The 186372-nt window shown below is 73.4% G+C and carries 155 protein-coding genes, 3 tRNA genes and 2 pseudogenes (1 of these 160 cut by a window edge); 83 read left to right on the forward strand and 77 right to left on the reverse strand.

Going from position 1 to position 186372, the window contains the following annotated elements:
* A protein-coding gene (locus ACF09K_RS04915; protein ID WP_392241093.1) for an HpcH/HpaI aldolase/citrate lyase family protein crosses the window boundary here: on the reverse strand, positions 1–1010 show its 5' portion. It extends 157 nt beyond the left edge of the window; 1010 of the gene's 1167 nt are visible here — the first part of the coding sequence; its start codon is at positions 1008–1010; the stop codon falls past the left edge of the window.
* Between the two features lie 214 nt (positions 1011–1224).
* On the opposite strand from ACF09K_RS04915, the gene ACF09K_RS04920 reads away from it, so the two are divergent.
* Positions 1225–1992 carry a TerD family protein gene (locus tag ACF09K_RS04920; RefSeq protein WP_392241094.1) on the forward strand — a complete coding sequence of 256 codons (768 nt, stop codon included), beginning with the start codon at positions 1225–1227 and terminating at the stop codon, positions 1990–1992.
* 102 nt (positions 1993–2094) lie between these two features.
* On the opposite strand, the gene ACF09K_RS04925 is transcribed toward ACF09K_RS04920, so the two are convergent.
* The 6 genes from ACF09K_RS04925 to ACF09K_RS04950 form a co-directional block, all read right to left on the reverse strand.
* Entirely contained in the window at positions 2095–2832 is a 738-nt protein-coding gene (locus ACF09K_RS04925; RefSeq protein ID WP_392241095.1) for a Tellurium resistance, read from the reverse strand.
* Between the two features lie 144 nt (positions 2833–2976).
* The gene (locus tag ACF09K_RS04930) at positions 2977–4122 is read right to left on the reverse strand and encodes a DUF475 domain-containing protein (RefSeq protein ID WP_392241096.1); all 1146 of its coding nucleotides are present in this window, start codon (positions 4120–4122) and stop codon (positions 2977–2979) included.
* 80 nt (positions 4123–4202) lie between these two features.
* Positions 4203–4778, reverse strand: a complete 576-nt coding sequence (locus ACF09K_RS04935; RefSeq protein WP_392241097.1) for a TerD family protein — start codon at positions 4776–4778, stop codon at positions 4203–4205.
* 122 nt (positions 4779–4900) lie between these two features.
* Positions 4901–5476 (reverse strand): calcium homeostasis/redox stress adaptation protein, encoded by a 576-nt coding sequence (locus ACF09K_RS04940; RefSeq protein WP_392241098.1) that lies wholly within the window; start codon positions 5474–5476, stop codon positions 4901–4903.
* A gap of 197 nt (positions 5477–5673) precedes the next feature.
* Positions 5674–6132 carry a peroxiredoxin gene (locus tag ACF09K_RS04945; RefSeq protein WP_392241099.1) on the reverse strand — a complete coding sequence of 153 codons (459 nt, stop codon included), beginning with the start codon at positions 6130–6132 and terminating at the stop codon, positions 5674–5676.
* A 200-nt stretch (positions 6133–6332) separates the two neighbouring features.
* Entirely contained in the window at positions 6333–6770 is a 438-nt protein-coding gene (locus tag ACF09K_RS04950; RefSeq protein WP_057583034.1) for a DUF3052 domain-containing protein, read from the reverse strand.
* Between the two features lie 391 nt (positions 6771–7161).
* Between ACF09K_RS04950 and aceE the strand changes: the two genes are divergently transcribed.
* Together aceE and ACF09K_RS04960 are read left to right on the forward strand one after the other, a co-directional pair.
* A complete protein-coding gene (aceE, locus tag ACF09K_RS04955) occupies positions 7162–9894 on the forward strand; it encodes a pyruvate dehydrogenase (acetyl-transferring), homodimeric type (RefSeq protein ID WP_392241100.1) in 2733 nt (910 codons plus the stop codon).
* A gap of 212 nt (positions 9895–10106) precedes the next feature.
* Positions 10107–10871: a potassium channel family protein gene (locus ACF09K_RS04960; protein WP_392241101.1), complete on the forward strand. Its 765-nt coding sequence runs from the start codon at positions 10107–10109 to the stop codon at positions 10869–10871.
* A gap of 132 nt (positions 10872–11003) precedes the next feature.
* Here the strand turns inward: ACF09K_RS04960 and ACF09K_RS04965 are convergent, their stop codons facing one another.
* Both ACF09K_RS04965 and ACF09K_RS04970 read right to left on the reverse strand, forming a co-directional pair.
* Positions 11004–11309 carry a small hydrophobic protein gene (locus tag ACF09K_RS04965; RefSeq protein ID WP_392241102.1) on the reverse strand — a complete coding sequence of 102 codons (306 nt, stop codon included), beginning with the start codon at positions 11307–11309 and terminating at the stop codon, positions 11004–11006.
* Positions 11310–11621: 312 nt separating this feature from the next.
* A complete protein-coding gene (locus ACF09K_RS04970) occupies positions 11622–13241 on the reverse strand; it encodes an MFS transporter (protein ID WP_392241103.1) in 1620 nt (539 codons plus the stop codon).
* Between the two features lie 112 nt (positions 13242–13353).
* Between ACF09K_RS04970 and ACF09K_RS04975 the strand changes: the two genes are divergently transcribed.
* The 3 genes from ACF09K_RS04975 to ACF09K_RS04985 all read left to right on the forward strand — a co-directional run bounded on the left by ACF09K_RS04975 (position 13354) and on the right by ACF09K_RS04985 (position 16386).
* Complete coding sequence (locus ACF09K_RS04975) at positions 13354–14001, forward strand: TetR/AcrR family transcriptional regulator (RefSeq protein WP_392241104.1); 648 nt, start codon at positions 13354–13356, stop codon at positions 13999–14001.
* A gap of 246 nt (positions 14002–14247) precedes the next feature.
* Positions 14248–15456: an alpha/beta hydrolase gene (locus tag ACF09K_RS04980; RefSeq protein WP_392241105.1), complete on the forward strand. Its 1209-nt coding sequence runs from the start codon at positions 14248–14250 to the stop codon at positions 15454–15456.
* 75 nt (positions 15457–15531) lie between these two features.
* On the forward strand, positions 15532–16386 hold the full coding sequence (locus ACF09K_RS04985) for a DUF4429 domain-containing protein (RefSeq protein ID WP_392241106.1): 855 nt from the start codon (positions 15532–15534) through the stop codon (positions 16384–16386).
* Between the two features lie 172 nt (positions 16387–16558).
* On the opposite strand, the gene ACF09K_RS04990 is transcribed toward ACF09K_RS04985, so the two are convergent.
* A complete protein-coding gene (locus ACF09K_RS04990) occupies positions 16559–17584 on the reverse strand; it encodes an aldo/keto reductase (protein WP_392241107.1) in 1026 nt (341 codons plus the stop codon).
* On the reverse strand, positions 17581–18075 hold the full coding sequence (locus tag ACF09K_RS04995; protein WP_392241108.1) for a MerR family transcriptional regulator: 495 nt from the start codon (positions 18073–18075) through the stop codon (positions 17581–17583). Before ACF09K_RS04995 ends, ACF09K_RS04990 begins: the two co-directional genes overlap by 4 nt.
* Before the next feature lie 76 nt (positions 18076–18151).
* Here ACF09K_RS04995 and ACF09K_RS05000 point away from each other — a divergent pair, with 76 nt between their 5' ends.
* Together ACF09K_RS05000 and ACF09K_RS05005 are read left to right on the forward strand one after the other, a co-directional pair.
* Positions 18152–18988 (forward strand): serine hydrolase domain-containing protein, encoded by an 837-nt coding sequence (locus ACF09K_RS05000; protein ID WP_392241109.1) that lies wholly within the window; start codon positions 18152–18154, stop codon positions 18986–18988.
* A 94-nt stretch (positions 18989–19082) separates the two neighbouring features.
* Positions 19083–20906 carry a serine/threonine-protein kinase gene (locus ACF09K_RS05005; RefSeq protein ID WP_392241110.1) on the forward strand — a complete coding sequence of 608 codons (1824 nt, stop codon included), beginning with the start codon at positions 19083–19085 and terminating at the stop codon, positions 20904–20906.
* Positions 20907–20912: 6 nt separating this feature from the next.
* On the opposite strand, the gene ACF09K_RS05010 is transcribed toward ACF09K_RS05005, so the two are convergent.
* Complete coding sequence (locus ACF09K_RS05010; RefSeq protein ID WP_392241628.1) at positions 20913–21569, reverse strand: pirin family protein; 657 nt, start codon at positions 21567–21569, stop codon at positions 20913–20915.
* A 96-nt stretch (positions 21570–21665) separates the two neighbouring features.
* Here ACF09K_RS05010 and ACF09K_RS05015 point away from each other — a divergent pair, with 96 nt between their 5' ends.
* The 5 genes from ACF09K_RS05015 (at position 21666) to ACF09K_RS05035 (ending at position 26602) form a co-directional block, all read left to right on the forward strand.
* Complete coding sequence (locus ACF09K_RS05015; protein ID WP_392241111.1) at positions 21666–22871, forward strand: PucR family transcriptional regulator; 1206 nt, start codon at positions 21666–21668, stop codon at positions 22869–22871.
* Positions 22872–22960: 89 nt separating this feature from the next.
* Positions 22961–23875 (forward strand): ACP S-malonyltransferase, encoded by a 915-nt coding sequence (locus tag ACF09K_RS05020; RefSeq protein ID WP_392241112.1) that lies wholly within the window; start codon positions 22961–22963, stop codon positions 23873–23875.
* Positions 23876–23891: 16 nt separating this feature from the next.
* The gene (locus ACF09K_RS05025) at positions 23892–24893 is read left to right on the forward strand and encodes a ketoacyl-ACP synthase III (protein ID WP_392241113.1); all 1002 of its coding nucleotides are present in this window, start codon (positions 23892–23894) and stop codon (positions 24891–24893) included.
* 82 nt (positions 24894–24975) lie between these two features.
* The gene (locus ACF09K_RS05030; protein WP_366057748.1) at positions 24976–25224 is read left to right on the forward strand and encodes an acyl carrier protein; all 249 of its coding nucleotides are present in this window, start codon (positions 24976–24978) and stop codon (positions 25222–25224) included.
* An 85-nt stretch (positions 25225–25309) separates the two neighbouring features.
* Complete coding sequence (locus ACF09K_RS05035) at positions 25310–26602, forward strand: beta-ketoacyl-[acyl-carrier-protein] synthase family protein (protein WP_392241114.1); 1293 nt, start codon at positions 25310–25312, stop codon at positions 26600–26602.
* Positions 26603–26801: 199 nt separating this feature from the next.
* Here ACF09K_RS05035 and ACF09K_RS05040 read toward each other — a convergent pair whose 3' ends face one another.
* On the reverse strand, positions 26802–27296 hold the full coding sequence (locus ACF09K_RS05040; RefSeq protein WP_392241115.1) for a DUF3145 domain-containing protein: 495 nt from the start codon (positions 27294–27296) through the stop codon (positions 26802–26804).
* Positions 27297–27688: 392 nt separating this feature from the next.
* Between ACF09K_RS05040 and ACF09K_RS05045 the strand changes: the two genes are divergently transcribed.
* The gene (locus tag ACF09K_RS05045) at positions 27689–28579 is read left to right on the forward strand and encodes an SGNH/GDSL hydrolase family protein (protein ID WP_392241116.1); all 891 of its coding nucleotides are present in this window, start codon (positions 27689–27691) and stop codon (positions 28577–28579) included.
* 15 nt (positions 28580–28594) lie between these two features.
* The gene (locus tag ACF09K_RS05050; protein WP_392241117.1) at positions 28595–29575 is read left to right on the forward strand and encodes an aldose epimerase family protein; all 981 of its coding nucleotides are present in this window, start codon (positions 28595–28597) and stop codon (positions 29573–29575) included.
* Positions 29576–29816: 241 nt separating this feature from the next.
* Here ACF09K_RS05050 and ACF09K_RS05055 read toward each other — a convergent pair whose 3' ends face one another.
* Positions 29817–32234 (reverse strand): glycoside hydrolase family 3 C-terminal domain-containing protein, encoded by a 2418-nt coding sequence (locus ACF09K_RS05055; RefSeq protein WP_392241118.1) that lies wholly within the window; start codon positions 32232–32234, stop codon positions 29817–29819.
* 125 nt (positions 32235–32359) lie between these two features.
* On the opposite strand from ACF09K_RS05055, the pseudogene ACF09K_RS05060 reads away from it, so the two are divergent.
* Positions 32360–32954, forward strand: a pseudogene (locus ACF09K_RS05060) (TetR/AcrR family transcriptional regulator).
* A 183-nt stretch (positions 32955–33137) separates the two neighbouring features.
* Here ACF09K_RS05060 and ACF09K_RS05065 read toward each other — a convergent pair.
* Positions 33138–33968 carry an EI24 domain-containing protein gene (locus ACF09K_RS05065; protein WP_392241119.1) on the reverse strand — a complete coding sequence of 277 codons (831 nt, stop codon included), beginning with the start codon at positions 33966–33968 and terminating at the stop codon, positions 33138–33140.
* A 235-nt stretch (positions 33969–34203) separates the two neighbouring features.
* Here ACF09K_RS05065 and ACF09K_RS05070 point away from each other — a divergent pair, with 235 nt between their 5' ends.
* Positions 34204–35358: a serine hydrolase domain-containing protein gene (locus tag ACF09K_RS05070; protein WP_392241120.1), complete on the forward strand. Its 1155-nt coding sequence runs from the start codon at positions 34204–34206 to the stop codon at positions 35356–35358.
* Between the two features lie 241 nt (positions 35359–35599).
* Here the strand turns inward: ACF09K_RS05070 and ACF09K_RS05075 are convergent, their stop codons facing one another.
* On the reverse strand, positions 35600–36622 hold the full coding sequence (locus ACF09K_RS05075) for an NADP-dependent oxidoreductase (RefSeq protein ID WP_392241121.1): 1023 nt from the start codon (positions 36620–36622) through the stop codon (positions 35600–35602).
* Positions 36623–36796: 174 nt separating this feature from the next.
* Here ACF09K_RS05075 and ACF09K_RS05080 point away from each other — a divergent pair, with 174 nt between their 5' ends.
* Complete coding sequence (locus tag ACF09K_RS05080) at positions 36797–37246, forward strand: MarR family winged helix-turn-helix transcriptional regulator (RefSeq protein ID WP_392241122.1); 450 nt, start codon at positions 36797–36799, stop codon at positions 37244–37246.
* Between the two features lie 298 nt (positions 37247–37544).
* Here the strand turns inward: ACF09K_RS05080 and ACF09K_RS05085 are convergent, their stop codons facing one another.
* Complete coding sequence (locus ACF09K_RS05085) at positions 37545–38513, reverse strand: hypothetical protein (RefSeq protein ID WP_392241123.1); 969 nt, start codon at positions 38511–38513, stop codon at positions 37545–37547.
* 270 nt (positions 38514–38783) lie between these two features.
* On the opposite strand from ACF09K_RS05085, the gene ACF09K_RS05090 reads away from it, so the two are divergent.
* The 9 genes from ACF09K_RS05090 (at position 38784) to ACF09K_RS05130 (ending at position 53887) form a co-directional block, all read left to right on the forward strand.
* Positions 38784–39944: a mandelate racemase/muconate lactonizing enzyme family protein gene (locus ACF09K_RS05090; protein WP_392241124.1), complete on the forward strand. Its 1161-nt coding sequence runs from the start codon at positions 38784–38786 to the stop codon at positions 39942–39944.
* Positions 39941–40945 (forward strand): zinc-binding dehydrogenase, encoded by a 1005-nt coding sequence (locus tag ACF09K_RS05095; RefSeq protein ID WP_392241125.1) that lies wholly within the window; start codon positions 39941–39943, stop codon positions 40943–40945. The genes ACF09K_RS05090 and ACF09K_RS05095 overlap by 4 nt, the downstream gene beginning before the upstream one ends.
* A 373-nt stretch (positions 40946–41318) precedes the next feature.
* The gene (locus ACF09K_RS05100; RefSeq protein WP_392241126.1) at positions 41319–42290 is read left to right on the forward strand and encodes a hypothetical protein; all 972 of its coding nucleotides are present in this window, start codon (positions 41319–41321) and stop codon (positions 42288–42290) included.
* Between the two features lie 143 nt (positions 42291–42433).
* Positions 42434–43540: a multiple monosaccharide ABC transporter substrate-binding protein gene (chvE, locus tag ACF09K_RS05105; protein WP_392241127.1), complete on the forward strand. Its 1107-nt coding sequence runs from the start codon at positions 42434–42436 to the stop codon at positions 43538–43540.
* Positions 43541–43572: 32 nt separating this feature from the next.
* Positions 43573–45123: a multiple monosaccharide ABC transporter ATP-binding protein gene (gene mmsA, locus ACF09K_RS05110; protein ID WP_392241128.1), complete on the forward strand. Its 1551-nt coding sequence runs from the start codon at positions 43573–43575 to the stop codon at positions 45121–45123.
* Positions 45120–46364 carry a multiple monosaccharide ABC transporter permease gene (gene mmsB, locus ACF09K_RS05115; RefSeq protein WP_392241129.1) on the forward strand — a complete coding sequence of 415 codons (1245 nt, stop codon included), beginning with the start codon at positions 45120–45122 and terminating at the stop codon, positions 46362–46364. The genes mmsA and mmsB overlap by 4 nt, the downstream gene beginning before the upstream one ends.
* A gap of 60 nt (positions 46365–46424) precedes the next feature.
* On the forward strand, positions 46425–47594 hold the full coding sequence (locus tag ACF09K_RS05120; RefSeq protein WP_392241130.1) for an aldose epimerase family protein: 1170 nt from the start codon (positions 46425–46427) through the stop codon (positions 47592–47594).
* Between the two features lie 200 nt (positions 47595–47794).
* On the forward strand, positions 47795–49513 hold the full coding sequence (locus ACF09K_RS05125) for a pyridoxal phosphate-dependent aminotransferase (RefSeq protein ID WP_392241131.1): 1719 nt from the start codon (positions 47795–47797) through the stop codon (positions 49511–49513).
* Between the two features lie 426 nt (positions 49514–49939).
* Positions 49940–53887, forward strand: a complete 3948-nt coding sequence (locus ACF09K_RS05130) for a CHAT domain-containing protein (protein ID WP_392241132.1) — start codon at positions 49940–49942, stop codon at positions 53885–53887.
* A gap of 263 nt (positions 53888–54150) precedes the next feature.
* On the opposite strand, the gene ACF09K_RS05135 is transcribed toward ACF09K_RS05130, so the two are convergent.
* The 3 genes from ACF09K_RS05135 to ACF09K_RS05145 all read right to left on the reverse strand — a co-directional run bounded on the left by ACF09K_RS05135 (position 54151) and on the right by ACF09K_RS05145 (position 55830).
* Entirely contained in the window at positions 54151–54618 is a 468-nt protein-coding gene (locus ACF09K_RS05135) for a type II toxin-antitoxin system VapC family toxin (RefSeq protein ID WP_392241133.1), read from the reverse strand.
* Positions 54608–54877 (reverse strand): type II toxin-antitoxin system Phd/YefM family antitoxin, encoded by a 270-nt coding sequence (locus tag ACF09K_RS05140; protein ID WP_392241134.1) that lies wholly within the window; start codon positions 54875–54877, stop codon positions 54608–54610. The genes ACF09K_RS05135 and ACF09K_RS05140 overlap by 11 nt, the downstream gene beginning before the upstream one ends.
* Positions 54878–55149: 272 nt before the next feature.
* Entirely contained in the window at positions 55150–55830 is a 681-nt protein-coding gene (locus tag ACF09K_RS05145; RefSeq protein ID WP_392241135.1) for an SMI1/KNR4 family protein, read from the reverse strand.
* Positions 55831–56108: 278 nt separating this feature from the next.
* Between ACF09K_RS05145 and ACF09K_RS05150 the strand changes: the two genes are divergently transcribed.
* Positions 56109–56753: a dihydrofolate reductase family protein gene (locus ACF09K_RS05150; RefSeq protein WP_392241136.1), complete on the forward strand. Its 645-nt coding sequence runs from the start codon at positions 56109–56111 to the stop codon at positions 56751–56753.
* Between the two features lie 216 nt (positions 56754–56969).
* Here the strand turns inward: ACF09K_RS05150 and ACF09K_RS05155 are convergent, their stop codons facing one another.
* Positions 56970–57392, reverse strand: coding sequence for a winged helix-turn-helix transcriptional regulator (locus ACF09K_RS05155; protein WP_392241137.1), 423 nt, complete (start codon positions 57390–57392; stop codon positions 56970–56972).
* An 88-nt stretch (positions 57393–57480) separates the two neighbouring features.
* Here ACF09K_RS05155 and ACF09K_RS05160 point away from each other — a divergent pair, with 88 nt between their 5' ends.
* On the forward strand, positions 57481–58305 hold the full coding sequence (locus ACF09K_RS05160) for an NmrA family NAD(P)-binding protein (protein WP_392241138.1): 825 nt from the start codon (positions 57481–57483) through the stop codon (positions 58303–58305).
* Between the two features lie 104 nt (positions 58306–58409).
* Here the strand turns inward: ACF09K_RS05160 and ACF09K_RS05165 are convergent, their stop codons facing one another.
* Positions 58410–58775 carry a winged helix-turn-helix transcriptional regulator gene (locus ACF09K_RS05165; RefSeq protein WP_392241139.1) on the reverse strand — a complete coding sequence of 122 codons (366 nt, stop codon included), beginning with the start codon at positions 58773–58775 and terminating at the stop codon, positions 58410–58412.
* A gap of 84 nt (positions 58776–58859) precedes the next feature.
* Between ACF09K_RS05165 and ACF09K_RS05170 the strand changes: the two genes are divergently transcribed.
* Positions 58860–59768 (forward strand): NAD(P)-dependent oxidoreductase, encoded by a 909-nt coding sequence (locus ACF09K_RS05170; protein ID WP_392241140.1) that lies wholly within the window; start codon positions 58860–58862, stop codon positions 59766–59768.
* A gap of 55 nt (positions 59769–59823) precedes the next feature.
* Here ACF09K_RS05170 and ACF09K_RS05175 read toward each other — a convergent pair whose 3' ends face one another.
* Positions 59824–60303, reverse strand: a complete 480-nt coding sequence (locus ACF09K_RS05175) for an ATP-binding protein (protein ID WP_392241141.1) — start codon at positions 60301–60303, stop codon at positions 59824–59826.
* A 127-nt stretch (positions 60304–60430) separates the two neighbouring features.
* On the opposite strand from ACF09K_RS05175, the gene ACF09K_RS05180 reads away from it, so the two are divergent.
* Positions 60431–61276, forward strand: a complete 846-nt coding sequence (locus ACF09K_RS05180; RefSeq protein WP_392241142.1) for a Scr1 family TA system antitoxin-like transcriptional regulator — start codon at positions 60431–60433, stop codon at positions 61274–61276.
* The gene (locus ACF09K_RS05185; RefSeq protein ID WP_392241143.1) at positions 61273–61515 is read left to right on the forward strand and encodes a DUF397 domain-containing protein; all 243 of its coding nucleotides are present in this window, start codon (positions 61273–61275) and stop codon (positions 61513–61515) included. The genes ACF09K_RS05180 and ACF09K_RS05185 overlap by 4 nt, the downstream gene beginning before the upstream one ends.
* Before the next feature lie 46 nt (positions 61516–61561).
* On the opposite strand, the gene ACF09K_RS05190 is transcribed toward ACF09K_RS05185, so the two are convergent.
* Positions 61562–62218 (reverse strand): DUF4360 domain-containing protein, encoded by a 657-nt coding sequence (locus ACF09K_RS05190; RefSeq protein ID WP_392241144.1) that lies wholly within the window; start codon positions 62216–62218, stop codon positions 61562–61564.
* A gap of 555 nt (positions 62219–62773) precedes the next feature.
* Here ACF09K_RS05190 and chvE (ACF09K_RS05195) point away from each other — a divergent pair.
* On the forward strand, positions 62774–63862 hold the full coding sequence (gene chvE, locus ACF09K_RS05195) for a multiple monosaccharide ABC transporter substrate-binding protein (RefSeq protein ID WP_392241145.1): 1089 nt from the start codon (positions 62774–62776) through the stop codon (positions 63860–63862).
* A gap of 64 nt (positions 63863–63926) precedes the next feature.
* On the opposite strand, the gene ACF09K_RS05200 is transcribed toward chvE (ACF09K_RS05195), so the two are convergent.
* Complete coding sequence (locus ACF09K_RS05200) at positions 63927–65441, reverse strand: alpha-N-arabinofuranosidase (protein ID WP_392241146.1); 1515 nt, start codon at positions 65439–65441, stop codon at positions 63927–63929.
* Between the two features lie 379 nt (positions 65442–65820).
* Between ACF09K_RS05200 and ACF09K_RS05205 the strand changes: the two genes are divergently transcribed.
* The 6 genes from ACF09K_RS05205 to ACF09K_RS05230 all read left to right on the forward strand — a co-directional run bounded on the left by ACF09K_RS05205 (position 65821) and on the right by ACF09K_RS05230 (position 73140).
* The gene (locus ACF09K_RS05205; RefSeq protein ID WP_392241147.1) at positions 65821–66432 is read left to right on the forward strand and encodes a toxin-antitoxin system, toxin component family protein; all 612 of its coding nucleotides are present in this window, start codon (positions 65821–65823) and stop codon (positions 66430–66432) included.
* Positions 66433–66476: 44 nt separating this feature from the next.
* Entirely contained in the window at positions 66477–67841 is a 1365-nt protein-coding gene (locus ACF09K_RS05210) for an MAB_1171c family putative transporter (protein WP_392241629.1), read from the forward strand.
* Between the two features lie 487 nt (positions 67842–68328).
* Positions 68329–68838, forward strand: coding sequence for a toxin (locus ACF09K_RS05215; protein ID WP_392241148.1), 510 nt, complete (start codon positions 68329–68331; stop codon positions 68836–68838).
* A gap of 39 nt (positions 68839–68877) precedes the next feature.
* On the forward strand, positions 68878–70266 hold the full coding sequence (locus tag ACF09K_RS05220; RefSeq protein WP_392241149.1) for an MAB_1171c family putative transporter: 1389 nt from the start codon (positions 68878–68880) through the stop codon (positions 70264–70266).
* A complete protein-coding gene (locus ACF09K_RS05225) occupies positions 70263–71438 on the forward strand; it encodes an MAB_1171c family putative transporter (RefSeq protein WP_392241150.1) in 1176 nt (391 codons plus the stop codon). Before ACF09K_RS05220 ends, ACF09K_RS05225 begins: the two co-directional genes overlap by 4 nt.
* Before the next feature lie 289 nt (positions 71439–71727).
* Entirely contained in the window at positions 71728–73140 is a 1413-nt protein-coding gene (locus ACF09K_RS05230) for an FAD-dependent oxidoreductase (RefSeq protein WP_392241151.1), read from the forward strand.
* A 344-nt stretch (positions 73141–73484) separates the two neighbouring features.
* On the opposite strand, the gene ACF09K_RS05235 is transcribed toward ACF09K_RS05230, so the two are convergent.
* The 3 genes from ACF09K_RS05235 to ACF09K_RS05245 form a co-directional block, all read right to left on the reverse strand.
* Entirely contained in the window at positions 73485–74333 is an 849-nt protein-coding gene (locus ACF09K_RS05235) for an SMP-30/gluconolactonase/LRE family protein (protein WP_392241152.1), read from the reverse strand.
* Entirely contained in the window at positions 74330–75103 is a 774-nt protein-coding gene (locus ACF09K_RS05240) for an IclR family transcriptional regulator (RefSeq protein WP_392241153.1), read from the reverse strand. Before ACF09K_RS05240 ends, ACF09K_RS05235 begins: the two co-directional genes overlap by 4 nt.
* Before the next feature lie 275 nt (positions 75104–75378).
* Entirely contained in the window at positions 75379–76350 is a 972-nt protein-coding gene (locus ACF09K_RS05245) for a RimK family alpha-L-glutamate ligase (protein ID WP_392241154.1), read from the reverse strand.
* Between the two features lie 136 nt (positions 76351–76486).
* Between ACF09K_RS05245 and ACF09K_RS05250 the strand changes: the two genes are divergently transcribed.
* From ACF09K_RS05250 to ACF09K_RS05265, 4 genes are all read left to right on the forward strand, one after another.
* Complete coding sequence (locus tag ACF09K_RS05250) at positions 76487–77563, forward strand: MerR family transcriptional regulator (RefSeq protein ID WP_392241155.1); 1077 nt, start codon at positions 76487–76489, stop codon at positions 77561–77563.
* A 176-nt stretch (positions 77564–77739) separates the two neighbouring features.
* Positions 77740–79218: an acyl-CoA synthetase gene (locus tag ACF09K_RS05255; protein ID WP_392241156.1), complete on the forward strand. Its 1479-nt coding sequence runs from the start codon at positions 77740–77742 to the stop codon at positions 79216–79218.
* Positions 79215–80558 carry a carboxyl transferase domain-containing protein gene (locus ACF09K_RS05260; protein WP_392241157.1) on the forward strand — a complete coding sequence of 448 codons (1344 nt, stop codon included), beginning with the start codon at positions 79215–79217 and terminating at the stop codon, positions 80556–80558. Before ACF09K_RS05255 ends, ACF09K_RS05260 begins: the two co-directional genes overlap by 4 nt.
* 554 nt (positions 80559–81112) lie before the next feature.
* Positions 81113–82156, forward strand: a complete 1044-nt coding sequence (locus ACF09K_RS05265; protein ID WP_392241158.1) for a rod shape-determining protein — start codon at positions 81113–81115, stop codon at positions 82154–82156.
* Between the two features lie 193 nt (positions 82157–82349).
* Here the strand turns inward: ACF09K_RS05265 and ACF09K_RS05270 are convergent, their stop codons facing one another.
* Positions 82350–83501 carry a glutathione-independent formaldehyde dehydrogenase gene (locus ACF09K_RS05270; RefSeq protein WP_392241630.1) on the reverse strand — a complete coding sequence of 384 codons (1152 nt, stop codon included), beginning with the start codon at positions 83499–83501 and terminating at the stop codon, positions 82350–82352.
* Positions 83502–84040: 539 nt separating this feature from the next.
* Between ACF09K_RS05270 and ACF09K_RS05275 the strand changes: the two genes are divergently transcribed.
* Positions 84041–85798 carry a protein kinase gene (locus ACF09K_RS05275; protein WP_392241159.1) on the forward strand — a complete coding sequence of 586 codons (1758 nt, stop codon included), beginning with the start codon at positions 84041–84043 and terminating at the stop codon, positions 85796–85798.
* Positions 85799–86004: 206 nt separating this feature from the next.
* On the forward strand, positions 86005–87294 hold the full coding sequence (locus ACF09K_RS05280) for a hypothetical protein (protein WP_392241160.1): 1290 nt from the start codon (positions 86005–86007) through the stop codon (positions 87292–87294).
* A gap of 671 nt (positions 87295–87965) precedes the next feature.
* Here the strand turns inward: ACF09K_RS05280 and ACF09K_RS05285 are convergent.
* From ACF09K_RS05285 to ACF09K_RS05295, 3 genes are all read right to left on the reverse strand, one after another.
* Complete coding sequence (locus tag ACF09K_RS05285) at positions 87966–89153, reverse strand: tachylectin-related carbohydrate-binding protein (RefSeq protein WP_392241161.1); 1188 nt, start codon at positions 89151–89153, stop codon at positions 87966–87968.
* Between the two features lie 109 nt (positions 89154–89262).
* The gene (locus ACF09K_RS05290; protein ID WP_392241162.1) at positions 89263–89454 is read right to left on the reverse strand and encodes a hypothetical protein; all 192 of its coding nucleotides are present in this window, start codon (positions 89452–89454) and stop codon (positions 89263–89265) included.
* Between the two features lie 192 nt (positions 89455–89646).
* Positions 89647–89955, reverse strand: coding sequence for a hypothetical protein (locus ACF09K_RS05295; protein WP_392241163.1), 309 nt, complete (start codon positions 89953–89955; stop codon positions 89647–89649).
* Between the two features lie 165 nt (positions 89956–90120).
* On the opposite strand from ACF09K_RS05295, the gene ACF09K_RS05300 reads away from it, so the two are divergent.
* The 5 genes from ACF09K_RS05300 (at position 90121) to ACF09K_RS05320 (ending at position 94996) form a co-directional block, all read left to right on the forward strand.
* Positions 90121–91116: a helix-turn-helix domain-containing protein gene (locus ACF09K_RS05300; RefSeq protein WP_392241164.1), complete on the forward strand. Its 996-nt coding sequence runs from the start codon at positions 90121–90123 to the stop codon at positions 91114–91116.
* A 186-nt stretch (positions 91117–91302) separates the two neighbouring features.
* The gene (locus ACF09K_RS05305; protein ID WP_392241165.1) at positions 91303–92835 is read left to right on the forward strand and encodes an MFS transporter; all 1533 of its coding nucleotides are present in this window, start codon (positions 91303–91305) and stop codon (positions 92833–92835) included.
* A gap of 127 nt (positions 92836–92962) precedes the next feature.
* Complete coding sequence (locus ACF09K_RS05310) at positions 92963–93394, forward strand: ester cyclase (RefSeq protein WP_392241166.1); 432 nt, start codon at positions 92963–92965, stop codon at positions 93392–93394.
* A 458-nt stretch (positions 93395–93852) separates the two neighbouring features.
* A complete protein-coding gene (locus ACF09K_RS05315) occupies positions 93853–94233 on the forward strand; it encodes a DUF6153 family protein (RefSeq protein WP_392241631.1) in 381 nt (126 codons plus the stop codon).
* A gap of 115 nt (positions 94234–94348) precedes the next feature.
* Positions 94349–94996, forward strand: coding sequence for a DUF305 domain-containing protein (locus ACF09K_RS05320; protein WP_392241167.1), 648 nt, complete (start codon positions 94349–94351; stop codon positions 94994–94996).
* A 72-nt stretch (positions 94997–95068) separates the two neighbouring features.
* Here the strand turns inward: ACF09K_RS05320 and ACF09K_RS05325 are convergent, their stop codons facing one another.
* The 4 genes from ACF09K_RS05325 to ACF09K_RS05340 all read right to left on the reverse strand — a co-directional run bounded on the left by ACF09K_RS05325 (position 95069) and on the right by ACF09K_RS05340 (position 96253).
* Positions 95069–95332 (reverse strand): SHOCT domain-containing protein, encoded by a 264-nt coding sequence (locus ACF09K_RS05325; protein ID WP_392241168.1) that lies wholly within the window; start codon positions 95330–95332, stop codon positions 95069–95071.
* Between the two features lie 498 nt (positions 95333–95830).
* A tRNA-Ile gene (locus tag ACF09K_RS05330) sits at positions 95831–95904 on the reverse strand.
* A 198-nt stretch (positions 95905–96102) separates the two neighbouring features.
* Positions 96103–96175 (reverse strand) — tRNA-Asn (locus ACF09K_RS05335).
* A 5-nt stretch (positions 96176–96180) separates the two neighbouring features.
* Positions 96181–96253, reverse strand: a tRNA-Asn gene (locus ACF09K_RS05340).
* A gap of 159 nt (positions 96254–96412) precedes the next feature.
* Between ACF09K_RS05340 and ACF09K_RS05345 the strand changes: the two genes are divergently transcribed.
* From ACF09K_RS05345 to ACF09K_RS05360, 4 genes are all read left to right on the forward strand, one after another.
* On the forward strand, positions 96413–96718 hold the full coding sequence (locus tag ACF09K_RS05345) for a YtxH domain-containing protein (RefSeq protein WP_392241169.1): 306 nt from the start codon (positions 96413–96415) through the stop codon (positions 96716–96718).
* Between the two features lie 60 nt (positions 96719–96778).
* Positions 96779–98233, forward strand: coding sequence for an FGGY-family carbohydrate kinase (locus ACF09K_RS05350; protein WP_392241170.1), 1455 nt, complete (start codon positions 96779–96781; stop codon positions 98231–98233).
* Between the two features lie 153 nt (positions 98234–98386).
* Positions 98387–100120 carry an ABC transporter ATP-binding protein gene (locus tag ACF09K_RS05355; protein WP_392241171.1) on the forward strand — a complete coding sequence of 578 codons (1734 nt, stop codon included), beginning with the start codon at positions 98387–98389 and terminating at the stop codon, positions 100118–100120.
* A complete protein-coding gene (locus tag ACF09K_RS05360; RefSeq protein WP_392241172.1) occupies positions 100120–102048 on the forward strand; it encodes an ABC transporter ATP-binding protein in 1929 nt (642 codons plus the stop codon). The genes ACF09K_RS05355 and ACF09K_RS05360 overlap by 1 nt, the downstream gene beginning before the upstream one ends.
* Positions 102049–102177: 129 nt before the next feature.
* Here ACF09K_RS05360 and ACF09K_RS05365 read toward each other — a convergent pair.
* The 5 genes and pseudogenes from ACF09K_RS05365 to ACF09K_RS05385 form a co-directional block, all read right to left on the reverse strand.
* Positions 102178–103533, reverse strand: a pseudogene (locus ACF09K_RS05365) (RNA polymerase sigma factor).
* A gap of 116 nt (positions 103534–103649) precedes the next feature.
* Positions 103650–105554, reverse strand: a complete 1905-nt coding sequence (gene dnaG / locus ACF09K_RS05370) for a DNA primase (protein ID WP_392241173.1) — start codon at positions 105552–105554, stop codon at positions 103650–103652.
* A gap of 160 nt (positions 105555–105714) precedes the next feature.
* Entirely contained in the window at positions 105715–106980 is a 1266-nt protein-coding gene (locus tag ACF09K_RS05375) for an NAD(P)/FAD-dependent oxidoreductase (RefSeq protein WP_392241174.1), read from the reverse strand.
* A gap of 161 nt (positions 106981–107141) precedes the next feature.
* On the reverse strand, positions 107142–108395 hold the full coding sequence (locus tag ACF09K_RS05380) for a deoxyguanosinetriphosphate triphosphohydrolase (RefSeq protein ID WP_392241175.1): 1254 nt from the start codon (positions 108393–108395) through the stop codon (positions 107142–107144).
* Positions 108396–108486: 91 nt separating this feature from the next.
* Positions 108487–109422, reverse strand: a complete 936-nt coding sequence (locus ACF09K_RS05385) for a sirohydrochlorin chelatase (protein ID WP_392241176.1) — start codon at positions 109420–109422, stop codon at positions 108487–108489.
* Positions 109423–109643: 221 nt separating this feature from the next.
* Between ACF09K_RS05385 and ACF09K_RS05390 the strand changes: the two genes are divergently transcribed.
* The 4 genes from ACF09K_RS05390 to ACF09K_RS05405 all read left to right on the forward strand — a co-directional run bounded on the left by ACF09K_RS05390 (position 109644) and on the right by ACF09K_RS05405 (position 114557).
* Entirely contained in the window at positions 109644–110330 is a 687-nt protein-coding gene (locus ACF09K_RS05390; RefSeq protein WP_392241177.1) for a vancomycin high temperature exclusion protein, read from the forward strand.
* 249 nt (positions 110331–110579) lie between these two features.
* Positions 110580–112823, forward strand: coding sequence for a molybdopterin oxidoreductase family protein (locus ACF09K_RS05395; protein ID WP_392241178.1), 2244 nt, complete (start codon positions 110580–110582; stop codon positions 112821–112823).
* Between the two features lie 469 nt (positions 112824–113292).
* Entirely contained in the window at positions 113293–113823 is a 531-nt protein-coding gene (locus ACF09K_RS05400; RefSeq protein ID WP_392241179.1) for a hypothetical protein, read from the forward strand.
* Between the two features lie 116 nt (positions 113824–113939).
* Positions 113940–114557, forward strand: coding sequence for a class F sortase (locus ACF09K_RS05405; RefSeq protein ID WP_392241180.1), 618 nt, complete (start codon positions 113940–113942; stop codon positions 114555–114557).
* Positions 114558–114702: 145 nt separating this feature from the next.
* Here the strand turns inward: ACF09K_RS05405 and ACF09K_RS05410 are convergent, their stop codons facing one another.
* The gene (locus ACF09K_RS05410) at positions 114703–115485 is read right to left on the reverse strand and encodes a sulfite exporter TauE/SafE family protein (RefSeq protein ID WP_392241181.1); all 783 of its coding nucleotides are present in this window, start codon (positions 115483–115485) and stop codon (positions 114703–114705) included.
* A gap of 226 nt (positions 115486–115711) precedes the next feature.
* On the opposite strand from ACF09K_RS05410, the gene ACF09K_RS05415 reads away from it, so the two are divergent.
* From ACF09K_RS05415 to nirD, 3 genes are read left to right on the forward strand one after another with little or no spacing between them, the layout of a single operon-like run.
* On the forward strand, positions 115712–116938 hold the full coding sequence (locus tag ACF09K_RS05415) for an NAD(P)/FAD-dependent oxidoreductase (protein ID WP_392241182.1): 1227 nt from the start codon (positions 115712–115714) through the stop codon (positions 116936–116938).
* Complete coding sequence (gene nirB / locus ACF09K_RS05420; protein WP_392241183.1) at positions 116939–119545, forward strand: nitrite reductase large subunit NirB; 2607 nt, start codon at positions 116939–116941, stop codon at positions 119543–119545.
* Positions 119542–119895 carry a nitrite reductase small subunit NirD gene (nirD, locus tag ACF09K_RS05425; protein WP_392241184.1) on the forward strand — a complete coding sequence of 118 codons (354 nt, stop codon included), beginning with the start codon at positions 119542–119544 and terminating at the stop codon, positions 119893–119895. Before nirB ends, nirD begins: the two co-directional genes overlap by 4 nt.
* Before the next feature lie 124 nt (positions 119896–120019).
* Here nirD and ACF09K_RS05430 read toward each other — a convergent pair whose 3' ends face one another.
* Positions 120020–120940 (reverse strand): oxidoreductase, encoded by a 921-nt coding sequence (locus tag ACF09K_RS05430; RefSeq protein ID WP_392241185.1) that lies wholly within the window; start codon positions 120938–120940, stop codon positions 120020–120022.
* Between the two features lie 151 nt (positions 120941–121091).
* On the opposite strand from ACF09K_RS05430, the gene ACF09K_RS05435 reads away from it, so the two are divergent.
* Positions 121092–122249 (forward strand): alkaline phosphatase PhoX, encoded by a 1158-nt coding sequence (locus ACF09K_RS05435; protein WP_392241186.1) that lies wholly within the window; start codon positions 121092–121094, stop codon positions 122247–122249.
* A 195-nt stretch (positions 122250–122444) separates the two neighbouring features.
* Positions 122445–122921 carry an excalibur calcium-binding domain-containing protein gene (locus ACF09K_RS05440; protein WP_392241187.1) on the forward strand — a complete coding sequence of 159 codons (477 nt, stop codon included), beginning with the start codon at positions 122445–122447 and terminating at the stop codon, positions 122919–122921.
* Between the two features lie 132 nt (positions 122922–123053).
* On the opposite strand, the gene ACF09K_RS05445 is transcribed toward ACF09K_RS05440, so the two are convergent.
* Complete coding sequence (locus tag ACF09K_RS05445) at positions 123054–123275, reverse strand: tyrosine-type recombinase/integrase (RefSeq protein WP_392241632.1); 222 nt, start codon at positions 123273–123275, stop codon at positions 123054–123056.
* An 8-nt stretch (positions 123276–123283) separates the two neighbouring features.
* On the opposite strand from ACF09K_RS05445, the gene ACF09K_RS05450 reads away from it, so the two are divergent.
* Both ACF09K_RS05450 and ACF09K_RS05455 read left to right on the forward strand, forming a co-directional pair.
* Complete coding sequence (locus ACF09K_RS05450) at positions 123284–123688, forward strand: type II toxin-antitoxin system PemK/MazF family toxin (RefSeq protein WP_392241188.1); 405 nt, start codon at positions 123284–123286, stop codon at positions 123686–123688.
* A 478-nt stretch (positions 123689–124166) separates the two neighbouring features.
* On the forward strand, positions 124167–124706 hold the full coding sequence (locus ACF09K_RS05455) for a hypothetical protein (protein ID WP_392241189.1): 540 nt from the start codon (positions 124167–124169) through the stop codon (positions 124704–124706).
* Between the two features lie 341 nt (positions 124707–125047).
* On the opposite strand, the gene ppdK is transcribed toward ACF09K_RS05455, so the two are convergent.
* Together ppdK and ACF09K_RS05465 are read right to left on the reverse strand one after the other, a co-directional pair.
* Positions 125048–127795, reverse strand: coding sequence for a pyruvate, phosphate dikinase (gene ppdK, locus ACF09K_RS05460; RefSeq protein WP_392241190.1), 2748 nt, complete (start codon positions 127793–127795; stop codon positions 125048–125050).
* A 427-nt stretch (positions 127796–128222) separates the two neighbouring features.
* Positions 128223–129443: an ROK family protein gene (locus ACF09K_RS05465; protein WP_392241191.1), complete on the reverse strand. Its 1221-nt coding sequence runs from the start codon at positions 129441–129443 to the stop codon at positions 128223–128225.
* 133 nt (positions 129444–129576) lie between these two features.
* Here ACF09K_RS05465 and ACF09K_RS05470 point away from each other — a divergent pair, with 133 nt between their 5' ends.
* From ACF09K_RS05470 to ACF09K_RS05480, 3 genes are all read left to right on the forward strand, one after another.
* Positions 129577–131121 (forward strand): hypothetical protein, encoded by a 1545-nt coding sequence (locus ACF09K_RS05470; protein ID WP_392241192.1) that lies wholly within the window; start codon positions 129577–129579, stop codon positions 131119–131121.
* The gene (locus ACF09K_RS05475) at positions 131118–133055 is read left to right on the forward strand and encodes a glycogen debranching N-terminal domain-containing protein (protein ID WP_392241193.1); all 1938 of its coding nucleotides are present in this window, start codon (positions 131118–131120) and stop codon (positions 133053–133055) included. The genes ACF09K_RS05470 and ACF09K_RS05475 overlap by 4 nt, the downstream gene beginning before the upstream one ends.
* A 154-nt stretch (positions 133056–133209) precedes the next feature.
* Entirely contained in the window at positions 133210–135258 is a 2049-nt protein-coding gene (locus ACF09K_RS05480) for a CDP-alcohol phosphatidyltransferase (RefSeq protein ID WP_392241194.1), read from the forward strand.
* Between the two features lie 154 nt (positions 135259–135412).
* Here ACF09K_RS05480 and dusB read toward each other — a convergent pair whose 3' ends face one another.
* Positions 135413–136555, reverse strand: a complete 1143-nt coding sequence (dusB, locus tag ACF09K_RS05485; RefSeq protein WP_392241195.1) for a tRNA dihydrouridine synthase DusB — start codon at positions 136553–136555, stop codon at positions 135413–135415.
* Positions 136556–136651: 96 nt separating this feature from the next.
* On the opposite strand from dusB, the gene ACF09K_RS05490 reads away from it, so the two are divergent.
* Complete coding sequence (locus ACF09K_RS05490; RefSeq protein WP_392241196.1) at positions 136652–138097, forward strand: MFS transporter; 1446 nt, start codon at positions 136652–136654, stop codon at positions 138095–138097.
* Between the two features lie 153 nt (positions 138098–138250).
* On the opposite strand, the gene ACF09K_RS05495 is transcribed toward ACF09K_RS05490, so the two are convergent.
* The gene (locus ACF09K_RS05495; protein WP_392241197.1) at positions 138251–142891 is read right to left on the reverse strand and encodes an HAD-IC family P-type ATPase; all 4641 of its coding nucleotides are present in this window, start codon (positions 142889–142891) and stop codon (positions 138251–138253) included.
* The gene (locus ACF09K_RS05500; protein ID WP_392241198.1) at positions 142891–143454 is read right to left on the reverse strand and encodes a hypothetical protein; all 564 of its coding nucleotides are present in this window, start codon (positions 143452–143454) and stop codon (positions 142891–142893) included. Before ACF09K_RS05500 ends, ACF09K_RS05495 begins: the two co-directional genes overlap by 1 nt.
* Before the next feature lie 321 nt (positions 143455–143775).
* Between ACF09K_RS05500 and ACF09K_RS05505 the strand changes: the two genes are divergently transcribed.
* Complete coding sequence (locus tag ACF09K_RS05505) at positions 143776–143982, forward strand: hypothetical protein (protein WP_392241199.1); 207 nt, start codon at positions 143776–143778, stop codon at positions 143980–143982.
* A 151-nt stretch (positions 143983–144133) separates the two neighbouring features.
* Here the strand turns inward: ACF09K_RS05505 and ACF09K_RS05510 are convergent, their stop codons facing one another.
* Positions 144134–145516 carry a glycine--tRNA ligase gene (locus ACF09K_RS05510; protein ID WP_363088155.1) on the reverse strand — a complete coding sequence of 461 codons (1383 nt, stop codon included), beginning with the start codon at positions 145514–145516 and terminating at the stop codon, positions 144134–144136.
* A gap of 217 nt (positions 145517–145733) precedes the next feature.
* On the opposite strand from ACF09K_RS05510, the gene ACF09K_RS05515 reads away from it, so the two are divergent.
* The 4 genes from ACF09K_RS05515 to ACF09K_RS05530 are packed head-to-tail and all read left to right on the forward strand — an operon-like array spanning position 145734 to position 148898.
* Positions 145734–146732, forward strand: a complete 999-nt coding sequence (locus ACF09K_RS05515) for a metal ABC transporter substrate-binding protein (protein ID WP_392241200.1) — start codon at positions 145734–145736, stop codon at positions 146730–146732.
* Complete coding sequence (locus ACF09K_RS05520) at positions 146729–147526, forward strand: metal ABC transporter ATP-binding protein (RefSeq protein WP_392241201.1); 798 nt, start codon at positions 146729–146731, stop codon at positions 147524–147526. The genes ACF09K_RS05515 and ACF09K_RS05520 overlap by 4 nt, the downstream gene beginning before the upstream one ends.
* On the forward strand, positions 147526–148428 hold the full coding sequence (locus tag ACF09K_RS05525; protein ID WP_392241202.1) for a metal ABC transporter permease: 903 nt from the start codon (positions 147526–147528) through the stop codon (positions 148426–148428). Before ACF09K_RS05520 ends, ACF09K_RS05525 begins: the two co-directional genes overlap by 1 nt.
* Positions 148429–148487: 59 nt before the next feature.
* Positions 148488–148898, forward strand: coding sequence for a transcriptional repressor (locus tag ACF09K_RS05530; protein WP_363088159.1), 411 nt, complete (start codon positions 148488–148490; stop codon positions 148896–148898).
* A 107-nt stretch (positions 148899–149005) separates the two neighbouring features.
* Here the strand turns inward: ACF09K_RS05530 and ACF09K_RS05535 are convergent, their stop codons facing one another.
* The 3 genes from ACF09K_RS05535 to ACF09K_RS05545 form a co-directional block, all read right to left on the reverse strand.
* A complete protein-coding gene (locus tag ACF09K_RS05535) occupies positions 149006–149839 on the reverse strand; it encodes an isoprenyl transferase (RefSeq protein WP_392241203.1) in 834 nt (277 codons plus the stop codon).
* Between the two features lie 61 nt (positions 149840–149900).
* Positions 149901–150647, reverse strand: coding sequence for a DNA repair protein RecO (gene recO, locus ACF09K_RS05540; protein ID WP_366057638.1), 747 nt, complete (start codon positions 150645–150647; stop codon positions 149901–149903).
* Positions 150644–150772 (reverse strand): hypothetical protein, encoded by a 129-nt coding sequence (locus ACF09K_RS05545; protein ID WP_392241204.1) that lies wholly within the window; start codon positions 150770–150772, stop codon positions 150644–150646. The genes recO and ACF09K_RS05545 overlap by 4 nt, the downstream gene beginning before the upstream one ends.
* Positions 150773–150924: 152 nt before the next feature.
* On the opposite strand from ACF09K_RS05545, the gene bla reads away from it, so the two are divergent.
* On the forward strand, positions 150925–151815 hold the full coding sequence (gene bla, locus ACF09K_RS05550) for a class A beta-lactamase (protein WP_392241633.1): 891 nt from the start codon (positions 150925–150927) through the stop codon (positions 151813–151815).
* Positions 151816–151890: 75 nt separating this feature from the next.
* On the opposite strand, the gene ACF09K_RS05555 is transcribed toward bla, so the two are convergent.
* The 6 genes from ACF09K_RS05555 to ACF09K_RS05580 form a co-directional block, all read right to left on the reverse strand.
* Positions 151891–152871 carry a DUF6879 family protein gene (locus ACF09K_RS05555; RefSeq protein WP_392241205.1) on the reverse strand — a complete coding sequence of 327 codons (981 nt, stop codon included), beginning with the start codon at positions 152869–152871 and terminating at the stop codon, positions 151891–151893.
* 154 nt (positions 152872–153025) lie between these two features.
* Positions 153026–153991 (reverse strand): SCO2521 family protein, encoded by a 966-nt coding sequence (locus ACF09K_RS05560; protein ID WP_392241206.1) that lies wholly within the window; start codon positions 153989–153991, stop codon positions 153026–153028.
* A 1-nt stretch (position 153992) separates the two neighbouring features.
* Entirely contained in the window at positions 153993–154979 is a 987-nt protein-coding gene (locus ACF09K_RS05565) for an SCO2522 family protein (protein ID WP_392241207.1), read from the reverse strand.
* Complete coding sequence (locus ACF09K_RS05570; protein WP_392241634.1) at positions 154976–155896, reverse strand: SCO2523 family variant P-loop protein; 921 nt, start codon at positions 155894–155896, stop codon at positions 154976–154978. The genes ACF09K_RS05565 and ACF09K_RS05570 overlap by 4 nt, the downstream gene beginning before the upstream one ends.
* A gap of 2 nt (positions 155897–155898) precedes the next feature.
* On the reverse strand, positions 155899–157761 hold the full coding sequence (locus ACF09K_RS05575; RefSeq protein WP_392241208.1) for an SCO2524 family protein: 1863 nt from the start codon (positions 157759–157761) through the stop codon (positions 155899–155901).
* Positions 157762–157831: 70 nt separating this feature from the next.
* Entirely contained in the window at positions 157832–158629 is a 798-nt protein-coding gene (locus ACF09K_RS05580) for an SCO2525 family SAM-dependent methyltransferase (protein ID WP_392241209.1), read from the reverse strand.
* A gap of 134 nt (positions 158630–158763) precedes the next feature.
* Here ACF09K_RS05580 and ACF09K_RS05585 point away from each other — a divergent pair, with 134 nt between their 5' ends.
* On the forward strand, positions 158764–159300 hold the full coding sequence (locus ACF09K_RS05585) for a GNAT family N-acetyltransferase (protein WP_392241210.1): 537 nt from the start codon (positions 158764–158766) through the stop codon (positions 159298–159300).
* Here the strand turns inward: ACF09K_RS05585 and ACF09K_RS05590 are convergent.
* From ACF09K_RS05590 to leuA, 3 genes are all read right to left on the reverse strand, one after another.
* Complete coding sequence (locus ACF09K_RS05590) at positions 159290–159769, reverse strand: protein phosphatase (protein WP_392241211.1); 480 nt, start codon at positions 159767–159769, stop codon at positions 159290–159292. The two genes, ACF09K_RS05585 and ACF09K_RS05590, sit on opposite strands and share 11 nt — an antisense overlap.
* A gap of 309 nt (positions 159770–160078) precedes the next feature.
* Complete coding sequence (locus tag ACF09K_RS05595) at positions 160079–160774, reverse strand: TerB family tellurite resistance protein (RefSeq protein ID WP_392241212.1); 696 nt, start codon at positions 160772–160774, stop codon at positions 160079–160081.
* Between the two features lie 186 nt (positions 160775–160960).
* Positions 160961–162682, reverse strand: a complete 1722-nt coding sequence (gene leuA / locus ACF09K_RS05600) for a 2-isopropylmalate synthase (RefSeq protein WP_392241213.1) — start codon at positions 162680–162682, stop codon at positions 160961–160963.
* Positions 162683–163001: 319 nt separating this feature from the next.
* On the opposite strand from leuA, the gene ACF09K_RS05605 reads away from it, so the two are divergent.
* From ACF09K_RS05605 to ACF09K_RS05615, 3 genes are read left to right on the forward strand one after another with little or no spacing between them, the layout of a single operon-like run.
* On the forward strand, positions 163002–164072 hold the full coding sequence (locus tag ACF09K_RS05605; protein ID WP_392241214.1) for a M4 family metallopeptidase: 1071 nt from the start codon (positions 163002–163004) through the stop codon (positions 164070–164072).
* A gap of 21 nt (positions 164073–164093) precedes the next feature.
* A complete protein-coding gene (locus tag ACF09K_RS05610; protein ID WP_392241215.1) occupies positions 164094–164360 on the forward strand; it encodes a protealysin inhibitor emfourin in 267 nt (88 codons plus the stop codon).
* A 58-nt stretch (positions 164361–164418) separates the two neighbouring features.
* A complete protein-coding gene (locus tag ACF09K_RS05615; RefSeq protein WP_392241216.1) occupies positions 164419–165750 on the forward strand; it encodes a GH1 family beta-glucosidase in 1332 nt (443 codons plus the stop codon).
* A gap of 236 nt (positions 165751–165986) precedes the next feature.
* Here ACF09K_RS05615 and era read toward each other — a convergent pair whose 3' ends face one another.
* Positions 165987–166940 (reverse strand): GTPase Era, encoded by a 954-nt coding sequence (gene era, locus ACF09K_RS05620; RefSeq protein ID WP_392241217.1) that lies wholly within the window; start codon positions 166938–166940, stop codon positions 165987–165989.
* Positions 166941–167114: 174 nt separating this feature from the next.
* Here era and ACF09K_RS05625 point away from each other — a divergent pair, with 174 nt between their 5' ends.
* A complete protein-coding gene (locus ACF09K_RS05625; protein ID WP_392241218.1) occupies positions 167115–168425 on the forward strand; it encodes an ammonium transporter in 1311 nt (436 codons plus the stop codon).
* Positions 168422–168760, forward strand: coding sequence for a P-II family nitrogen regulator (locus tag ACF09K_RS05630; protein WP_392241219.1), 339 nt, complete (start codon positions 168422–168424; stop codon positions 168758–168760). The genes ACF09K_RS05625 and ACF09K_RS05630 overlap by 4 nt, the downstream gene beginning before the upstream one ends.
* Positions 168761–169010: 250 nt before the next feature.
* Here ACF09K_RS05630 and ACF09K_RS05635 read toward each other — a convergent pair whose 3' ends face one another.
* The 7 genes from ACF09K_RS05635 to ACF09K_RS05665 form a co-directional block, all read right to left on the reverse strand.
* Positions 169011–169364, reverse strand: a complete 354-nt coding sequence (locus tag ACF09K_RS05635) for a cytidine deaminase (RefSeq protein ID WP_392241220.1) — start codon at positions 169362–169364, stop codon at positions 169011–169013.
* Between the two features lie 180 nt (positions 169365–169544).
* A complete protein-coding gene (locus ACF09K_RS05640) occupies positions 169545–169904 on the reverse strand; it encodes an MmcQ/YjbR family DNA-binding protein (RefSeq protein ID WP_392241221.1) in 360 nt (119 codons plus the stop codon).
* The gene (locus ACF09K_RS05645; RefSeq protein ID WP_392241222.1) at positions 169901–171196 is read right to left on the reverse strand and encodes a hemolysin family protein; all 1296 of its coding nucleotides are present in this window, start codon (positions 171194–171196) and stop codon (positions 169901–169903) included. The genes ACF09K_RS05640 and ACF09K_RS05645 overlap by 4 nt, the downstream gene beginning before the upstream one ends.
* A complete protein-coding gene (gene ybeY, locus ACF09K_RS05650; RefSeq protein ID WP_366057447.1) occupies positions 171193–171690 on the reverse strand; it encodes an rRNA maturation RNase YbeY in 498 nt (165 codons plus the stop codon). The genes ACF09K_RS05645 and ybeY overlap by 4 nt, the downstream gene beginning before the upstream one ends.
* Before the next feature lie 13 nt (positions 171691–171703).
* Entirely contained in the window at positions 171704–172774 is a 1071-nt protein-coding gene (locus ACF09K_RS05655) for a PhoH family protein (protein WP_392241223.1), read from the reverse strand.
* A gap of 191 nt (positions 172775–172965) precedes the next feature.
* Positions 172966–174087, reverse strand: a complete 1122-nt coding sequence (locus ACF09K_RS05660; RefSeq protein ID WP_392241224.1) for a carbohydrate kinase family protein — start codon at positions 174085–174087, stop codon at positions 172966–172968.
* Positions 174088–174265: 178 nt separating this feature from the next.
* On the reverse strand, positions 174266–175555 hold the full coding sequence (locus tag ACF09K_RS05665; protein WP_392241225.1) for a glucarate dehydratase family protein: 1290 nt from the start codon (positions 175553–175555) through the stop codon (positions 174266–174268).
* A 302-nt stretch (positions 175556–175857) separates the two neighbouring features.
* On the opposite strand from ACF09K_RS05665, the gene ACF09K_RS05670 reads away from it, so the two are divergent.
* The gene (locus tag ACF09K_RS05670) at positions 175858–177204 is read left to right on the forward strand and encodes an MFS transporter (protein ID WP_392241226.1); all 1347 of its coding nucleotides are present in this window, start codon (positions 175858–175860) and stop codon (positions 177202–177204) included.
* Positions 177205–177436: 232 nt separating this feature from the next.
* Here ACF09K_RS05670 and ACF09K_RS05675 read toward each other — a convergent pair whose 3' ends face one another.
* The 5 genes from ACF09K_RS05675 to ACF09K_RS05695 all read right to left on the reverse strand — a co-directional run bounded on the left by ACF09K_RS05675 (position 177437) and on the right by ACF09K_RS05695 (position 183692).
* On the reverse strand, positions 177437–178426 hold the full coding sequence (locus ACF09K_RS05675) for an adenosine deaminase (RefSeq protein WP_392241227.1): 990 nt from the start codon (positions 178424–178426) through the stop codon (positions 177437–177439).
* A gap of 20 nt (positions 178427–178446) precedes the next feature.
* On the reverse strand, positions 178447–179352 hold the full coding sequence (locus tag ACF09K_RS05680) for a ribonuclease Z (RefSeq protein ID WP_392241228.1): 906 nt from the start codon (positions 179350–179352) through the stop codon (positions 178447–178449).
* Between the two features lie 3 nt (positions 179353–179355).
* Positions 179356–179709 carry a histidine triad nucleotide-binding protein gene (locus ACF09K_RS05685; protein ID WP_392241229.1) on the reverse strand — a complete coding sequence of 118 codons (354 nt, stop codon included), beginning with the start codon at positions 179707–179709 and terminating at the stop codon, positions 179356–179358.
* 171 nt (positions 179710–179880) lie between these two features.
* Positions 179881–183084: a S41 family peptidase gene (locus ACF09K_RS05690; RefSeq protein WP_392241230.1), complete on the reverse strand. Its 3204-nt coding sequence runs from the start codon at positions 183082–183084 to the stop codon at positions 179881–179883.
* A gap of 62 nt (positions 183085–183146) precedes the next feature.
* On the reverse strand, positions 183147–183692 hold the full coding sequence (locus ACF09K_RS05695; RefSeq protein WP_392241231.1) for a hypothetical protein: 546 nt from the start codon (positions 183690–183692) through the stop codon (positions 183147–183149).
* A gap of 50 nt (positions 183693–183742) precedes the next feature.
* Here ACF09K_RS05695 and ACF09K_RS05700 point away from each other — a divergent pair, with 50 nt between their 5' ends.
* Positions 183743–184231 (forward strand): hypothetical protein, encoded by a 489-nt coding sequence (locus ACF09K_RS05700; protein ID WP_392241232.1) that lies wholly within the window; start codon positions 183743–183745, stop codon positions 184229–184231.
* Positions 184232–184289: 58 nt separating this feature from the next.
* Here the strand turns inward: ACF09K_RS05700 and ACF09K_RS05705 are convergent, their stop codons facing one another.
* Together ACF09K_RS05705 and ACF09K_RS05710 are read right to left on the reverse strand one after the other, a co-directional pair.
* Complete coding sequence (locus ACF09K_RS05705; RefSeq protein WP_392241233.1) at positions 184290–185036, reverse strand: 16S rRNA (uracil(1498)-N(3))-methyltransferase; 747 nt, start codon at positions 185034–185036, stop codon at positions 184290–184292.
* Positions 185033–186169: a nitronate monooxygenase gene (locus ACF09K_RS05710; protein WP_392241234.1), complete on the reverse strand. Its 1137-nt coding sequence runs from the start codon at positions 186167–186169 to the stop codon at positions 185033–185035. Before ACF09K_RS05710 ends, ACF09K_RS05705 begins: the two co-directional genes overlap by 4 nt.
* Positions 186170–186372: the final 203 nt, after the last annotated feature.

Raw genomic sequence — 186372 nt, forward strand, 5'->3', positions numbered from 1 at the left:
CCGCCGCGCTCCGGCCGCAGGATGTCGGCCGCGTCGCTGTACTCCTCGTGGCTGACCACGGACAGCGCGTGCACGGCCGGCACGTGCGAGGGGTGGATGCAGGTCTTGCCCAGCAGACCGTTGGCCTGGTCGAGGGAGATCTCGCGCAGCAGTCCGTCCATCGCGTGTTCGATCAGTTTCTCACGCAGCTCGACGGCCTGTCCCTCCAGGAAGGGGCTGTGCCGCAGCATCGGCTTGAACATGCGCTCGGGGACACGGAAGTACTCCCACACCGGCCCGGTCACGGTGAACCCGGTGCCGTCCGCCCGCCCCAGCATGTTCACCACGTCGGCGATGACGGAGGCGACGATCTGGACGTCGTAGGCGGTCATGTCGGGCGCCCGGCGCAGGCCGTAGGAGGAGCAGAAGTCGGTGACGCCGAGGCGCAGCGCGAGGACGCGGCCGCGGTACTTCTCGACGGCGCGGGCGATGCCCTCCAGGGCCTCCACCCGCGACTCGCGGTACATCAGCTCGGGTGTCTCCAGGACGGGCATGCCGAACAGCCGCCGGCCGCCGGCCTGTTCGGCGGCGGCCAGGGCCTCCAGGAAGGGGATGCCGCGTTCCTCGGTGAACTTCGGGAACACGAAGCCGCTGAGCAGCCGGACGGCCGGGCCGAGGCGCCGGACCAGGTCCGGGATCTGCTCGGGGGTGCGGACGCGGATGAACAGCAGCGGCGGCTCCACGCCGGGGCGGGCGGCGAGGTCGGTGAACTGGCGGACGAGGTTCTCCTCGCCTTCGGCGACGTCCTCGTCGCCGATGGAGTCCTCCAGGCAGAGCACCATGGACACCACGCCGCGCCCGGTCTGCTTCAGGATGTCCTCGGCCAGCCGGGGCCGGGTGGCCGGGCTGTAGAGCGTGGCCCCGAGGGCGGCGGACAGCGTCCGGGCCGGCGAGTCCGCGTCGAACGCGCACGGCTCCCGGTAGAACAGGCGCTGCCGAACCTCAGGCGCAAGGTGCCCGAAATGGCGCATATTTCTCCCCCGTGGTGCAGGTGGACCGTGTGGATTCGGCAAGAGGTGGCCGGTAATAGTACGTAGAGACCCGTGTCCTGGGTTCCCACCGGTCATGAATTCCAGGTAACGCAGAGCGGCACAACCCGGCACGACCCGGCTTCTTCCGCCGCGGACCACCGGTCGCCGTGTACCCGCATTGTCGTGAGCAGAACCGAGAGGGCAGGATGAGCGCATGACGCACGCGATGCTGAAAGGGTCGAACATCCCGCTGAAGACCACCACGGTGCGGGCCGTGCTGCGCTGGACACCCGGGCAGGGGGTCCCGGACGTCGACGCCTCCGCGCTGCTCCTCGGCCCCGAGGGTCGTGTGCGATCCGACGAGGACTTCGTCTTCTACAACCAGCCCCGGCACCCCTCCGGGAAGGTCTGGCGGCTCGGCAAGAAACACGGCGCCGAGGGCCTGACCGACACGATCCAGACGGACCTGGCCGGTGTCGAGTCCGCCGTCAGCCAGATTCTGCTGGTCGCTTCGGCGGACGGGGTCACCTTCGACCGCGTACGGTCCCTCAGCATCCTGCTGTACGACGCGGCCGTCGAGGGCGAGCCGCTGGCCACCTTCGACATCCGCCCCGAGACCGGCAAGGAGACCGCGCTGATCTGCGGCGAGCTGTACCGCCGCGGGGAGGGCTGGAAGTTCCGGGCGCTCGGCGAGGGCTACTCCAACGGCCTCAAGGGCCTCGCGACGGACTTCGGCATCTCCGTGGACGAGTCGGAGGAGGCCGCCGCGGACGCCGAGGCGGGCGCCACGGCCGGCGTCTCCCAGCCGCTGCCGCCCGAGCAGCCCACGACGGGCGTCCCGCAGCAGCCCGCCGCGGCCTACGGCTACCCGGCCTCCCTGCCGACGTACGGCTACGGCTATCCGGACGCCCAGCCGGCCGGGGCGGCCCCCGCCGGGGAGTTCCGGATGCCGCCGCAGGGCCCGCAGTTCATCGGGCGGTGAGGGCGGCGCGGACGGCGGGCGCGGCGCGGGGACGCCCGTGACACGCCCGTCCGGAGCGTCCGGGACGTTCGGAGTGTCCGGGACGTTCGGAGTGTCCGCAGGTCAGCGTTCAGCCTTCGTCTTGTAGCCCCGCCCCCACTGCAGTCCCCACCCGTACAGCCGGTCCAGCTCGCCCTGGAAGCCGTACACGAACCTCACCTCGCGCCGGACCATCAGCTCCCCCTTCACGTTCTCGATCATCACCACCGCGCACGAGCGGGCCTGCGGGTGCCGCTCGTCGAGGCCTATCTCGATGCGCGGCCCGTTGCTCGGGTAGAGGGTGACGACCGCGTGCGTACGGTCGAAGGCCGGAGTCTGGTCGTAGATGTAGACGAACACCAGCAGCCGCTTGATGTCGTCCCGGTGGTCCAGGTTGACGTACATCGTCTCGCCGGACGCCGACCCGAACCGGTCGTCACCGCTGAGCTTCACGTACGGCGCCGCGTTGATCTCGCCGAGCAGGCCGCCGAGCGGCTGGACGACCCCCTTGGTCCCGTCCGCCAGCTCGTAAAGGCAGCCCAGGTCCAGGTCGACGTTGACCATGCTCTGGCTGTGTCCGATGACCTCCGGCGGGCGCAGCGCCTTGAGGGGGTGGCGCAGCAGGCTCTCCCGCGGGGAACCGCCGAAGTCCGAGGTGCGCATCCGCCAGGCCAGGTTGACGCGCAGGTGCCCGGTGGCGGCGCCCTGCTTGGTGAGCGAGACCTGGCTGTGCCGCTTGGTCAGCTCTATCGCGTTGCTCGCCGCGCTGCCCGAGTCGAAGTCGGCGGCCCGACCTGGTCGGAGTCCGTCGAAGAAGCCCATTACCGCCCCCAAGTTCCCTGCCCGAAAGTTCCCTGCCGGAAGAACGCCCGGCCGCACGCTCCCCCGGAGACGGCCGGCGGGGCGGCACCGAGGACTCGTCCTCGACGACCGCCCCGCTCAGAGCGTTCCTCACCGGGAAGCTGATCACACTCCGGAGGTGACCCCGGTCTTCTCGTCGGAGCCCGCGTCTCCCCCTGCGGCCGCGAGTGCCTTGTTGCGGCGCACGGAGGACCAGAAGGACCAGGCGATCAGGATGACGCCGACGAGACCGGTGATGATCTCGTGGATCTGGTACTGGATGGTGACGAGGAGGAGCACGGCGAGGGCGCCGATGGCGTAGTGGGCGCCGTGCTCGAGGTAGACGTAGTCGTCCAGGGTGCCCTGGCGGACCAGGTAGACGGTCAGGGACCGGACGTACATGGCGCCGATGCCCAGGCCGAGGGCCATCAGGACGATGTCGTTGGTGATGGCGAAGGCGCCGATGACGCCGTCGAAGGAGAAGGAGGCGTCCAGGACCTCGAGGTAGAGGAACATGAAGAAGGCGGCCTGGCCGGCCAGCAGGACCGGGGACTTCTTCTTCCCGGTGCGCGCGGCCTCCTCCTCGGCCTCGTGCTCGCGTTCCTCCTCCTCCTCGAGCTTGTCCTCGAAGTAGCCGGAGAGCCCGCCGACGATCATGTAGGTGATCAGGCCGCCGATGCCGGAGAGCAGGACGGTCTCGGCCTTGTCGACGTGTGCGCCGCCGTGCTGGTGGGCGTGGGTGGCGAAGGTCAGGGCCGAGACCAGCAGGACGATCAGGGCGATGCAGACCGACAGCATGTCGACCTTGCCGAGCTTGGCCAGCGGGCGCTCCAGCCAGCCGAGCCACTTGATGTCGCGGTCCTCGAAGATGAAGTCGAGGAAGATCATGAGCAGGAACATGCCGCCGAAGGCCGCGATCGCGGGGTGCGCGTCGGTGACCAGTTCCTGGTAGCGGTCCTTGTCGGTCAGGGCCAGGTCGACGGCCTCGATCGGGCCCAGCTGGGCGCTGACCGCGACGATGACGACGGGGAAGACCAGCCGCATGCCGAAGACGGCGATCAGCACGCCGACGGTGAGGAAGATGCGCTGCCAGAAGGCGTTCATCTTCTTCAGGATCCCGGCGTTGACGACTGCGTTGTCGAAGGACAGCGAGATCTCGAGGACGGACAGGATCGCCACGACACCGAAAGCGGTCCACCCCCCGTAGAACACCGCTGCGACGAGGCCGAGCGCGGTGACCGCGAACGACCACCCGAAGGTTTTCAGAACCACTGGTTACCCAATCCTGTCTCTGGGCCCCGGTCCCCCCAAGCGAAACCTGGGGGTGGGTTTCCCCCGCGCCGTACGCGGCTTTACGAAACGTTGACTCCGAAGTCTAGAGCGATGCCCCGGAGGCCTGACGCGTACCCCTGGCCCACCGCACGGAACTTCCATTCGCCCTGGTACCGGTAGAGCTCGCCGAAGATCATGGCCGTTTCGGTGGAGGCGTCCTCGCTGAGGTCGTACCGCGCGAGCTCCTGGCCGTCGGCCTGGTTGACGACCCGGATGAAGGCGTTGGCGACCTGGCCGAAGGTCTGGCCGCGCTCGTCGGCCAGGTGGATGGAGACGGGGAAAATGATCTTGTCGCACTGGGCGGGCACCCTGCCGAGGTCGACGAGGAGCGACTCGTCGTCCCCGTCGCCCTCGCCGGTGAGGTTGTCCCCGGTGTGCTCCACGGAGCCGTCGGGGCTCGTGAGCTGGTTGTAGAAGACGAACCACTCGTCGCCCATGACCCGTCCACCGGTGCACAGCAGCGCGCTGGCGTCCAGGTCGAAGGGGGCTCCGGTGGTGGAGCGCGCGTCCCAGCCGAGGCCGACCATCACCTGAGTGAGGTTCGGCGCGACCTTGGACAGGGAGACGTTTCCTCCCTTGGCGAGCGTGACACCCATGTGCTGGTCCTCCCCTTGGTCGTGCTTCTTCGGTTGTCCTGCGCGTCCGGCGCCGCCCGTGAACGGTGCGGCGCCGGACGAAACCGTCAGGTCACGGGGGACGGCACCCCGGAGGGCTCGGCTCAGACGTTGACGCCGAAGTCCTGCGCGATGCCGCGCAGGCCCGAGGCGTAGCCCTGGCCGATGGCGCGGAACTTCCACTCCGCGCCGTGCCGGTACAGCTCGCCGAAGACCATGGCGGTCTCCGTGGAGGCGTCCTCGCTCAGGTCGTACCGCGCGATCTCCGCCTCGCCGGCCTGGTTGACGACGCGGATGAACGCGTTGCGCACCTGGCCGAAGGACTGCTGGCGGTTCTCGGCGTCGTAGATCGAGACCGGGAAGACGATCTTCTCGATCTCGGCCGGCACGGCCGCGAGGTCGACCTTGATCTGCTCGTCGTCGCCCTCGCCCTCACCGGTGATGTTGTCGCCGGTGTGCTCGACGGAGCCGTCGGGGCTCTTGAGGTTGTTGAAGAAGACGAAGTCGGCGTCGCTGCGGACCTTGCCGGAGTTGTTCAGCAGCAGTGCGCTGGCGTCCAGGTCGAAGTCCGTGCCGGTCGTGGTGCGCACGTCCCACCCCAGACCGACGATGACCGCGGTCAGGCCCGGGGCCTCCTTGGTCAGTGAAACGTTGCCGCCCTTGCTGAGGCTGACTCCCACGAGTCCTCCATTGGTGTCCGGGGGCGGGGAGCCCCTCGTGCGTCGGATATCGGATCAACGATTCGATCCTAGTGAGGGGTTCCCGCCCCCCGCAGGCCCTGGAGCCGAAGAATCACCCGGTGTCGGCCCCGGCCCGGCACCCGGTGCGGGGCGGGCGGGAGCGGCCGGGAGCGCCGGGAGTGCCGGGAGCGCCGGGATCAGAGCGCGTCGAGCGCCGAGACGTAGGCGCCGAGGTCGCGGGCGTCGGGCAGCGCGTTGACGACGGTCCAGCGCACGACGCCCTCCTTGTCGATGACGAAGGTGCCGCGCACCGCGCAGCCCTTGTCCTCGGCGAAGACCCCGTAGGCGCGGGAGACCTCGCCGTGCGGCCAGAAGTCGCTCAGCAGCGGGTACTCCAGGCCCTCCTGCTCGGCGAAGACGCGCAGGGTGTGGATGGAGTCGTTGGAGACGGCGAGCACCTGCGTGTCGCGCTCGGAGAACTTCGGCAGGTTGTCGCGCACCTCGCACAGTTCGCCGGTGCACACGCCGGTGAAGGCGAAGGGGTAGAAGAGCAGGACGACGTTCTTGCCGCCGCGGAAGTCGGACAGCCGCACGGAGCGGCCGTGGTTGTCCTTGAGCTCGAAGTCGGGGGCCTTGTCGCCGACCTGGATCGCCATCGTCGTGGAACCCTTTCTGGGCTTCGCCGGAACCGGTTGCGGCATTCGGGTGAGAAACCGCCCGGAACGCCGGGATCCACCCTACGCAGCGGCCGCCGCACACCCGTGGACGGGCCGATGGGAACCGGCCCGTCCACGGGTGTCGGAAGAGGGTCGTCGCGGATCTCCGCTACCCCGGCGAGGTCACTTCGGGAACGAGGTCACTTCTTGGACTTGGCGGCCTTGGGCGTCACCAGCCGGCTGCCGCTCCAGTCCTTGCCCACGCTGACGCTCTTGCTGGCCGACAGGCCCGCCGTCGTCGCGGCTTCGGAGATGTCGCTCGGTTCCACGTACCCCGTCCGGCCGGTCTTCGGCGTCAGGAGGAGGATCGAGCCGCCTTCTTCGATGTACGTGGTGGCGTCCACCAGCGCATCCGTCAGGTCGCCGTCATCGTCGCGGAACCAGAGCACCACGGCGTCGGCAACGTCGTCGTAGTCCTCGTCCACCAGGTCGCTGCCGATGACTTCCTCGATGGACTCGCGGAGCTCCTGGTCGACGTCGTCGTCGTAGCCGATCTCCTGGACCACCTGCTCGGGCTGGAACCCCAGCCTGACGGCAGGGCTCGTCCGCTCCTCCGCGTGGTCCGCGGTCGCGCTCACGGGTTGCCTCCTGATCATGTTTCGGGAATAACTCAGCCACGCGCGTGCGCGAAGCATTGGCCGTAGTCCACACGGGCGGGACGGATCGCGCAAGTACCCGGCGGTTCGGACCGCCGAAACGGTGACGATCCTGGCGGTGTCGCCGCAACTCCAGCCACGCGATCGGGACGATGGGTGACGTGCACCACACCTATGTGCCCCGTTTGCGTATTTGAGAACCCTCCAAGGGTACGAGACCGGGGCGGGTGCCGGTTACCCCGGGGTAGAGATGACGTTTGCGGCGCCTGGGTACACGATGGGGGCGACGAAGGCAACGGGAGGACGAACAGGACACCGGTCCTCCGGACGTCCTCCCGCGGCCCCACAGCCCCTCTGACAGGTAAGGACCAGCGTGGCTTCCGGATCCGATCGCAACCCGATCATCATTGGCGGCCTTCCGAGTCAGGTTCCTGACTTCGATCCCGAGGAAACCCAGGAGTGGCTCGACTCCCTCGACGCCGCGGTGGACGAGCGCGGCCGGGAACGGGCCCGCTACCTCATGCTGCGCCTGATCGAGCGGGCCCGCGAGAAGCGCGTGGCCGTGCCCGAGATGCGCAGCACGGACTACGTCAACACCATCCCGACGCGGGCCGAACCGTTCTTCCCGGGCAACGAGGAGATCGAGCGGAGGATCCTCAACGCGACCCGCTGGAACGCGGCCGTGATGGTCTCGCGCGCGCAGCGGCCGGGGATCGGCGTCGGGGGCCACATCGCCACGTTCGCCTCCTCGGCGTCGCTGTACGACGTGGGCTTCAACCACTTCTTCCGCGGCAAGGACGAGGGCGACGGCGGCGACCAGGTCTTCTTCCAGGGGCACGCCTCCCCCGGCATCTACGCGCGCGCGTACATGCTCGACCGGCTGAGCGAACAGAACCTCGACGCGTTCCGCCAGGAGAAGTCGAAGGCGCCGTACGGGCTGTCCTCGTACCCGCACCCGCGGCTGATGCCGGACTTCTGGGAGTTCCCGACCGTGTCGATGGGCCTCGGGCCGATCGGCGCGATCTACCAGGCGCGGATGAACCGCTACATGCACGCGCGCGGGATCGCCGACACGTCGAAGTCGCACGTGTGGGCCTTCCTCGGCGACGGCGAGATGGACGAGCCGGAGTCGCTCGGCCAGCTGACCATCGCCGCGCGCGAGGGCCTGGACAACCTGACCTTCGTCGTCAACTGCAACCTCCAGCGGCTCGACGGCCCGGTGCGCGGCAACGGCAAGGTCATCCAGGAGCTGGAGTCGGTCTTCCGGGGCGCCGGCTGGAACGTGATCAAGCTGATCTGGGACCGCAGCTGGGACCCGCTGCTCGCCCAGGACCGCGACGGCATCCTCGTCAACAAGATGAACACCACTCCGGACGGCCAGTTCCAGACCTACGCCACCGAGTCCGGCGCGTACATCCGCGACCACTTCTTCGGCGACGACCACCGACTGCGCGCGATGGTCGAGGGCATGACCGACGACCAGATCCTGCACCTGGGCCGCGGCGGGCACGACCACCGGAAGATCTACGCGGCGTTCAAGGCGGCCGTGGAGCACACCGGGCAGCCGACGGTCATCCTGGCGAAGACGGTCAAGGGCTGGACCCTCGGGCCCAACTTCGAGGGCCGCAACGCCACGCACCAGATGAAGAAGCTGACGGTCGACGACCTCAAGGGCTTCCGCGACCGGCTCCACCTGCCCATCTCCGACAAGGAGCTGGAGGGCGGCGCGCCGCCCTACTACCACCCGGGGCGCGACTCCGAGGAGATCCAGTACATGCACGACCGGCGCAAGGGGCTCGGCGGGTACGTCCCGACCCGCGTCGTGCGCGCCCGGCCGCTGGCGCTGCCCGAGGACAAGACGTACGCGTCGGTGAAGAAGGGCTCCGGTCAGCAGTCCATCGCCACGACCATGGCCTTCGTGCGGCTCCTCAAGGACCTCATGCGGGACAAGGAGCTGGGCAGGCGGTTCGTGCTGATCGCGCCGGACGAGTACCGCACCTTCGGCATGGACTCGTTCTTCCCGAGTGCGAAGATCTACAACCCGCTGGGCCAGCAGTACGAGTCGGTCGACCGCGAGCTGCTGCTCGCGTACAAGGAGTCGCCGACCGGTCAGATGCTGCACGACGGCATCTCCGAGGCGGGCTGCACGGCCTCGCTGATCGCGGCCGGCTCGGCGTACGCCACGCACGGCGAGCCGCTGATCCCGGTGTACGTCTTCTACTCGATGTTCGGTTTCCAGCGCACCGGCGACCAGTTCTGGCAGATGTCGGACCAGCTGGCGCGCGGTTTCGTGCTGGGCGCGACCGCCGGCCGCACGACGCTGACCGGTGAGGGGCTCCAGCACGCCGACGGGCACTCGCAGCTGCTCGCCTCGACGAACCCGGGCTGCGTGGCGTACGACCCGGCGTTCGGCTTCGAGATCGCGCACATCGTCCAGGACGGCCTGCGCCGGATGTACGGCCCGGACAGCGAGGACGTCTTCTACTACCTGACCGTCTACAACGAGCCGATCCGGCACCCGGCCGAACCGGAGGACGTGGACGTCGAGGGCATCCTCAAGGGCGTCCACCGCTTCAGCCGGGGCACCTCCGGGTCGGTCCCGGCGCAGATCCTCGCCTCCGGCGTGGCCGTCCCCTGGGCCGTGGAGGCGCAGCGGATCCTCGCCGAGGAGTGGGACGTGCGCGCCGACGTCTGGTCGGCGACCTCCTGGAACGAGCTGCGGCGCGAGGCCGTCGAGGTCGAGCGGCACAACCTGCTGCACCCGGAGGAGGAGCAGCGCGTGCCGTACGTGACACGCAAGCTGACCGGGGCGCAGGGGCCGTTCGTGGCCGTCTCCGACTGGATGCGGTCGGTGCCGGACCAGATCGCGCGCTGGGTGCCGGGGCGCTACCAGTCGCTGGGTGCGGACGGCTTCGGTTTCGCGGACACCCGCGGGGCCGCGCGCCGCTTCTTCCACATCGACGCGCAGTCGGTGGTGCTCGCGGTGCTGACCGAACTGGCCCAGGAGGGCAAGGTCGACCGGTCGGCGCTGAAGCAGGCCATCGACCGGTACCAGCTGCTGGACGTGGCCTCGGCCGACCCGGGGGCGGCGGGCGGCGACGCGTAGCCGCCGGCCCCGGCCGGACGGCTGACGGCCGGACGGCTGACGGCTGACGGCTGACGGCTGACGGCTGACGGCTGACGGCTGACGGCGAGAGTCGGGCGGCGAGGAGTCGGGCGGCGTGCACCGGACCGCGCAGGGCGGACGGTGGGGGCCGGACGGCGAGGGCGGCGGGCCTGAGGGTCCCGCCGCCCTTACTCGTTCTTTACGATGCGGGCATGGATCAGCAATCGGCGCGGGACCGGTGGGAGTGGCGGACGCAGCGGCCGCTGCTGGCGCTGGCCGTGGTGTTCGCCGTCGCCTACGCCGTGCCCATCGTGCACACCTCGGCCGGACCGTCGCTGCGGTCCGCGTGCACCTGGACGGAGTGGGGGGTGTGGGCGGCCTTCGCCGTCGACTACGCCGTCCGGCTGGCGCTGGCCGGGGAACGCCGCGCGTTCGTCCGTACGCACTGGCTGGATCTGTTCGCGGTCCTGCTGCCGCTGATCCAGCCGCTCAGGCTGCTGCGGCTGGTGTCGACCCTGCTGCTGGTGGGGCAGCGGGCCCGGATGGCCTCGCAGGTGCGGCTGACGACGTACGTCGCGGGTTCCGTGACGGGGCTGCTGATCTTCGGCTCGCTCGCGGTGCTGTCGGTCGAGCGGGAGTCCCCGGAAGGGAACATCCGGACGCTGGATGACGCCCTGTGGTGGGCGTTCACGACGATGACGACCGTGGGGTACGGGGACCACTCGCCGACCACGGGACTGGGGCGGATGATCGCCGTCGGGCTGATGCTGTCCGGGATCGCGCTGCTGGGTGTGGTCACCGCGAACATCGCCGCGTGGTTCATCGCGCGGTTCGAGAAGGACGACCGGGAGGAACGCGAGCACACGGAGGCGATCCGCATCCTCACGGACGAGGTGCGCGCCCTGCGGGCGGAGGTGGCGGCCCTGCGGTCCCGTCCGCCCGACCCGGTCGGCCGGCAGAGCCGGTCCGGCGTCTGAGGGCGGGGGCCGTAAGGGCTACAGGCGCCGAAAGGGAAGGTCCATGGGCTCGCGGAGTTCAGCGTGGCCCCGCGAGCGGAGCCGGGGCGGCGGGGCGGCGGGGGCGCCGACGCCCCCGCGGGTGCCCTCGCCTCACAGCAGGCCGTTGCCCGTCATCCCCGCGCCCGCCAGCCACGCCAGCGCGAGCAGCGTGTCGATCGCGCCGAGGACCACGGCGACCAGGGCCGGCACCGGGCGGGGGCCCGCCCAGCTGCGGCCCATGGCCAGCCAGCCGCAGACGATCGCCGCGGGACCGAGGACGATCCCGAGCGCGAAGAATCCGGCGACCGCGCAGACCAGGCCGATGATGCCGAGCGTCGCGCTGTCCGGCCCGGTCCGTGACCACGTCCGGCCACGTGAGCGGGGGTGCCTGCGCGTTCCGTTCCCAAAGCCCGCCATCGTCAACTCCCTTGTGCCTGGGGCTGCTTCGATGGTTCGGGTACCCCCCTGACGCCGGTTATGCAGGAGCCGGCGACGAGAGGGTGAGGGGGCTTGGGGGCACTGTCCCCCTCCGGCGGCGCGCCGCGCCCCTGCCCGCCCCCTCCTCCGCGGGGCTCGCCCCACCGCGCCCTGCGGCGCGCGCCGGAGGGCGCGGAACCCCGAGCGCCGTCCCCCGATGCGGGATCCCGCCGACGTCACGTCAGGGCCGGGGCGGCGCACCGGGGCAGGCGGCGGACCGGGTCCGGTCCGCCGCGGCAGGGCCGGGGTCCGTCAGATGTGACCGACCCCGGCACCCGCCTCCGCGTTCTCCCCCCGCTTGGTGAGCAGCGCGACGAACACGGCGACCGCCGCGACGCCGGCCGCGACGAGCGACGCGAGGCTCATCCCGGAGATGAAGGTGTCGTGGGCGACGTCCGTGATCTTCGCGGCGATCTCCGGCGGCGTGCCCTTCGTCACCGGCGCCACACCCACCTGGACCGCCTCGGAGGCCTGGCCCAGCTGCTCCGGGGGGAGGGCGGGCAGGCCGGCGCCGGTCCAGTTGCCGGCCAGGTCGCTGTCGACCTTGGAGGCCATGACGGCGCCGAGGACGGCCGTACCGAGGCTGCCGCCGATCTGCATGGCCGCCTGCTGGAGGCCGCCGGCGACCCCGGACAGCTCCATGGGGGCGTTGCCGACGATGACCTCGGTGGCGCCGACCATGACGGGGGCGAGGCCGAGGCCGAGCAGGGCGAACCAGACGGACATCGCCAGGCTGCCGGTCCCCTTCTCCAGGGTGGACATCCCGAACATGGCGACCGCCACGCAGACCATGCCGCCGGCCAGCGGGATGCGCGGACCGACCTTGGTGATCATCGCGCCCGCGAGCGGCGAACCGACGATCATCATCCCGGTGAGCGGGAGCAGGTGCAGGCCGGCGTCGATCGGGCTCATGCCGTGCACGTTCTGGAGGTAGAACGTCACGAAGAAGAGGCCGCCCATGAAGGCGATGGCCATCATGACCATGAGGACGACGCCGGCGGACAGCGGCACCGAGCGGAACAGGCCCAGCGGGATGAGTGGTTCCGGGACGAAGTTCTCCCAGACGGCGAAGCCCGCGAACAGCAGCGCGGAGACCCCGATGAACGCCCAGGTCAGACCGTCTCCCCAGCCCCACTCCGGGGCCTTGATGAGGGCCCACACGAGGCAGAACATCGCGCCGGAGAGCAGCGCGATGCCGAGGAGGTCGAAGGAGCGGGGGGCGTTCTCGGCACGGTGGTCGAGCAGCATCACCGCGCCCAGGGCGACGGCGAGGACGCCGACGGGCACGTTGATGAAGAACACCGACTGCCAGTTGACGTGCTCGACGAGGACACCGCCGAGGATCGGGCCGCCGGCGGTGGAGGCACCGATGACCATGCCCCAGATGCCGATGGCCATGTTGAGCTTCTCGGCCGGGAAGGTGGCGCGGAGCAGACCGAGCGCGGCCGGCATGAGCAGGGCGCCGAACAGGCCCTGCAGGACGCGGAAGGTGACGACGAGCGCGATGCTGTCGGACAGGCCGATCGCGCCGGAGGCGGCGGCGAAGCCGACGACGCCTATCAGGAACGTCTGGCGGTGGCCGAAGCGGTCACCGAGCTTGCCGGCGGTGATGAGGGAGACCGCGAGGGCGAGGAAGTAGGCGTTGGTGATCCACTGCACCTCGGCGAAGGTGGCGCCGAGGTCCTTGGCGATGGCCGGGTTGGCGATGGCCACGATCGTGCCGTCGAGGGCCACCATCATGACCCCGACGGCGACGGTGATGAGCGTGAACCACGGGTGGCCGCGCAGCCCCTCGGCCGGTGGCTGGTCCGACGGGGTGGAGGGCGATTTGTCCCCCGGTCCCGTCGCGTCGATGGTGGTCTGACTAGTCATGCGTTCGAGGCTAATGACAGCCACTGACAGATGACAAACTGATTCACAAGTCGGCAACTGACACGTCACCCGCCGCTCGCCCGCAGGGCGGCCGGCGGAAGGAGAGGGGCGCATGGGGACCACCGCGCCGCGGCCGGGGCTGCGGGAGATGAAGAAGCGCCGCACCCGGGACGACCTGCTGCGGGCGGCCGTCGGCCTGTTCACCTCGCAGGGGTACGAGCGGACGACCGTCGACGAGATCGCGGAGGCCGTGGACGTCTCGCAGCGCACCTTCTTCCGCCACTTCGCCGGCAAGGAAGAGGCCGCCCTCGCCCTGGAGGGCATCACGGTGGCGCGCTTCGTCGAGGGGGTGCGGGCCCGCCCGGCCCACGAGGCGCCGATGGAGGCCCTGCGGCAGGCCGTCCTGGAGGAGTGGAGCTCCCTCAGCGACGCCGTCGAGTCCGTCGTGCCCGTCGAGCTGTACCTGCGCATGCACCGGGTGATCGAGTCGACCCCGGCCCTGCTCGCCGCCCATCTGCGGCGCTCCGCGGAGACCGAGGAGGCGATCGCGCGGGTGCTCGCGGAACGGGAGGGGCTCGACGTGGACGCCGACCCGCGGCCACGGCTGGCGGTGGCCCTCTTCGGGGCGGTGATGCGGGTGACGGAACGGCAGTGGGCCACGAGCGGGGACTTCAGCCCGGAGGGGATGCGCGACCTGACGTCCCGCCACCTCGATCAGGTGGGACCGGCCCTGCTGGGAAGCTGGCGCGCCGGATCGTGACGTACGGTGTGCCGACGCGCGGCGGTGTCGGCGTGCGGCGGCGCGGCTGCTGCGGTGGCAGTGGCGGTGGTCCGACTGCGGCGACGGCGGCCCGCTGCGGGTGCGCGGCCTCGCGCGACGACCCGGCCCGGCCGTCGGACGGCACGGAACCCGAGGGGTGTCATGCCCATCGCCACCCCGGATGAAACGTGATCCGTGTCACTCATGCCGCCCGAGACCTTCTCGTTCTCCTAGTGTGTCCTCTCAGTGACTTCCTTCGACACCTCCCCGCAGCTGACGGCATGGCGCGCGCTGCTCGCGCTGGCCGTGGTGTTCGTGATGCTGACGACCACCGGCTGGACCGCCGTGCACCGGCACGGGGGGACCACCGCGCTCAAGACCTCGCTCACCGCATGGGAGCGCGGCCGGGTCGCCGGGCGGCAGCTGCCCGACCCGCAGGCGGCCCCGGCCCGGCTCTCGGCGTTCTTCGCCTCGCTCACCGCGGCCCAGCGCGCCGGGCTCGCCGAGCGCTACCCCCTCGCCGTCGGCAACATGAACGGCGCCCCCGCCGGGCTGCGCTACCGCGCCAACCGCATCGCGCTCCAGGAGCAGATCGGGGTCGAGCGGGCCCGGATGCGGGACGAGCGGCTCTCGCCCGCCGGGCAGTACGAGGCCGGGCGGCGCATGCACCGCTTCGAGTCGATGACCGACGCCGACCGCCAGATCCTCGCCTTCGACCCCGAGGGCAGCGGCCGGGTCGCCGAGGTGTTCGGCGACCTCGACCGCGCCGAACGCGTCTCCGTCGTCGTCCCCGGCGTGGACACGGCGCTGCTCACCTTCCAGCGCACCCACCGCAAGTACTCGGCACCCGCCGGCATGGCCGAGGCGCTGTACTCGGCCGAGCGCGAGGCGCGCCCCGCGACGCGGACCGCCGTCATCGCCTGGGCCGACTACACCTCGCCGGCCGGGCTCGGCATCGACTCGGCCACCGCGATGCGTGCCGAGCGCGGCGCCGTGCGGCTGAACGCCCTGGTGCGCGGACTGCCCGGCACCTCCCCCGTCTCCCTGTTCTGCCACAGCTACGGCTCCGTGGTGTGCGGGGTCGCCGCGCACACCCTGCCGGACCGGGTGGCCGACATCGCCGTCGCCGGCAGCCCCGGGATGCGGGTGGAGAACGCCGCACAGCTGGGCACCGGCGCCCGGGTGTGGGCGATGCGGGACCCCGACGACTGGGTGCAGGACGTGCCCTACCTGGAACTGGGCGGCCTGGGGCACGGCGAGGACCCGGTGGCCTCCGGGTTCGGCGCGCGGGTGCTGTCGGCCCGCGAGGCCGAGGGCCACGGGGGCTACTTCGTGCCCGGCACGGACAGCCTGCGCAACTTCGCGGACATCGGCGCCGGCGCCTACGACGCGGTGCGGTGCGCCGACGGGAACGACGCGTGCCGGGAGGACCTGTCCGGCGCGACGACGGCCTGACGCGCGCAGAGGCGCGGGAATCGCGGCGCGCACGGGCGGGGGACGAAGAAGCGGGTGCCGCATACGATGAGCCGCATGGGTGACGTACTGGCCGGATTTCATGCCGCCTGGGAGTTCGAGTCCGACTCCGTCCTCATCCGCTACGAACGGGGCATCCGCGCACCCAGGCTGTTCTCCGCGCTGGGCGAGCGCCGCATCCCGCTGGCGGCGGTCGGGGCGGTCGCGCTCGAACCGGGCAAGCGCGGGACGGTGGTGCTGCGCCTCACGCCGCGGCCCGGCGCCGACCCGCTGGCCGAGGCCGCGGCGGGGCAGCTGAAGGAGGCCTCGGACCCCTACCGGCTGGTGCTGCCCGCCGAGCGGGACGCGCTCGCGGAGTACTACGCCGACGAGCTGCGCGCGGGGCTGACGGAGTCCGGGCCGGCCGAGAGGTTCCTGGTGGCCGCGCCGGAGGTGCCGCTGTCGTTCAAGGCGTACGACGCGAAGGCGTCCTTCGACGGGCGGACCGTGCGGTTCCGCTGGTCCTGGACGGGCGCCTCGTCCACGAAGTGGAAGGCCGGCGACCAGAGTTTCGCGGTGTCCGGGCTGAGCGGGGTGGAGTGGCGCTCCCCCGAGGTCTTCGAGGGGTACCTGCGGCTGCTGCGGGCGCAGGACCCGCCGGCGCAGCCGGACCAGGACCCGGCCGCCGTGGTGTTCGGGCTGGGCTACGGCGCGGTGCACGAGTCGCTGCCGTTCGCGGCGGCCGTGCTGTCCGCGGTGCGTGGACGCGGGCCCACGCCCACGACCACGCCCGCGGTGGCGCTCCCGGGCCCGCGCCGCGGCCCGGCGGACGTGGCCGAGCGGATCCGTCACCTCGGCGAACTCCACCGGGCCGGGCTGGTCACCGACGAGGAGTTCTCCGCGAAGAAGGCGGAGCTGCTCGCGGAGCTGTAGCGGCCGCCCGACGGGAGCGGCGGACGCCCACCGGGAGCAGGCCCCCGCCAGGAGCGGGCTCCCGCCAGGAACGGCGGACGCCCACCAGGAGCGGGCTCCCGTCAGGAACGGCGGACGCCCGTCAGGAACAGGCGCCCGCCAGGAGCAGGACCCCGCCAGGAGCGGGCTCCCGTCAGGAGCGGGCCTCCCGGCCGGCCGAGGTGAACGTCATGTCGGCGTACCGGTCGCCCGCGACCCTGCCGGCGATCGGCTCCAGGAGCGCCAGGTCGTCCGCGCTCAGCTCCAGGGCCGTCGCCCGTACGTTCTCCTCCACCCGGCCCGCGCTGCGGGTCCCCGGGATCGGCACGACCGGCAGGCCGTGGACGCCGGCCCGCAGCTGGACCCAGGCCAGCGCTATCTGGGCCGGGGTGGCGTCGTGGGCCCGGGCGACCGCGCGGACCGGCTCCAGCAGGGCCGCGTTGGCCGCCGCGTTCTCGCCGGTGAAGCGGGGCTGCCGGCGGCGGAAGTCGTCGGCGGTGAGGTCCTTGTCGGCGTCGGCGAAGGAGCCGGTGAGGAAGCCCCGGCCGAGCGGGGAGTACGGCACGAGCGCCACGCCCAGCTCACGGGCGGCCGGCACCACCCGGTCCTCGATGTCCCGGCTGAACAGCGACCACTCCGACTGCACGGCGGCGATCGGGTGCACGCCCTGCGCGGTCCGCAGCTCGTCGGCCGTGACCTCGCTCAGGCCCAGGTGCCTGACCTTGCCCTCGCGCACCAGCTCGGCCATCACGCCGACGGTGTCCTCGATCGGCACCTCGGGATCGCGCCGGTGCATGTAGTACAGGTCGATGACGTCGACGTCGAGGCGCTTCAGGCTGGCCTCGACGGCCCGGCGGACGTAGGGCGCGTCGTTGCGGATGACCCGGCGGGTCGGGTCGTCCGCCGGGATCGACAGGGCGAACTTGGTGGCGACGACCACCTCGTCGCGGTGCGCCCGGAAGAAGGGGGCGAGGAACTCCTCGTTGGCGCCGGCGCCGTACGCGTCCGCCGTGTCGTACAGCGTGACGCCCAGCTCCAGGGCGCGCTCCAGGGCGGCCCGTGACTCCTTCGCGTCGGACGGGCCGTAGGCGAAGCTCATTCCCATGCAGCCGAGGCCCTGGAGGCCCACCTCGGGGCCCGTGTCGCCGAGTCGTGCCGTGGGGATCCTGCTGTCGGTCATCGGGTCCTCTCCGCTTCGTACGCCCCGGTGGCGTCCGAGTAGAACGTGATCTTCCGGTCGAGTACGGCGAGCGTGTCCCGGAGCTCGGCGATGCGCGCCCGCACGTCCCGGCGGGTCTGTTCGAGCAGCTCGCGCCGCTCGCCGAACGTGTGCTCGCCCGCCCGCACCAGCTCCGCGTACCGGACCATGTCGGCGACCGGCATGCCGGTCAGCCGCAGCTTGCCGACGAGGTCGAGCCAGTCCAGGTCGCGGTTGCTGTAACGGCGCTGGCCGGTGTGCGAGCGGTCGACGTGGGCCATCAGCCCGATCCGCTCGTACCAGCGCAGGGTGTGCGCCGTCAGGCCGGTGAAGGCGACCACCTCGCTGATCGTGTAGCTGTCCCGCCCGTCGGGCCGGGGATGCCCCGGTGGCGGGGCGGAGCAGGCGTCCGCGGGGGCCGGGTCCTCTTCTTCTGTTCCTGTGGTCACGGGTGTGGTCTGCAACACCGTCATGGCCCCCACGCTAGGACCTTCGAGCGCACTCCAGGCAAGCGAACGCGGCAAGAAGGCCGAAGGTAGGCTCACGGCCATGTCGCTCACGAGCCTCGCGCTGATCGAGAACTGGCCGGTCCCCTCCGCCGCGGCGGGCGTCGTCCGGGCCGACGGTACGGTCCTGGGCACGCACGGCCCCGCCGGCCGGCGTTTCCCGCTGGCCTCCGTGACCAAGCCGCTGACCGCGTACGCCGCCCTCGTCGCGTACGAGGAGGGGGCGGTCGAGCTGGACGAGCCGGCCGGGCCGCCCGGGGCCACCGTCCGCCACCTCCTCGCGCACACCTCCGGGCTGGCCTTCGACGAGCACCGCACGACCGCGCCGCCCGGGGACCGGCGGCTGTACTCCAACGCCGGCTTCGAGCAGCTCGGGGACCACATCGCGAAGGCGACGGACATCCCGTTCGCGGAGTACCTGCGGCAGGCGGTGCTGGAGCCGCTCGGGATGACGGCGACCTCGCTGGAGGGCTCGCCCGCGAAGGACGGTGTCTCGACCGTCGAGGACCTGCTCCGGTTCGCCGCCGAGGTGCAGGCGCCGCGGCTGCTGGACCCGCGGACGGTGGCGGCGGCGATGACCGTCCAGTACCCCGGCACCAAGGGCGTGCTGCCGGGGTACGGCCACCAGAACCCCAACGACTGGGGGCTCGGTTTCGAGATCCGGGACTCCAAGTCGCCCCACTGGACGGGCGGTTCGTCCTCACCGCGGACGTTCGGGCACTTCGGGCAGTCCGGCACCTTCCTGTGGGTCGACCCCGACGCCGGAGCGGCCTGCGTGGCCCTGACGGACCGGGCGTTCGGGCCGTGGGCGATCGAGGCGTGGCCGGTGTTCACGGACGCGGTGCTCGGTGAGGTCCGGGGCTCGGGTCCCGTCCGCTGAGTCCTCCGGTCCCGCCCGCCGAGCCCTCGGCGGCCCTCCTCCGCTAACCTCCCTCTGCACACAGCACCCACTGCGCGGATCTCGGGGGAGAGCAATGACAGGCGTTCAACGGGGCGTCGAGTTCCGTCCGTTGGAGAGCGGTGACCCGGCGTCGGTGGCGGGCTACCGGCTGGCGGCGCGGCTCGGCGCGGGCGGCATGGGCACGGTGTACCTGTCGTACACGCCCGGCGGGCACCCGATCGCGCTCAAGACGATCCGTCCGGAACTGGGTGAGGACCCCGAGTTCCGCCGCCGGTTCCGCCAGGAGGTGCAGGCGGCCCAGCGCGTGCAGGGCCTCTACACCGCGCCGGTCATCGACTACGACACCGAGGGCGAGCGGCCCTGGCTGGCCACCGCCTACGTGGCCGGGCCCTCGCTGGCCTCGGCCGTCGGCGAGCACGGGCCGCTGCCGGCGGAGTCGGTCCTGCTGCTGCTCGCGGGGATGGCCGAGGCGCTGTCGGTGATCCACCGGGCGGACATCGTCCACCGCGACCTCAAGCCGTCCAACGTGCTGCTCGCCTCCGACGGTCCGCGGGTCATCGACTTCGGCATCGCCCGCGCCGCCGACGCCACCGCGCTGACCGGCACCGGCGTCTCCATCGGCACCCCCTCGTTCATGTCGCCCGAGCAGGGCGCCGGCAAGAGGGTCACGGCCGCCTCGGACGTGTTCGCGCTCGGTCAGGTGGCCGTGTTCGCGGCGCGCGGCACCGGGGCGTACGGGGACGGGCCCTCGCACGCGGTGCTGTACCGGATCGTCCACGAGGAACCCGATCTCGACGGACTCCCCGAGCACCTCGGCTTCGTCGCCCGCTGCTTCGCCAAGGACCCGGCCGAGCGCCCCTCCCCCGCCGAGATCATCGCCCTGTGCCAGGAGGCGTCGCCGACGCCGCTGCGCCAGTCCGGCTCGTGGCTGCCGGAGGCCATCGCCGCGCAGATCACCCAGCGGGTGTCGGCGTCGGCCGCGCTGGCGGCGGCACCGGCCGTCCCCACGCCCACGGTGCCCGCCACCCCGGCCGACCCGACCCCGCCCCCGCACACCCCGCACCCGCACACCCCGGCGTCCACGCCCGTGCACGCGGCCCCCACGACCGCCGCCCCGCAGGTGCCGACGACGGCGACGCCGTCGTTCGGCCCCGTCGTCCCGCTGCCCCGGCCGCAGGCCCCGTTCCCGCCGTCGTACGGCCCGCCGGCCGCGCCGCGGCCGCCCTTCGCCCCGCAGCACCAGCAGCCCGCCTGGCGGCCCCTGCCGCTGCCGCCGAAGAAGAACCAGGCCGGCAAGTGGATCGGGATCGCCGCCGCGGTGGTGATGGGCCTGTTCTGGCTCGGCAGCTGCGCGTCGGCCCTCGGGGACCTCGGGGACTCCTCGGACTCCTACGGGGACAGCTCGGCCACCGGCGGCGACACGGGCAGCGGCAGCGACCTGGAGAGCACCCGGACACGGCCCGACCCCACTCCGGTCACCTACCGGGGCGTCAACATCCCCGAGAGCTACTCCGTGCGGTTCGCGGACGCGCCGCCGAAGCCGTTCGACGCCCCCGACGGCAGCAGCCCCCGCTACGAGTCGGACAGCGACCTCTACTACTACGACGGCAACGGCTCGGGCAACGATCCCCTGCTGGGCAGCAGCGGCGAGAAGGTCGTCCTGCTGAACAACGCCCAGAAGGGCTCGCTGGCCACCTGCCGTGCCGAGACCCGGTACACCAAGGAGGTGAAGCTCTCCCAGGTGTCCAAGGGGTCGCAGCTGTGCGTGCACAGCTCCTCCGGCCACGTCGCCCTGGTCACCTTCCAGGGCAGGGCGCCGGAGAACGACCCCAGCGACTACGTGTCGGTGGACATCACGGTGTGGCGCAACGCGGAGGACCCGAGCACCGTGGAGTAGGCCCGCTCAGGCCTCCATCGCCCAGACCAGCACCTCGGCCGGGCCCGCCCCGGCCACCAGTTCCAGACCCTCCTCGTCGGCGGCGCGCACCGCGTCCCCCGGCCCCAGCTCGTGCGGGCCGAGCCGGACGGTGCCGCCGACGACGTGGACGTAGACCCGCGCCGCGTCCGGCACGGCGGTCCGCTCCCCCGCCGCCGGCCGCCGTACGTGGAGCGTCGCGCCCGCCTCCGGGACGGCGTACGGCGTGCCGTCGTCGATGCCGCGGACGAGGTCGTAGGCCGGTTCGCCGCCCGGCTCCCGGGGGGCCAGCCACATCTGCACGAAGGTCAGCGGGCCGTCGCCGTCGTTGCGTTCGACGTGCCGCACCCCGGCCGCCGAGCTGAGCCGCTGCACGTCGCCGGGGCGCACCCGCGTCTCGTGGCCGGCCGAGTCGCGGTGGGTCAGCTCGCCCTCGACCACCCACGTGACGATCTCGGTGTGGCTGTGGGGGTGTTCGGCGAAGCCGGCGCCGGGCGCCAGCCGTTCCTCGTTGCAGGCCACCAGGGGGCCGAAGCGGAGGTTGCCGGGGTCGTAGTGGGGGCCGAAGGAGAAGGCGTGCCGGGTGCCGATGCCGGCCGCCGGGTCCCCGCCGGGGTAGCGCTCGTCGGCGCGGCGTACGTCCATCACGCCGACCACGGTAGACCCGCCGCGGGCCGGGCGGTGACCGCGCCCGCGACCCGCCCACGCACGCGCACGTCCCGATGAGGCAGTCTTGTCCACGTGCCCGAACCCGAATCCCACGACAACCGAGCCCCGGCGCAGACCGCCCACACGCACCTCGCGACCCTGAAGCGGCTGGAGAAGTCCTCCGGGAGCCTCGCCGCCCAGGCCATCACGCGCATGGACGAGACGCTGCCGTGGTACCGGGCGATGCCCCCGGAGAACCGATCCTGGATCGGGCTGGTGGCCCAGGCGGGCATCGCCGCGTTCACGGAGTGGTTCCGGCGTCCCGACGCCCCGCAGGCCATCTCCACCGACGTGTTCGGGACCGCGCCGCGCGAGCTGACCCGGGCCATCACGCTGCGCCAGACCGTCGAGATGGTGCGCACCACCATCGAGGTGATGGAGAGCGCGATCGACGAGGTCGCCGCCCCCGGCGACGAGAACGTGCTGCGCGAGGCGCTCCTGGTGTACGCCCGCGAGATCGCGTTCGCCACCGCCCAGGTCTACGCCCAGGCCGCCGAGGCACGCGGTGCCTGGGACGCGCGGCTGGAGTCGCTCGTCGTGAACGCCGTCCTCAGCGGGGAGGCCGACGAGGGCGCCGTCAGCCGGGCCGCCGCCCTGGGCTGGAACTCGCCCGAGCACGTGTGCGTGGTCCTCGGCACGGCGCCGGACGGGGACTCGGAGCTGACGGTGGAGGCGATCCGGCGGGCCTCGCGGCACGCCAAGCTCCAGGTGCTCACCGGGGTGCTCGGCTCCCGCCTCGTCGTCATCGCCGGCGGGAGCGACGATCCGCTGGCCGTGGCCAGGTCCCTGATCGGGCCGTTCGCGGCGGGGCCGGTCGTCGCGGGCCCCGTGGTGCCCGACCTGCCGGCCGCGACCCGGTCCGCGCAGGCCGCCGCGGCGGGACTCAAGGCGTGCGCCGCCTGGCAGGACGCACCGCGCCCGGTGCTGGCGGACGATCTCCTGCCGGAGCGCGCCATCGCCGGTGATCCCGGCGCGCGCGAGCAGTTGGTGGAGGAGATCTACAGACCGCTGGAGGAGGCGGGCTCGGCGCTCCTGGAGACGCTGGCCGTCTATCTGGAGCAGGCGTCCAGTCTGGAGGGCGCGGCACGGATGCTGTTCGTCCATCCCAACACCGTGCGCTACCGGCTCCGACGTGTGACTGACGTCACCGGCTGGTCCCCGTCGGATGTACGCTCTGCGTTCACCTTGCGCATCGCGCTGATCCTGGGGCGTCTCGTCGACGGAGAGCCCAAGAGCTAGCGTTTTGTGGAGGGCCCACAAAACCCCCTGCCGTTCTTCGTCCCTGTCCCCACGGGCGGCCGTGCCCGTACCCAAGAGAGAGTGTGAGAGTGCTCGTACTCGTCGCTCCCGGCCAGGGCGCCCAGACGCCCGGCTTCCTGACCCCCTGGCTCGAACTGCCCGGCGCCGCCGACCGTGTCGGCGCGTGGTCGGACGCCATCGGGCTGGACCTCGCCCACCACGGCACGCAGGCCGACGCGGACCGGATCCGTGACACCGCCGTCGCGCAGCCGCTGCTGGTCGCGGCCGGCATCCTGTCGGCCGCGGCGCTCGGCGACGTGGTGCCCGGCGCGGTCGCGGGTCACAGCGTCGGTGAGATCACCGCCGCCGCCTTCGCGGGCGTCCTCGACGACACCGCCGCGCTGACCCTGGTCCGCAAGCGGGGCCTGGCCATGGCCGACGCGGCCGCGATCACCGCGACCGGCATGTCGGCGCTGCTCGGCGGCGATCCCGAGGTCTCCGTGGCGCACCTGGAGAAGCTGGGGCTGACCCCGGCGAACGTCAACGGCGCCGGCCAGATCGTCGCCGCGGGCACGCTGGAGCAGCTCGCGGTGCTGAACGAGGACAAGCCGGAGGGCGTCCGCAAGGTCGTTCCGCTGAAGGTCGCGGGCGCGTTCCACACGCACCACATGGCACCGGCGGTCGACACGCTGGCCGCCGCCGCCAAGGAGCTGTCCCCCGCCGACCCGGGGATCACCTACGTCTCCAACAAGGACGGGCGTACCGTGGCCACCGGCGCCGAGGTCCTCGACCGGCTGGTCGGCCAGGTCGCCAGCCCGGTCCGCTGGGACCTGTGCATGGAGACCTTCCGGCAGCTCGGCGTGACGGCGCTGATCGAGGTGTGCCCCGGCGGTACGCTCACCGGTCTGGCCAAGCGCGCCCTGCCCGGCGTGAGGACGCTGGCGCTGAAGACCCCCGACGACCTCGACGCGGCCCGCGAGGTCATCGCCGAGCACAGTGCCTGACAAGGAGCCGACGAGCATGGCGAAGATCAAGCCCAGCAAGGGCGCCCCGTACGCGCGCATCCTCGGCGTGGGCGGCTACCGGCCCACCCGGGTGGTGCCCAACGAGGTGATCCTCGAGACGATCGACTCGTCCGACGAATGGATCCGCTCGCGCTCGGGCATCGAGACGCGGCACTGGGCGAACGACGAGGAGACCGTCGCCGCCATGTCGGTCGAGGCGTCCGGCAAGGCCATCGCCGACGCCGGGATCACCGCCGACCAGATCGGCGCCGTGGTCGTCTCGACCGTGTCGCACTTCAAGCAGACCCCGGCCGTGGCCACCGAGATCGCCGACAAGCTCGGCACGGACAAGGCGGCCGCCTTCGACATCTCGGCCGGCTGCGCGGGCTTCGGCTACGGCCTGACGCTCGCCAAGGGCATGATCGTCGAGGGCTCCGCCGAGTACGTCCTGGTCATCGGCGTGGAGCGGCTGTCCGACCTGACCGACCTGGAGGACCGGGCCACCGCCTTCCTGTTCGGCGACGGCGCGGGCGCGGTCGTGGTCGGCCCGTCGAAGGAGCCGGCGATCGGCCCGACGGTGTGGGGTTCCGAGGGCGACAAGTCGGAGACCATCAAGCAGACGGTGCCGTGGACGGACTACCGCGACGGCGAGGTCGCGAAGTTCCCGGCGATCACCCAGGAAGGCCAGGCGGTGTTCCGCTGGGCCGTGTTCGAGATGGCGAAGGTCGCCCAGCAGGCGCTGGACGCGGCCGGAATAAGCTCCGCCGACCTGGACGTCTTCATCCCGCACCAGGCCAACGAGCGGATCATCGACTCGATGGTGAAGACCCTCAAGCTGCCGCCGTCCGTCAAGGTCGCGCGGGACGTGCGGACCACCGGGAACACCTCGGCCGCCTCGATCCCGCTCGCCATGGAGCGGCTCCTGGCGACCGGCGAGGCCAAGAGCGGCGACACCGCGCTCGTCATCGGATTCGGGGCGGGTCTCGTGTACGCCGCGACGGTCGTTACCCTCCCCTAGGCACTCCGTGCCGGATCACGCGGTCCGGAACGGAAGACACCCAATGCCACACCCTCTGGAACACCAACGAAGGAGCGCCGACATGGCCGCCACTCAGGAAGAGATCGTCGCCGGTCTCGCGGAGATCGTGAACGAGATCGCCGGTATCCCGGTCGAGGACGTCCAGCTGGACAAGTCCTTCACCGACGACCTGGACGTCGACTCGCTGTCCATGGTCGAGGTCGTCGTCGCCGCCGAGGAGCGCTTCGACGTCAAGATCCCCGACGAGGACGTCAAGGACCTCAAGACGGTCGGCGACGCGACGAACTACATCCTCAAGCACCAGGACTGAGTCACTGCTGGGGCCGGATGACCCGGCCTGCCCCGCCACCCGGCGGTGGCGCCGCTGAATCCCGATCGTTGGAGAAAGAATTCCCGTGAGCCCGACCAATCGCACCGTGGTCGTCACCGGTATCGGCGCAACCACACCGCTGGGTGGCGACGCAGCCTCTACCTGGGAGGGCCTGGTCGCCGGCAAGTCCGGCGTCACGCCCCTGGAGCAGGACTGGGCGGCCGACCAGGCCGTCCGCATCGCGGCGCAGATCGCCGTGGAGCCCATCGAGGTCATCCCGCGGCCGCAGGCCCGCAAGCTGGACCGCTCGGCGCAGTTCGCGCTGATCGCGGCTCAGGAGGCCTGGAAGGACGCCGGTTTCGCGCCGAGGACGGCCGACGGGACGTCCGACGCCGCGTCGGGCGCCTCCGTGGACCCGGACCGGCTCGGCGCGGTCATCGCCTCCGGCATCGGCGGCGTGACGACCCTGCTGGACCAGTACGACGTGCTGAAGGAGAAGGGCGTCCGCCGCGTCTCCCCGCACACCGTGCCGATGCTGATGCCGAACAGCCCGTCCGCCAACGTGGGTCTGCTCGTGGGCGCCCGCGCGGGCGTGCACACGCCGGTCTCGGCGTGCGCCTCGGGCGCCGAGGCCATCGGCTACGCCATCGAGATGATCCGTACGGGCCGCGCCGACGTCGTCGTCGCCGGCGGTACGGAGGCGGCGATCCACCCGCTGCCGATCGCCGCGTTCGGCAACATGATGGCGATGTCCAAGAACAACGACGACCCGCAGGGCGCCTCGCGTCCCTACGACACCGCGCGCGACGGCTTCGTGCTCGGCGAGGGCGCCGGTGTGATCGTCCTGGAGTCCGCCGAGCACGCCGCCGCGCGCGGGGCGCGGGTGTACGCCGAGGCGGTCGGCCAGGGCATCTCCGCCGACGCCCACGACATCGTGCAGCCGGAGCCGGAGGGCCGCGGCATCGCGCACGCCCTGCAGAACCTGCTGGAGCGCACTGACCTCGACCCGGCGGAGATCGTGCACGTCAACGCGCACGCGACGTCGACGCCCGCCGGTGACGTGGCCGAACTGAAGGCGCTGCGCAAGGTGTTCGGCGACGACGCCGACCACATGGCGGTCTCCGCGACGAAGTCGATGACCGGTCACCTGCTCGGCGGCGCCGGCGGGGTGGAGTCGGTGGCGACGGTCCTCGCGCTGTACCACCGGGTGGCTCCGCCGACCATCAACGTCGAGAACCTCGACCCCGAGGCCGAGGCGAACGCGGACATCGTCCGCGGCGAGGCGCGCAAGCTGCCCGTGGAGGGCCGTATCGCCGCGCTGAACGATTCGTTCGGGTTCGGCGGGCACAACGTGGTGCTGGCGTTCCGGACGGTCTGAGAACCGCCCGTACACGTGTGAAGGGGCCCCACCCGGGAGGTGGGGCCCCTTCTGCGTGCCCGGTTTCTCCGTGCCCGGTCGCCGTGCGTTTCTCCGTGCCCGGTCGCCGTGCGTTTCTCCGCGCCCGGTCGCCGTACGGTTTTTCCGTGCCCGGTCGCCGTGCGGTGCCGCTCGGCGCCCCCGTCGGGGGCGCCGTGGGTCACACCACCTGGTGGAGCCATCTCACCGGGGCACCCTCACCCGCGTGGCGGAACGGCTCCAGTTCGTCGTCCCAGGGCTTGCCCAGGAGCTTGGCGATCTCCGCCTCCAGGTCCGTCTCGCCGCGCTGGGAGCGGGTCAGGGCGGCGCGCAGGCGGTCCTCGGGGATGAGGATGTCGCCGTGGATGCCGGTGACGGCGTGGAAGATGCCGAGGTCGGGGGTGCAGCTGTAGCGCTCGCCCTCGGCGGTGGCGCACGGCTCGGCGGTGACCTCGAAACGCATCAGGTGCCAGCCGCGCAGGGCGGAGGCGAGCTTGGAGGCGGTGCCCGCCTGGCCCTGCCAGGAGAACTCCGAGCGCCAGGTGCCGGGCGCGGCGGGCTGCCGGATCCAGTCGAGGCTGACGCGCGTGCCGAGCACCCCGGCGACGGCCCACTCGACGTGCGGGCACAGCGCGCGCGGCGCGGAGTGCACGTACAGAACTCCACGTGTCGTCACCGGTACCTCCGGACAGAGCGGGACAGTCTTGGCTGGCTGGCATGGCTACCGGGCGGCGGCCACGCTGATGGCGAGGCTACCGTGCGACGGCGCGAGGAGTGTGACGTACCGTCGGTCCCGGGCCGCCGAAAGGCCCCCATTCACCCGGCAGGACGCCTGTACCGGCCCGATCCGTTGCCTCCTGCCGCGCTCGGGAACTCCCGGACGTTGTCATGGGTGGGCCGGCGGATCGTCCGGCCGGGGACCGGCCGGACGGACCGACCGGGGCGAACGGGGCGGGACCGACCGGGTGGGCCGAACGGGTGGGCCGAACGGGCGGGGCACGGCAGGCCGGACGGGCCGGACAGGACCGGACGGACGGACGGGCAGGACGACCGAGGGGACACCGAAGGATGCGGAAGCGAAGCCACCGCTCGCGGGCCGTGGCCGCGGTGACGGCCGCGGTCGTGCTGGGCGCGGCCGGCTGCGACGCGTCGGGCGGGGACGGGCCTGGCGCGTCGGGTGCGCGCAGGGCGAGCCCCTCGGCGTCGCCGACCCCGGTGTGGGACACCAGCCCCGCCTCGCTGGCAGCCGTGGGCGACTCCATCACCCGCGGCTTCGACGCGTGCTCGGTGCTGGCGGACTGCCCCGAGGTCTCCTGGGCGACCGGCGAGAGCGGCGCGGTGAACAGTCTGGCCGTGCGGCTGCTGGGGGCGAGGGCGGCCACCCACAGCTGGAACTACGCGGTGAGCGGGGCGCGGATGGCGGACCTGCCGGCGCAGATGGCGCGGGCGGCGGCGCGCGGGCCCGCGCTGGTGACGGTGATGGCGGGGGCCAACGACGCCTGCCGGGCGACGGCGGAGGCGATGACTCCGGTGGCCGGCTTCCGGGCGGGGTTCGAGGAGGCGCTGCGCACTCTGCGCCGGACGGCGCCGAGGGCGCAGGTGTACGTGGCGAGCGTGCCGAACCTGAAGCGGCTGTGGTCGCAGGGGCGGACGAACGTACTGGGCAAGCAGGTGTGGAAGCTGGGGATCTGCCCGTCGATGCTGGGGGACGCGGACGCGCTGGACTCAGCGGCCAATCTGCGGCGGGAGACCGTGCGGCAGCGGGTGGAGGACTACAACACGGTGCTGGAGGAGGTCTGCGCGAAGGACGCGCGGTGCCGGTTCGACGGCGGGGCGGTGTACGAGTTCCGCTTCGGGACCGACCAGCTGAGCCACTGGGACTGGTTCCACCCGAGCACGGACGGCCAGGCCAGGCTGGCCGAGATCGCCTACCGCCGGATCACCGCCCGCGGCACGTGACTTAGGGTTTTCCCCATGAGCGAACACTTCGGAACACTTTCCGACGGCACCCCCGTGCACCGCTGGACCCTGGAGCGGGCGGGCGTGCGGGTGCGGGTCCTGTCCTACGGCGGGATCGTGCAGTCGGTGGAGGTCCCGGACCGGTCGGGGCACGTCACGGACGTGGTGCTGGGGTTCGCCGGCCTGGACGGCTACGTGACGCATCCGGAGCCCTACCTCGGCGCGCTGGTCGGGCGGTACGCGAACCGGATCGCCCGGGCCCGCTTCACGCTCGACGAGGTGACCTACGCCCTCGAACCGAACAACGGCCCGAACTCGCTGCACGGCGGTGCGCGCGGTTTCGACAAGCGGGTGTGGGACGTGGAGCCGGTCGCGCACGGGCTGCGGCTGAGCCGGGTCAGCCCGCACGGCGAGGAGGGCTTCCCGGGCCGGCTGGAGGTCACGGCCACCTACACGCTGGACGCGTCGGGGGCGCTGCGGCTGGTGTACGAGGCGGTCACGGACGAGCCGACGGTGGTGAACCTGACCAACCACAGCTACTTCGACCTGAGCGGCGCGGGCGGCACCGGCGGCACCGGCGGGCACGAGCTGCGGCTGGCCGCCTCCCGGTACACGCCGGTCGACGGCGACCTGATCCCCACCGGTGAGCAGGCGGACGTGGCGGGCACCCGCTTCGACTTCCGCGCGGCCCGCGAGGTCGGCGGGGGTCTCGACCACAACTTCGTGCTCGACAAGGGCCTGACGGACGGGCCGGTGGAGGTGGCCGAGCTGTACGACCCGGCGTCCGGCCGGGTGCTGACGGTGGCCACGACCGAGCCGGGCATCCAGGTGTACACCGCCGACCACCTGGGCGAGCCGTTCGGGCCCGGCGCGGGCGTCGCGCTGGAGACCCAGCACTTCCCGGACTCCCCGAACCGGCCGGAGTTCCCGAGCACCACGCTGCGGCCGGGCGAGGCGTACCGCTCGGAGACGGTCTACGGGTTCTCTGCGCGGTAGGCCCGCGGGTCCCGGCGCGACAGGCGCACGGGTCCCGGTACGGCGGGCCCGCGGGGTCCCGGAACGGCAGGCGTACGGAGTTCCGGTACGGCAGGTGCGCGGGGCCCGGTAGGGCAGGTGCGCGGGCCTCGGTCCGGCGACGCACGCCGGGTACGGCGCCGGGGCGCGTCCCGGACGTACATAGCCCCGGTCCAGGGGTCAGGTCCCGGACCGGGGCTGCTCTCGGGGCGCGGGGCCCGCGTCAGACGTTAATCGTCGCGGTGATCCTGCGGTCCGCGAGAGACCTACCCACCTGGATTTCGTACGAACCCTTCACAAAGGACCACCGGCCGGCGGCCTCGTCCCAGATTTCGAACGCGCGGCGCGGGAGGGTGACGACCGCCTCGGCGCTCTCCCCCGGGCCGGCCTCGACGCCGGCGAAGCCGGCCAGCCAGCGAGCCGGGCGGCCGGCGTCGGGTTCGGTGGGCGCGAGGTAGACCTGGACGACCTCGCGGCCCGCCCGTCCGCCGGTGTTGCGCAGGCGGACGGCGACGTTCGTCCCGTCCGTCTCGACCGAGTCGTAGGTCCAGTCGGTGTAGCCGAGGCCGTGGCCGAAGGGGTAGGCCGGGGTGCGGCCCTCCTTCTCCCAGGCGCGGTAGCCGATGAAGACGCCCTCGTCGTAGGGGAGTTCGCCGTCGGCCGGGGTGACCCGGGTGACCGGGGCGTCGGCGAGGGAGCCCCAGGTGGTGGGCAGGCGCCCGCCGGGCTCGTGGGCGCCGGTGAGGACGTCGGCGAGGGCGGCGCCGCCCTCCTGGCCGGGGAACCAGCTCAGCAGCACGGCGGCGACCTCCTCGCGCCACGGGAGTTCCACCGGGGAGCCGGAGTTGACGACGACGACGGTGTCCGGGTTGGCGGCGGCCACGGCCCGCACCAGGTCGTCCTGGCGGCCGGGCAGGCGCAGGTCGGTGCGGTCGAAGCCCTCGGACTCGACGCGGTCGGTGGTGGCGACGACGACCACGGCGGTGTCGGCGGCGCGGGCGGCCCGGACCGCCTCGGCGATCAGCTCGTCCGGGTCCCGCGGGGGCTCCTGGTGGGCGAGCGCGAAGGCGACGACCTTCAGCGGCAGGCGCTCGGGGAAGCGGACGACGTAGGTGAGGGAGACGTCGACCGTGCGCCCGGCGGTCAGTTCGGCCTCGGCGCGGGGCACCGGGGAGCCGAAGGCCGCCTCGAAGGGGTCGCTGACGTCGGCCGGCTCCTGGGTGCCGTCGAAGTGGGTGGTGCCGTCGACGGTGAGGGTGAAGGCGCCGACGCCCTTGACGCCGAAGGTGTGCCGGCCGCTCGCGCGCGGGGTGAAGGTGCCGGTCAGCTCCACGCTGTGCAGGGTGTCGGAGGTGACGCCGTCCGGGAGGTCGTTGCCCATCCACTGGATCTGCCCGCCCGGGGCCGAGCCGGTGCCGAGGACCGTTCCGGCGGCGTCGCGGCAGACGGCCCGCAGCGCGAACCCCTTTCCGGCGAAGGCGAGTTCGGTCGTCGGGTCGGCGCCGAGGGCATAGCTGAGGGCGCCCTCGGGGAGAGCGGCGGTGAGGCCGTCGAGCGGGGAGACGACCCGGGCGGGGAAGACGGTGGCGGAACCGCCGCCGAGGACGCGGGCGTCGCGGGCGGCGGCACCGATGAGGGCGACCGTGCGGCCGGGCCGCAGGGGCAGCACCGCGCGCTCGTTGCGGACCAGGACGAAGGAGCGGCGGGCGAGTTCGCGGGCCAGGGACTCGCCGTGGACGGGCGCGGGCGGCACGGGGACGGCGGGTTCGACGTCCGCGAGGGCGCCCACGCGGGCGGCGAGGCGCAGGACGCGGCGCACGGCGTCGTCGACCTCGGGCTCGTCGAGGCGGCCCTCGCGCACCGCCCGGGCGAGGGCCTCGCCGTAGACGGTCGCCGGGCCGGGCATGGCCACGTCGAGCCCGCCGCGCAGGGCGCCGACGGTGTCGCGGGCGGCCGTCCAGTCGGAGACGTTGAAGCCGTCGAAGCCCCATTCGCCGCGCAGGACCTCGTTCACGAGGTGGTGGTGCTCGGTCATCGTGGTGCCGTTGACGGTGTTGTAGGCGGTCATGACGCCCCACGGGCGGGCGCTCTCGACGATGGCCTCGAAGGGGGCCAGGTACAGCTCGCGCAGGGCGCGTTCGCCGACCAGGTTGTTCACGGTGAAGCGGTCGGTCTCGGCGTCGTTGGCGACGAAGTGCTTGACGGTGGTGCCGACGCCGCCCTCCTGCACGCCCCTCACGTAGCCGCTCCCGATCCGTCCCGTCAGGTACGGGTCCTCGCTGTAGGCCTCGAAGTGGCGGCCGCCGAGCGGGGAGCGGTGCAGGTTGACGGTCGGGGCGAGCAGGACGTGGACGCCCTTGCGGCGGGCCTCCTGGGCGAGGAGCACCCCGGCGCGGCGCGCGAGGCCGGGGTCCCAGGTGGCGGCGAGGGCGGTCGGGGACGGCAGCGCGACGGACGGGTCGTCGGCGGTCCAGCGCACGCCCCGGACGCCGATCGGGCCGTCGGACATCACGAGGGACGCGAGGCCGATCTCGGGGAGGGCGGGCAGGGACCACATGTCCTGGCCGGCCAGCAGCCGGGCCTTCGCGTCCAGGTCGAGCTTGCCGAGGGCCGCCTCGACGGCCGCCTCGATGTCCGCCATCGCGGGCCTCCTCGTTGGATTGTTGAATTCCTGTGCGGTGCTGTGCGGTGTTGTTCCCCATCGTGCATCGGCCGCCTGTGGAGCGGTAGGTTTCGATATGCCGCCGTTACATTCGCCGGGTGGTGATGCCGTACGGTGACCGGCATGAACGGCAGGGCGACCAGGGCGGCCAGGAGCGAGGAGCGGCGCGCGGAGATCGTGCGGGCGGCCCTGGAGGTGATCGCCGAGCGCGGTTACCGGGGCGCGAGCCTGGCGGCGGTGGCCGAGCGGGTCGGACTGACCCAGCAGGGGCTGCTGCACCACTTCCCCACCAAGGACGCGCTGCTGGTCGCGGTGCTGGAGGAACGCGACCAGTGGGACGCGCTGCCGCACACCCGGTGGCGGATCGACCTGCTGTGCTCGCTGGTCGAGTACAACGCGATGCGGCCCGGCATCATCCAGACCTTCTGCGCGCTCCTCGGCGAGAGCGTCACCGAGGGGCATCCGGCGCGGGCGTACTTCACCGACCGGTACCGGCAGGTGCGGACGGACGTGGCGGCGGCCCTGCGCGCCGAGTACGGCGACCGCCTGCCGAGCGGCCTCACCCCGGAGCGGACCGCGCCGCTGCTGGTGGCGGTGATGGACGGCCTCCAGTACCAGTGGCTCCTGGACCCGGAGTCGGTGGACATGCCGGGCGCCTTCCGCGACTTCCTGCGCCTGCTGGGTGAGGACGTGGACTGACGACGTGGACTGACGACGGACCGGCCGGCCCCCGGCGGGTCCGGGGGCGGGTCGGCCGGGCGTCGGGTCGGCCGGGCAGCCGAGGGATCGGTCGGCCGAGAGGCGGGGCGGCCGGGCAGTCGGGCAGCCCTGGGGGCGGTCGGTCGACCGAGGGACGGGTCGGCCGGGTGGTCGGGCAGCCGGTCAGTGCGGCTGCTGCGGCGGCCACGGCGCTCGCGGCGGCTGCGGCGCCGCGGGATCCGGCTCCTCCGCCCCGTCGTCGTCCGCGGCCTCCTCGCCCAGCAGGTCCCGCGCCATGAGCGTCGCTCCCGCCACGGCGCCCGGCATCAGGAACACCGCGACGAAGGGGACCAGGAACGCGACCGCGAGGGGCGTGCCGAAGCCCCAGACGAGGGTCTTGCGGGAGCGGAGGAGGGTCAGCCGGGACCGGAGGTCGACGGTCCGGCGCTGGAGGGCGACGGCCGTCAGCTCCTCGGTCAGGAAGAAGCCGGTCACGAAGAGGCCGATCACCGGCACGACGGTCTGGCCGAGGAACGGGACGAAGCCGAGCGCGAAGAGCAGGACGCCCCACAGCAGCGCGCGCAGCACGATCCGCAGGCTGTCGCGGGCCGAGATCCACAGCTCGCGCCAGAGCGGCAGTCCGGACACCGGGGCCGAGCCGTCGGGCGAGACGTCGCGGTCGACCCGTTCGGAGAGGCTCTCGTAGAAGGGCTGGCCGATCAGCAGCGTGACCGCGGTGAAGGTCACCACGGCGAGCAGCAGGCCGAGGGCGAACAGCACGGCCGTCAGGAACCCGCGGAACAGTCCGCCCCAGGGGCTCGACCAGTCGTCGGCGAAGGGGGTCGCCCAGCCCACGAAGTCCTCGCCCCACACGCCGAGCGCCACGAGCGCGCCCACGTACAGGACGAGCGTGATCAGGCCGGGCACCAGCCCGAACCCGTACTGCTTCCCGTGCCGGGCCACCCAGCGGTGGCCCTTCAGGAGGTATCCGAATCCCACCCCAAGATCGCGCATGGCCGGATTCTATCGGGGCGCGGGCATGACATCCGAGCGGCCGGGGCCACGCCCGCCGGCTCCGCCCCCGGCCGTTCCGTAGGCCATCCGGGCCATCCGCGACACCCGCGGCCGCCCGCCGCCGTTGAGTCGAACGGGTGGAGCTCGCCGTACCGATCGGCGGAAGCGCCCGGGGACCCCCGGAAGCACGGTCGACCACGGCACACGCGAGCAGCGGTCTGGTGGAGGAGAGCGGATGACCCAGGAGATCCATGGCACCGTCGCGGCGGGATTCGAGGCGGTGCGGGACGAGTTCGCCGCCTTCACGGCGGCCGAACGACCGGACTACGAGGGGCAGTTGTGCGTGTACGTGCACGGCCGGCGGGTCGTCGACCTGTGGGCCGGGGACGGCGCGGACGCCGACTCCCTTTACGGCGTGTTCTCGTCGTCCAAGGGCGCCGCGCATCTGGTGGCGGCGCTCCTGGTGCAGGAGGGGACGCTGGAGCTGGACCGCAGAGTCACGTACTACTGGCCCGAGTTCGCCTCCGAGGGCAAGGGCGCGCTGACCCTGCGCGACCTGCTCGCGCACCGGGCCGGGGTGGTCGGCACCGACTCCGGGTTCTCCCGGCGGGAACTGGCGGACGACCGGCAGATCGCCGAACGGCTCGCCGACCAGCGGCCGTTCTGGCGTCCGGGCACCGCGTTCGGCTACCACGCGCTGGTCGCCGGGGCGCTCAGCGGCGAGGTCGTACGGCGGGCGACCGGCCGCACCCTCCAGGAGGTGTACGAGGAGCGGGTGCGGGCGCCGTACGGGCTCGACCTCTTCCTGGGGCTGCCGGGGGCGCACGAGCCGCGGTTCCGGCCGACGCGGGCGATGGCGCCGACCGGGGAGCAGCGGACCCTGCTGGACTCGCTGGTGGAGGGGCCGCACACGCTGGCCGGCGTCGCCTTCAACCGGCACGCCGCCGAGCCGGTCGACCTGGAGACGCTGCCGAACGATCCGCTGGTCCGGGCGAACGGGCCGGCGTCCGTCGGCGGCGTCGCCTCCGCGCGCGGGCTGGCCGCGATGTACGCGGCGGCGATCAGCGAGGTAGGCGGGAAGGCGCCGCTGCTGAAGGAGGACACGGCGGCGGAGTTCGCGCAGTTCCACTCCGTGGGGTACGACCTGGTGGCGCGGGCGCACAAGTCGTACGGGCTGGGGTTCCAGGCGACCGCGGACACCTGGTACCCGGTGCTGGGAGCGGGCGCCTTCGGGCACAGCGGGGCGGCGGGGAGCCAGGGCTTCGCGGATCCGCGGAGCGGGATGGCCTACGGGTACACGCGGCGGCGGTTCGCGTTCCCGGGCGGGGCGGGGGTGGAGAACGAGAGGTTCGTGGCCGCGGCGCACCGGGCCACGCGGGCCCTGGGGTGAGGGGTTCCGGGGTGAGGGCGCGGAGCGAGAGGGGTCCGGGCGGGGGAGGCCGGGCGGGGGAGGGAGCCGGGGCGGGGAGGGGCCGGGGTGCCCCGTCGCCCTCCCCGCCCCCGCCCCCGTCGCCGTTCCCCGTCGCCCTCCCGGGTGCCGTGCACCCGGGCCGGGTCCTTCGCCCGTCCGCCGCCCGACCCGGTCGGGAGCCGAGCGGAGCGGGCGGGCGGGCGGGCGGGCGGGCGGGCGGTTACAGCTTGACGATCATCTTGCCCGTGTTGTCGCCCCGGAGCACTCCGAGGAACGCCTCCAGGTTGTTCTCGATGCCCTCGACGACCGTCTCGCGGTACTTCAGGGCGCCCGAGGCGACCCAGGGGCCGACCTCCTGGACGAACTGGGGCTGGAGGTCGTAGTGGTCGCCGACGAGGAAGCCCTCGATGCGGCCGCGGGTCTGGATGAGGCGGGCGAGGTTGCGCGGGCCGGGGGCGGGCTCGGTGTTGTTGTAGACCGAGATCATGCCGCAGACGGCGATGCGGCCGCCCTGGTTCAGGGAGCCGATCGCGGCCTCCAGGTGGTCGCCGCCGACGTTGTCGAAGTAGACGTCGATGCCGTCCGGGGCGGCCTCGCGCAGCTGCTCGCTCACGGAACCGTTCTTGTAGTTGAACGCCGCGTCGAAGCCGTACTCCTCGACCAGGAGCTTGACCTTGTCGTCGGAGCCGGCCGAGCCGATCACCCGCGAGGCGCCCTTGAGCTTGGCGATCTGGCCGACCTGGCTGCCGACCGCGCCGGCCGCGCCGGAGACGAAGACGACGTCGCCCTCCTTGAACGCGGCGGTGCGCAGCAGGCCGGCGTAGGCGGTGAGGCCGGTCATGCCGAGGACGCCCAGGTAGGTGGAGAGCGGGGCGGCGCCGGCGTCGACCTTGACGGCCTGCGCGGCGTCGAACGTGGCGTACTCGCGCCAGCCGCCGAAGTGCAGTACGTGGTCGCCCGCGGCGATGCCCTCGGCGTGCGAGACGACGACCTCGCCGACCGCTCCGCCCTGCATGGCCTTCCCCAGCTCGTAGGGGGCCGTGTAGGACTTGGCGGCGCTCATCCGGCCGCGCATGTACGGGTCGACGGAGAGGTACGCGTTGCGGACGAGCACCTCGCCGGGGCCGGGCTGCCGGATCTCCGCCTCGGCCAGCTCGAAGTCCTCGGCCTTGGGCCAGCCGACGGGGCGGCTGAGCAGGCGCCATTCGCGGCTGACGGACGGGAGTGCGGGGGTGTCGGACATGGGGCCCTTCCTCGTGTGCGGGTGCGGCGCGGTGCCGGCGCCGGTGCGTGCCGATGTGGCACGTGCGGTGCGGCGCGGGTGCTGCCGATGCGCGCGGCGCAAATACTTCAGCACCTGAAACAACCATGCGCCTGGATATTTCATGATGTCAAGTAAGCGGGTACCCTGGGAGTCATGTCCACACCCCAGAAGACCCGCCGGCCCGACCCCCTCACCCTGGAGGTCGTCGAGCTGATCGGCGAGGTCGTGGCGCGGTTCCACCAGGACTACGAGGAGGCCGCCGCCGGACACTCCCTCACCGGCGCGCAGGCCCGGCTGCTCAGCCTGCTCTCCCTGGAGCCGCTGCCGATGCGGAAGCTGGCGGTGAAGCTGAAGTGCGAGCCGTCCAACGTGACGGGCATCGTCGACCGCCTGGAGGCCCGGGGCCTGGTGGAGCGCCGGCCCGACCCGGCCGACCGCCGGGTGAAGCTGGCCGCGGCGACGGACGAGGGGCGCCGGACGGCCAAGGACCTGCGGGAGAACCTGCGGTTCGCCCGCGAGCCGCTCGCCGGCCTGGCCGAGGAGGAACGGCTGGCGCTGCGGGGCCTGCTGCGCGGGATGCTGGGCGCGGACGAGGTCCGGTAGGAGCCGCCGGGCGCCGTTCGTCCCGGGCGGGCGGCCGGGCGCTCGCCCGCTCGGGGCGGGGAGCCCGCCGTCGTGCCGTCGGCCCGTCACGGAGCCGCGGCGGCCACCGCTCGGCGCGCGTCCCGGACCGGGGCGGATCCCCGCCGGCCACCCGCGTCCGGGGCCACGGCGGGCACGCCCGGGGAACCGTCACGGGCCTGCTCGGCGACACCCCCCGCCGCCCCACCGGCCGCCCACCGGCCGTCGGCCGCCGGGCCGCGCCGCGGAGCGGCGACAGGCTCCACGGGAACCGCTGTCGCTACGAGCACCACCACAGGAACCGGTTGCACGTTTCCGACGGTGACGGTTCCGGTTTCGGCCCGGAGGTGGTCGGGGCGGCCGTGGGGGTGCCGGGGGCGGGGTCCGCCGGGGTGGAGGCCGCGGGGGACGTGCCGGGGGCGGACGCCGTCGGGGGGTCCTGCCCCTCGCCGTCCTGCGGCGTCCCCGACTCGTCGGGCGATGCCGACGGCGACGCCGAGGCGGAGGCCGACGCGGAGGCTGACGCCGAGACCGACGGTCCGGAGGACGCGGAGGCGGAGGCCTCGGCGCTCCCCTCCGTGTCGTCGACGGGCTCGGCCGTGACGCCCGGCGACTCCTCGGACTCGATCCGGGAGGACTCCCCGCCCGCCGCCGCCGGGTTCGAGGAGGAGCCGAACCCCGGTGCGTCGATGCCGAGTTCGGCCAGACTCAGGCCGCCCGCGGCGAGCAGGAACCCGGCGGTGACGAGGAGTGTGCGGCGGCGGCGCCGGCGGTGCGCGGCGGCCTTGCGATCGCGACGGCTCGCCTCGCCCTCGGCGGGACCCTCACCGGCCGGCCCGCGCTCCCTGCCGCCCCGGCCGCGGCTCTGCCCGCGGCGCCGGGCGCGCCCGGCGACGGGGGCCGCGGAACCGTCCTCGCCGCCGGGCCCGGAACCGGATGCGGGGTCGAGGCCGGATTCCGCGTGCGCGTCGGCATCCGGTTCGGGTTCGGGTCCGGGCCGGACCTCGGGAGCGCCGGCGGCCTCGGGGCGGCCCCGGTCCGCTCCGGGACCGCGTTCCTCCCGTGCGGGGCCCTGAGCGGCGTACGGCTCCTGAGCGGCGTACGGCTCCTGAGGGACGTACGGCTCCTGGGGGGCGTAGGCCGCGTACGGCTCCTGCTGTCGCGCGGGCAACCGCTCCACGGGGGTGCCGCACCCCGGGCAGGCGAGGGCGCCGTTGAGGTGCCGACGGCACGGGTGGCAGTAGTCCATGACGCGGGAAGACTAAGTTCCCGATGCGTGACGTTCCTAGGGCCGGCTGTGAAAGTTGTGTGGGAAACCGACTGTTCCGGTGCGGCTACCTTGAGCCATCACTCTCCACCGGCCCGGAGTCGCCCGCCGTGCCCCGTATCGAAAGTCCCGCCCGAAACTGTCGAAACCTCTGTGTGTTCACCCCATTGACACCCCCCTCGCCCCGTCCTTACTGTCACGCCAGCATTTCGAACGTGTGACGAAATCTCGAACAGCTGAAGGGCAACTTCCGTGCGCATCACCGGAATCAGCACTCACGTGGTGGGGACGCCTTGGCGCAACCTGACCTACGTCCAGGTGCACACCGACGAGGGCATCACGGGTGTGGGTGAGACCCGCATGCTGGGCCACACCGACGCGCTGCTCGGCTACCTGAAAGAGGCCGAGACCAACCACATTCTCGGCTCCGACCCGTTCGCTGTCGAGGACCTCGTGCGCCGCATGAAGTACGGCGACTACGGCCGGGCCGGCGAGATCGTGATGTCCGGCATCGCCGTCGTCGAGATGGCGTGCTGGGACATCAAGGGCAAGGCCCTCGGCGTCCCCGTCTGGCAGCTGCTCGGCGGCAAGGTCACCGACAAGGTCAAGGCGTACGCCAACGGCTGGTACACCACCGAGCGCACGCCGGAGGCGTACCACAAGGCCGCCCAGGGGGTCATGGAGCGCGGGTACAAGGCGCTGAAGATCGACCCCTTCGGCACCGGGCACTTCGAGCTGGACCACGAGCAGACCCTGTACGCCGTCTCCCTCATCGAGGCCGTGCGCGACGCCATCGGGCCGGACGCGGAGCTGATGCTGGAGATGCACGGCCGGTTCTCGCCGTCGACCGCGGTCCGGCTGGCGAACGAGCTGGCGCCCTTCAAGCCGGCCTGGCTGGAGGAGCCGGTCCCGCCGGAGAACCTCAAGGCGCTGGAGAAGGTCGCCGCCAAGGTGGACATCCCCATGGCCACCGGCGAGCGCATCCACGACCGGATCGAGTTCCGCGAGCTGTTCGAGAGCCAGGCGGTCGACATCATCCAGCCGGACGTCGGCCACATCGGCGGCATCTGGGAGACGCGCAAGCTCGCCGCCACCGCCGAGACGCACTACATGCTGGTCGCCCCGCACAACGTCGGCGGGCCGGTGCTGACCGCGGCCTCCCTCCAGGTCGGCTTCAGCTCCCCCAACTTCAAGATCCTCGAGCACTTCAACGACTTCGCGGACTCCGAGATCAAGAAGGTCGTCAAGGGGGCCCCGCAGGTCGTCGACGGCTACTTCCACCTCTCCGACGCCCCCGGCCTCGGGGTCGAGCTGGACGTGGACGCCGCCGCCGAGTTCCCCCAGCAGCAGGCCCGCTTCGACCTGTGGGCCGACGGCTGGGAGCAGCGCAAGCCGAAGGGCGCCGGGCAGTGAGCACCGCCGTCGTCGTCGAGGCGCCCGGCGAGCACCGGCTCACCGCGCACACGCCCCGCCCGCCCGAGCCCGGCGAGGCGCTGGTGCGGGTGCACGCCGTGGGCATCTGCGGCAGCGACCGCGAGGTGTACCAGGGCAACCGGCCCGAGGGGTACGTCCGCTACCCGCTCACGCCCGGTCACGAGTGGTCCGGGACGGTCGAGGCGGTGGGCGCCGGGGTGCCGGGCTCGCTCGTCGGCCGCAAGGTGGTCGGAGAGGGCTTCCGCAACTGCCAGGTGTGCGACCGCTGCCACGCGGGCGAGACGACGCTGTGCTCGGACGGGTACGAGGAGACCGGCTTCACCCAGCCGGGCGCGATGGCGGCCACGCTGACCCTGCCGGCCCGCCTGCTGCACGTGCTGGCCGACGACGCCGACCTCACGGCGGCGGCCCTGCTGGAGCCGGCCGCCTGCATCGCGGCCGCCGCGATCAAGGCGCATGCCCTGCCGGGCGAGCGGGTCGCCGTGGTCGGCACCGGGACGCTGGGCATGTTCGCCGTGCAGTTCCTGCGGGCGGGCTCGCCGGCCGAGCTGCTGGTGGTCGGCACCCGCGGCGACCGGGAGGCGCTGTCCCGGCGGTTCGGCGCGACCGACTTCCGCACCAGGGACCAGGACCTGCCCGACGACTTCGACGTGGTGATCGAGACCGCCGGGTCCGCCTCGGCCGCCCGCACCGCCGCCGCCCTGCTCAGGCGCGGCGGCCGGCTGGTCCTGACGGGCATCCCCGGTCCGGGCGCCGACGGCCTGGACCCGACGGACCTGGTCGTGCGGCAGCTGGAGGTGCACACCGTCTTCGGAGCACCGCCCGACGCCTGGTCGCACACGGTGCGGGTGTTCGGCGCCGGGCTGCTCGACCCGCTGCCGCTGGTCACGCACGAGCTGCCGCTCGCCGAGTTCTCCGAGGCGATCGGGCTGGTCGGCTCCGGCGACCCGAAGGTGGGCAAGGTGCTGCTCCGCCCCTAGGGTGTGTCTGACAATTCCCGCCGGGCGCGCGACGCCTGGCACGGCACCTCGCCGCGTTGTCGGATCACCCGAGTACACCCAGTACACGGGCGACCCTCCGCCTTGCGATGCACCGCACCAGACGCCGCGCGCTGATCCGACGCCAATTGTCAGACACGCCCTAGCGCCTCCCGTCCGGATCGGACCGGGCCCGCGGGCCCGGCACCGCACCCCGGTCCGGTCCGGCCCGGTCCGAACGGAAGATCCCAGCCGTACGCCGGCGCGGAGGCGATCCGACGGCCTTCGCCCCACCGCACACCCCCGGCGTAGACCCCCGCCCCCCACGCCTTGAGCCGCGAACCTCGTCCGACATACCGAACACGAAGGACAGCTTGTGACGACCGACGCCTCCGCTACGGCCGCCCGTCGACCCGGTGAGCAGGTGCTCGCCGCGCTCGGACTGGGCGCGCCCGCCCCGGATCCCGCCGACACCTCCACCCACTCCTTCCCGGGCGGCGGCCGCTGGCGCACCGAGATCCCCTCGTGCGAGGGTCCCGAAGCGCTGGGCGTCGTGCTGAAGGAGGCCTCGCGGCTCGACGTGCCGATCCACCGGATCAGCCAGGGCAGCGGCGTGTGGATGCTGAGCGACGCCGAGATCACCGAGATGGTCGACGCGACGAACGAACGCGACATCGAGCTGTGCCTGTTCACCGGGCCGCGCGGCACGTGGGACATCGGAGGCTCGACGCGCACCGACTCGCGCGGCGGGGGCCTGCGGGCCCGCGGCCACGACGCGGTCGCCGGATGCGTCGAAGACGCCGTGCGGGCCACGGAGTTGGGCGTGAAGTGCCTTCTCGTCGCCGACGAGGGCGTGCTGTGGACGCTGCACCGGGCGCGGGCGACCGGCCTCATCCCGGCCGACACCACGCTCAAGGTCTCGGCGCTGATCGGCCCCGTCAACCCGGCCGCCTACGCGGTCTACGAGCGGCTGGGCGCCGACTCGGTCAACGTGCCCAGCGACCTGACGCTCGATCACCTCACGCAGATCCGGAGGGTTTCGGGCGCTCCCATGGACATGTACATCGAGGCCCCCGACGATCTCGGCGGGTACGTCCGGATGTACGAGGTCGCCGAGCTGATCCGGCGCGGCGCACCGCTGTACCTGAAGTTCGGCCTCTCCAAGGCCCCCGCGATCTATCCGTACGGCCACCACCTGCGCGAGGTGACGCTGTCCACGGCCCGCGAGCGGGTGCGGCGCGGCCGGCTGGCCCTCGACCTGCTGGCGCGGCACGGGGCGGACGGTCACATGGCCCCGCTCGGCTCCCGGCTGCCCGGCGAACTCAACAGGTTCGACATCCAGTCATAACGTTACGGAAACCCCGCTTCACAGAAGACGACACAGGCGCGCAGAATCCCACACACCTCTCCTCGGTCCTCGGGGAATCCGCCGGGAGCGCCTGCGCACCGCGAGACCGAACGAACCCTGCACACACATCAAGGATGATGATCATGGGTAACCGCAGAGCCGCACTCGCCGCCGTCGCCGGCGCCGCCTCCCTCGCCCTGACCCTGTCCGCCTGCGGCCAGAGCGGCGAGGGCGGCAGCGAGGAGAACAAGGCCGACAGCAAGGGCGGCACGATCGGCATCGCGATGCCGACCAAGTCCTCCGAGCGCTGGATCTCCGACGGCAAGAACGTCGAGAAGGACCTCCAGGCCAAGGGCTACAAGACCAAGCTGGTCTACGGCGAGGACAAGCCCGACCAGCAGGTCTCGCAGATCGAGAACCTGATCGCGCAGGGCGTCAAGGCGCTGATCGTCGCGGCGATCGACAACAAGTCGCTCGACAACGTTCTCCAGCAGGCCAAGGACGCGGACATCCCGGTCATCTCCTACGACCGCCTGATCCTCGGCAGCGAGAACGTCAGCTACTACGCCTCCTTCGACAACTCCAAGGTCGGCGAGCTCCAGGCGAACTACATCGTGGAGAAGCTCGGCCTGAAGAGCGGCAAGGGCCCCTTCAACATCGAGCTGTTCGCCGGCTCCAACGACGACAACAACACCAAGTACTTCTTCAGCGGCGCGATGAGCGTGCTCCAGCCGTACATCGACAGCAAGAAGCTCGTGGTGCGGTCGGGCCAGACCCAGCTCACCCAGGTGACCACCCTGCGCTGGGACGGCGCCACCGCCCAGCGCCGCATGGACGACATCCTGACCAAGTCGTACAAGAGCGAGAAGGTCGACGCGGTCCTGTCGCCGTACGACGGCATCTCCATCGGCATCCTGTCGGCGCTGAAGTCCGACAACTACGGCTCCGCGAACAAGCCGCTGCCGGTCCTCACCGGCCAGGACGCCGAGCTGGCCTCGGTGAAGTCGATCATCGCCGGCGACCAGACGCAGACCGTCTACAAGGACCTGCGCGAGCTGGCCAAGGTCGCCTCCAACATGGTCGACGCGGTCCTGAACGACAAGGAGCCCGAGGTCAACGACACCAAGACCTACAACAACGGCGCCAAGGTCGTCCCGGCCTACCTGCTGGAGCCGGTCAGCGTGGACAAGACCAACTACCAGAAGGTCCTGGTCGACGGCGGCTACTACACGGCCGACCAGCTCAAGTAGCCCCCGCCCCCTAAGGATTGGAAGGCACGACCATGGCGGGACCCGTCCTGGAAATGCGCTCGATCGTCAAGACCTTTCCCGGCGTCAAGGCGCTGTCGGACGTCTCACTGACCGTCCGGCAGGGCGAGGTCCACGCCATCTGCGGGGAGAACGGCGCCGGCAAGTCCACCTTGATGAAGGTGCTCTCCGGCGTCCATCCGCACGGGAGTTACGAGGGGGAGATCCTCTTCGAGGGAGAGGTCTGCCACTTCAAGGACATCAGGGCGAGCGAGCAGCACGGCATCGTGATCATCCACCAGGAGCTGGCGCTGGTGCCGTTCCTGTCGCTGGCGGAGAACATCTTCCTCGGCAACGAGCACGCCAGGCGCGGGCTGATCGACTGGAACCGGACCCTGCGGCACGCCTCCGAGCTGCTGCGCCGGGTCGGTCTGAGCGATCACCCCGAGACCCGCGTCGCCGACATCGGCGTGGGCAAGCAGCAGCTGGTGGAGATCGCGAAGGCGCTGTCGAAGGAGGTGAAGCTGCTCATCCTCGACGAGCCGACCGCGGCCCTCAACGACGAGGACAGCGGCAAACTCCTCGACCTGATCCTGGAGCTGAAGAAGCAGGGCATCACCTCGATCATCATCTCCCACAAGCTGAACGAGATCCGCAAGGTCGCCGACTCGGTGACGATCATCCGCGACGGGCGGTCCATCGAGACCCTCGACGTGAAGGCCGCGGACACCACCGAGGACCGGATCATCTCCGGCATGGTGGGCCGCGACCTGGACCACCGCTTCCCCGAGCGGACCCCGCACGAGGCCGAGCAGGGCGCGGCCCCGGCCCTGGAGATCCGCAACTGGACCGTGCACCACCCGATCGACCAGCAGCGCAAGGTGGTCGACGACGTGTCGATCCACGTGCGGCGCGGGGAGATCGTCGGCATCGCGGGCCTGATGGGCGCCGGCCGCACCGAGCTCGCGATGAGCGTCTTCGGGCGGACGTACGGCCGGCACGCTGCCGGCACGGTCCTCAAGGACGGCGCGGAGATCCGCACCAAGACCGTCCCGGAGGCGGTCGGGCACGGGATCGCGTACGTCACCGAGGACCGCAAGCACTACGGCCTCAACCTCATCGACACCATCAACCGCAACATCTCGCTCAGCGCGCTGGGCAAGGTCGCCAAGCGCGGTGTGGTCGACGAGCACGAGGAGCGGCAGGTCGCCGAGCGGTACCGCACGTCCATGAACATCAAGGCGCCGACCGTCTTCGAGCCGGTGGGCAAGCTGTCGGGCGGCAACCAGCAGAAGGTCGTCCTCAGCAAGTGGATCTTCGCGGGTCCCGACGTGCTGATCCTGGACGAGCCCACGCGCGGCATCGACGTGGGCGCCAAGTACGAGATCTACACGGTCATCGACAAGCTGGCCGCCGAGGGCAAGGCGGTCGTCTTCATCTCCTCCGAGCTGCCGGAGCTGCTCGGCATGTGCGACCGCATCTACACGATGGCCGCGGGGCGGCTGACGGGTGAGTTCCCGCGGGCCGAGGCCACGCAGGAATCGCTGATGCGTCAGATGACGAAGGACAAAGAGGTAACCCGATGAGCACGGATGTGACCGCCAAGAGCCCGGCCCCCGCGCCGCCCGGCAAGAGCGGGGGCGCGGCGGGCGGGGGCCTGCTCCAGCTGGTGCTGGACGGCATGCGCCGCAACATGCGGCAGTACGGCATGCTGATCGCCCTCGGCCTGATCGTGGCGCTGTTCGCGGTGTGGACCGACGGCGACCTGCTGCTGCCGCGCAACGTCTCCAACCTGGTGCTGCAGAACAGCTACATCCTGATCCTCGCGATCGGCATGATGCTGGTCATCATCGCGGGCCACATCGACCTGTCGGTCGGCTCGCTGACCGCGTTCGTCGGCGCCTTCGCGGCCGTGCTGACGGTGCAGCACGACGTCTCCTGGCCCGTCGCCGTGGTGCTGTGCCTGATCGTGGGCGCCGTGGCGGGCTCGGTCCAGGGCTTCTTCATCGCCTACCTCGGCATACCGTCGTTCATCGTCACCCTCGCCGGGATGCTGACCTTCCGCGGTGTCACGGAGATCCTGCTGGAGGGGCAGACCCTCGGCCCCTTCCCCGGCGGCCTGCAGAAGATCGGCAACGGCTTCCTGCCGGAGACCGGCCCCGAGACCAACTACCACAACCTCACGCTGCTGCTGGGCATCGTCCTGATCGCGTTCGTGGTCCTCCAGGAGATCCGGGACCGCAAGCGCCAGCAGGAGTTCTCGCTGGAGATCCTGCCGCGCAACATCTTCCTGCTGAAGCTCGTCGCGATCGTCTCCGCCCTGCTCGTCGTGACCCTGCTGCTCGCCAGCTACAAGGGCGCGCCGATCGTGCTGATCATCCTGGGCGTGCTGGTGGTCGGCTACGGCTACGTGATGCGCAACTCGATCTTCGGACGGCACATCTACGCGATCGGCGGCAACCTGCCGGCCGCGAAGCTGTCCGGCGTCAAGGACAAGAAGGTCACCTTCTACGTCTTCCTGAACATGGGCGTGCTCGCGGCCCTGGCGGGTCTGGTGGTCGCCGCCCGCCTCAACGCGGCCTCTCCGAAGGCGGGCCTGAACTACGAACTCGAGGCCATCGCCTCGGCGTTCATCGGTGGCGCGTCCATGAGCGGCGGTGTCGGAACCGTCCTCGGCGCGATCATCGGCGGTCTCGTCCTCGGCGTGCTGAACAACGGCATGAACCTCCTGAGCGTCGGCACCGACTGGCAACAGGTCATCAAGGGCCTCGCCCTGCTGGCCGCGGTCGGGTTCGACGTGTGGAACAAGCGCAAGTCCGGTTCGTAAGTCAGTTCGGGCCCCGTCGGACCAGCCGGCGGGGCCCGGCCCTTATCGAGGGAGCCGCACATGGAACTGAACCGACGCACGGTCATCGCGGGAGCCGCGGCCGCGGGCATCGCCGCGACCACGCTCGGCGGAACGGCACACGCCACCGGTGGCACCGCTCACCCCACCGGCGGCAGAACACCGGTGAGGAAGCCGTTCGGCACGCTCGCCGACGGCACCGAGGTGCACAGCTGGTCCCTGTCCAACGGCGGCACGCGCCTGAAGGTCCTCTCCTACGGCGGCATCGTCCAGTCGCTGGAGATCCCCGACCGGCACGGCCGGTACGAGAACGTCTCGCTCGGCTTCGACGACCTCGCGGACTACGTCGCGAAGTCGCCGTACTTCGGCGCGCTGATCGGCCGCTTCGGCAACCGGATCGGCAAGGGCCGGTTCACGCTGGACGGCACGGCCCACCAGATCGACGTCAACGACGGCGAGAACACCCTGCACGGCGGTTCCCGGGGCTTCGACAAGCGGGTGTGGGACGTCGAGCCGTTCACCAAGGGCTCCGACGTCGGCCTGCGCCTGTACTACACGAGCGTCGACGGGGAGATGGGCTACCCCGGCACGCTCCGGGTGAAGGTCACCTACACCCTGACCCGGCACGGCGACTGGCGCATCGACTACGAGGCCACCACCGACAGGGCCACCGTCGTCAACCTGACCAGCCACGTCTACTGGAACCTCGCCGGCGAGGACAGCGGCTCGATCCACGGCCACCAGCTGAAGATCGCCGGTTCCCGCTACACACCCGTCGACTCGGGGCTGATCCCCACCGGCGAGCTGGCGAGGGTGGCCGGCACCCCCTTCGACTTCCGCCGCACCAAGACCGTGGGCGAGGACATCCGCGTCGCCCACCAGCAGCTCCTGTACGGCCAGGGCTTCGACCACAACTGGGTCCTCGACAAGGGGATCACGGCGGCTCCGGTGCCGGTGGCCACCCTGCGCGACCCGTCCTCGGGCCGCACGATGACGATCTCCACCACCGAGCCGGGCCTGCAGTTCTACTCGGGCAACTTCCTCGACGGCACGCTCGTCGGCAGCGGCGGCACCGTCTACCGCCAGGGCGACGCGCTCTGCCTGGAGACGCAGCACTTCCCGGACTCGCCGAACAAGCCGTCGTTCCCCTCGACGGTGCTGCGGCCGGGACAGACGTACCGCACGACGACGGTCCACTCGTTCGGCCGCTGACCCGCCGGCCGGGGGCGGGCCGCCCCCGGCCGGCGGCCACACCTACACCGGTGGGACACGCTGTCCCACCGACCTGCCGACGGTTGAACGGCGCCGCCGCGGCATCCGTATGAAGAGGTGGCCCGCGCTCCCCCGCGCGGGCCACCCACATGACGACGGACCCGGTCCTCCCCGCCGGGTCCGCCCCATACGGAGGTTCCATGGCCGACAACGTCACCTCGTTGTTCCGCAGCACCGCCGCGCACAGCCCGTCGATGGCGGCGCTGACGCGGGAGGGCGGCGACGGGGGCGGCCCGGTGGACTTCTGCATCCCCTGCAACCCGTACTTCCCCACGCCGCAGATGTTCGACGACATGGCGGCCCGGCTGCGGGACATCATCACGTACTACCCGAGCAGCGCCGACACGATCACCGCCGAGCTGTGCAGCCTGCTCCAACTCCCCCCGCAGGCCGTCGCGATGGGCAACGGCTCCACCGAGCTGATCACCTGGATCGACCACCTGCTGGTGCGCGAGTCCCTCGCCGTCCCCGTCCCCACCTTCGGCCGCTGGACCGACCAGCCCATGGAGACCGGCAAGCGGGTCGACATGTTCCCGCTCCAGGAGTCCAGCGGTTTCGCCCTGGACCTCGCGCAGTACGCCGAGTTCATCCGCGCGCGCGGCACCCGCGTCGCCGTCGTCTGCAACCCCAACAACCCCGACGGCGGGTTCCTGCACAAGCACGCCGTCGTGCAGTTCATGGACGCGATGGCCGACCTGGACCTGGTGATCATCGACGAGTCGTTCCTGGAGTTCGCCGACGCGGAGAGCGAACCCTCGGTGGTCCAGGAGGCGATGCTCCGCCCGAACGTCGTCGTCCTGCGCAGCCTCGGCAAGAACTTCGGCCTGCACGGCATCCGCTTCGGCTACCTCGTCGCCAACCCGGCCCTGGCCGGGCGCGTGCGCTCCATGCTGCCCAAGTGGAACCTCAACTCCTTCGCCGAACACGTGGTGTTCATGCTGAAGGAGCACGGCCCCGAGTACGCCCAGAGCCTGCTGCAGGTACGCCGCGACCGCCTCGACATGGCCGGCCAGCTCTCCGCGCTGCCCGGTCTGACCGTGTACCCCTCCCAGGGGAACTTCCTCTTCGTCCGCCTCCCCGTGGGCGCCGAGGGGACGGTCGTGCGCGACCGGATGCTCACCGAGCACCGGATCCTGGTGCGCGAGTGCGGCAACAAGATCGGGTCCTCCAGCCGCTTCCTGCGGCTCGTGGTGCGCCCCCAGGTGGACGTGCGCCGCCTGGTGTCCGGCCTGGAACAGGTGCTCTACGGGACCAGGAGGGGAGCCGCCGTACCGGAGCCGGTCGACGGGTTCGGCTACAGCTCCGGTACGGCGGCGGTGGACCGGCTGGTGGGAGCGACGAACGGGGCGGGCCTGCAGGGGCTCGCGGCGCAGGCGCAGGCACAGTCGTCGGGGGGCGGGGCCCCGATGCCCCCGCCCGCGGCCGTGCCCCCGCCCGTGGCCGTGCCCGCCGCGCAGGTTCCGGCACCCGCACCGCTGCCGACGCCGCTGCCTGCGCCGGTGCCGGCAGCGGCGCAGGTGTTCCCGCAGTCGGTTCCGGCGCCGGCGCCCGCGCCCATGCCCGCGGCGGCCGCCATGGCTCCGGTGCCGCCGCCGATGCAGGTGCCCGCACCCGTGCCCGTGCCGACCGTTCCGGCGGCGGCGGAGCCTCAGCTGGCACCGGCGATGGTCACCCCGGCCGCTCCGGCCGCCGGGCCGATGGGCGGCCCCGGCGGGCCGACCCCGCCGGGGGTGCCGGCCCGCGGTGGCCTGACGGCCGCGCAGGTGCGGGGCACGAACGGGCTGTCGCCCGCGGCGGCCACCGGCTGGCCGAACGCCCAGAGCTGGCCCAACCCGGCGGGAATGGGCCAGGTCGGCTGACCCCGGCCGCTCCCGGGGCTCCCGGCCCCCCTTCCCCGGCCCGTGCCCACCCACCAGCCGACTCGGTGGGACGAGGAGCGGCGGTCGGGCCGGCCGCCACCGCGGGCACGGTGGTGCCCGGCCGGCGGGCGGTCGGACGCCCTACCGACGCAGCCCCGTGCACGAGCCGGGGTGGTCCCGCGCGCGAGCCGGGGTGCCCTCGCGCACGAGCCGACGCGGCCCTACGCGCGAGCCGAGGTGTCCACGAGGACGGCCGGCCCGCAGCGTCGCGGAACTTTCGAGAACGCTTCCCCTGCGGCGGGTGTCCGTCTTCCGGCACCGCCCCGGCCGCCGGGGCACTAACCTGATCCCCGATCACCGAGCAGGCCGGTCCGACCGCGGAGCGTCACCGGGGGCACGCCGGGATCACCGGTCACCGGGGGATGCATGGCCGACGAGGAGCAGCAGCGGGAGCACGGCGAAGGAGACGGCGAAGGAGACGGCGAGGGAGACGTCGCGGGGCTCCGGGCCTGGGCCGCCGTCGCCGTTCGCCAGGCGCACGAGCTGTGGCCCCGGGCGCGAGAGGATCCGCGGTCGGCCGCGTTGCGGTTCGTGATCGAACACCTGGCCGTCCTCGAGAGGCTGTTACCGGAGGGGGACCCGGCCCGGCCGGCCGTCGTGACCTGGCTCGGACTGCTGATGCAGGCGCGGCTCCAGGGGCTGCCGGACGCCGATCCGCGGGAGCGGGCTGCCGCCCTGAGCCATCTGCGGTGGGCCGACCGCGCCGGACCGCTGGACGACCGGCTCGCCATGGCGGCGCGGAGCCACCTGGCCCTGCTGCTCGTTCCGCCGGGCATCCCTCCGGAGGTGCGCGACGGCTCGGCTCCGCCCGCCCTGGCCGAATCCCTGCGGGAGCGGCTGACCGAGGCCATGGACGTGCTGGCACGCGTCGTCGTCGGGGACCTGACGGCGCGGGAGCCGGTGATGACCGTCATGGAGCACGTCGCGACGATGCTGTCCTCGCTCCCCGGCCCGCCCGGCGGGAGCCCGCCGTCCTCGTCCCCGGCGAGCGGCGACGGGGAGGAGGCGGTGGAGCCGGCCCGTACGGCACCCGGTGGGGAGGCCGGGGAGGAGGCGGTGGAGCCGGCCGGCACGGCACCCGGACGGGAGGCCGGGGAGGAGGCGGCGGAGCCGACCGGTACGGCACCCGGTGGGGAGGCCGGGGAGGAGGCGCCGGCCGACGCCGTCCGGAGGGTGGCGGACTGGGCGGGGAGGCTCGCGGAGCGGGCGCGCCGGGACGCGGCGGGTTTCGCACGCCTGTTGGAGTGGCTGTGCGTCACCGTGAACGACCCCCCGGTCTCCCCGGCGGACGCCGACCGGGAGCTGGCGGAGGTGGGCCTGGGCCGGCCGGAGTTCGCGCCGTTGCGCGAGCTGCTGGTCGCGCTCAGATCCGGCGGGCGGGACCCCCGGTCGCTCACCGAGCACGTCCGCGGCACCGCGCGGGCGGTCGGGGAGGTGCTGCTCGCCCTGCCCGTGGACGCACCCGAGCGGATCCGCGTCGCCAAGTTCCACGCCGCCCTGCTGGTGGCGGGGAACCTCCGGATGCCCGAAGCGCTGGACTTCGCCGAGGTGGACGCGGCCGCGATGCGGCCGGACCCCGACCCCGCGGCGCGTTCGGCCTGGCGGCGGAAGGGCAGCCTGGAACTGATCCTGCTGACCTCGATCGACAACCTGTGGACGTCGAACGGCGAGATCGCGCGCGTGGAGCGGAGCGCGGCATGGCTCCGGGAGTGGATCGATGCCCTGCCGGCGGACGGGGAGACGTCCGCCCGCCAGTACCTGACCGCCCTGCTGGCCCATCGCGTGGCCACCGCCGCCACGCTCGGCGGCAGCCTCCAGGACGACGCCACCGCCCTGTCGATGGCCCAGGGGCTGTCCGGCGCCGACGAACACGACGAGGTCCAGGCGCTGTTCAGGCTCTTCGCCGGTTTCCAGCTGGCCCGCCGCAGCCGGGACGGGGTCGCGCTGGCCCGCGTGACGGAGGATCTGATCCGGACGCTGAGCGACCGCTACCGGTCCCCCGCGCCCGACGCGGCCGCACGCTTCGTCATCACCGGCACCCTGGGCATGGCCTACGGCGAGCGCGCCCACCGCACCGGGGACCGGGCCGACCTCCGGGCCGCCGTCCGCCACCTGGGGGAGGCGGTGGAGATCGACCCGGCCACGGTTCCGCCGCTGTTCGCGGCGCACTTCCCCGTCACGCGGGCGCAGATGATGACCGAGCTGGCCCTGGTCGACCCCCGCCGGGAAGTCGTCGACCGCGCCACCGCGGAGGTCCACCGGGTGATCGGGGAATCGCGGACGTCGCCCTGGAACGAAGCCCAGCTACGGCTCGCCCTCGGCCGGGCCATGCTCCGCGCGACCACCCACCGCAGCGACCTCGGCCTGCTCGACCCGTGCATCGCCGAGCTGAGCCGGGTGCGCGCCCTGGCCGCCGAAGGCCACGCCCGGTCGTTGCACTTCGTGGTCCTGACGGAGCTGTCCACGGCCCACTGGACGAGCGCGGTGACCGGTGGCCCGCGTGAGGACCGGAAGGCGAGCCTGGACACCCGCCGTGAGGCACTGGAGCTCATGGCCGCCGACGTCCTCCTCCAACTCGGCGCCGAGCACGCCCTGTCGGTGGTCCGGGGCGCGACCGGCCATGTGGTGTGGCTGGCCCTGCGGTACGCCGAGGACCGCCGCCCCGCCGAGGCCGTGGAGGCGCTGGAACTGGGCCGGGCGCTGGTGCTCCAGACGGCCGCGGCGGCACACGGCGTGCCCCGGCTGCTGGCGGACCGGGGGCACGCCGACCTGGCCGAGCGGTGGCGGGCGCAGGCACCGTCGCATCCCCTCCGGTGGGGTCCGCGCGAGCGGAACCGGGCCGAGGGGGACGCGGGCGAAGGGGACGTGCGCGAGGGGCCTCCGGCTGAGGGGGACGCGGGCGCAGGGCGTCCGGCCGAGGGGGATCCGCTCCGGCCGGGGGGAGCGGCCGGGGTGACGGCCCCGGCACCGGCCCCGGTCCCGCCTCCGGCTCCGGGCGCTGAACTGCCGAGCAGCCTGCGGCGCAGGGCGCTCGCCGCCCTGGGGGCGGGGAACGGTACCGGCGCCCGGGAGTTGCTCGGCACTCCGGACGTCACCGCGCTGACCGCCGGGCTGGCCGCCTCGGGTACCGACGCGCTGGTCTACCTGGTCCCCGGCGAGGGCTTCCGCCCCCACGTCCCGGGATGCGCGCTGGTCCTGCGCCCCGGCGACTCCGAGCCCACCGTGCTCGCCCTGCCGCTGCTGCTCTCCCCCGGCAGCCACCCGCTGGAGCGTTACCTCGCCGCCGCCGCCGGCCGTTCCCGCACGGCGGCCGACCCCGACGCGTCGCACGCGTCGCGTAGGGCCGCCGAGACGGAATGGCAGGCGGCGCTGGGCGAGTTGTGCGACTGGGCCTGGCCCGCCGCCGTGGGGCCGGTCCTCGACTCCCTGCCGCCCTTCGGCCGGCCGCCGCGGATCGTGCTGGTCCCCTGCGGCCCCCTCGGGGTCGTTCCCTGGCACGCGGCGCGCAAGCACATCCCGCTGGGGGGTCACCGCTACGCCTGCCAGGACGCGGTGTTCAGCTACGCCCCGTCCGGTGCGCAGTTCCTGCGGGCCGCCGCCCGCGACCGGCTTCCCGCCGCCCGGGGCCAGGTGCTGGTCACCGACCCGCGGCTCAGTCTGGTGTGGGCCGAGTTCGAGACGGAGGCGCTGCGTTCGGCCTGCTACCCGGACGCCCGGCGCTACGGCGTGCTCGTGGAGGCCGAGGGCGCGCCGGACGCGCCGGGGAGCTGCGAGGACCTGCTGGCCGTGCTGCCGGGCGGCGACCGGCCGGCGGCGGTCGTGCACGTGTCCTGCCACGGTGTGGCCGGTCCGAGTCCCACGCGGTCGGCGCTGTCGCTGGCCGACGGCGAGCTGACCGTCGCCCGGATCCTGGACCACGCCGCGGACGCGGGGCCCGGCCCGGACGGCCCGGACGGCCCGCTGGTCGTGCTCAGCGCCTGCGAGACCGACCTGAGCACGGGCGACCACGACGAGGCGCTGACCCTCTCCACCGCCCTGGTCACCCGGGGCGCGGCCGACGTGGTCGGCTCCCGCTGGGCCGTCAGCGACCGCGCGACCGCGCTGATGATGGCCGTCTTCCACCACTTCCTCACCGGCCAGGACCTCGCTCCCGCCGAGGCGCTGCGCGCCGCCCAGCTGTGGATGCTCGACCCGGACCGCCGGCCCCCGCCCGGCCTGGGCGACCCGCTGGACCGCGTGGCGGCCCGCGCCGACCTGCACGAGCTCCACCTGTGGGCCGCCTTCACCCACCAGGGCAACCCCGCGACACGCTGAGCCCCGCCCGGGTCGTCGTTCCGTGGGCGGTGAGCGGTGTTCCCGGTTCCCGCGCGGATGCGTGACCGGCGGGCGCGTGACCGGCGGGCGCGTGACCGGCGGGGAACACCGCTTCAGCGGTATGAGTCCGTGGAACTGCGTCGCGCCCGAGCCTCCGACGTGCGTGAACGAAGGCGCTGGCCCCGCCCCTGCTGCGTGATCACGTCCATGTCACGCTCGCACCACGAAGTCCGAAGTGCTCCCACCGACCCGGTGCCCTGACATCAGCCTTCGTGGGGCACCTTGGGACGGGTGACCGGTACGACGGTGAGGAGGTCGTCCAGCCCTTTGAAGTCGTCGGGGTTGGTGGTGAAGAGGGGAAGGTCCTCGGCCACGGCGATGGCAGCGATCATCAGGTCGGCCACCCGTCGGCGCGGCTTGCGGCCGGCACTGATCACTGCGGCGCAGATACGGCCGTAGATGCGGGCCGCCTCGGCGTCGAAGGGGATGGGGTCGAACTCGTTCTCGGCACGTTGCAGAACATCGAGCCTGCGGGCACGCTCGGCGTGCTCGTCGTAGCCGCTCTGTTCGTCGTTGCGACGGACCTCGTGCGGACCGGCGGACAACTCGGCCAACGTGATGGCGGTGATCGCCATCTCGTCCGGCAGTTGCCCAGGGTCCACCCACCGGCGCAGGATCATGATGTTGGTATCGAGGAGTCCCTGCTCGTAGATCGAGCGGTCAGCGGTCATAGGGATCATCCACGCGGGTGTCGGCCGTGGCGTCCTGATCGGCTCGGAACGTGTGAAGGGCGATGTCGGGGGCGGACTTGGACATCGCGGCGAACTCCTGGCGGGAGACGAACCGGCGGCGTCGCCGCAGGGGGACGAGCTGACCGATCGGATGTCCGTCACGGGTGACGGTGAACGACTGGCCGCCCTGTATGGCGTCCATGATCTCCCGGGACCGGTTACGCAGATCCCGTTGGGTGATTTCGGGCTGAACGCTCATGACAACCACGGTAGCACCGGGTGCTACCAGGTGGCACACCACGCCGAAGACTTACACCGTCCCACTTGCCGGCCTGCTGCCTGCTCATTCACCCACTGAGGTTCTCAGGGTGGGTCGGTGTACCGGCGGCCAGGCCGGTGGCGGCGAGGCTGCCGCCGATCAGGTCGGACCGGGGGAGACGCACCTCGGGCTCGCTCCCGATGCGGTACCGCTCCCCCTCCATGACATGAATGGCCTACGGCTCAGATGTGGGACGTCAGACGCTGCGGCACTCAGCGGGCCGGTGCGGCCGGCGTGATGCCGAGCTGCCGCTCGGTGCGCTCCAGCCATCTCCGGTACCACCGGGTGAAGTCGTGCCCGGTCGGCTCGATGCCCCGGTCCGCCGGCCTCAGGTCCTCCCAGACGGTGCCCCGGTGCGGCCCCGTCATGACCAGCAGCGACGTGTAGCCGCAGCCCTGCTCGGCGAGGAACACCGCGCCCGCCTCCTGGGCGTCGTACAGCTCCTCGTAGCGCGCGTCCCACGCCGCGTGCGCGCTGCGGAACGCGTCGTCGTCCGTGAAGGCGTCCCGCTCGGGCTCCTGTGCGTCGAGCGCGTCGAGCTCGCCCTGCAGCGCCTCGGCCACGAAGGGCCGGCCGGCGAACCCGGCGGTGGTCGGCTGCCCCCGGTAGGCGAGACCGACGCCGCGCCACTGCCACCCGTCGTCGCTCGGGACCGGTGTCATCAGGCCGTAGTGGGGGCCGGCTCCCCCTGCCCCGACACGGAGGAGGAAACCGCGGTACTGCGCGGGCAGACCGACCCCCAGGTCCGCCTCCAGCGACCGGAGCCGCTCCTCGTCCATGACCGGGCCGAGGCGGAAGCCGTGCCCCCGCGCCCCGAACACCTTGTCCGCCTGCGGGTGTCCGGCCAACCGGAGCACCCGCTCCCGCACTCCCGCCCACGTGTCCTCGCTCATGCGCACACGCTAGGGAAACCCACACCGCGCCGGCACGGGGTTTTCCGGCGGGGCACGGGGCCGGCGCCCGTTGCCCCCTGCCGTGGTCGGCGGGCAAGGGGGGAGACATCCGGGCCGGGGACATCCGGACGAGTCGTGCCGCCGGCCGCGGTTCGTGGGCTTCCGGACGGGTCCCGGAAAAAAATCGTCGGCGCGTGTCGATCCGGCCGCCTCCCGTTCGACGTCATGATGTGCGGGGCCCACCGCACGACGGCACGACAGGAGCTGGTGAGGAACCCATGACCCCCCTGCTGAGAGTGATGAACTTCTGCGTCTCGAGTGACGGGATCGGTGCCGGTGAGCACCAGACGCTCGAGCGGCCGTTCGGCCATGTCGATCCCGGGAGGCTGTTCTCCTGGGCCGGAGCCACGGCGAGCTGGCCCATGCGCACGGATCCCGGGGGCAGCCGGGGCCTGGACGACTACTTCACGCGGGACTTCGCACGCGACATCGGTGCCGAGATCATGGGCCGCAACAAGTTCGGACCCCAGCGGGGGCCCTGGCAGGACCACGACTGGCGCGGCTGGTGGGGGGAGGAGCCCCCGTTCCGCACGCCGGTGTTCGTCATGACCCACCACGAGCGCCCGTCGTTCACGCTCTCCGACACCACGTTCCACTTCGTCGGCGGCGACCCGGCCACGGTCCTCGAACGGGCGCGGGAGGCGGCCCGGGGCAAGGACGTCCGGCTCGGCGGCGGGGTCACCACCGTCCGGCAGTTCCTCGACGCCGACCTCGTCGACACCCTGCACGTGGTGGTCTCACCGGTGGAGCTCGGGTCCGGTCTGCGCCTGTGGGAGTCCCCCGACGAGCTGCGCGACCGGTTCCACCTGGAGGTCGTGCCCAGCCCGAGCGGCGTGACGCACCACCTGTTCTGGCGACGCTGACGCGGGGGCCCGGCCGGTTTCGCCTCCGGGTGCTCCGGCCGGCCGGAGCACCCGCTCCCGCGCTCCCGCCCACGTGCCCCCTCCCCCCCCGTGTGGCCCCGCTCGTGCGCGCACGCCGGAAGGACGCGCAACGGCTCGGTCGGCCGCGACCGTGTACGTCCACGCGCCCGCGCGCCCGCGCGGCAGGTGTCCGGCGGGTGGCGGCAGGTGGCCGGGTCAGCGGATGTCGTGGTCGGGGTGGGTCCGGTCGTACGCGTGCCGTGCCTCGGCGATGGCGGCGCGGTGCGCGAGGGACCAGTCGGCGAGTGCCTTGACCAGGTGGGTCAGGCCGGCTCCCGTCTCCGTCAGGCGGTAGTCGACCCGGGCGGGGACGGTCGGGTACACGGTGCGCAGCACGAGGCCATCGCGTTCGAGCCTGCGCACGGTGAGCGTGAGCATGCGCTGGGAGATGCCGTCGACGGCCCGCTGGAGTTCACGGAAGCGGCGTGGCCCGCCGGCCAGCTCGACGATCACGAGCACCGACCACTTGTCGCCGATGCGGTCCAGGACGTCGCGGATGCCGCAGTCGGGGTGGTCCTCCCTTCCGCACGGGTCGAGTTCGGCGGGGACGACGGTTACCCCGGTGTGCGTGAGTGACATCGGAATGCCTTCTTGTCGGCGGTGGGCGCGCGGTCGAGGATCAAGCGTAGTTACCGATGAGAACCACGACGGAAGACGGCGATCGATCATGATTTTGGTGACCGGAGCGAACGGGAACCTCGGCTCGGCAACCCTCGCGGCGCTGCACGCCCGGGGCGCCGTCGCCAGGGGCGGCAGCCGCACGCCGGGCGAGGGGATGCGGCGGCTCGACTTCGACGACCGCGCGAGCCTCGATCTCGTCGGCGTGTCGACCCTGGTGCTCGTCTCGGCCGGCTACGCCGAGGACGACCGGGTCGTCGCCCGGCACGCGGCGGTCCTCGACGCCGCCGTCCGGGACGGCGTCGGCCACGTCGTCTACACGAGCCTGACCACGGCCGGCGACCATCTCGGTTTCGCCCTGGCCCACCGTGCGACCGAGCGCCTGGTGCGGGCGAGCGGGCTGGCGTGGACGATCCTGCGCAACGGCCTGTACGCCGAACTCTTCGGCGGCCTGCTGAGGTGGGACGGCCACGCGGTGGAGTCCGCTTTCGGGGACGGCGCCCTGGCCGCGGTCGTGCGGGAGGACCTGGCCGAGGCCGCGGCCGTGGTGGCGTCGGATCCCGTACGGCACGCCGGGCGCGTCCACGACCTCGTCGGCACCCCGGTCACGGCGGGGCAGGTGGCCGGCGGACTCGGCGTCGCGCATCGCACCATCGGTCTGGGTGAGTACCGGCGCAGGCTCCTCGAGGAGACGCCGGGACTGTCGGCGTTCCAGCCGCCGATGCTCGTCTCGATCGCCACGGGCGTCCGGCACGGCTTCCTGGACGGCACCGCGCCCGACCTCACCGACCTCCTGGGCCGCCCGGCCCGCGATCCCCTGGCCGCGGCCGTCGCCGCCGCGTCCGCCGTCAGGCCGGGGACGGCGGGCAGGTAGCGGCGGGCAGGCAGCGGCGGCGGCGAAACGCGTGGGAGGCCCGCGCCTCGTGCGACCGCGGTGAGCGCCTCGGAGAGGCTGCCGGAGACTCCCCCCGACGGGCCCTATCGCGGGGTCTGTGCCGCCACCACCTCGAATCCCTCGCGGTGTATCCGGTCCCTCCCCCAGGCGTAGAGCGGGCCGATCGCCTCGTTGAGGGTGCGGCCGTGCTCGGTCAGGGAGTACTCCACGCGGGGCGGGACCTCGGCGTAGACCTCGCGGTGCACGAGGCCGTCCTCCTCCATCTCCCGCAGGTGCTGGGTCAGCATCTTCTCGCTCACCCCGGCCAGCCCCCGGCGCAGCTCGGCGAAGCGGCGCACCCCGTGGGTGTCGAGTTCCCAGAGGATCAGCCCCTTCCACTTGCCGCTCACCACGTCGAGCGCGGCGTCGATGCCGCAGAGGTAGGGCCCCCGCCTCGGCGCCTTGGCCATCGCCGATCCCCCTTACTGAAAGGTAAGTACCGCAGAAAATAGTGGGTACTTCCGAGCCTAGCGGCGCTGTCCGAGCATGAAGGGGTGAACGGACAACAGCACCCCACCACCAGCCACGACACCCCTGTCACCGTGATCGGGCTCGGCCCGATGGGCCAGGCCATGACCCGCGCGCTCCTCGCCGCCGGCCACCCCGTCACCGTCTGGAACCGCACCGCCGCCCGGGCCGACGGCCTCGTCGCCGACGGGGCGACGCTCGCGGCGACCCCCCGCGAGGCGGTCGGAGCGAGCGGCCTCGTGATCCTCAGCCTCACCGACTACCGGGCGATGTACGACGTCCTCGACGGCGCCACCGCGTCGCTCGCCGGCCGCACCCTGGTCAACCTCAGCTCGGACACGCCCGACCGCACCCGCGAGGCGGCGGCCTGGGCCGCGGGCCACGACGCCGCCTTCCTCACCGGTGGCGTCATGGTCCCGGCGCCGATGGTCGGCACCGAGGCGGCCCACGTCTACTACAGCGGCCCCGCCGCGGTGATGGAGGAGCACCGGACGGCGCTGGCCCGGCTCGGCGCGCCCAGGTACCTGGGCGAGGACCCGGGCCTCGCCCAGATGATGTACCAGGCCCAGCTCGCGGTGTTCCTCACCACCCTGTCCGGCCTGATGCACGCCACCGCGATGCTCGGCACCGCGGGGATGAAGGCCGCGGAGGCCCTGCCGGAGCTGCTCTCCTTCACCGACTCGATCGGCGCCATGCTGCGGGCCGGCGAGAAGAACCCCGGCGCCGCACTGGACGCCGGGGAGCACCCCGGCGACCTCAGCACCGTCACCATGATGGGCGCCACCTCCGACCACATCGTCGAGACCAGCACCTCGCTCGGGCTCGACCTCGCGCTCCCGCTGGCCGTGCGGGCCCACTACCGGCGCGCGATCGAGGACGGGCACGGCGGCGACAACTGGACCCGCATCATCGACGGCATCCGCGAGCCCCGCTGACGGCACGCGGGTCCGGCCGGTTCCCGGCCCCGGCCGGACATCGGTCAGGCGCCGGTCAGGAGCCGGCCCGTCGCGCGATCCCGAGCCAGCCCGGTACGTCCACCTCCGCGCGGACCGTCTTGCCCGGCGCGGGCGCGCGGTCCAGCACCTCCCAGCGGGCGGCGACCGCGTCCACGAGCAGCAGCCCGCGCCCCGCCTCGTCGAGCGGGCACGGCGGGCGTACGGCGCCGGGGCCGGGCGGGCGCGGACCCGTACGGGTGTCGGTGACCTCGACCCGGATGCTTCCCGGGATCAGCAGGAGCCGCAGTTCGAAGTCCCTTCCCGGTACGCGGCCGTGCGTCACCGCGTTCGCCGCGAGCTCCGCCACGATCACCGCGACCGCGTCGGAGACGTCCGTGCCGTGCGGGACGCCCCAGCGTTCCAGCTGGTGCAGCGCGAGGTGCCTGGCCAGGCGGGCGCCCCTCGGGGTCGCACTCAGCCGCTGCGCGAACACACGTACGGTAACCAGGGGTTGGGGGTTGGGACGTACTGTCATGCCGCCAATGTGACGGGTCCCGAGGGTCGTTCACCAGGTCAGAGCCGCGTACGCTGCGCGAGCGTACGCGGTCACCGGGTGGACAGTACTGGTCACGGCGCGTGACCATGGGGCGCGGGAGGTGGCCATGGTGGTCGACGGGCAGACGGCGGGTGCGGGGAGCGGCGAGCCGGAGTCGTCGGACAGTCTGCGGACGTTCGGCGCGGTGGTCCAGGCCCTGCGCGAGTTCAATGGGCTGAGCCGGGAGGAGTTCGGCGGGCTGGTGGGCTTCTCCAAGCACACGGTGGCCTCGGTGGAGCTGGGCCGGCGCATGCCGGACGTCGACTTCGTCGAGGCGGCGGAGAGGGCCTTGGGGAACACGGGGGCGTTACGGCGCGCTGCGGAACACCTCGTACGGCAGCCTGGGCTGGCGGCTTGGTTCCGGCGGTGGGCTTCTATGGAGAAGCTGGCGATCACTCTGTACACCTACGAGTGCAGGATGATCCCAGGGCTACTGCAAACGGATTCCTACGCACGCCAGTTGTTCGTCGACGAACTTCCGCCACTGGACGACGAGCAGATCGAGGCCAGTTGGGCGGCACGAGCGGAACGACAGAAGCTGCTGCGAGACCGGCCCAATACCGCCTTCGGCTTCATCATCGAAGAACACGTACTGCTGCGTCAGACCGGCGGCAAGCAGGTCAGTTTCGGGGCCATCGAACACCTGCTGAACTTGAGCGATCTTCGGAACATCGAGATCCAGGTCATGCCTCTGGTGAGGAAGGCTCACGCCGGACTGCACGGATCGATGCAGCTGCTGGAAACACCGAAGCACAAGTGGTTCGCCTACATGGAGGCTCCCGAGACAGGACAACTCGTATCCGACCCGAAAGCGATCAGCGTGCTGCAACAGCGGTATGCCAGGATGCGTTCACAGGCTTTGAGCATCGAGGACTCCGTGAGCCTGTTGCATCGGATGCGAGGGGACCTATGAGCACGTCCGAACTGGCCTGGTTCAAGAGCAGCCACAGCAGCAGCGGCGACGGCGATTGCGTCGAGGTCGCACCGGACTGGCGCAAGTCCAGCTACAGCAGCAGCGGTTCCGGCGACTGCGTCGAGGTCGCCACCCTCCCCCAGCACATCCACGTCCGTGACTCCAAGGACAAGGACGGCCCCCGGCTGGCCCTCTCCCCCGCCGCCTGGGCGGAGTTCGTCGCCCACGCGGGCAGGTGATCGAGGGGGCCGCCCGCACCCGCACGGGCGGCCCCCTCGGTTCGGCTCACTTGCCCGGGCACTCCTTCCAGGCCATGTGGTACACCGTGCTGATGTCGCCGTCGGTCGAGTCCATGGTCATGAAGCTGACCTTGCCCGGCGCCGACGTGCCCGCGCTGACCCGCAGCTCGGTGTTGATGTTGAAGTTGCGCTGGACCCCGCAGGGCGCCCACACGAGCTGCGCCCAGTCCGTCGAGTCGGTCGCCTGCCAGTTGTCGTCGTAGGCGCCGGTGAAGGTGTGGTTCTTGAACACCGTGCCGGACGAGCCCTGGAAGTAGTACGAGGCCCGCTGCACGGCGCTCGCGCCGGGCTGGAGCAGGGCGTAGCCCCGGTAGTCCGCGCTGGCGATGGCGTAGGTGAAGCCCTGCGGGACGTGGACGACGAGGTTGAGCTGGCAGTTCTTGCGGAACGCCGTGGGGTCGGAGGTGCCGCCGGCCTGGGCGAGGTAGTCGCTGTAGGTCACGGTGAAGGCGGTGTTGTCCTCGGACACGGCGACGGCCGCGGTGCCCGCCGGGCAGCCGGAGCCGTTCACCGTGGCGACGTCGATGACGATCCGGTCCGGGGGCGGGTCGACGAACCCGGAGGACGAGGCCGGGGCGTGCGCGGGAAGCGCGGAGGTGACGAGAGCGGCGACGGCGCCGCTCAGAAGGAGCCCACCTGTCATGGTCTCTCCCTGTGTCGGGGGGGGTGGCTGAGCCCGCCCACCACACCAACTCCGTGAACAATCAATGGAGTTGCTGTGAAGGGGGCGGGCGTTCGCATCGTAGGGAGCCGCGCGGGACGCGCCCAGGACGAACTCCGGCCATTCACCCCGACCCGTTCACACCGGCACCCCGAGGCCCCGGCGCCTCCTCCTTCTCCGTGACCGTTCCTGTTCAAACCGTTGACACTCGGCACACCCGCTCCTAGGGTCACGCAAACATTCCGACCATGTGTCGAAATTTCGAACAGTGGAAGGCCAGCACCCTGAGCACCACCGGAACCAGCACCTCTGTGACCGGAATGCCGTAGCGCGGCGGTCGCGCGTACCCACAGGTGCAGACCGGCGAGGGCATCGCGAGCGTCGACCAGACCCGGATGCCCGGCCGTACCGCCGCATGCCGCCCGATCCCCCGCCCCGCCCTCCCCCGCGGTCCGGTCCGTCCGGCGCGCCCGGATCCCCCGCACGGCGCGGCGAACCTGGCTCCCTCAACGACGAGAAGAACAAGGAACGATCACCATGCGCACTCGAAGAGCCGCCCTCGGCATCATCACCGGCGCCTCCCTCGCCCTCGCCCTGTCCGCCTGCGGCACGGAGAGCGCGGCCGGCTCCGGCTCCGGTTCCGGGGACGGCACGATCGGGATCGCCATGCCGACCAAGTCCTCCGAGCGCTGGCTCACCGACGGCAGGAGCATGGTCAAGGACCTCGAGGCCAAGGGGTACCGGACCAAGCTGGTCTACGGGGACGACGACCCGCAGGCCCAGGTCACGCAGATCGCCGACCTGGTCGAGCAGCGCGTCGACGCGCTGATCATCGCGGCCATCGACAACAAGTCGCTGACCGGCGTGCTCCGGCAGGCCGCCGACGCCGGCATCCCGGTGATCTCCTACGACCGGCTCATCCTGGGCAGCAAGAACGTCGACTACTACGTCTCCTTCGACAACGAGCAGGTCGGCCGCCAGCAGGCCCTCCACATCATCGACCGCCTCGGCCTGGACGACGGCGAGGGCCCGTTCACCATCGAACTGTTCGCCGGGTCGCCCGACGACAACAACACCAAGTACTTCTACGAGGGGGCGATGTACCTCCTCCAGCCGTACCTGGACAGCAGGAAGCTGGTCGTGCGGTCCGGCGAGACCAGGCTCGAGAAGATCACCACGCTGCGCTGGGACGGGACGACCGCGGAGTCGCGCATGAAGCGCATCCTGTCCCGGTCGTACGACGGCGAGACGCTCGACGCGGTCCTGTCGCCGTACGACGGCATCTCCCTGGGCGTCCTGTCCGCGCTCAAGTCGTACGGCTACGGCTCCGACGACAAGCCCTTCCCCGTCGTCACCGGCCAGGACGCCGAACTCGCCTCGGTGCGCTCGATCATCGCCGGTGAGCAGTCGCAGACCGTCTACAAGGACCTGCGTCAACTGGCCACGGTCGCCGCGAACATGGCCGACGACATCCTCAAGGACAGGACGCCGAGGATCAACAACAGGCGGAGCTACGAGAACGGCGTGAAGCCCGTGCCCGCCTACCTGCTCCAGCCGACGAGCGTCGACAGGAGCAACTACGCCTCCGCCCTCGCCGGCTACTACACCGCCGACGAGCTCAGGTAGTGGCGGCGGCCACCGGTCTCCCCGTCCGCCGGGCCGGGGAGACCGTCCGCGGGCCGGCCGATTCCTAGGCTAGCCGGATCACGTTCCAGGACAGCGGCTCCAGCGTCGCCCGCAGCGTCCCGTCCGTGACCGCCGTGCCGTCCACCGCGTGCGGGACGACCCGCTCGGGGTCGTCGAGCGTGTTGCGGGCGTCCGGGTCGGCGTCGGCGAGCGCGCTGTGCTCCAGGAGGCGGGAGACCCCGAGGCCGTTCAGGGTCACCTCCAGCGGGAGCGCCTCGGTGCGGCCGCGGTTGACCGCGAAGACCGTCACGGAGCCGTCGTCCGCGCGGACGGCCGTCGCGTGCAGCAGGTCCGCCTCGCCGTACTTCCGCGTGTCGTACGTCGGCGAGTCCACCCGGACGTCGAGGACCTCGCCCCGCCCGTGGCGCGACGCCTGCGCGAACGGGAAGAACGTCGTCTGGCGCCAGGCCGGGCCGCCCGGCTCGGTCATGATCGGCGCGATGACGTTGACCAGCTGGGCCAGGCAGGCGACGGTGACGCGGTCGGCGTGCCGCAGCAGGGCGACGAGGAGGGAGCCGAGGACGACGGCGTCCAGGACGCTGTAGTTGTCCTCCAGGAGGCGGGGGGCCTCGGGCCAGTCGTCCTGCGCGAACGTCGTCGCCTGCTCCTGCCAGCGGGACATGTACCAGACGTTCCACTCGTCGAAGGAGAGGTTGATCCTCTTCTTCGACTTCAGCCGCGCGCCCACGTGGTCGCAGGTCGCCACCACGTTCTCGATGAAGGACTCCATGTCGACGGCGGAGGCGAGGAAGGAGTCCACGTCGCCGTCGTGCGGCTCGTAGTAGGCGTGCAGGGAGACGTGGTCGACCAGGTCGTACGTCTCCGCCAGGACCGTCGCCTCCCACGCGGCGAACGTCGGCATCGACTGCGCCGAGCTGCCGCAGGCGACGAGTTCGACGCCGGGGTCCTGCTGGCGCATGGCGCGGGCGGTCTCGGCGGCGATCCGGCCGTACTCCTCGGCCGTCTTGTGGCCGGTCTGCCAGGGGCCGTCCATCTCGTTGCCGAGGCACCACAGCCGGATGCCGAAGGGGTCCTCGTCGCCGTGGGCGGCGCGCAGGTCCGAGAGCGCCGTGCCGGAGGGGTGGTTGGCGTACTCCTGGAGTTCGAGGGCCTCGGCGACGCCCCGGGTACCGAGGTTGACGGCCATCATCGGCTCGGCCTGCGGGCCGACCTTCCGCAGGAAGGCGATGTACTCGGAGAGGCCGAAGCGGTTGGTCTCCGTGGAGTGCCAGGCCAGGTCCAGGCGGCGGGGGCGGTCCTCCACCGGGCCGACGGAGTCCTCCCACTTGTAGCCGGAGACGAAGTTGCCGCCGGGGTAGCGGATCGTGGTGACGCCGAGTTCGCGGACGAGGTCCAGGACGTCCTGCCGCAGGCCGGCCTCGTCGGCGGTGGGGTGGCCGGGCTCGTGGATGCCGGTGTAGACGCAGCGGCCGAGGTGCTCCACGAAGGAGCCGAAGAGACGGGGGCTGACCCGGCCGACGGTGAAGGCGGGGTCGAGGGTGAAGCGGGCGGTGCGCATCTTTTCCTTCCGCAGGCGGGCTCGTCCGGGTGACGCGGGGGAGGAGGGCCGGGAGGCCGGCCCGCACCGGAGGCGAGCGCGCCGGCTCCGGGTCGTCCCGTGTCCCGCCTCACCGTCCGGTGGTGTCCGGCTCACCGATGTTCGGTATGCCGGATCCCGCTCGTCACTTCGAACGGGACCGTAAATTCGATGCGCCCCCGGGTCAATGGTTCCGACAGGACTCGCGGCGACCTCGGGGCGCGGGACCGACAGCGCTTTCCGCCGTACGCCCGCTTCGCCCCGCCCCGCGCCCGATCGGCGCCCGGTTCCCCGTGACGGGGACACGTCCGGCCGCGTAGCCTCGGAACGGCTGCCGCGGGGCGGTGGGAAGGGAGAGCGGATGGACATCGCGGGCGTGCGCACGACGGCTGCCCGGATCGCCTCGGCGCTGCGGCGCGCGAGAACCGGCCCCGCCATGCGCCGGCTGGCCGGCGAACTGGCCGCCGCGCTGCGGGCCCGGCCCCGGACGCCGGTCGGCGTGCGCGAGATCGCCCGCGCGCTGTGCGAGGAGATGGCGGCGCTGCGCGGCGGGCGCCCCGTCGAGCTGCGCTTCGAGCGGTTCCCCGACGAGATCGAAGTGACCGGCCTGTGGGTCGAGTTCGAGGACTTCGACCTCGTCATCGTGGAGGAACGCGCCGAGGAGGTACAGCAACTCGTCATCCTCGGGCACGAGTTGTGGCACCTGCACGCCGGACACGACCACCACCGCACCGCCGGCACGGCGGCCGCCCGCGCCCTCGCCGTACGGCCCGCCTGGCGCGACGTGGCCCTCGCGGTCGCCGCCCGCAACGGCTCCCGCGCCCAGGACGAGGCCCGGGCCGACGACTTCGGCCACCGGCTCGCCGCCACGCTGCGCCCCCTGCTGGACGGCGGCGCCGGCACCGCCGCCACCCTGGAACCCGTGCAGCGCTCCCTGGGCTACCGGGGACGCGGAGGCGGTGACCGGCGTTGAGCGCCCCGGCCCCCGCCGCGGCGCGGCTCGCCGAACCGCTGGCCGTGACCCCGGCGGGCTTCGTCAACGAGTTCTACCCCTCCTTCTGGTGGATCCCGGCCGGGATCCTCGCGGCCGCCCTGGCGATCAAACTGCCCAGCATCATCCGGCTGTGGACCGACCCGCTGCTGCGCGCGGTCGGCGGCCTGCTGCTGCTCGCCTGCGCGGTGTTCGTGTTCGTCGCGCCGTCGACGATCGCCTGGGTCAACCGGGTCACGGGCGTGCCCAACATCTCCGGGCCCTGGGTGTACTCGCTGCTCACCGCGTTCTGCGGGTCGTGCCTGCTGCTGATCATCACCTGGCGCAACGGCCTGTCCGACCGCTCCGCCCGCACCCGCTCCGCCATGCGCTGGGTCCTGGGCACCTACGCCGCCGTGATCGCCGCGCTGTGGGTGCTGTTCGCCCTCGCCGAGATGCCCGAGGAACGGCTGCGGGACCTCGACACGTACTACGCGAACACGCCGTACGCCCGTGAACTGATCGTGCTCTACCTGCTCGCGCACACCACGGCCACGCTGGTCACCAACGCGCTGATCTGGAACTGGGTGCGCGCCGACGGGCTCGACGCCCTGCTGCGCTGGGGGCTGAAGTTCCTCGGCGTGGGCTACGCGCTCCAGCTGGTCTTCGACGCGGCCAAGGTGACGGCCGTGGTGAGCCGTTGGACGGGGCGGAACCTGGACTGGCTGAGCACGGCCGTGGCGCCGCCGCTGGCCTGCCTGTCCGCCATCCTGATCGCGGTGGGCTTCATCCTTCCGCACGCCGGCCAGTACCTGCACGACCGCCGGCAGGTCAGGGACGCCGTGCGCGAACTGCGGCCGCTGTACGCGCTGATGAAGACGGTCGTCGGCGGCGGCGTGCCCCGCGTCCTGCGCTCCTCGCCCGAACTGCGCCTGATCCGCCGGGAGACGTTCATCCGCGACGGGCTGCTGTCACTGGCCCGGTTCGTCGACGAGGACCTGCGCCGACGGTCCCACGACGCCGCCCTCGCCCTCGGCTTCCCGCCGGACCGGGCGAAGGCGCTGGCCGCCGCGGTGACCGTGCTGGACGCGGCGGACGCCCGCAGCCGCGGACACGAGCGCGACACCGACGACGAGGCCGGCACGACCGACCTGCTGCGGGACATCGGCGCGGTGTCGCGCGCACTGCGCCGGCCGGACACGGTGCGGGCGGTACGGGAGGCCGCGGTGCGGGCGGTGCCGGAGCGGGCGGTACGGGAGGCCGAGGTGCCGGAGCGGGCGGTACGGGAGGCCGAGGTGCCGGAGAAGGCGGCCGTGCCGGAGGGGGCCGCCGCGGGGGCGGGGGACACCGGCCGGGCTGGCACCCCGGCCGGCGGGGCCCGCCCCGACGCCCCGGCGGGCGGCGCCCGGTGAGAAGGGCCCGCACGGGTGGAGCCGACACGGGTGGCGCCGACACGGGCGGGACGGGCTGGACGGGGACAGAGGGGACCTGGGCGGACGGGACCGAAACGGACGGGACCGGGGCGGGTGGGACCGGCACCGGAAGGATCGCCATGGGCAGGACCAGGACGGGCGGGACCGGCACGGGCGGGGCCCGAGCCGTGCGGTGGACGCGGCTTCTCCATGCGGTGTCCACCGGTCCCGCACACGCGTCGACAAAGGCCGGATCTGGTGGGCGCGGGGCTCCCCGCCCCAGGTGAGGCACGGGGAGCGGGCGCCGGGCGGCGAAGCTTTTCGGCCAACGGCTCCGGGGCGCCGTACCCCGTTCATCCGTTACAGCCGCTTCCTCCCGGCCGAGTTCGCGCCGAATTCTCCCGCCCGCGCGGGTGAAGGTAGCTGAAACGGCGAGGGACTTGGCATATTGCACGGACCGAACGCCCGCGCAGCCACGGGGAGAACCGTGCGTACGAACAGGGAGATGCGTCGCCTCGCCGACACCCTCATCGCCCCCATCCGGGTGCCGGTCCCGGCCGAACCCGAGGTCCTGTTCGACGCGGTCGTCGCGGCGGCCGCCCACTGGCGGGGCCGCGAGATCGTCGTGCACCGGGCCGTGTTCCCGCCCCACACCGCCAGCGGGCTCTGGCTGGAGGGCGAGGACCACGACGACGTCGTCATCGACGAACGGGCCGCCGTCTGGCACCAGATCGTCATCTTCTGCCACGAGGTGTGGCACATGCACCGGCGGCGCGCCGACGCCGTCCCCGGTGCCCCTCCGGCCGCCGCCGCCCGCAGCGACTTCACCCTCTCCGACGAGCAGGAGGCCGACCGCTTCGGCATGCTGATGGGCCGTCGGCTGCGCACCTGGCTGGAGGCGTCCGCCGACTCCGTGTACGCCGACCGCGGCGACGACACCCAGGACATCGCCGGGCGCATCGGCGCGGCCCTCAACTACCGTGGCACCCGCAGGTGAACGGAGCCCGCAGAACCCGCAGATGAACGGACCCCGAAGGTGAACGGCCTACCCCATTACGTCAGCGCCGCCGTCCTCTGGCTCGGGCTGCTGGTGCGGGCCCCCGACCTGCTGCGCCACCGGCACGACCCCTATCTGCGGTCCATCTGCGCGGTGCTCGGCCTGGCCGGGCTCTGCTTCCTCCTCGGGGCCCCGCCCACGGTCGGCGCCGTCAACCGGTTCGGCGCGACCCCCAACCTGGCCGCGCCGCTGACGTACGCCGCGATCACCGGGTACAGCGCCGCCTCCCAGGTGCTGATCGTGCACTGGCGGGGCGGACCGCGGGTGCGCCGGACGGCCCGGCGCTGGATCCTGGCGTACGCGCTGGTCGTCCTCGGCATCGTCGCGATGTTCGCCCTGGGCGACGCGCCCGTGGAGCGGCGCGTCGACCTGGACACCTACTACGCGAACACGCCCTTCCTCCGCGAGATGATCGTGCTCTACCTGCTCGGGCACCTCGCCGCCGTCGGCGTCACCACCGTGTCCGCCCTGCGCTGGGCCCGCGAGGTACGGGGCTGGCTGCGGGCGGGCCTGGTGACGCTGGGCTTCGGTTCGCTGTGCGGGGTCGTGTACAGCCTGGCCAGGCTCACCGCCGTGACCGCCCGCTGGACCGGCCACGACTGGTCCGCCCTGGTCACCGACGCCTCCCCGGCCGCGGCCGGGCTCGGCGCGGTCATGACGGTCGTCGGCGTCCTCGTCCCGCTCGCCGGGCCCCGGCTGGCGGAACTGCGGCGGACCCGGCGCGCCTACGCCCGCCTCGCGCCCCTGGAACGCGAACTGGACGGCGTCCTCACCCGCCACGCCCTGCGGCTGCCCCGGCCGTGCTGGGCCCGGCCCGCCACCCGGCTGGTGTGGCGCCGGACCAGCATCCACAACGCGCTGACCCACCTGGACGCCTACGTCGACCGCGAGCTGTACGACGCGACGCTGCGGGCCGCCCTGCGCCGCACCGGCGACGCCGAGCGGGCCGCCGCGACGGCCTGGGCGACCGTCATCGCGGCGGCCGTGCGGCAGGAGGCACACGCCGGGCCGGACGACGGTGAGAGCCGCTCCGCCGGGGAGTCCGCCTGGTTCCTGGAGCGGGCGCCGGACCCGGCCGCGCTGGCGCGCATCGCCGACGCCCTCGCCGGCGACCCCCTCGTCCGCGCCACCACCGCCCCCGGGGCCGGGGCCGGGGCCGCACCTGAGGCCGGGACCGCGGCCGATCGTGTCCCGGAGCCCGCGACGGACGCCGTGCCGGACGCCGTGCCCGGGGCCTCGGCCGGGAAAGGGGCGGAGGTCGTGCCCGCGTTCGTGCCGGAAGCCGTGCCGGAAGTCGTCACGGGGGTGGTGGCGGGGGCCGTGGCGAACGGCCGGCCGGTGTGCGCCGAGGGGAGGCCGACCGCGTGAGCCTCGTCGTCTACCTCGCCGGCGCCGTCCTGCTGCTCTCCGCCGCCGTGCTGTTCCGCCGGCCCCGCTCGGCCGCGCGCAACCCCCTCACCGTCTCCACCTGCGTCGCGATCACCCTGGGCGCGCTCGTCTTCGTCTGCTCCGCGCCGGTCACCCTGGCCGCCGTCAACGACCTCACCGGCATCCCCAACTTCGGCGCCCCGCTGACGTACGGCATGCTCTCGGCGTACAGCTGCTCGCTGCTGATCCTGCTCGCCTACTGGCGGGGCGGACCGCCCGAGCGGGTACGGCGGCAGGTACTGGGCGGCATCGCCGTGTACGGGCCGCTGATCGTGGCCGTGATCGTGCTGTTCGCGCTGGCCGACGCGCCCGTCGAGCGGCTCACCGACCTCGACACCCACTACGCGAACACGCCGTACATGCGCGAGATGATCGTGCTCTACCTGCTCGGACACACCGCCGCCATCGTCGCGATGGCCGTGGTGTGCGTGAAGTGGGCCCGGGAGGTCACCGGCCTGCTGCGCACCGGGCTGCTGCTGATCCTGGTCGGCGCGCTGCTGGACCTGCTCGGCTTCCAGCTGACCAAGTACACGGCTGTCGTCGCCCGTTGGACCGGCCACGACCTCGACTTCCTGTCCACCGACGTGGCCCCGCCGATGGCCGCCCTCGGCGCCCTGCTCTGCTCCGCCGGCTACGTCCTGCCCCGGCTGCTGCCGGCGGCCGTCGCCCACGGACGCGGACTGCGGGACCACCGGCGGCTGCGGACGCTGTGGGCCCGTGTGGGGTTCGTGTCGGTGGCCCCCAAGCCGCCCGTGTCCTGGTGGCGGCTGCCCGAGGAGCGGCTGCACTGGCGGGAGGTCGCCATCCACGACGCGCTCCTCGCCCTCGCCCCCTACTTCGACGACCGGGTCCGGGCGCGGGCGCTCGCCGCGGCCCTCGCCGAGGGGCGCGGCGCGCACGAGGCGCGGATCGCCTCGGAGGCGGCCATGCTCGCCGAGGCCGCCCGGCGGGCCGCCGCGCGCGAGGCGCCGTGCGCGACGGCGAGCACCCACCGGCTGCACGCCACCGAGGTCTCCGGCGCCGCCGGGCTGGTGGAGCTGGCGCGGGAACTGGCCCGAACTCCGGTGCCGGACACGGCGGGTGAAGGTACGGTGAAAGCCTTCCATGGCTGAATGCCGGGTGCGGTGGCGCGCCCGCACGGCTGAACGGCCTGGTGGGCGGGTCCCTTCGCGGCGCACGGGCCGTGCGGGCGGTCCCGCGGTGGCCGAATGCCCGCCCTCGTGAGGCCTGCCCCAGCCGAGACACCCGCCGTGCCTGCTGTGCTCGCTGTATCCGCTGTATCCGCTGTATCCGCTGTGCCTGCTGTGCCCGTCGTGCGGGTCGCGCCCGCCGTGCCCGCCGCGTCGGACCCGTCCGCCCCGTCCGCCCTGTGTGCCTTCCTGGCCGAGCACGAGGAGCCCCATGTCCAGTAGAGCTGTCGTCATCGGTGCCGGTCTGGCCGGCATGCTGGCCGCGGCGGCCCTGTCCACCGTCGTGGACGAGGTGACCGTGCTGGAACGGGACGACCTGCCCGACGAACCCGAACACCGCAAGGGCCTGCCACAGGGCCGGCACGCCCACCTCCTCATGGCCGGCGGGCTCGCCGCCATGGAGGACCTCGTGCCGGGCGTGGACATGCGCAAGCACCTGCTCGCCGCCGGGGCCCGCGAGGTGTCCCTCAGCTCCGGCATGGTCGCCCTCACGCCCGAGGGCTGGTTCCGGCGCTGGCGCCACGAGGGGCCGCGGATGATGACGTGCAGCCGGGCCCTGCTCGACTGGGCGGTCCGGGACGCCGTACTGGCCCACACCGGGGCCCGGATCCGCAAGGGCCGGGTGCTCGACCTGACCGGCGACGCGCGGCGCGTCACCGGCGTGCGGTTCTCGGCTCCCGACGGCGACGAGGTGCTCGACGCCGACTTCGTGGTCGAGGCGAGCGGACGCGGCTCACGGGTCGTCACCTGGCTGTCGGAGCTGGGGATCTCCGGCATCCGCGAGAAGACGGTCGACGCGGGCCTGGTCAACGCCACGCGGATCTACCGCACCCCCGAGGGCGCCGAGCGGTTCCCGCTCACCATCATCCAGGCCGACCCCTACCGGGGGGTGCCCGGCCGCAGCGGCATGGTGCTGCCCATCGAGGGCGACCGGTGGATGGTCAGCCTCGCCGGGACGCGGGGCGGCGGCGAACCGCCGTCCGACCCCGACGGGTTCCTCCGGTACACGCTCGACCTGCCGCACCCTCTCGTGGGCCGGCTGATCTCGGGCGCCGAGCCGCTCACCGGTATCCACGTCAGCCGCAGCACCAGCAACCACCGGCGGTACCTGGAGAAGGCGCGGCAGTGGCCCGAGCGGTTCGTCGTCCTCGGCGACGCGCTGGCCACCTTCAACCCCGCCTACGGGCAGGGCATGTCCGTCGCCGCGCTCGGCGCGCGGGTGCTGGGCCGCGAACTGCGGCAGGCCGGCGGGACCGGCGCCGCGGGGCTCGCGCGGCGGGTGCAGCGCGGGGCCGCCTCGTCGGTCGAGGCCGCCTGGACGATGGCCGTCAGCCAGGACGTCTGGTTCCCCGGGACGCGGGGCGGGACCCCCACCGTCGCGGACCGGGTGGTCACCCGGTTCACCCGGCGGGTGATGCGGACGGCCACGGGGTCGTACGACGCGGCGGCGGCGCTGTGGGACGTCACGAGCCTGACGGCGGGGCCGCAACGGCTGCTGCGCCCGGCGGCGCTGCTGGCGACCCTGAGCGGTCCGGCGCTGCGGGCGGCGGCGGGACCGCCGTTGACCGAGGCGGAGCGGGGGATCCTGCGGGGCCTGGAGGCCGCCGGCACCGGGGCGGGGTGACCCCGGGCCCCGGCCGGGAGACCCCGAGGAGGCGTCGTTCGAGGCATCCCGGAACGGCGGACTTGGACCGGCGGAACCGGACCGGCCCGGCCTGGCCCGGACCGGCGGAACCGACACGGCCCTGCCCGGCCCGGCCCGACGTGGCCCGGACCGGCCGGCGAAGCCCGATCCCGTCGGCGGTCGTGTCGGCCGTACCAGTCGTGTCGGCCGTACCAGTCGTGCTGGTCGTGTCGGCCGTGCCGGTCGTGCCCCCTGAACGGCCGGTTGAGGGGCCGGGTCGGGGTCCGACCCCGGCACCGCCCCCTCAGCCTCCCAGCCTCTCGGCCCCTCCGCCCCTCAGCCCCTCAGCCGTCGAACGCCGGCAGGGGCAGGCCCTTGCCCGCGTCGGGGACGACCAGGAGCGAGCCCGACAGGGGGTGGGGCGACGTCAGGCCCACGCGGGCCGTCGTGACGTACAGGTCGGTCAGGCCGGGCCCGCCGAACGCGCAGGCCGTCACGCGGGGTGCCGGGAAGCGGATCACCCGGTCCAGCGCGCCCGCCGGGGTGTAGCGGCGCACCGCTCCGCCGTCCCACAGGGCCACCCACACGCATCCGTCCGCGTCGACCGTCAGCCCGTCGGGGAAGCCGGCGCCCTCCTCGATCACGGCGAAGGGGCGGCGGTTCGTCACCCGGCCGTCGGCGTGGTCGAAGACGTCGACGCGGCGGGTCGGGGAGTCGATGTAGTACATCAGCGTGCCGCAGGGGCTCCAGCCCGTCCCGTTGCTCACCGCGACGTCGTCGAGGACCACGGAGACCGAGCCGTCCCCGGTGATCCGGGAGAGGGACCCCCCGCCCGGCGCCTCGTCGTAGCGCATCGTGCCGGCCCAGAGCGAGCCGTCCGGCGCGACGGCCGCGTCGTTGGCGCGGCGGCCGGGGACCGGCTCGTGGTGGAGCCAGCGGAAGCCGCCGTCCTCGTCCAGGAGGCCCACGCCGTCGCGGAGGTTGAGGACCAGGCCGCCGCCCGCGCGCGGCTTGGCCGCGCCCACGTGCTGGTCGGTGACGCGCACCGTGCGGCGGCCCGTCGACGGGTCGTAGGCGTGCAGGCGCGAGCCGAGGATGTCGAGCCACAGGAGGCGGCCGCCGGCCGGGTCCCAGGTCGGGCCCTCGCCGAGGGCGGCCTCCGCGCGGACGGCGACGTCGAACGTGTTCGTCATGCCGCGCTCCGGTAGCCGAGCTGCTCGGACAGTTCGGCCGCGCCCTTGGCCGCGAGCTGCTCCAGCTCGATGCGGCGCTCGTCGCTCCAGCGGATCATGGGGACGGAGATCGACAGCGCGGCCACGACCCGGCCGGTGCGGTCGCGCACCGGGGCCGCCACGCAGCTGACGTCGGGGTTCGACTCCCGGTTCTCGACCGCGACGCCCCGCTCCCGGATCCCCGCCAGGGCCTCCCGCAGGGCGCCGGGGTCGGTGATGCTGTTGGGCGTCATGGCGACCAGGTCGGCGTCGTCGGGGATCCGCGCGCCCAGCTCGGTGTCGGAGAGGGAGGCGAGCAGCATCTTGCCGACGGAGGTGCAGTGCGCGGGCAGGCGCCGGCCCGCCGCCGACACCATGCGCACGGCGTGGGTGGAGTCGACCTTCGCGATGTAGATGACGTCCGTGCCCTCCAGGATCGCCACGTGGACCGTCTCGTCGCAGGTCTCGGCGACGGTGCGGGCCACCTGCTGGCCCTCGGCGGCCAGGTCGAGCTGCTCGGCGTACCGGCTGCCGAGCTGGTACGGCCGCACGCCGAGGCGGTAGCGTCCGGGCTGTCCGGGGACGGTGACGATGTACGACCGGGCGGCGAGCGTGGTGACCAGCTCGTGCACGGTGGTGCGCGGCAGCTGGAGCCGGCGCACGATGTCGGGGGCGGAGAGCGTGCCGTCCCCGTCGAGGAAGAGCTCGAGGATGTCGAGAGCCCGGGTAACGGCAGGTACCAGTCGTCCCACGGCCGGCCCCCTCCCTTGGTTCGTCTCAGGCCTGCGTTCGAAATCTCAACAGACGATCGGCATGACGAACACAGGCTAGTCACACAGCGAGGTGCCGGGCAATGGCCGGGGACGGGATACCGAACACCGCGCCGGCCCACCACCGGTACGCGGACGGCTGCGCGGCCCGGCCGACGGGCAGGCACGTCGCCCGGCGGGCGGCTGCGCGGCCCGCCGGTCCCCGGCCTTCACGGCGCCGGACCGGGAGGGGATGCGGCGGGAGGTGGCCGCCGAGTTCACCTGGGGGCTGCCGCAGCGGACGGCGGTGCGGGGGCAGGCCCCGAGGAACCCCGGCCTGCGGAGGCGGCGGAGGGAGTGGAGGGGGTGGATGCGGAGGCGGCGGCCGCCGCCGCGAGGACCGCCTCCACCACCCGCGGCACCGACTGCGGGTGCAGGAACAGGAAGAGGTTCGGTTCCACCAGTTCCAGTTCCATCACCCGCGGCCGGCCGTCGTCGCCGTCCACCAGGTCGACGCGCGCGTACAGCAGCTCGGGCGCACCCGGTACGGCGGCCAGCGCCCGCTCGGCCACGTCGAGTTCGGCCGCCGTCGGGGTCCAGGGCTCCAGCCCCGGATGGGCGACCTTGGCCGCGTCGAACGCGGTCCCGGGCGCGAGCACGGCCCGCTTGCGGCTGGCGTGCAGCAGGCGGCCCCCGAAGAACTGCAGGGCCCGCTCCCCCGCCGTGTCGATGCTGCGCGCGTACGGCTGCACCATCGCCGTCAGCCCCTCCTCGTGCATGCGCGCCAGGTGGCGTACGGCGGTGTCGTGCCGGTCGGGGGTGTAGCGGGCGGCGTAGCGGGCGCCGGCGCCCGAGGTCGGCTTGACGACGTACTCGTGGTCACCGGGCAGGTCGACCGGGTCGCCGGGGGCGAGGTAGCGGGTGGGGACGACGGGTGTCCCGGCCGCCGCGAGCTCGCCGAGGTAGCGCTTGTCCGTGTTCCAGCGCACGACGGCGGCCGGATTCGCCAGCCGGGTCGCCGCGGCGCAGCGCTCCGCCCACGCCGTGAACTCGGCCGCGCGCCAGCTGTAGTCCCAGGTGGAGCGGATCAGGGCGAGGTCGTAGGAGGCCCAGTCGGCGTCGGCGTCGTCCCAGCACACGGCCTCCGCCCCGGCCCCGGCCTCCTCCAGCGCCCGCACCAGGACCGGCAGGTCACGGTCCTTGCTGGGCTCCGGCCGGGGGTCGTAGGTGACGAGGGCGACTCGGGGCACGGCGGGGCTCCATTCTCACGACGGGCACGGACCCGCAGGCTAACCGCCGCCCGCGCAACCGCCGCAACCCGCTTGACCCTCCCCCTCGGGGAAGCCCCAGCATCGGTGGCGGAACGGACACGGGAACGGAGTGCGCATGCACATGCTGACGATCGGGGCCTTCGCGAAGGCCTCCCGGCTGTCGCCGAAGGCACTGCGGCTCTACGACGAGCTGGAACTGCTGCGCCCCGCGCGGGTCGACCCCGCCACCGGCTACCGCTACTACACCACCGACCAGCTGGAGCGGGCGCGGCTGGTGGCGTGGCTGCGGCGGCTGGGGATGCCGCTCGCGCGGATCCGCGAGGTGTGCGCGCTCGACCCGGCGGCCGCCGCCGGGGAGGTCCGCGCCCACTGGGCGCGGGTCGAGGCGGAGACGGCCGTACGGCGTGACCTCGCGGCGTTCCTCGTGGACCAGTTGTCGCACACGTCCCGGACACCCCGGGCGTCGAGGGAGGACACCACCATGCTGGAACTTCGCCACTCGGCCGGTTCGGACCGGGGCCGGGTCCGCCCGGAGAACCAGGACACGGCGTACGCGGGCGGCCGGCTGCTCGCGGTCGCGGACGGCTTCGGGCCGGCGGGCGCCCCCGCCGGCGGGGCGGCCGTGGCGGCCCTGCGGTTCCTGGACACCGAGGAGATGCCGGCGGGGGAGGTCCTCGATCTCCTGGAGGACGCCGTGCGCGACGCGAACGACGCGGTGCGCGACGCGGCGGACGGCGCGGACGGCACGGGTACGACCCTGACGGCCCTGGTGCGGACGGGCTCCCGCCTCGCCCTGGTCCACATCGGGGACTCCCGCGCCTACCTCCTGCGCGACGGCGCCCTGTTCCTCATCACCCACGACCACACGGTCGTCCAGTCGATGGTCGACGAGGGCCGGCTGACCGCCGAGGAGGCCGCCACCCACCCCCGGCGCGCCCTCCTCCTGAAGGCCCTGACCGGCGCCGCGCCCCCGCACGTGGAGCTGCGCCTGCACGACGCCCGCGCCGGCGACCGCTACCTCCTGTGCTCCGACGGCCTGTCGACGGTGGTCCCCGAGTCCCGGATCCGCTCCCTGCTCACCGAGGTCCCCTCGCCCGCCGGCACGGTCCGCGCCCTGCTCGCCGAGGCGAACGGCGCGGGCGGCCCGGACAACGTGAGCTGCGTGGTGGCCGACGTGGTGGAGGCGGCCTGACCCGGGCTCCGGCCCTCGACCCGGCCCGCACTCCGGGCGCGTTCCGATCCACGCAGGGCCCGCAGGTGCCGCTCGCCGCCCGGCGGACGTGACCGGCGTCGCCCTCCGGGAGCGACGGACCGGGCCGGTCATGGGGTAGGAACGACCGTGTCGTCCCCTGCCCGAGGAGTGTTCCGGTGTCCTCTCTCTTCCCGGCCCTGTCGGACCCGTCGTCCGGTCCGCCGGCCGACCGTGCGGCCCTGCGGTTCGGTGACCGGTCCCTGACGTACGCCGAACTCGCCGGTGCGGCGGGCTCCCTGGCCGAGCGGCTGCCGGGCGGCGGCGCGCGGGTCGCCGTGTGGGCGACGGCCGCGCCGGAGACGGCGGTGGCCGTCGTGGCGGCCCTGGAGGCCGGGGTGCCGGTGGTGCCGCTCAACCCGAAGTCCGGGGAGAGGGAACTCGCGCACATCCTGTCCGACAGCGCGCCCGCGCTCCTGCTGACCGAGCCGGGGGCCGTGCTGCCGGCCGCCGCGGGCGGGGTGCCGCGCGTCGAGGTGGACGTGCGGGCATCCGGCCGGCTCCCCGGCCGCGCGCCCGTGGACCCCGTGGACCCCGTGGACGACGAGGACCCCGCGCTCGTCGTCTACACCTCCGGCACCACGGGCCCGCCCAAGGGCGCGGTCATCCCCCGGCGGGCGGTCGCGGCGACGCTGGACGCGCTCGCCGACGCCTGGCGGTGGACCGGCGAGGACGTGCTGGTGCACGGGCTGCCGCTGTTCCACGTGCACGGGCTGGTGCTGGGCGTCCTGGGGCCGCTGCGGCGCGGGGGGTCGGTGCGGCACCTGGGACGGTTCTCCCCCGAGGGGGTGGCCCGGGAGCTGAACGGCGGCGCCACCATGCTGTTCGGGGTGCCGACCATGTACCACCGGCTCGCCGAGGCCCTCCCCGGCGACCCCGGGCTCGCCGAGGCGCTCGGCCGGGCCCGGCTGCTCGTCTCCGGCTCCGCCGCGCTGCCGGTGCACGACCACGAGCGCATCACGGCCGCGACCGGGCAGCGGGTGATCGAGCGGTACGGCATGACGGAGACGCTGATGAACACCTCCGTGCGCGCCGACGGCGCGCCCCGCGCGGGCACGGTCGGGGTGCCGCTCCCGGGCGTGGAGCTGCGGCTCGTGGAGGAGGACGGGACGCCCCTGGCGTCGTACGACGGGGAGAGCGTCGGGGAGATCCAGGTGCGCGGGCCGAACCTGTTCACCGGGTACCTGAACCGGCCGGACGCCACGGCGGCGGCGTTCACCGCCGACGGCTGGTTCCGGACCGGGGACATGGCGGTGCGGGACCCCGACGGGTACGTGCGGATCGTGGGGCGCAAGGCCACCGACCTGATCAAGAGCGGCGGTTACAAGATCGGCGCCGGGGAGATCGAGAACGCGCTGCTGGAGCATCCGGGCGTGCGGGAGGCCGCCGTCACCGGGGAGCCGGACGCCGACCTCGGGGAGCGGGTCGTGGCGTGGGTCGTGCCCGTCGACCGGCACTCGCCACCCGGCGAGGAGGAGTTGGCCGGCCACGTGGCGCGGCGGCTCGCCCCGCACAAGCGGCCCCGCACCGTGCGGTACCTCGACGTGCTGCCCCGCAACGACATGGGGAAGATCATGAAGCGGGCGCTGCCGTCATGAGCGGCCCGCCCCGGCTCTCCGCGCGCGAGGTCCTCGCCCTCGTCGGCGACTCCCCCGCCGCCTTCGACGAACTCCCCCGGCCGGCGCGCGAGTCCGCCCCCGACGGCCCACTGGGCTGGCCCGGCTACGACGCCTCGCGCGCCCGCGGCACCGAGCGGACCGGGGAGACGGAGTCCGTGGTCTGCGGCGTCGGCGTCGTCGGCGGCACCCGCGCCGTGCTGATCGCCTTCGAGTTCGGTTTCCTGGGCGGTTCGCTGGGCGAACGCACCGGCGACCGGCTGGAGGCGGCGTACCGCCACGCCCGCGACCACCGGCTGCCGGTCGTCGCGCTGGTCGCCACCGGCGGCTCGCGGATGCAGGAGGGCATGATCGCCCTCACCCAACTCCAGCGCGTGGCACGGCAGTCGGCGCTGACCCGGCAGGCCGGGCTGGCGCAGATCGCCGTGCTGCGCGATCCGACGACCGGCGGCGGCTGGGCCACCCTGGGCGCGGGCGCCGACGTGGTGCTCGCCCTGCCGGGCGCCCAGGTCGGCTTCGCCGGGTCGCGGGTGCGGCCGCCGGACGCCGACCCCGCCGCCTACACCGCCGAGGCGCAGGTGGCGGCGGGCTCGGCGGACGCCGTCGTGGAGCCCGGGGCGCTGCGGGAGACGCTGGGGCGGTGGCTGCGGCTGCTGACCCGCCCGTCCGAGGAGCCCGCGCCGGTACCCCGCGCCCTGGGCGCGCAGGACCTTCCGGCCACCGGCTGGGACGCCGTCCTGCGCGCCCGCTCGCCCCGGCGCCCGCGCGCCGACGCCTACCTGGACGCCTACTTCACCCTGCGCGCCGCGATCGGCGGCGACCGCTGCGGCGGCACCGACCCGGACGGCATGCTGTGCGGCTTCGGCGAGCACCGGGGCCGTACCGTCGCCTACGCCGCCCAGACCGGGGCCGCGACCCGGCCCGCCGGCTACCGCACCGCCACCCGGCTGATCCGGCTCGCGGACCGGCTCGGCATCCCGGTGCTGACCCTGGTGGACACGCCGGGCGCGGCCAACGACGCCGAGGCGGAGCGGCAGGGCGCGGGCGCGGCGATCGCCGAACTGTTCGGCGCGGTGGCCACCGCGCGGACGCCCCTCACCACACTGGTGATCGGCGAGGGCGGGTCCGGGGGCGCGCTGGCGCTGGCCGCGCCCGGCCGGACCTGGGCCACCCCGGACAGCTACTTCTCGGTCATCGCGCCGGAGGCGGCCGCCGCGATCCTGAAGCGGCCGCCCGACGAGGTCGAGGCGACGGCCGGCCGGCTCCGCATCCGGCCGCAGGACCTGGCGGAGCTGGGGGTGGTCCGCACGGACCTGCCGTGAGGATGCCGGCGTCCCGGCGCGGGCCGCGGCGACGGGGCGTGCGCGAGGAGGCCGTACGCCGCCGTGGGGAGCCGTACCGGCTGCCGCCGCACGCGTCGGCGCGGCGGCCGGGGTGCCGATCGGGGCCACGGTGGCGGGGCCGACCGCCGTCGACGGTCCGGACCGCGGTTCACCGGCCTCACGCGCAGTCCCACCGTGGAGCAGGAGCAGGAGCTGCGGGCCGCCGGACGTCGAGCGTCGGGTACCGGGTGGCCGTCCGGTCGCCGGCGGAGGTGCCGGAGACGGCGCGCGCCCGGCAGGGCCCCGGTCCTGGGCACGAGGCAGCGGGGCAGTGGGGCAACCGGGCATCGGGGCATCGGGGCATCGGGGCATCGGGGCATCGGATCGAATCGCCGAACGGGTGGCGGACCCCCCGTTCGGCGGCTCCCCGCCCGGCCCCCTCCAGGGGGCGCCCGCCCTGCCGCCCCCGCACCATGCGAGGGAGGGTCACCACCCGGCGGCCCGCTCACGAAGGCCCGGCGGCCGCCACGGCCTGTGCTCTCGGGAGGACCTTCATGACCACCACCGGTCTGGAGCAGCTGCGCCGCTGCCACTTCGCCGTCGACCTGGGCGCGGCGCGGACGCGGGTGTACGTCAAGGGGGCCGGCCTCGTCGTCGACCAGCCGTCCGTCGCCGCCGTGAACACCCGCACCGGCGCGCTGATCGCGGTCGGCGAGTTCGCCGAGAGGATGACCGGCCGCACCCCGCACTACATCCGCGTCGTCCGCCCGGTCTCCGGGGGCACGGTCGTCGACATCGAGATGGCGCAGCGCATGCTGCGGCACCTGATCGGCGACAAGACCCGCCGCCAGCTGCGCCGCAAGCCGTTCCTGCGGGCCGCCGCCTGCACCCCGCACGACGCCGACCCGCTGGCCCGGCGGGCGGCCGTCGAGACGCTCGTCGGGCTCGGCGCCCGGCGCGTCGAACTCGTCGACACCCTCATCGCCGCCGCCGTCGGCTGCGGGCTGCCCGTGGAGCGGCCCGAAGCCACCATGATCATGGTGTGCGGGGCGGCCGCCACCCAGGTCGCCGTCCTCTCCCTCGGCTCGATCGTGACCGCCGAACGCATCCCCGTGGGCGGCGAGGCCGTGGACCACGCGATCGTCCAGCACCTGCGCCACGAACACGAGCTGATGCTCCCCAGCCAGTCCGTGCGGCCGCTCCAGCTGGCCCTGTCCGGCAACGGTCTCACCCCGGAGGGCCCGGCCTCCACGGAGATCCACGGCCGGGACGTCGCCACCGGTCTGGCCCGGTCCGTACGGGTCGACACCGCGGCCGTCCGGGGCGCCATCGAGACCCCGCTGACCGCCGTCCTGGACGGCATCGGACGGGTGCTGCGGGACTGCCCCCCGGACCTGGTGGCCGACCTGGCCGACCGCGGGATCATGATGGTCGGCGGCTCCGCCCTGCTGCCCGGCTTCGACCAGATGCTCCGGGAGGCCACCGGCATGCCGGTGCACATCGCCGAACGGCCCGACATCTGCGCCGCCCAGGGTCTGGGCGCGATGCTGGAGGGGAAGGTCGAGCCCCTCACCCTGCGGCCCATCGCGACCGCCTGACGCCCCGCCGGCCTCCGTGCCCGGGGCCGGCGCACGGCCACCGGCCTGCCGGGACGGGCCCGCGACCGGCGCACGGGCCCCGGCGCGGCCCCGTTCCCGGCCGACGGCCGTGCGTGGGCCCGGGGCACGAGCCCCGTGGCGTCGGCCCCGGGCGCGAGCCCCGCGCGTCAGCCGTGCGGTGCGCCGCCCTGGCCTACGCCGCGAGCGTGTGACCGGGGTGCAGGACGACCTTGGTGTAGCCCTCCACCCGCTGGTCGAACTTCTCGTACGCCCCCGGTGCCTCCTCCAGCGACACCTCGTGGGAGACCACGAAGCTGGGCTCGGCGCGCCCCGCGATGATCATGTCGCGCAGCTGGCGGTTGTACCGCTTGACGTTGCACTGGCCGGTGCCCATCTGCTGGCCCTTCTCGAACATCTTGCCGATGGAGACCAGCAGTTGGCCGCGCTTGGCGTGCTCGTCGGGCGCGCCCGGGTCGGACGGCACGTACAGGCCCGGTATGCCGAGCATGCCCGTCGGCCGGACCGTCTCCACGAGGGTGTTGAGGACGACGGCGGGTTCCTCGTGGCTCGCGTCGTGCGCCTGGGCCTGGTAGCCGACGGCGTCGACGCCCTTGTCGGTCCCCTCCCCGTTCGTCTGTTCCTTGATCTGCTCGGTCGGGTCGCCCTGGGTGAAGTCGATCGGAACGACCCCGATCTCCTCGGCCTTGGCGAGCCGCTCGGGCACCCGGTCCACGCAGAACACCTTCGCCGCGCCGCGCAGCATCGCGGAGTACGCGGCCATCAGCCCGACCGGGCCGGCGCCGAAGACGGCCACGGTCTCGCCGGGGGACACCTGGGCGAGTTCGCACCCGTGGTAGCCGGTCGGGAAGATGTCGGCGAGCAGCACGAAGTCGGTCTCGAACTCGTCGCCCGGCGGCAGCTTCAGACAGTTGAAGTCGGCGTACGGCACCCGCAGCCGCTCGGCCTGCCCGCCGGTGTACGGCCCCATGGCCACATAGCCGTAAGCCCCGCCGGCGAAGCCGGGATTGACCGTCAGGCAGAAGCCGGTCCTCCCGGCGAGGCAGTTCTTGCAGAATCCGCAGGCGACGTTGAAGGGCATGACGACCCGGTCACCCTCGGACAGGGAGGTCACGCCCGAGCCGACCTCCTCGACGATGCCGAGGTTCTCGTGCCCGAACACGATGCCCGCCTCGGCCGCGGTCCGGCCCTCGTACATGTGCAGGTCGGAACCGCAGATGGCGGAGGACGTGACGCGTACCAGCACGTCGTTCGGGTGCTGGATCCGTGGGTCCTCGACCTCCCTGACGGTGACGCTGAAGGGCTTCTCGTAGACGACGGCTTTCACCTGGCTCACCTCCGCGTGGAGCGTCGGACGACGGTGGACCGCCCCGGCCGAGGCCCTCGACGGCACGCGCCAACGGCCCCTCGGTCCGTTCCGCAGTCCCAGGCGCTCCGGCTCCCACTGACACTTCCAGGGAACGCCCGTCCCGCACGCGCTGCAACTTCCCACCGGTTCCCACCGGGCACCCCGCGCGGAAGGCGCACGCGGTGCCGGGAGACGCGGCAGAGGGCGGCACGCGGTGCCGTCGAGGACGTGGCAAGGACACGGCGGGAACGCGACGGGGACACGGCCGGGACGCGGCACGCCGGTCCACCGCCGCGCCGTACGGAGCGGCCGGCCGGTCCATCGCCGCGCCGCACCGCGCCGTACCGCGCCGCACCGAGCGGCCGGCCCCGCGCGCCCGTCCGGCGCAACCGTCCCGCCGACAACAAGCGGTTACGAACCGTTCACGACAGGACCAACATCGTCCCGTGCTGCACTAGCCTCTTCACACTCCACGAAAGTGAACCGACTTGCGCCGAGCACCACTTGGGGGAACACACGTGCCAGATCAGCGGTCGTCGGCATCGGACCCGGCGGCGAGTGAGGCCGCCGCGCTGCGGCAGGCGGGCGCCTCACCCCTGCGTCCGGACGACCCCGAGCAGGTCGGCCCCTACGTGCCGTCGGCCCGGCTGGGCAGCGGCGGCATGGGACGCGTCTACCTGGCACGCCCCGTCGACGGCAGTCCCGGCCTGGTCGCCCTGAAGGTGATCCGGCCGGAGTACGCGGAGGACCCCCGGTTCCGGCGCCGGTTCGAACGGGAGGCGGCCGTGCACGCCAGGCTGCGCACCCCGCACGCGCCGAAGCTGTGCGGCACCGGGTTCCGGGACGAACTGCTGTGGATGGCCACCGAGTACCTCCCCGGACCGGACCTCGCGCAGGCCGTGCGGGAGGACGGCGCGCTCGCCGCCGCCACGGTCTGGCAGGTGGCGGAGCACCTCGCGCGGGCCCTGTGCGAACTCGCCGCCGCGGACATCGTCCACCGTGACCTCAAGCCGTCCAACGTCCTGCTCACCCTCCGCGGCGCGCACCTCATCGACTTCGGCATCTCCAGGGCGGCGGAGGCGAGCTCGATCACCGGCACGGGCAACCGGGTCGGCACGCCCGCCTACATGTCGCCGGAGCACCTCAGGACGGGCCGCTCCACCCCGGCGTCGGACGTGTTCTCGCTGGCGGGGACACTGGTCTTCGCCGCGTCCGGACGGGCCCCGTTCGGCGACGGGACCGGCGTCGACGTCATGCACCGGGTCGCCTTCGAGGAACCCGACCGGGACCTGCTCGGCGAGATCTCGTCGGCGGACCCGGCGCTCGGCTCCCTGCTGTCGGCGTGCCTGGCCAAGGAGCCCGGCCGGCGCCCCACCCCGGCGGAACTCCTGCGGACGGCCGCGCGGCACGCCGGCCCGCCCGGCTGGCCGGACCCGCTGGGCGCCAGGGTCCTGGCCCGGCAGCGGGCGTACGAGGTGCTGTTCCGCCTCCCGGTCGACCGCAGGGCCCGCTTAGCCCGCCCGACGCCGGCGCCGCCCCCACCGCCCGCGGAACCGACGCCCCCGCCCGCGGCGGGGCCCCCGCCCGGCGCTCCTCGCGGCGGCCGGTACCGCAAGCCGCTGCTGGCCGGCGCCGCCGCCGTCGTCCTCTGTCTGACCGCCGCGGGCGTCCACACGCTCACCGGCCAGGACTCCCCCGCCACGGCCCACTCCCCCGGATCGGCCGCGACCGGCCCCGCCGGTCCCGGCGCGGGTTCCGGCGGCATCACCTCCTCCCCCTCGCGCCACGCCCTCAGCGGCACCTCCGCCAGGGGCGGCAGCGCGGCCCGCCCCGACGGCTCCGCCGGCGAGACCTCCGGCTCCCTCGCCACCGTCGGCCCGTCCTCCCCGTTCCCCCCGTCCTTCCCGTCCTTCCCGTCCCTCTCCGGCGGCCGTACGTCCGCCTCCGCCGCCCCACCGGCCGGCCCCGGCGCCTCCACCGCCCCGGCCCCGGCCCCGAGCAGCCCCGCCGCGGATCCCGTGACCGCGCCCTGGAACACCGACTGCACCCACTACCTCGGCAGCGGCCGCACCCAGCGGGGCGACACCGGCAGACGCGTCCTGCAGGTGCAGTGCATGCTGACGGAGCGCGGCTACGGCCTCGCCGGCGGCGACGCCGAGGGCGACTTCGGCTCCGGCACGGAGACCGCCGTACGCGACTTCCAGGACGACCGGGGACTGACCGCCGACGGCGTCGTCGGCCACGCCACCTGGACGGCCCTGCGCGCCGAGGACTGAGGAACCGACACCGGCTCAGGACGCAACGGGCCAGGGCCGGTTGAGTCCACCTGATCTCCCTTCTCACCCCCGTGACCTGCGGCGAGAGTAGTTCCTGCCACCGGGCGCACCACCCGCTGCGAACCCTCACAGCTGCACCTGCAGGGCAGCTGTCCGGGGAGCGACGTGCCCTCGCCCGCTCGACTTCCACGCCGCAGGAGAACCCCATGAAGCTGGGCAACACCGTTCGTCGCGCCTCCGCCGCCCTCGCCGTCGGCGCCCTGTCCCTCGGACTGGTCACGGTCACCGGCGGAGCCGCGCAGGCCGCCGCCTCGTGCACCGGTGACGTGTCGGTCTACGGCACGCTGTCGGACGGCAAGCTGACGTACACGCAGATCGCGCCGAACACCGGCGACCGGGTCAAGACGCTGATCGGGCCGGCCCTCGGTTTCACGCCCAAGGCGATGGCGACCCTCAACTTCAACACGGTGCTGGTCACTTCGACGGCCGGTGACCTCTACCGCGTCGACGTCCAGACCAACAACACCTCGCTCTCGGTGGCCGGGGTCGTCAAGATCTGGGACGGCGGCTGGACCTTCGACAAGATGGTCTACGACGGCGCCGGCCACCTCTACGGAACGGTCGAGGGGCAGCTCCACCAGTACCTGGTGTCGCAGGACAAGCCCTCGGGGTCGGCCCACATAGGCCAGCACGTGGTGATCGACACGGGCTTCGTCCTCAAGACGCTGGCCGCCGCGGGGGACGACCGCATCATCGCCTCGACCTCGGACGGCCGCCTGCTGAGCTACAAGATCAACGGTGTGGGCGACTGGGACCGCTCGGTCCTGAAGTCGAGCGGCTGGTCGGGGGTGGACTCGCTCTCCTCACCGGGCGGCGGCCTCTACTACGGCCGCACCAACGGCGGCATGTACTGGTACCACGACGTGGACCCGACCGACGGTGACGGCAGCGACATCGCCTACCACACCGACGACCCGGTGGACGCGTCCGGCTGGACCCAGAGCCTGCTGTCGGCCTACGCGGACAACTGCGCCTACGTGGCGCCGGCCCCGCCGAAGTCCGTCCAGGGCGGCACGATCTACCGCAACGAGGTCATCGCCCGGGCCAAGGACTGGTACAGCCGCAACGTCCAGTACAGCCAGAGCGCCTACGCCACCGACGTCGACGGCGACCACTCCTACCGCACCGACTGTTCCGGCTTCATTTCCATGACCTGGCACCTCACCACCTCGCTGACGACGTCGTCCCTCCCCGGCGTGGCCGCGCAGATCTCCAAGGCGAACCTCCGGCCCGGTGACGCGCTGAACTCCAGCAGCGAGGGACACGTGGTCCTCTTCGCGGGCTGGAAGGACCAGGACGCGGGCTCCTTCTACTACTACTCCGAGGGCAGCCCGAGCTCCGACATGAACTACTCGACCGCCAACGTCTACAGCGGCACCATCGACAGCCACCCGGCCTCGTCGTACGTCGCCCTGCGCTACGACAAGATCGCCTGACGTCCCGTCCGACGCCCCGAAGGCCCCGCCGTCCGGCGGGGCCTTCCCGCGTTCCGGAACGGCCGCCCCGGAACGCCGTCGCCCCCTCTCACGATCACCCACGCCCCGTGGAGCCGGTCCGGCCCGCGTGGCCGAAGGAGCCCCGGCCGCGCGGCGGACCGGCGGCCCCCCACCGCCGTGACGGCCGTCGCGGCGGCCGGTCCGCTCCTCGCGCCGGCACCCGCCGGGGCACGGCTCCAGGGGGAACCGGCGGAGACCGCCCGCCGGTTCCCCCTGGAGCCGTGCCCCCGCCGTCGTCCACACCGCCGAGGCCGACGTGGGCCTGCGGACCCGTCTCGCGCGCGACGCGAACGACGCGACGCGCAGACCGTCCTGGCGGCCGTCGACGACTCCGGGGCCGTTCGGTACGGCCACGCACGTGCCGGACTGCCCGGACGGGTCGTACGGCACCGGACACCCCGACCCGGGCCCCGACCCCGACGACCAGACGCGCGGCGGAACCGCCCGGCTCACCGTGAACGGCGTGACCAGACGGGCCGGTTCACCGCGGGCCGGCCGCATCCCCGCCCGGGACACCGCGGCCCCGGCGGCCCCGGGCTCGGACAGCTCACGCGAAAAGGGCGGCGCCCCCTCGGTTCGAGGAGGCGCCGCCCTTGCCTGTGTCCAGGTGATCAGTACCAGTTGTTGGCCCGCCAGAAGTCCCACGCACCGCACGGCGAGCCGTAGCGGCCGTCGATGTAGCTCAGCCCCCACTTGATCTGGGTGAGGGGGTTCTCCTTCCAGTCGTCGCCCGCGACGTCCATCTTGGAGGCGGGCAGCGACTGCGGGATGCCGTAGGCGCCGGAGGACGGGTTGGTGGCGTTCCAGCGCCAGCCGCTCTCGTGGTCCCAGAGCTGCTCCAGGCAGGACCACTGGGCGGAAGTGGCCCAGGCGGCGTCCTTATTGTTCATCATCTGCCGGCCGGCGGCCTTGACCTCGGTGATGTTGCCGCGGTCGACCGTGTCCGTGGAGGTGGTGCAGGTGTAGGTGCCCGGCTGGGCGGACAGCAGCTTCTGCGTCCAGCCGCTGGTGTTGACCGGGTCGTCGAGGTGGTACGAGATGTCGGAGCCGGATCCGTCGGTGGGGTTGGCGTCCTTGTACCAGTACATGGCACCGGTCGAGAGCCGGCCGTAGTAGAGGCCCCCGCCGGGCGAGACGAGCTGGTTGAAGCCGGACCAGCCGGACGTCTTCAGGGCGTTGCTCTTCCAGGAGCCGGCGCCGGCGATCGCGTAGTCGAGCAGGCGCCCGTCCTCGGTGGTGGCGCTGAGCCGGTCGTCGCCGGTGGCGGTGAGCGTCTTCAGGACGAACCCGGTGTCGATCTCGGTGCGCACGCCGATGTGCTGGGAGCCCGCGGGCTTGTCCTCGGTCACGTTGTAGCGCAGCAGCAGGCCCGCGGCCGTCGTGCCGTAGAGGTGGCCGTGACCGTCGTAGGTGAGCTTGTCGTGGGTCCAGCCGCTGTCGGCGATCCTCACCGGTGCGTTGAGCAGGGCCAGGTTGGTGTTGTTGGTCTTGACGTCGACGCGGTAGAGGGCGCCGGTGGTCGACGTGACCAGCACGGTGTTGAAGTTGAGGGTCGCCATGGCCTTCGGCTCGAAGCCGAGGTCGGGTCCGACGAGCACCTTGGCGAGGTCGCCGCTCGCCGGGTTGATGCTGCTGAAGGTCAGCCTGCCGTCGTCGAGCACACCGTAGATGCTGACCCCGCCCGAACAGGTGGTGGCCGCTTCGGCGGTGGAGGCGGTGACCGTGAGAAGTCCGGTGGCGAGGACGCCTGCGGTCAGCAGGCCCGCGGCTCTACGGCCGGTCGTGCGGATGTTCTTCACTTTTCGGTCCCCCTGGGGCGAGTGTGATCGGTCGGTCGGGCATCGCGGGGCGGTCGGCGGCGCGACCCGTGCGCGAGGTGCGTGCCGCCCGGCGGAGGCGGCGGTCGGTCTACTGCCAGCCGGCGTCGGCCGGGACGGCCTGCCAGCCGGCGTCGGCCGGGGCGACCTGCCAGCCGGCGTCGGCGACGACGGAGGAGGACGTGTCGGCTTCGGACAGGAACACGACGGCCGGGGCGGCGACGGAGGCGGCGACGACGAGGGAAGCGACCGCGGCGGCCTTGGTGATCCGAGTGCGAAGCATGGCTGGTCCCGTTTCTTCATCGGTTGCGGTGTCCCGGTCCGGTGGCCGCGTCCCGCGGTGACGCTCGCCCTGGCCGGTGATCAATAGCTTCGTCGCAGCTCAAGGCCGTGAGAAGGGCCTGGGGATGGACGGAAGGGGCCTTGGACTCATGCGTCCACGGCTGCGTCCACAGGCGCGTCCGCGGCGGCCGTCTCAGTCCGCCGGTTGCGGCGCGAACGCCAACGGGAGCAACGGCACTCCCGCGCCGGTCAGCCGCGCCCCCGCCAACTGCGGTACGGAGCGCAGCAGTCGGCCGCAGACCCGGACGGCCCGCTCCTCCGCTTCGTCGAGCGTGCCGGCCACGACGTAGAAACCGAGCGTGAGCGCGGACGAGGAGCGGGGGTGCACGGCGACGTGCTCGACACGGTCACCGGGGAGGATCGCTGATCGCACCAGAACCCTGACGTCGTGCGGGAGTTGTTCTCCGCACGGCAGTTCCAGATGCGTGTGCACAAGGTACATGCACTCCAGGGTCGCAAGCGGAGAACCGCTCGAAGCCCCTGTGGCATGGCCTGTTGAGGCCGGGGCCTGTTCCGGCCCTCCTCCTTCCTCCCCGTGACGATCCCTCACCTCTCTGCGAAGATCTTGTCCCGACCAGGGACGTGCTGTGCAGAAAATGGGGGCCACATGCTGACCGCACTCGGACTCGACACCGTCGCGGAGACGGTGTACCGCGCCATGCTCAGAGAGCCGGCGGCGGGCGTCACGGCGCTCGCCGCCGAGGTGGGGCTGCCCGAGGAAGACGTGCGCGACGCCCTCGACACCCTGAGCGAACTGGCTCTGGTGCGGCCCGCCGCCGGGGACGCGGGCCGGCTCCGGGCGGTCTCCCCCGACATCGGCATGGAGATCCTGATGGCCCGCCAGCAAGCGCACCTGGCGGCTCACCAACAGCGTCTGGAGGCCTCCCGGGCGGCCGCGGCCCAGCTCATATCCGAGTACGCCGAGCTCCGTCCGGACGCCGGCCATCCGGGTGTGGAGCGGCTCGTCGGACTCGACCGGATCCGCGACCGGCTGGCGGTGCTCACCCGTGAGGTGTCGGAGGAGTTCCTGGCCTTCGCGCCGGGCGGGCCGCAGACCGCCGAGAACATGGCGGCGTCCCGGCCGCTGAACCAGGACCTCCTCGGCCGCGGGGTCCGCATGCGGACGATCTACCTCGACAGCGTCCGCACCCACCGGCCGACCGTCGAGCACGCCACCTGGCTCTCCGGCCTGGGCGGCCGGGTCCGCACGGTCCCCTCCCTGCCGACCCGCATGATCCTCATGGACCGGCGGATCGCCATGATCCCGGTCAGCAGCGACGACACCGCCGCCGGAGCGGTCCTCCTGACCGGGCAGGGCACGCTCACCGCGCTGTGCGCGCTCTTCGAGACCACCTGGGAGGCCGCCCGGCCGCTCGGCGAGGTCGTCCCCACCGATCCCCACGGCCTCACCGGCCAGCAGGCGACCGCCCTGCGGCTGCTGGCCGAGGGCCACACCGACGAGACGATCGCCAAGCGGCTCGGGGTGTCCCACCGCACGGCCCGGCGGATCGCCTCCGAACTGATGGACCGCCTCGCCGCCCGCAGCCGCTTCGAGGCGGGCGTCCGGGCCGTCCAGCAGGGCTGGCTCCCGGCCCACCCCTGACCGCACGGCCGCGGGCCCCGCCCCGATGCCCTCCCCGACGTCCTCCCCGGGGCCCTTCCGGATGCGCGCGGGTGGCCCGAACAGGTGCCTGGCCGCGACCGTCGGCCGAGGCGGACGGGCCGGAGGCGGACGGCCGGTTACGGTCGGCGAGCGGCCGGCACCGGCCGGCGTACGGGAGGTGTCACTGTGTCGACCGCAAGCCCGCGATCCACCGTCTCGATGCTCCCGGTCATCTCGGGACTCGCGCTCGCCTTCAGCATCACGGGCATCGACCCGCTGATCCTCAGCCTGAACATGCCGCAGATCAGCCGGGCCCTCGACGTGCCGCCCGACGTCGTCGGGCTCCTGGGGGGCGCGGCGACCCTGGTCATGGCCGCCGCCGTGCTCGCGGTGGGCAACCTCGGGGACGCCTTCGGCCTCAAGCGGATGCTGACGCTGGGACTGGTCGGCGACATCGCCGTCAACCTGCTCTCCGCGATCTCCCCCGGCTACGTCTTCCTGCTGGTGACGCGCCTCCTCGACGGCCTGGCCCTGGCCATGGTCCTGGGCGTGGCGATGGCCCTGCTCAAGTCGTCGGTGCCGCCGGAGAAACGGCCGACGGCCATCGGCATCTTCATGGCCATCGACATGGTGCTGTTCGGGGTGGTCCCCGCGGCCGGGGGCTGGGTGGTGGAGGTCGTCGGCTGGCGGTGGCTGTTCCTGGTCGCCCCCCTGATGTCGCTCGTCGCGCTCTGGCTGACCGCCCGGTACGTCACCGAACCGCCCGTCCTGCAACGCCGTGGGATCGACGTCGTCGGCGTCAGCCTGGTCGGCCTCACCCTGCTGACGCTCGTCCACGGCGTCGCCGAGGCGGAGAACGGGATCTCCCAGGTCCAGGCCTGGCTGCCGCTGGTGATCAGCGCGGTCACCGGCGTGCTGTTCGTGCTCCACGAGCGCCGGACGGCGGATCCGGTCCTGGACCTGTCGCTGTTCCGCAGCGGCCCGTTCGCCGTGGCGGCGGTGGCCAGTCTGATGCTCAACTTCCTCATCGCCGGGTTCAGTTTCGCCCTCGGGCAGTTCGGCAGCGTGATCCTGTCGCTGTCCCCGCGCACCATCGGCCTGCTGTTCCTGCCCGGCACCCTGGCGATCGCGGCCGGCGTCATCCTCGCCGGACGCCTGATCGGGAAGTACACCCCCCGGCCGGTCCTCGTCACCGGTCTGCTGCTGATGGCGGCGGGCGGGCTGCTGATGGCGGCCACCGCCGATCCCGCGATGGCGCTGTGGATCGTCGTCCTGGCCACCTGGCTCACCAACCTCGGATCGCTGGTGACCTCCTCCGCCGTGGCCGAGACCATCCTGGCGTCCGCCCCGCCGGGGAAGTCCGGCGCCGTGGCCTCCGTCCAGCCGGCGTTCGGGATGACCGGCTACGCGCTCGGTCCCGCCGTCTACCTCCTGCTCCTCAACCTCTTCTTCCAGCGGCAGTGGCTCAACGACGCCGAGGATCGCGGCATCTCCGTCACCGAGGCCGACCAGGCCGTGGACGAGACGCGCAGCGCGCTGGCCCACAGTCCTGGCAGCGCCGGATACGACCCGAACCTGCTCCGGCAGTCCGGACTCGACCTCGGGCTGGACTTCACCAACGGCCTGCGGCTCACGATGCTGGTCGTGAGCATCCTGCCGCTGGTCCTGGCCGTGGTGGCGCACCGTGTCATGCGCCGACGGCCCCACGGAACGCCGTAGGAGCCGGGCCACGCCGACCGGACCACGTCCCCGGCGGTGTCCGGTCCGGCCGTCCCGCAAGCGGATGCACGACCGGAGGAGCCGGTCCAGCATGGAAGGAAAGCGATGCCATCACATGGGGGCTCCCATGACCGACAAGGAAACCTTCGTCCGTGAGCTCTTCCGGGCGTGGAACGAACGGGACTACGACTCGATCGCCGGGTCCGTCGCCCAGGACTGCACCCTCGTCGAGGAGGGCAGCGGGAGGACGCTGAAGGGTCCGGAAGGCTTCACCCAGCTCGCCAAGGCGATGTTCGACGCGATGCCCGACGGCAGGTTCACCCTGGACCACCTCACGTCGCAGGGCGACACGGTGGTCGTCGAGTACACGGGCACCGGGACCCAGACCGGGGACCTGGTCCTGCATGCGGGCACCCTGCCCGCCACGGGGCGTGAGGTGACGGTGCACGCCTGCGACATCTACGAGGTCGAGGACGACAAGATCAAGCGGGGCCGCGCCTATCTGGACACCGGCGCCATCATGAGCCAGCTGGGCCTGACCGAGCAGCTCCAGGGCTGACGGGAGAAGCCGGCGACGGAGGGCCCGGCCCGGCCGCCGCCGGGAGCCGGGCCCGGGGCAGCCGACCCCGACGGCGGTCCCCGACCGCAGCTCCCGACGGCAGCCCCGCCCACGGCTCCCGACAGCACGGTCGGCCCAGGGCCGCACGGTCGGCCCAACGGACCGCTCCCCGGGCAGCGGAAGGCCCGAGCTCCCTCGGGGCCGGGCCCGGAACCGCCGACCTCCGACCTCGGCCCCCGACCGCAGCTCCCGACGGCGACCCCGCCCACGGCTCCCGACAGCACGGGCGGCCCAGGGCCGCACGGTCGGCCCAACGGACCGCTCCCCGGGCGGCGGAGCCGGTGGCCGTGCGTAACATGAGGGCTGTGACAGCCCGTGCGGAACACCTCCGAGCGGCACCGCCCGCGGGGTGGTGGCCGGTACCGCTGGTGCTCGGGCTGCTGATCGGCCTGTTCGGCATGCACGGCCTCGCGCCGGGCGGAACCGCCGTCGGCCGTCACTCGCCGTCCTCCTCCCACGCCTCCCATGCCTCTCACGCCTCCGGTCCCCGGCACTCCCTCCCCCCCTCCGCCGCCGCGCGGCACGCGGACCCGGCGGTGGCCGTGGCCGGTGCCGAGCGCCTCTGTCACGGCGGCGGTGACGGCCGCGGGCACGCGGACCACGCCGACCCGACGTGTTCCTCGGGTGCCGTGGGCGCGGGTCCGCTCCTTCCCGTACCGGCGCTCGACGCCAGCGGCCGGGCAGCGGAACCGGTGGGCGGCCGCGCGTCCACGGCGACCGGACCGGAGGGCGGTCGGGCGCCTCCGTCACTCGCCGAGCTGCAACTCCTGCGGATATAGGCCGGTTCCGAGCCGTGTCGCCGCCGCCGCGCGTACCGCGGCGGGCAGGCGTACGGCCCCCCGCCATGTCCCGCGCCCTTCGCGCGCCCCCCTCGCACACCGCAGGAGTTCCCGCATGACCAGCACCCGTTCCCTGATCCGCCGCGCCGCGCTCGGCACGGCGGCCGTCACCGCCGCCCTCGTCCTCGCCGCCTGCGGCAGCGACGGCGGCTCCGGCGCCGGCTCCGGCTCCGGCGCCGCGGCCGAGGCGAGCGCCGCGGCCACCGCCGAGGCGCACAACGACCAGGACGTGTCCTTCGCGCAGGGCATGATCCCGCACCACGAGCAGGCGGTTCAGATGGCCCGCACGGCCGGGAGCCGTGCCTCCTCCAGCGAGGTCAAGGACCTCGCCGCGCGTATCGAGAAGGCGCAGGGCCCGGAGATCACGACCATGTCCGGGTGGCTGAAGGCGTGGGGGGAGGACGTGCCCACGTCCATGCCCGGCATGGACCACTCGATGCACGGCACGGACGCGTCCCCGGGCGCGGGCATGCCCGGCATGATGGACGCCGAGGACATGGACGCACTGATGAAGGAGTCCGGCAAGGGCTTCGACACGATGTTCCTGACCATGATGGTCGAACACCACGAGGGGGCCGTGGAGATGGCCACCGCGGAAAAGCAGAAGGGCCGGTACGCACCGGCCAAGGAGATGGCCGCGGACATCATCACCACGCAGAACGCCGAGATCGAGGAGATGAACGACCTCCTCGGCAAGGGCTGACGGCACCACGGTGCGGGGCCCTGGTCCGCGTCCACGCGGCCCGGGCCCCGGGGTCCGGTGAGAGAGCCGGTCTCAGGGTTTGGTGAGGGGACCGGCGTGCAGCGCGCTCAGGCGGCGCCGGTACTCCTCCTCGTCGATCTCCCCGCGGGCCAGCCGCTCCCGGAGGATGCCCTCCGGCGTCGGCGCGGCCGGAGGACGGGGGTGCTGCCGGGAGCTGTCGAGGGTGCGGCCGGTCAGCACGGCCACCGTGATGACCAGGGCCCAGAACAGGATCATGCCGGCCGACATCGCGAACCAGCCCCACCCGCCGACGTCGTGGTCGTACCAGAACATCATCGCCACTCACCTGCTTCGGCGTACCGGCGACCGGGGGCCGGACGGCACCCCGGGACTTCTCGCCTCCACCGCCATGGTCCCTCCGGCCGCGGCGGCGGGACCGGGGCCGGACGGTCCAGGACCACCGGGCCGTTCGGCCCTTGCCCGGCGGGGTGGTCCGGTCGACGGGTCGGTGGGGCTTCCGGTGCGCGGTCGGCGGGGGTCGCGGGCGACGCCGCACGCCCCTGTGTCCGGTTCCGGACCGCCGGCACCACCGAGACGTCCGCCGTCACGCCGATGCCCCAACTCGTCGGCGGGGGGCGCCCGTCGACGGACGGCACCGTGGAGCACCGGCCGCCCGGGGCCGTGTCCGGCGACGGCGACGACGGCAGCACGATCACCGTGGAGCGGCGCGACCGGCGTACGAAAGCCGCTCCGGCGCACCGGCCGACTCTCCGACCGTACGGCGGACTTCGCCGGGCCCGTCGGCACCCCGACCTGGCCGGGGGCGGTGCGGAGTGGGGCGGGTGGGACTCGAACCCACGGCCGGCGGATTATGAGTCCGCTGCTCTAACCGGCTGAGCTACCGCCCCATAGCGGCGTGTCGCGTACACGTGTGCGCGCCGTCTGCCGCAGCATAGCCGCTCATACGATCTCACGCTCCGCCTGGTCCGACGCCGCATGACCATGAGGACCGCGCTGTGACCTGCCCAGTTCCCGGCGGCGTGAAACGACGTGGAACAGCATGGAGCGACATGAAAAAGGACCCCTAAGGGTCCTCGATCACGATGCTCCCCCGACTGGACTCGAACCAGTAACCTGCCGGTTAACAGCCGGCTGCTCTGCCAATTGAGCTACGGAGGACCGAGCTCCCCCGACTGGACTCGAACCAGTAACCTGCCGGTTAACAGCCGGCTGCTCTGCCAATTGAGCTACGGAGGAATGCCTCGTTCGCATCGAACGCTCCGGCCTGGGTATTCGCCAGGGGGCGGACGCTCGCTGCGACACATACATTAGCGCAAGCAGGGGGGTGCTCCGCCAATCGGTTCCCTCGGGCGCCGATGCCGCACCGCAGACCTACACGAGGAAAGGGTGGCCGTCATGCGCTACCGGCTCACGTTCGTCGTCGGACTCGCCCTGGGTTACGTGCTCGGCACGAAGGCCGGGAGGGAGCGCTACGAACAGCTGAAGAAGTCCGCGCGCCAGGTCGCGCAGAACCCCGCCGTGCGCAACACGGCGGAGTCGGCGGCACAGCAGGGCCGCCAGTTCGCGGGCAAGGCGTACCACGTGGTCAGCGACAAGGTCGGGGACCGGATGCCCGAGTCGGTCGCGGGCCGGGTCCGTTCGCTGCGGGACCGGGCCGCGCACGGCGACGGATCGGACGACTGGGGCAGCGGTCATCCCTAGGGCCCGCCGTTCGGATCGGGCCGACGTGGTCACCCCCCGCGGTGCGGCAGAATTTTACGCATGGGGATAGTCGCCGGGTTGGACAGTTCGCCCGATTTCACTCGCATCGTCGTCTGCGACGCGGACACAGGGGCCGTGCTCAGGCAGGGTTACGCGCCGCACCCGGTGGAGGGTCCCGACGGTGCCGGCCGTCCCTCCGACGTCGATCCGCAGGCCTGGCTGCTCTCCCTCGGGGAGGCGGCCGGCGGCGGGCTGCTCGAGGGCGTGCAGGCGATCGGCGTGTCCGCGCAGCAGAACGCGGTCGTGCCGCTCGACGCGCAGGGCGGCACCGTGCGTCCGGCGATGGTCGGCGGCGACAAGCGCGCGCAGGTCGCGGCGGCGGACCTGATCGACGCGCTCGGCGGCCGGGAGGCGTGGGCGCAGGCGGTCGGCTGCGTGCCGCAGGCCGCGCAGCCGGTGACCAAGCTGCGCTGGCTGGCGAAGAACGAGCCGGACGCCGCGCTGCGCACCGCCGTGCTGCTCCAGGCGCACGACTGGCTCGTGTGGCAGCTCCTCGGGCGGCCGGTGCGCCGCACCACCGACCGCGGCGGCGCCTCCGGGACCGGGTACTGGTCGGCGGCCGTCGGCGGCTACCGGCCCGAGCTGGTGGAGCTGGCGCTCGGTCACCAGGTCATGCTGCCCGAGGTGATCGGCCCCTCCGACCCGGCGGGCACGACCCCGGAGGGCCTGCTGATCTCGGCCGGCACCGGCGAGACCATGGCCGCCGCGTTCGGGCTGGGCATCGGCCTCGGGGACGCGGTCGTGTCGCTGGGCGCCTCCGGGTCCGTGATGGCCGTGCACCCCACGGCCCTCGTCGACCAGAGCGGCATGATCACCTCGCTGGCGGACGCCACCGGCATGCACCTGCCGGTCGTCACCACCCTGAACGCCGTACGGACCCTGCGCGGGGCCGCCGAGCTGCTCGGGGCGGCCGATCTGGAGACGCTGTCCGAGCTGGCGATGAAGTCGACCCCGGGGTCGCACGGGCTGGTGCTGCTGCCCTACCTGGAGGGGGAGCGGACCCCGAACCTGCCGCACGCCGCGGGCACCCTGACGGGTCTGCGGCGCGAGTCGATGAAGCCGGAGCACGTCGCGCGGGCGGCGTTCGAGGGCATGCTGTGCGGGCTCGCGGACGCGCTGGACGTGCTGCGCGGCCGGGGCGTCGAGGTGCGGCGGGTCTTCCTGCTCGGTGCGGCGGCCGAGCTGCCGGCCGTGCAGGCGGCGGCGCCCGCGCTCTTCGGGGCGCAGGTCGTCGTACCGCAGCCCGCGGACTACGCGGCGATCGGGGCGGCGCGGCAGGCCGCCTGGGCGCTCGGGGTGTCGCAGGGCGCGCTCGATCCGCGCACTCCGCCGGCCTGGCCCGGTCCGGTGGCGCAGGTGCTGGACCCGGGCGAGGAACTGGCCGTGGGACAGGCCGTGCGGCAGCAGTACGTGTCGGTGCGGGAGCAGACGCACCCCACGGCGTTCCGCTCGTAGGGCCGGGGCCGGGGCGGGGGGCCGCGGGGCGGGGCCGCTCGTATAGCACAACGCTGTCGGCTTAATCGGTTGAGGTAACACCGGTGGAGTGTCGGACGATAGGGGCCAGGGGCAACCAGTGCCCCGCGCCCCGCCGACTCCGAGAGACGTAGCGTGCTCATACGACTTCTGCGGACCTATCTCAGGCCCTACAAGAAACCCATCGTCCTGCTGGTGCTGCTCCAGTTCCTCCAGACCTGCGCCACGCTCTACCTGCCCACGCTCAACGCCGACATCATCGACGACGGCGTGGTCAACGGCGACACCGGCTACATCCTTTCCTACGGCGCCCTGATGATCGCCGTCTCCCTGGTGCAGGTGCTCTGCAACATCGGTGCCGTGTACTACGGCGCCAGGACGGCGTCGGCGCTCGGGCGGGACATGCGGGCGGCCGTCTTCGACCGCGTGCAGTCCTTCTCCGCCCGCGAGCTCGGCCAGTTCGGCGCGCCCTCCCTGATCACCCGGACCACGAACGACGTCCAGCAGATCCAGATGCTGGCGCTGATGACGTTCACGCTGATGGTGTCGGCGCCGATCATGTGCGTGGGCGGCATCGTCATGGCCCTCGGCCTGGACGTGCCGCTGTCGGGGATCCTGGTCGCCGTGGTGCCGGTGCTGGGCATCTGCGTGACGCTGATCGTGCGGCGGCTGCGGCCGCTGTTCCGGTCCATGCAGACGCGGCTGGACGCGGTGAACCGGGTACTGCGCGAGCAGATCACCGGCAACCGCGTCATCCGCGCCTTCGTCCGCGACGGCTACGAGGAGCGGCGTTTCCGCGCGGCCAACGCCGACCTCACCGACATCTCGCTGAAGGCCGGCAACCTGCTCGCGCTGATGTTCCCGGTGGTCATGACCACGGTGAACCTGTCGTCGATCGCGGTGGTGTGGTTCGGCGCCCACCGGATCGACAGCGGCGGCATGCAGATCGGCGACCTGACCGCGTTCCTCGCCTACCTGATGCAGATCGTCATGTCCGTGATGATGGCCACCTTCATGTTCATGATGGTGCCGCGCGCCGAGGTGTGCGCCGAACGCGTCCAGGAGGTCCTGGACACCGAGTCCAGCGTCGTCCTGCCGAAGGCGCCGGTGCGCGAACTGCGGCGGCACGGCCACCTGGAGATCCGGGGCGCCGGCTTCGGCTACCCGGGCGCCGAGGAGCCCGTGCTCAAGGGCGTCGACCTGGTGGCGCGGCCCGGTGAGACCACCGCCGTCATCGGCTCGACGGGCAGCGGCAAGTCCACGCTGCTCGGGCTGGTCCCCCGGCTGTTCGACGCCACCGCCGGGCAGGTCCTCGTCGACGGCGTCGAGGTCGCGGACCTGGACGCGACGCTGCTCGCCAGGACGGTCGGGCTGGTGCCGCAGAAGCCGTACCTGTTCGCCGGCACGGTCTCGACCAACCTCCGGTACGGCAACCCGGACGCGACGGACGAGGAGCTGTGGCACGCGCTGGAGGTGGCCCAGGCCGCGGAGTTCGTGCGCGCCCTGGAGGGCGGCCTCGACGCCCCCGTCGCGCAGGGCGGGACCAACGTGTCCGGCGGTCAGCGGCAGCGGCTCGCCATCGCCCGCACGCTCGTGCAGCGCCCGGAGATCTACCTCTTCGACGACTCCTTCTCCGCCCTCGACTACGCCACCGACGCGGCGCTGCGGGCGGCCCTGGGCCGGGAGACCGCCGAGGCGACCGTCGTCATCGTCGCCCAGCGGGTGGCCACCATCCGTGACGCCGACCGCATCGTCGTGCTCGACGAGGGCCGGGTCGTCGGCGAGGGCACCCACCGGGAACTGATGGCGGACAACGAGACCTACCGGGAGATCGTGCTCTCCCAGCTCACGGAAGCGGAGGCTGCCTGATGGCCGGGCCCATGGGGCGCATGATGGCGGGGACCGGGCCGGACAACCGCTCGCTGGACTTCAAGGCGTCCGGCCGGCGGCTGCTCGCCCACTTCAAGCCGGAGCGGCTCACCCTCTACGCGATGCTGGCGTGCGTCGTCCTGAGCGTGGGTCTCAGCGTGGTCGGGCCGAAGATCCTCGGCCGGGCCACCGACCTGGTCTTCGCCGGCATCGTCGGGCGGGAGATGCCTGCCGGGGCGTCCAAGGACCAGGTCCTCGACTCGATGCGCGAGCGCGGTGACGGCGATGTCGCCGACATGCTGCGCGGCACCGACTTCACCCCCGGCCAGGGCATCGACTTCGACGCCGTGGGCCGGGTGCTGCTGTTCGCGGTCGCGGTGTTCGCGGTCGCCGGCCTGCTGATGGCCGCGGCGACACGGCTGGTCAACCGGGCCGTCAACCGCACGGTGTACCGGATGCGCGAGGACGTGCAGACGAAGCTGTCGCGGCTCCCGCTGTCGTACTTCGACAAGCGGCAGCGCGGCGAGGTGCTGTCCCGGGCGACCAACGACATCGACAACATCGGGCAGACGCTCCAGCAGTCGCTGGGACAGCTGGTGAACTCGCTGCTCACCGTCGTCGGCGTCCTGGCGATGATGTTCTGGGTGTCGTGGATCCTCGCCCTGGTCGCGCTGGTCACCGTGCCGCTGTCGGCGGTCGTCGCCACGCGGGTGGGCAAGCGGTCGCAGCCGCACTTCGTGCAGCAGTGGCGCACCACGGGCAAGCTGAACGCGCACATCGAGGAGATGTACACCGGCCACACGCTGGTGAAGGTGTTCGGCCGGCAGGAGGAGTCGGCGCGGCAGTTCGCCGAACAGAACGACGCGCTGTACGAGGCCGGGTTCAGGGCGCAGTTCAACAGCGGGGTCATGCAGCCGCTGATGTTCTTCGTGTCGAACCTCAACTACGTGCTGGTGGCCGTGGTCGGCGGGCTGCGGGTCGCCACCGGGTCCCTGTCGATCGGTGACGTGCAGGCGTTCATCCAGTACTCGCGCCAGTTCTCGATGCCGCTGACGCAGGTCGCGTCGATGGCGAACCTCGTGCAGTCGGGCGTCGCCTCGGCCGAGCGGGTCTTCGAACTGCTGGACGCGGAGGAGCAGCAGGCCGATCCGGTGCCGGGCGTGCGGCCCGAGGAACTGCGCGGGCGGGTGGCGCTGGAGCACGTGTCCTTCCGCTACGACCCCGACAAGCCGCTGATCGAGGACCTGTCGCTGGTCGTCGAACCCGGCCACACGGTCGCCATCGTCGGCCCCACCGGCGCCGGCAAGACCACACTGGTCAACCTCCTCATGCGGTTCTACGAGGTCACCGGCGGGCGCATCACCCTCGACGGCGTCGACATCACGCGGATGTCCCGCGACGAACTGCGCGCCGGGATCGGCATGGTGCTCCAGGACACCTGGCTGTTCGGCGGCACCATCGCGGAGAACATCGCGTACGGCGCCGCGCGCGAGGTCACGCGCGGGGAGATCGAGGAGGCGGCGCGGGCGGCCCACGCCGACCGGTTCATCCGCACGCTCCCCGACGGCTACGACACGGTGATCGACGGTGAGGGCAGCGGGGTCAGCGCCGGGGAGAAGCAGCTGATCACCATCGCCCGGGCGTTCCTGTCCGACCCGGTGATCCTGGTGCTCGACGAGGCGACGAGTTCCGTCGACACCCGGACCGAGGTGCTGATCCAGAAGGCGATGGCGAAGCTGGCGCACGGGCGGACGTCGTTCGTCATCGCGCACCGGCTGTCGACGATCCGGGACGCCGACACCATCCTGGTGATGGAGAACGGGTCGATCGTCGAGCAGGGCACGCACACGGAGCTGTTGGCGGCGGGCGGGGCGTACGCGCGGCTGTACCGGGCGCAGTTCGCCGAGGCGGTCGCGGAGGTCGACTAGATCCCGCCGGATCCTCCGACCCCGCCGGGTCCTCCGACCCCGCCGGGTCCTCCGACCCCGTCGGCGGTCCGGCCCCGTCGGCGAGGCGGGGGCGGAGGATCCGACGGGGGCCGCCCGACGGGGCACCGCTCAGTCCAGGTAGCCCCTGAGCTGGTCCGCGAAGGCGTGGTCGCGGAGTCTGCCGAGGGTCTTGGACTCGATCTGGCGGATGCGTTCGCGGGTGACGCCGAAGATGCGGCCTATCTCCTCCAGGGTGCGGGGGCGGCCGTCGGCCAGGCCGTAGCGGAGCTGGACGACCTTGCGCTCGCGCTCGCCGAGCGTCGACAGCACCGCCTCCAGGTGCTCCCTCAGCAGCAGGAACGCCGCCGACTCCACGGGGTTGGCGGCGTCGCCGTCCTCGATGAGGTCGCCGAGGGCCACGTCGTCCTCCTCGCCCACCGGGGCGTGCAGGGAGACCGGTTCCTGGGCGAGCCGCAGCACCTCCCCGACGCGCTCGGGGGCGAGGTCGAGCTGGGCGGCGACCTCGTCGGCGGTGGGCTCGCAGCCGCGTTCCTGGAGCAGCCGGCGCTGGACGCGGACCACGCGGTTGATCAGCTCCACCACGTGCACGGGGACGCGTATGGTGCGGGCCTGGTCGGCGAGCGCGCGGGACATGGCCTGCCGGATCCACCAGGTGGCGTACGTGGAGAACTTGTAGCCGCGGGCGTAGTCGAACTTCTCGACCGCCCTGATCAGGCCCAGGTTGCCCTCCTGGACGAGGTCCAGCATGGTCAGGCCGCGGCCGACGTAGCGCTTGGCGACCGACACGACGAGGCGCAGGTTCGACTCGATGAGGCGGCGCTTGGCCATCCGGCCCATGACGACCAGCCGGTCCAGGTCGAGGGCGAGGTCGCCGTCCAGGTCGGGAGTGCCGCTCAGTTTCGCCTCGGCGAACAGGCCGGCCTCCACGCGGCGGGCGAGTTCGACCTCCTCGGCGGCGGTGAGCAGCGGGATCCGGCCGATCTCGCGCAGGTACTGGCGGAACAGGTCCGAGGAGGGGCCGGAGGTGTCGACGAAGCGGGGGGCGGGCGTCCCGCCGGGGTCGGGTGCCAGGTCGGCCGCCTGGTCGAGGGCCTGCCCGGGCGGCTCGGTGAGCGCTTCGGCGGGCGGGTCCTCGGCGGCCGGGCCGGCCGGCTCGGGCTCGGGCTCCGGTTCCATGGCCGTCTCCGGGTGGCGTACGGCACGGTTCTGCGGCGGGACCGCGACCAGGACGCCCGTCCGGCCCTCCGGTTCCGTGCCGTCGGTGCGCGTGTCGGTCTGGGTGAGGGTCCGGGTCTGCACGGGGGGCGACCTCCAGGGTGATCGCTGCCGAGAGGCGCGGCAGCGCTGCTTCGAGGACGGAGCCGGCGGCCTCGCCGCTGTCCGTCCCGTGAGCGATGAGCGGAACCGCGGGGGTGTGGGACCCGCCGGGGGGACGGATCGGCCGCGCTCCGAGGACTCAGGCACCGCCACCCAGTGTGGAGTACGACACATCGCCGCCACGAGGGGCGTGCGATGACTTTTTGCGTCCGGACCGTGACCGCCTGCTGACCGCGGAGGTCAGGAAACCGGTCGGGACGTGCTCACAGAGCCGCGGCCCCGTGCCCGCGCAGGGCCTGGTCGTACTGCTGAAGGACCCACAGTTCGTTCTGGACGGCGGCCAGTCGGGCCGGGTCGCCGCCGGCGGACAGCCGGGCCAGCTGGGACTGGACGTCGCGGATGCGCCGCTCGACGGCGCGGCGGCGGACGGTGACCAGCTGGGCGCCGGCGTACACCTCGTCCACCGTCTTGCGCAGGATCGCCTCGACCGCCAGCTCCGTCACCATCGCGCGGACGGTGTCGTCGGGGGCGGCCTCGCGGACGCGGACGAGGTAGTCCTGCGGGTCCTGCGTGCCGTACTCGGCGCCGCCCGCGTCCTGGATCGCCGCGCGGACGGCGGCGTAGGGGGCGGCGGTGAACTCGTCGACGCCGTACGCGTCGAAGGCCGGGGAGACCAGCTCGGGACGCTGGAGGGCGAGCTTGAGCAGCTCGCGCTCGGTGGCGTAGACGGGATTGCGCAGGGTGAGGGCGGGGCCGGTGACGGCGGGGCGCGGGGCGGCCTCGTAGGACGGGGCGGAGCCGGCGCGGGCCGGCGCCGGGCCCCTGCCGCCGCGGTCGCGGGCCCAACGGGCCAGCTGCGCGACGCGCTTGACGACGAACTGGGTGTCGAGGATGCCGAGCATGCCGGCGAGCTGGACGGCGACCTCGTGCTGGGCTCCGCTGTTCTTGATGCGGGCGACGACCGGGGCGGCCTCGTCGAGGGCTGCGGCCCGCCCGCCCGGGGTCTCCAGGTCGTAGCGCGCGACGATCTGGCGCAGGGCGAACTCGAACAGCGGGGTGCGGGGTTCGACGAGGTCGGCGACCGCCTCGTCGCCCTTGGCCAGCCTGAGGTCGCAGGGGTCCATGTTGTCCGGGGCGATGGCGATGTACGTCTCGGCGGCGAACTTCTGGTCGTCCTCGAAGGCGCGCAGGGCCGCCTTCTGGCCGGCCGCGTCACCGTCGAAGGTGAAGATCACGCGCGCGGAGCCGTTGTCCATCAGCAGCCGGCGGAGGATCTTGATGTGGTCGGTGCCGAAGGCCGTGCCGCAGGTCGCGATGGCGGTGGTGACGCCGGCCAGGTGGCAGGCCATGACGTCGGTGTAGCCCTCGACGACGACCGCGCGGGAGGTCTTGGCGATGTCCTTCTTGGCGAGGTCGATGCCGTAGAGGACCTGCGACTTGCGGTAGATGGCCGTGTCGGGCGTGTTGAGGTACTTGGGGCCGTTGTCGCTCTCGTAGAGCCTGCGGGCGCCGAAGCCGACGACCTCGCCGCCGATGTCGCGGATGGGCCACATCAGCCGGCCGCGGAAGCGGTCGATGGGGCCGCGGCGGCCGTCCTGGGCGAGGCCGGAGAGGACCAGTTCCTTGTCGCTGAAGCCCTTGCCGCGCAGGAAGCGGGTGAGGTGGTCCCAGCCCTGGGGGCTGTAGCCGACGCCGAAGTGGACGGCGGCGGCCTGGTCGAAGCCGCGCTCGGCGAGGAAGATCCGGCCGGCGTCGGCCTCGGGGCTGACGGCGAGCTGTTCGGCGTACCACTCGGCGGCGATCTTGTGGGCCTCGACCAGGCGGATGCGTTCGCCGCGCTGGTGGGAGGGGTTGTAGCCGCCCTCCTCGTAACGCAGGGTGATGCCGGCCTGGGCGGCGAGGCGCTCGACGGCCTCGGAGAAGGTGAGGTGGTCGACCTTCATCACGAACGTGATGGTGTCGCCGCCCTCCTGGCAGCCGAAGCAGTGGAAGAGCCCCTTGCCGGGGCTGACCTGGAAGGACGGGGACTTCTCGTCGTGGAAGGGGCACAGGCCCTTGAGGTTGCCGCCGCCCGCGTTCCGCAGCTGGAGGTACTCGGACACCACGGCGTCGATCGGAACCGCGTCCCGAACCGCCTTCACGTCCTCGTCGTTGATCCGTCCTGCCACGCGCCGATTCTACGGGGGCGCGCCGACAGCCCGGGGACGCCGCCGTGCCCGGGGCCGGGGCACGGGGCACCGCGCGAACGACGGGGACCGGCGGCGCGCGGGCGGGGACCGGTGCCCCGGCCGGGGCACGGCGGTACGCGCGCGGGCGGCGGGACCCGGCCTAGGAACCGAGGGTGTCCAGTGGCACCCGGGGATCGGCCAGTGCCTCCGTGTCGACCCGTCCGCGGGAGCGGACGAGCCGCTGGATCTGCTCTGTGACGTCCCACACGTTGACGTTCATTCCCGCCAGCACGCGTCCCTCCTTCACCCAGAACGCGATGAACTCCCGCTTCCCCGCGTCCCCGCGGATCACCACCTCGTCGTACGTCCCCGGCGGCGCCCACCCGCTGTACTCCATCCCCAGGTCGTACTGGTCGGAGAAGAAGTAGGGCACCCGGTCGTAGGTGACGTCCTTGCCGAGCATGGCGCGGGCGGCGGCCGGTCCGCCGTTGAGGGCGTTGGCCCAGTGCTCGACGCGCAGGGTGGTGTCGAACAGGCCGTGCGGGAAGGACGCCACGTCGCCGGCGGCGTGGATGTCGGGGTCGGAGGTGCGCAGCCGGGTGTCCACGGCGATGCCGCCGCCGTGGGCGCGGTCGGCCAGCTCCAGTCCGGCGGCCTCGGCGAGGGCGGTCCGCGGGGCGGCCCCGATCGCGGCGAGCACGTCGTGCGCCGGGTGTTCCTCGCCGTCGTCGGTGCGGGCGGCGAGGACCATGCCGTCCTGGCCGACGATCTCGGTGAGCCGGACGCCGAAGCGGAAGCGGACGCCGTGCTCGCGGTGCAGCTCGGCGAAGACGTTGCCCAGTTCGGGGCCGAGGACGCCGTGCAGCGGGGTCGGTTCCGGCTCGACGACGGTGACCTCCGCCCCGTACCCGCGGGCCGCCGCCGCGATCTCCAGGCCGATCCAGCCGGCGCCGGCGATCACGAGGTGGCCGTTGTCCCGGCCGAGTGCGGTGAGGACGCCCTTGAGGCGCTCGGCATGGGCGAGGCGGCGCAGGTGGTGGACGCCCGCGAGGTCCGTGCCGGGGATGTCGAGGCGGCGGGGTTCGGAGCCGGTGGCCAGCAACAGCTTGTCGTAGTGGACGAGGGTGCCGTCGTCGCCGAAGCGGACGGTCCTGGCCGTGCGGTCGACGGCGTCGACGCTCTGGCCCAGGTGCAGCTCGACGTCGTTGCGGGCGTACCAGGCGGGCTCGTGCACGAAGACGCTCTCGCGGCTCTCCTTGCCGAGCAGGAAGCCCTTGGAGAGCGGCGGGCGCTCGTAGGGGTGGTCCCGTTCGTCGCAGATCAGTATCACGCGGCCGGTGAAGCCCTCGGCCCTGAGCGTCTCGGCCGCCTTGGCGCCGGCCAGGCCTCCTCCGACGATGACGAATGTCTGGTCCGCGTCGACCACGTGATGCCTCCTCGTAACGGTGCCGCCACCCGAGCGTCCCGCACGCGGCAGGCCGGGGGAAGAGGGGGTGACCCGATCAGGCCACGGAGTGTCACCTTCGGGCCCGTCCGGCCGCCCGTCCGGCCCCCCGGCCGGCCCGCCCGCCGGCTTCACGGCCCGGTTCACGGCCCGGTGGTGAGGCGGGCGTGCAGCGAGCGGGCCGAGGCGTCGGTGAGCGAGGCGATCTGGTCGACGATCACCCGCTTGCGGGCGCGGTCGTCCCCGGCCCGGTCGAACAGGGCGCGGAACTGGGGGTCCAGCCCGTCGGGGGCGCGGGCGGTGAGCGCCTCGGCCAGCTCGCCGATGACCACGCGCTGGTCGGCGCGGAGCAGCTCCTGCTCGGCGCGCTGCATCACGTACCGGTCGGCGACGGCCTTGAGGACCGCGCACTCCAGGCGCGTCCCGCGGGGCACGACGAGTTCGGCGCCGTAGCGGGTGAGGCGTCCCGTGCCCCACCGCGCGCGCGTGGCGGTCTCGGCGGCCAGGCAGAAGCGGCCGATGAGCTGGCTGGTGGCGTCCTTCAGGCGGGCCTGGGCCACGGCCGTGCCGTCGTAGCCGTGCGGCCACCACGGCTGGTCCTGGAGGCGGTCGAGGGCGGCGGCGAGTTCCGCCGGGTCGGTGTCCGCGGGCACGTACCGGCCGACGGCGACGCGGAAGACCTCCGCGCGCTCCGGTTCGGCGTACAGGCAGCCGGGGTCGATGTGGCCGGCGTGCAGGGCGTCCTCCACGTCGTGCACCGAGTAGGCCACGTCGTCCGACCAGTCCATGACCTGCGCCTCGAAGCAGGTGCGGGTGCCGGGGGCCTCCCCCCGGACCCAGTCGAAGACGGGGCGGTCGTCGTCGTAGACGCCGAACTTGGGGGACGCCGGGTCGGTGGGGTGGGCGCCGCGCGGCCAGGGGTACTTGGTGGCGGCGTCGAGGGCGGCGCGGGTGAGGTTGAGGCCGACGGAGCCCTCGGGGGTGAAGCGCTTGGGCTCGATGCGGGTGAGCAGGCGCAGCGACTGGGCGTTGCCCTCGAAGCCGCCGCAGTCGCGGGCGAAGTCGTTCAGCGCCTGTTCGCCGTTGTGCCCGAACGGGGGGTGGCCGAGGTCGTGGGAGAGGCAGGCCGCCTCGACCAGGTCGGGGTCGCAGCCGAGGGCCGCGCCCAGCTCCCGGCCGACCTGGGCGCACTCCAGGGAGTGGGTGAGGCGGGTGCGGGGGGTGGCGTCCCAGGCCTCGGTGCGGGTGCCCGGGGTCACCACCTGGGTCTTGCCGGCGAGCCTCCTGAGCGCCGAGGAGTGCAGGACGCGGGCGCGGTCGCGCTGGAAGGCGGTGCGGCCGGGGCGCTTGTCGGGCTCCGCCGCCCAGCGTTCGGTTGACGGCTCGTCGTAGGGCATGTCCCGACAGTAAGCGGCGGCGGTGACAATCGGGGCGCCACGCGGTTGCCGGGTTCCGCGGAGGGGCGCGGTGCGGGCGGGGCGCGTCCCCTCAGGCGGCGTGGCTGTCGGCGGTCGCCGCGCGTGCCTGGTCGTAGCGGTGCAGGACCAGGCGGGCCATCGCCTCGTGGGTGCCGAGGGGGGCCGAGGCGATCCAGGGCGCGGCCTGCGCGCACTCGGTGGCGAAGCGGCCGGGGGCGGTGAAGCAGGAGGCGACGGCCACCCGGTGGCGGCCCCGCGCGGCGAGCGCGCGGACGGCGTCGGGGACGGTGGGCGCGGCCGTGGAGGCGTACGCCGGGACCACGGGGACGCCGAGGCGGTCCGCGAGGAGCCGGGCCGTACGGCCGGTGTCGACGGCCGAGTCCGGGTCGCGGGAGCCCGCCGCCGCGAGGACCACCGCGCTCGTGCGGCGCTCGGCGTCCGTCGCCGGGGTGCGCCAGCCGGCCTCGACGAGGCGATCGTGCAGCGTCTCCACGAGGAGGGGGTGCGGGCCGAGCGGTGCGGCCACGCGCGTGCGGAGCCGCGCCGCGGCGGCCGCCTCGGGGATGTCCCGGCGCACGTGGTAGCCGCGGCTCAGGAGCAGCGGTACGAGGACGGCGCCCTCGGCGCCCGCCGCGCCCGCCGTGTCCGCCGTGTCCGCCGCGTCGAGGCCGGCGAGGGTGTCGGACAGCAGCGGCTCGTTCAGCTCGATGTGCCCGAGGTGCACGGGCAGGCCCGGGCGCAGGCCGCGGACGTCCTCCAGGAGCGCGTTGACGGTCCGCAGGGCGCGCGGGTCGCGGCTGCCGTGGGCGACGACCACCAGCGCGGGCGGGCCGGGGCGCCGGCGGCGGTCGAGCGGGACGGGGCCGGGTCGGCCGGCGGGCCGGGAGCTGATGCGGTTCATGGGGTGCGCCGTCCTGTCGGGGCGGGCGCCGCCGGGCGGCGTGCCGCCGGGGCGGTGGGGGGATTCGTCGTGCGTCTCGTCGTCCGGGGAGGGCGACGCCGTCATGGAACGATCGTGGCGGCACGAGGTTGCACCCCCGTTGCGTGACCGTCACGGGTGTTTTCCGGGGGTTCACGGCGCGTGCGGCCGCGGTGTGAGGTGCCGCGCGGGGGGCGTGCGGGGTGAAGGGCGCGGATGTGACCGGGGTGACGTGCGGGTGGCCGAACCGGATCACCTCCCGTCGCGTCTTTCCGGGTCGGAGCCGGAGGGGCAGCAGGGAGTACCGTATGAAGATCCGTCGACCGCGGCTGCCGCGTACCCGTGCCGGGTGGCGGCGGCTGGTGCAGGGGGTGGTGGCCGCCTGTGTGCTGGGGCTGCTCCCGGCCACCTGGCTGTACGTCTCCACCGCGGACCGGCTGGGCACGACGGCCGAGGCGCCGCGCACCGACGTCGCGGTGGTGTTCGGCGCCGGACTGTGGGCCGGGGAGCCGTCGCCGTACCTCGCGCACCGGCTGGACGCGGCGGCGACGCTGTACCGGGAGGGGCGCGTCAGGGTGGTGCTCGTCACCGGGGACAACAGCCGTGAGGACTACGACGAGCCCGACGCCATGCGCGCCTACCTGACGCGGCACGGCGTCCCGGACGGGCGGATCGTCAGCGACTACGCGGGGTTCGACACCTGGGACTCCTGCGTGCGCGCGAAGAAGATCTTCGGGGTCGACCGGGCGGTCCTGATCAGCCAGGGCTTCCACATCCGGCGGGCGGTCGCGCTGTGCGAGGCGGCGGGCGTCGAGTCGTACGGCGTCGGCGTCGCCGCGAAGCACGACGTGACCTGGTACTACGGGGGCGCGCGGGAGATCTTCGCGGCCGGCAAGGCGGCGCTGGACGCGGTGTTCGAGCCGGATCCGCGGTTCCTCGGGCCCCGGGAGCCGGGGGTGGCCCGGGCGCTGGCGGCGGCCGGACGGGACGGATGACGTCCTCTCGTCTCCGGGGACCCGAGGACTTTCCGGGTCTGCGGGGTGTCCGGGTCTGCGGGGTCTCTCCGGGGGCTCCGGGGTCTCTTCGAGGGCTCCCCGCACGCCTGCCCGTCCGCCCACGCGCCTGCCCGTCCGCCTGCCGGGTGCCCTCCTCACGCCGGGCGGGCGTCCGCCGGGAGGGCACCACCACACCGCCGTAACAGGAGGCCGCACGGCGCGTAACAAGGCCGAAGCACGCTGAACCGCATGGAGACCACCTCGACGCCCACCCATTGCCCGTACTGCGCCCTGCAGTGCGGGATGAACCTGTCGCCCACGCCGGAGGGCGGCGTCGAGGTGACCGAACGCGCGGACTTCCCGGTGAACCGGGGCGCGCTGTGTGGCAAGGGCCGCACGGCACCGGCGGTGCTCTCGTCCCGGGTGCGGCTGACCTCGCCGCTGGTGCGCTCCGGCGGCACGCTCGTGCCCGCCGGCTGGGACGAGGCCCTCGACCGGATCGCCGGTGCGCTGGGCGGGATCCGGGCGGAGCACGGCCCCGACGCGCTCGGGGTGTTCGGCGGGGGCGGCCTGACGAACGAGAAGGCGTACGCGCTCGGCAAGTTCGCGCGGGTGGTGCTCGGCACCTCGCAGATCGACTACAACGGCCGCTTCTGCATGTCGTCCGCCGCGGCCGGCGGCGTCAAGGCCTTCGGCCTGGACCGGGGGCTGCCGTTCCCGCTGGAGGACATCCCGAGGACCGGCTGCGTGATCCTCGTCGGATCCAACCTCGCGGAGACCATGCCGCCGTCCCTGCGCTTCTTCAGCGAACTGCGCGAGAACGGCGGCACGTTGATCGTCGTCGACCCGCGCCGCACGAAGACCGCCGAGCAGGCCGACCTGCATCTGGCGCCCCGGCCCGGCACCGATCTGGCGCTGGCGCTCGGGCTGCTGCACCTGGTCGTCGCCGAGGGACGGGTCGACGAGGAGTACGTGCGGGAGCGGACCTCCGGCTGGGAGGAGGCCCGGGCGGCGGCGATGGCGCACTGGCCGGAGCACGTGGAACGGATCACGGGGGTGTCCGTTCCGCAACTCCGGGAGACCGTACGGATGTTCTGCGAGCCGGAGACCGCGATGGTGCTCACCGCACGCGGTCCCGAGCAGCAGTCCAAGGGCACCGACACGGTCGGCGCGTGGATCAACCTGTGCCTGGCGACCGGCCGGGCGGGGCGCCCGCTGTCCGGGTACGGCTGCCTCACCGGCCAGGGCAACGGACAGGGCGGGCGCGAACACGGCCAGAAGGCCGACCAGTTGCCCGGCTACCGCAAACTGGACGACCCGGCGGCCCGCCGGCACGTGGCCGGGGTGTGGGGGGTGGACCCCGACAGCCTGCCGGGTCCGGGGCGCAGCGCCTACGAGCTGCTGGACGCGATGGGCACCGACATCCGCTCGCTGCTGCTGATGGCGTCCAACCCGGTGGTGTCCGCGCCGCGTGCCGCGCACGTCGAGGAGCGCCTCCGGTCCCTGGACTTCCTGGCCGTCTGCGACGTGGTGCTGTCGGAGACGGCCGCGCTCGCGGACGTCGTGCTGCCCGTCACCCAGTGGGCCGAGGAGACCGGGACGACGACCAGCCTCGAGGGCCGGGTGCTGCTGCGGCGGCGGGCGGTCACTCCGCCCGAGGGGGTGCGCAGCGACCTGGAGGTGCTGCACGAACTGGCCGCGCGGCTCGGGGTGGAGAAGGGGTTCCCCACCGATCCCGAGGAGGTCTTCGACGAACTGCGCCGGGCGAGCGCGGGCGGACCCGCGGACTACTCCGGGATCACCTACCGGCGCCTGGCGGAGGAGAACGGGGTCTTCTGGCCCTGCCCGGCACCGGCGGGAACGGCGGTGCCGGCCGGAGCGGCGGAAGCGGTGGCCGGAGCGGCGGAAGCGGTGGCCGGAGCGGCGGAAGCGGTGGCCGGAGCGGCCGGGGCCGACGGCGGGGAGGGCGCCGGTTCCGGCGTGTTCCCGGAGGACTCCCGGCACGCCGACGCCGACACCGGCGCCGTCCACCCCGGCACGCCCCGCCTCTTCCTCGACCGGTTCGCCACGGACGACGGCCGGGCCCGTTTCGTGCCGGTCTCGCACCGGCCCGCCGCGGAGGAACCGGACGCGGAGTACCCGGTCCTGCTCACCACCGGGCGGGTGGTGGCCCAGTACCAGTCCGGCGCCCAGACCCGGCGCGTGGAGGAGCTGAACGCCGCCGCGCCCGGCCCGTTCGTGGAACTGCACCCCCGCCTCGCGGCGCGGCTCGGTGCGGCCGAGGGCGATCCGCTGGCCGTCGTGTCGCGGCGGGGCCGGGCGGTGGCACCGGCCCGGATCACCAGCGGCATCCGCCCCGACACCGTCTTCATGCCCTTCCACTGGCCGGGCGAGGGCCGTGCCAACACGCTGACGAACCCCGCCCTGGACCCGGCCTCGCGGATGCCCGAGTTCAAGGTGTGCGCGGTGCGGGTGGAGATCGCCGGAGCCTAGGGCGTGTTTCGAAAGTCCCGTCTGCCCGGCGACGCCTGGCACGCACGCTCGCCGCGTTGTCGGGATCGCCCCGATACAACCAGTATCGGGGCGACCCTCCGCCTTGCGATCGCACGCACCAGACGCCGCCGGGCCTGCCCTTCGGGCAGACGACGCCACTTTCGAAACACGCCCTAGGGCCTCTCGTCCGGATCGTGCCGGGCTCGCGGGGTCACCCGTTCACCCCCCTCCCCGCACCCTTCGGCCGCTTTTCCGCAGGTGGCTCGGCGCACGGCGGTGACCTGCGGGAACGGTCGGGGATGCACCCTCGCGGCCGATCCGTCCGACACCCGTTCACCACATTCCTGACGCTCCCTCAGGAAGCGGGCTCGCGTCGCTGCCACTTACCTCGGAGGAGCAGGGGAGCGACCGACGCAGCGGCACATGGGGATGTCGCGGGCCGCTCCCGCGACAGCTCGGAGGAGCACCGATGCGACGTACCGCCGCCCGACTGCTGACCGGTGCCGCGCTCGCCGCGGCCACCGCGGCCGGGTTCGCCGCACCCGTCCAGGCCGCCGTCTCCGGAAGCGGCGGCATGGACGTGTACCCCTCCACCGCGATGCCGGGCGGTCAGGTCACCGTGAACACGGCCGCCTGCGGCGACCCCGGGGCGGCCGCGGGCGACGCCGGCGCGGTCGGCGCCGGCACCTTCACGCTCGCGCCGAGCAGCCACGACGGCCAGGCGATCGGGCAGTTCCAGGTGCCGCCGAGCGCGCAGCCGGGGACGTACGAGATCGTCGCGCAGTGCGCCGCGGACGGGCGCAGGATCGCCGGGGACCTGGTGGTCGTCCTGAGTTCCGCGCGGGAGCAGGTGTATCCGCGCGGAAGTGTGAAGACGGGGGTCGGGGGCGCTCTGGGCCCCGATCCCGTGCAGACCGCGGCCGGTGTGACGGCTCTCGCCGTCGCCGCCGCGGGCGGTACCTGGCTCCTGCATCGCCGGGCGAGAGGCGACGGGATCTGACGGGCACCCTCCGCTGTCCGTCCGCCGGTACCGCATGTCCCCTCCCCTCCGGGTCCGACGCCCCTCGCGACCCGGAGGGGGCACGGGGTTTCCGTCAGGGAGAGGGGTGCTCACGCATGCGCAGAACCGTAGGCGACACCGTCATAGCCGCCGTCACCGCGGTCGCCCTCTGTTCGGGGGTGTGGCTGCTGCACGGCGCCGGTACGCACGCCCCGCCGCAGCCGTCGGCCGCCGAGGCCCGTCCGGGCGGCGCCGACCCGCGGTCCGCGCCCGCGCTGCCGCCGTCCCCGCCCGACCGTGTCCGCATCCCGTCGATCCGGGTCGACGCCCCCCTCACGGGCCTCGGCCTGACGGCGTCCGGCAGCCTCGACGTGCCGCCGGCCGCGCGCAAGAACCTCGCCGGCTGGTACGAGTCCGGCACCACTCCCGGCGAGAGGGGCACCGCGATCGTCGCCGGGCACGTCGACAACGCGGACGGCCCGGCCGTCTTCTACGACCTCGGTGCGCTGCGCAGGGGCGCCACCATCGAGGTGGACCGGCGCGACGGCGGGGTCGCGGTGTTCACCGTCGACGCGGTCGAGGTCTACGACGCCCGCGCCTTCCCCGACGCGAAGGTCTACGGGGCTTCGGCGCGCCCCGAGCTGCGGGTGATCACCTGCGGCGGCGGCTACTCGCGGACGACCGGCTACCGGGGGAACGTGGTGGTGTTCGCGCACCTGACGGGGAGCCGCTGAGAGGTCACCGCGTCACCACGCCGCGCCCGCCCCGCGTCACCACGCCGCGACCTCCCGCGCCGCACGGGCTCGCGACCTCCCACGCCGCACGGACTTCCGTCCCGGCGTCGCACCCGCCCCGCCGTCGCACCCGCCCCGCCGCGCCCTACGCCACCCACTGCTCGTACGCCAGGTTCGCCACCAGCGCGAAGACGACCGTCAGCAGCACGATCCGGACGAAGCCGCTGCCCTTCTTCAGGGCGGTGTGGGCGCCGAGCATGCCGCCCACGAGGTTGAAGACGGCCATCGGGAGCGCCAGTTGCCACAGGACCGCGCCCTGCCAGGCGAACATGGCCAGGGCGCCCGCGTTGGTGCAGCAGTTGACGATCTTGGCGGTGGCGGAGGCGGTGACCAGGTCGAGGTGGAGGACGGCGGTCAGGGCGAGGACGAGGAAGGTGCCCGTGCCGGGGCCGACGAGCCCGTCGTAGAAACCGATGCCGAGACCCGCGAGGCCGATCGCGGCGAGGACGCGGCGCGGGCCGGCCGGGCCGGTGGCGGGGGCGGTGCCGAAGGCCGGGCGCAGGATCACGAAGGCGGCGACGCCGAGCAGCACCACCATGATCACCGGCTTGAGCACCTCCGTGCTCATCCCGGCCGCGAGGAAGGCGCCCCCGGAGGACCCGGCGAGCGCGGCGAGCCCGATCCGTACGGCGACCCCCACGTCGACCGGCGCCTTGCGGGCGTACGTCACCGCCGCGCCGGAGGTGCCGACGATCGCGACCGCCTTGTTGGTGCCGAGCGCGTGCGCGGCCGGCGTACCGGCCGGCAGGCCCAGCAGCAGGACCGGCAGCAGCAGGAGCCCGCCCCCGCCGACCACGGCGTCGATCCAGCCGGCCGCGAGCGCGGCGAGACAGAGGACGACGACCGTGGTCAGAGATATGTCGGGCATGATCGCGACCCTAGGGACCGGATACGTGGCCCGTCCATCGAACTGAGGCACTTCTGAGCATGGGGCCGGTCACACGCGCCCCCGCCGAGCGGCCGGAAGCTCACACCGGTCCCCTCGCGCCCCCGGGAACCCTCACACGCGGACCCCTCCCCCGCTGAGGGCAGCGTTCCTCACGGGAAACAACGGTGATGCGGCCGGGTAACCTCCGCACCGCACGCTCGGTGTCATGACCTCGAACGAGCGTGTGGTGGTGATCGGAGCCGGCCTGGCGGGCGTACGCCTGGCCCGCCGGCTCGGTGAGCTGGGCACGCCCGCCCTGCTGATCGGCGAGGAGGAGCACCGGCCCTACAACCGGGTCCTGCTCGCCGAGGTGCTGGCCGGCCGGTACGCCCCCGAGGTGATCGCGCTGCCCGCGCCCGCCGAACTGGTCCGGACCCGGGTGACCGGCATCGACCGCGAGCGGCGCAGCCTGGCCTGCGCGGACGGCTCGGAGATCGCCTACGGCACGCTGGTGCTGGCCACCGGCTCCAACCCGGTGCTGCCGCCGCTGCGCGGACTGTTCACGCCGGACCGCGAACTGCCCGAGGGCGTCCACGCCTTCCGCACCATGGACGACTGCCTGGGGCTGTCGAAGGCGGTCCGGCCGGGCGTGCGGGCCGTCGTCGTCGGCGGCGGGCTCCTCGGGGTCTCCGCCGCCCGCGCGCTCGCCGCCCGCGGCGCGCAGGTGGTCCTCGCCCAGCAGTCCGAGCGGCTCATGGAGGGCCTGCTCGACCCCGACGCCTCGGCGCTGGTGCTGCGGCACCTGCGGGGCCTCGGCGTCGAGGTGCACACCGAGTGCCGGGTCCGCGACGTGCGCTGCGTCGGCGGCGCCGTCCGCTCGGTGGAGATGGCCGACGGATACGCCCTCGACGCCGACCTGGTGGTGCTGGCCTGCGGCGTCCACCCGCGCACCGGCCTCGCGCAGCAGGCCGGGCTCGCCGTCCACAAGGGTGTCCTCGTCGACGACGAGCTGCGCACCTCCGACCCGCACATCCGCGCGGTCGGGGACTGCGTCCAGCACCGGGGCGAGGTCTACGGGCTCGCCTCGCCCGCGCTGGAACAGGCGGACGTGCTGGCCGCGTCGCTGGCCGGGGACACCGGCGCCCGCTACGCGGGGACGCGTTCGCTGACCCGCCTCACGCTCCACGGGCACTCCGCCCTCGGCCTCGCCGCCTTCGACCTCGCCGCGTTCGGCGAGACCGAGGCGCGTCCCGGCGACGACGTCGTCCGGCTCGCCGACGCCACCCGCGGCACCTACCGCAAGGTCGTCGTCCGCGACGACCGCCTCGTCGGCGGCGTCCTCGTCGGCGAACTCGGCACCGTCGGCGCGCTCGCCCGCGCCTGGGAGGGAGCGGAGCCGCTTCCCGACGACGGCCCCCTGCTCCACCTGCTCACCAACGATGGAGGCTCCTAGATGACCGCCGCCCCGGGGGCCACCCCCACGATCGTCCTCGTCGGCCACGGCATGGTCGGCCAGCGCTTCCTCGAGGCGCTCGCCGACCGCGGCCTGACCGCCACGCACCGCGTCGTCGTGCTGTGCGAGGAGCCGCGACCCGCGTACGACCGCGTCCAGCTCACCTCGTACTTCTCGGGGCGGACGCCCGAGGACCTCTCCCTGACCGATCCGGGGTTCATCGAGGCCCACGGCATCGAACTGCGCGTCGGCGACCCGGCGGAGAGCGTCGACCGCGACGCCCGCACGGTGACCGCCCGCTCGGGCCTGGTCGTCGGCTACGACGTGCTGGTGCTGGCCACCGGCTCCTACCCGTTCGTGCCGCCGGTCCCGGGCAAGGACGCCGAGGGCTGCTTCGTCTACCGCACCATCGAGGACCTCCTCGCCATCGAGGAGTACGCCAAGTCGCGGGCCACGACGGGCGCGGTCGTCGGCGGCGGCCTGCTCGGCCTGGAGGCCGCGGGCGCGCTGAAGGGCCTCGGACTCACCTCCCACATCGTGGAGTTCGCGCCGCGCCTGATGCCGGTGCAGGTCGACGAGGGCGGTGGCGCGGCCCTGCTGCGCACCATCGAGGAGATGGGCCTGAGCGTCCACACGGGCGTCGGCACCCAGGAGATCCTGACGGACGCCTCCGGTGCCGTCACCGGCATGAGGCTGTCCGACGGGTCCGAACTCGCCACCGACCTGGTGGTGTTCAGCGCCGGTGTCCGCCCCCGCGACCAGCTGGCCCGCGACTGCGGACTGACGGTCGGCGAGCGCGGCGGCATCGCCGTCGACGAGCGGTGCCGCACGGTCGGCGACCCGCAGGTCTTCGCGATCGGCGAGTGCGCGCTGGCCTCCGACGGCCGGGTGTACGGCCTGGTCGCCCCCGGCTACGAGCAGGCCGAGACGGCGGCCGCGGCCATCGCCGCCGACGAGGGCGAGCAGAAGTCGTTCACCGGCGCCGACCTCTCCACCAAGCTGAAGCTGCTCGGCGTGGACGTGGCCTCCTTCGGCGACGCGCACGGCACCGCCGAGGACTGCCTGGACGTCGTGTACTCCGACTCCCGCTCGGGCCTGTACAAGAAGCTGGTCATCGGCCGCGACGGCACCCTGCTGGGCGGCATCCTGATCGGCGACGCGGACGCCTACGGCACCCTGCGCGCCCTCACCGGTTCCGTCCCGCCGGTCTCCCCCGAGTCGCTGGTCCTGCCCGCCGGGGCCGGCGGCGGCGAGGGGCTCGGTCCGTCCGCGCTCCCCGACGACGCGGTGATCTGCTCCTGCCACAACGTCACCAAGGGCACCATCCGCGGCGCGGTCACCGAACACCGCTGCACCACCGTGCCCGAGGTGAAGAAGTGCACCAAGGCCGGTACCGGCTGCGGCAGTTGCGTCAAGGTCCTCGGCCAGCTCGTCACCGCCGAGCTGGAGGCGAGCGGCGTCGAGGTCGACAAGGGCCTGTGCGGCTGCTTCGCGCAGACCCGCGAGGAGCTGTACGAGATCGTCCTCGCCCTGCGCGTCAACACCTACCAGGACCTGCTCGACCGCTACGGCCGCGACGGCGCGCGGGGCGGCGACGGCTGCGACGTCTGCAAGCCCGCGGTCGGTTCGGTCATCGCCTCCCTCGCCCCCGTGATCGGCGCGAGCGGCTACGTCCTGGACGGCGAGCAGGCGGCGCTGCAGGAGACCAACGACCACTTCCTCGCCAACCTCCAGAAGAACGGCTCCTACTCGGTGGTGCCGCGCATCCCCGGCGGCGAGGTCACCCCCGAGGGCCTGATCGTCATCGGCGAGATCGCCCGCGACTTCGGCCTCTACACGAAGATCACCGGCGGCCAGCGGATCGACATGTTCGGGGCCCGCGTGGAACAGCTCCCGCTGATCTGGACCCGCCTGGTGGACGCCGGCTTCGAGTCCGGTCACGCCTACGGCAAGTCCCTGCGCACCGTGAAGTCCTGCGTCGGGCAGACCTGGTGCCGCTACGGCGTCCAGGACTCCGTCCGCATGGCGATCGACCTGGAGCTGCGCTACCGGGGCCTGCGCTCCCCGCACAAGCTGAAGTCCGCCGTCTCCGGCTGCGCCCGCGAGTGCGCCGAGGCCCAGTCCAAGGACTTCGGCGTCATCGCCACCTCCCACGGCTGGAACCTGTACGTCGGCGGCAACGGCGGCGCCACCCCGCGCCACGCCGACCTCCTCGCCCAGGACCTCACCGACGCGGAGCTGATCCGGCTGATCGACCGGTTCCTGATGTTCTACATCCGCACCGCCGACCGGCTGGAGCGCACCTCGACCTGGCTGGAGCGCATCCCCGGCGGCCTGGACCACGTGCGGGACGTGGTCGTGGAGGACTCCCTCGGCATCTGCGAGGAGCTGGAGTCCCTGATGGCCGCGCACGTGGCCCACTACGCCGACGAGTGGGCGACCACCATCAACGACCCGGAGAAGCTGGCCCGGTTCGTGTCCTTCGTCAACGCGCCGGACACCCCCGACCCGGTCGTCGGCTTCGTCCCCGAGCGCGACCAGATCAAGCCCGATCTGCCGCTGCTCTCCATCGGCCACCGTCCCCTGGAAGGGAGCGCCCAGCGATGACCCTGGCACTCGAGACCACCGACCTGAAGGTGCAGCTCCGGCTCGGCGAGGACTGGCTCACGGTCTGCGACCTGAGCCTGCTGGTCCCCGGCCGCGGCGTGGCGGCCCTGCTGCCGGACGGCCGCCAGGCGGCCCTGTTCCGGGACCGGGCGGGGGAGCTGTACGCGGTGGACAACCGCGACCCGTTCAGCGGCGCGGCGGTCCTCTCCCGCGGCCTGACCGGCTCGGCGCAGGGACGGCCGTTCGTCGCCTCGCCCCTGCTCAAGCAGCGCTTCGACCTGCGCAGCGGGCAGTGCCTGGACGACGACGCGGTCCGCATCGCGACGTACGGGGTGCGGGCGGCGGGCTGACGACCGGGCGGCCGGACGGTCGGGCGGGCTGATGGATGGCCGGGCGGGCTGACGGCGGGATGGCCGGCCGGGCCGATGGGATGGTCGGGCGTCTGCGCGGGAGTCGGTCCGCGCGGGCGCCCGGTCAGCTCCCGAGGCTGTCGTACGACACCCCGGTGAGCCGCTCGGACTCCGCCCACAGGCGGCGGCCCGCCCGGTCGTCGAGGGTCCAGGGCGCCCGCCACGAGGGCGCGGGCGTCCCTCGCCACATCGCGAGGGACGGGCCGGTGAAGGAGTCGGGGCGGACGTCCGGCGCGGTCGCGGCGTACAGCACGGGCAGGGCGCCCGCCTCGGCGGACTGGGCGAGGACGCGGTTGCCGGCGGACATGAGCCGCTCGGCGGTCCGGCTGCCCCGCGCGCGGGGTCCGGCCGTCTGGAGGCCGGTCGCCGCGTACCCGGGGTGCGCGGCCGCCGCGGTCACCCGTGCGCCGGACGCCTCCAGCCGGCGCGCCAGCTCGTGCGTGAACAGCAGGTTGGCCGTCTTGGAACGGCCGTAGGCGACCCACCTACGGTATCTCCGCTCGCTGTCGAGGTCGCCGGGATCGATGTTCCCGAGCAGGTGGGCCATGCTGGAGACGGTCACCACGCGGGCCCGGGGCGCGGCGAGCAGCGCGGGCATGAGCAGTCCGGTGAGGGCGAAGTGGCCGAGGTGGTTCACGCCGAACTGGGTCTCGAACCCGTCGGCGGTCGTGCCGTACGGCATCGCCATCACGCCCGCGTTGTTGACCAGCAGGTCGAGGCGGTCCCAGGGCCGGGCGAACTCCCGGACGGAGGCGAGGTCGCCGAGGTCCAGCCGCCGCAGCTCCACTTCCGCGCCCGGCACTTCGTCGGTCAGACGGGCCACGGCCTCCCGTCCCCGGGTCTCGCTGCGGCAGGCGAGGACGACCCGGGCCCCCTTCCGCGCCAGCTCGCGCGCGACGACCTGGCCGAGCCCTCCGTTGGCGCCGGTGACGACGGCGGTGCGGCCGCCCTGGTCGGGGATGTCGTGCGTGTTCCAGCCGGTCACGGCCGTGCTCCCTCCGCTGCTGTCCCCAGCCTAGGCATTTCCCCGTCACGGCGTGTCCACGACACGGTCACCCTGCGCTCGTAGCGTCCCTGACCGCACGACCCCGCGGCCGGCCGGCCGCGGGCACGCACGACACCCCTTGGGAGTGAGCGTGGAACGTCGTACCCTCCTGCGCGCGGCCGTCCTCGGCGGGTCCTCCGCCGTGCTCGGCGGGACCCTGTGGCGCGGCGCCGCGTACGCCGCGCCGGCGCAGCCCGGCACGAGCCCGTACGGGGCGCTCGGCGCGCCGGACGCCAACGGCATCAGGCTGCCGAGCGGCTTCACCAGCCGGGTGATCGCCCGCTCCGGGCAGACCGTGCCCGGCACGTCGTACACGTGGCACAACGCCCCTGACGGCGGGGCCTGCTACGCGGACGGCACGGGCTGGATCTACGTGTCCAACTCGGAGATCAACCCGTCCGGCGGGGCGAGCGCGGTGCGGTTCTCGTCGACGGGCACGGTGACCGGCGCGTACCGCATCCTGTCCGGCACGCGGCAGAACTGCGCGGGCGGGAAGACCCCGTGGAACACCTGGCTGTCGTGCGAGGAGGTGTCACTGGGCTACGTCTACGAGACGGACCCGTGGGGCGTCGACGCGGCCGTGCAGCGGCCGGCGATGGGCCGCTTCAAGCACGAGGCGGCCGCCGCCGACCCGGTGCGCAAGGTGGTCTACCTGACCGAGGACGAGACGGACGGCCGCTTCTACCGCTTCGTGCCGACGACCTGGGGCAGCCTGGCCTCCGGCACGCTCCAGGTGATGGTCGCCGGCAGCGCCACGTCCGGCTCGTTCACCTGGGCGAACGTCCCCGACCCCGACGGCTCCCCCACCACCACCCGCACCCAGGTGTCCGGCGCCAAGTCCTTCAACGGCGGCGAGGGCTGCCACTACGCGGACGACACCGTCTGGTTCACCACGAAGGGCGACAACCGGGTCTGGCAGCTGAACCTCGTGAACAACACCTACGAGCTGGCCTACGACGACTCCCTGGTCTCCGGCACGGCCCCCCTCACCGGGGTCGACAACATCACCGGCTCCGCGTCCGGCGACCTGTTCGTCGCGGAGGACGGCGGAAACATGGAGATCTGCGTGATCACCCCGTCCGACGTGGTCGCCCCGTTCCTGCGCGTCGACGGCCAGTCGGGCTCGGAGATCACCGGCCCGGCCTTCTCCCCCGACGGCACCCGCCTGTACTTCTCCAGCCAGCGCGGCACGTCGGGCAGCTCGTCCGGCGGCATCACGTACGAGGTGAAGGGCCCCTTCCGGACCTGACCGGGCCGGGGCAGGGCGGGCCGGGGCGGGCCGGGGCACCGTCCCCGCCCGCCCGGCGCCCGCCCCGCGATCCCGCGGACACCACCCCGGACGGATGTCCCACACATCTTCATCACGAATCAGCCACGAAGCCTTCACCCTCCGTCCCGGCCCCCTACGGTCGTCCCCCTGACACCACCGTCTCAGGGGGACGACATGAGCAACCCGTACACCACCACCCGCCCCGCCCCGAAATGGGCCCGCAAGCGCTACGTCCTGCCCGCGCTGGCCCTCACCCTGTCCGCCGGGATCGGCATGGGCGGCAGCGCCGAGGACCCGGCGACGGCCGCCGAACCCCTGGCCGCCGAGCCCCGGCCGACGGTCACGGTGACGACGACGGCGACCGCCACCGCGACGGCCGCCCCGGCGCCGGCGGAGACGGTGACCGCGACGGAGACGGTGAAGGTGACGAAGACGGTCACGGCGAAGGCGGAGGCGGCGGACGACGACAGCGGCGCGTACGGCAGCGGTTCGGGAGGCTCCGGCGACTCGGGGGGCTCGGGCGGTTCCGACAGCGCCTACTACGCCAACTGCACCGCGGCCCGTGCCGCCGGCGCGGCCCCCGTCCACGCGGGCGACCCCGGTTACGGCAGGCACCTGGACCGGGACGGCGACGGCACGGGCTGCGAGTAGCGGCCCGGGAGGGGGCCGGTCGGATCTGGAGCGGCGCGAGGGAACAGCGGGAGAGGGCGGCACCCCGCACAGGGTGTACGGCCGACTCCCCCGCCTGGGAAGTCAGCCGTGCTTCATGCCCTCAGGGCACTCTCAGGGCACATCCCTCAGGACGGCCTCCGTCATGTCGGCCGTCCGATCCGCCTCCGCCTCCGCCTCCGCCTCCCACAGGTGGGTGTAGACGTTGAGCGTGATCGACGGCTTGGCGTGACCGAACCGCATCCGAACCTGCTTCGGCGTGGCCCCGTTCTTGATCAGCACGGAGGCGTAGAAGTGGCGCAGGTCGCGCGGCGTCCGCCTGCCGTCCCGTGTCAGGAGGACATGTGCAACGTGGCGAAGTCTGGTGGGTCGAGTTCGACGAGCGGCGGCTGGTCGTACTGCTGTCGGGAGACGACGCGTCCGGGATCCGGGTGATGCAGGTCGTCGCTCCGGCGGGCGTCGACATCAGCGGTCTGGGCGTCGAAGTGGCGGTGGGCGCCATGGAAGGACTGCCCTTCGAGGGCGTGCTGCGGTTCGCGTTCCCGCGTCCAGGCTTCACCCCGTGCACGTGGCTGACCACCGTGTCCCGGGACGACCTGATCGAGCGGGCCGGCGCCCTGTCCTCCCCGAAACTCGGCGAGATCGAGGATGCCCTCCGTCTCGGTGAACAGGCGAAGGAGCGTACCTCGACGACGACCGCGAAGCTCGGCGAGATAAGGGATGCCCTCCGTCTCGGTGGACTCGGGTAGGCCCAGAAGGAACGGACGTCCCCGATGGTGTGGTCGATCTCGTCCGGATGATCGACGCCGGCCACGCGTCTCCTCGGCGCCCCTCACCATCGAGATCACGATCTACGGCTGGATTATCAGGCCGCAGCCTTGGAGCGCGCCTCTGAGATCATGACCCCAGCCTCATGCTTTACGGGCAGGTCCACCGACTACCCGACTCGCCGGAAGCTTACGGTCCATGGACAATCCCCCCAAAGCAGCTCCACCCCAAAGCCGTCCCGTCGACCACGCAGCTCGCTAGGATAAGCAACACCGGCGTGCAACGGAGCCACAAACGAAACAACTGGACGATAGTTCGAAAAAATTCCGGGGGGGCATGGTGAGCAGTTCATCAGCCGCAAGTGAACCACACAGGCCAGTAATTCGGGCGCGACGCGAATGGCACCAGGAAATCGAAAAGCACTTCCCCGAATGCGATGTGATCATGAGGAGACTCCTGGTGACGCATCGCAAAAGGTCTCGATTCTTCGCTCGCACGAGCGGGACCTGGTACCGACTCTTCGGGACTGTCGAGGTCTGCCTCGGCGTCGTATTGCCACTGCTTTTCATCTACCCGCAGACCGTGAGCAAAGTTTGGCTTCTCGCTACCGTAAGTGTGGCGATCTCCGTGTCGGCGGCGTTGAAGGCGTTCTGGGGATGGCAAGAGCAATGGGCAATTTTCCAGGCTCAGTCGATAACCCTTGCGCAGGTGATCAGCGAATGGGAAATCTCCATGCTCAACCTGACGCTGGAAAGTCCCGAAACCAAAAAACAAGAGGCCCTGAACATCACAGGTCACGCCGCGAACAAACTGTTCGGTGTCCTGAACCAGGAGCATGAAACGAGATTTCATCAGGTACAGCCACCCGAGATGGTGATCGCAGCAATCAACAAGCAGGGGCGATACGCGGGTGTCGATCAGGCCGTGCAACAGCAACAGGTACCGCAGCAACAGCCGGCGCAGCAGCAACAGCCGGCAGGACCAGGAGCCGCACCTTAGTGGTTTGCGGCCCGAATCGGATCTGCCGATCGGGGCGAGTCTCTTCGGAGACGGCTCGTGACGAGATCCAGCCGCATCCGGAGGGCACGACCAGGGCACAACGGCGTCGCACAAGTTCAACGGCAGCCAACGCCGGCAAACGGCGTTCCCCCTGCTCGGCGCCGTAGCTCGACGATCCCTGCGAGTGATGGACGAGAGGGCGGCACCCCCGCACAGGGTGCCGCCCTCTCTCGTGGGCCGGAGCCGCCGCGATCGGTGCTGAGGGTCGGGGACCGCGGCGGCTCCGGGTGGGGAGGGGGGTGGGGGGCGGACCGTCAGGGGACCGTCCCCCACCCCCCGGCTCAGCGGTGGTCGCTGCCCTCCGACTGGGTGGCCGCCCGGCCCGCCTCCAGGCGGGCGACCGGGATCCGGAAGGGGGAGCAGGACACGTAGTCGAGGCCGACCTCGTGGAAGAAGTGCACGGACTCCGGGTCGCCGCCGTGCTCGCCGCAGACGCCGAGCTTGAGGTCGGGGCGGGTGGCGCGGCCGGCCTCGGCGGCGGCCTTGACGAGGGAGCCGACGCCGTCCTTGTCGATGGTCTCGAAGGGGGAGACCCCGAAGATGCCCTTCTCCAGGTAGGCGGTGAAGAAGGAGGCCTCGACGTCGTCGCGGCTGAAGCCCCACACGGTCTGGGTGAGGTCGTTCGTACCGAAGGAGAAGAACTCCGCCGCCTCGGCGATCTGGCCGGCGGTCAGCGCGGCGCGCGGCAGCTCGATCATCGTGCCGATCGACAGCTTCAGCGACACCCCCGTCGCCGCCTCGACCTCGGCGACGACCTGGTCGGCCTCCTCGCGGACGATCTCCAGCTCCTGGACGGTGCCGACGAGCGGGATCATGATCTCGGCGCGCGGGTCGCCCTTGGCGTTCTTGCGCTCGGCCGCGGCCTCGGCGATGGCGCGGACCTGCATGGTGAACAGGCCGGGAATGACCAGGCCGAGGCGTACGCCGCGCAGGCCCAGCATGGGGTTCTGCTCGTGGAGGCGGTGGACCGCCTGGAGCAGGCGCAGTTCGTTCTCGTGCGGCTCCTGGCGGGACTCGGCGAGCGCCACGCGCACCGACAGCTCGGTGATGTCGGGCAGGAACTCGTGCAGCGGCGGGTCGAGGAGGCGGATGGTGACGGGCAGGCCGTCCATCGCCGAGAACAGCTCCACGAAGTCCTTCTTCTGGAGCGGCAGGAGCGCCTCCAGCGACTCCTCGCGCTCGGCCTCCGTGTCCGCCAGGATCAGGCGCTCGACCAGTTCACGGCGGTCGCCGAGGAACATGTGCTCGGTGCGGCACAGGCCGATGCCCTGGGCGCCGAAGCGGCGGGCGCGCAGCGCGTCCTCGGCGTTGTCCGCGTTGGCGCGCACCCGCAGGCGGCGCTTGCGGTCGGCGAACGCCATGATCCGGTGCACGGCCTCGACCAGTTCGTCGGCGTCGTTGGCGCCGGCGTGCATGCGGCCCTCGAAGTACTCCACGACGGGGGACGGGACCACCGGGACCTCGCCCAGGTAGACCTTGCCGGAGGAGCCGTCGATCGAGATCAGGTCGCCCTCCTCGACGACGTGCCCGCCGGGCACCGTCATCCGGCGGCGCTTGGTGTCGACCTCCAGCTCCTCCGCGCCGCAGACGCAGGTCTTGCCCATGCCGCGGGCGACGACCGCCGCGTGCGAGGTCTTGCCGCCGCGCGAGGTGAGGATGCCCTCGGCCGCGATCATGCCGTCGAGGTCGTCGGGGTTGGTCTCGCGGCGGACCAGGATGACCTTCTCGCCCGAGCGGGACCACTTGACGGCGGTGTAGGAGTCGAAGACCGCCTTGCCGACCGCGGCGCCCGGGGAGGCGGCGATGCCCCGGCCGACCTGCGCGGCCTTGGCCTGCTCGTCGAAGCGGGGGAACATCAGCTGGGCGAGCTGGGCGCCGTTGACCCGCTGGAGGGCCTCGGTCTCGTCGATGAGGCCCTGGTCGACGAGCTGGGTGGCGATGCGGAAGGCCGCGCCGGCCGTGCGCTTGCCGACCCGGGTCTGGAGCATCCACAGCTGACCGCGCTCGATGGTGAACTCGATGTCGCAGAGGTCCTTGTAGTGGTTCTCCAGCGTCTCCATGATCTGCATCAGCTGGTCGTACGACTTCTTGTCGATGGCTTCCAGCTCGGCGAGCGGGACCGTGTTGCGGATGCCGGCGACGACGTCCTCGCCCTGGGCGTTCTGGAGGTAGTCGCCGTAGACGCCCTGGTGGCCGGAGGCGGGGTCGCGGGTGAAGGCGACGCCGGTGCCGGAGTCGGGGCCGAGGTTGCCGAAGACCATCGAGCAGACGTTGACGGCGGTGCCCAGGTCGTGCGGGATGCGCTCCTGGCGGCGGTAGAGCTTGGCGCGGTCGGTGTTCCAGGAGTCGAAGACCGCGTGGATGGCGAGGTCCATCTGCTCGCGCGGGTCCTGCGGGAAGTCCCGGCCGGCCTCGGTCCTGACGATCTTCTTGAAGCGGGTGACCAGCTTCTTGAGGTCGGCGGCCTCCAGCTCGGTGTCGACCGTGACCTTCTTGGCCGCCTTGGCCGCCTCCAGCGCCTCCTCGAAGAGGTCGCCGTCGACGCCGAGGACGGTCTTGCCGAACATCTGGATGAGGCGCCGGTAGGAGTCCCAGGCGAAGCGGTCGTCGCCGGCCTGCTTGGCCAGGCCCTGGACCGACTTGTCGGAGAGGCCGATGTTGAGGACGGTGTCCATCATGCCGGGCATCGAGAACTTGGCGCCGGAGCGGACGGAGACGAGCAGCGGGTCGTCGGCCTGGCCGAGCTTCTTGCCCATCTTCTCTTCCAGGGCGTCGAGGTGCGCACTCACCTCGTCACGCAGTGCCGCCGGTTCCTCACCGCTGTCGAGGTAGACCTTGCAGGCCTCGGTGGTGATGGTGAACCCGGGGGGCACCGGCAGGCCGAGGTTGGTCATCTCGGCGAGGTTGGCGCCCTTGCCCCCGAGGAGGTCCTTGAGGTTCTTGTTGCCCTCGGTGAAGTCGTAAACGAACTTCACGGCCTCAACGCTCGTGGCCGTTCCGGCTACCGGGAGATCTTTGTTTTCCGACACGGGTCTCGACTCCTCGAGGACGCGGTGGCTGCCCTGACGGCGAGGAACATACCCAGATCGAAGGCACCTGGGTACGTCCACTTGTGCGTCATACGCCTGTAACCAGTCGTCCGCCACCGGATCGAAAGTCAAAGCTTGGCAAGCGCGAAGCGGTGAATGTTTTCACTTCTTGAACGCATCCTCCTCCGCGCACCCCGTTTGACGCTCGAATGAGCGCTTACCTCCTCGGTTGATTTCGATCGATGAACGATCAAAGGGTGGCACTGAGTGCCACTCCTTGAGGAAGTGCAAACGAGCGCGCATCGCTCATCTGAGCATCACCCGTATCAAGGGTGGCGAGAATCACGCTTCCACAGGCCGCCGGATTTCACCATCCGGACCCCTCCGGGACGCGACGCGGACCCGCACCGGAACGGAAACGCGCTCGTCACACGCCCAGAGCCAGCAGCCGCTCCTCCACCCGCGCGGGCGCGTACAGGTGCTCCACCACCAGCGCGCCGGCCCCCACCAGCCCCGCCCGCTCCCCCAGCCGTGAGGTCACCACCTCCAGCCGGGCCGTGGAGCGGGGCAGCGCCCGCTGGTACAGCAGCTCGCGCACGCCGGTGACGAAGGAGGTGCCGGCCAGGTCCCCGGCGATCATCAGCACGCCCGGGTTGAGCAGGGTCACGACGGTCGCCAGCACGTCGCCGACCTGGCGGCCGGCCTCGCGGGCCAGCGCGGCCGCGCCCGGGTGCCCGGCGGCGAGCAGGTCCCGCACGTCCGAGCCGGAGGCCGCGGGCACCCCGGTCCCGGCCAGCCTGCGGGCCACCGCGCCGCCGCTGGCCACGGCCGCCAGGCATCCCTGGGAGCCGCAGCGGCACAGCGCCTCGGAGCCCACCCGGATGTGCCCGATGTCGCCCGCGCCGCCGTCGACGCCCCGGAAGATCCCGCCGTCCACCACGACCCCGGCGCCGATCCCGGTGGACACCTTGACCAGCACGAACGCCGAGCAGTCGGGGTATCCGGTGCGCTGCTCGCCGTAGGCCATGAGGTTGGCGTCGTTGTCGACGAGGACGGGGACGGGCGCGGCGCCCGTGCGTTCCGTGAACGCCCTGGCGAGCCGGCCGCGGATGTCGTAGCCGTCCCAGCCGGGCATCATCGGCGGCTGGACCACCCGGCCGGTCCCGCTGTCGACCGGGCCGGGCACGGCGAGGCCGATGCCGCACACCTCGGCCGCGCGGTGGCCGGCCTTCTCCAGCAGCTCCGCGAACCAGCCGCCCAGCTCCCCGAGCACGGCGTCCGGGCCGTCCTCGACGGCCAGCGCGCCCGCGTGCTCGGCGAGGACCTCGCCGGTCAGGGACAGCACGGCCGCGCGCGCGTGGCGGGTGTCGAGGTCGGCGGCGAGGACGACGGCGTGCGCGTCGTCGAACTCGAGCGTGATGGAGGGGCGGCCGCCCAGCGGGGAGTCGACCGGGCCGCCCGCGCCCTCGCGCAGCCAGCCCGCGCGGAAGAGGCGGTCCAGGCGCTGTCCGACCGTGGCCCGGGAGAGTCCGGTGGCCTGCTGGAGGGCACCGCGCGTGGTGGCCCGGCCGGTGCGTACCAGCGCGAGCAGATCTCCGGCGCCGACCTGACCGCCGCCCCTGCCCGTCCGTCCGGGCTGTCCGGTCATGCGCACCCCCTTGTGTTCATCGAACCCGCATTACATAGTGAGTTCTGCGTGTTAAATAGACGTAACTCTGCGGTAGCCACTGCCGAACCGGTCGACGGTGGCCTCGTCGCCGTCGTTCTCCGGGGAGCCCCGCGTGGATCGCACCGCCCAGCTCGTCGCCCGTCCCGCGGAGCGCCCCTCCGTATACGATCCGACCACTTCGGCCGGATCGCCGCACCTCAGGGCCGTGGAGGTGCTGGACGGCAACTGGACGGGAACCTCCACGGTGCCCTCGCGCGGCCTGTACCCGCACCAGTGGTCCTGGGACTCGGCGTTCGTCGCGATCGGACTGCGGCACGTCTCGCCGCACCGGGCGCAGACCGAGCTGGAGACGCTGCTGGCCGCCCAGTGGGGCGACGGGCGCATCCCGCACATCGTCTTCAACCCCTCCGTGCCGTTCGACGCGTACTTCCCGAGCCCCGACTTCTGGCGCTCCTCGACCGCGGGGCGCGCTGCGGGCGCCCCGCGCACCGTACAGACCTCCGGCATCGTGCAGCCACCGGTGCACGCGCTGGCGGCCTGGCTGGTGCACCGCGCCGACCCCGGGCTGTCCCGGGCGCGCGGCTTCCTGGCCCGGGTGTACCCCCGGCTGGCCGCCTGGCACCGCTACCTGCTGCACCGGCGGGACCTGGGCGGCGGGGGGCTGGCGTCGGTCGTGCACCCCTGGGAGCAGGGGATGGACAACGCACCCTCCTGGGACGCGCCGCTCGCCCGGATCACCCCGGCCCCGGCCCGCTCCTTCCGGCGCGCCGACCTCGCCCACGGGGCGCCGCGGGACCGGCCGACGGACCTGGACTACGGGCGGTACGTGCGGCTGGCGACGGACTACCGGGACGGGGGCTACCGGGACGGGGGCTACCGGGACGGGCCGGGCGGGAGGAGGGGGGCCGGGCCGGGCGGGGGAAGGGGGGCCGGCACGGCCGCCTTCGCCGTCGAGGATCCCGCGTTCAACGCCCTGCTCATCGCCTCCGAGCACGCGCTGGCCCGGATCGCGCGGGAACTGGGGGCCACCGGCACCGCCCGGCACGCGCGCGCGGAGCGGCTGACCGCGGCGCTCGTCGACCGGCTGTGGGACCCCGCCGAGGGCCTGTTCCGCTGCCGGGACCTGCGCGGCGGCGGCCTGATCCGGGAGGGCGGGGTCGCCGGACTGGTCCCGCTGCTGCTGCCCGGGCTGCCCCGCGCGATCGTCTCCGCCCTCGTGCGCACCCTGCGCGGCCCGCACTTCGGGGTGGGCGTCACCACCCGCCTCGTCCCCAGCTACGACCTGCTCGGCGAGTCCTTCGACCCGCACCGCTACTGGCGGGGGCCGGCCTGGTTCAACACCGCCTGGCTCGTCGAGCGGGGGCTGCGGCTGCACGGCGAGCGCGCGGACGCGGACGCGCTGCGCGAGGCCGTGCTGGACCTCGCGGACGCCTCGGACTTCGCCGAGTACGTCGACCCGTACACCGGCGAGGCCTGCGGGGCGACCGGCTTCAGCTGGACCGCCGCGCTCATGCTCGACCTGCTGCACGACGGGGAAGGCGTGCCGCCCGGCACGGGAAGCGTGCCGGGCGGGACGGACATCGGCACGGACATCGGCACGGACATCGACAGGGGCGACCGTTCGTTCGCGTCGTCCGAGGGAGGGGACCGGGGATGACGGACCGGCATCATCTGCTCGTGCACGGCGGGACGTTCGCCGCCGTCGGTGACCGCGGGGACATCAGCGGCGTGCGCGGCGCCGGATCACCCGACGGGTTGTTCGTCAGGGACGCGCGCCACCTCAGCCGCTGGCAGCTCACCGTGGACGGGGCGGTGCCCGAGGTGCTCGTGCCCGTCGCGGACGGGGACGCGGCGCGCTGCGTGCTCGTGCCGCGCGGCGGCCGCACGGAACCGCCCTCGTGCACGCTCTTCCGCGAACAGGCGGTGGGCGACGGCTCGTTCGTCGAGTCGCTGCGGGTGGTCGGCAACCGTCCGGTGCCGCTGACGGTCCGGCTGGCGCTCACCGTCGACGCCGACTTCGCCGACCAGTTCGAACTCCGCTCCGACCACCGCACCTACGCCAAGACCGGCGCGGTCCGCCACCGCCGGATCCTCGACGACGGGGTGGAGTTCGGCTACCGGCGCGGCGAGTGGCGGTCCCTCACGGCGGTGACCGCCGACCCCGCGCCGGACGGCGTCGAGGAGACCGGCACCGGCGCCCGCCGCCTGGTCTGGACCCTGGAACTCGAGCCGCACGGCAGCGCCGCGCTGACGCTGCGGGTGATGGCCCGCCCGCACGGCGAGAAGCGGGCCCTGCGCGTCCCCCGCTCCCCCGCCGCGCTGACCGCGGAACTGCTCGCGCGGGAAAGCGAGTTCGTGGAGGGCGTGGCCTTCCCCACCGGCTGGCCCGAACTGGCGGCCGCCTGCGCGCGGGGCCTCGCCGACCTGGCCGCGCTCCAGGTCCCGGCGACCGGCCCGGACGGGGAGGAACTGCGCGTCCCGGCCGCCGGCGCCCCCTGGTTCCTGACCCTGCTGGGCCGCGACGCCCTGCTCACCTCGCTGTTCGCGCTGCCCTACCGGCCCGCCCCGGCCGCCGCCACGCTCCTCGCGCTGGCCGCGACCCAGGCCACCGGGACCGGCCAGGAGTCGGTCGCCCAGCCCGGCAAGATCGTCCACGAGGTGCGGCACGGCGAACTCGCGCACTTCCACCAGGTCCCCTACGGCCGCTACTACGGCTCGGTGGACGCCACCCCGCTCTTCCTCGTCCTGCTCGGCGCCTACGTCGAACAGACCGGCGACGCGGCCCTCGCCCGCCGGCTGGAGCCGCACGCCCGCGCGGCCGTCGGCTGGATGCTCGACCACGGCGGCCTCACCTCGCGCGGCTACCTGGTCTACCGCGCCGACCGGGGCGGCCTCGCCAACCAGAACTGGAAGGACTCCCCCGGCGCCGTCTGCTCGGCCGACGGCACCCGCCCCTCGGGCCCGGTGACGGCGGCCGGGGCCCAGGGCTACGCGTACGACGCGCTGCGCCGGACCGCGTCCGTGGCGCGCGCGGTGTGGCGGGACGAGACCTACGCGGCCCTGCTCGAACAGGCCGCCGCCGATCTGCGCGATCGCTTCCAGCGGGACTTCTGGATGCGCGAGCACTCCTTCCCGGCACTCGCGCTGGACGGCGAGGGCCGCCAGGTCGACGCGCTCGCCTCGGACGCCGGCCACCTGCTGTGGTCGGGGCTGCTGGACAAGGAGTACGGCGAACTGGTCGGCCGGCGGCTGCTGGAGCCGGACTTCTTCTCCGGCTGGGGGGTGCGCACGCTGGCGGCCGGGCAGCCGGCGTACCACCCGCTGTCGTACCACCGCGGCTCGGTGTGGCCGCACGACAACGCGCTGATCGCCCTGGGGCTGGCCCGCTACGGCCTGCACGACGAGGCCCGCACCGTCGCGCACGGGCTGGTCGACGCGGCCGCCGCGACCGGCCACCGCCTGCCCGAGGTGCTCGCGGGCTACGGCCGCGACACCCACACGGAACCGGTGCCCTACCCTCACGCGTGCGTGCGGGAGGCCCGCTCGGCGGCCGCCCCGCTGGCCCTGCTCACCGCGGTGGGCGGGGCGTAGCGCCGTGCTCGACCGGGCGTTTGCCCGGTGTTTGCCGACCGCTCGCCGGGACCGGTGAACGCCGGGCCCGGGCACTCCGTACGAGACGGTGGCGGATCCGGTCCCCCCACCGGATCCGCCGCTCCGCCCGGCTCCGTACGGAAGGACCCCTCGGGTGCCTGTCTTCACACGGTCTCGTGACCTGCCCGCCTCCCCCGACGGCCCGCCCGACGACGCCGAGACGGCCGAGGCGCCGGAGGCGAACGAGGAACCAGAGACGGACGAGGCGGCCAAGACGGACGAGGAGCCGGAGGCGGCCAAGACGGCCGAGGCACCGGAGGCGACCGAGGCAGCCGGGAAGCCGGAGACGACCGAGGCGCCAGAAGCGGCCGAGGCACCGGAGGCGGTCGAGGCACCGGAGGCGGTCGAAGTACCGGAGACAGCCGGAAAGCCGAAGACGGCCGAGGCGCCGGAGACAGCCGGGAAGCCGGAGACCGCCGAGGCGCCGGAGGAGCCGGGCCGCGGGGCCGCGCCGTCGCGCACCCTCGCCGCCCGCGTCGCGTACCGGTGGGCCTGGCGGAGCCGCCGTCCGCGGGCGGCGCGCGCGCTGTGGTGGACGACGACCGTGCTGGCCCTGGTGCTCGTGCTCGGGGCGATGGTGCTGCCGAACCAGGTCGGCCTGCTGCGGGCCGACCGGCTGATACGGCTGCCCGGCGAGGCGATCGTCTCGGCGGCCGTGCTGCTCTCGCTGCCGCGCCGCCCCCGGGTGGTGGCCGCGGCGGCGCTCGGGGCCGGCCTCGCGGCGCTGACCGTGGTCAACGTCCTGGACATGGCGTACTCCGAGTACCTGGGCCGCGGCTTCAACCTGGTCCTGGACTGGGGCCTGCTGGACGACGCGCAGTCCTACGTCGCGGACTCGATGGGCGGGACCACCGCCCTCGGCGCCACGATCGGGCTGTTCCTGCTGGTCGCCGCGCTGTTCGTCGTGATGGCGCTGGCGGCGGTCCGGCTGGGCGAGGTGCTGGCGCGGAACGTGCCCGCGGCGACCCGCGGCACGCTGGCCGCCGGCACGGTGTGGATCACCTGCTCCGTGCTGTCGGTCCAGTACGCCGGACTGCCGCTCGCCTTCAACCGCGCGGTGAGCGCCGTCACCGTCAAGGCCAGGGACGTGCGGCAGACCCTCGCGGACGAGGCCGCGTTCGCGAAGGAGGCCCGCGCGGACGCCTTCGGCGACACCCCGCCCGACCAGCTCGTGCCCGACCTGCGCGGCAAGGACGTGATCTTCACCTTCATCGAGAGCTACGGCCGCAGCGCGATCGAGGACCCGGTCATGTCCCCCGGCGTCGACCGGACGCTCACCACGAGCACCGCCGCGCTGGCGAAGGCCGGCTACCGCGCGAAAAGCGGCTGGCTGACCTCGGCGACCTTCGGCGGCAGCAGCTGGCTCGGCCACTCCAGCACGCTGTCCGGGCTGTGGATCGACAACCAGCAGCGCTACCGCACGGTCATGAACAGCGACCGCCTCAGCCTGCCGAAGATCTTCAAGAAGACCGGGGCCTGGGACACGGTGGGCGTGATGCCCGGGATCCAGAAGGCGTGGCCCGAGCAGAAGCACTACGGCCTGGACAAGGTCTACAACGCCTTCCAGATGGGCTACCAGGGCCCGAAGTTCAGCTGGTCGACGATGCCGGACCAGTACGCGCTGGAGGCGTTCCAGCGGCTGGAGCACGGCAGGGCCCGCGACAAGCCGCTGATGTCGGAGATCATCCTGACCTCCAGCCACCAGCCGTGGGCCCCGCTCCCGGAGATGGTCGGCTGGGACGAGATGGGCGACGGCTCGGTCTTCGACGGCATCCAGCAGGCCGGCGAGAAGGCGTCCGACGTCATCGCCGACTCCACCAGGTCCCGCGAGGCGTACGGCAGGTCGATCGCGTACTCGGTGACGGCGCTGACCCAGTGGCTGGAGCGCTACGGCACCGAGGACACCGTCCTGGTCTTCCTCGGCGACCACCAGCCCATCGCCCGGGTCAGCGGCGAGAACGCCAGCCGTGACGTGCCGGTCTCGATCGTCGCCAAGGACCCGGCGGTCCTCGACAGGATCGCCGGCTGGAAGTGGACCGACGGCCTGCGGCCGGCCCCCGACGCCCCGGTCTGGAAGATGGACCTCTTCCGGGACCGCTTCCTGACGGCGTACGGGTCGACCCCGCACCCGACGAAGGGCTGACCGGGCTCCGACGGGGGCTCGGGAGGGACTCCGGCGGGGGCGCGGGCTCCGGCAGGGGTGCGGACTCCGACGAGGGCGCGGGAGGGCGCCTCCGGCGGGGGCCGGGAGAGACGCGGGAGAGCCTCCGGCAGGAGCCCGCGCCCCGTCGGGCGCCTCAGCCGCCGGAGGTGTCCAGCTCCGCTTCCTCGCCGACGCCCGCGCAGTCGTAGGGGTCCTTCAGCCAGCCGTCCGGGAGGACGACCCTGTTGTTGCCGGAGGTGCGCCCGCGGGGGCCGTCGGCGCCGGTGGGCCAGGGCTGGTCGAGGTCCAGTTCGTCGAGTCCGGCGCGGAGTTCCGCCAGGGAGGAGGTGATCGCGAGACGCCGCCGCATGTCGGAGCCGACGGCGAAGCCCTTGAGGTACCAGGCGACGTGCTTGCGGAAGTCGACGACGCCCCTGGTCTCGTCGCCGATCCACTCGCCGAGGAGGGTGGCGTGCCGGACCATGACGTCGGCGACCTCGCGGAGGGAGGGCCGCGCGACGTCCTCGGTCCGTCCCTCGAAGGCGGCGACCAGGTCGGCGAACAGCCACGGCCGGCCCAGGCAGCCGCGGCCGACGACCACGCCGTCGCACCCCGTCTCGCGCACCATCCGCAGCGCGTCCCCGGCCGACCAGATGTCGCCGTTGCCGAGGACGGGGATCTCCGGGACGTGTTCCTTCAGGCGGGCGATCGCCTCCCAGTCGGCGGTGCCGCCGTAGTGCTGGGCGGCGGTGCGGCCGTGCAGCGCGACGGCGGTGACGCCCTCCTCGACGGCGATGCGGCCGGCGTCGAGGTAGGTGAGGTGGTCGTCGTCGATGCCCTTGCGCATCTTCATGGTGACGGGGAGGTCCCCGGCGCCGCCGACCGCCTCGCGGAGGATGGCGCGCAGCAGGTTGCGCTTGTAGGGGAGGGCGGAGCCGCCGCCCTTGCGGGTGACCTTCGGGACCGGGCAGCCGAAGTTCAGGTCGATGTGGTCGGCCAGGCCCTCCTCCGCGATCATGCGGACGGCCTTGCCGACGGTCGCCGGGTCCACGCCGTACAGCTGGATCGAACGCGGCTTCTCGCTCGCGTCGAAGTGGATCAGCTGCATGGTCTTCTCGTTGCGCTCGACCAGCGCCCGGGTCGTGATCATCTCGCTCACGAACAGGCCCTTGCCCCCGCTGAAGCCCCGGCACAGGGTGCGGAAGGGCGCGTTGGTGATACCGGCCATGGGGGCGAGGACGACCGGCGGCTGGACGGTGTGCGGGCCGATCTGCAGGGGGGACACGGGCGTGGACATCCGCCCATTGTGACCCATCGGCCCGGCGCCCCACGACGATGACCATGTAACGGTCATTAGTTAACCGCACTATCGAAGTCGGCGTACCATGACCGCATGCCCGAGCTGAGCCGGCGACGACGTCTCCTCGTTCTCGCGATCTGCTGCATGAGCCTGCTGATCGTGAGCCTCGACAACACGGTCCTCAACGTCGCCCTTCCCGCGATGGGGCGCGATCTGCGCGCCGGTACCTCCGGTCTCCAGTGGACGATCGACGCCTACACCCTCGTCCTCGCGTCCCTGCTGATGCTCGCCGGGTCCACCGCCGACCGGATCGGCCGCAGGAAGGTCTTCCTCACGGGCCTGGTCGTGTTCTCGCTCGGCTCCCTGCTCTGCTCCCTCGCCCCCGACCTCGAACTGCTGGTCGCGGCCCGCACGGTGCAGGCGGTCGGCGGCTCGATGCTCAACCCGGTCGCCATGTCGATCATCACCAACACGTTCACGGACCCGCGCGAGCGCGCCCGCGCCATCGGCGCGTGGGGTGCGGTCGTCGGCATCTCCATGGCCGCCGGGCCCCTGATCGGCGGCCTGCTGGTGGAGTCCGTCGGCTGGCGCTCCATCTTCTGGGTCAACCTGCCGGTCGGCCTCGCCGCCCTCCTGCTGACCCTGCGGTACGTCCCCGAGTCCCGCGCCCCGAAGGCCCGCCGGGCCGACCCGGTCGGCCAGCTCCTGGTCATCGCCCTCTTCGGCTGCCTGACGTACGCGATCATCGAGGCGCCCGAGGCCGGGCCCGGCACCAGCCTGCCCTTCGCCGCGGTCGCCCTCGCCGCCCTGCTCGGGCTCCTGTACTACGAGCCCCGCCGCGACGAACCCCTGATCGACCTGCGGTTCTTCCGGTCGGCGCCGTTCAGCGGGGCGACCGTGATCGCCGTCAGCGCCTTCGCGGCGCTCGGCGGGTTCCTGTTCCTGTCCACGCTGTACCTCCAGAACGTCCGCGGGCTCGACGCCCTCCACGCCGGCCTGTGGATGCTGCCGATGGCCCTCCCGACCTTCCTGTGCGCCCCGCTGTCCGGGCGGCTCGTGGGCAGTCGGGGGCCGCGGGTGCCCCTGCTGGTCGCCGGCCTCGCGATGACCGCGAGCGGCGTGCTGTTCGCGGCGTTCGACGCGGAGACCTCCGACCCCACGATGTTCCTCGGCTACGCGCTGTTCGGCATCGGCTTCGGCTTCGTGAACGCCCCCATCACCAACACCGCGGTGTCGGGGATGCCCCGCGCCCAGGCCGGGGTCGCCGCCGCCGTCGCCTCCACCAGCCGGCAGCTCGGCCAGACCCTCGGGGTCGCGGTGGTCGGGGCGGTGCTCGCGGCGGGCGTCGGGGCGTCGGCGTACCGCGAGACGTTCGTGGCGGCGGCGGTGCCGGGCTGGTGGATCCTCGCCGGGTGCGGGGCGCTGGTGCTGGTGGTGGGTCTGGTGAGCAGCGGTCCGTGGGCCCGGGGCACGGCCGAGCGGGCGGCGGAACGGCTGGCCTCTCCCGAGATCCGCGAGCACGCGGGGCTGAGCTCGTAGCGCCCCGCGGCCGGCACGGGGTGACGGGCTCGGCCCGTCACCGGCCGGACGGCGTCGTCCCGGGACGGGCGTGTCTGCGGCGCGGGGCCGCGAGGCGGGGCCGCGGGGCGGGGCCGCGGGACCGCACCGCGTCGCGTCCCTCGGGAACCGTGGTCACGCCCGTTGCGGGGCCGGGCCGGGCCGGTACTTCAGCAGCAGTTCCTCCACGCCGGGCAGCGCCCGCTGGCCCGCCAGGGCCAGCGCCACCGCCGCCAGGACGCCCGCCCAGGCCAGCGGGCCCAGGGGCGTGCAGCCGAAGAGCCGGCTGACGCCCGGCGTCTCCACCAGCGCGAACAGGACCGCCGCGGAACCCAGGGACGTGAAGCGCACCAGGGGGCTGCCGCGGCGGTCGGCCAGGGTCTGGGCCAGTTGCGTGCCCACCACCGCGCACAGGGCCATCGTGGTCGAACGCCGGGTCGTGCCCGGGGTGAAGCGGCCGATGAGCCAGGCGACGGTGGCGCCCAGGCAGGTGGTGAGGGCCCGGTGACGGATCTGCCGGACGAGGGGGGCGCCGAGGAGGGCCGTGCCCAGGGGCGCGCCGGTCTCCGGGGCGTCGGCCCCCTCCTCGGGGGTCACCGCCACCGCCATCGCCGGGAACAGGTCCGTGAACAGGTTGACCAGCAGCATCTGCCGGGTGGACAGGGGCGCGGAGCCCGACAGCAGGGTGCCCAGGACGCCGAAGCCGACCTCGCCCGCGTTGCCGCCGATGAGGATGGCGATGGCGTCGGCCACGCTGTGCCAGAGCGAACGGCCCTCCCGGACGGCCTCGATGAGGACCGAGAGGTCGTCGCCGGTGACGACGAGGTCGGCGGCGTTGCGGGCGGCGGCCGAACCACGGGCGCTGATGCCGACGCCGATGTCGGCGGCGCGGATCGCGGCGGCGTCGTTGGCGCCGTCGCCGACCATGCCGACGACCCGGCCCGCGTCCCTGAGGGCCTCGACGACCTGGAGCTTCTGCTCGGGCGCCACGCGGGCGACGACGTCGGCGTCCCGGAGCATCCGGGAGCGCACGGAGCGGTCGGCGGCGGCGAGTTCGTCGCCGGTGACCACGTTCGCGTCGTCCGGCCAGCCCAGTTCGACGGCGATGGCGTGAGCGGTGCGCGGATGGTCGCCGGTCAGCACGACGGGCCGTACGCCCGCCTCGCGCAGCCCGTGGACCAGGGCCGGTGAGGTCTCGCGCGGCGCGTCGGCGAGGGCCACGAACCCGGCGAACTCCAGCCCCTCCAGAGGTGCTTCGAGGACGTCCGCCGCCTCCTCGCCGTCCGCCAGCGGGCGCTGGGCCACCGCCAGGACCCGCAGGCCGTCGGCGGCGAGGGACTGGGAGCGGTCGTGCAGATCGGGGGGCGGGCCGGAGCAGGCGGCCAGGACGGTCTCCGGGGCGCCCTTGACGACCAGGAGGGGCGGGCCTTCGGCGGCCTGCCCGACCGCGGCCGCGTAGCCCCGGGCGGCCTCGAAGGGCAGCCCCTCGCTCTGCCGCCAGCCGGGGTCCGGCCCGGCGGCCCCCAGGACGGCCTCGTCGGTGGCGTGCGCCGGGCGGTGCGGGTCCCCGCCGAGGCGGGGGCAGGCGCGGGCCGCGGCGCGCAGGGGGGCGGTGGCGGCCGGGTCGGTGAGCGGGTGGGCCGTGCCGTCCGGGCCGGCCACCCGGACCAGGCGCAGCCGGTTCTCGGTGAGGGTGCCGGTCTTGTCGAAGCAGACGGTGTCCATCCGGCCCAGCGCCTCCAGCGTGCGCGGGGTGCGGACGAGGAGGCCGCGGCTGCTGAGCCGGCGGGCGGCGGCGAGCTGCGCGACCGTGGCGACCAGGGGCAGCCCCTCGGGCACGGCGGCCACGGCGACGGCGACCCCGCCGCTCACGGCCCGGCGGACCGGGGTGCCCCGCAGCAGTGCCAGGCCGGTCACCGCGGCGCCGCCCGCGAGCGTCAGCGGCATGGCCCTGCGGGTGATCTCCTGGAGGCGGGCCTGCACCCCGGCGGCCGGCGGGACGCGGGCGGCGAGGGAGACGGCGCGGGCGGCCTCGGTGCGCTCGCCGGTGTCGACGACGAGGGCCCGGGCGTGCCCCGCCACCACGGTCGTGCCCTCGAACACCATGCAGCGCCGTTCCGCGACGGGTGCCTTCGGGGTGGGGTCCACCGCCTTGCCGACCGGCAGGGACTCGCCGGTCAGCGCCGACTCGTCGACCTCCAGCCCGTCCTCCCACAGCAGGCGGGCGTCGGCGGGCACGACGTCGTCGGCCGTGAGGTCGATGACGCGGCCGGGACCGAGTTCGGCGGCGTCGACCACGTGCGTGGCCGTGCCGTCGTCGGCGACCCGCGCCTTCTGCTGCTGTCCCGCGAGCAGCCCGGACAGGGCGCGCTCGGCCCGCAGCCGCTGGAAGCCGCCGACCAGGGCGTTCAGGTCGAGGGCGCCGATGACCAGCAGGGCGTCCACGACCGAGCCGAGGATCGCGGACGCGGCCGAGCCGACGACCAGGACCGGGGTGAGCGGGTCGTCCAGTTCGCGCCGCACGGCCCGGGCGAGCTGCCCCGACCAGCGTGCCGGGGCCAGCGCGGGAAGGCGTACGACCGTGCCGGCGGCCGTGCGCACCCGGGCCGCCGCCCGTTCCGCGGGGCCCGGTCGCGGGGGTGCCTCGCGCTCCAGCCGGTCCCGTACGTCGTCCGGGTGCAGGGCGTGCCAGGGGACCCGGGGGCGGGGGTGCGGCGGGCGGGCCAGGGCGACGCCGAGGGCGGCGCGCGCCCCGGTCAGCAGGGCCGCCGCCGCGCCCGCGTCGACGGGCGCGTGCCGCAGGCCCGGCAGCGGCGAACCGGGCCTGCCGCGGGACTCCCCGACGGCCACGAGCAGACCGGACAGGGCCGCGCCGGACCGGGCCAGGGTCTGCGACCGGCCGCCGACGCGGCGGGCCGCCGGCACGGCGGTCAGCAGCCGCCAGACGTCCGCCAGGCCGTGCGGGGCGAGGACGTCGGCGCCCCACACCACCTGACCGTCCTCGTCGGTGAGGGCGACGGCCACGTCGCCGCGCAGGAGACCGGCGGTGACGTCGGCGTCGCCGTGGGGGCGGGGGCGGGCGACCGTGACGACACCGCCCTCGCCGCGCAGTCGGTCGACCACCTCGCCCAACGGGCGGTCCGCGGCCACGACCTGGTCGGCGAGGCCGGTGAAGTCGGCCAGCGCCGGGTCGTCGACGACCACGACGCGCAGGCCGGCCCGGCGGGCGGCGTCCAGGACGGGCTCGGTCCACGGGTCGGCGCCCGCGCCGGGCCCGCGGAGCGCGCCGGGGTGCAGGACGACCGTCCGGGCCATCTCCAGCTGCCGCAGCCGGTCCGGATCGCGCACCAGCACGCCCTCGCGGGAGAGCGCGCAGCTGAGGGCGGCGTGGAAGACGGCGGGTCCGTACCGCGCCGCCTTCGGGGAACCGGCCAGGACCGCCTCCGCCGACTCGGCGAGGTCGTGCTTGACGAGCAGCGCCGCGACCGCGCCGAGGACGCTGCCGGTCGAGGCGTGGGCGGCGTACTCCTGGGCCGGGGAGGTGCGCAGCGGCGGGCGCAGGGACGGGTCGGCGGGCACGCTGTGCCGGTGCGGGGCGCACAGGTGGTCGTGGACGGGCTCGAAGGCGGCCGTCCGCACCGCCGCCTCCGCGAGCTGGACGGTGCGCAGCACGCCGTCCAGCACCAGCGAGGTCGGGGTGTGCCCGGCGCCGTGCACGGCCGCGTTCACGACGGCGAGGGCGACCTCCGTGCGGGTGTCGCCCAGGCGGGCCCGCAGCCAGGAGCGGAAGCGGGGGTTCTCGCGCAGCAGCGTGACCGCGGCGGTCACCAGCCGCGGTGACGGGGGCAGCCGCATGGCGGACCCCGCCAGCGCGGCCGCGGCACCCGCCGCGTCGGCCGCGAGGGTCTCGGCGGCGGTCCGTACGGAGGCCGGGTCGCCGGGGTGCCCCAGCTCCTCCACGTCGTCCTCGGCGGGGACCAGCCCGTGCCGCTCCGCGAGCGCCTCCGCCCGCTCCACGACGCTGTCGCTCACGGCCTCCTCGACCGCCACCACGACCAGCCGGGCCAGCCCGCTGTCCCAGTAGGCGAGGGCGACGTCCGGATGCTCGGCGAGCGCGGCGGCCACGCGACGGGCCCGGTGTTCGAGGGAACGGACTCGGGGAGCGGCCCCGACGGCGGTCTCGGCGCCCGCAGGACGGAACGGCTCCCCGGCCGGCGGGGGCCCGGCGTCCGGGTGCGCGACGGGCCCCGCAGCCGCGCCGGCCCCCTCCCCCGGCGGACGCCCGGGAGCCCGCGCGCCCGCAGGACCGGACGGCTCCCCGGAGAGCGGGGACGCGGCAGCCCCGGCATCCGGACGCGACGGCGCACCGAGGGTGGCCTCGCCAAGGGCCGCCACGCCGGGGACGGAATCCTCGGGGACGGCCACGCCGGGAACCGCTTCACCAGGGGCCGCCACCCCGGGGACGGACTCCCCGGGAACCGCCTCACCGGGGGCCGCCACCCCGGAGACGGAATCCCCGGGGGCCGCCACGCGCAGGGACAGGTGGGTGCGGGTGCCGGCGCGCCAGTGGGGGGAGGTGCCCGGGAGGGCGGCGCGGGCGACCCGGGTCAGGCGCAGGGCGGAGTCCGCGGCCCGTACTCCCGCCCTGGCCGTGCCCGCGACCGCGCCGGCGGCGGCGCCCACGGCCGGGGCCGTGCCGCGGGCGAGCAGGCGCGGCCCGGCCAGGACCAGCCCGGCGGCGGCCGCCGTGGGGCGGGTGAGGATTCCCCCGGCCATCACTCGCCCTCGGCGTCCCGTGCGGCACGCGACGGCGTCGCGTGGTGCGGGGGCAGCTTGGCGGAGGGGGTCGCGGGCGCCGTCGTACGCTCCGCCGCGGCAGCCCCCGCCGAGTGCCCGGCGCGCACCCGGGGCGCGGCCGGTGCGCCGGACACGTCGCCCCCGCCGCGCCTCCCGGTCTCACCCGCACCCGTGCCCGCGTTCACGGCCGTGCCCGCGCCGGTACCCGTGGCCGTGCCCGCGCCGGTACCAGTGGCCGCACCCGTGCCCGCACCCGTGGCCGCCGCGGCGCCGTCCGGCCGCCGCTGCGGTCGCGGCTGGGTCAGCCAGGCCACCGCCGCTCCGGTGACCGCGACGGGCCACTCCACGACCCCGGCGACGCCGAGCACACCCGCGCCGGTGTAGACGGCGAGCCGCCGCCCGCGCGGGGACACCGCGCCGACCTTGTCCAGTGCGCCCCCGGCGGCCCGGCCCACCAGGCCGGCGCCGGGCACCCTGCCCAGCACCGAGGCGGCCGCCCGCAGCGGCTGGGGAAGTTCCCGTGTCGCGTCCTGCTCGGTCATGGCTCTCACTCCTCGGGTGGTCCCCGGCCCCCCTGCCCTTCGGCCCGGTCCGAGTTCCCGCACCGCGGCCCCTTCACCCGTGGGACGGGGCAGCCGTCCCCGGTTCCTCCCGGCCGCACCCCCTCGCACACCGGCGGGGTCCCCTCCCGCACCGGCCGGGCCTGGTTCCGCTCCGGCCGGCCCCGATGCGTCCCCGGCCTCCGAGCCCCGGCCTCCGAGCCCCGGCCCGCGACTCCCGCGCCGGCCAACTCACCCCGCGGAACGCCCCGTTGATGTTGGACTTGTCGCGCACCCCCACCCGGGCCGGCCTCTGGAGGCAGCATGTCGGAGATCAACACGAGCAAGGTGAGCCGCTGGGACCAGCACGGGCGCGAGCACGTCGTCCGGGTCCGGCGGGCGGGGATCCGGCGCACGATCCGGTGCGAGACGTGCGGCTGGCGCCGCGATGCCCCGTTCCGGCCCCTGCCGAAGGCGGAGGAGCACCTGGCGCGGGCCCACCAGGCGACGGTGGACCCCGCGCGGGCGTAGCCCGGCCGCGCGGAACCCCGGGCGCGGAACCCCGGGCGCGGGACCCCGGGCGCGGACTCCCCCACCGCCCCGCGCCCGCTCCCCGCGGCGGCAGCACGAAGCCCCCCGGCTCCGGGAAGGGAGTCGGGGGGCTTCGGGCGGACGGTGGGGCTCAGGCGCCGATCAGGCGGGCGGCCAGGTAGCCCTCGATCTGGTCGAGGGACACCCGCTCCTGCTTCATCGAGTCGCGCTCGCGCACGGTCACCGCGTTGTCCTCGAGCGTGTCGAAGTCGACGGTGACGCAGTACGGCGTACCGATCTCGTCCTGACGGCGGTAGCGGCGGCCGATCGCGCCGGCGTCGTCGAAGTCGATGTTCCAGTTCTGCCGCAGCGCCTGGGCGAGGCCCTTGGCCTTGGGCGACAGCTCCGGGTTGCGCGACAGCGGCAGCACGGCGACCTTCACCGGGGCGAGGCGGTGGTCGAGGCGCAGCACCGTGCGCTTCTCCAGCTTGCCCTTGGCGTTGGGCGCCTCGTCCTCGACGTAGGCGTCGAGCAGGAACGCCAGCATCGCGCGGCCGACACCGGCCGCCGGCTCGATGACGTACGGCGTCCAGCGCTCGCCGGCCTCCTGGTCGAAGTAGGAGAGGTCCTGGCCGGAGGCCTTGGCGTGGGCGCCGAGGTCGTAGTCGGTGCGGTTGGCCACGCCCTCCAGCTCGCCCCACTCGTTGCCGCCGAACTGGAAGCGGTACTCGATGTCGGCGGTGCGCTTGGAGTAGTGGGAGAGCTTCTCCTTCGGGTGCTCGTACCACCGCATGTTCTCTTCGCGCAGGCCGAGACCGGTGTACCAGTTCCAGCGCTGCTCCATCCAGTACTCCTGCCACTGCTCGTCCTCGCCCGGCTTGACGAAGAACTCCATCTCCATCTGCTCGAACTCGCGCGTGCGGAAGATGAAGTTGCCGGGCGTGATCTCGTTGCGGAAGGACTTGCCCATCTGGGCGATTCCGAACGGCGGCTTGCGGCGCGAAGTGGTCTGCACCTGGGCGAAGTTGGTGAAGATGCCCTGGGCGGTCTCGGGACGCAGGTAGGCGATGGAGCCGGTGTCCTGGGTGGGGCCGAGGTGGGTGGAGAGCAGACCCGAGAACTGCTTGGGCTCGGTGAACTGGCCCTTGTTGCCGCAGTTCGGGCAGTTCACGTCCGCCAGGCCGTTCTCCGGCAGGCGCTTGTGCTTGGCCTCGTAGGCCTCCTCCAGGTGGTCCGCGCGGAACCGCTTGTGGCAGGAGGTGCACTCGGTGAGCGGGTCGGAGAAGGTGGCGACGTGACCGGAGGCGACCCAGACCTCGGGGGCCAGGATGACGGACGAGTCGATGCCGACCACGTCCTCGCGCGACGTCACCATGTAGCGCCACCACTGGCGCTTCAGGTTCTCCTTGAGCTCGACACCCAGCGGTCCGTAGTCCCAGGCGGCGCGCTGGCCACCGTAGATCTCACTACAGGGGAATACGAAGCCACGGCGCTTGCTCAGGCTGACGATGGTGTCGATCTTGTCGGCGGCCACGGTGCTCTCTTCATAACGACGACGGGCGACGAAGCGAGGTGCTTCCAGCGAATTGACCCAGGGTACCGGCGGGGGCTCCCCCTCGGCCAAATCGGTCCCCCCTCAAGGCTTCACGGAGGGCGGCCGATTCTTCCGGGGCCCCTCGCCGGGCCCTTGAGAGATCCCTCTCCCGCGACTTTGTTGACAACGGTTTCCATATTTGTTGAAAATGACTGTCATGAACGTACGACGACACCACATATCCGGGATGGCCCTCGCGGCCGTCACCGCCCTCGGCCTCGGCACCCTCTCCGCCTGCTCGACCGACAGCGCGGCCGCCGGCGGCACGGAGAAGTTCGATGTCGTCGCGTCGTTCTACCCGATGGCCTTCCTCGCCGAGCGGATCGGCGGCGACCACGTGAACGTCACCAGTCTGACCGAGCCCGGCCAGGAACCGCACGACCTGGAGATCAGCGCACGGCAGCGCGCCCAGCTGGAGAAGTCCGACGCGGCCCTCTTCCTCAAGGGCCTCCAGCCCTCGGTCGACGAGGCCGTCACCCAGTCCGGCGCCAGGACGAAGATCGACGCCACCACCCTCACCACGCTGGAGGAGCACGGCGACGAGGTCGGCGGCCACGCCGACGAGCACGAGGACGAGCACGCCACCGAGGACGAGCACGCCGCCGAGGACGGGCACGGGCACGAGGAGACCGGCGGCAAGGACCCCCACGTCTGGCTCGACCCGGTGAAGTACGCCGAGGTCGCCGAGGGCGTCGGCAAGGCCTTCGCGAAGGCCGACCCGGACCACGCGGCCGACTACAAGAAGAACACCGCCGCCCTGGTCACCGAGCTCGGCGCCCTGGACACCGAGTTCGAGAACGGCCTGGCCGCCGCCAAGTCCAAGGTGTTCATCACCACGCACGCCGCCTTCGGCTACCTCGCCGAGCGCTACGGCCTGACCGAGGAGGCCATCAGCGGTCTCGACCCCGAGTCGGAGCCCAGCGCGGCGCGCGTCAAGGAACTTGAGAAGATGGCCAAGGCCGACGGCGTCACCACCGTGTTCTACGAGACGCTCGTCAGCGACAAGACCGCCAGGACCGTCGCCCGGGACGCGAACCTGAAGACGGACGTCCTCGACCCGATCGAGGGCATCACCGAGAAGTCCCGCGGTACCGACTACTTCGCGGTCCAGAGGGCGAACCTCAAGGCCCTGCAGACGGCCCTGGGAACCGCATGAGCTTCACGGAGGGCGTGATGGACACCAAGAGCGAGCCCGTCATATCGCTGCGCGGTGTCCGCGCCGAACTGGGCTCGCGCCCGGTCCTGCGCGGCATCGACCTCACCGTGCACCGCGGTGAGGTCGTCGCCCTGCTCGGCGCCAACGGCTCCGGCAAGTCGACCGCCGTGCGCAGCGTCATCGGCCAGGTGCCGCTCAGCGCCGGGCGCATCGAGCTGTTCGGCACCGACCGGCGGCGGTTCAGGGACTGGCCGCGCCTCGGCTACGTACCGCAGCGCACCACCGCCGCGGGCGGCGTCCCGGCGACCGTCACCGAGGTCGTCTCCTCCGGGCGGCTGTCCCGGGCCCGCTTCGGGATCCTGCGCAGGGCCGACCACGAGGCCGTGCACCGCGCGCTGGAGCTCGTCGGCATGGCCGACCGCGCCAAGGACTCCGTCGACGCGCTCTCCGGCGGCCAGCACCAGCGGGTGCTGATCGCCCGCGCGCTCGCCGCCGAACCCGAGCTGCTGATCATGGACGAACCGATGGCGGGCGTCGACCTGGCCAGCCAGGAGATCCTGGCCGAGACCCTGCGCGAGCAGGTCGCCCAGGGCGCCACCGTCCTGCTCGTCCTGCACGAGCTGGGCCCCCTGGAGCCCCTCATCGACCGGGCCGTCGTCCTGCGCGACGGCTGCGTCACGCACGACGGGCCGCCGCCCCGGGCGGTCGGCCAGCACGCGCTGCCCGGCCACGACCACGTACACCCGCACGCTCCGGCGGGCGCCGAACCGATCCGCACGGGACTGCTGAGCTGATGGACCTCCTCGACTACGCCTTCATGCAGCGGGCGCTGCTCGCCGCCGTCCTGGTCGGCATCACCGCCCCCGCCGTCGGCATCTACCTCGTCCAGCGCCGCCAGGCCCTCATGGGCGACGGCATCGGCCACGTCGCGATGACCGGCGTCGGCCTCGGCTTCCTGCTGTCGTGGTCCCCGGTCTGGATGGCCACCGCCGTCTCCGTCCTCGGCGCGGTCCTCATGGAGCTGATCCGCTGGTACGGCAGGACCCGCGGCGACATCGCCCTCGCCATGCTCTTCTACGGCGGCATGGCCGGCGGCGTGATGTTCATCAACCTCGCGCCGACCGGCTCCAACGCCAACCTGACGTCGTACCTGTTCGGCTCGCTGTCGACGGTGTCGGAGTCGGACGTGACCGCGATCTGCGTCCTCGCGGCCTTCGTGGTCCTCGTCACCGTCGGCCTGCGCCGGCAGCTGTTCGCGGTCAGCCAGGACGAGGAGTTCGCGCGGGTCACCGGGCTGCCGGTGCGCGCCCTGAACCTGCTGACGGCCGTCACCGCGGCGGTCACCGTCACCGTCGCCATGCGGGTCGTCGGCCTGCTGCTGGTGTCGGCGCTGATGGTGGTGCCGGTGGCGGCGGCCCAGCAGCTCAGCCGCAGTTTCGCGGCGACCTTCGCGATCGCCGTCGCGATCGGCGTCAGCGTGACGATCGGCGGCACGGTCACCTCGTACTACCAGGACGTCCCGCCCGGCGCGACGATCGTGCTGCTGACCATCGGCGCGTTCCTGGCGCTGACCGCCCTGGCCGCCCCGCTGGCCCGGCGCCGCGCCCGCGCCGCGGCCGCCGCGCAACCCGCCGGGGACCCGGCGGAGTGCGCGATTCCGGCCAGCCGCGCGGGCGGCGGCGGAGCCGGCGTCTGACCGCGCACGGTCCGGGCTGGCACAATGGCCCGGCACAGCGCAGACGTGAGGAGGCAACGGTGACGACCGCTGGATCGCCCGTGAAGGGCCGAGCCACCCGGCAGCGCGCCGCCGTGGCGGCGGCGCTCGACGAGGTCGACGAGTTCCGCAGCGCTCAGGAACTCCACGACATGCTCAAGCACAAGGGCGACTCCGTCGGGCTGACCACGGTCTACCGCACCCTGCAGACCCTCGCCGACGCCGGTGAGGTCGACGTGCTGCGCACCTCCGACGGTGAGTCCGTCTACCGCCGCTGCTCCAGCGGCGAGCACCACCACCACCTCGTCTGCCGCGCCTGCGGCAAGGCGGTCGAGGTCGAGGGGCCCGCGGTCGAGAAGTGGGCGGAGGCCATCGCCGCGGAACACGGGTTCGTGAACGTGGCCCACACGGTGGAGATCTTCGGCACCTGCGCGGAGTGCGCCGCGGGCTGAACCGGATTCCCGTGCCGGTGGGTCACGGGGCCGCCCGGGGGCTCTGCCCCCCGGGCGGCCGCTGTCGGCCCTGAACGGGCCTCGTCCTCGGACGCCGGACAGGCTGACTACTCCTGCCGGCCCTCCATCGCCAGGAGCTCCTCGTTCGGGATCGCGCCGCCGAAGCGGCGGTCCCGGGAGGCGAACTCCAGGCAGGCCCGCCACAGGTCGCGGCGGTCGAAGTCCGGCCACAGGACGTCCTGGAAGACCATCTCCGCGTAGGCGCTCTGCCACAGCAGGTAGTTGGACGTGCGCTGCTCGCCGCTCGGGCGCAGGAACAGGTCCACGTCCGGCATGTCCGGGTAGTACATGTACTTCTGCAGGGTCTTCTCGTTGACCTTCGACGGGTCGAGACGGCCCGCCCGCACGTCCTCGGCGAGGGCCTGCGCCGCGTCGGCGATCTCCGCCCGCCCGCCGTAGTTCATGCAGAAGTACAGGGTGAGGCGGTCGTTGTCCTTGGTCTGCTCCTGCGCGATCTGGAGCTCCTTGGCGACCGACTTCCACAGCTTGGGCATCCGGCCCACCCAGCGCACCCGGATGCCCAGCGCGTCGAGCTGGTCGCGGGACTTGCGGATGAAGTCGCGGTTGAAGTTCATCAGGAAGCGCACCTCGTCGGGCGAGCGCTTCCAGTTCTCCGTGGAGAAGGCGTACAGGGAGATGTTGCGCACACCGATCTCGACGCCGCCCTGGAGGACGTCCAGCACCCGCTCGGCGCCCACCTTGTGGCCCTCGGTGCGGGGCAGGCCGCGCTCCTTCGCCCAGCGGCCGTTGCCGTCCATGACGATCGCCACGTGCTCGGGGACCAGCTCGCCGGGGAGCTTCGGCGCGCGGGCGCCGGACGGGTGCGGCTCCGGCGCCTTGTACTCCCGACGCTGCCGCCCCAGGAACCCGCGTACGACCATGTGCTTCTCGTCTCCTCTTGCGTTGCCGCTTCTCTGCTTGTCCGCTTGTCTGTTTGTTTCTCTACTTCTCGACGTAGCGCAGGGAGCGCAGACCGCGCTCCAGGTGCCAGTGCAGGTACGCGGACACCAGCCCGCTGCCCTCCCGGACGTACCGGGCCTCGCACGCGTCCGCGGTCTCCCAGTCCCCCGTGAGCAGCGCCGCCAGCAGCGCCAGGGCCTGCGGCGAGGGTACGACGCTGCCGGGCACCCGGCAGTCGACGCAGACGGAGCCGCCGGAGGCGACGGAGAAGAACCGGTTGGGGCCGGGCATCCCGCACTTCGCGCAGTCGCCGAAGCTGGGAGCGTAGCCGTTGACGGCGAGGGAGCGCAGCAGGAAGGCGTCCAGGACGAGGTGCGGGGCGTGCTCGCCGCGGGCGAGGGTGCGCAGGGCTCCGACGAGCAGCAGGTACTGCTGCACGGCCGGTTCGCCCTCGTGGTCGGTGAACCGCTCGGCGGTCTCCAGCATGGCCGTGCCGGCGGTGTAGCGGGCGTAGTCGGTGACGATGCCGCCGCCGTACGGCGCGATGGTCTCGCTCTGCGTGCAGAGCGGCAGGCCGCGCCCGATCAGCTCGCTGCCCCGCGCGAAGAACTGCACGTCCACGTGCGAGAACGGCTCCAGCCGGGCCCCGAACTTGGACTTGGTCCGCCGCACCCCCCGGGCGACGGCCCGCACCCGCCCGTGCCCGCGGGTGAGCAGGGTGATGATCCGGTCCGCCTCGCCCAGCTTCTGGGTGCGCAGCACGATGCCGTCGTCCCTGAACAGACTCACCGCGCACCACCCCGGGACGGCCGGGGGTGTGGGGGGTGTCCCCCACGGGAGCGCAGCATGATCCGGTCCGCCTCGCCCAGCTTCTGGGTGCGCAGCACGATGCCGTCGTCGCGGAACAGACTCATGCCCCCATTCTCGCCCACCCGGCGGGAGCGGTGTGCCGCCGGTGGTGCGGCGGGCTCGCGCAACCGTACGGCGGGAGGGGGCGTCCGTGACGGAAGGGGCCCCGGAGACCACCGGGGTTTCCCCGCCCTGTCACCGACGGACGGAGAGAACGATCTCAGGCTCGACGAACCGCCGTACTCTGCTCACCACCGCGGGCGCCCTCACCGCGGCCTCCCTGCTGGGCGCCGGCCCGGCGCGGGCCGCCGACGGCACCGGCGGCGTCACCGCCCGCCTGCGCGCCCTGGAGGAGGCGCACGGCGCCCGCCTCGGCGTCTTCGCGCACAACGTGCGCACCGGGCGCACCGTGCGCCACCGCGCGGGCGAACGCTTCCCGGTCTGCTCCCTGTTCAAGGTCCTCGCGGTCGCCGCCGTGCTGCGCGACCTGGACCGGGACGGCGAGGTCCTGGCCCGCCGCATCCACTACACCGACGACGACGTGGTGGAGAACTCGCCCGTCACCGAGCTGCACGTGCCCGACGGCATGACCGTGGCCGAGCTGTGCGACGCGGCGATCCGGCGCAGCGACAACACGGCCGCCAACCTGCTGATGCGCGAGCTGGGCGGCCCGGCCGCCGTCACCCGCTTCGCCCGGTCGATCGGGGACCGGGTCACCCGGCTCGACCGGTGGGAGCCGGACCTGAACTCGGCCGAGCCGTGGCGGGTGACGGACACCACGACCCCGTACGCGATCGGCCGGTCCTACGCCCGGCTGGTGCTGGGCGACGCGCTGGCGCCCGGCGACCGGCGGCGGCTGACGGACTGGATGCTCGCCAACCGCACCAGCGACAACCGCTTCCGGGCCGGCCTGCCGCCCACCTGGACGCTCGCGGACAAGACCGGTGGCGGCTGGTACGGCGCCAACAACGACGCCGGGATCGCCTGGACGCCCGACGGCGCGCCCGTCGTGCTGGTCGCGCAGGTCACGATGCCGGACCGGGAGGCCGCCTACGACCACGACCTGATCGTCGAGGCGACGAGGCTGCTGGCGGCGACGCTCGGCTGAGACACCGGCCCCGCCCCCGGCCCCTCCCCCGGTCCTGGCACCGGCACCGTCCCGGGGGCGGGCCCGGACGGCGCGTCAGTCACCGTCCGGGCCCGCCCCCGGGGTCAGCACGGGCACGGTGTCGGGCGTGCCGTTCGGGGAGATCTCCGCGGAGGCGTCCCACAGCTGGTCGAAGCGCCGGATCAGCGGCTGGACCTCGTCCGCGCGGGCGTTCACCGTGGTCGAGGAGTTCACGCTGAGCTGGTCGGCGTGGATCTCGTACGACAGCGCCCCGTCGAAGACGATCCAGTCGATCATCTTGCCGCGCCGCAGATGGGCGGGGAGCTGTTCCAGGACCACCACCCGGACCTGGATGCCGATCTGGCGCTGCTCCTCGCAGATGGGGGCCAGCGCGGAGCGCTCCTGGGGTTCCTTGACGATGAACAGCCGCCGGACGGTGACCCCCCGCTCGGTGATCGCCTCGCGCTGGGCGGTGAGGTAGCGGTTCGCGGGTTCGCTGGACCAGAAGCCGTCGTCGACGACGCTGGTGCTGATGGCGTCGATGCTGCTCCTGGTGCACTTGGTCAGCGTCATCAGCCAGTCGTGGTTCTCGCCCGGCGTCTCGGCGGTGAGGTTGGTGAGGTCCTCCATCTGCGCGGCGAGCCGGTTGATCTCCTCGTGCGCGAACTCGTGCAGGATGCCGGGCCCCATGGAGACGACCTTGGTGGCGTGTTCGGCGAGCCGGGGCACCCCGTCGCCGCGCAGCTTCTCGACCTCGTTGAAGAGTTTGGTGGCCTCGCCTATGTCGGCGAAGCGCTTCTCCACGACGTCCTTCAGTTCGCTGAGCTGGTTCACGAAGGACGCCATGAACTGGACGATCAGGACGGTGCCGCCGCACAGCACGGACAGGACGAGCTGCCAGGGACCTTCGTCCTGGGGCAGCAGGACGTTGGTGAGGACGTAGACCACTCCGCCCACCACTACGGTGACCAGGAGTTTCAGCGTGAGCTGACGTGCGCTGTCGTTGTCGGCCCCCTGCTGCCGGCCGCGGACCCGCGCGTTCGTCGGTGCGCTCATCTCTCTTTCTCCCCCCGTTGGGATCGTGCGTCGGATCGTGCTCGGACGGTCGTCGTGTCGTCGGAAGCGGCGCCGCGGGCCGCGGTGCCGTGGGACGTGGTGCCGTGGGACGTGGTGGTGCGGTGCCGTGGTGGTGCGGGTCGCGGCGCCGCCGTCAGGACGGGGTCAGCGCGTCGCTCCGGGTGAGGAGACGCACGGCGAGCTGGTCCCGGATGCGCTGGGTCAGACTCGTCCACTGTCTGGTGAACCCCGGTGTCTCCTCCAGTTCCCGCCACAGGGTGTTCAGGGTGCGGTCGACGCGGGCCTGCGGCATCCACAGGTGCAGCAGGTGGTCGACGAGCGGGCGCAGCACCTTCAGCGCGGCCCGGCCGTCGTCGGAGCCGAGCCGCAGGCCGTCGAGCTTGTCGGCGACCGTGGTGAGCAGCCAGTCGTGCAGGGCGAGGTCCTCGCAGAGCGCGGCCGCCGCGGCGGGCGCCGTCCCGCGGGGCAGCCGCAGTTCGACGAGGCGCCGGCCGTCCTCGGCGACGGTGAAGCGCGGGACGGCCGCCTCGCCGTCGGCGGCCGGCAGGGCGGCCCAGCGCAGGCTGGTGTCGGTGGTGTTGAGCGGGGTGTCGTGGTCGAGCAGGCGGTGCCGGCGGGAGATCCGGGCGAGGAGGCTCTCGGCGACCGAGCCGACGTCCGGTTCGTCCTGCCGGTGTCCGGTCAGGAAGCCCTCGGCCACGGCCGGGGCGGAGATCCTGCCGACGGGGACGAGCACGCCGGGGCGGACCAGGTAGTAGCCCCAGGGCTGCCGCCGGTCGGGGCCGCGGGCGGGGACGGAGAAGTGGGCGGTGGCCTGGAGGACGCGGCCCTCGACGAGGGCGGCGCGGGCGGTCACCGTGCCGACGGCCCGGATCCTGGCGCCGCCGGCGGTGGGCAGCCGGCAGTCGACGCCGGTGAGGACGTCCGGGGAGACGGCGTGCCGGTTGGGGCGGCGGGAGAGCCGGACGCGTTCGTCGGCGCGCAGCCTCAGCAGCTGTTCGGCGACCTGCTCGTCGACGGCGTCCCGGGTGGGCAGCAGGCAGGTGCGGACCTCCCCGCAGGCGAGGACCTGCTCCGTGGACTCCTGCGGGCCGCTCATGTCACAGCCCCGGCGGGAAGACGTAGGAGGTGCGGTCCACGACGCCCTCGGGGACGGGCCGGCCCTCCGCGGCGGACCGCCCGGCGACCTGCCGTAACGCCTCGGACTCGACGTGGACCTGGTCGAGGACGACGCGGACGGCGTGTTCGACGGGCAGGAAGCGGGCCGGGAGGATGCTGCAGGTGGTGTACGCGGTGAAGGGCGCGGCCAGGGGGTTGAGGCGCACCACCGGCGGCAGGGCGTCCCACTCGGCGGGGAACTCCTTGCCGTCCCAGGGGGCGGGGGTCAGCACGGCCCGGCCGTCGTGGCGCAGCAGGCCGAGCCGGACGAGCTGCCAGACGGAGGCGAGGAAGGCGCAGGACCAGAGGCGTTCGTCCTCGGGTCCGCTCCACAGTTCGACGTCGACGAAGACGGAGTGGCCGCGGGCGCCGGTCTCGCTGGGCGGCTCCCACACGGTGCCGGTGGCGTCCAGGGCGGCGGAGGTGCGGTGCGAGGGGGTGCGTCGGCCGTTGGTGAGCCAGCCGGAGCGGGTGACGGGCGGGCGGAAGCCGTTGCTGCCGGGCGGCGGGGACTCCACCAGCCGGTGCAGGACGGACTCGGCGAGTCCGGCACGGTCGCGGTGGCCGGGTTCGGCGGTGGCGCAGCCGGACTCGCGGGCCAGGTAGTCGATGCTCAGGCCGGCCTCGGCGGCGGCCGCCAGCAGGGGCGGTACGAGTTCGGCGGGGGTGGACAGCCGGCTGAAGTAGTCGTCGACGAGGAAGCAGGTGCTGATCCGCGGCCGGACGCCGGCCGGCAGGGGGCCGAGGCCGGCGCGGGCGGCGTCCGCCCAGGGCCGTACGGCGGCGAAGTGGCGGCGCAGCCGGTCGGGGCCCTCGGCGAAGTCCTCCATGTAGAGGTGGCCGAGTTCCAGGGAGAGGTGGGAGAACGGCACGGATTCGGTGCGGGGCTGCGCGCTGGTCTCCCGGAAGACGGCGCCCGGTCCGGTCACAGCTGCCCCCAGTGCTTGTCCTCGGTCAGGCGCTGGGCGAGTTCGCCCATCTTCTTCCAGGTCTCCACGTTGGCGATGCGCCGGTCGTGCACGTCCTCGTCGGTGATGAGCCGCTCCTGCCACTGGAGGACGGGTTCCAGCGGGATGGACGACAGGACGCGGGTCCTGCCGATCCCGAGGCCGGCCGCGGTCTCCTCCAGCTGGGTGTCGCACTGCCGCATCCACGCGTACTGGGCGGGCGAGGTCTGGGACCACATGGGCGAGTCGAGATCGGGTACGGCGGCGCGGACGAAGCGGATCGAGGCGGAAAGCGCGTCGAGGTCGTGGCCCATGGCGACGCCGGCCTTCACAATGCCCTGTTTTCCGTACACGAGTTCGGCGGCGGCCATGACGTGCTGGCGGGTCCAGCGGTGATAGACGAGCCAGCGTGTTTTCAGGCGGCCGAGTCCGCCGCGGGGCGAGGTGGCGGCGAGGGCGAGGTCCATCGCATAACTGCGTCCGGCGCTCAAGTCCACGATGATGACGTCGAATTCGCGTTTCAGTCGCAGGACGAGATCGACGCAGCGGTGCAGGTTCTCCTCGTCGGTGACGAATTCGCCGCCGGTGCGGTCGCCGGGCAGCAGGACGAGCCGTCCCGAGCCGCCGGGCCGGCTGCGCAGCACGGGGTGCTCGGTGCGCGACCAGACGTCGACGCGCAGGGGCTCGGCGGTCTTGCCCTTGAGGTAGGAGTGCAGGCCGCGGTCCTCGGCCTCGGCGAGGACGTCGGGCAGGTCGAACACGGCGGCCGCGGTGGGCGAACCGAAGTCGAAGTCCAGGTAGCAGACGTCGTCCCCGTCCAGCGCGCGGTGGTAGGCGAGGTTGGCGCTGGTCACGGACCGGCCGGTGCCCCCCTTGTCGGAGGCGGCGAACACGAGCACGCTCACACCCCCTGGTGGCCGGAGCCGCCGCGGGCCCGGGAGAGGGTGTCCAGCCGGCCGAGGACGCCGAGGGCCAGCGCGTAGGCCGTGCCGGGCTGTTCGTCGACGAGCAGGCGGGCCCGGCGCAGGTCGGCCTCGATGCCCTTGATCTCCTCGCCCTGGGGGCTCTTGGGGGCGGGCGCGGGCTGCTGCATCTGCTCCTTGCCGAAGAGGTGCGCCGACTCGCTGATCAACGCCCTTGCCAGCACGGACAGTTCGGCGCTGCGGATGGGGGGCTGGTCGTAGAGGCCGTGCGCGGCGACCATGCACTCGGTGACCCGCTCGGTCATGCTCCAGGAGACCGGTCCCTGGCGTTCGGGGGAGTCGGGGTAGACGGCGTGCACGTTGTCCCAGAGGCCGACGCCCGGTCCCTCGCCGATGCGGCGCTGCCAGAGGTGGTCGAGGATGTCCTCGGCGAGCCGCAGCAGGCGGTCCTGGGAGGCGATGTTCCTGGACAGCGAGCAGAGTTGGACGGTCCGTTTGAGCAGCTGGGCGGAGAAATCGGTCATCGTCCACTTCATGGGCGGACCGACGGCCTCGCTGCCCAGCAGGGGCAGGGTGACGCCGGGGTTGTGCAGGCCGACCGCGGGGTCGTCGCGGGTCATGCCGCTGGTGATCCGGCCGCGTTCGGCGAGGCGTTCCATGACGGCGACGGTGCGGGTGAGGTCGTCGTCGGTGGCGCGGCGGCGCACCAGGTCGTGGACGAGGATGGAGGCGACGGAGAGGGAGAAGTACTCCGACTCCAGCTGCTGGAGCGTGGTGCGCCAGGGGATCTGCTCCAGCGGCCAGGTGCCGTCGCCGAAACGGGCGACGGCGGACCAGTACTGCTGGGTGATCTCCCAGCGCAGGCGCAGCGCGTCGGCGAGCTTCTGCTGTTCGGCGGTGAGCAGGCCGAGGACGAGGGTGCGCTCGGAGAACAGGTCGGGGATGCCGTCGAGGGCGACGACGGTGAAGTACAGGTAGGGCGTGGGGTGGGCGACACCGGCGGGCTGTTTGCCGATGGCCTCGGCGGTCGCCGGTTCCACCTCGACGTCGGGGGCGCCCTTCACCAGGCTCCACGCCCAGCCGCACTCGAAGAAACGGTTCTCGTTGCGCAGCGCGTCGGTGACGTCGGTGTCGAGACCGAGGGTGACGCTCTCGCTGATGACGGCGCGCAGGGCCTTGAAGCGGTCCTGGAAGCGCTGGAGGACCTGCCGCTCGGAGAGCCGGCCCTGGCCGAGGAGGCGGGTGAGGGACTGGCCCTGGTCGGAGGCGACGTCGACGACGTTGACGGTGAAGGAGCGCAGCAGGCTCACCATGGCGGCGGTGAGACGGGCGCTGGTGGCGTTCCAGAGCCGGTCGATCTGCCGCAGGGTGCTCGCGCGCTGGGTCTTGCCCCGGTAGACCTTGAGGAAGCCGAGGGTGGCAAGGCAGAGGGTGACGGACATGGAGTAGCTGTCGACCACCCCCAGGGCCCGCTGCTCCCCGGTGAGTTCCTGCCGCGGGTCCTCGGCGGCGAAGTAGTGGCCGCCGGAGAAGGTGGGGCTCTCCTCGCCGCGGTGCTTGTCCATGAAGTCGGCGAGGACCTCGACCAGGTTCCCGGGGATCTCGCTGGAGTCGCCCGCGGCCCTCAGCGACCGCTCCACGTCCCGCTGGGTGGTGTCGGGGTCGTCGAGGCGGAGGGCGGTGATCTCGGTGGCGGGGTACAGCAGGCAGAGCAGTCGCTCGGCGTCGGCGACGCTGCTCAGGCCCCCCGACTCCCCCCACTCCCACGCACCGTCGTCGAAGGAGTGGCGGGCGACGGCCTGCCACACCTCGAGCAGGTTCTGTCTCGGCTTGATCTGCATGCTCATTCCCCTCGCCCGAACCCGTCACCGCACGATCCGCACATCCCCCCCGTCGCGGAACCGCGTGACGTCACTCTTCCCTTCGCCGGCCGCAGGCCAGAATCATTCCGGTGTATCCGTGGCGCACCAGTTGCTTCGGGTTGTCCAGGCAGAAGATTTTCATGTCCGTTTCGGCGAACGGAGCGAGAACGGTACGCACTTCCACCTCGTCGATATCACGGGCGGGAAACTCCTGCGCACCCACGCGGTATCCCTCGGAATGCTCCATGAAAGCGGCGGCGAAAGGCGCGCCGGGTTTCAGGGAGTTCATGAAGCAGCCCACGCCGCGCCGGAATTCCTCGAGCGAGGTGGTGATGGATTCCGCGACGAAGAACATGGTGCCGATGTCCCAGGCGGGCTTTTCACCGCAGAGGTCGAAGAGGCTGCCGGGCCGGGGGGTGCGGACCGCCTCCCCGAAGCGCGCCCGGGGATCGGCGCCGAGGCCCGCGTAGGCCGCGCCCTCGCCGTGCGCGCCGCTCGTGAGGACCTCCCAGAACTGGTCCCAGTTGGCGTCGTAGCCGGAGATCTGGCCGCGGAGGTAGTCGAGGTTCCGCTCGGACCGCTCGAGGAGCGTGATCCGGCCGCACCAGGGGAGCATCGCCAGGGCCGGATAGAGGTTGGGCCCCGCACCCACGTCGATGCCGGCACCGCCGCGACCGCCGTGCTTCTCGAAGTGATCATTGAAGTGATCTCGGACCCGGGTGAGGATCGCCCTGTCCACGGGCTGGATCTCCAGGTAATTCCGCTTGATGTACTCATCGGGATCGAAGGCGTCCCAGGGCACATCGGCATTCAGCTTTTCGGTGGCGGTGGGCAGTCCCGAGGTCATTGGTTCAGCCTAGCAGGGCGACGCACTCTTGAAGGAGTGCGTGCATCAGGCAATGATGGACGGTCAGGTATGCATATCGGACAAGAGTGAGCACGCGCGCCATTCATTTCGTCGATCCTCCACAAGGGGACTGCATGACTCCTCTTCCTTGGGTTCCCCGGGTCCCCGGGGACCGTTCCCGGTCGGCCGCCGGTTCGACAGCGGGCCCGGCGCCCGGGGAAGGACGCCTGCGGATCAGAGCGGCCACGGAGGAGGACCTCCCCCGCATCGTCCGGCTCGACGAGGAGTCCTTCCCGAGCGCCCCGTACCCCTACTTCGTGCTGCGCCAACTGCTGGCCTCGTTCCCGGACTTCGTGTTCGTCGTGGACATGGGAGAGGAGCTGGGCGGATACGTGCTGTCGACGCCGCCGGACGCGGCGCGAAGCTGGATCCTCAGCCTCGGCATCTCACCGCCGCTGCAACGGCAGGGCCTCGGGCGGCAGTTGATGACCCGGATCCTCGGCCGTCTCCGCACCCGGGGCGTGCGCCTCGTCACGCTCTCGGTGGAGCCGCGCAACGACACGGCGATCGCGCTGTACCGGTCCCTGGGCTTCACCCCGGACCCCGACGGACCCCGGCCGGACTACTTCGGCCCCGGCGAGGACCGCCTCCTCATGACGCTCACCCTGTGAGCCCTGTGAGCCCTGTGAGTCCTGTGAGCCCTTCGAACCGCCGCACGTGACGGCGCTGCCAGGGCGTCTCCACGGCGCGCCGGTCGTAGTGCCGGCGCACGAACTCCACCGCCGCGGCGGGCGGTACGCCGTCCAGCACCGCCAGGCAGGCGAGCGCCGTCCCCGTACGTCCGCGTCCCCCGCCGCAGGCGACCTCCACCCGCTCCCCGGCCGCCCGCCGCCACGCCTCGACGAGCGCCGCACGGGCGTCGGCGCGGTCGGTGGGCAGCCGGAAGTCGGGCCAGTGGATCCGGCGCACCTCCCACGGCACCGCCGGCGGCGCGCCGCCGAGCAGGTAGAGGCCGTACGTCGGGACCGGCGCCGCCGGGTCGAGGGGACGGCGCAGTCCGCGCCCGCGCACCAGCCGCCCGGAGGGCAGCCGGAGCACACCGGGCAGTTCCGCCGGCCAGGGGTCCTGTGGCGTCCGCACGGGTCCATTCGAACCCGGTTCGCGCCGGCCGGGCAACCGGTTCGGCCGGACCCGTGGTCCGCGGGGCGGGAAGTGCCCGGCGCGGGCGGCACCCGGGGCCCGGGCCCCCGCGCACCCGGCTCGCCCGTGACGCGGCCGGGGCGGTCCTCGCGGTGAGCGGGCCGAGGGCGTCGGCGGTCTGCCCTCGATGGCCTCCGCGTCGGTGGCCTCCACGTCGATGGTCTGCCGTAGGCGGTCTCCGCACCGGTGAGCCCGCGCGCGGACCGCGGCGGGTGGCCGGGGGCTCGTCGGGCCGCTCCCGCGGGAGCGTCAGGACGGCGTGCGGGCCGCGGCCAGCAGGCGGGTGACGTCGTCCGCGTGGAGGGTGAGGGCCGTGCCGACGGTGGCGAGGACCTCGCGTTCGGCGGAGGTGTAGGGGCCGTCGGCGAGGGCGATGCGGGCGCCCTGGAGCAGGATGGACTCGCGGCCGGCGGCGGCGAGGTGGGGGGCGAGCGGGTCGAGGGCCTCGTGCAGCTCTATGGCCAGGCCGGGGGTGCAGGGTTCGCCGTGGACGCGGCCGGTGTCGGCGGCGAGGGCGTCGACGAGGGCGGCGAGCTGCTCGCGGGTGCAGTCCGGGAAGCCGGCCGCGCGCACCGCGACCGCCGCCGTCTCCAGGGACGTACGGGCGCAGGGGCCGCTCGCCGAGAGGACCGCGAGGGCGACGGTGTGGACGGCGTCGCGGAGCATCGCGGAGAAGCGGGTGGTGGTGGGGTGGTCGAGGGCGTCGGTGCCGAAGTGGCGGCGGCAGGCGGCGCACTCCACGACGGGGCCGGTCCCGCCGCGCGGCAGCACGGGCACGCCCAGCACGGTGAAGCGGCGCCGGCCGGTGAGCCGCTGGTAGTTGCGGTCGCCGCCGCAGCCGGGGCAGAAGAACTCGCCGTCCCCGACGGGGGTCCAGGCGGTGCGGTGGCCCAGCACGCGGGCCAGCCCGGAGGCACGGCCGTCTCGTCCCCGTTCTGGCAGCACGTCGCACCTCCGTAACCGCGTGGCAACATCGCCCCGCGCCTTCGTGATGTTAGCCACATCGGTGAGGCGGAGTCAGCACCCGGGACGAGACCTTTCCGTGACCTCCGCGGACGGGTGGCCGATATACGACGCGGCCCCGGCCACCGGAGACGGCGGCCGGGGCCGCGGAACTGCCCGTCCGGAGGATCAGCGCGTCGCGCGGTTGACGGCGGAGACGACCGCCTTCAGCGAGGCGCGCGTGGTGTTGGCGTCGATGCCGATGCCCCACAGGACCTTGTCGCCGATCGCGCACTCGATGTACGAGGCGGCCTGCGCGGAGGCGCCCTCGCTCATCGTGTGCTCCTGGTAGTCCAGCAGGCGCACGTCGACGCCGATGGATTCCAGGGCGTTGAAGAAGGCCGAGATCGGACCGTTGCCCGAACCGGACAGGACCGTCTCCTCGCCGTCGACGACCGCGTCCACGGTGAGGGTGTCCACGCCGTCGGTGTCGGTGGTCGACTGACCGTTGCGGACCTGGATGCGGCCCCACGGGTTCTCGGGGTTGGGCAGGTACTCGTCCTGGAAGGTGGCCCAGATGTCGCCGCCGGTGACCTCGCCGCCCTCGGCGTCCGTCCTGGCCTGGATGATCTTCGAGAACTCGATCTGCATCCGGCGCGGCAGGTCCAGCTTGTGGTCGTTCTTCAGGACGTAGGCGATCCCGCCCTTGCCGGACTGCGAGTTGACGCGGATGACGGCCTCGTAGGAGCGGCCGACGTCCTTCGGGTCGATCGGCAGGTACGGCACGGCCCACTCGATGTCGTCGACGGTGACGCCCTTGGCGGCCGCGTCGGCCTCCATGGCGTCGAAGCCCTTCTTGATGGCGTCCTGGTGGGAGCCGGAGAAGGACGTGTAGACCAGGTCGCCCACGTACGGGTGGCGCGGGTGGACCTCCATCTGGTTGCAGTACTCCCACGTACGACGGATCTCGTCGATGTCGGAGAAGTCGATCTGCGGGTCGACGCCCTGCGAGAACAGGTTCATGCCCAGGGTGACCAGGTCGACGTTGCCGGTGCGCTCGCCCTGGCCGAACAGGCAGCCCTCGACGCGGTCGGCGCCGGCCATCAGCGCCAGCTCGGCGGCGGCGACGGCGGTGCCGCGGTCGTTGTGCGGGTGGACCGAGATGCAGACGTGCTCGCGGCGGGAGATGTTGCGGCTCATCCACTCGAAGCGGTCGGCGTGCGTGGAGGGGGTCGAACGCTCCACGGTGGCGGGCAGGTTGAGGATGATCTCGCGGCCCGGGCCGGGCTGGTAGACGTCCATCACCGCCTCGCAGACCTCCAGTGCGAAGTCCAGCTCGGTGTCGGTGAAGATCTCGGGGCTGTACTGGTAGCCGAACTCCGTCTCGGGGCCCAGCAGTTTCTCCGCGTACTCCATCACCAGGCGGGTGCCGTCGACGGCGATCTGCTTGATGTCGTCCTTGGAGCCGCGGAAGACGACCCGGCGGAAGACCGGCGCGGTCGCGTTGTACAGGTGGACGGTGGCGCGCCGGGCGCCCTTCAGGGACTCCACGGTCCGCTCGATCAGGTCCTCGCGGGCCTGGGTCAGTACGGAGATCGTGACGTCGTCCGGGATCGCGCCCTCTTCCTCGATGATCGAGCGCACGAAGTCGAAGTCGGTCTGGCCGGAGGCGGGGAAGCCGACCTCGATCTCCTTGTAGCCCATCGCGACCAGCTGGTCGAACATCCGGCGCTTGCGCTCGGGCGACATCGGGTCGATCAGGGACTGGTTGCCGTCGCGCAGATCCGTGGAGAGCCAGCGGGGAGCGACGGTGATCCGCCGGTCCGGCCAGGTGCGGTCGGGGATGTCGACCTGGTCGTACTGCCCGTACTTGTGGATCGGCATGGTGCTCGGCTGCTGGCGGTTCGCCATCTTTGCGGTGCTCCTCAGGATGTCCGGAAGGACGGCCGACGACGCAACGCGAAGCTCCGCGGGGAGGGGGTCGGCCTCGACTACAGGCCCTCGCCGCGGCAGCTAAGGAGAAGCAGCCCGAAATGCATAGTGCTCCGCACTGTAGCCGAGCCCCGCGGGACGCGTGGGGCCGTTCCAGTATGCGGGACCGGCCGGACCAATCGGGCCAAAAGTGCCGTATACCACTCGCGGGCGTGGATCGAGGCCGTTTGTCACCGTATTTCACCAATCATGGTTGCGGGTGGTGACAGTCCGGTCACACGGTGCGATGGTGCCGGACATGACGACCCACGGGGGCTTCGAGCCCGTCTTCTGCACCGTCGTACCGCCCCACGTCCTCGACCGCCTGGCGCGCAGCGAGGACCCCGCCCTGTCCGGACCCGCGCGGCGCACCCTGCTGCGTGACGGCGAACTGCGCTCGCGGCGCCGCGTGACCAGCGAGTTCCGCCTCGCGGCCGCCCGGGCCGTCAAGGCGCCCGCGGAGCAGCCGCTGCGCACGGTCTACGACGCCGGGCACGGCACCGCGCTGCCCGGCACCAAGGTCCGCGGCGAGGGCGAGGAGCCGGGCCGGGACGCCACGGTGAACCGCGCCTACGCCGGTCTCGGCGCCACCTTCGAGCACTTCCTCACGGCGTACGGCCGCCACTCGATCGACGGCGACGGCCTGCCCCTGGACGCCACCGTCCACTACGACGAGGACTACAACAACGCCTTCTGGAACGGCGAGCAGATGGTGTTCGGCGACGGCGACGGCGAGATCTTCCTCGACTTCACCGGTTCCCTCGACGTGATCGGCCACGAACTCGCCCACGGCGTCACCCAGTACACGGCGAACCTGACCTACTACGGCCAGCCGGGCGCCCTCAACGAGTCGATGTCCGACGTCTTCGGCGTGCTCGTCAAGCAGTGCTCGCTGGGCCAGACCGCCGCCGAGGCCGACTGGCTGATCGGCGCCGAGCTGCTCGCCCCGGGCGTGAGCGGCCGGGCCCTGCGCTCCATGAAGGCGCCCGGCACCGCCTACGACGACGACGTGCTCGGCAAGGACCCGCAGCCCGCGACCATGGACGACTACGTGCGCACCGGCCGGGACAACGGCGGCGTCCACATCAACTCGGGCATCCCCAACCACGCGTTCTACCTGGCCGCCACGGCCCTCGGCGGCTTCGCCTGGGAGAAGGCCGGCCGGATCTGGTACGACGTGCTGACCGGCGGCGAGCTGGCGGAGCGGGCGTCCTTCGCCGACTTCGCCAAGCTCACCGTGAAGGCCGCGCGCGAGCGCTTCGGCGACGGCGGCGAGGAGTTCCTGGCCGTGGGGAAGGCGTGGGAGCGGGTGGGGGTGCGGATCCCGTAGATCCGTACTAGACACGCTCCCATGCGGATTCACGTACGACGCACGGGCGGTTTCGCGGGCATCGAGCGCGCCGCCGGGGTGGACACCTCGGGGCGGCCCGACGCCCCCGACTGGGAGGCCCTGGCCGGGCGGGCGCTGGCGGACGGCCACCGGTCCCGCCCGGCCGGGGTCCCGGACGGGTTCGGCTACGAGATCACGGTGGACGGCGTGACGGTGTACGCGGCCGACCCCCGGCTCACCCCGCAGCAGCGCGAGCTGGTCTCGCGCGTACTGAAGGAGGGGGCGTAACAGCCTTTTCCCGCCCGGGCGTTGACTTCCGTCACCGACGCTGCGGATGATCGCGCCCATGGCGACCGACGCGCGCGGGACGACGAACCCGGTACCCCGGTTCCCGGCCGGCTTCCTGTGGGGTGTCTCGACCTCCGCCCATCAGATCGAGGGCGCGGCGGACACCCGCGAGGCGTCCGTCTGGGACGTCTTCACGGCCGGACCGGGGCGGGTCGCGGACGGCTCCACGGCCGCGGTGGCCTGCGACCACTACCACCGCCACGCCGAGGACGTGGCGCTCCTGTCCGGCCTGGGCGTGAACGCGTACCGCTTCTCGGTCTCCTGGCCGCGGGTGAACTCCCCCGGCGGCCTCGACTTCTACGACCGGCTGGTGGACGACCTGCTGGCGGCCGGCGTGCAGCCGGTGCCGACCCTCTTCCACTGGGACCTGCCGGCCCGGCTGGACTGGCTGGAGCGCGACACCGCGCACCGCTTCGCCGCGTACGTGTCCGTGGTCGCGGACCGCCTCGGCGACCGCGTCCACCGGTGGATCACCCTCAACGAGCCCGCCGAGCACACCCTGCTGGGCCACGCCCTGGGCACCCACGCCCCCGGCCGGCAGCTGATGTTCGACGCGCTGCCGGTCGCCCACCACCAGCTCCTCGCCCACGGCCTGGCCGTCCGGGCGCTGCGGGCGGCGGGCGCCCGGGACGTCGGCATCGCCAACTCCCACGGCCCCACCTGGCCCGCCTCCGCGGAACCCGCCGACCAGGAGGCCGCCGCCTTCTACGACGTCCTGCTGAACCGGCTCTTCGCCGACCCGCTCCTGCTCGGCGCGTACCCCGAGGGGCTGGGCGAGGCGATGCCCGGCGACGTGGCGGCCGACCTGGAGGTCATCGCGGAGCCCCTCGACTTCTACGGCGTCAACTACTACGCCCCCACCCGCGTCGGCGCCCCGCAGGGCACCGGGAGCGAGTTCGGCGGCGTCCGCATCCCGGCCGGGCTCCCCTTCACCGTGCGGCAGATCGAGGGCGTCCCGGTCACCGACTTCGGCTGGCCCGTGGTGCCCGAAGGACTGACCGAGCTCCTGACCGGCTTCGCCGGACGCTACGGCGACCGCCTCCCGCCGGTCGTCATCACCGAGAACGGGTGCAGTTGCCCCGGCATCGACGACCAGGACCGCATCGCCTACCTCGACGGGCACCTGCGCGCCCTGCACCGGGCGATGGAGGCGGGCGTGGACGTGCGCGGCTACTTCGTGTGGTCGCTGCTGGACAACTTCGAGTGGGCGCAGGGCTACGAGCGCCGCTTCGGCCTGGTCCACGTGGACTTCTCCGACTCCGGCGCGCTGAAGCGCACCCCCAAGGCCTCCTACGCCTGGCTGCGGGACGTCCTGCGGGCCCAGGGGTGACGGGGCTGCGCCCGCCCACCGCCCCGGCCGGCCGAGTGGGGCACGGCACGGCACGACGGGCGGCGTGCGCGAGGACCCCGGTGTCCCGCGGACGGTCCCGGGGCCTCTCGTCCGGATCACGCCGGTCCAGCGGGCACCGCGCCCCGATCCGGCACGGCCCGGGCCGATCCGGCCCGGCCGGCGCCGATCCAGCACGTCCGGGCCGATCCGGCCCGGCCCGGCCCGGACGAAAGACCCTAGAAGCCCAGCTTCCGCAGCTGCTTCGGGTCCCGCTGCCAGTCCTTGGCGACCTTCACGTGCAGGTCCAGGAAGACGGCCGTCCCGAGGAGCGCCTCGATCTGCTTGCGGGACTTGATGCCGACGTCCTTCAGGCGCTTGCCCTTCGGGCCGATGATGATGCCCTTCTGGCTGGGGCGCTCGATGTAGATGTTCGCGTGGATGTCCAGGAGCGGCTTGTCCGCGGGGCGGTCCTCGCGCGGGAGCATCTCCTCCACGACCACCGCGATGGAGTGCGGCAGCTCGTCGCGGACGCCCTCCAGGGCCGCCTCGCGGATCAGCTCGGCGACCATCACCTGCTCGGGCTCGTCCGTCAGGTCGCCCTCGGGGTAGAGCGGCGGGCTCTTCGGCATCATCGGGATCAGCAGGTCGGCGAGCAGCTCGACCTGCTGGTCGCCGACGGCGGAGACGGGCACGATCTCGGCCCACTCGATGCCCAGTTCCCTGCCGAGCTGGTCGATCGCGATCAACTGCTCGGCGAGCGTCTTGGAGTCGACGAGGTCGGTCTTCGTCACGACCGCGACCTTCGGCGTCCGCTTGATCCCGGCCAGCTCCTTGGCGATGAACCGGTCGCCGGGGCCCAGCTTCTCGTTGGCCGGCAGGCAGAAGCCGATGACGTCGACCTCCGCCCAGGTGGTGCGCACGACGTCGTTGAGCCGCTCGCCCAGCAGGGTGCGCGGCTTGTGGAGCCCCGGGGTGTCCACGAGGATCAGCTGCGCGTCCGGCCGGTGCACGATGCCCCGCACCGTGTGCCGGGTGGTCTGCGGACGGTTGGAGGTGATCGCCACCTTCTTCCCGACCAGAGCGTTCGTGAGGGTGGACTTGCCCGCGTTGGGGCGGCCGACGAAACAGGCGAAACCGGCCCGGTGGGCGGCCTCGGCCGGCTGTTCGGATGACTGGGTACGAACGCTCATGCCGCCCATTCTCCCTGATCCACGAAGCCCCGCCGTACAACCGCCCGAGAACGCCACCGGACGTGAGCGTCCGGAAACCCCCACGCAACGAAACCTCACGGAAACACAGCCGTACGCGCCCGGAAACGCGTGCCCGTGACCCTCTGACGAGCCCCCGCACCGTTGGAGACGACCGTGACCCTCGCCGCCGCCCGGATCGACACCGGCGACACCGCCTGGCTGCTCGCCGCCACCGCCCTCGTCCTGCTGATGACCCCCGGCCTCGCCCTGTTCTACGGCGGCATGGTCCGCACGAAGAGCGTCCTCAACATGCTGATGATGAGCTTCGTGTCGATCGCGCTGGTCACCGTGGTGTGGCTGGCCGCCGGATACTCCCTCGCCTTCGGGCCCGACGCCGGCGGCGGCCTCATCGGCACCCTGGAGCACGCCGGGATGGCCGGCCTCGGCCCGGACAGCGTGCGGGGCACCGTGCCGACCCTGCTGTTCGCCACCTTCCAGCTCACGTTCGCGGTCATCACGGCGGCCCTGATCAGCGGCGCGATCGCGGACCGCGCGAAGTTCGGGGCCTGGCTGGTCTTCGTGCCCGTCTGGGCGCTCCTCGTGTACGTCCCCGTCGCGCACTGGGTGTGGGGCCCGGACGGCTGGATCCTGAGCGACCTCGGCGCGCTCGACTTCGCCGGCGGCCTCCCCGTGGAGATCACCTCGGGCGCCTCCGGTCTGGCCCTGTGCCTGGTCCTCGGGCCGCGCCTCGGCTTCCGGAAGGACGCCATGCGCCCGCACAACCTCCCCATGGTCGTCCTGGGCGCGGGCCTGCTCTGGTTCGGCTGGTTCGGCTTCAACGCGGGCTCGGCCCTCGGCGCGAACGGCCTCGCGGCCGCCGCCTTCCTCAACACCCTGGCCGCCGGCTGCACCGGCCTGCTGGGCTGGCTCTTCGTCGAGCAGAAGCGCGACGGGCACCCCACGACCCTGGGCGCGGCCTCCGGCGCCGTCGCGGGCCTGGTCGCCATCACCCCGGCCTGCGGCGCGGTCTCCCTGCTCGGCGCCCTGGCCGTCGGCCTCGCCGCCGGCGTCGTCTGCTCCTACGCCGTGAGCTGGAAGTTCCGGTTCGGCTACGACGACTCCCTCGACGTGGTCGGCGTCCACCTGGTCGGCGGGGTCACCGGCACCCTCCTCATCGGCGTCTTCGCCGTCGAGTCGATGACCGGCGGCGCCCGGGGCCTGCTCCACGGCGGCGGCCTCGCCCAGCTCGGCAAGCAGTCCGTGGCCGTCCTCGCCGTCGGCGGGTACGCCTTCCTCATGACGTACGGCATCGCCAGGCTGCTCCACCGGACGCTGGGACTGCGGGCCGACGAGGAGCACGAGCACACCGGCCTGGACCTTACGGTGCACGCCGAGACCGCATACGATCACGGCGTCCTCGGCCACGGCGCCCCGGTCGGCGCGTCCCCCGTCCCCTCCGCCCAGAAGGTCAAGCCCCAGGCATGAAGCTCATCACCGCGATCGTGAAGCCGTACCGCCTCGACGAGGTCAAGACCGCCCTCCAGGAACTGGGCGTGCACGGCCTGACCGTCACCGAGGCCAGCGGCTACGGCCGGCAGCGCGGCCACACCGAGGTGTACCGCGGGGCCGAGTACCGGGTCGACCTCGTCCCGAAGGTCCGCATCGAGGTCGTCGTCGAGGACGCGGACTCCGAGGCCGTCGTCGACGCGATCGTCCGGGCCGCGCGGACGGGGAAGATCGGCGACGGGAAGGTGTGGGCCGTGCCGGTCGAGACGGTCGTCCGGGTCCGGACCGGCGAGCGCGGCCCCGACGCGCTCTGACCGGCGCCGCCCCGCCCGCCGGGGCGGCGGGGGACGTCGACCGCCGCCACCGGCCGGGGGGGCGTGAGGAGCGGCGTGCTCGCCGGCTCCCGGATGTCCCTGCCGCCCGCGGTCGACGTCGCGCCGGTCCGGTCCGGTTCAGTTCGGTCCGGCCCAGTTCGGTTCGGTTCGGCCGGAGGGCGTACGCCGAAGTCCGGTGCGCCGGGCGCGCCGTCCGGCCGGCGGCCCGCGACCGCCGCGGGCGCGTGCCTCAGCCGGCGGAGGCGCTGAGCCGCACCGTCCCGTCGGGGGCGGCCACCAGCAACGGCGTCCCCGGCCCGCCCAGGTCACCCACCGCGGCCAGGTCCGCCTCGGCGGCGCCCTCCGCGGACGTCACCACCGCCGCCGCCTCCAGCGACCGCGCCCCCGACGCCACGGCCATCGCGACCGCCGTCTGCACCGCGCTCAGCTTCAGCGACGGCAGGTCCACCGTCCCGGCGACGTAGGTGCGTCCCGTCTCGTCCCGTACGGCGGCCCCCTCGGCCACGCCGTTGCGGGCCCGCGCCGAACGGGCCAGGGTGACGATCTTGCGGTCCTCGGGACCAAGCGCGTTGATGTCGGTCATCCCCCGAGCATACGAAGGCGCCGGCGCGGCGGAGGCGCGGGGCCGTCCCGGCGCCGGGCGCATCGGGGCGATCCCGGCAACGCGGCCGGGGCCCCCTCCGGGGAGGTGCGTGCCGGGAAGTGCGTGCCGGGCGTCGCCGAGCGGGCGGGACCTGCGCGACACGCCCCGGGGCGGGACGGCTCAGAGCCGGTCGAGGCGGAGCCGCCGCGCGCGCGGCAGGCCGGCCACCACCAGGTCGTAGGAGTCCTCGACCAGCTCCCGGACCAGCCGGTCCGGGAGGCCGCCGTCGACGGTCACCGTGTTCCAGTGCCGCTTGTTCATGTGATAGCCCGGGGCGATCAGGCCGGGGTGCTCACCGCGCAGCCGGACCGCGTCGTCCGGGTCGCACTTGAGGTTCACCTTCAGGGGCTTCGCGTCCAGGCTCGTCAGCGCGAAGAGCCTGCCCCCGACCTTGAAGACCGAGATCTCCGGACGGAAGGGGAAGTCCTCCACCACCGCCTCGAACGACAGGCAGAGGCCGCGCAGCTCCCCCGGGGTCACGCCGCCTCCTCGTCCTCCGGCGGGTCCACCGGCTCCACCAGCACCGTCACGATCTTGTTCCGGCGGCCGGCGGCGGCCTCCGCGGTCAGCCGCAGCGCCCGGCCGTCGGGCAGGTCGACGGTCGAGGAGGCGCCGGCGATCGGCACCCGGCCCAGCGCCTTCGCGAGCAGTCCGCCGACGGTCTCCACGTCCTCGTCGTCGTACTCCTCCAGGCCGTACAGCTCGCCGAGGTCCGTGATGTCGAGGCGGGCGGTGACCCGGTAACGGTCCTCACCCAGCTCCTCCACCGGCGGGAGCTCCCGGTCGTACTCGTCGGTGATCTCCCCGACGATCTCCTCGAGGATGTCCTCGATGGTGACGATGCCCGCGGTGCCGCCGTACTCGTCGATGACCACGGCGACGTGGTTGCGCTCCTGCTGCATCTCGCGCAGCAGGTCGCCGGCGTTCTTGGTGTCGGGGACGAACGCGGCGGGCCGCATCGCCGTCGACACCAGGTCGCTCTCCGACTCCCGGCTGATGTGCGTCCTGCGGACCAGGTCCTTGAGGTACACGATCCCGACGATGTCGTCCTCGCTCTCCCCGGTGACGGGTATCCGCGAGAAACCGGAGCGCAGCGCCAGCGTGAGGGCCTGCCGGATCGTCTTGTACCGCTCGATGACGACCAGGTCGGTCCTCGGCACCATGACCTCGCGCACGAGCGTGTCGCCCAGCTCGAAGACCGAGTGCACCATCCGGCGCTCGTCGTCCTCGATCAGCGACTCCTTCTCCGCGAGGTCGACCAGCGCGCGCAGCTCCGCCTCGGAGGCGAAGGGGCCGCGCCGGAAGCCCTTGCCCGGCGTGAGCGCGTTGCCGATGAGGATCAGCAGCGACGGGATCGGGCCCATGATCCGCGCCAGCGGCAGCAGCGCGTACGCCGCCGCCGTCGCCGTGTTCAGCGGGTGCTGGCGGCCGATGGTGCGCGGGGAGACGCCCACCGCGACGTACGACACGAGGACCATCACCCCGATCGCGGCCAGCAGCGCGGGCGTCGTGCCGTCGATCGCCTTCAGGCAGGCGTAGGTGACCAGCGCGGCCGCCGCCATCTCGCAGACCACGCGGACCAGCAGCGCCACGTTGAGGTAGCGGGTCGGGTCGGCCGCGACCTGCGCGAGTTTCGCGCTGCCGCGCCGGCCGGAGCGGACGGCCTCCTCGGCGCGGAAACTGGAGACGCGCGCGAGGCCGGCCTCCGCGCAGGCGGCGAGCCACGCCACGACGACCAGGGCGATCGCGCCGGAGACGAGGGGAAGGCTCATGACACGGTCGGGGCCGGGGACGGGCCGGTGTGGCCCTTCTCCGCGCGCCAGCCGTCCACGATGGCCGCCTGGAGGCCGAACATCTCGGCCTTCTCGTCGGGCTCCTCGTGGTCGTAGCCCAGCAGGTGCAGCACGCCGTGGACGGTGAGCAGCTGGAGCTCCTCGTCCATGGAGTGCCGCGTCGGCGCTTCCTCCCCCTGCTTCTTCGCGACCTCGGGGCACAGCACGATGTCGCCGAGCAGTCCCTGCGGGGGCTCGTCGTCGTCCTTCGACGGCGGACGCAGCTCGTCCATCGGGAAGGACATGACGTCCGTCGGCCCCGGCAGGTCCATCCACTGGATGTGCAACTGCTCCATGGCGTCGGCGTCCACGACGATCACCGACAGCTCGGAGAGCGGGTGGATGCGCATCCGCGCGAGGGCGTAGCGGGCGATGTCGAGGATCGCCTGCTCGTCGACCTCGGTTCCGGACTCGTTGTTGACGTCGATCGACATGGTGGTGCTCGGTCTACTTCCCCTTGTGCCCGGACTTGCCCCGGCCGCCCTTGTGCGTGCCGTTCTCCGTGCCGTGCGTGTCGTCGTACTTCTCGTACGCGTCGACGATACGGCCCACCAGCTTGTGCCGTACGACGTCCTGGGACGACAGCCGGGAGAAGTGGACGTCCTCCACGCCCTCCAGGATGTCCTGGACCTGGCGCAGCCCGGACTTGGTGCCGCTCGGCAGGTCGACCTGCGTCACGTCACCGGTGATCACGATCTTCGAGTCGAAGCCGAGCCGGGTGAGGAACATCTTCATCTGCTCGGGGCTCGTGTTCTGGGCCTCGTCCAGGATGATGAAGGCGTCGTTGAGGGTCCGGCCCCGCATGTACGCCAGCGGCGCCACCTCGATCGTCCCCGCGGCCATCAGCTTCGGGATCGAGTCGGGGTCGAGCATGTCGTGGAGGGCGTCGTACAGCGGGCGCAGGTAGGGGTCGATCTTCTCGTAGAGGGTGCCGGGGAGGAAGCCGAGGCGCTCGCCGGCCTCGACCGCCGGGCGGGTCAGGATGATGCGGTTGACCTGCTTCGACTGGAGCGCCTGGACCGCCTTGGCCATCGCCAGGTACGTCTTGCCGGTGCCGGCGGGGCCGATGCCGAAGACGACCGTGTGCTTGTCGATCGCGTCGACGTACCGCTTCTGGTTGAGGGTCTTGGGTCTGATCGTGCGGCCGCGCGAGGACAGGATGTTCTGCGTCAGAACCTCGGCCGGGGTCTCCTGGCCGTCGTTCGTCCCGTTCTCACTCGCCCGCAGCATGGCGATCGAGCGTTCCACTGCGTCCTCCGTCATCGGCTGCCCGGTGCGGAGCACCAGCATCATCTCGGCGAACAGGCGCTGGATCATGGCGACTTCCCTCGGGTCGCCGACCGCGCTGATCTCGTTGCCCCGGACATGGATGTCGGCCGCCGGGAAGGCCGTCTCGATCACGCGCAGAAGGGAATCTCCGGACCCCAGCACGGCCACCATGGGGTGCTGGGCGGGAACGGTGAACTGTGCTCTCGCCTCGCCCTGCGCGGGCGTGTGAGCTGTCGGTGTCTGAGTCATAGGCCGGCCCGAAGGCCTCTACGTCCTCCCGGATACGACTCGCCTGCCACGAGGGCGGCCTGGCGATTTCCAGGGTACGCCAGGGGGGTGACAACACCGTAGGACTTTTCGAACACGGGGCGGCCCGCGGCCGGGGTTCGCGGTCCGGGGGGCCGGGGGTCCGGGGGCCGGGGGCCCGGGCGGGTCCCGGCTCAGGCCGAGCGGCCGAACCCGATGGTGGGGACCGCCCGGCGGCGGGGCCACGGGGTGGCCTCCCGGGCGGGCAGCAGGTCCTCCAGGAACGCGTACCGGTGCAGTGCCTCCGGGTTCTGGGTCTCCACCGACTGCACGCGGCGCCACCAGGCGGCGACCTCGGACCAGCCGGGCGCGGACAGCGAGCCGCCGAACTCCTGGACGGACAGGGCGGCGGTCAGGCCGGCGAAGGCCAGGCGGTCCGCGAGCGGCCATTCGGCCAGCGTGCCCGCGACGAAGCCGGCCACGAAGACGTCCCCCGCGCCGGTGGGGTCGAGGGCCTCGACGGCGATGGCGGGGACCTCCGCGGTCTCGCCCGTGCGGCCGTCCACGGCACAGGCGCCCTCGGCGCCGAGGGTGACGACCGCGAGCGGTACGTGGGCGGTGAGGGCGTGGGCCGCGGCGCGCGGACAGGTGGTGCCCGTGTAGCGCATGGCTTCCTGCGCGTTGGGCAGGAAGGCCTCGCAGTGCTCCAGGTCGGCCAGGCCGGCCAGGTCCCAGGCGCCCGTGTCGTCCCAGCCGACGTCCGCGAAGACGCGGGTGCCGCGGCGCGCCGCCTGCGCGATCCAGGGGTCGCGCCGGCCGGGGGTGAGGGAGGCCACGGCGGCTCTGGCGTGCGGCGGGCAGGCGGGGGCGGCCTCCCCGGGGGGCGGTTCGTGACCGTGGGAGACCATCGTGCGCTCGCCCTCGTACGCCATCGAGACGGTGACCGGGGAGTGCCAGCCGGGGACCGTGCGGGAGGCGGTCAGGTCGATGCCCTCGCCCTGTTCGAGGGTGTCCCAGCAGTACTCGCCGTAGTGGTCGTCGCCGAAGGCGGCGGCGAGGGCGGTCCGCAGGCCCAGCCGGGCCAGGGCGGTGGCCATGTTGGCCACGCCGCCGGGGCTGGAACCCATGCCGCGGGCCCAGGACTCGGTGCCGCGGACGGGGGCGGAGTCCAGGCCGGTGAAGATGATGTCGAGGAAGACGGTGCCGGTGAGGTAGACGTCCCAGGGCGGGTCCGTGGGGGCGCGCCGGGCGGCCAGGGGGTCCACCTGGGCCTGGCGCGGGGTTCGGTGGTGTCCCTCTCCGGTGGACGCGGTCACGGTGTGCCCCCTGACGTGGTGCCGATCCGGCCAGTGTGCACCACGTCGGGGACGACGCGTCGGCGTCGGGGGCAGAGTGTCGGGCGCGGGGGTGAGGTGCCGGGGTTCAGGGGCCGGGGCGCCGGGGCGAGGACAGGGGGCCGGGGTCAGGGGCCGGGGCGGGGCGGCCGGTGGGCCGTCACCAGCGGGGGACGGTGGGCGTGGTCCAGGCGGGGTCCGCCACGCGCATGGCCGCCTCGTCGTCCCGGTCGCGGTAGGCGCCCTCGTCGTCGAGCCAGCGCCGGTGGAGGTGCCGGAGGCGGTCGCGGTCGAGTTCGACGCCCAGGCCCGGGGTGTCGGGGACGGTGATCCTGCCGCCCTCGAAGGCGACGCGTTCGGTGAGGACGTCCTCGGACTGCCAGGGGTAGTGGGAGTCGCAGGCGTGGGGGAGGCCGGGGACGGTGGCGGCGACGTGGGTCATCGCGGCGAGGCTGATGCCGAGGTGGGTGTTGGAGTGCATGGACACCCCGACGCCGAAGGTGCGGCAGATCGCGGCCAGGTGCTGGGTGTTGCGCAGGCCGCCCCAGTAGTGGTGGTCGGAGAGGACGACCTGGACGGCGTCGCGGGCGAAGGCCTCCCGGATCTCGGCGAACGTCGTCACGCACATGTTGGTGGCGAGCGGTACGCCGGTTCCGGCCGCCACTTCGGCCATGGCGGGGGTGCCGAGCGCGGGGTCCTCCAGGTACTCGAGGACGCCCTCGAGTTCCCGGGCCACGCGCAGCGAGGTCTCGACGCTCCAGGCGCCGTTGGGGTCCAGGCGCAGGGGGTGGCCGGGGAAGGCCTCGGCGAGGGCGCGTACGGCGGCGATCTCCTCGTCGGGCGGGAAGACGCCGCCCTTGAGCTTGAAGGAGGTGAAGCCGTACCGCTCCTTGAACCTGCGGGCCTGTTCGACGACGCCGGCCGGGTCGAGCGCCGCGCCCCAGTCGTCCTTCTCGTGGGGCACCGCCGCGGGGTGGTCGGCCCACTTGTAGAAGAGGTAGGCGCTGTACTCGACGGTGTCGCGGACCTTGCCGCCGAGCAGGCGGTGCACCGGCAGGCCGAGCGCCTTGCCGAGGGCGTCCAGGCAGGCGACCTCGAAGGCGGAGACCACGGACAGGCGCAGCTTGTCGGCCGTCTGGACGCCCCGCAGGCCGCCGACGTCCACCTGGTCCACGACGCGGGAGCGGTCCACCTCCACCTCGTCCCCGAGGGCGGACAGCGCGTTCAGGTCGCTCACCTGCCGGCCGACGAGCTTCCTCGCACAGGGGCGGGCCAGGTCGAGGTACTTGGTGTCGCCGTAGGTCTCGCCCAGGCCCGTGACGCCGTCGGCCGTGACGACCTCCACGACGAGGCGCGGGGTGTACGGCTGGTGCACGCCCTGGGTGTTGAGGAGGGGCGGGTCGGCGATCAGGATCGGCGTCAGCCGTACGTCCGTGACGGTGAGGTCCACCCGGCCATCTCCCTATGTGAAAGTCGTCCACGTATGGAGATGGAGGCTAGATACATGGACCGCCGGGCGTCAACGGAGCCGTCGGCGCGCGGGCCGGCCGGAGGCAGCGAAGGGGCGCGCTCCTACCCGGGTCGCCACCGCCCAAACCGATGGTGATCCACATCACTCCCGTGTCGCTTCTGCTCACAACTACGTGCTTGATACAAATTGGCCGCGCGTTCCCGTCGCCCGACGGTCGTCGCTCCTCCCCTCTTCTCGAGCCGCTCCCTCCGAGCCGCTCCTTCGCCTGCCCTGGAACGCCCGTGTTCGCGCCCCGCACCACCCCCTGGCCCCTCGTCGCCCTGTTCACGGCCGGGTACCTCGCCCCCTATCTGCTGCCGACCGTCGTGGGGCGGCTGGGCTCGGGGCTCGGCCTGTCGGCCACCCAGGCCGGGGCCGTCGGCAGTGCGCTGCTGCTGAGTTCGGCCTCGGCCGGGTTCGCGCTGGCCTCGCGCGTCGAGCGGACCGGGGCCCGCACCCTGGCGCGCGTCGGCCTGGTGCTCGCCGTCGCCGGATACGGCGGGGCCGCTCTCGCCGGGAGCGTGCCGGCGGTCGTCGCGGGCGCGGTGCTGGGCGGGTTCGGGTCCGGTACGGCCACGACGGTCGCCGCCACCCGGATCGCCGCCGAGCCCGACCCGCACCGCGCCTCCACGCTCGGCCTGCTCGGGGTGTCCGCGCTCGCCGGTGCCGTCTACCTGACGGTGCCGCACCTGGGGCCCGGACACGGGCAGCCGCTGGCCGCGATCGCCCTCACCGCCGTCGCCGTGTGGCCGCTGACCGGACGGCTCCCGGGGCGGGCGGTCCCCGCTCCGGCCCGGCACGGGAGGGGTTCCGCGCGGCTGCCGCACCTGCGGTCCGGGCTGTTGCTGGCGGCCGCCATGCCGTGCTGGTCGCTGGTGCAGAACTCCCTGTGGGGCGTCAGCGGGCGCATCGGCCTGACGCAGGCGGGGCTGAGCGAGGCGGGCGTCGGGGTGGTCTTCGCCGTGGCGCTCGGCGCCGGGCTGCTGGGGGTGCTGGGCGCGGGGGCGCTGGGCGCGCGGCTGGGCCGGGCGCTGCCCGTCGGCGGGGGGACCGTGCTGATCGCCGGGTGCGTCGTGGTCAGCGCGTCGGCGACCGGTCCGGGGAGCTTCGCGGCGGGCGAGATCGCCTGGAACGTCTTCTACCCGGTCGTGCTGTCGTACCTGATCGGGCTGGCCGCCTCGCTCGACCCGCGCGGGCGCTGGGCGGTGCTGGTCGGTTCGGCGTCCTCGCTGGGGACGGCGGCGGGGCCGCTGACCGGGAGCCTGCTGTCGGCGTGGGCCGGTTTCCCGGTGATGGGACTGGTGCTGGGCGCCGGGCTGCTGGTGGTGGCGGTGCCGATGACCGCCGTGGCGCTGCACGCGGGCGGGCGTCCGCTGCTGCCGGGCGCGGTCCGGCGGCGCGGCGGGACCCCGGCGGCCGTCCTCGCCGCGGCCGGCGGTGCGGCCGGCGGCGCGGTGCCGCCGGTGGGCGCGGCGGAACAGGAGGTCGTGGAGATCGCGGTGGAGGTTCCGGCGGGCGCGTCCGTGCAGGGGGCCTACGACACCGCCGGGCCACGGCGGGCGGGTGCCGCGCCGGGCGCCGGGCGGTAGTTCCTCGCGGGCCCGGCCGGGTCAGGACGAAGGGCCCCGGGGCCCGTTCCGAAACGGCGTCGTCCGGAAGCGGCGTGTCCGGAAAGCGGCGCCGTCCGCCCGGAGAGTAGGCCCGGCGGCGTCCGGTGCGTGCGGTCGCACGGCGGAGGGCCGCCCCGGTACCGGTCGCGTCGGGACGGTTCCGGCAGCGCGGCCGGGGTGCCCCTTGGGGGAGGGGCTTTCGCCGTACGCCTCAGAACCGGTAGGCGTCGACCTCGGCCAGGTAGCGCGACCGCAGTTCCTCGTCGTCCTCCAGGAAGGAGGCGAGGAAGGAGTTGCGGGCCAGTTCGCGCAGCCGCTCCTCGCCCAGGCCCAGCTCCGACCGCACGGCGTCGAAGTTGTCGCCGGCGTAGCCGCCGAAGTAGGCCGGGTCGTCGGAGTTGACCGTGCAGAGCAGCCCGGCGTCGAGCATCGCGGGCAGCGGGTGGCCGGCGAGGGCGTCGACCGCGCGGAGCCGGACGTTGGACAGCGGGCACAGCGTGAGCGGGATCCGCTCCCGCACCAGCCGCTCCACCAGCGCCGGGTCCTCCATGCAGCGCAGGCCGTGGTCGACGCGCTCGATCCCGAGGACGTCGAGGGCCTCGGTGACGTACTCCGGCGGCCCCTCCTCGCCGGCGTGCGCCACCCGCCGCAGGCCGAGGGCGGCGGCGGCCTCGTAGACCTCGCGGAACTTCGCGGGCGGGTGCCCGACCTCCGCCGAGTCCAGCCCGACGCCGGTGATCCGGTCGAGGTACGGCTTCGCGGCGTCGAGGGTCTCCAGCGCCGACCCGGCGGACTCGTCGCGCAGGAAGCACATGATCAGCCGGGTGGAGACGCCGTGGTTCGCCTCGCCGGCGCCGAGCGCCCGCCACAGCCCCTCGACGACCGTGCCCATCCCGACGCCCCGGGCGAGGTGGGCCTGCGGGTCGAAGAAGATCTCCGCGTGCCGCACGCCCTGGGCGGCGGCCCGGGCGAGGTAGGCGTTCGCCAGGTCCTCGAAGTCCCGCTCGGTGCGCAGCACCGCCATCAGCTCGTAGTACAGGTCCAGGAACGACTGGAGGTCCTCGAACCGGTACGCCTCGCGGAGCGCCGCGGTGTCGGCGTAGGGCAGCGCGACACCGTTGCGGGCGGCCAGCGCGAAGGCCAGTTCCGGCTCCAGGGTGCCTTCGATGTGCAGGTGCAGTTCAGCTTTGGGGAGGGGCATCAAAGCATCGTACGGGGATTTTACCGACGTTTCGGAACCGGCACCCGCAGCAGGTCGTACGCCACCGTCAGCTCCCCCTCGAACCCGGCCGCCCGTGCCTGCCGCTCGAACTCGGCGGGTTCGGCGTAGCGCTGGCTGAAGTGGGTGAGCACGAGGTGGCGGACGCCGGCGTCGCGCGCGACCCGTCCGGCCTGACCGGCGGTCAGATGGCCGTGGTCGTCGGCGAGCCGCTCGTCCTCGTCGAGGAACGTCGACTCGATGACCAGCAGGTCGCAGCCCTCGGCCAGCTCCCCCACGCCGTCGCACAGGCGGGTGTCCATGACGAACGCGAAGCGCTGTCCGCGCCGCACCTCGCTGACCTCCTCCAGCGACACCCCGCCGACCGAGCCCTCCCGCTGGATGCGGCCGACGTCGGGCCCCCGCAGGCCGTGCGCCGCGAGCCGGTCGGGCAGCATCCGGCGGCCGTCGGGCTCGGTCAGGCGGTAGCCGTAGGACTCGACCGGGTGGGAGAGCCTGCGGGCCTGAAGCGTGTACGACGCGGTGACGGCGAGGGGGCCGTCGCCGTCGACCGGGACCTCGGTGACGCCGACGGTCTCGCGGTAGGCGGTGGCGTACCGGAGCCGGTCGAAGAAGCGCTGCCCGGACCGCGGGAAGTGGGCGGTGACCGGGTGCGGGACCCGGTCGAGGTTGACGCGCTGGATCACCCCGGCGACGCCCAGGCAGTGGTCGCCGTGGAAGTGCGTGACGCAGATCCGGTGCAGGTCGTGCGCGGCGACCCCGGCCCGCAGCATCTGGCGCTGGGTACCCTCGCCGGGATCGAAGAGGATGCCCTCGCCGTCCCAGCGCAGGAAGTAGCCGTTGTGGTTGCGGTGCCGGGTCGGGACCTGGCTGGCGGTGCCCAGGACCACCAGTTCACGTACGGACACGGCTCAGCCGGGGGGCCACTCGAGGCCACGGCCGCCGAGGACGTGCGCGTGGGCGTGCCAGACGGTCTGACCTGCGCCGCTGCCGGTGTTGAAGACGATGCGGTAGCTCTCCAGCTTCTCCTCGTCGGCGACGGCCCGCGTCTCGCGCAGGACGTCCGCGGCGAGCTGCGGCGCCTCGGCGGCGAGGGCGGCGGCGTCCACGTGGTGCGCCTTGGGGATCACCAGGACGTGCGTGGGCGCCTGGGGGTTTATGTCCCGGAAGGCGATGGTCGTCCCGGTCTCCCGTACGATCGTCGCGGGGATCGTCCCCGCCACGATCTTGCAGAACAGACAGTCGTCCTGCGGCTCGCCTGGCATGCGGCTCCTCCTCGCACCGGTGATCTCTCACGGAGCATCGTAGCGACGGCCGGCCCGATGCCGTACGGGCCGTCGCCGTCCGGCCCGCACGGCGCCCGGGAACACGGCCGTTCGGGCCGGATCGGGGCCCCCGGGGGAGCCCCCGGGACGAGCGCACCGGCACCGGGTGGGCTACGACTCCGGTAGCGGCGGAGCCGCCTTCGCCGGCGTCTCCTCCAGCGCGAGCAGCGCCAGCCGTACCGCCTCCTCCAGCTGCGTGTCCCGGCCCGCCACGTGGTCCTGGGGCCGCATCACCACCTCCACGTCCGGGTCGACGCCGCGGTTCTCCACGCCCCAGCCGTAACCCTCCAGCCAGATCGCGTACTTGGGCTGGGTGACGAGCGTCCCGTCGACCAGCCGGTACCGGCTGTCGATGCCGATCGTCCCGCCCCAGGTACGGGTCCCGACCACCGGCCCGATGCCCAGCGCCTTGACCGCCGCGTTGACGATGTCCCCGTCGGAGCCGGAGAACTCGTTGGCGACCGCGACGACGGGCCCGCGCGGCGCGTCCTCCGGATAGCTGTACGGCCGCATCCCGCGCGGCACGTCCCAGCCGACGATCCGCCGCGCCAGCTTCTCCACGACGAGCTGGGAGGTGTGACCGCCCCGGTTCTCGCGGACGTCCACGACGAGCCCCTCGCGGGCCACCTCCACCCGCAGGTCGCGGTGGATCTGGGCCCAGCCGGGGGCCTGCATGTCGGGCACGTGGAGGTAGCCGAGCCGGCCGCCGGACGTCTCGTGGACGTACGCCCGCCGGCCCGCGACCCAGGCGTGGTAGCGCAGCGGCTCCTCGTCGTCGACGGGGACGACGACGGCGTGCCGGGGCTCGCCCCCGCCGGCCGGCGACACGGTCAGCTCGACGGCGCGGCCCGCCGTGCCGACGAGGAGCGGTCCGGGCCCGGCGACCGGGTCCACGGGGTGGCCGGCGACGGCGAGGATCGCGTCGCCCGCGCGCACCGCGACGCCGGGTGCGGCGAGCGGGGAGCGGGCGTCGGGATCGGAGGTCTCCGACGGCAGGATCCGGTCGATGCGCCAACTGCCGTCGTCGTGACGGGAGACGTCGGCGCCGAGCAGCCCCTGGCGGGCGCCGCCGCCGTGGCCGCGGGGGATGACGTAGGCGTGCGAGGTGCCGAGTTCGCCGTGCACCTCCCACAGGAGGTCGACGAGGTCGTCGCGGGTGGCGACCCGGTCGAGGAGCGGCCGGTAGCGGTCGAGGACGCCGTCCCAGTCGGTCCCGCCGAGGTCGGGCCGCCAGAAGTTGTCCCGCATGAGGCGGCCGGTCTCGTCGTACATCTGGCGCCACTCGGCGGCCGGGTCGACGGTCTGGCGGACCCGGCCGAGGTCGACGGTGAGGTTGGTGTCGCTGTCCTCGTCGCCGGAGGCGCGCCGGTCGCTGGGGACGACCTTGAGCTTGCCGTCGGCCCGCAGCAGCAGCCGCTTGCCGTCGCCGCTGACCTCGAAGGCGTCGGCGTCGGGGGCGAGGTGTTCGAGACGCTGCTGGACGAGGTCGTAGCGCTCCAGCTCGGTGGTGGGACCGGGGTCGTCGGGGTGGGCGCGGGAGGCGCCGAGGACACCGCTCACGGGGTGGCGCAGCCACAGCACGCCGTCCTTGGCGGCGCGCAGCCCCGAGTAGCGGCCGGCCTCGACGGGGAAGGGCACGATCCGGTCGGCGAGGCCCTCCAGGTCGATCCGGGTGGCCGGGGTGCCCTCGCTGTCGGGGGTCTCGTCCTTGTCGGGGGCCTCGAAGGGGCGGCCGTGCCGCTGCGGGCCGAACGGCGACGGCGTGGTCGCGGCCAGCGGGATGAGGTACGGGCGGGCCCCTTCGACGAAGGAGAGGTCGAAGGCGTGCTCGTCGTAGACCGGGTCGAAGGCGCGCGTCGACAGGAACGCCAGGTGCTTGCCGTCGAGGGTGAAGGCGGGCGCGTAGTCGTGGAAGCGCAGCGGGGTCGCCTCGGTGACCGACAGGTCGGCGGTGTTGGCGAGCTTGAGCAGGCTCAGCGGGCGGGGGCCGGGGTGCGACCAGGCCAGCCAGGCCGAGTCGGGCGAGAAGACGAGGTCGCCGACGTCGCCGTCCTCGCTGCGGTCGACCTCGCGGACCTCGCCGGTCTCGCGCTCGACGAGCAGGAGCCGTCCGTCGTGCGCGGCGACGGCGGCCCGGCTGCCGTCGGGCGCCATGGCCAGTTCCACCACCCGGCCGAGACGTCCGGCGGCCAGCCGGCGCGGGGTGGCGCCCGGTGCCGGGCCGGTGGCGGGGGCGAACTCCAGGGCGTCCTCGCCCTCGGCGTCGGTCACCCACACCACCCACTCCTCGCCCTCCGTGCGGAAGGTGCGCGGCAGCCGGGCCCGCACGCCGGGTTCGGCGGCCAGGGCGCGGGCGGGGCCGTGGCGGTGGGTGACCCAGTGGACGGCGCCGCGCACCTCGACGGCGCTGCCGCGCGCGGTGTGGTCGGGGGTGGCGGAGCCCAGCCAGCGGGCGGCGGGCACCGGGTGCGGCCGCCGGTCGGTGCGCTGCCCGCCGAGCCGGACGTCGAGGCGGCGCGGTTCGGCGCCGTCGAGGTCGTCCAGGATCCACAGCTCACCGGCGGAGCAGTACACGACGCGGTCGCCGTCCCCGGCCGCGTGGCGGGCGTAGAACGTGTCGAGGGGCGTGTGGCGCCGCAGGTCGGAGCCGTCGGCGAGGGAGGAGTACAGGGCGCCGGTGCCCTCGTGGTCGGAGAGGAAGGCCAGGCGGTCGCCCGTCCACACCGGGTACTCGATGTTGCCGTCGAGGTCCTCGTGCAGGCGCGTGAACGCGCCGTCGCCGTCCCGGTCGATCCACAGCTTGCCGGCCGTGCCGCCCCGGTAGCGCTTCCAGTGGGCGGCCTCGCGCCCCATGGACGCGGACACCAGGACGGTGTGCGGACCGAAGGCGACCCCGCCGACGGGCCCGTACGGCAGGGTGTCGGCCGGTCCGCCGTCCAGCGGGACCGCGCGGGCCCAGCTGCGGCGCCCGCTCGCCCGGTCGTGGGTGCTCAGCACGAGCACCCGGCCGTCGGGGGTCCAGCCGCGCACCCTGGTCTGGGGGCTGCCCCAGTACGTGAGCCGGGTGGCGGGGCCGCCGTCGACCGGGGCGACGTGCACCTCGGGGGCGCCGTCGCGGGTGGAGGTCCAGGCGACGGTGGTGCCGTCGGGCGAGATGCGGGGCAGGGTGACCGGCATGTTGTCGGCGCTGACCCGCCAGGCGCGCCCGCCGTCGAGGGGCGCCACCCACACGTCGTCCTCGGCGGTGAAGGCCACCAACTCGCCTTGCAGGTGCGGGAATCGGAAGTACGCGGCAGGCGTCACGGGCTGTGTCACCCGATCACTCTAGGCAAGGGCGGCGGTGACCGACAGAGGGCCGGACCGGTTGCCGGCGCGGCTCACTTGGTGCCGGTGGACCCGCAGCGCGTGTCGTCCCCGCACCAGACCGTCCGGGTGACGGTCACGGTGACCGTGGGCCGCCCGGGTTCGGCGGGCTGCGCGGAGCGGGGCGTGGCGAGCGGCGAGGGGGTGGCGGACCCGCAGTCGCCGAGCCCGCTCACCCGGAACAGCTGCTTGCCGCCGACGTCCGCACGGAGGTCGCCGCGCACGCAGGAGCCGTCGACGGCACGCGTGACGTGGCCGGCGACGGTGACGTCCCGCCCGTTGCCGGTCTCGCCCTCGCAGTCGACGGAGGCGACGGTCTCCCGGCCCCCGGAGCCGCCGTCGCCGTAGTCGGCGGTGCAGGTCAGCCAGCGCACGTCGACGTCCCGGCGCTCGATCTCGGCCGTCGCCGCCTCGTCGGTGGTGTACGCGACGGCCGCCGAGCCGATCCCGCCGGGCTCGCACGCCACCGCGCCGGCCACCGCCAGGACCGCCAGCCCCGTCACCGCCGCCGCACGTGCCCCGCGCGTCCGGCCCCGTGTCCTTCTCCTCCATGCCCCCATGGAGGGCAGCCTGCCACCGCCGGCGGGAGCGCGGTAGAGCACTTAACGCCATGCGCCGCACCGCCGTCCCGGTCTACGGTGACCGCATGCGCGCCCGCCGCCGCCCGAGAAGGCTGATCGTCGACGACAGCACCGCCTACCTGTGGACGGTGCGCCACCGGCACCGGGACGGCCGGGGCTGCCGGGACGTCCTCACCCTGATCCGGGACGGCGCGCGCACCAGGATCGTCTTCACCGAGGGCGCGGGCCGTTACGTCGGCGGCGGCGCGTACACGCACGCGGGCGGCGTCGGCGACCGCGGCCACCACCTCAACCTGTACCGGCCCGGCACGGTGCGCGCGCTCCTCGACGAGGCCGTCCGCCGCCGGCTGCTGCCGCACGAGGGGGAGCGGGAGCTGGACGGCTGGATCCTGTTCGACGCCCTCAGCGCCCTCAGCCGCGCGGCGACCGGGCCCGCGGCTCCACCGGACCGACCCGGGTCCCGGAGGCGGCCGGGTCAGGACCGGCGGCCGTCACGAGCGACGACCGGTCAGGTGTGACAGCCGGTCAGGAGCAGCCCTCGGTCAGGAGCGACAGCCGGTCAGGAGCAGCCGTCGGTCAGGACCAGCGGCCGGTCCGGCCCAGGATCAGGGCGGCGGCGGCCGTCCCGGCGGTCGAGGTCCGCAGCACGCTGCGCCCCAGCCGGTACGCCCCGGCACCGGCCTCCTCGAAGAGCGCCAGCTCCTCCGGGGAGACGCCCCCCTCGGGTCCGACGACGAGCACGATCTCCCCGGCCGCGGGCAGCGGCGCGGTCGCCAGCGGCTCGCTGCCGTAGTCGCGGTCCTCGTGGAGCACGGCCGCGAAGTCGGCCCGGGCCAGCAGTGCCGCCACCTGCCTGGTGGTCGCGGCGTCGGCGACCTCGGGGAAGCGGACCCGGCGGGACTGCTTGCCGGCCTCGCGGGCGGTGGCCCGCCACTTGGCGAGCGCCTTCAGCCCGCGGTCGCCCCTCCACTGGGTGATGCAGCGGGACGCGGACCAGGGCACGATCGCGTCGACGCCGGTCTCGGTCATGGTCTCGACGGCCAGTTCGCCCCGGTCGCCCTTGGGCAGCGCCTGGACGACGGTGATCCGCGGCGCCTCGGGGGGCTCCTCCGCCACCCGGGTCAGGGCGACGACGAGCCGGTCCTTGCCCTCGGCGGCGACGACCTCGCCCCGCGCCCAGCGGCCGGTGCCGTCGGTGAGGACGACCTCCTCCCCGGCCCGCAGCCGCTTCACCGAGACGGCGTGCCGTCCCTCGGGCCCGTCCAGCACGAACTCGGCCGGAGAGTCCGGCAGTTCCTCGACGACGAAGACGGGGGCGGTCATCGCGCACCGTCCGCGCCGGCCGCGCCGCCGCCCGGGAACGCCGTCCCGGCCGCGTCGAGTTCGTCCGTCAGGACCTCCACCAGCCGCCCGGCGGGCAGGGCGCGGGCCAGCCGGTGTCCCTGGCCGGCCCACAGCGCCATGCCCTGCGCGTCGCCCGCCTTCGCGGCGGCCTTGCGCAGCGGCGAGGTGAGGTGGTGGACGTCGGGGTAGGCGGCGGGCGCGTAGGGGCCGTGCTCGCGCAGGAAGCGGTTGACGAGGGCGCGGGCCGGACGCCCGGAGAAGGCGCGGGTGAGTTCCGTGCGCACGAAGAGCGGGTCGGTGAGCGCCTCCTTGTGCACGGCGGCCGCGCCGGACTCGGGCGTCGCGAGGAAGGCGGTGCCGAGCTGGGCGGCGCTCGCCCCGGCGGCGAGGACGGCGGCGATCTGGCTGCCCCGCATGAGACCGCCCGCGGCGACCAGCGGCAGGCCGACGGCCTCCCGGACCTGGGCGAGCAGCGACAGCAGGCCGATTCCGGAGCCGTCGTTCTCGGGGATGTCACGGTGGGTGCCCTGGTGGCCGCCGGCCTCCACGCCCTGCACGATCACCGCGTCCGCGCCGGCCCGCTCGACCGCGACGGCCTCCTCGACGGTGGTCGCGGTGACCAGGGTGAACGTGCCGGCCCGGCGCAGCGCGGCCAGCGCGTCCGGGGCGGGGACGCCGAAGTGGAAGGAGGCCACCGGCACCGGGTTGTCCAGCAGCACCGCCAGCTTGGCGTCGTAGCCGTCGTCGCGGCCGCTGTCCGGATCGCCCAGCTCGGTCCGGTACCAGGCGGTCTCGCCGGCCAGCTGGTCGGCGTAGACCTCGACGGCGCCGGCAGCAGGGGGTGCGGCCATGACCGCTCCGGTGGAGCCGGTGCTTGCACCGGGGTGCTCGGGCTGGGGCATGAAGAGGTTCACGCCGAAGGGCCGGGAGGTGAGGCTCCGCAGCTGCTTGATCTCCTGGTACATGCCGTCGGCGGTCTTGTACCCGGCGGCCAGGAAGCCCAGCCCGCCGGCCTCGGACACGGCGGCGGCGAGCTGCGGGAGGGAGACGCCGCCCGCCATGGGGGCCTGCACGATCGGGAGGGGGAGGAGATCGGTCAGTGCGGAGGACATGACGGCATGGTGTCACGTCGTACGGACGGGTCCGAACCCAGCCCGTGCGGTGCCCGGGGACGGGGAGGGGCGGGGGGGGGGGCCCGGCCCCCCCCCCCCCCCCCCCCCCCCCCCCCCCCCGGGGACCCCCCCCCCCCCCCCCGCGCCCCCCCCCGCGGGGGGGGGGGGGGGGCGCCCCGGGGGGCCCCCCCCCCCCCCCCCCC

Origin of the sequence: Streptomyces sp. NPDC014882 (genome assembly GCF_043081325.1) — a bacterium.
Classification (GTDB): domain Bacteria; phylum Actinomycetota; class Actinomycetes; order Streptomycetales; family Streptomycetaceae; genus Streptomyces.

What these genes read in the sequence shown, in the direction of transcription:
- ACF09K_RS05005 (WP_392241110.1), top strand. Translation starts at nt 19,083, where the DNA reads ATGACAGGCGTTCAACGGGGCGTCGAGTTCCGTCCGTTGGAGAGCGGT.
- ACF09K_RS05260 (WP_392241157.1), top strand. Translation starts at nt 79,215, where the DNA reads ATGAGCGGCCCGCCCCGGCTCTCCGCGCGCGAGGTCCTCGCCCTCGTC.
- ACF09K_RS05350 (WP_392241170.1), top strand. Translation starts at nt 96,779, where the DNA reads ATGGGGATAGTCGCCGGGTTGGACAGTTCGCCCGATTTCACTCGCATC.
- ACF09K_RS05120 (WP_392241130.1), top strand. Translation starts at nt 46,425, where the DNA reads ATGGAACTGAACCGACGCACGGTCATCGCGGGAGCCGCGGCCGCGGGC.
- ACF09K_RS05415 (WP_392241182.1), top strand. Translation starts at nt 115,712, where the DNA reads ATGACCTCGAACGAGCGTGTGGTGGTGATCGGAGCCGGCCTGGCGGGC.
- ACF09K_RS05055 (WP_392241118.1), bottom strand. Translation starts at nt 32,234, where the DNA reads ATGGCGGACATCGAGGCGGCCGTCGAGGCGGCCCTCGGCAAGCTCGAC.
- ACF09K_RS05580 (WP_392241209.1), bottom strand. Translation starts at nt 158,629, where the DNA reads ATGACCTCGGGACTGCCCACCGCCACCGAAAAGCTGAATGCCGATGTG.
- ACF09K_RS05705 (WP_392241233.1), bottom strand. Translation starts at nt 185,036, where the DNA reads ATGACCGCCCCCGTCTTCGTCGTCGAGGAACTGCCGGACTCTCCGGCC.
- nirD (WP_392241184.1), top strand. Translation starts at nt 119,542, where the DNA reads ATGACCCTGGCACTCGAGACCACCGACCTGAAGGTGCAGCTCCGGCTC.
- ACF09K_RS05505 (WP_392241199.1), top strand. Translation starts at nt 143,776, where the DNA reads ATGTCGGAGATCAACACGAGCAAGGTGAGCCGCTGGGACCAGCACGGG.
- ACF09K_RS04995 (WP_392241108.1), bottom strand. Translation starts at nt 18,075, where the DNA reads ATGACGGTGTTGCAGACCACACCCGTGACCACAGGAACAGAAGAAGAG.
- ACF09K_RS05050 (WP_392241117.1), top strand. Translation starts at nt 28,595, where the DNA reads ATGAGCGAACACTTCGGAACACTTTCCGACGGCACCCCCGTGCACCGC.
- ACF09K_RS05265 (WP_392241158.1), top strand. Translation starts at nt 81,113, where the DNA reads ATGACCACCACCGGTCTGGAGCAGCTGCGCCGCTGCCACTTCGCCGTC.
- ACF09K_RS04960 (WP_392241101.1), top strand. Translation starts at nt 10,107, where the DNA reads ATGGATCAGCAATCGGCGCGGGACCGGTGGGAGTGGCGGACGCAGCGG.
- ACF09K_RS05500 (WP_392241198.1), bottom strand. Translation starts at nt 143,454, where the DNA reads ATGACCGAGCAGGACGCGACACGGGAACTTCCCCAGCCGCTGCGGGCG.
- ACF09K_RS05655 (WP_392241223.1), bottom strand. Translation starts at nt 172,774, where the DNA reads ATGACTCAGACACCGACAGCTCACACGCCCGCGCAGGGCGAGGCGAGA.
- ACF09K_RS05145 (WP_392241135.1), bottom strand. Translation starts at nt 55,830, where the DNA reads ATGAGCGAGGACACGTGGGCGGGAGTGCGGGAGCGGGTGCTCCGGTTG.
- leuA (WP_392241213.1), bottom strand. Translation starts at nt 162,682, where the DNA reads ATGGCGAACCGCCAGCAGCCGAGCACCATGCCGATCCACAAGTACGGG.
- ACF09K_RS04945 (WP_392241099.1), bottom strand. Translation starts at nt 6,132, where the DNA reads ATGGCGATCCAGGTCGGCGACAAGGCCCCCGACTTCGAGCTCAAGGAC.
- dusB (WP_392241195.1), bottom strand. Translation starts at nt 136,555, where the DNA reads ATGTCCACGCCCGTGTCCCCCCTGCAGATCGGCCCGCACACCGTCCAG.
- ACF09K_RS04935 (WP_392241097.1), bottom strand. Translation starts at nt 4,778, where the DNA reads ATGGGTGTCACGCTCGCCAAGGGAGGAAACGTCTCCCTGTCCAAGGTC.
- ACF09K_RS05075 (WP_392241121.1), bottom strand. Translation starts at nt 36,622, where the DNA reads ATGTCCGACACCCCCGCACTCCCGTCCGTCAGCCGCGAATGGCGCCTG.
- ACF09K_RS05615 (WP_392241216.1), top strand. Translation starts at nt 164,419, where the DNA reads ATGGCGACCGACGCGCGCGGGACGACGAACCCGGTACCCCGGTTCCCG.
- ACF09K_RS05235 (WP_392241152.1), bottom strand. Translation starts at nt 74,333, where the DNA reads ATGACGAACACGTTCGACGTCGCCGTCCGCGCGGAGGCCGCCCTCGGC.
- ACF09K_RS05165 (WP_392241139.1), bottom strand. Translation starts at nt 58,775, where the DNA reads ATGGCCAAGGCGCCGAGGCGGGGGCCCTACCTCTGCGGCATCGACGCC.
- mmsA (WP_392241128.1), top strand. Translation starts at nt 43,573, where the DNA reads ATGGCGGGACCCGTCCTGGAAATGCGCTCGATCGTCAAGACCTTTCCC.
- ACF09K_RS05385 (WP_392241176.1), bottom strand. Translation starts at nt 109,422, where the DNA reads ATGACGGCGTCGCCCTCCCCGGACGACGAGACGCACGACGAATCCCCC.
- ACF09K_RS05675 (WP_392241227.1), bottom strand. Translation starts at nt 178,426, where the DNA reads ATGCCCCTCCCCAAAGCTGAACTGCACCTGCACATCGAAGGCACCCTG.
- ACF09K_RS05585 (WP_392241210.1), top strand. Translation starts at nt 158,764, where the DNA reads ATGACTCCTCTTCCTTGGGTTCCCCGGGTCCCCGGGGACCGTTCCCGG.
- ACF09K_RS05160 (WP_392241138.1), top strand. Translation starts at nt 57,481, where the DNA reads ATGATTTTGGTGACCGGAGCGAACGGGAACCTCGGCTCGGCAACCCTC.
- ACF09K_RS05180 (WP_392241142.1), top strand. Translation starts at nt 60,431, where the DNA reads ATGGTGGTCGACGGGCAGACGGCGGGTGCGGGGAGCGGCGAGCCGGAG.
- ybeY (WP_366057447.1), bottom strand. Translation starts at nt 171,690, where the DNA reads ATGTCGATCGACGTCAACAACGAGTCCGGAACCGAGGTCGACGAGCAG.
- ACF09K_RS05200 (WP_392241146.1), bottom strand. Translation starts at nt 65,441, where the DNA reads ATGCGCACCGCCCGCTTCACCCTCGACCCCGCCTTCACCGTCGGCCGG.
- ACF09K_RS05150 (WP_392241136.1), top strand. Translation starts at nt 56,109, where the DNA reads ATGACCCCCCTGCTGAGAGTGATGAACTTCTGCGTCTCGAGTGACGGG.
- ACF09K_RS05250 (WP_392241155.1), top strand. Translation starts at nt 76,487, where the DNA reads ATGCACATGCTGACGATCGGGGCCTTCGCGAAGGCCTCCCGGCTGTCG.
- ACF09K_RS05300 (WP_392241164.1), top strand. Translation starts at nt 90,121, where the DNA reads ATGCTGACCGCACTCGGACTCGACACCGTCGCGGAGACGGTGTACCGC.
- ACF09K_RS05000 (WP_392241109.1), top strand. Translation starts at nt 18,152, where the DNA reads ATGTCGCTCACGAGCCTCGCGCTGATCGAGAACTGGCCGGTCCCCTCC.
- chvE (WP_392241127.1), top strand. Translation starts at nt 42,434, where the DNA reads ATGGGTAACCGCAGAGCCGCACTCGCCGCCGTCGCCGGCGCCGCCTCC.
- ACF09K_RS05700 (WP_392241232.1), top strand. Translation starts at nt 183,743, where the DNA reads ATGCGCCGCACCGCCGTCCCGGTCTACGGTGACCGCATGCGCGCCCGC.
- ACF09K_RS05685 (WP_392241229.1), bottom strand. Translation starts at nt 179,709, where the DNA reads ATGCCAGGCGAGCCGCAGGACGACTGTCTGTTCTGCAAGATCGTGGCG.
- ACF09K_RS05440 (WP_392241187.1), top strand. Translation starts at nt 122,445, where the DNA reads ATGAGCAACCCGTACACCACCACCCGCCCCGCCCCGAAATGGGCCCGC.
- ACF09K_RS05575 (WP_392241208.1), bottom strand. Translation starts at nt 157,761, where the DNA reads ATGCAGATCAAGCCGAGACAGAACCTGCTCGAGGTGTGGCAGGCCGTC.
- ACF09K_RS04925 (WP_392241095.1), bottom strand. Translation starts at nt 2,832, where the DNA reads ATGGGCTTCTTCGACGGACTCCGACCAGGTCGGGCCGCCGACTTCGAC.
- ACF09K_RS05080 (WP_392241122.1), top strand. Translation starts at nt 36,797, where the DNA reads ATGTCCACACCCCAGAAGACCCGCCGGCCCGACCCCCTCACCCTGGAG.
- ACF09K_RS05400 (WP_392241179.1), top strand. Translation starts at nt 113,293, where the DNA reads ATGCGACGTACCGCCGCCCGACTGCTGACCGGTGCCGCGCTCGCCGCG.
- ACF09K_RS05605 (WP_392241214.1), top strand. Translation starts at nt 163,002, where the DNA reads ATGACGACCCACGGGGGCTTCGAGCCCGTCTTCTGCACCGTCGTACCG.
- ACF09K_RS04920 (WP_392241094.1), top strand. Translation starts at nt 1,225, where the DNA reads ATGACGCACGCGATGCTGAAAGGGTCGAACATCCCGCTGAAGACCACC.
- ACF09K_RS05325 (WP_392241168.1), bottom strand. Translation starts at nt 95,332, where the DNA reads ATGATGTTCTGGTACGACCACGACGTCGGCGGGTGGGGCTGGTTCGCG.
- ACF09K_RS04970 (WP_392241103.1), bottom strand. Translation starts at nt 13,241, where the DNA reads ATGACTAGTCAGACCACCATCGACGCGACGGGACCGGGGGACAAATCG.
- ACF09K_RS05695 (WP_392241231.1), bottom strand. Translation starts at nt 183,692, where the DNA reads ATGGGGGCATGGAGGAGAAGGACACGGGGCCGGACGCGCGGGGCACGT.
- ACF09K_RS05525 (WP_392241202.1), top strand. Translation starts at nt 147,526, where the DNA reads ATGGACCTCCTCGACTACGCCTTCATGCAGCGGGCGCTGCTCGCCGCC.
- mmsB (WP_392241129.1), top strand. Translation starts at nt 45,120, where the DNA reads ATGAGCACGGATGTGACCGCCAAGAGCCCGGCCCCCGCGCCGCCCGGC.
- ACF09K_RS05135 (WP_392241133.1), bottom strand. Translation starts at nt 54,618, where the DNA reads ATGACCGCTGACCGCTCGATCTACGAGCAGGGACTCCTCGATACCAAC.
- ACF09K_RS05390 (WP_392241177.1), top strand. Translation starts at nt 109,644, where the DNA reads ATGAAGATCCGTCGACCGCGGCTGCCGCGTACCCGTGCCGGGTGGCGG.
- ACF09K_RS05380 (WP_392241175.1), bottom strand. Translation starts at nt 108,395, where the DNA reads ATGCCCTACGACGAGCCGTCAACCGAACGCTGGGCGGCGGAGCCCGAC.
- ACF09K_RS05310 (WP_392241166.1), top strand. Translation starts at nt 92,963, where the DNA reads ATGACCGACAAGGAAACCTTCGTCCGTGAGCTCTTCCGGGCGTGGAAC.
- ACF09K_RS05290 (WP_392241162.1), bottom strand. Translation starts at nt 89,454, where the DNA reads ATGCTTCGCACTCGGATCACCAAGGCCGCCGCGGTCGCTTCCCTCGTC.
- ACF09K_RS05070 (WP_392241120.1), top strand. Translation starts at nt 34,204, where the DNA reads ATGACCCAGGAGATCCATGGCACCGTCGCGGCGGGATTCGAGGCGGTG.
- ACF09K_RS05140 (WP_392241134.1), bottom strand. Translation starts at nt 54,877, where the DNA reads ATGAGCGTTCAGCCCGAAATCACCCAACGGGATCTGCGTAACCGGTCC.
- ACF09K_RS05475 (WP_392241193.1), top strand. Translation starts at nt 131,118, where the DNA reads ATGACGGACCGGCATCATCTGCTCGTGCACGGCGGGACGTTCGCCGCC.
- ACF09K_RS05630 (WP_392241219.1), top strand. Translation starts at nt 168,422, where the DNA reads ATGAAGCTCATCACCGCGATCGTGAAGCCGTACCGCCTCGACGAGGTC.
- ACF09K_RS05545 (WP_392241204.1), bottom strand. Translation starts at nt 150,772, where the DNA reads ATGAGTCTGTTCCGCGACGACGGCATCGTGCTGCGCACCCAGAAGCTG.
- ACF09K_RS05635 (WP_392241220.1), bottom strand. Translation starts at nt 169,364, where the DNA reads ATGACCGACATCAACGCGCTTGGTCCCGAGGACCGCAAGATCGTCACC.
- ACF09K_RS05230 (WP_392241151.1), top strand. Translation starts at nt 71,728, where the DNA reads ATGTCCAGTAGAGCTGTCGTCATCGGTGCCGGTCTGGCCGGCATGCTG.
- ACF09K_RS05535 (WP_392241203.1), bottom strand. Translation starts at nt 149,839, where the DNA reads ATGGTCGTACGCGGGTTCCTGGGGCGGCAGCGTCGGGAGTACAAGGCG.
- ACF09K_RS05085 (WP_392241123.1), bottom strand. Translation starts at nt 38,513, where the DNA reads ATGGACTACTGCCACCCGTGCCGTCGGCACCTCAACGGCGCCCTCGCC.
- ACF09K_RS05125 (WP_392241131.1), top strand. Translation starts at nt 47,795, where the DNA reads ATGGCCGACAACGTCACCTCGTTGTTCCGCAGCACCGCCGCGCACAGC.
- ACF09K_RS05345 (WP_392241169.1), top strand. Translation starts at nt 96,413, where the DNA reads ATGCGCTACCGGCTCACGTTCGTCGTCGGACTCGCCCTGGGTTACGTG.
- ACF09K_RS05280 (WP_392241160.1), top strand. Translation starts at nt 86,005, where the DNA reads ATGAAGCTGGGCAACACCGTTCGTCGCGCCTCCGCCGCCCTCGCCGTC.
- nirB (WP_392241183.1), top strand. Translation starts at nt 116,939, where the DNA reads ATGACCGCCGCCCCGGGGGCCACCCCCACGATCGTCCTCGTCGGCCAC.
- ACF09K_RS05295 (WP_392241163.1), bottom strand. Translation starts at nt 89,955, where the DNA reads ATGTACCTTGTGCACACGCATCTGGAACTGCCGTGCGGAGAACAACTC.
- ACF09K_RS05190 (WP_392241144.1), bottom strand. Translation starts at nt 62,218, where the DNA reads ATGACAGGTGGGCTCCTTCTGAGCGGCGCCGTCGCCGCTCTCGTCACC.
- ACF09K_RS05130 (WP_392241132.1), top strand. Translation starts at nt 49,940, where the DNA reads ATGGCCGACGAGGAGCAGCAGCGGGAGCACGGCGAAGGAGACGGCGAA.
- ACF09K_RS05065 (WP_392241119.1), bottom strand. Translation starts at nt 33,968, where the DNA reads ATGCGCGATCTTGGGGTGGGATTCGGATACCTCCTGAAGGGCCACCGC.
- ACF09K_RS05320 (WP_392241167.1), top strand. Translation starts at nt 94,349, where the DNA reads ATGACCAGCACCCGTTCCCTGATCCGCCGCGCCGCGCTCGGCACGGCG.
- ACF09K_RS05610 (WP_392241215.1), top strand. Translation starts at nt 164,094, where the DNA reads ATGCGGATTCACGTACGACGCACGGGCGGTTTCGCGGGCATCGAGCGC.
- ACF09K_RS05185 (WP_392241143.1), top strand. Translation starts at nt 61,273, where the DNA reads ATGAGCACGTCCGAACTGGCCTGGTTCAAGAGCAGCCACAGCAGCAGC.
- ACF09K_RS05010 (WP_392241628.1), bottom strand. Translation starts at nt 21,569, where the DNA reads ATGGACGTACGCCGCGCCGACGAGCGCTACCCCGGCGGGGACCCGGCG.
- ACF09K_RS05465 (WP_392241191.1), bottom strand. Translation starts at nt 129,443, where the DNA reads ATGACCGGACAGCCCGGACGGACGGGCAGGGGCGGCGGTCAGGTCGGC.
- ACF09K_RS05045 (WP_392241116.1), top strand. Translation starts at nt 27,689, where the DNA reads ATGCGGAAGCGAAGCCACCGCTCGCGGGCCGTGGCCGCGGTGACGGCC.
- ACF09K_RS05710 (WP_392241234.1), bottom strand. Translation starts at nt 186,169, where the DNA reads ATGTCCTCCGCACTGACCGATCTCCTCCCCCTCCCGATCGTGCAGGCC.
- ACF09K_RS05205 (WP_392241147.1), top strand. Translation starts at nt 65,821, where the DNA reads ATGGACATCGCGGGCGTGCGCACGACGGCTGCCCGGATCGCCTCGGCG.
- ACF09K_RS05395 (WP_392241178.1), top strand. Translation starts at nt 110,580, where the DNA reads ATGGAGACCACCTCGACGCCCACCCATTGCCCGTACTGCGCCCTGCAG.
- chvE (WP_392241145.1), top strand. Translation starts at nt 62,774, where the DNA reads ATGCGCACTCGAAGAGCCGCCCTCGGCATCATCACCGGCGCCTCCCTC.
- ACF09K_RS04990 (WP_392241107.1), bottom strand. Translation starts at nt 17,584, where the DNA reads ATGACCGACAGCAGGATCCCCACGGCACGACTCGGCGACACGGGCCCC.
- era (WP_392241217.1), bottom strand. Translation starts at nt 166,940, where the DNA reads ATGAGCGTTCGTACCCAGTCATCCGAACAGCCGGCCGAGGCCGCCCAC.
- ACF09K_RS05025 (WP_392241113.1), top strand. Translation starts at nt 23,892, where the DNA reads ATGGCGAAGATCAAGCCCAGCAAGGGCGCCCCGTACGCGCGCATCCTC.
- ACF09K_RS04975 (WP_392241104.1), top strand. Translation starts at nt 13,354, where the DNA reads ATGGGGACCACCGCGCCGCGGCCGGGGCTGCGGGAGATGAAGAAGCGC.
- ACF09K_RS05555 (WP_392241205.1), bottom strand. Translation starts at nt 152,871, where the DNA reads ATGAGCGCACCGACGAACGCGCGGGTCCGCGGCCGGCAGCAGGGGGCC.
- ACF09K_RS05175 (WP_392241141.1), bottom strand. Translation starts at nt 60,303, where the DNA reads ATGACAGTACGTCCCAACCCCCAACCCCTGGTTACCGTACGTGTGTTC.
- ACF09K_RS04985 (WP_392241106.1), top strand. Translation starts at nt 15,532, where the DNA reads ATGGGTGACGTACTGGCCGGATTTCATGCCGCCTGGGAGTTCGAGTCC.
- ACF09K_RS05515 (WP_392241200.1), top strand. Translation starts at nt 145,734, where the DNA reads ATGAACGTACGACGACACCACATATCCGGGATGGCCCTCGCGGCCGTC.
- ACF09K_RS05495 (WP_392241197.1), bottom strand. Translation starts at nt 142,891, where the DNA reads ATGGCCGGGGGAATCCTCACCCGCCCCACGGCGGCCGCCGCCGGGCTG.
- ACF09K_RS05405 (WP_392241180.1), top strand. Translation starts at nt 113,940, where the DNA reads ATGCGCAGAACCGTAGGCGACACCGTCATAGCCGCCGTCACCGCGGTC.
- ACF09K_RS05360 (WP_392241172.1), top strand. Translation starts at nt 100,120, where the DNA reads ATGGCCGGGCCCATGGGGCGCATGATGGCGGGGACCGGGCCGGACAAC.
- ACF09K_RS05645 (WP_392241222.1), bottom strand. Translation starts at nt 171,196, where the DNA reads ATGAGCCTTCCCCTCGTCTCCGGCGCGATCGCCCTGGTCGTCGTGGCG.
- ACF09K_RS05520 (WP_392241201.1), top strand. Translation starts at nt 146,729, where the DNA reads ATGAGCTTCACGGAGGGCGTGATGGACACCAAGAGCGAGCCCGTCATA.
- ACF09K_RS05315 (WP_392241631.1), top strand. Translation starts at nt 93,853, where the DNA reads ATGCACGGCCTCGCGCCGGGCGGAACCGCCGTCGGCCGTCACTCGCCG.
- ACF09K_RS05410 (WP_392241181.1), bottom strand. Translation starts at nt 115,485, where the DNA reads ATGCCCGACATATCTCTGACCACGGTCGTCGTCCTCTGTCTCGCCGCG.
- ACF09K_RS05030 (WP_366057748.1), top strand. Translation starts at nt 24,976, where the DNA reads ATGGCCGCCACTCAGGAAGAGATCGTCGCCGGTCTCGCGGAGATCGTG.
- ACF09K_RS05560 (WP_392241206.1), bottom strand. Translation starts at nt 153,991, where the DNA reads ATGAGCGGCCCGCAGGAGTCCACGGAGCAGGTCCTCGCCTGCGGGGAG.
- ACF09K_RS04965 (WP_392241102.1), bottom strand. Translation starts at nt 11,309, where the DNA reads ATGGCGGGCTTTGGGAACGGAACGCGCAGGCACCCCCGCTCACGTGGC.
- ACF09K_RS05490 (WP_392241196.1), top strand. Translation starts at nt 136,652, where the DNA reads ATGCCCGAGCTGAGCCGGCGACGACGTCTCCTCGTTCTCGCGATCTGC.
- ACF09K_RS05155 (WP_392241137.1), bottom strand. Translation starts at nt 57,392, where the DNA reads ATGTCACTCACGCACACCGGGGTAACCGTCGTCCCCGCCGAACTCGAC.